Origin of the sequence: Streptomyces sp. 135, from assembly GCF_020026305.1 — a bacterium.
In the GTDB taxonomy this organism is placed as follows: domain Bacteria; phylum Actinomycetota; class Actinomycetes; order Streptomycetales; family Streptomycetaceae; genus Streptomyces.
This window is the reverse complement of record NZ_CP075691.1, coordinates 5,733,545-5,964,230: the sequence shown is the minus strand read 5'-3', so window position 1 is coordinate 5,964,230 and position 230,686 is coordinate 5,733,545. Positions and strand designations below refer to the sequence as shown.

Below are 230,686 nucleotides of genomic sequence, written 5' to 3'. Positions count from 1 at the left end.
ACGGACGTCGAAGGTCAGTCCGTCGACCGCCTGCACGGCCGCCACCTGGCGCTGGAGCAGCCCCTTCTTGATGGGGAAGTGCTTCACCAGGCCCTCGACCTTGAGCAGCGGCTCGGGCGAGCTCTTCGTCTGTGCCGGGCTCGTCATCTCCTGGCCCTCCGCCGTGTCCTTCGGGTCTTTCGCATCGTCTTTCACAGCTTCGGCGCAATCTCTTCGGTCCAGATCCGGGTGCGCTCGTCCTGCGACATGTGGCAGGCGGAGTAGTGCCCGTCGGCCACAAGCCGCAGCTCGGGGCGCTCGCGGCGGGTGATCTGGTCCTTGGGGATGTCGGCGTAGGGGCAGCGCGGGTTGAAGGCGCAGCCGCTCGGCAGGTTGATCAGGCTGGGCGGCGAGCCCTTGACCGGGATGAGCCGCTCGGTCTCCTCGCGGTCGATGCGGGGCATCGAACCGAGCAGACCCCAGGTGTAGGGGTGCTGCGGCTCGTAGAAGACCTTCTCGGCGCTGCCGCGCTCGACGCACCGGCCGCCGTACATGACCAGCAGTTCGTCGGCCATCTCGGCGACGACGCCCAGGTCGTGCGTGATCATGATGACGGCGGAGCCGAACTCCTTCTGCAGATCCCGGATGAGGTCGAGGATCTGCGCCTGGACGGTGACGTCCAGGGCGGTGGTCGGCTCGTCGGCGATGAGCAGCTCGGGGTTGTTCACCAGCGCCATGGCGATCATCGCGCGCTGGCGCATGCCGCCCGAGAACTCGTGCGGGTAGCTGTCCACACGCTTGTCGGGCTGCGGGATGCCGACCCGGTCGAGCATCTCGATCGCGCGCTTGCGCGCGGTCTTCTTGTCGACGTCGTTGTGGACCCGGTACGCCTCGGTGATCTGCTTGCCGATGGAGAAGTACGGGTGCAGCGCGGAGAGCGGATCCTGGAAGATCATCGCCATCTCGCGGCCGCGCAGCTTGCGCACCTCGGCGGGGTCGGCGCCGAGCAGCTCCTTGCCGCCCAGCCAGATCTCGCCGGAGATCTGCGCCCTGCGGGCACCGTACTGGCCGGCGGTGTGCAGGCCGAGGATGCCGAGCGAGGTGACCGACTTGCCGGAGCCCGACTCGCCCACGATGCCGAGGGTCTTGCCCTTCTCCAGCGTGAAGTTCAGCCCGTCGACGGACTTGACCAGGCCGTCATCGGTCGGGAAGTGCACCTTGAGGTCGCGCACCTCCAGGAAGGCGGAGGGAGCGGGCGAGTCGACGACGGGCTCGCCCACCGCGGCCCCGCTCTTGGAAAGTTCGGTCATCCCAGCCTCACTCGCGGGTCGATGACGGCGTACATAAGGTCGACGACGAGGTTGGCCACGGCGATCGCGAGCGCCGCGCACAGGGTCACCCCGAGGATGACGGGCAGGTCCTTGCTGCTGATGGCCCTGACCGCCTCCAGGCCGAGCCCCGGCAGGTTGAACGTGGACTCGGTGAGCACGGCGCCGCCCATCAGGACACCGAGGTCGAGGCCGAAGACGGTGAGGATCGGCGTCATCGCGGAACGCAGCGCGTGCTTGCGGATGACGACAGACTCGCCGAGGCCCTTGGCGCGGGCGGTGCGGATGTAGTCCTCGCCCAGCACTTCCAGCATGGTGGCGCGGGTGAGGCGGGCGTACATCGCGGCGTTGAGGAAGGCGAGGACGATCCACGGCAGGATCAGCGTCTGGAGCCAGACGCCGGCCGAGTCGTCGGTGCTGAGGCTGTCCGCGATCTTGACCCAGCCCAACTGGTGGACGAAGACGCCCATCGCGATCATGCCGGTGAAGAAGACGGGGAGCGAGACGCCGCCGAGCGCGGTGGTCATCGCGGCCCGGTCCCAGATGGTGCCCCGGCGCAGCGCGGAGATGACGCCGGTGGCGACACCGCCGGCGAGCCAGAGCACGCACGCTCCGGCGGCGAGCGCGCCGGTGACGGGCAGGGCGTCCTTGAGGGTCTCCCAGACGGGAGCCTCGGTGCGGAAGGAGTAGCCGAAGCAGGGCGCCGGGCAGTGCGTGACGTCACTGCCGTTGACGTAGTCGCGCCCCATCGGGATGCCCTTGATGAAGTCCCAGAACTGGACGAGGAGGGGGTCGCTGAGCCCCAGTTTGGTCCGGATGCCCTCGATCTGCTCGGCACCGGTGGCCTTGCCGGCGAAGAGGACGGCGATGTCCTGTCCCGCCCACTTGGGCAGCATGAAGAAGACGGTGAAGGTCGCGAGCAGTACGACCAGCACCATGATGACGACGGCGATCAGGCGCCGGATGAGATAAGCAAGCACTGTGCGCGGCCCGGCGGCGGCCAGCACCCCCTTGTGAGGAGTCCTGGCCGCCGCCCGGGGCCATCACCTGCCCTTCGGACTGGCGGGATTCGGCGGCGGTGGGACAATCAACTGCTGTTGCTGCGGCGGGTGTTGCCGGGGGCTACTTCTTGACGCCGAGCGAGACGTAGTCGTAACGGCCGTTGTAGCCGTCGGACATGTAGGCGTTGGTCAGCCGCGGTCCGCGCCAGGTGATGTTCTTCTCGTAGAGGAAGGGCATCCAGTCGGCGTTGTCGAGGATCCGCTTGTCGAGTTCCTTGTAGATCTCGCCGGCCTTGGCCGGGTCGGTCTCGGCGATCGCCTTGTCGAAGAGCGCGTCGACCTTCTTGTCCTTGATCTGGGACTCGTTGTAGTTGCCGGTCGGGTTCAGGAAGCGGCTGTCGAACAGCGGCTGCGCGTAGCCCTGGCCGGAGGGGAAGTCCGGGCCCCAGCCGCTCATCGTCATGCCGTAGCCGCGCTTCTTCACGACGGACGGCGAGCCGGTGATGCTGGAGGTGTCGGCGCCGTCGAGGGAGTCGACCTGGACCTTGATGCCGACCTTGCCGAGCTGCTCCTGGAGCGCCTCGGCGGCGTCGACCTCACCCGGGTTGTTGTTACGGGCGGTGAGCTTGGTGCTGAAGCCGTTCGGCTTGTCGCACTTCTTCAGCTCCTCCTTGGCCTTGGCGGCGTCGGGCTTGCCCTTGCGCGCCAGGACACCGTACGGGTCGTAGTCGCTGTAGCCGGGGATCGCCTTGGGGAAGGTGCTGTTGGCGATGTCACCGGCGGCGACCTTGCCGCCTCGGGTCTGCTGGAGGCTCGCGAAGTCGGTGGCGTAGAACACGGCCTTGCGGCAGTGGACGTTGTCGAAGGGCTTCGCGGTGTGGACCAGGGCGACGTAGCGCACGAAGGACGTGTGCATGTTGTCGACGCTGTCGCGGTGCTTCTGCACGGCGGTGACACGGCCGGACTGGGTCATGCCCGTGCCGTTCATGTCGAGGTCGTAGTCACCCGCCATCAGCTTCTTGTCGTTCTCCTCCAGGTTGGCGGAGATCGTCACGTCGACCTTGTCGGGCAGCGCCGCGCGGATCGGGTCCGAGGACTTCTTCCAGTTCTCGTTGCGCACCAGGACGATCTTCTTGCCGGCCTTGTACTGCTGGAACTTGTACGGGCCGGACGAGAAGGGCCGCTGGGTGTACTTGGCCTTGGTGTCCTTGGACGCCTTCACCGGGGAGCCGGTCGGCATCGCGAGGAACTGCTCGAAGTCGCCGTTGCGCTTGGGCAGTTTGAAGATGATGGTCTGGTCGTCGGGCGTCTGGATCGCGTCCAGGCCCTTCTTCGACGTGTCCTTGTACGGGCCCTTGTACTTGCCCTTGGGGTCGAGCGTCTGCTTGATGTAGCCGGGGCCACCGGTGATGGTGTCCGTCGCCCACACGCGCTCGATGCCGTACTTGATGTCCTGGGCGGTCAGCTTGGAGCCGTCCTCCCAGGTCAGACCGTCACGCAGCTTGTACGTGTAGGTCTTGCCGTCGTCCGAGATCTTCGCGGTGGAGGTGGCGAGGTCCGGGACCAGCTTCGTGCCCGCCTTGCCCGGCTTGGTGTCGTACGTCACCAGCTGGCGGGTGTAGAAGCGCATGAAGTCCCAGGACATGCCGTAGTAGGCACGCTGGGGGTCGGCCGAGTCGAGGTCCTGCTTGCCGACCATCCTCAGCGTGCCCCCCTTCTCCTTGGACGGGTTGGCAACCTTGTTGAACGCCGCGTTGTAACCGGCACCCTTCGAGTCGCCTCCGTCACCGTCACCGCCGCCGCACGCCGTGGTGGTCACCAGCGCCGCGACCACGAGGGCCGCGCCGGCGGCGAGCCGTCGTTTCGAGGAAACTGTGGGCATTTTCTCGTAACCTCCGAGATTCGCGGTCCTTGGCCTTGAACTGCCGGAGAACCATGGTGAGAGCCACCTGACATGCGGCAGGGGCAAGTCGGTCGGGGACTTCTAGCGCGTCCCCTTCGGGTCGAGCGCGTCGCGCAGCCCGTCGCCGAAGAGGTTGAAGGCCAGCACCGTGATGAAGATCGTCACGCCGGGGAAGACCATGAACATCGGGTCGTGCTCGTACGTCTCCAGCGCGTCGCGCAGCATGCCGCCCCACGAGGCCGTCGGCGGCCGGACACCGGCGCCGAGGAAGCTGAGGGCCGCCTCCGTGAGGATGTTGGTCGGGATCATCAGCGTCGCGTAGACGGTGATCGGGGCGACCAGGTTGGGCAGCAGCTCGCGGAAGAGGATGTGGCGCTTTCCGCCGCCGAGGCTGCGGGCCGCTTCCACGTACTCGCGCTCACGGAGCGAAAGTGTCTGCCCCCTGACGATACGTCCGACATAGGGCCAGCCGAAGAAGCCGATGACCAGGACGAGGATCGCGACGCGCACGCTGGAGCCGGTCAGGCCCAGCAGGTCGTCGGGGAGCACGGAGACGAGGGAGATGATGAAGAGCAGCTGCGGGAAGGAGAGCAGCACGTCCATCACGCGGCTGATCAGGGCGTCGACCCAGCCACCGAAGTAGCCGGCGATGATCCCGAAGAGCGTGCCGAGCACCACGGCGACGATGGCGGCGAGGAACGCCACCAGGAGCGAGATCCGCGCGCCGTAGACGATGCGGCTGAAGACGTCGCGGCCCTTGTTGGGCTCGACCCCGAAGAGGAAGTCGCTGCTCATGCCGCCGAGCGCGCCCTTGGGGAGGTTGGTCAGCTCGTCGAGCTCGTCCTGGTGGAAGTCGTTGGGCGGGTGGCCGAGGAGGCTCACGATCAGGGGCGCGAAGACGGCGACCAGGACCAGGAGGACCACCGTGATGCCGCCCGCGAGGGCGACCTTGTCCCGCTTCAGGCGATTCCAGGCGATCTGCTTGAGGGACCGCCCCTCGACCTTCTTCACCCCTGCATCAACTGCGGGAGCGACGTCCTCGGTCGGGTCCGCGTCCGCAGGTGTGTCATGCAATGGTGCCGTCATCGTGGCAGGGACCCCTCTCAACCGGTGGTGACCGGCCCGCACTTGCCGCTGTAGCGACGTGATCAGTCCGTCGTACGCAGGGGCGAAGGCCCCTTGGAGCGGGAGTCTTCATCCACGTTGTGATCTGTTACCAGACTTGACGGGGAAAGGATGCGCAACCGTGATGCTGATCGAGGTGTTCCGTTATGCGGACGCGAGTGAACGAGGGTCGAACACGGGGCAGTTGGGGCGCAAGGCGGCACGGGAGCCTATAGGGCCCCACCCCCATCAGAACGGTCATCGTGTCCATTCCCGCTGTTCAGTGCCGTTCAGCTGCTGTTCAGTACTGCGCGGGGTAGCCGTACCCGCCGGCCGGGGCGGGCGCGGCCTGGGCCTCGCGGTCGTAGAACGGCCGGGCGTTGGCCCGCAGCCACATGGCGACCGGGTCGTGGTCGTCGGACATCGCGACCGTCGACACGGGCAGGCCCTCGGGGACGGCGGAGATGGACTGCTGCATCATCGTGCGCACCGCGTCGACCGACGGCGGTGACGTGTCGTACACGTCGAGGCCGATGGCCAGATAGGGCGCCCCGAGCGCGGGCTGCACCCAGGCGCGGCGCAGTGAGCGCACGACGGGGGTGCGGTGCGCGTTCTGCGTCAACAGGGCGTAGAACTGGGGGATCTCGATGTTCGGCTCGGTCAGCCTGAGCGGTCCCGCGGGCAGCAGGTCGAGGCCCGAGGCGATGCGGCGCAGATCCAGCCAGGGAATGCCGACGCCGCCGCCGGGGGCGTGCGGATTGAGCCACAGGCCGTAGTGGTCCGGGTACAGGGTGCGGGCGACGTCGATGCCGCGCACGACCTCGTAAGAGCGGTTCCAGCCGCTGGCGGACAGCTCCTGGGCGGAGGTCACGCAGGGGGCGTAGCCGAGGCCCTCGACCTCCATGTTCCCGTACTGGGCGTCGGGGGAGCCGGCCTGGCCGTGCCAGAGCAGCATCCACAGCTGCTCGGCGGCGAGCGCGCGCAGCAGTGCCTCGTACGCGTCGTAACGCCCCGGCGTCACTTGGCGCAGCAGCTGCTCGACCTGTCCTCCCGGTCTCGGCTGTGCTCGGCCAGGGGAGACCCCATCGCCCGCGGCCGTGCCCGACGCACTCACCCGTAACCGCCCCTTCACGCCGAACCCGACGACTCGATCGACTCCATGGACCTGCCCTGCCCTGCCCTGACGGACCCGGTCTTGGAACCAGCTTAAGCGTCGATCCCTGCCCGGACTTGACGTACGCGACGTCGAGGGTCGCGGCCCCCTTGGACTCGGGCCCCGCGACTCAGGCCCCGCGACTCAGGCCCCCCGGAGGTAGAACGGCCGCACCTTCGCGCGGAGCCAGTCCGCCACCGGGTCCTGGGCCACGTCGAGCAGGACGAGGTTGACCGGCCAGGGGACCGGGACCAGGGTCAGGGCACGGCCGAGGGCCTGCATCGGGAGGTCGCGGGCGTCGCCCTCCCAGGTGGCCAGTTCGACGCCGACGAAGAGGGTCGGGTCGTCCGTCTCGATGGCGGCCAGGCAGCGGCGCGCGGTGAGCACGACGCCCGCCGCCTCGAATTCACGGCCCGCGGCGGCCAGGAAGCCCACCGGGTCCTCCTGCCAGTCCGGCTCGAAGAGACGGACCCGGCCGCCGGTGGCGGGCCCGTCCAGCGGGGTGCGGCCGGCCCGGCACAGCTCGGCCACGGCGGGCGGCGGCAGGGGGACGCCGACGGTGCCGTCCGGGTTCAGCACGATGCCCAGCTGCGGCGGAAGGCCCCGCGCGAACTCCACGGCGGGCGCCACCGTGCACCCCATGCGGTCGGCCGCGCCGCCGAGCGCCTGGCGGAACTGCTCCTCGGAGGTGAAGACGGGGACGTACGCCTGTCCGTCGATCTCCAGGGTCGGCAGGTCGAGGGTGCCGCTTTCGGGGCCGCCGCCGTTGGGCAGCGGGATCCAGAGCCGGCTGCGGCCCAGCACCTCGACTATGCGGGCACCCGCCGAGGCGGGGGCGCCGAGCGAGGCCGCGAGGACCTGCTCCAGTTCGTTGCCCGGCCATCCGCCGTACGGATGGGCGTGTGCCTGCGCCGGAAAGTCCATCTGTCCCAACCCCTGCTCGCGACCGCTCTGCCTGCGGCTCGCACCCTAACGCCGCTGGTCCTCAGCGGTCGAAGGCGATCTCCCGCAGCACCTGCGCCGCCGCGCGGTCGAGCAGCACCGCGGAGCCGCAGCCGCGCGGCAGGTCGCCTCGCTCGGCGGCCGCCACGAGCCGCGCGATCACTCTGCGGTGCCGGGCGAAGGCGTACCGCGAGACGCCACGGCCGCGCTCGCGCTGGCCCTGGAGCGCGGTGTCGGCGGGGACGTCGAGGAGCAGCAGATGCAGCGTCCCGCCGCGCCGCAGGGCCTCCCGGGCGAGCCAGCGGCGCACCCACGCCTGGGTGCCGCAGTCGTGCACGACGACGCCGGCGCCGGAGCGCAGGATCCGGCGAAGGCCCGCGTAGTGCGCGAGGCGGACCACGGGGCGGTAGACGGCGTACGGCAGCAGCCGCGGCATGCGGGCCGCCCAGCGGTCGCGGGTGTCCTGGGAGTCGACGCGGATGCCGCTGACGGCCTGCCGCATCAGCGTCGACTTTCCGCCACCGGGCAGCCCGGAGACGACGACCAGGTCGCCCTCGGCGAAGGTGAGGCGGCGCGGGCTGTGCCCGGCCCGCTGCCGCAGATCGCGGACGACGGCCACGGGAAGCGGGCCGCAGCCCTCCCGGAGCGGGGCGGCAGCCTGCTTCGGCAGCGCCACCCCCGTGGTAGTGGCGTAGACACTCGTCCTGCTGCGCACCGTGATCGGCCTCCCCATAGCGGTCACGTACTGCTTTCCCCGGCAAGTGTAAAGAGAAGGTAATGCGGCACAAGAGGATTACTCGACCACACGTCCCCCCTGGCCACGGTCGCGTGCAATGATGTGCGCGCCAACTCCATACCGGCCGTTTGAATCCGCGCGGGAGAGTTCCCGGACCAGCATGTATGGGCCCGGGGCGCCGAAGGAGCAAGTCCCTCCCTTGAATCTCTCAGGCCCCGTACCGCGCGGGCGAGGCACATCTGAAAAGCGGGCCGGCAGCCGTCGGTCCCACCCAAGGTGCAAGCCGTGCGTCCCGTGTGCCGGGACGCTCGCGGCGAACCTCTCAGGTTCCGATGACAGATGGGGAGGATCGACCTCGCCCGTCATGCCCTGGGAGTTTTCTTCATGAGCACTGCCCCCCGTCTGACCGCCCTCGATGCCGTGCATCGCGCGCTCGGCGCGACCATGACCGACTTCGCGGGCTGGGACATGCCGCTGCGGTACGCCAGCGAGCGCGACGAGCACAACGCCGTACGCACCAAGGCCGGTCTCTTCGACCTCTCCCACATGGGCGAGATCACCGTCACCGGCCCCGGGGCCGTCGACTTCCTGAACTTCTCGCTCGTCGGCAACATCGGCTCCGTCGGTGTCGGCCGCGCCCGCTACACCATGATCGTCGCCGAGGACGGCGGCATCCTGGACGACCTGATCGTGTACCGCCTGGGCGAGACCGAGTACATGGTGGTCGCCAACGCCTCCAACGCGCAGGTCGTCCTTGACACCCTCACCGCCCGCGCCGACGGCTTCGACGCCGAGGTCCGCGACGACCGCGACGCGTACGCGCTGCTCGCCGTCCAGGGCCCGGAGTCCCCCGGCATCCTGAAGTCCCTGACGGACGCCGACCTGGACGGCCTGAAGTACTACGCGGGCCTGCCCGGCACCGTCGCGGGCGTCCCCGCGCTGATCGCCCGCACGGGCTACACCGGCGAGGACGGCTTCGAGCTGTTCGTCGCCCCCGGTGACGCCGAGAAGCTGTGGAACGCCCTCATGGAGGCCGGCACCCCCGTCGGCATGGTCCCGGCGGGTCTCTCCTGCCGCGACACGCTGCGCCTGGAGGCGGGCATGCCGCTGTACGGGCACGAGCTGACCGCCGGGCTCACGCCGTTCGACGCGGGCCTCGGCCGGGTGGTGAAGTTCGACAAGACGTCGCAGTCGGACTCCTTCGTGGGCCGCGCGGCCCTGGCCGCCGCCGCCGAGCGCGCCGAGTCCGCCCCGCCGCGCAAGCTGGTCGGCCTGATCGCCGAGGGCCGCCGCGTCCCGCGCGCGGGCTTCTCCGTGGTCGCGGACGGCGAGGTCATCGGCGAGGTCACCTCCGGCGCCCCGTCCCCGACGCTGGGCAAGCCGATCGCGATGGCGTACGTGGACGCGGAGCACGCCGCTCCCGGCACGCCCGGTGTGGGCGTGGACATCCGCGGTACGCATGAGCCGTACGAGGTCGTGGCGCTGCCGTTCTACAAGCGCCAGAAGTGACGCCTCGACCGTCACAAGTGACCCCCCGCACATCTTTCCCGTTCCGCAGCACCCACCCGCGTACAGGAGAATTCAGGTCATGAGCAACCCCCAGCAGCTGCGTTACAGCAAGGAGCACGAGTGGCTGTCGGACGCCCAGGAGGGCGTCTCGACGGTCGGCATCACGGAGCACGCGGCCAACGCGCTCGGTGACGTCGTCTTCGTGCAGCTTCCGGCGGTCGGCGACACGGTGACCGCGGGCGAGACCTGCGGCGAGCTGGAGTCGACCAAGTCGGTCAGCGACCTCTACTCCCCGGTCACCGGCGAGGTCGTCGAGGCCAACCAGGACGTCGTGGACGACCCGTCGCTGGTGAACTCCGCGCCGTTCGAGGGCGGTTGGCTCTTCAAGGTCCGCACCACGGAGGAGCCGAAGGACCTGCTCTCCGCGGACGAGTACACCGAGTTCTCCGGCAGCTAAGGATCTCCCCGATGTCGCTTCTGAACACCCCTCTGCACGAGCTGGACCCGGAGGTCGCCGCAGCCGTCGACGCCGAGCTCCACCGCCAGCAGTCCACCCTGGAAATGATCGCCTCGGAGAACTTCGCTCCGGTCGCCGTCATGGAGGCCCAGGGGACGGTCCTCACCAACAAGTACGCCGAGGGCTACCCCGGCCGCCGCTACTACGGCGGCTGCGAGCACGTCGACGTCACCGAGCGGCTCGCGATCGAGCGGATCAAGGACCTGTTCGGCGCCGAGTACGCCAACGTCCAGCCGCACTCCGGCGCCTCCGCCAACCAGGCCGCCCTCTTCGCGCTCGCCCAGCCCGGCGACACGATCCTCGGCCTGGACCTGGCACACGGCGGGCACCTCACCCACGGCATGCGCCTGAACTTCTCCGGCAAGCAGTTCAACGTGGTCGCGTACCACGTCGACGAGGCCGGCCTGGTCGACATGGCCGAGGTCGAGCGCCTGGCCAAGGAGAACAGCCCCAAGGTGATCATCGCGGGCTGGTCCGCGTACCCGCGTCACCTGGACTTCGCCGAGTTCCGCCGCATCGCGGACGAGGTCGGCGCGTACCTGTGGGTCGACATGGCGCACTTCGCCGGTCTCGTCGCCGCCGGGCTGCACCCGAACCCGGTGCCGTTCGCGGACGTGGTGACCTCCACCACGCACAAGACGCTGGGCGGCCCGCGCGGCGGCGTCATCCTGGCCCGCAGCAAGGACTTCGCGAAGAAGCTGAACTCCGCGGTCTTCCCCGGCTTCCAGGGCGGCCCGCTGGAGCACGTGATCGCGGCCAAGGCCGTCTCCTTCAAGATCGCGGCGGGCGAGGAGTTCAAGGAGCGCCAGCAGCGCACCCTGGACGGTGCCCGCATCCTGGCCGAGCGTCTCGTCCAGGACGACGCGAAGGCCGTCGGCGTCGACGTCCTGTCCGGCGGCACGGACGTGCACCTGGTCCTGGTGGACCTGCGCAACTCCGAGCTGGACGGGCAGCAGGCCGAGGACCGCCTCCACGAGGTCGGCATCACGGTCAACCGCAACGCGATCCCGAACGACCCGCGCCCCCCGATGGTCACCTCGGGCCTGCGGATCGGCACCCCGGCACTCGCCACGCGCGGCTTCCAGACGGAGGACTTCCGCGAGGTCGCCGACATCATCGCCGAGGCCCTCAAGCCGGGCTTCGACGCGGACGCCCTCAAGGCCCGCGTGACGGCCCTGGCCGACAAGCACCCGCTGTACCCCGGCCTGAAGTAGTTCTGAAGTAGTTTCGTACGCTTTTTCGTACACTTCAGACCGGAACAGCTTCGTACGCTTTTGTTCGTACGTACGAAAGGTCGGGGCACCCCGCACACTGGACAGTGAGCAGGGTGCCCCGCACCACGTCCGCCTCTTGATCTTTTCGTCTTTGGAGTTCTCCGTGGCCATCTCGGTCTTCGACCTGTTCTCGATCGGCATCGGCCCGTCCAGCTCCCACACGGTCGGCCCGATGCGCGCCGCCCGCATGTTCGCGAGCCGCCTCAAGAACGAGGGCCTCATGGCCCACACCACCGCCATACGGGCCGAGCTCTTCGGCTCGCTCGGAGCCACCGGCCACGGCCACGGCACCCCGAAGGCCGTGCTGCTCGGCCTGGAGGGCGAGTCGCCGCGCACGGTGGACGTGGAGAGTGCCGACGCCCGGGTCGAGGCGATCAAGAGCAGCGGCCGCCTCAGCCTCCTCGGCATGCACGAGATCGGCTTCGACTTCGACGAGGACCTGATCCTGCACCGCCGCAAGGCCCTGCCGTACCACGCCAACGGCATGACGATCTTCGCGTACGACCATGAGGGCGCCCTCGTCCTGGAGAAGACGTACTACTCGGTGGGCGGCGGCTTCGTCGTCGACGAGACGGTGCTTGAGCAGGAGGGCGCGGAGGGTGAGAACCCGATCGTGCCGGACGACACCGTCCTCAAGTACCCCTTCCGCACCGGCGACGAGCTGCTGCGCCTCGCCCAGGAGACCGGCCTGTCCATCTCCGCGCTGATGCTGGAGAACGAGAAGGCCTGGCGCACGGAGGAGGAGATCCGCGAGGGCCTCCTCGACATCTGGCGCACCATGCAGGCCTGCGTCTCGCGCGGCATGTCCCGCGAGGGCATCCTGCCGGGCGGCCTTAAAGTCCGCCGCCGCGCCGCCAACTCGGCCCGCCAGCTGCGCGCCGAGGGCGACCCGCAGGCCCGCGCGATGGAGTGGATCACGCTCTACGCCATGGCCGTGAACGAGGAGAACGCCGCGGGCGGCCGCGTCGTGACCGCCCCGACCAACGGCGCCGCGGGCATCATCCCGGCCGTCCTGCACTACTACATGAACTTCGTGCCCGGCGGCGCCTCCCAGGAGGAGAAGGACGACGCCGTGGTGCGCTTCCTGCTCGCCGCGGGCGCCATCGGCATGCTCTTCAAGGAGAACGCCTCGATCTCCGGCGCCGAGGTCGGCTGCCAGGGCGAGGTCGGCTCCGCCTGCTCGATGGCGGCGGGCGCGCTCGCCGAGGTCCTCGGCGGCTCCCCGGAGCAGGTCGAGAACGCCGCGGAGATCGGCATGGAGCACAACCTCGGCCTGACCTGCGACCCGGTCGGCGGCCTCGTCCAGATCCCGTGCATCGAGCGCAACGGCATGGCGGCCGTGAAGGCCGTGACCGCGGCGAAGATGGCGATGCGGGGCGACGGCTCCCACAAGGTCTCCCTCGACAAGGTCATCAAGACCATGAAGGAGACGGGCGCCGACATGAGCGTCAAGTACAAGGAGACCGCGCGGGGCGGGCTCGCGGTGAACATCATCGAGTGCTGAGGGCTCCCTGACGCGGTGACACGAACAGCGCCTCCGACCCCACCGGCCGGTACCCCGCCGCCTGGAAGGCCCGCACGGCGCGCGCGTTGCCCGCGGCCTGCTGCGCCCACACCACGTCGCCGTCCGGGACGAGATGGCGTGCCGCGCCGGCCAGGGCGCGGCCGAGGCCCCGGTGGCGTGCGTCCTCCTCGACCTCGACCGCCGTCTCCCAGCGGCCCGCGACGCCCCGGCCGATGACCAGGACGCCGCCGCCCGCGGACGTCCATACGCGTACGTCGTCGCGGTGCTCGCGGGCGCGGGCGACGCGTGGGTGGTCCGGGTCGTCCAGTTCGCGCAGTTCGAGGCGCGGGTCGGGGGTGCCCGGCCGGGCGGTGGCCGCGGTCAGCAGGTCGATGGTGTCCGTCGTACGGCCCGTCCGGTCCGTCAAGGCGGCGTGGAAGCGCGCGTTCATGGCGGCCGCGAGCGGGTCGCAGTCGAGGGCGGCGAGCGTGGCCCGCACCCAGGCGGGTTCCTCGTCGGTGAAGACGACGGAGTGCGCCGTGAAGGCGATCACCCCCGCGTCGCGGTGGCCGGGCTGCGGCACGACGGTGATCGCGCTGTCCGGCGGCGGGAACGTACCGCGTGCGGCGGCCTCCAGGATGGTCCCGAGCTCGGCAGAGGTGCGAGAGGCGCTGGCCATGGGTGTACTCCTTGTGATCCGGTGGTGGGGCGGCGGATACCCTGACCCCCGTCAGTAGTGCACCAAGAAGGGGTGGATCCGGTGGCGGACATCGACGAAGCGCGCAGGACGTTCGACCAGTTCGACGCGGACGGCGACGGCTTCATCACGGCGGCCGAGTGGAAGAGCGCCATGGCCAAGATGGGCGACTTCTACATGACCGAGACGGTGGCCGAGGCCGTCATCGGCACGAAGGACAGCAACGCGGACAAGCGGCTGTCGTTCGACGAGTTCTGGGCGAGCCTGAACAAGTAGCCGCCCGTCGTCTTCTCGGGTGGAGCGGAGGGGCCCGGCGCGTGGGTGGCGCCGGGCCCCTCCGTCATGCCGCTCAGCGGTGCGTACGCACACTCCAGCGCCCCTCCGTGCGCTCCAGGCGCACGGGGTGGTCGAAGCACTCGCTGATCCGGTCACCGGTCAGTACGTCGTCCACGGCGCCGGAGGCGAGCGCGGCCCCGTCGCGCAGGAGGAGCGCGTGGGTCGTGCCGGCGGGCAGTTCCTCCAGATGGTGCGTGACCAGGACCGTGGCCAGTTCCGGGTGGGTCGCGCGCAGGGTGTCCAGGCTGTCGAGCAGGCGTTCCCGTCCGGCGAGGTCGAGGCCGGTGGCGGGTTCGTCGAGCAGGACGAGGCGCGGGCTCGGCATCAGGGACCGCGCGATCAGGGTGCGGCCGCGTTCGCCCTGGGAGAGCGTGGGCCAGCGGGCGTCGGCGCGGTGCGCGAGGCCGAGCAGGGCGATCAGGTGGTCGGCCCGCTCCTCCTGCTCGGGCGTGGGGCGCCAACGTGGTACCGGCTCCACGCTGTTGGTCAGCCCGGTGAGGACGACGTCACGGACCGGCAGCGGGGAGCGCAGCGGATGGCGCGGATTCACATGACCGACGTACGCTCGCAGGTCGCGCAGGTCGACGCTGCCCAGTCGGCGGCCGAGCACCTCGACCGTGCCGCGCGTGGGGTGGGCGACGGCGCCGCAGAGGCCGAGCAGGGTCGACTTGCCCGCCCCGTTGGCGCCGAGCAGCGCCCAGTGCTCTCCGGGGCGGACAGTGAGGGTGACGTCTTCGAGGATGGCGCGGCCGTCGCGGACGACGGTGACGGCGTCGGCGTGCAGCACGGGCGGGGCGGCCTCCGCGGGCCCGGGGGCGGGTGAGGTCTCCCGGGTCACCGTGCCGTCCCCGCGCGGTTCACGGCGGCGAGGACGGCCTGTACGGACGCGGTCAGCACCGAGGTGTCCAGGCCCGCGCCCCAGCGGACGGCGTCCCCGACCCGGCACCGCGCGTACGCGACGGCTTCGACGGCGCCGCCCTCCCCCACCGCGTGTTCGGCGTAGTCGAGGATGTCGACGGTGATCCCGGCGGCGGCGAGGGCGTCGGCGAAGGCGGACAGCGGGCCGTTCCCGACGCCCTCGAAGTCCCCTGCCCGGTCGCCCACTTGGAGGGTGCAGACGAAGCGGTGCGCGCCGTCCGGGGCCCGGTCGGTGGTCCAGGAGCAGAGGGCGACCTCGCCTTCCCGCCCGGGCGCCACGTACGTCGCGCGGAACAGCTCGTACAGCTCCTTCGCCGTCGCCTCCTGACCGCTGTCGTCGGTGGCCTCCTGCACCACGCGCGAGAAGTCGGGGCGCATGCCCCGCGGCAGGTCGAGACCGTGCCGGGTCTGGAGCAGATACGCCATGCCGCCCTTGCCCGACTGGGAGTTGACGCGGATGACCGCCTCATAGGTGCGGCCGATGTCGGCCGGGTCGATGGGCAGATACGGGACGTCCCACGGCGCCTCGCGCTCCGGGAGCCCCGACTCGGCGGCGCGCCGCGCGTGCTGGGCGAACCCCTTGCTGATGGCGTCCTGGTGGGTGCCGGAGAACGCGGTGTGGACGAGATCACCGGCGTAGGGGTGGCGGGGGTGCACGGGCAGGCGGTTGCAGTACTCGACGACCTCGCGCACGGCGTCGATGTCGGAGAAGTCGATCATCGGGTCGACGCCCTGGGCGTAGAGGTTGAGGGCGAGCGTGACCAGGTCGACGTTGCCGGTCCGCTCGCCGTTGCCGAAGAGGCAGCCTTCGACGCGCTGGGCGCCCGCCAGTAGGGCGAGTTCGGCGCAGGCGACGCCCGTGCCGCGGTCGTTGTGCGGATGGACGGAGAGGATGACGGAGTCGCGGCGCGCGAGATGCCGGTGCATGTACTCGATCTGGTCCGCGTACACGTTCGGGGTGGCGATCTCGACGGTCGCCGGCAGGTTGTGCGTGACGGGCCGGTCGGGGCTCGCGTCCCACAGTTCGGTCAGGCCGTCGCAGACTTCGAGGACGTAGTCGGGCTCGGTGAGGTTGAACGTCTCCGGGGCGAACTGGAAGCGGATGTCGGCGTGCGGCCGCGCGTCGGCGAGCCGCGCCATGTGGGCTGCGGCCTCCTTGACGACGTCGTACACCTCGGCGCGCGACCGCCCGAGGACCACGTCACGCCAGACGGGCGAGGTGGGGATGTACAGGTGGACGACGGCGCGCGGCAGCCCCTCGATCGACTCGAAGGTGCGGTCGATCAGCTCGGGTTTGGCGGGCGTGAAGACGACGACGGTCACGTCGTCGGGCAGCGCGTCGTCGCCGCCGCGCCGAGCGAGGTGGCGGACGAAGTCGAAGTCGGTCCTGCTGGCCGACGGATAGCCGACCTCGATCTCCTTGAACCCCATCGAGACGAGCAGATCGAAGAAGCGCCGCTTGCGGCCGGTGTCCATCGGCTCGGCGAGCGCCTGATTGCCGTCGCGCAGATCGACGGGCACCCACAGGGGTGCGCTCTCGATGCGCGCGTTCGGCCAACTCCGGTGCAGGTCGGGGACGTTCACCCGCTCCTGGTAGGGCCGGTAGCGGTGGTACGGCATGGGTCCCGGGCGCTGCGGGTTCCAGTCGTACGTGGGTGAAGTGACGGGAGGCGCGGTCACGGCGGGTCTGCTCCTGGCTGGGCTCGGTCGGGAGACCGGCAGCACGGCACCCCGCGGCGGGGTGCCGGTCGCTTCAGGCCCCGCCGCGGCAGCCGAGAAGGAGAAGACCGCGGAAGATCATGGCGATACAGTAGACACACCTCAGGTCCTCAGACAAGTACTCCTCAGACAAGTGCTCCTCAGTACTCCTCAGTACTCCTCAGACAAGTACTCCACCGAAAAGGCTCCCGATGCCCCTCGACTCCGTCCGCCCCAGCCCCCTCGTCGAGCAGGCCGCCGCCCGGCTGCGCGAGCAGATCACCGGCGGCGACTGGCCCGTCGGGACCAGACTGCCGGGCGAGACGACGCTCGCCAAGGAGCTCGGCGTCGGCCGCTCCACCCTCCGCGAGGCCCTGCGCGCGCTCGCCGGGGCGGGGCTCGTGCGGGCGCGGCAGGGCGCCGGCGTCTTCGTCATCGCCACGGAACCCGTCGCGGACTGGCCGACCCGGCTGCGGCGGGCGGCGGTCACCGACGTGTACGAGGTGCGGATGCTGATGGAGGTGCAGGCGGCCCGGCTGGCGGCGTTGCGGCGCACCGACGAGGACATCGCAGCGATGCGGGCCGCGCTGGAGGGGCGCAGGGCGGCGGCGGCCGAGGGCGACGCGGCGTTCGTGGACGCCGACATCGCCCTGCACGCGGCGGTCGTGGCGGCGGCGCGCAATCCGGTGCTGACCGACCTGTTCGCGGAGTTCATGCCCGCGCTGCGGCAAGGCCTGATCGACCTCCTCGAACTCATCGACGTACGCAGCGAGGAGGCGGACCACGGCGACGCCTCGCACGCCGAACTGGTGCGTGCCGTCGAGTCGATGGACGCCGAAGGGGCGGCGCGGGTGGCACAGACGGAACTCCAGGCGACGCTGCGGCTGTTGCTCGCGCAGGACTGAGCGGCGCCGCGCGGCCCCACACCGGCCGCGCCGGCCCGCCCTACGTCAGCTCGGCCCCTCCGGCTCCCCCGACCCCCCCGGCCCTTCCAATTCCCCCGGCCCCTCCTCCGCCCCGGTCCCGTACAGCCGCGCCGAAGCATCCACGTGCGCCAGCCTGCGCATCGCGTTGAACACCGCCTCGCCGAGGACCGTACCGATCACCACGCTCTCCACCCGGTCCTCGACCGCGACCCGCCGGTCCACATAGCCGAGGTCGGCGCGGGCGACGAGTTCCGCGGCGTCGGCGTACTCGTCCAGCAGTTCCGTGAACGCCCCGTGGCCGAGCCAGGCCATGGCGGCCAGCGCCCGTGACAGGTCCGCCGCCGCCGGGTTCGACTCGTGCGTACGCCAGCCGCGCCGCGCGATCAGCGCCCCGACGGCGGCGTTCGCGGCGTCCGCCTCGGCGCCGTCACCGGCGACGCCCTCGCCGCCGAGCCGGTCCGCCGCCGAGCCGAGGACCTTGTGCAGGGGGCGGCTCGGGTCGTCCACGGCGCCGAGCACCTCCGCGATGGCGGCCACCTTCAGCCCGCCCACCTCCAGCAGGGCGCGGATCAGCCGCAGCCTGCGCTCGTGCGTCTCGTCGTAGTGCGCCTGGTTGGGGCTGGACAGTTCGCCCGGCGGCAGCAGGCCTTCCCGGACGTAGTACTTGATCGTCGGCACCGGAACGCCGGTCCTGCGACTCAACTCGCCAATGCGCACGGCCCGTTCCCGCTCCTGTTCATCGGATCCCCCTTGCCAACCTCCGACCCATCATAGATAGTGGCGCTATCAGATAGCGGATAGCGCCACTATCTATTTGTCGGACACCACGGACCACAGACCAGGGGGATCTCCCATGCCCGTCCGCACGCCCTTATGGCATTCATGGCACCGGCCACTCGTACTGTTCTCTGCCTCCATGTGCGCCTTGGCCCTCGTCTGCGCGGTGGGGCTCGTGGTCGACGACCGGGTTCTCGCGGGCGCCCGGATCTGGGCCAAGCCGTTCAAGTTCTCGCTCTCGTTCGTCGCGTACGGTCTCTCGCTCGCCTGGATCCTTTCGCTGCTCGATCGCGGGCGGCGCGCGGGATGGTGGGCGGGCACGGTGGTCGTGGCGACCAGCACCATCGAAATGCTGATCATCACCGGGCAGGTGGTGCGCGGGAGACGCAGCCACTTCAACCACCAGACCCCCTTCGACGAGACGCTGTTCAACGCGATGGCCGTCACCGTCGTCATCCTCTGGCTCGGCACGGTCGTCATCGCGGCCCTGCTCCTGCGCGCCCGGATCGCCGACCGGGCCTCCGCCTGGGCGATGCGCTGCGGCATCACCATCGCGCTGGCCGGAGCCGCCGTCGGCTTCCTGATGACGCAGCCCGCGGCCGGTCAGCGGCGCGGCGAGTCCCCGGTGGTCGGCGCGCACAGCGTGGGCGTCCCGGACGGCGGGCCCTCGATGCCGCTGACCGGCTGGTCGACGACCGGCGGTGACCTGCGCATCCCGCACTTCTTCGGCATGCACGCGCTGCAACTGCTGCCGCTGCTCCTCATGGCGCTGACGGCGCTCGCCCCGCGCGTCGCCCGCCTCGCCGACGAACGGGTGCGGCTGCGGCTGGTCCTGGTGGGCTCGGCAGCGTACGCGGCGCTCTTCGGACTGGTCACCTGGCAGGCGCTGCGCGGTCAGCCGCTGATCCACCCGGACGGCGCGACCCTGACGGCGGCGGGTCTGATCGCCTGCGCCACGGCCGTGGGGGCGTACGCCGCGCTGCGGGCCCCGGCCGGACCGCCCGGCAGTGTCACCGCCGGCCGACCACCGCACCTCACGAAGCCCGTCCAGCCCCTCCAGCCCCTCCAGCCCGTCCAGCACACCCAGCCCCTCCAGAAGAACGCCGAGGTCGCGTCATGACCGGATTCCTCTTCGAGTTGTCGTTCTGGCTGGCCGCCCCGGTCTGGCTGCTCATGGTCTTCGCGCCCGGCTGGGGCCCGACCGCCCGCCTGGCCGCGTCGCCCCTGACCGTCGTCCCGATCCTCGTCGTCTACCTCGCCATGGCGCTCCCGGTCATACCCGAGCTGTGGTCCGCCGTCAGCAGCCCCGACCTCGACGGCTTCCGCGAGCTGACGGCGCGGGCCAACGGGGCCGGGGCGATCTGGGCGCAGGTCATCGCCTGGGACCTGCTGCTCGGGCAGTGGATGTACCGCGAGTCGCGCAGGCTCGGCGCGCATCCGGTGGTGACCGGGCCGCTGCTCGTCCTGACGATCCTGCTCTCGCCGTTCGGCCTGCTGCTGTTCCTCGCGCTGCGTACGGGGCTCACCCGGCGACACGCGGTCCGGAATAGCCCGCCGGATCCGGAGGTTACCTCCGTTACGACAGCGATCCACCCACGACAGTGATCCATCCGCGATTCATCCACGACAGTGACTCAGTTGCCTGAGTGACACACCAAAGGGGCAGTCATGAAGATCGGCATCATCGGCGCGGGCAACATCGGCGGCAACCTCACCCGCCGCCTCACGGCTCTCGGCCACGACGTCTCCGTCGCCAACTCCCGTGGCCCGCACACCCTGACCGCCCTCGCCGAGGAGACCGGCGCGAAGCCCGTCCCGGTCGAGGAGGCCGCGCGCGGCGCGCGGGTCGTCGTCGTGACGGTCCCGCTCAAGGCCGTGCCCGACCTGCCCAAGGGCTTCCTCGACGGGGCGGCCGACGACGTCGCCGTCATCGACACCGGCAACTACTACCCGCAGCAGCGCGACGGCAGGATCGCCGAGATCGAGGAGGGCCTGACCGAGAGCCGCTGGACGGAGCGGCAGATCGGCCACCCCGTCATCAAGGCGTTCAACGGGACGTACGCCGCCGACATCCTCGACAAGCCGCGCCCCAAGGGCGCCCCCGACCGGGTCGCCCTGCCGGTGTCCGGTGACGACGAGGCCGCCAAGAAGGTCGTACGCGAGCTTCTCGACGAGCTCGGCTTCGACGCCGTCGACAACGGCGGCCAGGACGAGTCCTGGCGCCAGCAGCCCGGAACTCCCGTGTACGGCAACGTCGGTGGCGTCGAGGAGATCCGCAAGGCCCTCGAAGCGGCCTCCCCTGAGCGCACGGCCGAGTGGCTCGCCTGACACCGCTCCCCAGGGGCAGCTAGGGCGTGGCCCACTCCCGCAGGGCGTCCTCGCTCTCGAAGCGGGCCACGTTCTTGTCCAGCGGCGTGGACGTGTACTGGTGGAACTTCCACTTCGCCTTGATGCGGGGCTTGCCCGCGCTGACGTAGTCGGCGATCCACAGGCCGTCGCCCGCGTAGGACGTGCTGTCCCGGTTCAGCCAGAAATCGCGGTTGCAGTACAGCAGGACCCTGTGATTCGGGCGCAGCCGCTTCACCTCGCGGATGAAGCGGTCCTTCTCCGCGTTGGAGGCGGCCGTGTGGTCCCCCGTCCACTCCCAGTCCACCGCGAGCAGGTCCCCGGCTTTCTCGGGGGCCTTGCTCACGAAGTACTTGGCCTGGTCCGCGATGTTCCCCGGCCACAGGAAGTGGTAGTAGCCGACGACGCAGCCGCCGTCGCGGGCCAGTTTCGTCTGGGCGGTCAGTTTCGGGTTGACGTACGAACGGCCTTCCGTCGCCTTGACGATGACGAAGGAGAGGCCGTCGGTGCTGAACGTCGACTGGTGGGAGCTGACATCGATGCCACGCAGCATGGCGTCCTCCGGGAGGGGCGGTACCGTGGGGGGGTTTGTGAACTGCCCTTTTTGTGCCCGGTGGTGACGTCCGTGAACCGTCAACCGTCAATCTGTCAACGGAAGATGCCGGTGTGTCCGAGTGAATACCGGCCGGGCTGCGGATAGACGGCCAGACCGTGCGGGCCGCTGCCCACGGGGATGCGGGCCAGCTGGACTCCGGTGCGGGTGTCGATGGCGTACACCTCGGAGTCGTAACGGCCCGAGAGCCAGAGGGTGTTGCCGTCCGCCGAGACGCCGCCCATGTCGGGACTGCCGCCCTGCGGGAGCTTCCACTTCTTGGTGAGCCTGTTCTTCGGGAAGTCGAAGACGGAGATGGAGCCCTCGCCCCGGTTGGAGATGTACATCTCCTTGGAGTCGCGGCTGACGTACAGGCCGTGGCAGCCCTTGCCGGTGCGCAGCAGCTTCGGCGTCGTGAACTTCTTCCCGTCGAGGACCCACATGCCGTGCGCCATCATGTCGGCGATGTAGAACTTCTTGCCGTCGGGGGACATCTTCACGTCCTGCGGCATGGCGCCCTTGAGGGGGAGCTTCTGCTGGCCGACGATCTTCATCTTCTCCGTGTCGACCTTGAGGAGTTCGCCGGAGAACTCGCAGGAGACGATGAAGTAGCGGCCGTCCATGGAGAAGTCGGCGTGGTTGACGCCGGCGCAGCTGACGGGGACCGTCTTGACGCGGTTCATGGTCTTGGGGTCCCGGAAGACGAGTTCGCGGTCCATGGAGGCCATGACGACGGCGTACTTGCCGTTCGGCGTGAAATAGAGGTTGTAGGGGTCGGAGACGTCGACGGTGCGGCCGGTCTTGCCGGTCACCGGGTCGATGGCGGTGAGGCTGTCGCCGAGGTCGTTGTTGACCCAGAGGGTCTTCATGTCCCAGGAGGGGACGACGTGCTGCGGCTGGTCGCCGACCTTGATGGTCTTGACGACCTTGAACTTCTTGGGGTCGATGACCGAGATGGTGTCGGACTCGGTGTTGGGGACGTAGACGCGCGACAGGAACTTCTTCGCCACGGGCGCCAGGGCGTTCGGGCGGTCGGCGGCGTACGCGTCCTTCGGGTCGAGGACCGGCGGCATGCCGGGCAGGCCGGGGACCGCCTTGGGCTTGGCGGGCTCGCGGGCGCCCTTGGTGCCGAGGGCCTCGTCGGACCGCTGGTCGGTGCCGCAGCCGGCGAGCGCGGCGAGCGCCGCGCCCGTGGCGAGCAGTGCGGCGGTGCGCTTGGTCAGGTCGAGTTTCGTGGGGGGCATCAGATCAGCAGCTCCGTGGTCGTCACCGCGCGCAGGCCGCGGCGTTCCAGTTCTTGCAGGACGTCGGGGAGCGCGGCGACCGTGTCCGCGTACCCGAAGTGGAGGCTCACCACGGATCCCGCGCGGACCCCGGCGGCGATCGTGCGGGTGATGGCCGGGGCGCCCGGTGAGGTGTGGTCGAGGGAGTCGACGTCGTACGAGAGGACGTGCGGGTAGCCGGCGCGGCGGGCGAGGCGTTCGACGAGGGGGGTCGCCGTCCGGGTGCGCGAGGGGCGGAACCAGGTGCCGATGGAGCCGGTGAGGCGGCGCAGGCGGTCCGCGCAGCCGGCGATCTCGGCGTAGGCGTCGGCCTCGGACATGCCGTTGATGTCGAGGTGGCGCAGGGTGTGGTTGCCGAGGTCGTGGCCGCCGTCGAGGACGCGGCGGGTGAGGCCGGGGTGTTCGTCGAGCCAGGTGCCGACGGCGAGCACGGTGACGCGGGCGCCCGCCTTCTCCGCCTCGGTGAGCAGCGCCTTCGCGATGGCGGGGTCGCCGTGGCCGTGGAAGGTGAGCGCGACCTCGGCCCGGGTGCCGGCGCCGTGGGTGATCTGGACGGGGCGGCCGGGGAAGCGGCGGGGCGCGGGGGCGGCCGCCGGGGCCGGGCGGGGGCTCTGGTCGGGGACGGGCCGGGGTCCCGGACGCGGGCGGGCGGTCGCGGGCAGGGGCATCGCCGGTCGCGGCGCACCCGGCGGTGAGCGCGCTCGCGGCGGCAAGGCGGGCGCCCGCGCGCAGGGCTCTGCGGCGGTCGGTCTCGATCACGCGACCATTTAATGGGGAAAGACGGGGAAAGGAGGTTATTGCCCGCTTCATTCCTCTTACGGGTCGAGAGCCGGAGGGGTGAAGCGCGCTCCCCCAGCCCTTGCGTATCGCCTGCCATAGGGAGCGCTTAACCAGCGTTTACCAGGCAGGTGTCCCATCTCACCAAGGATTCACCTCTAAACTGTCAGGGTTTGCCCGGATATGTAGTGAGAAGTACTTTTGGATCAGTGACGCCCGTCTGCCATAGTCGGGGACACGACCCCCATTGACCCGGGCTCAGGTCGTCACGGCGCCCGTGGAACACACCCCATACGTCCACGGCGCTTCTCGAAAGCCCCCACCGTGCCCGACCGCGGCCGCCGGGGGCTTTCGCGTATCCGCGCACCTTGCCCTCAGCGGTCGCTGACCCGCATCTCGAACCAGGACGTCTTGCCGCGCGGCAGCAGGTCCACGCCCCAGCGGTCGGAGAGCTTGTCGACGAGGAAGAGGCCCCGGCCGCTCAGGTCCATCTCATGGACCGGCATCAGACAGGGCAGTCCGCGCGAGGGGTCGCGGACCTCGACGCGGATCCAGCCGCGCCGCTTCTCCATGCGCAGGCCGAAGACGCGGGCGCCGGTGTGCCGCACGGCGTTCCCGACGAGCTCGGAGACGAGCAGGACGACGTCCTCGGTGAGCTTCGGGGAGAGCCGCCAGGTGCGCAGGACGACGACCTGGGCGAGCCGGCGCGCGATGGCGGCGGACTCCGGGCGCGACGGCAGCCGCACCTCCGCTTCCGTCGGATTGCCGAACAACTCCAGCGCTTTCAGCGCGTGTTCGTCCTCTGCCGCCGGCGACCAGCGTGCCGCGGTCGCACTTCCGTGCCGCCGCGGCCGTTCGAAACCCTCCAGCCCCGCCATGCCCCCCATCATGGCCGCCCCGCGGGGCCTCCGGGGCCCTTCCGGCGGAATAAGCCCCCCGGAACCAAGCGTTCCGGGGGGCCGGGTAGGCATATGCCAGTGGCAGAAAGCCCTCGAAAAAACGAGCCTGACCTGCGGCGTCCTCCCACTCACGGGCAAGTGCGGCGCACCGGGCACGGGGCAGACTTAAGGTTGCGTTAAGCCGGTCGTAAACCGCTCCTTCGGGGGACGGCCCCGGCTGACGTCGGCCCAACTGGTGGGCAGATGGGGTGAGTTCAGAGGAACTTGGCCTTGCCCGGGCCCTCCTCCACGAAGCTGCGCATGCCCCGCTCCCGGTCCTCCGTGGCGAACAGGCCCGCGAACCACGTGCGCTCGATGGCCAGCCCCGTGTCGAGGTCCGTCTCCAGGCCCGCGTCGATGGACTCCTTGGCGGCGCGCAGCGCGATGGCCGGGCCCCGGGCGAGGCGCGCGGCCCAGGCGTGTGCCTGCTCATACACCTCGGCGGCGGGCACGACGCGGTCCACCAGGCCGATGGCGAGCGCCTCCGGGGCCTTCACCTGGCGCCCGGTGAAGATGAGGTCCTTGGCCTTGGCGGGGCCGACCAGGCGGGCCAGGCGCTGGGTGCCGCCCGCGCCGGGGATGAGGCCGAGCAGGATCTCGGGCTGGCCGAGCTTGGCGTTGTCCGCGGCGATGCGGAAGTCCGCGCAGAGCGCCAGCTCGCAACCGCCGCCGAGGGCGTAGCCGTTGACGGCGGCGACGACGGGCTTGGGGATGCGGGCCACGGCGGTGAAGGACTCCTGGAGGGCCCCGGAGCGCGCGATCATGGCCGCGTGGTCCATGGCCTGCATCTCCTTGATGTCCGCGCCGGCCGCGAACACCTTCTCGCCGCCGTGGATGACCACGGCGCGCACGTCGTCGCGGCGCGTGGCCTCGGCGGCGAGCTCCTTGAGGCGGTCCTGGGTGGCGATGTCCAGGGCGTTCATCGGGGGGCGGTCGAGTCGGATCGTGCCGACGCCTTCGGCGACTTCGAGGGTTGCGGTCATGCCAGCAGGTTAACGGGGGCTAACGCGGAAGAGGAGAGGGGCCCGGCGCACTGGTTCTCAGCGCACCGGGCCCCTCGGGGCACTCACCGGGAGGGCTTACGCCTTCCACTCCTCCCACGGCATGTTCCAGCCGTTGTAGCCGTTGTCCGGCTGGATCTTCTTGTCGGCGGAGTTCTTCACGACGACGACGTCACCGATCATCGAGTTGTTGAAGAACCAGCCGCCGGGCGTCTTCTTGCTGTAGCCGCCGCGCACGTCGCTCAGGCCTATGCAGCCGTGGCTGGCGTTGGTGTTGCCGAAGGCGCCGCCCGACCAGTAGTTGCCGTGGATGAACGTGCCGGAGGTCGACAGGCGCATCGCGTGCGGGACGTCCTTGATGTCGTACTCGCCGCCGAAGCCGACGGTCTCGCCGTTCATCCGGGTCACCTGGAGCTTCTCGCTGATGACCATCTCGCCGTTGTACGTGGTCGTGCCGGGCGCGCCCGCGGTGATCGGGATCTTCTTGATCTGCTTGCCGTCGCGGACGACCGTCATCTGGTGCGTCTTGGCGTCGACGGTGGAGACCTGGCTGCGGCCGATGGTGAACTTCAGGGTCTTGGACTGCTTGCCGTAGACGCCCGGGCGGCCCTCGACGCCGTCGAGGTTGAGCTTGACGGTGACCTTGGTGCCGGGCTTCCAGTACTTCTCCGGGCGGAAGTCGAGGCGGTCGTTGCCGAACCAGTGGCCCTCGACGGGCACCGACGGCTCGGTCTTGATCTGGATGGCCTTCTCGACGGCCTCCGGGTCGGTGATGCCCCGGGTGAAGTTCACCGAGAACGGCATTCCGACGCCGACCTTCGCGCCGTCCTCCGGGGTGAACTGGCCGATGAAGGTGTTCTTCGGGGTCAGCGTGGTGAAGGTGGTGTCCTTGGCGGACGCGCGGCCCTCGGAGTCCTTCGCGACCGCGTGGACCTTGTACTTCGTGGCCGCCGCGAGGTGGTGCGCGGGGGTCCAGCCGGTGCCGCCCGAGGTGATCTTGCCGGGGACCGGGTTGCCCTTGCTGTCCACGACCTTGACCTCGGAGAGCTTGCCCTTGTCGGCGGCTATCTTCAGGGCGCCGCTGGTGGCCACCGACTCCGCGCCGTCCTTGGGGGCTATCGTCACGACGGCCGCCGACGGCGCGTTCTTGTCCGCCTTGTCCTTGCCGTCGTCCCCGGCGTCCGAGCCGCCGCCCCCGCATGCCGCGACCGCCAGCAGTGCCGCTCCCGACAGCACTGCCGTCAGTCCTCTGGCGCCCCTCCGCCGCACGCGCCCACGCGCGTCCGCCGAAGCCCCCGATATAGGTCGCCCGTTCACGATGTGTCTCCCCTCGCACGGCCTGGATCCAGGCCCGCACCCCAGTGCACCTGCGCGTTTCAGCCACGCGCAAGCGATAGATAACCACACGGATCCGGGCGGCGACTCCCCGCCAATGTCACCGTTCCGTTCCAACTGCCCGTGGGGTGCGGATGGATCTTGGTCAGCCGTCTCACCCCGACTTCACCCAGTCCTTCCACGCCATGTTCCAGCCGCCGAGGCCGTTGTCGGGAGCGACTTTCCGGTCCTTGCTGTTGACCACTTCGACGACGTCCCCGATGAGGGTGCGGTCGAAGAACCAGCCCGCGGGCGTCTTGGAGCTGCCGCCCTTCACGTCGCGCAGGCCCACGCAGCCGTGGCTGACGTTCTTCCTGCCGGGGGCGTCCGGCGCCCAGTAGTTGCCGTGCAGGAAGGTGCCGGAGGTCGTCAGGCGGATGGCGTGCGGCACGTCGGGGATGTCGTACTCGCCGCCGAAGCCGACGGTGCGGCTGTTCATGCGGGTCACCTCCAGCATCTCCGTCACCACCATCTTCCCGTTGTACGTGGTGGTCTTGGGAGCGCCCGCGGTGATCGGCACGGTGGAGATCAGCTCGCCGTCGCGGCGTACCTCCATGGTGTGCTCGGCGGCGTCGACCAGGGACTGCTGGTGGCGGCCGACGGTGAACGCGAAGGTCTTGTCCTGGAGGCCGTAGACCCCGGGGGCGGCCTCGACGTCCCGCAGGCGCAGGGCGACGGTGACCTTGGTGCCGGGTTTCCAGTACTTCTCGGGGCGGAAGTCCACGCGGGTGCCGCCGAACCAGTGCGGGCGGATGTCGACGGCCGGGCGCGCGCTCACGTGGATGGCGCGCTGGACGGCCGCGCGGTTGCGGACCTCCTCGTTGAACTCCAGGGAGATGATCATTCCGGTGCCGACCGTGGAGCGGTTCTCGGGCGCCACGTAGGCGACGAAGCGCTCGTCGGGGACGGCCGTGCGGAAGGTGGTGTGCCGGGCCGAGCGGCGGCCGTGGCCGTCCAGGGCGACGGCGTCGACGGCGTACGTGGCGGCGACCGCGAGCGGGCCCTTGTCCACCGGCCGCCAGGTCATGCCGTCCACGCTGATGCGGCCGGGCACCTCGAACTTCTGCGCGTCCTGCGTCCGGACCACCTCGACGGACTCCAGCCGGCCGCCGGGGACCGTCACCTCGAACCGTTCGTCGGGCTTGACCGCCTTGCTCCCGTCGTCGGGCGACACCCGGATCGCGTCCGCGGGCGAGCGCGATTTGCCGAGGACCGTGTCCAGTCCGCCACCGGTACAGCCCGCTGCCCCCGCCAGCAGGCCTGCCCATGCCACCACCGCGGCCAGCGCGGTTCCTGCGCGCCGTGCGCGCCTCGCAACCTGTCTCACGTGGGACCCAACGACCGTCGTCCCCTGGGGAAACGTGAGTGCGACGCGCGCGCTGGGCAGAACAGTGGGGAGGACGACGTAGGGGGAGCCGCGGCCGGGACGCCGTATGCCCTTCTTCGCGCGTCGGCCGACAGAGCCGCGGGAGGCTGACAGGTGTCGAGCGCATCCGAGCAAGGGACAGTGCGGGAGGCACGGGCGAAGGGGCGCGCCGCGCCCGAGGGGCCCCGCCGTGAACGGGAGCCAGCGGGCCGCGGCGCGCGTGGCGCCCACGCGGCCGGTGTGGCCGGGGGCGCCGACGCCGCTCGGCGCCCGCTTCAAGGCCGGACCCGACGGGGTGGCGGGCACCAACTTCGCGCTGTGGGCGGGCGGGGCGGAGGCGGTGGAGCTGTGCCTGTTCGACACCGAGGGGGACGGGGTCGTCGAGACGCGCTGTCCGCTGACGGAGCTGACGCACGAGATCTGGCACGGCTTCCTGCCGGGCGTGCGCCCCGGGCAGCGGTACGGATACCGCGTGCACGGCCGCTGGGACCCGTGGACCGGCGCCCGCTGGAATCCGGCGAAGCTGCTCCTCGATCCGTACGCGCGTGCGGTGGACGGCGACTTCACGCTGCCGGCGGAGGTGTACGGCCATGTGCGCGACTGGCCCCAGCAGCACGTGGCGGACACCGTGCGCGACGACCGGGACTCGGCGCCGTACGTCCCCAAGGGCGTGGTCGTGCACGACGACGCCCCGGACGACGAGTGGGCCGACGACCGGCGGCCGAAGACGCCGTGGGCGGACTCGGTCATCTACGAGCTGCATGTGCGGGGCTTCACCCAGCTGCACCCGGGGATTCCCGAGGAGCTGCGCGGTACGTACGCGGGTCTGGCGCATCCGGCGGCGCTGGAGCATCTCGTACGTCTTGGCGTGACGGCGGTCGAGCTGATGCCGGTGCACCAGTTCGCGCACGAGGACCATCTGCTGCGGCGGGGGCTGAAGAACTACTGGGGGTACAACTCCATCGGCTACTTCGCGCCGCACGCGGCGTACGCGGCGTCGGGGACGGCGGGGCAGCAGGTCGGCGAGTTCAAGCGGATGGTGCGGGCGCTGCACGAGGCGGGGATCGAGGTCATCCTCGACGTGGTCTACAACCACACGGCGGAGGCCGGTGAGCTGGGCCCGATGCTGTCGCTCAAGGGCATCGACAACCGCGGCTACTACCGGCTCCAGCCGGGCGACGCGCGGCGGTACGCGGACTACACGGGCTGCGGCAACACCCTCCAGGTCGTCCAGCCGCACGTCCTGCGCCTCATCACGGACTCGCTGCGGTACTGGGTGACGGAGATGGGGGTGGACGGCTTCCGCTTCGATCTGGCGGCGGCGCTGGCGCGGTCCTTCCACGACGTCGACATGCTCTCGCCGTTCCTCGCGGTGATCGCCCAGGACCCGGTCCTGCGGCGGGTGAAGCTGATCGCCGAGCCGTGGGACGTGGGCTCGGGGGGCTATCAGGTGGGTGCCTTCCCGCCGCTGTGGACGGAGTGGAACGACCGCTACCGGGGGGCGGTGCGGGACTTCTGGCGGGGCGCGCTGCCGGACGTACGGGATCTGGGGTACCGCCTTTCGGGGTCGAGCGATCTGTACGCGTGGGGCGGGCGCAGGCCGTACGCGTCGGTGAACTTCGTGACCGCGCACGACGGCTTCACCCTGCGGGACCTGGTCACCTACGAGCGCAAGCACAACGAGGCCAACGGCGAGGGCAACCGCGACGGCTCCGACGACAACCGCTCCTGGAACTGCGGCGTTGAGGGCGAGACGGACGACGAGGGCGTCACGGCGCTGCGGCGGCGGCAGCTGCGCAACCTCATGACGACGCTGCTGCTCTCCACCGGGGTCCCGATGTTCGTCGCGGGCGACGAGATGGGGCGCACGCAGCGCGGCTCGAACAACGCCTACTGCCAGGACAACGAGATCAGCTGGGTCGACTGGGGGCTGCGGGACGAACCGGGATGGCGCGAGCTCTTCGCGCTGACGTCACGCCTGATGGAGCTGCGGCACCGGCATCCGGTGCTGCGGCGCCGGGCGTTCTTCTCCGGGCGGGCGCACTCGGCGGACGGCCTGCGGGACCTGGCGTGGTTCACGCCGCGGGGCACGGAGATGACGGAGGCCGACTGGTACGCGCCCGCCGCGACGCTCGGCATGTACCTCTCCGGGCGGGACATACCCGGCCGTGACGCGCGGGGCGCGCCGGTGGCCGACGACAGTTTCCTCGCCGTCCTGCACGCGGCGGAGCAGCCGCTGGACTTCGTGCTGCCGGGGCCGCCGTGGGCGCGGTCCTACGAGGTCGTGGTGGACACGGCGCTGGAGGAGCAGGCGGCGCCGCCGGGCACCGTGCACCGGGCGGGGGCCGCGGTGACGGTGCCGGGGCGGTCGGTGCTGCTGCTGCGGGTCAGCCGCACCTGACGTAGGCGGAGGCGCTGTTGGTGCGGTCCTCCAGGCCGTTGATCGTCACATAGGCGTCGGCGGAGTTGGCGTTGTCGCACTTGGTGCTCACCGTCGGGCCGAAGCAGCCGATCTGCTCGCCGGGGTCGAGGCGGGTGTCGTTGCAGGACGCGTTCCCGCCGAAGGAGGTCACGATGTTGTTGCGCGTGACGTTCGCTCCCTTGGTGCCCCGGTTCGCGAGCACGAGTACGGCCTGCTGCTTGGTGCGGTCCGGCGTGCGGACGAGGCAGGTCTGTATGGCGATGTTGGCCGATACGCGGTGGTTGACCGTGGTCGAGCAGTCGACCCAGTTCGCGTTGGTCGTGAAGGACTGCCAGATCGGCGCGGCGGCGGCCGGGCCCGCCGCGAACAGCGCGGTGGCCGTGGCCGCGCCCGCCACCATCAGTCCCTGTACGAGTCGGCGCATGTGATCCCCCTGGATTCCGGCTGCGATCCGCGGTCCCCATGTGGATCATGGCGCGTTCGCGTGGGTGACCTTATGTGATCCCTACCTCCGGAAGCCACCGCTCCGGTTTGCCTCCGGCACCTGGTCCAGACCGGAGTATTGCCGCGCCCCCGGGCGGGCGCCAAGCTCGGGCCATGGACCTCGAATTGCGGCACCTGAAGACGATTCGGGCGATCGCCGACGCGGGCAGCCTGACCAAGGCGGCCACCGTGCTCGGGCTGGCGCAGCCCGCGCTGAGCGCGCAGCTGAAGCGGATCGAGCGCGCCCTCGGCGGGGAGCTGTTCGAGCGGGGGCGGCACGGGGTGCGGGCCACCGCGCTCGGCGAGTTCGTGCTGGCGCGGGCGCGGGTCGTACTGCCCGCGGTGAGCGGGCTGCGGGAGGAGGCGCAGCGGTTCGCGCGGGCCTGGGAGGACGGCCGCGGGTTCCGGCTCGGCGGGACGCACGGGCCGCTGCTCGGCGCCCTGGTGGACCGGCTCGCCACCGCGCATCCGGGGGTGCCCGTCTCGACGCACACCTCCTGGTCGGAGCGGGAGATCGCGGCGCTGACCGCGGCCGGGAGCCTCGACTTCGCGCTGGTGGGCACCTGCGGGGCGAGCGCGCCGCCGAAGAGCGACCTGCTGGTGTGGCGGGAGGTGGGCCGCGACCCCGTCTTCGTCATGCTGCCGACCGGCCATCCGCTCGCCGGCCACCAGGAGATAGAGCTGGGGCGGCTCGCCGGTGAGGCGTGGACGGACGTGCCGGGTGACGGCTGCTTCGCGGACTGCTTCAACGCGGCGTGCGCGCGCGCCGGGTTCACCCCGTCGCGGGTGTACGAGACGGATGTCGCGTCCTGCGTCCATCTGGTGCAGGTGGGGCGGGCGGTGGGGCTGTGCCGGGCGACGTTCCCGCCGACGCCGGGTCTGGTGACGCGGGCGCTCGCGGGGACGCCGCTGTACTGGCGGCACGTGCTCGGCTGGCATCCGGCGGCCCCGGCCCACGACACCGCGGCCGCGGTCTTCGCGCAGGCCCGTACGGCGCACACCGAGGCCGCGGCCCGCAGCGAGAGCTACACGGCGTGGCTCGCGGCGCCTTCCATAACGCCGGGGACGGGGGTCGACTGACAGCTGATGAGGGGCAGTTGAGGCTTCTACGGTGTGAGGCGATCCCCGCTCATCCCTCGCCACCCGAGGAGATCCCCGCATGCTCCCCACCCCACACAGACGTGCCGCGGCCGCCTGTGCCGCGCTCGCCGCGGCCGGTGCGCTGGTCCTCGCCGGGCTACCCGGCAGCGCGTCCGCCCAGACCGACCCCGCCGCCGCCTCCCCGTTCCCCTCCCCCGCCGAGAGCGCCGCCGTCGGCAAGACCTCTCCCGGAGTCTTGAAGGCGATGCAGCGCGACCTCGGCCTCACGTCGGCGCAGGCCAAGGCTCGTTTGGTCAACGAGGCCGAGGCCGGCGCCGACGCGGGAGCCCTGCGGAACGCGCTCGGCCGCTCCTTCGCGGGCGCCTGGGTGCACGGCGCCACCTCCCAGAAGCTCACCGTGGCCACCACCGACGCCGCCGAGGTGCCCGTCATCGAGGCGCGCGGCGCGAGCGCCGAGGTCGTGCGGCACTCCGTCGCCCGCCTGGACGCCGCGAAGGCCCGCCTCGACCGGGCGGCGAAGAAGACGGCGACGCGCGACGCGCCCGTCTGGTACGTCGACGTGCGCTCCAACGCGGTCGTGGTGCGCGCCGTCAAGGCCGCCGCCGCCACCTCCCTCGTCTCCGCCGCGGGCGTGGATTCCTCCCTCGTACGCTTCCAGGAGACGCGGGAGCGGCCGCGTCCGCTGTACGACCTGGTGGGCGGCGACCCGTACTACATGGGAGGCGGGCGCTGCTCCATCGGCTTCTCCGTCACCAAGGGCGCCCAGCAGGGCTTCGCCACGGCGGGGCACTGCGGACGCGCGGGCACGGCGACCACCGGCTACAACCGGGTGGCCCAGGGCACGTTCCAGGCTTCCATCTTCCCCGGCAGGGACATGGCCTGGGTCGCCACGAATTCGCAGTGGACCGCCACCCCGTACGTGAAGGGCCCGGGGGGCCAGCGGGTCGGCGTCGGGGGCTCCACACAGTCCCCGGTGGGTGCGTCGATCTGCCGGTCCGGCTCCACTACGGGGTGGCACTGCGGCACGATCTCGCAGCACAACACCAGCGTCACCTATCCCGAGGGCACCATCAGCGGCGTGACCAGGACGACGGTCTGCGCGGAGCCCGGTGACTCGGGCGGCTCCTACATCTCCGGCAGCCAGGCACAGGGCGTCACCTCGGGCGGCTCGGGCAACTGCCGCAGCGGCGGCACGACCTACCACCAGCCGATCAACCCGCTGCTCCAGCAGTTCGGGCTGACGCTGAGGACCACGGGGGGCGGCGACCCGGGCCCTGGTCCCGGTGAGCCCGAGCCGGGCGGCACGTGGGCTGCCGGCAAGGTGTACGCGGCGGGTGACTCGGTCACGTACGGCGGTGCCACGTACCGGTGCTTGCAGCCGCATCAGGCGCAGCCGGGCTGGGAGCCGCCCAGCACCCCGGCGCTGTGGGAAGCCGCCTGATCGGCCACCGCCCGGCCGCTCAGCCGAGGATGCCCCTGCTGTACGCCGTCGCGACGGCCGCCGCACGGTCCTTGACGCCCAACTTGCCGTAGATGTGCGTGAGATGCGTCTTGACCGTGGCCTCGCTGATGAACAGCTCCGCCGCGATGGCGCGGTTCGACGTGCCCCTGGCGACGAGCGCGAGCACCTCCCTCTCACGGGTGCTCAGCGGTTCGTTGCCAGGGGCACGCACGCGTGAGACGAGCCGGGAGGCGACGGCGGGCGACAGGACCGTGCGGCCCTCGGCGGCGGCGCGCACCGCGGTGAACAGCTCCTCGCGCGGGGCGTCCTTGAGCAGATAGCCCGTCGCGCCCGCCTCGATCGCGGGCAGCGTGTCGGAGTCCGTGTCGTACGTGGTGAGGACCAGGACGCGGGCGCGGGCGTCGGTCGGCGCGGGCGCGGGCATCGCCCATCGCGCTCGAAGACGCATCGGTTGACGGCGGGGTACGACCTCGCCGGGGCCCCGGGTCCGCCTGGACCTACGACCAGCGGAGTACCGCGTACGGGCCGAAACTCGGTGGGCTCTGTCAGTGGCCGTCCGTAGGCTCGCTCCTGATGCCGAAATCAGATGCCCCCGCCTCAGCCGCCCCTGCCGAAGGACGGTCCACCGTACGGTCGTTGCTGCGCCTGTGGCCGTATGTGCGCCCGGTCAGGGCCCGCCTCATCACCGCGGCCGTCGTGGCCGTCGTCGCCTCCTGTACGGGGCTGCTCTTCCCCCTCGTACTGAAGTGGATGGTGGACGGCCCGGTGGCCGACGGGGACGGCGCGGGGGTGTGGCTGGGGGCGCTCCTGCTGCTCGCGCTCGGGGTGACGGAGGCCTTGCTCTTCGGGCTGCGGCGCTGGCTCGTCGCCCGGCCACTGGCGCGCGTGGAGGCCTCCATGCGGGCGGACCTCTTCCGCCACCTCCAGCGGCTCCCGGTGGCCTTCCACGACCGGTGGGCGTCGGGGCAGTTGCTCTCGCGCGGCACGACGGATCTGATGCTGCTGCGCATGTTCCTCGCCTTTCCGCTGACGTTCCTGCTGGTGAACGGCGCGACGATCCTGGTCGGCGTGGTCATCCTGCTGGGCCAGGACTTCCTGCTCGGCCTTGTGCTGCTCGCGCCCGTGGCGCCGATGGTGATCGTCTGCGCGTACTACGAGGGGCGCTACACCGCGGTGGCGCGGCGCGCGCAGGACCAGGTCGGCGATCTGACGACGGTCGTCGAGGAGAGCGTGCTCGGCATCCGCATCATCAAGGGCTTCGGCCGCCACCGCAGCCAGGCGCGGGCGTTTCGCGAGCTGTCGCACACGCTGCGGGGCACGGAACTGGCCAAGGCGCGGATCCTCGCTGCGATCTACGCGGTGATCATGTCGCTGCCGGAGGCCGCGATCGGGGCGGCGCTCGTGCTCGGCACGGTGCGGGTCGCGGACGGCGACCTGTCCGCGGGCACGCTGGTCGCGTTCCTGTCGACGGCGCTGGCGCTGCGCTGGCCGGTGGAGTCGATCGGTTTCCTGCTCGCGATGACGCAGGAGTCGGCGACGGCCACGGAGCGGTACTTCGAGGTGATGGACGCCGAGCCGGAGGGCGCCGCGGACGCGTGTGCCGTTGGCCGGGGCGCGGAGGGGGAGGTGGCCGCTTCCGGCGGAGGCGACGGGGGCCGCCCGGACGCGAAAGGCAAGGTAGCCGCTTCCACCGGCGACCGGGCCAGCCGGGACGCGAAGGGCGAGGTGGCCGCTTCCACCGGCAGCGACGGGGCCCGCCCGCACCCGAAAGGCGAGATGGCCACTTCCACCGGCGGCGGGACCGGCCCGCACGCAGAAAGCGAGGTAGCCGCTTCCACCGGCGACCGGGCCAGCCGGGGCGCGAAGGGCGAGGTGGCCGCTTCCACCGGCAGCGACGGGGCCCGCCCGCACCCGAAAGGCGAGGTAGCCGCTTCCACCGGCAGCGACGGGGCCCGCCCGCACCCGAAAGGCGAGATGGCCACTTCCACCGGCGGCGGGGCCCGCCGGGACGCGAAGGGCGAGATGGCCACTTCCACCGGCAGCGACGGGGCCCGCCCGCACGCGAAAGGCGAGGTAGCCGCTTCCACCGACGGCAGGGCCCGCCCGCACCCGAAAGGCGAGATGGCCACTTCCACCGGCGGCGGGGCCCGCCGAGGTGGCGGGCTGCGGTTCCACCACGTGGTGTTTCGATATCCGGACGCACCGCCGGACGCACCGCCGGTCCTCAGTGGCATCGACCTCCATATCCGCCCCGGCGAGACGATGGCCCTGGTCGGCGCGACCGGCAGCGGCAAGACGACGCTCACCGCGCTGGTGCCGCGCCTGCACGAGGTGAGCGGTGGCCGCATCACGCTGGACGGCGAGGACATCACCGCGATGGACCGCGAGCGGCTGCGCACGCTGGTCTCCGTGGCCTTCGAGGAGCCCACGCTGTTCTCCGCCACGGTCGGGGAGAACGTCCTGATGGGCGCCGAAGAGTCCGCGGGCGAGGCCGAGTTGGCGCGGGCGCTCGACGTGGCGCAGGCCGACTTCGCGCACGCCCTGCCGCAGGGCACGGACACGCAGGTCGGTGAGCAGGGCCTGAGCCTGTCCGGCGGTCAGCGACAGCGGCTGGCGCTGGCCCGCGCGGTGGTGGGCCGCCCGCGCTTCCTGGTCCTGGACGACCCGCTCTCCGCGCTCGACGTCCATACGGAGGCGCTGGTGGAGGCGGCGCTGCGGCGGGTCCTCGCGGACACGACCGCGCTGATCGTCGCGCACCGTCCGTCCACGGTGCAGCTCGCCGACCGTGTCGCGCTGCTGTCGGGCGGGCGCATCGCCGCCGTCGGCACCCACCAGGAACTGCTGCGGGAGAACGCGGAGTACGCCTGGCTGATGTCGGGGGCCGACACCACCGACAACACCGTCACCGCCGACCGCACCGCCGAGGAGGCTGCCCGATGACCACCTCGTCGACGTCGACGTCCACGTCACGGACCACGAAGCCCTCGGGCCCCGAGGACTCCGGAGCCGAAGCACCTCCGAGCGCCGTGCCGGACCCGCACTCCGCACACGCCGACGACCCCTTCGACAAGGACGACCTGCCCGCGCCGCCCGGCGCCACCCGCGCCCTCCTGCGCTCGCTGCTCTCGCCGCTGCGCGGGCGCGTCGTCCTCGCCGCCGTCCTGCTGCTCGTGCAGCAGGCCGTCGTGCAGGCCGGGCCGCTCCTCGTCGCGTACGCCATCGACCGGGGCGTGCCGGCCGTGCGCGCCGACGACTACGGCCCGCTCATCGCGGTCGCCGTGGGCTATCTGCTCTGCGCGGGCGCGTCGGGCACCCTCCAGTACGCCTTCATCGTCGCCTCCGCGCGCGTCAACCAGGACGTGCTGCTCGATCTGCGCGGGCGCATCTTCCGGCACGCCCAGGCACTCAGCGTCGACTTCCACGAGCGGTACACCTCCGGGCGGCTGATCTCCCGCTCCACCACCGACGTGGAGTCGCTGCGCGAACTGCTCAGCGAGGGCCTCCAGGAGCTCATCACGGTCCTGCTCTCCTTCGTCTACATCTCGGCGATGCTGCTCTGGCTCGACCTGGGCCTCGGCGCGCTCGCGGTGGCGTCCTTCGTGCCGCTCTACGGCCTCGTACGCCTCTACCAGCGGCGCGCCGGGGTGATGTTCCGCAACCGCTCGACCGCGATCGCCGCCGTCATCGTGAAGTTCGCGGAGACCATGAACGGCATCCGGCCGGTGCGGGCCTTCCGCAGGGAGCGGGCCAACGACGCGGAGTTCGCCGCGCTCAACAGCCGCCACGAGCGGAGCAACGGCGACGCCATCCTGGAGATGGCCCGCTATGTCGTCGGCTCCCGCCTGGTCGCCAACGTCGCCGTCGCCGGGATCGTCCTGTGGGGCGCGCACCGCGTCGCGGAGGGCGGCCTCGCGCTCGGTGTGCTGGCCGCCGCCGTGCTGTACCTGCGGCGGCTGTACGACCCGATCGACCGGCTCGGCATGTTCCTCAACTCCTACCAGTCGGCGGCGGCTTCCCTGGAGAAGGTGGCGGGGCTGCTCGCCCAGACCCCGACCGTGCCGGAGCCGGCGGCCGCCGCCGCGCGTCCGCTGCCCGCGCTGGAGTCGGCGCACCCGGGCCGCGAGGTCCGCTTCGACGGGGTGCGGTTCGCCTACCGCACGGGCGGTGAGGTGCTGCCCCGCTTCGACCTGACGCTGCCCGCCGGGCAGACCGTCGCCGTGGTCGGCTCGACCGGCGCGGGCAAGTCGACGCTGGCCAAGCTGCTGGCCCGCTTCTACGACCCGACGGAGGGCGGCGTCCTCCTGGACGGCGTCGATCTGCGGGAGCTGGCCGGTGCGGAGCTGCGGCGCGGGGTGGTCATGGTGACGCAGGAGGCGTTCCTGTTCTCCGGGACGGTCGCCGAGAACATCGCGATCGGCCGCCCCGACGCCACCCGCGAGGAGATCGAGCGCGCCGCCAAGGCCATCGGCGCCCATGACTTCATCGCGGCGCTCCCCGACGGCTACGACACGGACGTACGCAAGCGCGGTGGCCGGATCTCGGCGGGGCAGCGGCAGTTGGTGGCCTTCGCACGGGCGCTGCTCGCCGACCCGGCGGTGCTGATCCTCGACGAGGCGACCAGTTCACTGGACATCCCGGGCGAGCGGGCCGTGCAGCGCGCCATGCACACGGTGCTGCGCGGACGCACCGCCGTGGTGATCGCCCACCGGCTCTCCACGGTGGAGATCGCCGACCGGGTCCTGGTCATGGAGCACGGCCGCATCGTGGAGGACGGCAGCCCCGCCGAACTCATCGGGGGGACGGGCTCGTTCGCGGACCTGCATCGTGCGTGGCGGGAGAGTGTGGTGGGCTGAGGGCACGGGAGCACCGGCGGGGAGACGAGCACATGACGGCACCACGGGCGGGGAGTTGAGCCGACGGCATGACGGACGCGAGCACGGGCACGGGCACGGGCACGGGCACGGGCATGGGCATGGAGACGAACGCGGGCACGGAGACGAGCACGGATGCGTCGCGGGGACCGGGGGCGCGCGGCGGCGTGTCACAGGCGGTCGCGGAGGCCGTCCGTGAACGGTCCCACGGCATGTGCACCGTTCCCACGGAGTACCAGGGGTATCCGGACGTCGCCTTCGGGGGGTACGTCGCGGGGCTGCTCGCCGGATGCGCGTCGGCCGGCACCGTCCGGGTGGACTTCCGGGCCGCGACCCCGGTCGGCGTACCGCTGAGGCTCGCGCAACTGGACGGCGGCGGCGCCCGGCTGACCGGCCGGGCGGACGCCTTGCTGGCGACGGCGACGCCGGCTCCCGCCGTGTCCGTGGCCGACGTGCCGCCGGCGCCGTCCCTGGAGCGGGCCCGGGCGGCGACCGAGGCGTTCCATGCCGGCGGCCTCACGGGCCTCGCCGTGGACGGGACGTCGGTGGACTGCTTCGGCTGCGGGCACCGGCCGCCGGACCGGGGCCTGCGCCAGCACTGCGCGCGGGTGCCGGGCAGCGACATGGTGGCGACCGCCTGGACCCCGCACCCCGCGTTCGCGGACGCGCGGGGACGGCTGCGGACGGAGGTGCTCTGGGCCGTCCTCGACTGCCCGACGGCCTGGGCCGGGATCCACGTCGGCACGCTGCGGCCCGGCGCGGTCACGGCCTCGCTCACGGCGACGCTGCTGCGCCCGGTGGTCACCGGCGAGGACCACATCACGTACGCCTGGCCGACGGCCACGACGGGCCGCAAGCACACGATGGGCGTGGCGGTGGCCACGGCGCGGGGCGAGCTGTGCGCGGTGGGCGAGGCGTTGTGGATCGACCCGCGCCCGCGGGCGACGGGCTGATCGGCGGGCTGAGCTTCGAGCGGCGCACCGTGCGCGGGAGGAGTGCCTGACCGCGCACGGGCCGCCCGCACCGGAGTCTCCCCACCCCCCTGGCCACCACTCCGCATACCGAACGCGCCCAACCGGCCAACGGACTAATTCCGGCCAACTCTTGATGCGCTCCTGACAGAGACACGGCTCCGGTGCCACTCTTCCCCTCGACCGCCGCACGGCTTTCAACAACGCGACGGTTTCTCTTCACGCAACACCCCTTGTGCAACGCCCAGTTCCGCGTACCGCCCAAGTTCTGCGTACCGCCCCCGCACTGCCCGGACGGCGATCCAGCCGCCCGGTAGCTCTGGCCGCGCCACCCCGCGGCCGCGCAGAAGGAGTCCGTGTTGAGAAACACCTCCCACAGACCGACCTCCCACCGCCGTTCGGCCCGCACCCGCGCGACCGCCGTCGGCGCCCTCTCCGCAGTCGCCGCCCTGTTGGCCGTCGCCGTCCAGGCGGGCCCCGCCTCGGCCGACGACCCCGCGGCGAAGTCCCCCACCGCGACCCAGAGGCTCGGGAAGGTCGACCCCGGCGCGCTCGCCGCCAAGCTCTCCCCCGCCCAGCGCGCCGAGCTCATCCGTGACGCCAACGCCACCAAGGCGGACACCGCCAAGGACCTCGGTCTCGGCGCCAAGGAGAAGCTCGTCGTCCGCGACGTCACCAAGGACCGTGACGGCACGGTCCACACCCGCTACGAGCGCACCTACGACGGCCTGCCCGTCCTCGGCGGCGACCTGATCGTCGACACCGCCGAGTCGGGGAAGACCGAGGGCGTCACCAAGGCCGCCAAGGCGCGGCTCAAGGGCATCGACATGAGCGCCGAGGTCAAGGCGTCGGCCGCGGAGAAGCAGGCGCTGAGCGCCGCGAAGGCCGAGGGCTCGAGGAAGACGGACGCGGACCGGGCGCCGCGCAAGGTCGTGTGGCTGGCCAAGGGCGAGCCGGTCCTCGCGTACGAGACCGTGGTCGGCGGTCTCCAGCACGACGGCACGCCGAACGAGCTGCACGTCGTCACGGACGCCGCCACCGGCAAGAAGCTCTTCCAGTGGCAGGGCATCGAGAACGGCACGGGCAACACCCAGTACAGCGGCCAGGTGCCGCTCGGCACCGCCCAGTCGGGGTCGAACTACACGCTCACCGACACCACCCGCGGCAACCACAAGACGTACAACCTGAACCGCGGCACCTCCGGCACCGGCACCCTCTTCTCGGGCGCCGACGACGTGTGGGGCAACGGCCTGCCCGCCAACCTGGAGACCGCCGGCGCCGACGCCCACTACGGCGCCGCGCTGACCTGGGACTACTACAAGAACGTGCACGGCCGCAGCGGCATCCGCGGCGACGGCGTCGGCGCGTACTCCCGGGTCCACTACGGCAACAACTACGTCAACGCCTTCTGGTCCGACGCCTGCTTCTGCATGACGTACGGCGACGGCGCGGGCAACGCCAAGCCGCTCACCTCCATCGACGTGGCGGCCCACGAGATGACGCACGGCGTGACGGCCGCGACCGGCAACATGACCTACAGCGGCGAGTCCGGCGGCCTGAACGAGGCCACCTCCGACATCTTCGCGGCGGCCGTCGAGTTCAACGCCAACAACGCCCAGGACAAGGGCGACTACTACGTCGGCGAGAAGATCGACATCAACGGCGACGGCACCCCGCTGCGCTACATGGACAAGCCGAGCAAGGACGGTTCGTCCAAGGACTCGTGGTACTCCGGGATAGGCGGCATCGACGTCCACTACTCGTCGGGCGTCGCCAACCACTTCTACTACCTGCTCAGCGAGGGCAGCGGCAAGAAGGAGATCAACGGCGTCCAGTACGACTCGCCGACCTCCGATGGCCTGCCGGTGACCGGCATCGGCCGGGACAAGGCGTCGCTGATCTGGTTCAAGGCGCTCACCACGAAGTTCACGACGACGACCAACTACGCGGCGGCCCGCACCGGGACGCTCGCGGTCGCCGGTGAGCTGTACGGCACGACGAGCGCCGAGTACAAGGCGGTCGCCCACGCCTGGGCCGCCGTGAACGTCGGTGCCCGCCCCGGTGGCGAAGAGCCCGGCGGCACCTCCTTCGAGAACACCACGGACGTCTCCATTCCCGACAACGGCGCCGCGGTCACCTCCACGGTCGACGTCACCGGACGCACCGGCAACGCGCCCAGCGCCCTGAAGGTCGGCGTCGACATCGTGCACACCTGGCGCGGTGACCTCCAGGTCGACCTGGTGGCCCCCGACGGCACGGTCTACCCGCTGAAGCCGACGAGCAGTTCGGACTCGGCGGACAACGTCAAGGAGACCTACACGGTCAACGCCTCCTCGGAGGTCGCCAACGGCGCCTGGAAGCTGAAGGTCCAGGACAAGGCCGCGCAGGACACGGGCTACATCAACAGCTGGAAGGTCACCTTCCCGTAGACCCCGCGCCCAGCGCGAGTTCCGCCCAGCACACAGACACGCCGCCGCCCCGGGTGATCGACTCCCCGGGGCGGCGCGCGTGGGCGGCCGGGCGCGTTCACGCCCTGTTCGCATTACGTATGTCGACCATCGCTCAACGGACGATATCCGGCCAACATCCGGCCAAAATGCTGACATGTACCTGGCTCGAATGACACGCTTCCCCGCAACACGCTGCACGTGCGGCACCACGCCGCACATCCGCATCGCGTCTTTTTCTGCCCTGGGCGGCCCTCCATGTCGTCCAGGCCCCCACAGATGGAGCCCGCGTGACCTCTCGTATATCCGCCAAGCGCTCGACGCTCGCGATAGCCACCGCCGTCGCCGCAGGAGCGCTGCTCACCGCCGGACTGACCACCGGCGCCTCCGCCCAGCCGGAGCAGGACACCGAGCCGTCCGGCTCCCCCGTCGCCCTCTCGGCGACGGCCCGCGCGGACCTCCTCCAGGACGCGAACGCCGACAGATCGGCGACCGCCGAGCGCATCGGCCTCGGCGCCAAGGAGAAGCTCGTCGTCCGCGACGTCGTCAAGGACCGCGACGGCACGACCCACACGCGCTACGAGCGCACCTACGACGGCCTGCCCGTCCTCGGCGGCGACCTCGTCGTGCACACCGCGAAGAACGGCGAGCCGAAGGGCGTCACCAAGGCGACCGAGGCCACCGTCAAGGTGGCCTCCACCCAGGCCGAGCAGCCCAAGTCCTCCGTGGCGAGGTCCGCCGAGTCGACCGCCGCGAAGGCGAAGACCGCGCAGGCCGACGCGCAGGCCCCGCGCAAGGTGATCTGGGCCGCCTCCGGCAAGCCCGTCCTCGCGTACGAGACGGTCGTCACCGGTGTGCAGAAGGACGGCACGCCCAGCAGGCTCCACGTCATCACGGACGCCACGACCGGCAAGAAGCTGTACCAGCACCAGGAGATCGAGAACGGCACCGGCAACAGCCAGTACAGCGGCAAGGTGACGGTCGGCTCCAAGAAGGTCACGAGCGGCTACGAGCTGACCGACAAGGCCCGCGGCGGCCACCGCACCTTCGACCTGAAGCACGCGGAGAGCGGCGCGGGCAAGCTCTTCAAGGACGCCAACGACGTCTGGGGCAACGGCAAGCCCTCCAGCGCGCAGACCGCCGCCGTCGACGCCGCCTACGGCGCCCAGCTCACCTGGGACTACTACAAGGCCGTGCACGGCCGCAAGGGCATCAACGGCGACGGCAAGGGCGCCACGTCGCGGGTCCACTTCGGCAACAACTACGTCAACGCCTTCTGGGACGACAGCTGCTTCTGCATGACGTACGGCGACGGCGAGGGCAACAAGAAGCCGCTCACCTCGATCGACGTCGCGGCCCACGAGATGACGCACGGCGTCACCTCGGCGACCGGCAACATGGAGTACAGCGGCGAGTCCGGCGGCCTCAACGAAGCCACCTCGGACATCTTCGCCACCGCCGTGGAGTTCAGGGCCAAGAACCCCAAGGACGTCGGTGACTACCTCATCGGCGAGAAGATCGACATCAACGGCGACGGCACCCCGCTGCGCTACATGGACAAGCCGAGCAAGGACGGCGGCTCCCTGGACAAGTGGAAGGCCGGCGCCGGGAACGTCGACGTCCACTACTCCTCGGGCATCGCCAACCACTTCTTCTACCTGCTGTCCGAGGGCAGCGGCAAGAAGCGGATCAACGGCGTCCAGTACAACTCGCCGACCGCCGACGGCTCCAAGGTGCTGGGCATCGGACGCGCCAAGGCCGAGAAGATCTGGTACAAGGCCCTGACGACGTACTTCACGTCGACCACGAACTACAAGGCGGCCCGCAAGGGCACGCTGCGTGCCGCGAAGGACCTGTACGGCGCGGACTCCACCGAGTACAAGCGCGTGGCCGCGGCCTGGACCGGCGTCAACGTCAAGTAGCAGGTAACAGCAGGTAATACCCCGGGAAAGGGGCGGCGTCCGACGGGACGCCGCCCCTTTCGCGTTCACCGCAGCAGTACTCCCGCCGCCTCACCGGTGGCCTCCGACGGCACGGTCACCAGCCCCAACTCGGCTCCGTCCGCCAGCAGCCGGTGCGCCGGAAGGATCCGCACCGTGTACCCGAACGACCCCGTCCGGTCCAGCGCGAGCGGCCCCTCGTACACCCGCCGCCCCTCCTGGTCGGGCCCGCCGACCGGCTTCAGCGGCACCGGCGTGGCGCCGGTGATGCGGTCCTCCGGGTCGACGCGGCCCGCGATCGCCTGGACCTCCACGTCGTCGGGGGTCAGCTCGCCGAGGTGCACGCGCACCCGCAGGGCGAGCGTGGCGCCCAGTTCGGCGGTGGCACCCGTCGCCGAGGCCTCCACGTGGTCGACGGTCACCCGCGGCCAGGCCGCGCGCACCCGGGCCTTCCACACCGCCAGCTCGCCTGCGGCCGTGACGTCGAGCGCGCGGTGGGCGCGGGCGGCGGGGGCGTACAGCTCCTCGACGTACTCGCGCACCATGCGGCCCGCGAGGACCTTCGGGCCGAGCCGGGTCAGCGTCCTGCGGACCATCTCGATCCACCGGTCGGGCAGCCCGCCGGGGCCCCGCTCGTAGAAGCGGGGGGCGACGCGGCGCTCGAGGAGGTCGTAGAGCGCGGCGGCCTCCAGGTCGTCCCTGCGGTCGTCGTCGGTGGCGGCGCCGTCCGCCGTGGGGATCGCCCAGCCGAAGTCGGGCTCGAACCACTCGTCCCACCAGCCGTCCAGGACCGAGAGGTTGAGCGCGCCGTTCAGGGCGGCCTTCATGCCGCTGGTCCCGCACGCCTCCAGGGGCCTGAGCGGATTGTTCAGCCACACGTCGCAGCCCGGGTAGAGCTTCTGCGCCATGGCCATGCCGTAGTCCGGCAGGAACACGACGCGGTGGCGCACGCGCGGGTCGTCGGTGAAGCGCACCAGTTCCTGGATGAGCCGCTTGCCACCGTCGTCCGCCGGGTGCGCCTTGCCCGCGACGACGATCTGGAGGGGCCGCTCGGGGTGCAGCAGCAGCTCCATCAGCCGGTCGCGGTCGCGCAGCATGAGCGTGAGGCGCTTGTACGAGGGGACGCGGCGCGCGAAGCCGATGGTGAGGACGTCGGGGTCGAGGACGTCGTCGATCCAGCCCAGCTCGGCGGTGGCCGCGCCGCGCTGGCGCCAGGAGGCGTACAGGCGCCGCCTGACCTCGTCGACGAGCTGCCCGCGCAGGGTGCGGCGCAGCTCCCAGATGTCGGTGTCGGGGATGTCGGCCACCGCGTCCCAGCGGTCGGAGCCGCCCACCGACAGGGCGTCCTCGGTGCGCCGTTCGCCGATCTGGCGGGCGCCGAGCGCGAGGACCTCGGGGGCGACCCAGGTCGGGGCGTGCACGCCGTTGGTGACCGAGGTGATCGGGACCTCCTCGGGGTCGAAGCCCGGCCACAGGCCGGCGAACATCTCGCGGCTGACCGCGCCGTGCAGGGTGGAGACGCCGTTGGCGCGGCTGCCCAGGCGCAGGCCCATCACGGCCATGTTGAAGAGGTTGGGCTCGCCTCCGGGGTAGGTCTCCATGCCGAGCCGCAGGATGTCGCCGACGTCGACGCGCGGCAGTTCGGCGTCGGGCCCGAAGTGGCGGGCGACCAGCTCCCGGTCGAAGCGGTCGATGCCGGCGGGGACGGGCGTGTGGGTGGTGAAGACGGTCCCGGCGCGGACGGCCTCCAGGGCGGTGTCGAAGCCCACGGCGGGGCCGGTCAGTTCGTGGATGCGCTCCAGGCCGAGGAAGCCCGCGTGCCCCTCGTTGGTGTGGAAGACCTCCGGTTCGGGGTGGCCGGTCAGCCGGCAGTACGTCCGGACGGCGCGTACCCCGCCGATGCCGAGGAGCATCTCCTGGAGCAGCCGGTGCTCGCTCCCGCCGCCGTAGAGCCGGTCGGTGACGTCGCGCTCGCCGCGGTCGTTCTCCTCCACGTCGGAGTCGAGCAGCAGCAGCGGTACGCGGCCGACCTGCGCCTGCCAGACGTGGGCGCGCAGCGAGCGTCCGCCGGGCAGGGCGAGCGCCACGAGGGCGGGGGTGCCGTCCGCCTCGCGGAGCAGGGTCAGGGGCAGTTCGTTCGGGTCGAGGACGGGATAGTGCTCCTGCTGCCAGGCGTCGCGGGAGAGCGACTGGCGGAAGTAGCCGTGCCGGTAGAGCAGGCCGACGCCGATGAGCGGGACGCCGAGGTCGCTGGCGGCCTTGAGGTGGTCCCCGGCGAGGATGCCGAGGCCTCCGGAGTACTGCGGCAGGGCGGCGGTGATGCCGAACTCCGGCGAGAAGTAGGCGACGGCGCGCGGCAGGTGCGCGGATCCTCCTGCCCGCTGCTGGTACCAGCGCTCCCCGGTGACGTACTCCCGCAGGTCGCCCGCGGCCTCGCCGAGGCGGCGCAGGAAGTCCTCGTCGGTGGAGAGTTCGGCGAGGCGCGCGGGCGGGACGCCGCCGAGCAGCCGCACCGGGTCGCAGCCGGACGCCTCCCACAGGCCCGGGTCGACGGACCGGAAGAGTTCACGGGTGCGTGGGTGCCAGGACCAGCGCAGATTGCGGGCCAGCTCGGCGAGGTGGCCGAGGGGGTCGGGAAGGACGGGACGGACGGTGAAACGACGGATTGCCTTCACGGTCTCCACCTTCGCGGGGTTTCACGGGGATTCGCAGGAGATTCGCTGCAATGCACAGAGGTGCGGCACATATCGGCCGACGCCACACGAAGGTAGCGGCGGGCCGCCGTCCGCCACTACGGCGCACGGGGCGCACGCCTCGCGTGCCACGCGCCGTGCCCCGCGTTCCAGACGCGTACGCCGCGGTCGGCCCCCTACCCGCTGTAATCTGCGACGTGCTGACGCGTCACAGGAATTGACAACAGAACCACCGGGGGGCGGGGCGCATGATCGGCCGGTTGCGGGAGACTTCGCCGCTGCGGGTGGGGCCGTACGAGACGCTGGTCCGGCTCGGCTCCGGCGGCATGGGCGAGGTGTTCCTGGCCACGCCGGGGCCCTACGAACCGGACGCGCTCGTCGCCGTCAAGGCCCTCCGCGCGGATGTCGCGGGCGACGCGCCGTTCCGGGCCCGGTTCCGGCGCGAGATATCCGTCGCGAGGTCCGTGGACAGTCCCTACGTCGCGCATGTCGTCGCCGGTGACGCGGATGCCGGGCAGCCGTGGCTCGCCACGGAGTACGTCGCCGGGCCGAACCTCGCCGAGGCCGTGCGGCGGCACGGCCCGCTGCCGGTCGCGTCCGTGGCCGCGCTGGGCGCCGGGTGGCCGCGCGCTGGCGGCCGTGCACGCGGCGGGCGCCCTGCACCGTGACCTGAAACCGGCGAACGTGCTGCTCGGCGCGGCGGGGCCGAAGCTCATCGACTTCGGCGTGGCGCGGGCGCTCGGCGCGACCACGATGACGTCGACGGGCCTGCTCGTGGGCACGCCCGGCTTCATGTCCCCCGAGCACGTGGCGGGCGGGCGCCATGTGGTGGCCGCCTCGGACGTGTTCTGCCTCGGTTCGGTCCTGGCGTACGCGGCGTCCGGCGCCGACCCGTTCGGGGACGGCCCGGTGGCCGCGGTGCTGTACCGCGTCGCGCGCGCCGAGGCCGAACTGGGCGGCGTACCGGAGCCGTTGCGGGTCGTCGTCGCGTCCTGCCTGAGACCGGACCCGGCCCAGCGGCCGGAACCGGCGGAGCTGGCCGCCCTGCTGGCGGCCCTGCGGGACGGCGGTGACGGCGACGGTGACGGCCACGACCAGGCAGCCGACGGAGGCGGCGGCTCCTTGTGGCCCGCGGCCGTGCTCGCCGCCATCGCCGAGGTGCGCCGCGACGTCGAGCAGGTGTGCGCCTCGGGGCGGCCCCTGCTGCCCCTGTCCGCGCGGCCCGCGGCCACCCCCGCGCACCCGCCGACGCAGGTCCCCACCTGGAGCCCGGCCCGGCCACCGCCTCCGCGCAGAGCTCCGAGGTGCACGGCCTGCCCACCATGAGTTCCGCCCGCCGCCGTCCGCCCGGCGCGGCCTCGGACGCCGCGGCGCGGTCGCCGTCATCGCCGCCGTGGCCGTGGCGGGCGCCGCCGTCGGCGCGCTGCTCGCCCTGCGCGGCGGCGGCTCCGGCGCCGGGCGGACGGCGAGGGCGCGGGGAGCGCGGGCGCCACGGGGTCCAGGACACCGGGGGCCGACCGGCCGTCCCTCTCCCGCGCCCAGTTCGTCGCCCGCGCCGGGGTCGACGTGTCCGGCACCGCCGACCGCAGCGGCCTGGTCCCGCAGTACGAGGAACAGCGGCCCAAGGGCTGGCAGCCGTGGCGCGCCACGTTCGGCCACACGCCGCTGAAGTGCGCGGCCGACACCGAGGCGGTGGTGTGCCTGCTGACCAACGGCACGTACGAGGCGCGCGACGCCGCCGACGGGCACCGCCTGTGGACGTCCGACGGCCGCTCGGCCGAGGACCGCGGCACGAACGGCGAGGCGTATCTCGGCCCGACCGGGGCGCTCTTCATGCCGGGCGACGACCAGGACCCCGTGGTGCGCGGCGGGACGACCGTCGTCGCGTACAAGGGGCGGTTGCAGGTGCGGGAGTCCCGCTCCGGTGACGTGCGCTGGACCGTGGGCGCGCCGGCCGGCAAGAAGGTCACCGGAGCGCTGCTCACGGACGACCACCTGATCGTCTCCTCGGAGGGCGAGCCGGGCGGCCCGGGCGGCCCTCTGGGGGCCACGGTCCAGGCCTTCCCCCGCGAAGGACGCGGCGGCGACCCCGTGTGGACGTACGACCTCGCCACCGGGACCCTGGCCAAGGCCGAGCAGGGCGGCTACACGGCCGCGCTCGCCCATGACGGCGTCGTCTACGCGGACTCCGAGGACGGGGTCATCGCGCTCGACGAGAAGAAGGGCGACCGGGTGGGCGGCGTCTACGACGACGGCCAGTGCCGCACCCTCATGGCGGAGCCCGCGTCGGGGCAGCTCCTGTGCTCCCAGGTCATCGGCGACACCGGGGAGTTCGATGACCCGACCGCCGACCCGCAGACCCGCGTGACGCGCCTGGCCCCCCGTACGCTCGCGGTCGAGGGGAAGTTCGGCTTCAAGGCCCCGCCGATCGGCTCCGACGGGCACCCGGGCCTGGACGTCGTGGTGAGCGCGGTCACCCCGGACGCCGCCCTCGCGTACGACACGACGGGCGGCAGGCTGCTCGTGGCCGACCCGAAGAACGGCCGCGTCACCCGTGAGGAACGCCTCTCCGTCGTCGACTACGTCATCGAGCGCCCCGTCTCCTCCGGGGCGCTGGTCATCGGCGACCGCGCCCTGACCGCCGACAACACCACCCTGCGCACCGTGCCGCTCACCAAGTCGGGCGAGGTGCGCGGCGTCAAGGTCCCCGGCGCGCCCGGCAACCGCCGCCCGGAGCCGCCGCAGGACACCGGCACGGTCCTCGCGGACCTGCCGAAGCCGCCGACGGTCCTGCCGCTCGGCGGGATCGCCACGATCGTGTACGACCAGGGGACCGTCGTCTCGGTCGAACTGCCCTCCTGAGCCCCGCGCCCCACGCCCCGCACCCTTTGGAGGAGCCGTGCTCGACCCCCTGTCCGGGCCGCCGCGCCACGTCGGCCCGTACCGGCTGCTGGCCCTGATCGGCGCGGGCGGCATGGGCGAGGTGTATCTCGCCCGCGCGGCACGGCCCGGCGCGCCGCTCGTCGCGGTCAAGACGGTGCGGCCGGACCTCGACGTCGACCGGGAGTTCCGGACCCGCTTCCGGCGCGAGATCGCGGCGGCGCGCGCGGTGTCGGGCCCGGGGACGGCCGAACTGCTCGACGGGGACGCGGACACCCAGGTCCCGTGGCTCGCCACGGAGTACGTCGCCGGGCCCTCGCTCGCGGAGACGGTACGGCGGTGCGGGCCGCTGCCGGCCGGCGCGGTGCGCGCGCTCGGCGCCGGTCTGGCCCGCGCGCTCGCCTCGGTGCACGCGGCGCAGGTCCTGCACCGCGACCTGAAGCCGGGCAACGTGCTGCTCACCCCCAAGGGCCCGACGCTCATCGACTTCGGCATCGCGCAGGCCTTCGACGCGACGGCGCTGACGGCGGCGGGGATGGTCGTGGGCACGCCCGGCTTCATGTCCCCCGAGCAGATCGAGGGCGGTAACGCGGTGGTGCCCGCCTCCGACGTGTTCACGCTGGGCGCGGTGCTGTGCTTCGCGGCGACGGGGCGCGGCCCCTTCGACGACCAGGAACTCGCCTCGGTGATCTTCCGTATCGCGCGGGGCGACGCGGACCTCTCCGGCGTCCCCGACGACCTGCGCGACGTGGTCACCGACTGCCTGCGCCGGGCGCCCGGCGACCGGCCCACCGCCGCCGCTCTCGCCGACCGCCTCGCGGACGCCGCCGGGCGGGCGTGCCCTGGCCCGCTCCGGTGCTCTCCCTCTTCGCCGAGCACCGGGAGGCGGTGGCGCGCTGCGAACAGGCGGTGGCGCGCGCGTCGTTCGCGGCGGCCGACACCGCCGCGGCCACGGGCGGCCGCCCTCCGCTCCTGCTTACGCCCCGCCTCCCGCCCTGGCTCCCTGGGCCCCGGCGGTTTCCGGCCCCGCGAGCACCCGCCGCCGTGGATCATCGCGGCGGCGCTGGCGGCCGTCGCGGTGACGCTGGCGGCGGTGCTGCTTCCGGGGGACGACGGGGGCGCGGGCGGCAACGGCTCCGCCGACGCCGGAAGCAGCGGCAACGGCAACGCGCCCCGCATCGTCACCGAGTACGGAAACCCCGGGCGCACCGGCGACTTCGGGGCCGCCGCCACCCGCGCCCCGGCCCGCCCGAAGGGCTGGAAGCCCTGGTCGGTCGCGCGCCCCGGGAGCCTGGACGACCGGGGCCACGGCTGTGTCCTCGTGGCGTCCACGCTGGTGTGCCGGGACGGCAAGGGCGCCGCGACGGCCCTGGACGCGGCGACCGGCGGCCACCGCTGGACCTCGCGCGGCTTCGCGGCGGACGCCGACGCCCTCCAGGGCGTCCAGACCGTGGCGCCGGAGAGCGACGGCGAGCGGGTCTACGTCCCCAGCGAGCGGGGCGTGCTCGCGGTGGACGTGTCCTCCGGCACCGAACGCTGGCGCAAGCCGGCGCCCTCGGGCACCGCGGTCATGGGGCTCACCTACGCGGACGGGGTGGTCTACACCGCCGAGTTCGGCTTCTCGGACGAGGCGACGGCGCCCGGCGAGGCCCGTGTCCGCGCCCGGCGGGCGAAGGACGGCCGCGAGCTGTGGACGTCACCGCGCCTTCCCGCCAAGGTCCAGCACGCGCTCCTGGCCGAGGGCGGCCGGCTGTACGCGGCGATCGAGGGCAAGGGCGTGCTCGCCCTCTCCGCGAAGACCGGCGAGACCGTCCGCACCGCCCCCGCGCAGCCCTGCTACGGCCTGCTCGCCCACCGCTCGTCCCTGCTGTGCTGGGACCACGACGCCCGGGGGGTCCGCGAGCTCGACCCGGGGACCCTGGCCACGCGCCGCACGCTGGCCCCCGGCATGGAGCCCGCGCTGCCCCCGGTCGTCGGTGAGGCGGGCGTCCTGGTGGTGACGACCCGAAACCCCGACGCCGACGACCCCGTCACGCACTACATGTCGGCCTTCGACTGGCGTACGGGCAGGCGCCTTTGGCGCTACGGCGCCCCGCAGGACACCGGGACCGTGGCCCTTGCGGGCAACCGGGTGCTGGCCGTGGGCCGGTACGAGATGTGGGGCCGCTCCACTGCCGACGACCTGGACTCGTACCGCAGGAAGAACATCCCCCGCCCCGAGGGGAAGACGGAGTACGACGACAGCCGACCGCTCGGCGCCCCCCTGTACGCGGGCGGCGCCCTCTTCGCCGCCACCGGCGACGGCAGGATCATCTCGGGCTACGCGCCCTGACCGCCCCCGGGCGCCCGGGTCCGGCACCGCGGGGAAGAAACGCGCCAGTCGCGCGCGCCCGCGCCATGCGCCGCCGCGGGGCGGGCCCCTCGGCGGCATACGTGCCTGCCGGGCGGCGGGCGCCCGGACGCCCCGCCGAGCACCCCTCGGGCATATGCGGCTGTCCCGTACCGAACAGTGCATTTTCGGACCCCGAACACCGTTCGCGGCCGGGCCGGTCTTGCATGTGCCGTTACGCACTAGTAGTTAACAAAGCGCCGGATTGCCCACCCGGGGGGTGTGGGAAGGCTCCTGCGGTACGCACTCCGGCACACCGCGGCCGGCACGCGCCGCGGAACCTCTCCACACCCCCGTATCCGTGCACGCGGACAGGAGCGGTCAGACATGCCTCTTGGCTCAACCCCCCAGCCCACCATCCCTGTTCTGGACGTCCGGCCCGCCGTCCACTGCGGCCGAAAACCGGCGAAGGCCGTGCCGGGCGAAACGTTCCAGGTGTCCGCCACCGTCTTCCGCGAAGGGCATGAGGCGGTCGCCGCCAATGTCGTGCTGCGCGATCCCGAGGGCCGCGCCGGGCCCTGGACGCCGATGCGGGAGCTCGCGCCCGGCACCGACCGGTGGGCCGCGGACGTCACCCCGGACGCCGAGGGTCGCTGGACGTACGCCGTGGAGGCGTGGGGCGACCCGGTCGCGACCTGGCGCCACCACGCGCGGATCAAGATACCGGCGGGCATCGACACCGACCTCGTCCTGGAGGAGGGCGCCCGCCTCCACGAACGCGCCGCCGCCGGGATGCCCGGCGACGGGCGGACCGCCGTGCTCGGCGCCGCGCAGGCCCTGCGCGATCCGGCCCGTCGGCCCGCGGCCCGCCTCGCGGCCGCCCTCACCCCCGAGGTGGTGTCGGCGCTCGACCGTCATCCACTGCGCGAACTGGTCACGACCTCACCGGAGTTCCCGCTGGTCGTGGAGCGTGAGCGGGCGCTGTTCGGGTCGTGGTACGAGTTCTTCCCGCGCTCGCAGGGCGCGGTGGTCCGTGCGGGCGAGCCGCCGGTCCCGGGGACGTTCCGCACGGCCGCCGAGCGGTTGCCGGCCGTGGCGGACATGGGTTTCGACGTGGTGTATCTGCCGCCGGTCCACCCGATCGGCACCACCCACCGCAAGGGCCCGAACAACTCCCTCTCCCCCGGCCCGCACGACGTGGGCGTGCCGTGGGCGATCGGTTCGCCGGAGGGCGGGCACGACGCCGTCCACCCGGACCTCGGGACGCTGGACGACTTCGACGCCTTCGTGCGGCGTGCCCAGGGGCTGGGCATGGAGGTGGCGCTGGACTTCGCGTTGCAGTGCTCGCCGGACCATCCGTGGGTGGACAAGCATCCGGAGTGGTTCCGGCAGCGGGCGGACGGTTCCATCGCGTACGCGGAGAATCCGCCGAAGAAGTACCAGGACATCTATCCGATCGCCTTCGACAAGGACCTGCCGGGCCTTGTGGCGGAGACGGAGCGGCTGCTGCGGTTCTGGATGGGGCACGGCGTGCGGATCTTCCGTGTCGACAATCCGCACACCAAGCCGGTGGTGTTCTGGGAGGAGGTGATCGCGCGGATCAACGGCACCGACCCGGACGTCATCTTCCTCGCCGAGGCCTTCACCCGCCCCGCGATGCTGCACACCCTCGCCGCCATCGGCTTCCAGCAGTCGTACACGTACTTCACCTGGCGCAACACCAAGGAAGAACTCACCGACTACCTCACCGAGTTGTCGCGCGAGACCGCGCACTTCCTGCGTCCGAACTTCTTCGTGAACACCCCGGACATCCTGCACGCCTACCTCCAGGAGGGCGGGCGTCCGGCCTTCGAGGTGCGCGCGGTCCTCGCCGCGACGCTCTCCCCGACCTGGGGTCTCTACAGCGGCTTCGAGCTGTGCGAGAACACCGCCGTGCGGCCCGGCAGCGAGGAGTACCTGAACTCGGAGAAGTACGAACTGCGCCCGCGCGACTGGGAGTCGGCCGAGCGGGAGGGCCGCACCATCGCGCCCCTCATCACGCGGCTGAACCACGTCCGGCGCGCCAACCCCGCACTGCGACAGCTGCGGAACCTGCACTTCCATCCGACCGACAAGGAAGCGGTGATCGCCTACTCGAAGTCCGCCGCGGACCCGCAGGGTTCGAACATGGTTCTGGTGGTGGCCAACCTCGACCCCCACCACACCCAGGAAGCCACGGTGTCGTTGAACATGCCGCTACTCGGTCTCGACTGGCACGAGAGCGTGCCGGTGCGCGACGAGCTCACCGGCGAGACCTACCACTGGGGCAGGGCCAACTATGTGCGCCTGGAGCCGGGCCGCGCGCCCGCCCACGTCTTCCGCGTCCTGCGACCGTCCTCACCGTTGATCGGAGGGTCACCCACATCATGATCGTCAACGAGCCCGTCCAGGACACCTTCGAGGACACGCCCGCCAAGGACCGGCACCCCGACTGGTTCAAACGCGCCGTGTTCTACGAAGTACTCGTCCGTTCCTTCCAGGACAGCAACGGCGACGGCATCGGCGACCTCAAAGGCATCACCGCCAAACTCGACTACCTCCAGTGGCTCGGCGTGGACTGCCTGTGGCTGCCCCCCTTCTTCAAATCCCCGCTGCGCGACGGCGGCTACGACGTCTCGGACTACACCGCCGTCCTGCCCGAATTCGGTGACCTCGCCGACTTCGTGGAATTCGTCGACTCCGCCCACCAGCGCGGCATGCGCGTCATCATCGACTTCGTCATGAACCACACCAGCGACCAGCACCCGTGGTTCCAGGCCTCCCGCACCGACCCCGAAGGCCCCTACGGCGACTACTACGTCTGGGCCGACGACGACAAGCAGTACGGCGACGCCCGCATCATCTTCGTCGACACCGAAGCCTCCAACTGGACCTTCGACCCGGTACGCAAGCAGTACTACTGGCACCGCTTCTTCTCCCACCAGCCCGACCTCAACTACGAGAACCCCGCCGTCCAGGAAGAGATCATCTCCGCCCTCCGCTTCTGGCTCGACCTGGGCATCGACGGATTCCGCCTGGACGCCGTGCCCTACCTCTACCAAGAGGAAGGCACCAACTGCGAGAACCTGCGGGCCACTCACCAATTCCTCAAGCGGGTCCGCACGGAGATCGACGCGCACTATCCCGACACCGTCCTGCTCGCCGAGGCCAACCAGTGGCCCGAGGACGTCGTCGACTATTTCGGGGACTACGCCAAGGGCGGCGACGAATGCCACATGGCGTTCCACTTCCCCGTCATGCCCCGCATCTTCATGGCCGTACGCCGCGAATCGCGCTACCCCGTCTCCGAAATCCTCGCCAAGACCCCCGCCATCCCCTCGGGCTGCCAATGGGGCATCTTCCTGCGCAACCACGACGAGCTGACCCTGGAGATGGTCACCGACGAAGAGCGCGACTACATGTACGCGGAATACGCCAAGGACCCGCGCATGCGCGCCAACATCGGCATCCGCCGCCGGCTCGCCCCCCTGCTGGACAACGACCGCAACCAGATCGAACTCTTCACCGCGCTCCTGCTGTCGCTGCCCGGCTCCCCGATCCTCTACTACGGCGACGAGATCGGCATGGGCGACAACATCTGGCTCGGCGACCGCGACGCCGTGCGCACCCCCATGCAGTGGACCCCCGACCGCAACGCGGGCTTCTCCTCCTGCGACCCCGGCCGCCTCTACCTCCCCACGATCATGGACCCGGTCTACGGCTACCAGGTCACCAACGTCGAAGCCTCCATGTCCTCGCCCTCCTCCCTCCTGCACTGGACCCGCAGGATGATCGAGATCCGCAAACAGAACCCCGCCTTCGGCCTCGGCACCTACACCGAACTCCCCTCCTCCAACCCCGCCGTCCTCGCCTTCCTCCGCGAGGCGCCCGCGGAGGAGGAGGGCGACGACGACCTCGTGCTGTGCGTGCACAACTTCTCGCGTTTCGCGCAGCCCACGGAGTTGGATCTCCAAGCCTTCAACGGACGCCATCCGGTGGAGCTGATCGGCGGGGTGCGCTTCCCGGCCATCGGCGAACTGCCCTACCTCCTCACGCTGGCGGGGCACGGCTTCTACTGGTTCCGTCTGCGCCGGGAACCGTCGTAGGCTCCAGCGGCGCGATGCCTTCGCGGGGCGGTTTCCACCGCCCCGCCCTGGGCACTCCTACGCACAACCGGCACTCCCGCACTCTGCCTTGTCCGCCCCGCGGAAAGGACGCGACGCCATGTCGGAAGCCGCCACCCGCCCCACCGCGCACGCCACCGCGCTGCTCGCCTCACTCGACCCACTGCTGCGCGAGTGGCTGCCGAGGCAGCGGTGGTTCGCCGGGAAGGGCCGCCCGATCGGCTCCTTCGAGCCGGTGGCCGTGACCGAACTCCTGCCCCGCACCGCGCCGTCGGGCCTGCTGCACGTGCTGCTGCGGGTCCGCCGACCGCTCGTGCCCGCACAGGACACCGCCCTGGAGGGCACGCCGACCGAACACACGGGCGATTGCTACCAATTGCTGATCGGCGTGTGCCGCACCCTGCCGCCCCAGCTGGCGCCCGCCCTCATCGGCCACGTCACCGAGGGCCCGCTCGCCGGTCAGACGGTGTACGAGGCACTGCACGACCCGCGGCTCGCCGCGCTGCTCCTGGAGCGGCTGCGGATGCCGGGCCGGCACGGCGTGCTCCGCTTCGAGCGTGACATGAGCGTCGGCATCCCCTCCGGTCTCACGCCGCGCCCGCTCGCCGCCGAGCAGTCCAACTCCTCGGTCGTGTACGGAGATACGTTCATCCTCAAGCTGTTCCGCCGCGTCGTGCCCGGCGTCAACCCCGACCTGGAGCTGCCGCTGCACCTGGCCCGGCAGGGTTGCGCGCGCGTGCCCGCGCCCGCCGCGTGGTTCCTCGCGGAGCTGTCGGGCGGCGCGGCCGACGCCGGCGCGGCGGGCGAGGCGTGCGGCCTCGGTGTGCTCCAGCCCTATCTGGCCGCCGCCGAGGACGGCTGGGAACTGGCCCTGCGCATGCTCGGCAAGGGCGAGGCCTTCACCGGTGAGGCCCGGGCGCTCGGCCGTGCCACGGCCGAGGTGCACGCGGCGCTCGCCGACGCGCTGCCGACCGTCACGCTCGGCCGGGCCCAGATCGGGCTGATCGCCGATGCCATGGCGCGGCGCCTCGCCGCGGCGGCGCAGGCCGTCCCGGCGCTGCGGCCGTACGCCCCGGGGTTGCTCACAGCCTTCGAGGCGCTGGCCGACCTGGGCGGCGAGGGCCAGTCCTGGACCGCCCAGCGCATCCACGGCGACCTGCACCTGGGGCAGTGCCTGCGCTCCCCCGACGGCCACTGGTCGCTCATCGACTTCGAGGGCGAGCCGGCGCGTCCCCTCGCCGAGCGGCGCATGCCGCAGCCGCCGGCCCGCGACGTGGCGGGCATGCTGCGCTCCTTCGACTACGCGGCCGCCACCCGCGACCCGTGGGCGCGGGAGTGGGCCACGGACTGCCGGGCCGCCTTCTGCGTGGGGTACGCCGACGTCTCGGGCCGCGACCCGCGGACGGACCCCGTGCTGCTGCGCGCCCACGAGACGGACAAGGCGGTCTACGAAGTCCTCTACGAGGCCCGGCACCGGCCCGACTGGCTTCCCGTGCCGCTGGCCGCGGCCCGCCGCCTGGCCGACAACGGCTCCGCCGACGCCGCCCACTGACCATCCCTTTCGGAGGAGGCCTCTCCCGTGACCCCCCGCCCCCGCAAACCGTCCGCCGAAGCCCCGGCCCCGCCCCCGCCCCGCACCCCGGAACCGGACCCCGCCGAGCAGCGGCCCGCCCCGAAGGGCACGCGGAAGACACCGGCCCAGAAGGCGCGCGGGACAGCGAAGGCGGCCGACGCGGCCAAGGCCGCGAAGAGCCCGAGGGCCTCCCGGAAGACCGCCGCGAAGACGCCCCCGAAGGCCACGCCGAATCCACCGAATCCACCGAATCCACCGAAGACGCAGAAGACGCAGAAGACGCAGAAGACGCAGAAGACACCGAATCCAGCAAAGACACAGCCCCCGCCCGCGGAGGCGCCGTCCCCCGTGACCGCCGTCGCCGCGTCGCCCGTCCCCGAGGAGGACCGGGCGCGTCTCCTGGAGGGCACCCACCACGACCCGCACGGCGTCCTCGGCGCCCATCCCGTCCCGGGCGGCACGGCCTTCCGCGCCCTGCGGCCCTACGCCAAGGCGGTCTCGGTCGTCGCCAAGGACGTCCGCGCCGAGCTGCGCGACGACGGTGACGGGTTCTTCTCCGCCGTGCTGCCGCTGCCGGCCGCGCCCGACGACTACCGGCTCCACATCACGTACGAGGACACCGAGCTGGAGATCCACGACGCGTACCGCTTCCTGCCCTCGCTCGGCGACTTCGACCTGCATCTGATCGGCGAGGGGCGGCACGAGGAGCTGTGGAAGGCGCTGGGCGCGCACCCCATGACCCACCAGGCCGCGACCGGCACCCGCTTCACCGTGTGGGCGCCCAACGCCCGGGGAGTGCGGGTCGTCGGCGGCTTCAACTTCTGGGACGGCACCGGTTTTCCGATGCGTTCGCTCGGCGGGACCGGCGTCTGGGAGCTGTTCGTGCCGTCCGTCGGCGAGGGCGAGCTGTACAAGTTCGAGATCACCCGGCCGGACGGCACGAAGACGATGCGCGCCGACCCGCTGGCCCGCCACACGCAGGCGCCGCCCGCGAACTCCTCGGTCGTGCACGAGTCGCACCACGAGTGGCACGACGCGCAGTGGCTCGCCCGCCGGGCGGAACGGCCCGCCCACGAGGCGCCCTTCTCCGTGTACGAGGTGCACCTCGCCTCGTGGCGACCGGGCCTGACGTACCGCCAGCTGGCGGAGCAGTTGCCCGCGTACGTCTCCGATCTCGGCTTCACCCACGTCGAGCTGATGCCCGTCGCCGAGCATCCCTTCGGCGGCTCCTGGGGCTATCAGGTCACCGGCTTCTACGCGCCGACGGCCCGCCTCGGCACCCCCGACGACTTCAAGTACCTGGTGGACGCGTTGCACCGCGCCGGGATCGGCGTCCTGATGGACTGGGTGCCCGCGCACTTCCCGCGCGACGACTGGGCGCTCGCGGAGTTCGACGGGCGGCCGCTGTACGAGCACGAGGACCCGCTCAGGGCCGCGCACCCCGACTGGGGCACCCTGGAGTTCGACTACGGCCGCAAGGAGGTGCGCAACTTCCTCGTCGCGAACGCCTGTTACTGGTGCGAGGAGTTCCACATCGACGGGCTGCGGGTGGACGCGGTCGCCTCGATGCTCTACCTCGACTACTCCCGCGAGCACGGCCAGTGGACACCGAACGTGCACGGCGGCCGCGAGAACCTCGACGCGGTCGCCTTCCTCCAGGAGATGAACGCCACCGTCTACCGCCGGGCGCCCGGCGTCGTCACGATCGCCGAGGAGTCCACGGCCTGGGACGGCGTGACCCGGGCCACCCACCACCAGGGGCCCGGCGGCTTCGGGGGGCTCGGTTTCGGCCTGAAGTGGAACATGGGCTGGATGCACGACTCCCTCGACTACGTCGCGAAGGAGCCCGTGCACCGCAAGCACCACCACAACGAGATGACGTTCTCGATGGTGTACGCGTACAGCGAGAACTACGTCCTGCCCATCTCGCACGACGAAGTGGTGCACGGCAAGCGCTCGTTGGTGTCGAAGATGCCCGGCGACTGGTGGCAGCAGCGGGCCACCCACCGCGCCTACCTCGGCTTCATGTGGGCCCACCCCGGCAAGCAACTCCTCTTCATGGGCCAGGAGTTCGCGCAGGGCGCCGAGTGGTCGGAAGCGCACGGCCCGGACTGGTGGCTGCTCGACCCGGCGTACGGCGCGGAGCCCGACCACCGGGGGGTACGGGACCTGGTCCGCGACCTGAACTCCGTCTACCGCGGCGAGGCCGCCCTGTGGCAGCGCGACACGGACCCCGGCGGCTTCGCCTGGGTGGAGGGCGACGCGGCCGAGGACAACGTCTTCGCCTTCCTGCGCTACGACGCGCAAGGGGCGCCCCTGCTCGCCGTCTCCCACTTCTCACCGGTGGTGCGGCACGCCTACCGCCTCGGCGTCCCGGACGAGTTCGCGGCCTGGCAGGAGGTCCTGAACACGGACGAGGCGCGCTACGGCGGCAGCGACGTCACCAACCCCGACCCGCTCAAGCCGGAGCCGGTGGGCTCCCACGGCCGCCCCGCGTCCCTGCGCCTGACCCTGCCGCCGCTGGCTACGGTGTGGCTGCGGCCGGCGTGACCTCCTCGATGCGCTTGAGGGCCGCCGGGAGCTCGTCGGCGTACAGCACGCCGAGGCGCTGGGTGGCCCGGGTCAGGGCGACGTACAGGTCGCTGGCGCCGTACCTCGCCGGCTCGACGACCAGGACCGTGTCGAACTCCAGGCCCTTCGCCTGACGCGGGTCGATCAGCACCATCGGCCGCGTCAGGTTCGGGGCCTCCCCGGCCGTCACCCCGGGGAGCCGTGCGGCGAGCTCCTGGTGGAGTTCGCGCGGGGCGATGACCGCGAGGCGGCCGTCGCCCCCGGCCTCGGCCGCCACCGCGTCGGCCACGGCGGCGGCGAGGTCGTCGGCGCGGCGCGCCCAGGGCCGTACGCCCGTGGACCGCACCGAGCTGGGCGGGCGGAAGTCCGGGTTCCCGGCCAGGCGCGGCACCTCGGCCGCCACCTCCATGATCTCCACCGGCGTGCGGTAGTTCACGCCGAGCCGGGTGTACTCCCAGCGGTCCTCGACGTACGGCGCGAGGATGCTCTCCCACGAGCCGCAGCCGCCCGCCTCCGCGGTCTGCGCCGGGTCGCCGACGAGCGTCATGGAGCGGGTCGGGCAGCGCCGCATGAGCAGCCGCCAGGCCATGGCGGACAGCTCCTGCGCCTCGTCGACGATGATGTGCCCGAACGCCCAGGTGCGGTCGGCCGCCGCGCGCTCGGCGGCGCTGCGGTGGTCGGCCTCCTCCTGCCGTTCGGCCATCCGCTCGGCGTCGATGATGTTGTGCGCGAGCAGGACCTCGGCGTCGTCCTCGTCCTTGTCCTCGAACTCGTACGTCCGTGAGGCCCGCGAGACGTCGAGGACACCCTGCGCGTACGCGATCTCACGGGCGCGCTCGGCCTCGGCCGCCGCCCGCTCGGCGCTGTCGTCGTGGCCGAGCAGTTCGGCCGCCTCGTCGAGCAGCGGGACGTCGGCCGCCGTCCAGGGCGCGCCGCGCGGCCGCCGGATCGCCTTCGCGTCCTTCTCGCCGAGGCCCGTCGGCTCCTCCAGGAAGTCGGTGAGGAAGCCCTGCGGGGTCAGCGTCGGCCACAGCTCATCGATGGCCGCGTGGACCTCGGGGCTGGCCGCGATGGCCTTGCCGAGCTGGGCGATGTCGTCGGGTCCGAGGAAGTTCGGGCCGCCGTACGGGTCGTGGCCGATGCGCTCGGCGAGCTGTCCGGTGAGCGAGTCGATGACCCGGAACGCGAAGTAGGGGCGCCCCAGGTTGTGCGGCACGTCCGCCTCGCGGGCCGCCTCCCGCGCCTCGTAGGCGATCGTCCAGTCGAGGATCAGGTCGCCGTCGTCGTGCGCGATGACCAGCGGCTCGCCCGGCTCGGGGATGCGCTGGCGGTCGCGCACCGCCGTGGCGAGCACCTCCGCCATCTCGGCGCGGCCCTTCACCTCGGCCGCCTCCGGGCTGTCGGTGCCGGTGGCGCTCACGCCGGGGAACAGCTCGCCGACCGTCGACAGCAGGACGCCGGTCTCACCGAGCGCGGGCAGGACCTCGCCGATGTAGCCGAGGAACGCCGGGTTCGGGCCGACGACGAGGACCGCGCGCTTGGCGAGCAGCTCGCGGTGGGCGTAGAGGAGGAACGCGGCGCGGTGCAGCGCCACGACCGTCTTGCCCGTCCCGGGGCCGCCCTCGACGACGAGGACGCCGCGGTGCGGGGCGCGGATGATCCGGTCCTGCTCGGCCTGGATGGTCTGCACGATGTCGTGCATGCGGCCGGTGCGCGCCGAGTCGAGCGCGGCGAGCAGCACTTCGTCGGCGTCGGCGCTCTCGTGGCCGGTGCGGGTCGTGTCGCCGAGGTCGAGGATCTCGTCGTGCAGACCGGTGACCTCGCGGCCCTCGGTGGTGATGTGCCTGCGGCGCCGCAGACCCATCGGCGTATGGCCCGTCGCGAGGTAGAAGGGGCGGGCGACATCGGCGCGCCAGTCGATCACGAGCGGGGTCCGCTCGGCGTCGGAGGCGCGGATTCCGATGCGTCCGATGTGGTGGTCGCGGCCGTCGCGGAATTCGAGTCTGCCGAAGCAGAGGCCGTTCTCCCCCGCGTTGAAGGCGGCGAGCAGGCCGGACTGCTCCGCCACCAGGACATCGCGTTCAAGGCGTGCCTGGAGACCGTTGCCCACCTGCGACAACGAAGCCCGCACGGCGTCCTCGGCCTCCGCGCGCAGCGCGTCAAGGCGCGCGTACAGCCCGGAGACGAATTGCTGCTCTTTCCGCAATTCCTCGGTTGACAATTCAGCCCCTCGCCAGTTACAGTGCTCTTAAAGCTTCCCGTGAAGTCGGCCGTGAGATTGCTGCAAAGTTGCTGCACCTCACGGATACAACTTCTCGAAAGAATCCATAATACGCAGGGAAATGCCCCGGACGTCAATTCGTCCGGGGCATTTCCCTTGGGCGTGTGCGGAGCCTCAGAGCACGTCGGCCAGCTCCGCGAGGAGCTTGCGCTTGGCCCGCGCGCCCACCATCTGCTTCACGGGCTCACCGCCCCGGAACACGATCATGGTCGGCGCCGAGAGCACCTGGTAGGCGATCGCGGTCCCGGGGCTCCGGTCGACGTCCAGCTGGAGGATCTTGATCCGGTCCGCCTCCTCCCGCGCGATCTCGCTCAGCACCGGCGCCAGCTGCCGGCACGGGCCGCACCAGTCCGCCGTGAACTCCACGAGCACGGGCCGGTCCGTCTCGCGCAGCACCTCCCCCTCGAAGTCCGCGTCCGTCACCTCGGCCACACCTGCTGCCTTCACTGCCACCACTCTCCTCATCCCGTCAGTTCGCACCGCGGCTCGGGGCCGCCTTCGAGCGCCGCCTCCGCGCGCACGAGCTGCGCGCCGACCTGCGCGCGCACCGCGTTCAACTCGCCGATCAGCGCGTCGAGCTCGGTGAGCTTGCGGCGGTAGACGGCGAGCGACGCGGGGCACGAGTCGCCCTCCGGATGGCCGGAGCGCAGACACTCCACGAAGGGCCGGGTCTCCTCCAGGTCGAACCCGAAGTCCTGCAACGTCCTGATCTGTGCCAGGAGCCGCAGGTCGTCCTCGTCGTAGGTGCGGTAGCCGTTCCCGGCACGCCGTGCGGGCAACAGCCCGCGGGACTCGTAGTAGCGCAGCGTCCGCGTGGTCGTCCCCGCGCGCGCCGCGAGCTCGCCGATTCGCATGCCCCGACGGTAATCGTTGACGTAGGCGTCAAGGCCAGGCCGGCTTCGGCCCCCGGGTCAGGCGGGCCTGCGGATGCCCTCGACGATCGAGGCCCAGTTGTCGCCGCCGTGCCCGAGGCCGATCGACCTGTCGGCCGCCGTGAGGACGCCGCGCAGAGCGGCCGCGTCCAGGCCGCGGTGCTCGGCGGCGCGCACGATGTGCCGCACGTTCGCCGCCTCGACGGTGAGGTTGTCCAGGTCGCCGGGGAACTTCCCCGCGTCCAGGTCCTCGGCCGTGCCGTCGACGACGCTCGTGAGGAGGGCGGCGAGGGTCTTCATGTAGGGGGCGACGGCCGACCCCGGCACGCCCTCCGTGGCCGCGAGGGCGAAGCCGTGCACCAGGCCGTGCATCGCGGTCCAGAAGAAGTCCAGGGCGGAGAGGTCGTACACCGCGGCGAGCCCGTGGTCCTCGCCGACGTAGGTGCTCTGCCCGCCGAGCGCCTTCAGCGTGCCCTCGTACTTCTCGTACGCGGCCCGCGCACCGCTGTGGAAGATCAGCGCGTCCGGGGTGCCGATCATGGGGACCGGCACCATGACCGCGCCGTCCAGGTAGTCGACGCCGAGGGCCGCGGCCCTGACGGCGGCCTCGCGGGCGCGCTCGGGGGTGTCGGAGGTGAGGTTCACGAGGAGGCGGCCGTCGAGGTCGGCGGCGGTGACCTGGTCGAGGATCGCGTCCGCGGCGGCGTAGTCGAGGACGCACACGACGACGACCTCACCGGCGCGGACGGCTTCGGCGGGGGTGGCGGCGCGCGTGGCCCCGAGGGAGACGAGGTCCTCGCCCTTGCCGGGCGAGCGGTTCCAGACGGTGGTGGGATGGCCGGCCTTCAGGAAGGCGCCGGCGAGGGCCTGGCCCATGGCGCCGAGGCCGAGGACGGTGACGGCGGGGCGGGGGTCCGGTGCGGTGGTCATGCGCCCCATCGTCGGCAGGAGCCCCAACTCCCCACAAGTACCGACCAATTAGTCAGGTACTCACCGGAAGGTAAGTGTGCGGACCGGAGGTGGCACGCCGCCCCTGACGCCGCGCCAGACCCGGCTTGCGCCGCAGCCATTGACGCACCCCTCCGTCACTCCTACCGTCTGGTCGAGAATGCGAACTACGTCCGGGATTTCGAACATGCGCTGCCCGCGCGCAGCCGAGGAATGAGACCCCCATGGCCCCCGCCCCCATACCCTCACCCGCACCCGGCTCCGCGCCCCGGCCCGCCAGACGCGCCGTCCTGCGCGCGGCGGCCCTCGCGGCCTCGGCGACCGCCCTGCCCTCCTTCGCCGACGGCCGGGCGGCGGCGGCCTCCCGGAGCCCCGCGCCGGGCGTGGCCACGGGGCCGGCAGGAGTCGCCGCCCCGGCCGCCTGGACGGTCCGCCCCTTCGCCCTCAAGGACGTCTCGCTCCGCGAGGGCGTCTTCGCCACCAAGCGCGACCTGATCCTCGACCACGGCCGCGGCTACGACGTGGACCGCCTGCTCCAGGTCTTCCGCGCCAACGCCGGCCTCGCCACGGGCGGCGCGGTGGCCCCCGGCGGCTGGGAGGGCCTCGACGGGGAGGCGAACGGCAATCTGCGGGGCCACTACACCGGCCACTTCCTCACCATGCTGTCGCAGGCGTACGCCGGTACGGGCGAGAAGGCGTACGCGGAGAAGGTCCGCCACATGATCGGCGCGCTCACCAAGGTCCGGGCGGCGCTGCGCGACGGCCCCGAAGTCCTCTCCGTCGAGGGCAGGTTCGGGACGGCCACGATGCAGGTGCGGGGCTCCCACCAGTACGTCGACCTGCCGTCGGGGGTCCTCGGCGGCGGCCCGGCGCTCACGTTCTCGGCGTGGGTCAAGCCCGCCCACGACGCCCCCTGGGCACGGATCCTGGACTGCGGCGACGACACCACCCGCTACCTCTACCTGACGGCGCGGGGTGCCGCCGGCGCCCCGCGGTTCGCCCTCACCACCCAGGGTCCCGGCGGCGAACAGGCCCTCAACGGCACGGCGCCGCTGCCCCTGGACAAGTGGAGCCACGTGGCGGTGACCCTCGGCGAAGGCACCGGGACGCTCTACGTCAACGGCGCCGCCGTCGCCAGGAACACCGCGATGACCCTTGACCCGGCGGCGCTCGGCACCCTTGAGGACCACTGGCTCGGCCGCTCCCACTTCGCCTCCGACCCCGTCTTCGCCGGCGCGTTCGACGAGGTCAACCTCTGGTCGCGGGCGCTGACCGCCGCCGAGGTCGCGGGGCTCCAGGACGCCCCCGCCGCCCGGACGGCCGCCGGGCGCGGCGACCTCGCGTCGTACGCCTTCGACGAGACGAGCGGCGCCGTGTTCGCCGACGCCTCGGGCCGCGGCCGTCCGGCCGCCCTGCGCCGCACCTGGGGCCGCCCGAGCCATCCCGGGTTCCTCGCGGCGTATCCCGAGACGCAGTTCATCACCCTGGAGTCGATGACCGGCCCCGACTACCACGTGGTGTGGGCGCCGTACTACACCGCGCACAAGATCCTGCGCGGTGTGCTCGACGCCTACCTCCACGTCGGCGACGAGCGGGCGCTCGATCTCGCGTCGGGCATGTGCGACTGGATGTACTCCCGGCTCTCCCGGCTCTCCGACGCCACCCGCCAGCGCATGTGGGGCATCTTCTCCAGCGGCGAGTTCGGCGGGATCGTCGAGGCGATCTGCGATCTGCACGCCGTCACGGGCAAGGCCGAACACCTCGCCCTGGCCCGCCTCTTCGACCTCGACAAGCTCATCGACGCGTGCGCCGCGGGCACCGACACCCTCGACGGGCTCCACGCCAACCAGCACATCCCGGTCTTCACGGGCCTGCTGCGGCTGTACGACGCGACGGGCGAGCGGCGCTACCTCACGGCCGCCCGGAACTTCTGGAAGATGGTCGTGCCGCACCGGATGTACGGCATCGGCGGCACCAGCACGGCGGAGTTCTGGAAGGCGCGCGGTGTCATCGCGGGGACGCTCGGCGAGACCACCGCCGAGACCTGCTGCGCGTACAACCTGCTGAAGCTGAGCCGCACGCTGTTCTTCCACGAGCAGGACGCGGCGTACATGGACTACTACGAACGCGCCCTCTACAACCAGGTCCTCGGCTCCAAGCAGGACGAGCCGGACGCGGAGAAGCCCCTCGTCACGTACTTCATCGGCCTGTCGCCCGGGCACGTCCGCGACTACACGCCGAAGCAGGGCACGACCTGCTGCGAGGGCACCGGCCTGGAGAGCGCCACCAAGTACCAGGACTCGGTCTACTTCCAGCGGGCCGACGGCTCCGCCCTGTACGTCAACCTCTACAGCCCCTCCACGCTGACGTGGGCGGCCAAGGGCGTCACGGTCACGCAGAGCACCGACTACCCGAGGGAGCAGGGCACGACCCTCACGGTCCGGGGCGCCACCACCGCCTTCGACCTGCGGCTGCGCGTCCCGGCGTGGGCGAAGGACGGGTTCACGGTGAGCGTCAACGGCCGCAAGGTGACGGCGGACGCGGAGCCGGGGAGTTACTGCTCCGTCTCCCGCACCTGGCGCGACGGTGACACCGTGCGCGTCAGTGTGCCCTTCCGGCTGCGCACCGAGAAGTGCCCGGACGAGCCGGAGATCCAGACCCTCTTCCACGGCCCGGTCAACCTCGTGGCCCGCGACGCGAGCAAGGACTATCTGCGCCTCGGTCTCTACCGCGACGCCGCGCTCTCCGGGGACCTGCTGCCCAGCCTCACCCCGGTGCCGGGCAAGCCGCTCCACCACCGGCTGGGCGACGTCGAGTTCGCGCCGTTCCTCGAAGGCACGCAGGACCCGACGCACACCTACTTCCGGCGGGCCGAGCCCCAGGTGGTGTTCGGCGGGACCGAGGCGGGCGTCGCCAACCCGGCGGGCCCGGACGGCACGACGTTCCTCGACGCCGTCTGGTCGGCCGCCCCGTTCAAGAACAAGAACGCGCTCGTCCAGCACGTCCGGGCCACCGTCGACTCCTGGGTGGCCGCGGGGAGGCTGAGCGCGGCGGACGGCGCGAAGGTGGTGTCGACGGCGAAGCGGGCGTCATACGTCTCCTGAGGACGGGGGCGGGGCGTCTCCTGAGGACGGGTCCGGGGCCGGGCCGGGGCGGGCGGCACCGCACGCGCCGCTCCCGGGGCCGACCGTCACCGCCGAGCCCGTGCCCTCGCCGGCCTTCACCCACAGCCCGCGCGCGACCACCGCGTCCAGCCGCAGGAACGGGACGGGCACGGGCGGCACCGTCCGGGTGGAGACGGTCAGGGGCAGCACACCCAGGAGCCGCCCGTGCAGGCTCGCCGCGCGGAAGCGGACGGCACCGGTCAGCGACAACTCCTCGGCGGCCAGGCAGGAAGCGGCCTCCCCCTGCCCGTAACGGATGCGGGGCCGGGACAGGTGGATCACGGAGGCCCGGCACACGTCCGCGCCGGGGGGACAGTAGAGGCCGGTGACGGACAGTGTGGCCGCCCGCAGCGTGGTCCCGCCGGACCCTGTGGTGCGCCCGCTCGGTACGGCCCCGGCCAGGCAGCCGGCCAGCGCCCCCGCAGCCGCCGCACGCTCCCCGCGCCGCGGCTGCGCGGAAGGCAGGGCGCCGGGCACGCAGTCGCGGTCGCGCCCGCGGCGGTGCCCTTCGGCCCGTCGGAGGGCGCGGGAGTCTCCCGGGCGGGAGCGGAGACCCCGCCGGGTGATCGTCGGGCTCCGTGTCGACGGCGGTGCCCGCCAGGCCGGGGCGAGGGCGGCGGTCAGGTAAGCGCCCACGGCCAGCCACCACCGCGCACGGCCAGGGGTCACCCGCCGCTCCCCGCGGCCCGGGCGGGCGGAGGCCGCCACGCCAGTGCCAGGGCCCCTCCGACCAGCGCGAGGAGCATGCCGAGGAGGAAGCCGCCCAGGTTGGCGAACGGATAGGAGAGGACGCCCAGGACGATGGCGGCGGCCCCGCTGAGGTGGGCGCGCGCCGGCACGGCCCACAGGTGCGCCGCACAGCCGACCAGCGCGAGGGCGAACATGACGGTGGCCGCCCCGCTGACTCCCTGCACCGGCAGCAGACCGACCTGGGCCAGCGGAAAGTAGCCGATCTCCAACCCGGCGCAGGCGACGCACGCGATGGCTCCCCGGGGGCGGTGTCCTCCCCTCACGCGCACGGGTGCTCCCCGGCGCGGACGTCCATGGTGGCGTCGCCCAGCGTGAACACCCCGGCGGTCAGCGACCAGGCGTCGATCTCCAGGTGCCGGATCGTCAGTGCGTCCGCCTGCTGGCCGTACGTTCCCGCCGCCCCCCGGGCGCCCCCGCGCAGCGTGGCGGCGTCCCGTCCCATCTCCACCTCGTGGAACCGCATGTCGCCCCGGATGGACGACAGGTCGAGCGCCAGCGACGAAGCCCTCACCGCCCGGTGGTCGCCGGACCGGATCCGCAGCGTCGCCGTGCCCAGCGGTGTCCGTGCCACCGCGGACTGGCACAGCCCGTACAGCGCCGCCTCTTCCAGTCCGACCGCGGCGACCGCGTGCCGCTTCCCCGACGTCCCCTCGCGGAACGAGGCGAACTGCGTCACCCCCTTGGCCTCCAGCCGGTGCGCCGTGACGGCGAAGGGGCTGCCGGCGACGGCGAACGACACCGGGACCGCCGCGGCCGTCGTGGCCGCGACCATCGCACCGGCCAGCACCAGCGCGCCTGTCGCGGCGAGCGCGAAACGCCTCCAGTCCGTCCGCCCTCCGGCGGCCCGGTGACGAGGCCCGGTGACACCTGGTACGCATACGCCGCTGCGCCTCATGAGGTTGCCTTCCGCAAGACGGTCTCTCGCCGGTTAACGTGCCGTCCCCGTCGAAGGTGTGCCCGCCATCCGGGTGGTCGGCGGCGCGGTCACCGGTCGCGCTTCCCCGCTCCCCCGCCACCGGGGCCGACGGGGCGTGGACCAGTGCGATGGTGTCGCGCATGTCCATTCTGTTCACCGGAGCCACCGGCTTCCTGGGCTCCCGCCTGCTGTACTCCCTGCTCGTGGAAGAGGGCCGCGAGGTCACGGCGCTGGGGCGCGGCACACCCGCCGCCCTGCGCGCACGCGTCGTCGCGTCCCTCACCGGCCTGGCCGGCGGGCCGCTGCCCCAGGCGGCACTGGACCGCCTGCACTGCCTGTCGGGCGACGTCTCCCGGCCCCGCTTGGCCCTGCCCCCGGCCCACTACCGCCGGCTCGCGGAGCGCACGACCGCCGTCTGGCACAGCGCCGCCGACATCTCGCTCTCCGCGCCGCTGGACGCGCTGAGAGCGACCAACGTGACCGGCACGGCACACGTGCTCGAACTCGCGGAGTACGCCGGCCAGGACTGCCGCGTCACGCTCCACGAGCTGCGACACAGGGCGCCTGACGGCACTCGCCCGTGCGGCCGGGGCCTCCCTCAACCAGATCTACCTCGCCGCCACCGCCGGTGCCCTGCGCGCCTGGACACCCGAGGACTGGACGGCCCGCGGCGCCGGGCCCCTGCACTCCTTCGTCCCGGCCGAGAGCCGCCCTCCGGGCCACGAGACGGCCACCCTCGGCAACCACCTGGCGGCCCTGCGGGCCGAACTGCACTGCGCGGAGCCCGACCCCCGCCGCCGACTGGACCTGATGCGCGCGAGCACGGACAGGCACGCTGCCGAGGTCCCGCAGCAGCGGGCGGCCCTGCGCGCCCTGCCCCGCGTCGCGGGCCTCGCCACCCGTTGCCTGCTCAACCGGAGCAGGACCGCCCTCCTGACCACCAACGTCCCCCTGGGGGCGGGGCTGGTGATCAACGGCCGCCCCGTCCGCGGCCTCGCCTGCCTGCCGCCCCTGCTGTTCGGCCACCCGCTGAGCGTGGCCCTGACCACCTACGCAGAGCAGGCGACCATCAGCTTCACCAGCGACCGCGGCGACGCCGATCCCGGTCGGCTGCCGCAGCTGTGGCAGGAGTCCTTGACGGAGCTCGAAGAGGCCTACGCCCCGGTCTGACCTCCACCGGCGCGAGCCGGCCGACCGGGCCCGGTGGTGTCGGCCAGGGCCGCGCGGAGCCAGTTGTCGGCGGCGCCGGGCGTCGGCTCGGGCGGGCCCGGCGGCGGGGTCATGACCTCGGCGGCGAGCTGCCAGTAGTGGTCGATGCGCTCCTCGGCGGCGAGCATCCGGCCAAGGCCCCGGCGGAAACCGGCGCTGTCGCGGGCGTTGAGGGCGGCGGCGTGGACGGCGACGAAGCAGTCGAGCGCCTCGCCCGGGCGCGGCGCCCGGCCCGCCCGCAGCTCCGCCGAGGCCAGCGCGAAGGCCTCGGGCAGACCCTCGTAGAGCACGGCGGGGCGGTAGCCCTTGCCGGGCAGGTGCACCTCGGGCCGGCAGCCGTCCGGGCCCGGGCCCGCGTCGAAGCAGCTGTCGGACACGAACGCGTGCAGCCGGGCGAAGGCCAGCACCTGGGCCGGGGCCGGGTCGTCGGGCAGCTGCGGGACCGCCTGTTCGACGACGGCCGACACGACCAGGTAAGCAGCCGCGCGGGCAGCCAGCGCCGCCAGAACCGCGCGAGCGCGGCCGTGCTGGGCGGCGTCGGCAGCCCGCCGACCAGCCGCAGCCGCTCGGCGCGCTCCTCGGCGGGGCAGTCGCGCAGCAGGCGCAGCGCGGCCTGCCGCCAGCGCAGGACGGTCAGGCGCGTGCCGAGTTCGCGCAGCCGGCCGTCGATGACGCCCTCCAGGGCGTCGTCCAGCGCGTCCTCCTGTTCGAGGAGCCGGCCGACGTCGGGCACCGGCACGTCGAGGCCGCGCAGGGAGCGGATGAGGCGGAGCCGCTCCAGCGCCTCGGGGCCGTAGCGGCGGTGGCCGCCGCCGCTGCGGGCGGCTTCGGGCAGCAGGCCGCGGTCGGAGTAGAAGCGGACGGTCTTGACGGTGACGCCCGCCCGCTCGGCCAGCTGCCCGATGCTCCACGAGCCGCCTTGCGGCTTGCCGTCTTCCGGCACGACTTGAACCTCCCTCAGGGGGAGTTCCTAGCGTACGGGCGAGCGCGGCGGGGTGATCGGCCCGGCCGCGCGGGCAACGGCGTACCAGAGGTCGTATCGGGAGGAATCATGACGGCGTTCATGCTGGTGTCGGGCGGTCACACGGGTGGCTGGATCTGGCGGGACGTGGCGCCACCGCTGCGCGCGGCGGGGGCCGAGGTGCACGCGGTGACGCTGACGGGGCTCGGGGACCGCCGCCATCTCGCGGGCCCGGAGACGGACCTGGAGACGCACATCGAGGACGTGGTCCAGGCGATCGACCACGTCGACGCGGACGAGGTGGTGCTCGTCGGCTACTGCTACGGCATCTACCCGGCGGTGGGCGCCGCCGACCGGCGCACGGAGCGGATCGCCCGCCTCGTGTACCTGGACTCGCCGCTGCCGCAGGACGGCCGCTCCATGCTCGACCAGGTGCGGGAGCTGATGCCCGCCGGGCCGGCCAGGGAGCGGATGCTCGGCATGGCCGAGCGGGCCGAGGACGGCTGGCGGGTCCCCGCGCCCACCCCCGAGGAGTGGCGGGAGCACGGGAACCTCGCGGGCGTCTCCCCCGAGGGGCTCGCCCGGATCGCGCGCCTGGCCTCGCCGATGCCCCTCGGCCCGGCCGCGCAGCGGCTGCGGATCTCGGAGGCGGTCGCCGCGCTCCCGATGAGCGGCGTCTTCTGCACCGTCGGCGGGACGACGGACATCGCCGCGCTCGAAGCCCTCGTGGCCTCGGGCATGCCGCTGGTCCAGCATCTCGCCTGCCCGGGGGCGACCTTCTTCGAACTGGCCACCGGGCACTGGCCGATGCTCTCCATGCCCGACGAGCTGGCCGGGGTGCTGCTGCGGGCGGCGGCGGGCGAGGGGCACCGCCTCGCCGCCGCGACCGCCGCCTAGGAGTCGCTCTTCGCCGTCTTGTCGTACGTGAGGAACACCGTGCCGCTGTCGAGGACGACGGCGTCCGTCCGCTCGTACAGCAGCGGTTCGAAGGCGGCACCCCGGCCGAACAGGGGTGTGCCCGAACCCAGCGTCAGCGGGGCCAGCTTGACGACCAGGCGGTCGATCTCGCCGCGCAGCGCTCCGGCCAGCTCGCCGCCGCCGCAGAGCCAGATGTCCTTGCCGTCCTCGCGCTTCAGCTCGCGCACCTTGGCGAGGGGGTCGGTGGCGACGAGTTCGACGCCGGGGTCGGGGCTCTCGGTGAGGGTGCGGGTGAAGACGTAGTGCCTCAAGTGCGGGTAGCAGTTGGCGAATCCGGCGTCCACGCCGTTCATGTACGTCCTGCGGCCTTCGAGGATGGTGTCGAAGTGGGTCCCCTCGGCGGTGATGCCGAGGGCTTCCCTGGCCGGGGCCGGCAGGGTCTCGGGGTACGTCTGCGCGAGGTGCTGGACGTAGTCCTGAGCGACCGGCCAGAAGCCGTCGGGGCCCGTGGGGTCGGAACCGTCGGGCCCGGCGATGAACCCGTCGATGCTGACGGCGATGAAGTAGACGAGCTTTCGCATGCGGACTCCTGGGAAGCGGCGGTCGGGGGCGGTAGGTCCATCGAGGGCGCGGGCGCGGGCGCGGTGGCCGGTCAGCTGCGGCTCCCCGGCTTGGGGAGCGGCCGGGGCCGCGGCACGGACTGCGGCTTGACGGGCCGCGGGAAGCGCCTGGGGCTGCGCAATCTGGCTCCTTGTCCGACGCGCCGAGAAGCACGTCGCTCGTTGTACTCTGCCCGAAGTGGTTAGAACGTAGTACTCCACCTGGAGTGGTGTCAACGAATTTCGACGACTTCTTTTCGGGGCTCATGCACCCCGGTGACGTGCCGCAGGGGTTTGACCAGCAACGTACCGACCCCGAGCGGCCCCACGCAGTGCTCGACGGTCCAGCGGGCCGTCCGCAACAGGGCGCCGAACACAAGGCCGGGGCAGGGAGGTTCACCTCCCTGCCCCGGCCCATGTACCGCTACTGCTACTTCCGGCCGCTGGACCCGGCGGCGACCGGCTCCGGCGCCGAGGCCTCGGCCTCGGGCTCTGCGGCCCTGCCCTTGCGCGGCAGCAGAACCGCCACCAGGACCGTGCCGACGCCGAGGATCACCGCGCCGACCAGGCTGGTGTGCGCGACCGCGTCGGAGAAAGCGGAGCCGACCGCGTCGGCCATCTTGCCCGCGCCCTGGGCCAGCTGCTCGGCCTGGCCCTTGAGCTGGGCCGCCTGCTGCTGGGAAGAGGCGTGGGCCGCCTGCTCCGCCGCCGCGTGCGCCTTGTCGCCGATGCCCTGGGCCACCGCGTAGCCCGCGCCGACCGAGTCCTGCGCGGTCTCCAGCGTGCCGTCGGGCAGCTTGGTGCCGGAGGCCGACGCCGCGTCCTCCAGCTTCGAGGAGTACGAACTGGCCAGCACCGAGCCGAGGATGGCGATGCCGAGCGACCCGCCGAGCTCCAGGGACGTGTCGTTGACCGCGCCGCCGACGCCCAGCTCCGACTCGGGGAACGCGCCCATGATCGCGTCGGTGCACGGCGACAGCGCGAGGCCGATGGCCAGGCCGAGGACGATCAGCGGGGCGACGAAGTCCCCGTACGAGGAGTGGACGTCGACCTGGGTGAGCAGGGCGAGCGCCACCGTGCCCGCGACCATGCCCGCCGACACGGTGATCTTCATGCCGATGCGCGGGGTGAGGAAACCGGTGAGCGCCGAGCCGACGAAGACCGCGCCCGCGAGCGGCAGCATGCGCACGCCCGTCTCCAGCGGGTTGTAGCCGAGGACGAACTGGAGGTGCTGGGTCAGGTAGTAGAACGCGCCGAAGACCGCGAGGAAGAACAGCGCCACCGCGAGGTTCGAGCCGGCGAAGCGGCGGTCGAGGAAGCGGCGGACGTTCAGGATCGGGTGCGGGTGTCGCAGCTCCCAGGCGACGAAGGCCAGCAGGCCGACGCCCGCCACGACGGCCGCGGAGACCGCCTTGACGTCCCAGCCGAAGTGCGGACCCTGGATGATCATGTAGACCAGCGCGCCGGTCCAGATGACGGAGAGCAGCCCGCCGACGTAGTCGATGCGGTCGTGGTGCCCGGCCTTGGACGGCGGGATCAGCACGAAGGCACCGGCGATCGCGAGGACGGCGACCGGCACGTTGATCAGGAAGGTCGAGGACCAGCCGTGGTCCTCCAGGAGCGCGCCCGCGACCAGCGGACCCGCGGCGATCGCGAGACCGGCGGTGGCGGTCCACAGCACGATGGCCTTGGCCCGCTCCGCGCGCGGGAAGGTCGCCGCGAGCAGCGACAGCGTGGCCGGCATGATCATCGCCGCGCCGAAGCCCATCACCGCGCGGGACGCGATGACCCCGCCCGAGCTGTCGACCAGCGAGCCCGCGACCGAGCCCGCGCCGAAGACGACGAGGCCGAGCACCAGCGCGCCGCGGCGGCTGTACTTGTCGCCGATGGCGCCGAGCAGCAGCATCAGCGCGGCGTACGGGACGGTGTAGCCGTCGATGACCCACTGGAGGTCGGAGCTGGAGAGGCCGAGATCCTTGGTCATGTCGGGGGCGGCGACGGTCAGTGCCGTGTTCGCCATGACGATGATCAGTAGGCTCAGGCAGAGCACGCCCAGCGCCCACCAGCGGCGTGCGTACGGCCCCTTCATCTCCTCGACCGGTTGCTTCATGAGTAGAGCCACCGAAGTCTCACCCTTCCCTGCTGCCGCGCGTTCTTGCTTTCCGGTGACCTTGCACAGCACTGTGCAATTACACACTGGTGTGCAACTTACGCCACTGCACACAGCTGTGCAAAACGGTCGCGGTCACAGCCCTGGGACGCGCGTGCAGAATGGAGCCCATGAGCCGAGCCGACGCCAACCGCCGCCGCATCCTGGAGGTCGCTCTCGCCGAGCTGCTCCGCGATCCGGACGCGTCCATGGACCAGATCGCGCGGGCGGCGGGGGTCGTGCGCAGGACCGTGTACGGCCACTTTCCGAGCCGCGAGGCCCTGATCGGCGCGCTCATCGACGGCGCGGTCGAGGCGGTCGCCGCGGCCCACGCCTCCGGGCGGGCGCAGTCGGACGACCCCGCCGAGTCGCTCGCCCACTCGATGGTCGCCGTCTGGGAGATCGCCGACGGCTACCGCCTCCTGGTCGGCCTGGCACAGCGCAGCGTCGCGATGGAGGGCATCAGGCAGCGCCTCGCCCCGGTCCGCGCCAAGTGCGTGGACGTCCTGAGGGCCGGCCTGGCGGACGGCTCCTTCACCTCGTCATTGCCGCCCGCCGCGCTCGCGTACGTGCATGAGCAGCAGCTCTTCGGCCTGATGGAGGCGGTGAACGACGGCCTGCTCCCCCCGCGGGACGCGGGCCGCGCCGCCGCGTCGACGGCTCTGCTCTCGGCGGGGGTTCCGGTGGAGAGGGTGCGGGGGATCATCGCGGGGCTGGGGTAGGGCCGAGCCGTCCCGCCGGGTCACTCGACGAACAGGCGTTCCGGCGGGAAGAGGTCGAGGCCGGTGACCTGGGGGCAGCCGTAGAGGTCGACGTGGACATTCTCCAGGCCGGCCAGGGGGGTCAGGTCGAGGGGGCCGCAGTTGCCGAACTCGACCTTCTTCAGCCGGGGCAGCTCTGCGAGCGCGGCGAGCGACTCCACTTGCCGGACGTGCCCGACGTACAGCGTGGTGAGTTCCTGGTGCACCGCGAGAGTGGACAGATCGACCCGGGGTACGTCCAGGATCTGGAGCGTGGTCAGAGGGGAGAAGACTCCCGCGGCCAGGAAGCTGCGCCACTGATGGTCCTCGTTGACGGTCAGCCAGCGCAGAGAAGTGAGGGTTTCGAGTCCGGACAGCCGCATCTGCGAGGCCTGCCGGAAGAACCCGAGACCGGTGAGCCGGGGGGCGAACGGCAGCTCCTCCAAGGTCTTCTCCACCGGGGTGAAGTCGAACACGAAGTGGCGCAGCGTGGGAAGGCCGCCCAGAGGAGCCAGTGACAGTGGAACAGACGGGGTGTAGAGATAGAGGCGGCGCAGAGGCAGGCCCGTCAACGAGCGAAGGTCGGTCACGGACGCGCAGCGGTTGAGGGTCAGGGCCTCCAGACGTGACAGCCGGCTCAGGCGGGACGGGTCGGTGAGCGAGTGGTTGTCCCAGAGGTGCAGGAACTTGATGCCGGGATGTTCCAGCACGGCGTCCGGAAGGCCGTGGTCGCCCACGAGATACAGATCGGTCAGCCACGGCAGGCGCCGCAGGTAGGCGAACTCCTCGGCACGGGCCATGGACAGGCTGTGCCCGGCCGTCACCGTGCCCTCGAGAACCGCCTCGAAGTACTCCCTCACGTCGAAGGCCGACCACGCCTCCACCAGCGCGTGACTGGTCCGGGGTCGCTCGTCCGAGCGGAAACGGGCGATCACCGGTACCGCCGATGACACGCCCACAAGTGCGGCCGTCCGCACCACCGCTGCGGCCTGCCGGTCGGACAAACCCTCAGGCCCCGGCAGCAGTTCCAACACCAGCTCCCCCGCCTTGGCCAGGGCTTCGGCTTGCTCGTGGGACTGGGGTGGCATCAACTGAGCGGCGCGCTCCTCCACCTCCCCCCGCACCCCCGGATCCACCTCCGTCGCATGCTCCAGACTCGCCGCCGCCAACAGCACCAGCCGCTCCCGATGGCGCCGCACCTTGTCCGCGCGCCGCAGCAACTGCCGCAGCAGCCGCGTACGTTCCTCCGCCCGCGCGTGCCCCACCGCCATCCGCACCACGTCGTCCCACTGGTCGTCGTGGGCGTTGCGCACCAGCACCCCGAAGTCGCGGGCCTCTACCGCCGCCTTCGCGCCCAGGTAGTCCTGGAAGGTGCGGTGCACGAAGCCGACGGAGCCGGGGACGGGTTCGCGGAGCAGGCCGCTGCGGATGAGCAGGTGGGTGAAGACCTGCTCGGCGTCGCCCTGCGCGCGCACCTGCGGCATCGCCGCGAGCCATTCGTCCAGCATGGCGACGGCGTCCTGCCGGTCCGCCTCCGCCTGGCCGTTGCGGATCATCCAGTACGCCAGCCGTTGCAACAGCGCGGTCTGCTCGTCGCGGGAAAGGGAGACGCCCTCGACCGACGTGACCTCGCGCTCGGTGTCCCGGCGGATCAGCAGCAGGTCCAGGGCCGCGTCGTAGAGCTCCTTGCGGGCGCGCGGCAGGTGCATGCGGCGGTCCCGGTGGAGGGCGCACAGCAGCGCGCACATCAGCGGGTTGGTGGCGAGGCGCCCCAGGTCACGCCGGGTCGTCACCGCTTCGACGAGGCTCGCCTCATAGCGGTGCAGCACCTCCCGCTCGCCGGGGGCCGCGCACTCCCGCCGGGCCGTGTCGTGCCAGTGCGCGATGAAGGCACGCACCTCGTCCCGTTCCATGGGCAGCAGGGTGAACGCCGTGAAGCCCTGCCCCGCGGGCCAGCCCTCCGGGACCGCCGAGGGGCGGGTGGTCACCACGTAACGCGCGCGGGGGAACGCCGCGATCAGCGACCTCAGCCAGCTCTCCGTACGGCTGCGGAGCTTGACCGGCACCTCGTCGACGCCGTCCACCAACACCAGCGCCCGCCCACTGTCCAGCAGGCCCTGCACCCAGCCCTCCGGCGCCCGCAGCGGCACACCCGCCGCGCCCAGGAAGTCCTCCGGCAGCGGCAGCCCCTCGGGCAGGCGGAAGGACCTCAGCCGCAGGACGAACGGCACGCAGCGGTTCCAGTCGGCCAGCTCCGGGCCGAAGCTCTGCCGGGCGGCGTTCAGGGCCAGCCACTGCACGAGGGTCGACTTGCCCGAGCCCGCCGCGCCGCGCAGCATCAGCCGGTGGCCGCCCGTCAGCGCCTGTTCCACGCGTACGGCGGGCTGCGCCAGGCCACCCGGCAGGCCGTCCTCCTGGGCCTGCGGGCCGTGCGGCCGGTCCCCGCTCACGGCGAGGCTCAGGTAGGCCGTGTCGAGCGACCACTCGGCGCGTGCGCGGCCGCCCAGGGTAACGCCGAACAGCTCCAGACGGCCGTGGGTCTCGACGATGAACCGCGCGTACCGCTCCTCGAAGTCCGACGGGCCCGGCGCGGGCGCCACCGGCCGCTGCTCACGCAGCAGTTCTCCGGTGCGCCGGGTCTGCTCCACAGCGGCGCGCGCCGCGAAGGACGGGTGAGCGGTGAGCTGTTCGACCAAGTGCGCGCAGCACAGGTCCAGCAACTCCGCGTAGAGGGCCTGCGCCTCCTCGGCGAGGTCGGGCACGGGGCGGCGTATCTCCGCCGCGAGCCGCCGCGGATCCAGGTCCACCGCGAACAGCCGCTCCGCGTCCAGCGTCCCTGCCGCCGCGAAGCCGTCCTGTACGGCGGCCACGGCGGCCAGCCGCTCGTGTTCGGGGAGGCGCCCGTACGCGTCGGCCATCCGCCGGGACAGCACCCTGGCCAGCCTCTCCGGCCCCGCCGGTTTCGGTAAGGGCCGTACGCGGGCCGTGACCAGGCCGGCGCCGGGGTGCGGGGCCGCGACCGTCTTGGCGAGCGTCGCCAAGACGGTCGCGGCCAGCCGGACGAGCACCGTCTCGAGTCCCTGCATCCCCGCCTCGCCCCGCTCCTCCGCCGGCTCTCCGACCCCTCCCGTCGGCGAGGCTTCCCCGTCCGAGGACGGAGGACACCTGCGATGCGGGGGGGGCGGGAGCCGCGGTCACACCTTCGCAGGCTCCTTGCCGCCCTCGCTCCGGCGCTCCGGCACGGAATCCGTGGCCTTTGGCAGCTCGGGCCCGTGGCCGTCGTCGACCAACGTACGTTCGTCGAAGGGCAGTCGGCCCGCGAGGACCTCCGCGACCCGCTCCTTGTCGACCTCCTTGGTCCACGTGCCGATCAGCAGCGTGGCCACCGCGTTGCCGGCGAAGTTGGTGAGGGCGCGGGCCTCGCTCATGAAGCGGTCGACGCCGATGATCAGGCCGACGCCGTCGACGAGGGCGGGCTTGTGCGACTGGAGGCCGCTCGCGAGGACCGCGATGCCCGAGCCGGAGACGCCCGCCGCGCCCTTGGACGCGATCATCATGAAGAGCAGCAGCGAGATCTGCTCGCCGATGCCGAGCGGCTGGTCCATGGCGTCGGCGATGAAGAGGGAGGCCATGGTCAGGTAGATCATGGTGCCGTCGAGGTTGAAGGAGTAGCCGGTCGGGACGGTGATGCCGACGACCGGGCGGCTGACGCCCAGGTGCTCCATCTTCGCGATGAGCCGCGGCAGCGCGGACTCCGAGGAGGAGGTGGAGAGGATCAGCAGGAACTCGCGGCCCAGGTACTTCAGGAGCTGGAAGAGATTCACCCCGGCCACCAGGCGCACCAGCGTGCCGAGCACGACCAGGATGAACAGCGCGCAGGTGACGTAGAACCCGATCATGATCGTGGCGAGCGCCTTGAGGGCGTCGGTGCCGGTCTCGCCGATGACGGCCGCCATCGCGCCGAACGCGCCGACCGGAGCGGCCCACATGATCATGCCGAGCACCCGGAAGACCAGCTTCTGGATGTGCTCGATGCCGCGCAGTACCGGCTCGCCCGTACGTCCCATGGCCTGGAGGGCGAAGCCGACGAGCAGCGCGACGAGCAGCGTCTGGAGCACCTCGCCCTCGGTGAAGGCGGAGACCAGCGTCTTGGGGATGATGCCGAGCGCGAAGTCGACGAGGCCCTTGTTCGCCTCGTCGGCCGCCTCGTGGCCCGCGCCCTTCTCGGACTCGGTGAGGTCCATGCCGGAGCCCGGGTGGAGGATGTTGCCGACGACGAGGCCGATGGCGAGCGCCACGACGGACATCGCGACGAAGTAGGCGAGGGCGAGGCCGCCCACCTTGCCGACCTTGGCGGCCTTGCGGACCGAGCCGACGCCGAGAACGATCGTGCAGAAGATGATCGGCGAGATCATCATCTTGATCAGGTTGACGAAACCGGCGCCGACCGGCTTCAGCTCCTTGGCGAAGTCCGGCCAGAGGAAACCGACGGCGATGCCGAGCAGCACGGCGCCGATGACGGCGATGTAGAGGTAATGCGTGCGGTCCCGCTTGGCTGCGGGTGCCTTCTGCGGGTCAGCCGTGCTGGTCACGGGGCCCCTCCTTGAACGACGACGTCGGCGTTTGCGGTGCCTGGAGTGCGTGCGGCTCACGTCCTGGGCGATCCCGGCGACTATCTCCCGCTCTGTGAGGGCGGTCACCCTTGCGTTCATTTAGTTCGCGCCTACACGACCCTCCGGTGTCACCGCGGGTACGGCCGCCGTACGACCGCCGCCGCGCCCCCTTCGCCGAAGAGGCAGACTGACAGCATGTCCCGCACCCGTCCGCCCCGCCGTCGCCGCCTGCCGCGCAGTCTGGCGGGCCAGCTCTTCGCGATGCAGATCGTGCTGGTCACGGCCGTGGTCGCCGGGTGCGCGCTCTTCACCTACCTGAGCGACAAGCATCAGGCGGAGGACGCCGCACGCCACCAGGCGACCGCGGCGGCGCGGGCGGTCGCGGACTCCCCTTCCGTACGCGAGGCCATACGCGGCGCCGACGACCCGTCGCGGCGGCTCCAGCCGTACGCGAGCCGGGTGCAGCGGCACACCGGCGTCGACTTCGTCACGATCATGGATCCGCGCGGCATCCGCTGGACGCACCCCGACGAGCGGCGCATAGGCGAGCGCTTCCTCGGTCACACGGCGCGGGCGCTGCGCGGCGAGACCTTCGCCGAGACGTACACGGGCACGCTCGGCCCGTCCGTGCGGGTGGTCACGCCGATCCGGGCGGGCGAGGCGGCCGACGGGCGGATCATCGGCCTGGTCAGCGCGGGCATCACCATCGAGGAGATCACCGCCAAGGCGCGCGGCCAGCTCCTCGCGCTGCTCGGTGTCGCCGCGGCGGCGCTCGTCCTCGGCGGCATCGGGACGTACGTCATCAACGCCCGCCTGCGCCGCAGCACCCACGGCATGAACGCCGCCGAGCTGAGCCGCATGCACGACTATCACGAGGCGGCGCTGCACGCGGTGCGCGAGGGCCTGCTGATGCTCGACGGGCAGCGGCGGGTCGCGCTGATCAACGACGGCGGCCGCGAACTCCTCGGCGTGCGCGGTGACATCGTGGGGCGCAACGTCGCCGAGCTGGGGCTGCCCGCGCCGCTCACCGGGGCGCTCCTGGCGTCCGAGCCGCGCGTGGACGAGCTGCATCTGACCGCCGACCGGGTCCTGGTCGTCAACACCTCGCCCGTCACCGGCGGCGAGCGCAGGGGCACGGTGGTCACCCTGCGTGACCACACCGAACTCCAGGCACTGACGGGGGAGTTGGACTCCGAGCGCGGCTTCACGCAGGCGCTGCGTTCACAGGCCCACGAGGCCGCGAACCGCCTCCACACGGTGGTCTCGCTGATCGAGCTCGGCCGCGCGGACGAGGCCGTCGACTTCGCCACCGCCGAACTGGAGCTGGCGCAGGCCCTGACCGACCAGGTGGTGGCGGCCGTCAGCGAACCGGTCCTCGCGGCCCTGCTCCTCGGCAAGGCGGCGCAGGCCAACGAGCACGGCGTGGAGCTCGTCGTCTCGCCCGACAGCAGCATCGACGACGGCATGCTGCCGCCCGGCCTGCCCGCCCGTGACCTCGTGACGATCCTCGGCAACCTCATCGACAACGCGGTCGACGCGGCCCAGGGCTCACCGGCGGCGCGGGTCACGGTGACGGCGCGGGCGGACGAGGCGGGCCTGCTCCTGCGCGTCCGCGACACGGGCCCGGGGGTCGACCCCGCGCAACGGGAAACGGTCTTCGAGCGGGGCTGGTCGACCAAGGCCGCGGCGGGCCGGGGCCTCGGCCTCGCGCTGGTCCGCCAGACGGTGACGCGCGACGGCGGCACGCTGACGGTGCGCGAGTCGCCGGAGGGCGGGGCGGAGTTCGAGGTGGTGCTGACCACCGGGGCGGCCACCCCTGCCGGGCCCCTCTCCGGCAGCCGGGGACGGGGAGGTGACCCCCGGTGATCCGCGTACTCGTGGTCGAGGACGACCCGGTGGCCGCCGACGCCCACGTCCTCTACGTCAACCGCGTCCCCGGCTTCGAGGCCGTCCCCAAGCCGGCGCACACCGCCGCCGAGGCCCGCCGCACCCTGGAGCGCACCCCCGTCGACCTGATCCTGCTCGACCTGCACCTCCCCGACGGCCACGGCCTCCAGCTCGCCCGCAGCCTGCGCGCCACCGGCCACCCCACGGACGTGATCGCGGTGACGTCGGCGCGCGACCTGGCGGTGGTCCGCGAGGGCGTCTCGCTCGGCGTCGTGCAGTACGTCCTGAAGCCGTTCACCTTCGCCACCCTCCGCGACCGCCTGAGCCGCTACGCCGAGTTCCGCTCGGCCGCCGCCGAGGGCGAGGCCACCGGCCAGGACGAGGTCGACCGCGCCCTCGCCACGCTGCGCGCCCCCGGCCCGGCCGCGCTGCCGAAGGGCCTCAGCGGCCCCACCCTGGAACGCGTCATCCGCACCCTGCGGGCCGCCCCCGAGGGCCTGACCGCCACGGCGGCGGCCCAGGCGGCGGGCCTGTCCCGCATCACCGCGCGCCGCTACCTGGAACACCTGGTCGACACGGCCCGCGCGGTCCGCAGCCCGCAGTACGGCCATGTCGGGCGGCCGGAGCTGGTCTACCGGTGGCTCACGGCGGCGGAGTGAGCGCCCCTTCGGAAGGCGCCGTCACCGTACGTCCTATAACAACGTTGTCACGCGGATGACGAGCGCCAACGCCCATCCGTGGCACGGGCATTGACCTTGCTCCGAGCGCGCCCGTACGTTCACCGGGCAGCCCCGCGTCGCAACCGCGCGTTGTAGCCCGCGTTGTAGGAGGTCGTGCCCGTGCGTCCCACCACCACTCCGCTGATCCTCGCCACCGCCGCCCTGCTGGCCGCCGGCACCCTCTCCGCGTGCGGCGGCGGATCCGGTGACGACCCCGACACCGTGCGGATCTCGTTCAAGCAGTCCACGGACAACGAGATCCGGGTCATGGACACCTATCTGGCGGACATCAAGAAGCAGTTCGAGAAGGCGAACCCCGGCAAGAAGGTCGAACTGGTGCCGATCAAGGCACCGGACTCCGAGTACTACACGAAGCTCCAGCAGATGCTGCGCTCCCCCAAGACCGCGCCCGACCTGGTGTACGAGGACACGTTCCTCATCAACTCCGACATCACGAGCGGGTACTTGAAGCCGCTGGACCCCTACCTCGACAAGTGGAAGGACTGGGACCAGTTCATCGACACGGCCAAGACGGCGGCGAAGGCGGCCGACGGCAAGACGTACGGCGTGCCGGACGGCACGGACACGCGCGGCCTGTGGTTCAGCAAGGCGGTCTTCAAGAAGGCGGGGCTGCCGGCCGACTGGCAGCCGAAGAACTGGGACGAGCTCCTCGACGCGGCCCGCACGATCAAGAAGAAGGTCCCGGGCGTCACCCCCCTGAACGTCTACACGGGCAAGCCGGCCGGTGAGGCGGCGGCCATGCAGGGGTTCCAGATGCTCGCGTACGGCACGGGCGAGGACCCGCTGTACGACACGGAGGCCAAGAAGTGGGTCACGGGCAGCAAGGGCTTCAAGGACTCCCTGAAGTTCGTCGAGACGGTCTACAAGGAGAAGCTCGGCCCCGACGTCTCGGACGCCCTCGACCCGAACTTCGCGACGCGCGTACGCGGTGAACTGCTGCCCGAGGACAAGCTGGGCATCGCCCTCGACGGCTCGTGGCTGCCGCAGGACTGGGGCAAGGGCGCGGGCCACGAGTGGCCCGAGTGGTCACGGAAGCTGGGCCTCGCCGCCATGCCGACGCAGAACGGCCAGGCTCCCGGCAAGGTGAGCATGTCCGGCGGCTGGACGTGGGCGATCCCGGCCAAGGCGAGCAATCCCGACCTGGCGTTCGAGTTCATCGAGACGATGCAGACCAAGGCCAACGCCAAGAAGTGGTACATCGCCAACTCCGGCATCGCGGTCCGCAAGGACGTCGCGGCCGACCCGTCGTACGTGAAGGCGCAGCCCGGCATCAGGTTCTTCACGGACCTGGTCGCCACGACGCACTACCGGCCCGCGTACCCCGCGTACCCGAAGGTCTCCACCGCGATCCAGGAGACGATGGAGTCGGTGACGACGGGCGACAGCTCGGTGGAGGAGGCGGCGAAGGGCTACGACGAGGAGGTGGAGTCGGCGACGGACGGCGAGGTCGTGGAGAGGTAGCGCGCGAGGCCGTCAGGCATGTCAGGCCCGTCCGGCCCGTAAGGCTGAGCCCCGTCACGCCCGTCACGCCCGTCGCGCCCGTGCGGCCCGTCAGGCTGAGGCCCGTCAGGCCCCGTCAGGCCCCGTCACGCCACCCGGAAGCAGAGAGTGAGTGCCCGTACGTGACCACCGCATCCCCCACGGGTCCGGGCGGCGTCGTCAAGACGCCGCCGGCTTCCCGTGCCCGCAGCGGCACCCCCGCCCGCGTTCGCCGCGGACTGCTCCGGGCGCTGCCCGTCTCGCCCGCCGTCGTCCTGCTCGCGCTCTTCCTCGCGGGCCCGATCGGCTACTGCGCGTACATCGCCTTCACCGACCTCCAGTTGACCGGTCAGGCCGAGTCCAGCTTCGTGGGGTTCGAGAACTTCCGCGAGGCGTTCGGCGACGAGCGGTTCCTCAACGCGGTCTGGCTGACCCTCGTCTTCACCGTCGTCTCCTCCCTCATCGGACAGAACATCCTGGGCCTCGCCCTCGCCTCCCTCATGCAGCGCGCGTCGAAGCCGGTCCGCACGCTCACCGGCGCGATCGTCGTGACGGCCTGGGTGCTGCCGGAGGTCGTCGCGGGCTTCCTGCTCTACGCCTTCTTCCGCCGCGAGGGCACACTCAACGCCGTCCTGGACCTCCTCCATCTCCCGTCCCAGAACTGGCTGTTCACGCTCCCGATCCTGGCCGTGTCGTTCGCGAACGTCTGGCGCGGGACGGCCTTCTCGATGCTGGTCTACTCCGCCGCCCTCAACGAGATCCCCAAGGAGATCACCGAGGCCGCGCAGGTGGACGGCGCGAGCGGCTGGCGCCGCATGTGGCACATCACGCTGCCGATGATCCGCCGCTCGATCGGCACGAACCTCATGCTCAACACCCTCCAGACCCTCTCCGTCTTCGGCCTGATCTGGGTGATGACGCGCGGCGGCCCGGGAAACCGCAGCCAGACCCTGCCGCTGTTCATGTACGAGCAGGCCTTCCAGAAGAGCATGATCGGCTACGGCACGGCCGTGGCCCTGCTCCTCCTCCTGGTCGGCTCGCTCTTCTCCCTCGTCTACATGCGCCTGCTGCGTACGGAGGTCTGAGTGCCCGCCGACAAGCGCCCCCGCACGCTCCGCTCCCGGCGCGCCAGGCACCGCCTGGCGGCGGACGCCGGCCTGCTGGGCGTGGCCGCGGCGTTCGTACTCCCCCTGGCCTGGGTGGTCCTGTCCTCCTTCGACCCGGATGCGGACCTCAGGGTGCGGCTCCCCGACAGCCTCACCCTGGACAACTACGACAAGGTCCTCACCCCCGAGATCACCTTCACCCCGCTGCTCAACAGCCTCCTCCTGTGCGGCGGCGGCACGCTCCTCACGGTGGTCTGCGCGGCCCTCGCCGCGTACCCGCTGTCCCGCTACCGGTCCCGCCTGAACCGTCCGTTCATGCTGACGATCCTCTTCGCGACGAGCCTGCCGATCACGGCGATCATGGTCCCGGTGTACGCGCTGTTCGTGCGGGTCGACCTGATCGACACGATGCAGGGCACGATCTTCTTCTTCGCCGCGTCCCAACTCCCGTTCGCCATCTGGCTGATGAAGAACTTCATGGACGGCGTCCCGAAGGAGCTGGAGGAGGCGGCGTGGACGGACGGCGCGTCGTCCTTCCAGTCCCTGCTGCGGATCGTGCTCCCCCTGATGGGCCCGGGCGTGGCCGTGGTGACGGTCTTCTCCTTCGTCATGATGTGGGGGAACTTCTTCGTCCCCTTCATGCTCCTGCTCACCCCGGAACAGATGCCGGCGTCGGTCAGCATCAACGACTTCTTCGGCAACAAGGGAACCGTGGTCTACGGCCAGCTGGCGGCGTTCTCGATCCTCTATTCGACGCCGGTGATCCTGCTGTACGTCCTCGTCTCCCGCCGCTTGGGCGGCGGCTTCGCGCTGGGCGGGGCGGTGAAGGGCTGAGGGGTGGCGGTACGGCAGGTGCCGTCGCGTGGCCGTGGCCGTGGGCACAGAACTGTGACATACGTTCGGGGCGATACATCCCCCACGTCCCATTCGTGACGGGACGACTCCCTGGCATCAGATCCGGCCTCGCACTAGCGTGCTGAGCCCGCGCCCTCTCCCCACCTGCCAGGAGCCGACAGTGAACCGCCCCCTCCGCCTCGCGACGGCCGCGCTCACCGCGTCCGCGGCCCTGCTGCTGACGTCCTGCGGCAGCGACGACAAGTCCTCCGGGGCCGATGAGAAGATCGCCGGAGCGGAGCAGGGGGACGCGAAGAAGTCATCGCCTCCGAGCGAGCCGACCGAGACCGCGGCCGAGCGGCCGAAGATCTCGCTGCCCTCGGATCTGAGGTACGAGTTCGAGTGGGCCAAGACGGGCGACAAGAACAAGGACGCGGTCCTGGCCGACACCGAGCAGTACGTGAAGGCCGTCGACATGGCCATCGCCGAACAGGACCCGCTGCACAAGGCCTACCGCTTCTACGCCGAAGGCGACGCCGCGGCGGGCAGCCAGAAGTTCGTCGAGGAGTACGTCGAGTACAAGGACCGGATCACCGGCGTCAAGCGTTTCTACAACGCGCGCGTGGACGTGACGGGCGGCAAGACGGCGGGCCTCGTGTACTGCGAGGACCAGCGCAAGGCGCACAACAAGAGCCTCAAGACGGGGAAGACCGCCGAGGCCCCCGCGCCTTCCGAGGACGACTTCGTGCTCTACAGCAGCCGACTGCACAGGAACGATCAGGGCGTCTGGATCACCGAGACGACCACATCAGACCGGGGGAACGCCACATGCCAGCCGTGAGAAGGAAACCGCTCATAGCCGCCGGAGCCGTGGTGGTGGCCGCGGCCCTGCTCCTGCCGGGCCCCGCGTCGGCGCGTACCGGCCACGGCGGAACCACCAACGGCGATGCCCAGGGACCGACCGAGGACGGTGGCGACGGCTCCCTGACGGCCACCGCCGGCGGCATCAGCTACGACGAGTCCAAGAACGGCTCCGGACCCAGGTCCGGAACCATCGCCCCGACGGGCGACTACAGCCCGCCGCCCTGCTGGTACGGCCCCGCCTACACCCCCGCGCAGTTCAAGAAGGAGCGCGAGGCCGTCTGGGCGGTGGACTCCACGGGCGCCTCCTGGGACCTGGAGCAGCGCAAGCGGTACGTCGAGGGCGAGCCGTACAAGAACTTCAACCTCGACAAGGCCGGCAAGGGCTACTGGTGGTCGGGCTTCCCCAACAAGACCTACCCGCCCGGCTGGGACAAGTGCGACAGGCAGACCTTCTGGGTCGACGAGAACGAGCCGCCCCCCGCCGACATCCCCGCCATCGACGCGGAGATCCTGGCGAAGCTGGCGTACGCCAGGATCCGCGTACCCGGTACGAAGGTGTCCCTGGCCCCCGAGGGCGAGACGAAGGTGAACCTCCCCACCTGGGCATGGCTGGACGGCACGGAGTTCAAGCCGGTGTCGGTGACGGCGAGGGTCGACGTCCTCGGCATCGAGGCGACGACGACCGCCACCCCCGTCTCCCTCAAGATCGACCCCGGCACGTCGGACGCCGAGACCTACCCCGCGTCCGGTGTCTGCGACCTCGTGGGCGACAAGATCGGCACACCGTACGCGAAGGGCAAGGCAAAGGAGACCCCGCCCTGCGGCGTGAAGTACCTGCGGTCCTCGGGCGACGGTTCGTACCCGCTGAAGGCGACGGTCACCTGGAAGATCCGCTGGACGGGGACGGGCGTGGACGGCGAACAGCCGCTCCCTGACGGCGAGTTCGGCGCGGAGCAGGACGTGGTCGTGCAGGAGATCCAGTCCATCAACCGGTAGGCGGCCGACCGGCGGGCGCAACCGCTGCCATGAGGATCACCGGCGTCGAAGGGGGAAGGCCGTGCGGGAGCGGTTGCTGAACGGTCGGTACGAGCTGCTCGCACCGATCGGCGCGGGCGGCATGGGCCAGGTCTGGCGGGCGCGGGACCGCAGCCTGGACCGCGAGGTGGCGGTCAAACTCCTCGTGCCGTCCGCGTCGGCGGTCGAGGGCGAACAGAAGCAGCTCCTGGCCCGCTTCCGGCAGGAGGCCCGCGCCGCCGCCTCCCTGGACAGCCCGTACATCGTCGCCGTGCACGACCACGGTGAGGACGACGGCACGCCGTACCTGGTGATGGCCCTCGTACAGGGCCGCTCGCTCGACCAGATCCTGCGCGAGAGCGTCCGCGTGCCGGTGGCGGACGCGCTGCGCTGGGCGGCGGACGTCTGCCGCGCGCTGGACGTGGCGCACACGGCGGGCATCGTGCACCGCGACATCAAACCGGGCAACGTGATGGTCGCGCGGGACGGCACGGCGAAGGTCGTGGACTTCGGCATCGCGACGTTCGTCGAGCGCGCGGCGGGCGACTCGCGCCTGACGCGGACGGGGCAGCTGCCGTTCGGCAGCGTGCCGTATCTGGCCCCGGAGCGGTTCCGCCAGGAGGCGGGTGACGGCCGCACCGACCTGTACGCGCTCGGCTGCGTGCTCTACGAACTCCTCGTCGGCAGGCCCCCGTTCACGGGCACGGCGGTCGGGGTGATGTACAACCACGTCAACGACGCGCCGCTGCGTCCGGGCGCGGCGCGCCGCGAGGTGACGCGGCCGGTGGAGCGCCTCGTCCTCGACCTCCTCGCCAAGGCCCCCGAGGACCGCCCGGCGGACGCGGCGACGGCACTCGACCGGATCCTGACGGTTGCGCGGTCGCTGCCGACGGGTGAGGGGGCGGTGCCCGAGGCCGACGCGCCGGCCGAACGCGAGCCGGCATCGTCCGACGAGGCGCCGTCAGCCACCGCTCACGCTCACGCGCGGCCGGAGCCCCAGGATGCCGCCCACACCCGGCCCGCACCGCCTCGCACGAACCAGCCCACCCCCCGCCTCGGGAAGACCACCGCCCCGATCACACCGGGCCCCGGCCCCCGCTCCCGCAAGCGACGCTCCCTGCTGCTCCCCGCGGCCCTGATCCTCGCGGTCGGCATCCCGGCGGGCTTCGGCGTACAGGCCCTCACCGCTCCGGAGGCCGGTTCGACGTCGGGGACGCCCTCGGGCGCCGGCGGCAAGGAGACGGTCCTCGAGATCGGCGTCGCCCACAGCTACCGGCACGTGGGCAACTCCCGTGGCACGGACGCCCGCCCCAACGAGTACGAGAAGACAGAACTGACCGCCTTCAGAACCCAGCAGCTGCGCACGGTGAAGTCCGCCCTCACCGAGACGCTCGGTGCCGAGAAGGCCGCGCGCTTCCGTATCGTGCCGGTGACCGCGGACCCGGACACCACCTCGCGCGAGCTGCTGGCCGGCCACCCAAACATGCTGGCCGTCATCGGCGACACCACGGACTTCTCCTGGGTGCACGACACGGACGAGGCGTTCCTGCCGGAGATCAGCACGTGCGCCGAGTACGCCCACGCCGACGGGGCGTTCGCGATTCCGGCGGACGAGGCCCGGCAGGGGGAGGCGATGGCCCGCTACCTGCGCACGGAGACGACCGCGCGCCGGGTGCTCGTGGCGGAGGACAAGCTGTGGGCGGACCGCGAGGACGGCATCGGCACCGCACTGCGCAAGGGCGGGATCACCGTACGGGTGCTGGACGTCGAGCCCGGCGAGGTGAAGGCGTCGCGGATTCCCTCCGTGGTCGCCGCGGCCGGGGCGGAGGCGGTCGTGGTGCCCACCGGTACGCGGGCCGGCGTATGGGCCAAGGCGCTGCGGACGGACGGCTTCAAGGGCCCCGTACTCACGCAGGCCGGCCCGGAGGACATCTGCGCCGACTCCGAGGACCGGTCCGAGGCGCGGGCACGGGACAAGAACGTCCCCGCCGGCGTCCTGCGCACCCGCAACTACTCGGGCGAACCCGGCGACAACCTCCCCGCACGCGGCAACCAGGAGCTGTACGACGGCGCCCTGGCCCTGGCCACGGCCCTCAAGAAGCTCCCGTCCACCGACACGTCGGCCACCTCGCTGCGCCACACCCTGGACCGCGAGATCCAGCGCGTCTCCGTGAACGGCGTCCTCGACGACATCTCCTTCGAAAAGCGACGCTCGGCACGCGGGCGCCCGGTGTGGCTCGACCGCCGCGAGGGGAACAGCTGGACGGAGATCGGCAAGGTCGACACGGAGTTCGAGCCGACGCGCCGCTGAGCATGGCATTCGGGCCCCGTGGCCCGACCTTCACGGTCGCACCCGCATTCGATAGCTTCATTCGTGCGTGTGGTTACTGAAGTCGCAAGAGGTACGGGGGACGGCGCATGGGGGGCCATCGGCCGAAGGATTGGCATGTCCTGGACTTGGACAAGGATCCGACGCCGGGTGATCCGCATCGGGTGCGCAAGCTCGCCAAGGATCTGCATGACTTCTCCGATGACGTCGGCAAGGTGCTGCGGGACATCAAGGGGATGGCGGGCGAGGACGCGATCCTGCGGTGGGCGGGCAAGACCGCGGACGCCTTCACGGAGCAGTTCGAGGACGCGCCGGCCAAGCTGAAGAAGCTCAAGAAGTCCTACGGGATGGCGGGCGACGCCCTGTCCGCGTACTGGCCGGAACTGGAGCGCGCCCAGACCCTCGCCGACAAGGCTCTGGTGAAGGGCCGTGAGGCCCAGGCCGACCTCGCCTCCGCCAAGTCCCGCCTCACCTCAGCCGACTCGTGGGTGGACAAGGCGGGCAAGGAGGCCGACAAGTACAAGGACGACGGCGGCGGCTCCAAGAACAAGGACATCCCCAAGCCGGACGAGTCCAAGGTGCGGGCCGCCACCCGCAACGCCGCCTCCGCCGAGAAGGCCCAGAAGTCCGCCCAGGGTGATGTGGACGCGGCCAAGAGCGCACTCGAGGCGGCGAAGAAGATGGCCGAGGACGCCCGCAAGATGCGGCAAGAGGCCGCCGGGACCGCGAAGCGGAAGATCGACGAGGCCTCGGACGCGGGTATCCCCAACCGCAAGTGGTGGGAGGAGATCGGCGACTGGGTCTCCGACAACTGGGACACCATCGTCGAGGTCTGCAAGGTCGTCGTCGCCGTCGTCGGCATCATCGCGATGATCGTCGGCGGCCCGATCCTGGCCGCCATCGTCATCGTCGCCGGAGCCATCGTCCTGGCCGACACCCTCAACAAATACCGAAAAGGCCAAGCAGGCCTGATGGACGTCGCCTTCGCGGCCCTGGACTGCGTACCCGGCATGAAGGGCCTGACCACCGCCGCCAAACTCGGCAAGGGACTGAAGGGTCTCAAGGGCGGCCTTAAGGGCTTCAAGTCGGCCCGCACCGCGCTCAAGGACGGGGCGAAGGGCGCCTACAACCGGGTCAAGAGCAAGGTCAAGGGCTGCGGCGACCCGGTCGACGTCGCCACCGGCCAGATGTTCCTGGACGAAACCGACGTCACGCTCCCCGGCACCCTGCCGCTCACCTTCACCCGCCGGGCCGCCTCCGGCTACCGCAGCGGCGGCTGGTTCGGCCCCACCTGGACCTCCACCCTCGACCAGCGCCTCGAAGTCGACGAGGACGGCGTCGTCTTCGTCACCGAGGACGGCATGCTCCTGGCCTACCCCCACCCGACCGGCCCGGACGCGCCCGTACTGCCGGAGTCCGGCCCCCGCCGGCCACTGGAACGCCTGGAGAGTGGCGGCTACCGCCTCACCGACCCGCTCACCGGCCACGCCCGCCACTTCACACCACCCGACCCCGACGACGGCGTGGCCCTACTCACCCGGATATCCGACCGCAACCACAACACCATCGACTTCGACCACGACACCGACGGCACCCCACAGGCCATCCGCCACTCCGGCGGCTACCACCTGAAGCTGACCGTCGAAGACGACCGCGTCACCACCCTCAGCCTCACCGACGCCGCCGAAGACGGCTCGGACGAAGTGATCAAGCGGTACGGCTACACCGACGGCAACCTCACCACCATCACCAACTCCTCCGGCCTGCCGCTCAAGTTCACCTACGACGACCGACTGCGCATCACCGCCTGGGAAGACACCAACAACAGCCGCTACAACTACACCTACGACGAGCAGGACCGCTGCATAGCCCAGGGTGGCGGAGCCGGGCACCTTGCCAACACCTTCACCCATGGTCTGTCCGACCCCGAGTGGCCCGGCTGTCACATCACCGAAGCCACCACCGCGCAAGGGGCGACCTCCCGCTTCGTCATCGACGACCGCAGTCTGGTCGTCGCCGAGACCGACCCGCTGGGTTTCACGGTGACGACCGAGTACGACTCCTCCGGGCATGTCACCGCCGTGACGGATCAGCTCGGCCACACCACACGGTTCGTCAACGACGAGTTGGGGCAGCCGCTGGAAAGGATCAGTCCGGACGGCACCGTGGTCCGCTATGAGTACAACGGCCTCCACCTCATCACGTCCATCGCTCTGGAGGACGGCCCGTCGTGGCGGTACAGCTACGACCAGCGTGGAAACTGTACGGAGCTCACCGACTCCACCGGTGCGACCTCGCGCAGCACCTACACCTCCGCAGGCCACCCCCTCACTGTCACCGACGGCATGGGCCGGGTCACCACGGTGCGCTGCGACCCGGCAGGCCTGCCTCTTGAGATCACCGATGCGATGGGCGTCACGTTCTTCGAGCGCGACGCTTACGGTCGTTCCGTAGCGCTCACCGATGAAGCGGGGCGCACCGTTCGTCTTTCCTGGTCGCGAGAGGGCCGGCTCATCGGCCGTACCGATCCCGACGGCGGGCGGGAGAGCTGGACCTACGACGGCGAGGGCAACTGCACGAGCCACACGGACCAGGCCGGTCACACGACTGTCTCCGAGTACACCCACTTCGACCTTCTGGCGGCCCGAACCGATTCGGACGGGGCGCGATACGAGTTCGCCTACGACTCCTCCTTGCGGCTCACCGAGGTGAGCAACCCTTCGGGGCTGAGGTGGAAGTACCACTACAACGCTGCCGGTCAGCTGGTCTCGGAGACCGACTTCGACGGCCGTGAACTCCTCTACACGCACGACCCCGCAGGCCGCCTGACCTCGCGCACCAACGCCCTCGGCCAGACCCTGGCCTTCGAGTACAGCGTCCTCGGTCAGATCCTCCGCAAGGACGCGGACGGGGCGGTCACCACCTACGCCTACGATCGGCTCGGGAACCTCACGCACGCCTCTGGCCCGGATTCCACTCTCGCCATCGAACTGGACAGCTCCGGTCGCCCGCTGGCCGAGACGGTCGACGGACGCACGCTCTCGTACACGTATGACGATGCCGGTCTGCCGGTGACCCGCACGACGCCCACCGGTGCACGCAGCACCTGGACCTACGACGATGTGGGTCGCCTCGCGGCACTGTCGGCTTCCGGCCGCGTCATCGCCTTCGAGCACGATCCGGTGGGCAGGACCGAGACACGCCGCATCGGTACGGGCGTCACCCTGCTCCACGCGTTCGACGAGGTGGGGCGCCTCTCCGGTCAGTCGGTCACCGGTCCCGACGGCCGGTCCCTCCAGCACCGCTCGTACTCCTACCGCGCCGACGGCGGCCTCACGGCCATCGACGATCAGCTCTCCGGCAGCCGACGCTTCGAACTGGACCCATTGGGCCGCGTCACGGCCGTACATGCCGCGAACTGGACCGAGACCTACGCGTACGACACGGCCGGCAACCTGACGCACAGCGACTGGCCCCGCACCCATCCGGGTCATGAGGCCACAGGAGCGCACGAGTACAGCGGCACCCGCATCGACCGCGCGGGCAAGGTCCGTTACGAGCACGATGCGCTCGGCCGTATGACCGTTCGCCGAAAGCGGCGCCTGTCCCGTGCCCCGGACACCTGGCGTTACGCATGGGACGTCGAGGACCGCCTCATCGGCGTCGTCACCCCGGACGGTGTGCGGTGGCGCTACACCTATGACCCGCTGGGACGTCGCACCGCCAAGCTCCGCCTGGCGCCCGATGGTGAGACGGTGGTCGAACGGGTCGTCTTCACCTGGGACGGCATCAATCTCTGCGAGCAGACGACGACGTCCGATGAACTACCGCATCAGGTCATTCTCACCTGGGACCACAAGGGCCTGACACCCATTGCCCAGACCGAGCGAATAGCCGGGGCGGCAGTCCCGGGCCATGAGATCGACGCTCGCTTCTTCGCCATCGTCACGGATCTGGTCGGTACACCCACCGAACTCATCGACGAAGCAGGTGGCGTCGCCTGGCGCGCCCGCAGCACGCTGTGGGGCACAACAGCTTGGCAGTCGTCCTCAACAGCCTATACGCCACTGCGATTTCCAGGGCAGTACTTCGACCCCGAAAGCGGCCTGCACTACAACCACCATCGGTATTACGATCCGCAGATCTCCAGGTACCTGACACAGGACCCCTTGGGGATTGCGCCGGGACCGAATCCGTTCTCGTACGTCCGCAATCCTTTCACGTGGATCGACCCTCTCGGCCTCACGCCTTGCGAGGAGGCGGCCAAGCAGGCTGCCGCCAGGAACGAAACCGTCTTGGGCAAGGGTATTCCAGTAAGAATTGAGGCTTCTGTCGGCAGCACCACGAGCCACAGCTACAAGAAGACCTTCTTCGACGAGCATCCGCACCTCAAGGGCAAGGTGGTGGTCCACCATGCCATCGAGCAGCAGGTCTTGAAGCGCTATCCGAACCTCTTCTCGGCGGACGAGATACACTCGCTCGAAAATTTGCGAGGGATACCCAAGGGCGACATCAACAGCAAAGTGCACCTCAGTGCCATACGTATCGAATGGAATAAGTTCTACAACGAGAACCCCAACCCTACCCGGCAGGAAGTTCTCGATCAGGTGAGCAAGGTGGATGATAAGCTGGGGAACTGGTTCAACCCGCGCGTCAGATAGCCTCAAGGAGCAGTATGTGGCGTGAACTTGCCGCAGAATTCTCGGATGTTCAATTGTCCGAAGGTGCGAACGGTGAGACGGTTCGTGCAATTGAGAGCGGCCTCGGCCAGTCCGTGCCCGCCTCCCTGTCCGCGCTGCTCCTGGAGACGGACGGCGTCGAAGATGAATTCGGAACGGAAGTGATCTGGAGCGCGGAGAAGATCCTGTCGGAGAATTTGGCGTTCAGGAGTGACGGGCAATACCGCACGCTGTACATGCCGTTCGATGCCTTGCTCTTCTTCGGGGACAACGGCGGCGGTGACCAATTCGCTTTCGTCCGGACTCCGGAACGCGAGGAAGTATTCGTGTGGGACCACGAGACGGACTCCCGGAGCCTGATCTCACCCGACCTCGAGAGTTTTCTTCGGAGTTCCCTTGGGAACGCGGGCGAGGACTGGTACCGCTGACGCCCTCCCCGGGCGCTCAGCACAGGACGTACCTTCCCACCACCCCGCAACCTCGTAGGAACGCACCGTAGTCGCCGGCCCCCCAGGCGCCTACCGTGTGCCCGTGCAACCGAGCCAACCGAGCGAGTCACCGCACCAGCCCACACCCCCCTTCGACTTCCCCGCCGCCCGGCGCCTGCGGGAGGCGCTCGGGATGGCGCATGGGCACGTCGCGTATGGGATGCGGGCCAGTTACGGGCTCACGTACGTCACCGCCGACACCATCGCCGCCTGGGAGCGCGGGCTCGCCTCGCCCAGTTCCACCGAGCTCACCGCGCTCGCCGCCACGCTCTGGTGTGCGCCGGGGGAGCTGATGGGCGCCGCCCGGACGCTGCGCGAGCACCGCGTCGCCCGGGGGCTCGCGCCGCAGGACGTCGCCCGGGAGTCCGGCGTGGAGATCCAGGCGTATCTGCGCATGGAGGAGACCAACAGCTGGCGCGGGAACGAGCGGCAGTCCGAGGCCCTCGCCCGGTGTCTCCAGCTGTCCGTGCCCGACTTCGTCACCGTCACCGGCCGGTCCGAGCAGCTCGCCGAGCTGCTGCGCAGCGCCGTCACCACCCGGTGGCAGGGCTATGTGCGGCCCGTCAGCAAGCTGCTGCCCGTGGCGAAGCGGCACGTCGAGGACGTGCTGCGGCAGATGCACGACGACTACCAGTCCCGGATGACGCGGACCCTGAGCTGGGGCGGCGGCGCGAGCTCCGACGCGTCCGGGGAGGCCGGGCGGGACTTCCTCGACCGGATCCTGGAGCACTTCTGGACGCTGGTCCGCGGCGGGGCCGGGGGCGGCCGGGCCTGATCACCGGCCTGCCGTGTCCCGCCCCCGCCGCCACCATGGCCCGAGGGGCCCGCGGAGAACCGCTAGAAGACCGACTCCGCCTCGTCCATCCGGTCCTTCGGCACCGTCTTCAGCTCCGTGACCGCCTCCGCCAGCGGCACCATCATGATGTCCGTGCCCCGCAGCGCCGTCATCTTGCCGTACTCCCCGCGGTGCACCGCCTCCACCGCGTGCCAGCCGAAGCGGGTCGCGAGGACGCGGTCGTACGCGGTCGGGGTGCCGCCGCGCTGCACGTGGCCGAGGATGACCGGCTTGGCCTCCTTGCCGAGGCGGGCCTCCAGCTCGTACGCGAGAGCCGTGCCGATGCCCTGGAAGCGCTCGTGGCCGAACTGGTCGATCGCGCCCTTGCCGTAGTTCATCGTGCCGTCCTGCGGGTGCGCGCCCTCCGCGACGCAGATCACCGCGAACTTCTTGCCGCGCGAGAACCGCTCCTCGACCAGCGCGACCAGGTCGGCGGGGTCGAAGGGCCGCTCGGGCAGGCAGATGCCGTGCGCGCCGCCGGCCATGCCGGACTCCAGGGCGATCCAGCCCGCGTGGCGGCCCATGACCTCGACGACCATCACGCGCTGGTGGGACTCCGCGGTCGTCTTCAGGCGGTCCATGGCCTCCGTGGCCACGCCCACCGCCGTGTCGAAGCCGAAGGTGCGGTCCGTGGAGGAGATGTCGTTGTCGATCGTCTTCGGGACGCCGACGACCGGCACGCCCGCGTCGGCCAGCATGCCCGCCGCCGTCAGCGTGCCCTCGCCGCCGATCGGGATGAGCGCGTCGAAGCCGCTCTTCTCGATGAGCTCCTTGGCGTTGTGACAGGCGGCGCGGAAGCGTCCGCGCTCCAGGCGGGAGGAGCCGAGGATCGTGCCGCCGCGGGCCAGGATGCCGCTGACCGCGTTCAGGTCGAGGGGGCGGTAGCGCCCGTCGAGCAGGCCAGCGTAGCCGTCCTCGAAGCCGATGACCTCGTCGCCGTAGTGCGTCACGGCGCGGTGCACGACCGACCGGATCACTGCGTTGAGGCCGGGGCAGTCGCCGCCCGCGGTGAGAATTCCGATACGCATCGCGCTGTGTCTCCTGCTCGCTGTTGGTACTTGTGAGCCGATCCGATTGTTCCACGGCCGGAAGGGGGTCGCCGCTCACCGATGTCCGAGGGACGCGTGTGCGATGCGGGGGCGCGACCGGGGCAGTACAGGGGAAATACGGGGGCGATGCGGGGGCAGAGGCCTTATGACCCCTCCTGTCGGAGCCTTCGGCCGGCGGGCGGCCTAGCCAGCCGCGGAGGTATTGTCAAGAGGGCACAGCCGCGATATCGGGTAATTTGTCCTGCTCACCCGGCGTCCCCCGCCGGGCGGCCAGCGGGCAGCGAGGAAGGGAAGAGCACGCGTGACGCGCAGCGTGTACGTGACCGGGATCGACCGCGGCGACGGCCGCCAGGTCGTCGAGCTGGGAGTGATGGAACTCCTGACCCGTCAGGTCGACCGGGTCGGTGTCTTCCGGCCCCTCGTCCACGACGGCCCCGACCGCCTCTTCGACCTGCTGCGGGCCCGCTACCGCCTCTCGCAGGACGCCGCGTCCGTGTACGGCATGGACTACCACGAGGCGTCCGCGCTCCAGGCCGAGCGGGGCACCGACGAGCTGGTCTCGCGGCTCGTCGACCGCTTCCACCGGGTGGCCGGGGAGTACGAGGTGGTGCTCGTCCTGGGTACCGACTTCGCCGCCACCCAGCTCCCCGACGAGCTGGCGCTCAACGCCCGCCTCGCCAACGAGTTCGGCGCCTCCGTGCTCCCCGTGGTCGGCGGCAAGAACCAGACCGCCGAGTCGGTGCACGCCGAGACGCGCAACGCCCACCGCGCGTACGAGAGCCTCGGCTGCGACGTCCTCGCCATGGTCACCAACCGGGTGGCGCCCGCCGACCGCGACGAGATCCACCAGCGGCTGGAAGCCAGCCTGCCGGTCCCCTGCTACGTCCTGCCCGACGAGCCCGCGCTCTCCGCGCCGACCGTCGCGCAGATCACCCACGCGCTGGGCGGCCGCGTGCTGCTCGGCGACGACTCGGGGCTCGCGCGCGACGCCCTGGACTTCGTCTTCGGCGGCGCCATGCTGCCGAACTTCCTGAACGCCCTGACCCCGGGCTGCCTGGTGGTCACCCCCGGCGACCGCGCCGACCTGGTGGTGGGCTCGCTCGCCGCGCACAGCGCCGGCACCCCGCCCATCGCGGGCGTCCTGCTGACCCTGAACGAACAGCCGGGCCAGGAGATCCTCACCCTCGCCGACCGCCTCGCCCCCGGCACCCCGGTCGTCGCGGTCTCCGGCGGCTCCTTCCCCACGGCGGCGGAGCTCTTCGCCCTGGAGGGGAAGCTGAACGCCGCGACGCCCCGCAAGGCGGAGACCGCCCTCGGCCTCTTCGAGCGGTACGTCGACACCGCGGACCTCCTGAAGCGCGTCTCTGCGCCGAGCAGCGACCGCGTCACGCCGATGATGTTCGAGCACAAGCTCCTTGAGCGGGCCCGCGCCGACCGGCGCCGCGTCGTGCTGCCCGAGGGCACCGAGGAGCGCGTGCTGCGCGCCGCCGACGTCCTGCTGCGCCGGGGCGTCTGCGACCTGACGCTGCTCGGTCCCGTCGAGCAGATCCGCAAGAAGGCCGCCGACCTCGGCGTGGACCTCGCCGACTCCGAGCTCATCGACCCGCAGACCTCCGAGCTGCGGGATCGTTTCGCCGGGAAGTACGCCGAGCTGCGCGCCCACAAGGGCGTCACCGTCGAGCTGGCGTACGACGTGGTGGCGGACGTCAACTACTTCGGCACGCTGATGGTCCAGGAGGGCCTGGCCGACGGCATGGTGTCGGGCTCCGTGCACTCCACGGCCGCCACCATCCGGCCCGCCTTCGAGATCATCAAGACCAAGCCGGACGCCTCGATCGTGTCGTCGGTCTTCTTCATGTGCCTCGCCGACAAGGTCCTGGTGTACGGCGACTGCGCCGTGAACCCGGACCCGGACGCCGAGCAGCTCGCGGACATCGCCGTGCAGGCGGCCGCCACGGCCGGGCAGTTCGGGGTGGAGCCGCGGATCGCGATGCTGTCGTACTCGACGGGCACGTCCGGTTCGGGCGCCGACGTGGACAAGGTGCGCGAGGCGACCGAACTGGTGCGCGCGCAGCGCCCCGACCTGAAGATCGAGGGCCCGATCCAGTACGACGCCGCGGTGGAGCCGTCGGTGGCGGCCACCAAGCTGCCCGGCTCGGACGTCGCGGGCCAGGCCAGCGTGCTGATCTTCCCGGACCTCAACACGGGCAACAACACTTACAAGGCCGTGCAGCGCTCGGCCGGCGCGATCGCCGTCGGCCCGGTCCTCCAGGGCCTGCGCAAGCCGGTCAACGACCTGTCCCGGGGCGCGCTCGTCCAGGACATCGTCAACACCGTCGCCATCACGGCGATCCAGTCCCAGACGCCCACCCAGTAGTTCCCCCACAGAAAGCACCCCGAATCCGTGACTGCTACGCGCGTCCTCGTCCTCAACTCCGGCTCCTCGTCGGTGAAGTACCAGCTGCTCGACATGCGCGACAGCTCACGTCTGGCCGTCGGTCTCGTCGAGCGGATCGGCGAGGAGACCTCGCGGCTCAAGCACACCCCGCTCACCGGCGGCGATGCCCGGTCCCGTGAGCGCGAGGAGCCGATCGCCGACCACGAGGCGGCGCTGAGGGCCGTCGCCGCGGAGCTGGCCGCCGACGGCCTCGGCCTCGACTCCCCCGAGCTGGCCGCGATAGGCCACCGGGTGGTGCACGGCGGCCTGAGGTTCACCGCACCGACCGTGATCACCGACGAGGTGCTCAAGGAGATCGAGCGGCTGGTGCCGGTGGCGCCGCTGCACAACCCGGCCAACATCACCGGCATCCGCACCGCCCAGGCGCTGCGCCCGGACCTGCCGCAGGTCGCCGTCTTCGACACCGCGTTCCACACGACGATGCCGGAGTCCGCGGCGCGCTACGCGATCGACGTGAGGACCGCCGACGAGCACCGCGTGCGGCGCTACGGCTTCCACGGCACCTCCCACGCGTACGTCTCGCGCGAGACCGCGAAGCTGCTGGGGAAGGCGCCCGAGGACGTGAACGTCATCGTGCTGCACCTGGGCAACGGCGCCTCGGCCAGTGCCGTGCGCGGCGGGCGCTGCGTCGACACGTCGATGGGGCTCACGCCGCTTGAGGGACTCGTGATGGGTACCCGTTCCGGCGACATGGACCCCGCGGTCATCTTCCATCTGGCCAGGGTCGGCAAAATGTCCATCGACGAGATCGACATTCTCCTCAACAAGAAGAGCGGTCTGATCGGACTCTGCGGCGACAACGACATGCGGGAGATCCGGCGCCGTATCGACGAAGGTGATCAGGAGGCGGCGCTCGCTTTCGACATCTATGTCCACCGGCTGAAGAAGTACATCGGCGCCTATTACGCCGTCCTCGGCCGCGTCGACGCCGTCGTGTTCACGGCCGGTGTCGGCGAGAACGCGGCCCCGGTGCGCGAGGCGGCCGTGGCGGGCCTGGAGGAGCTGGGGCTCGCGGTCGACGGCGCGCTCAATTCCGTACGTTCCGACGAGGCCCGGCTGATTTCGCCGGAGTACGCGCGCGTCGCCGTCGCCGTGGTGCCGACGGACGAAGAATTGGAGATCGCCACTCAGACGTACGCATTGGTCGACGACCGCAACGCCTGAGCGCGCATCCGCCCATTTGTATATTCCACCAGACGGAATATTCCGTAGCGAAACAAACCGATAGGATCGCCCCATGCGCCGTTCCAAAATCGTCTGCACGCTGGGCCCCGCCGTCGACTCCGAAGAGCAGCTGGTCTCGCTGATCGAAGCCGGCATGAATGTGGCCCGCTTCAACTTCAGCCACGGCACGCAAGCCGAGCACCAGGGCCGGTACGACCGGGTCCGCTCGGCCGCCGCGAAGACCGGCCGGGCGGTCGGCGTCCTCGCCGACCTCCAGGGCCCGAAGATCCGTCTGGAGACCTTCGCCGAGGGCCCCGTCGAGCTGGTGCGCGGTGACGAGTTCACCATCACCACCGAGGACGTGCCCGGCGACAAGTCGATCTGCGGCACCACCTACAAGGGTCTGCCGGGTGACGTCTCCAAGGGCGACCAGATCCTCATCAACGACGGCAACGTCGAGCTGCGCGTCGTCGAGGTGGACGGCCCGCGCGTGAAGACGATCGTCGTCGAGGGCGGTGTCATCTCCGACCACAAGGGCATCAACCTGCCCGGCGCGGCCGTGAACGTGCCCGCCCTGTCCGAGAAGGACATCGAGGACCTGCGCTTCGCGCTGAAGATGGGCTGCGACATGGTCGCCCTGTCCTTCGTGCGCGACGCCAACGACGTCAAGGACGTCCACAAGGTGATGGACGAGGAGGGCCGCCGGGTCCCCGTCATCGCCAAGGTGGAGAAGCCGCAGGCCGTCGCCAACATGGAGGGCGTCGTCGCGGCGTTCGACGCCGTGATGGTGGCCCGCGGTGACCTCGCCGTCGAGTACCCGCTGGAAAAGGTCCCGATGGTGCAGAAGCGCCTCGTGGAGATGTGCCGCCGCAACGCCAAGCCGGTGATCGTCGCGACCCAGATGATGGAGTCGATGATCACCAACTCCCGCCCCACGCGCGCCGAGGCGTCCGACGTCGCCAACGCGATCCTGGACGGCGCGGACGCGGTCATGCTGTCGGCCGAGTCGAGCGTCGGCGCCTACCCGATCGAGACCGTCAAGACGATGTCGAAGATCGTCGCGGCGGCCGAGGAGGAGCTGCTCTCCAAGGGCCTCCAGCCGCTCGTGCCCGGCAAGAAGCCCCGTACGCAGGGTGGTTCGGTGGCCCGCGCCGCGGCCGAGATCGCCGACTTCCTCGGCGGCAAGGCGCTGGTGGCCTTCACCAAGTCCGGTGACACGGCCCGCCGCCTGTCCCGCTACCGCGCGGCCCAGCCGATCCTGGCCTTCACCACCGACGAGTCGACCCGCAACCAGCTGACGCTGAGCTGGGGCGTGGACACCTACGTCGTGCCGCACGTCGACAACACCGACGCGATGGTCGAGCTCGTCGACGCCGAGCTGATCAGGCTCAACCGCTTCAACGACGGCGACACGGTCGTCATCACCGCGGGCTCGCCCCCCGGCGTCCCCGGCACCACCAACATGGTGCGGGTGCACCACCTGGGCAACGGCGACCGCGACTGACGGGCCGTCCCTTCCTGCGTACGCGCCGAGGGCGCCCCCCCCTGGTTCAAGGGGGGGCGCCCTCGGCGTTCGCGGCTCCCGCAGGGCCCGGAAAGGCCTTCCCGGGGGCGGCGCCGTCACCGCGTGATCGTCTGCTCCAGGCCCGGCACCTTCAGGGTCCCGCCGAACTGGGCGGCCTGAAGGACCTTCACCTTGGTGAAGTACGCGACGGGGATGTTCAGCGGCGGCGGGTGCTCGGGGTCGAAGACGATCGGGATCAGGCCGAACAGGTTGCCCTGCAGCCGCTCCGTGTACATGACCGTCTGCCCGTCGCGGATCGTGGACGTGGAGCCCTCGTCCGCCCGGATGTGGTACTTCGTCCCGTCGGGGCCGGGGGCGATCTGGTGCAGGTCGCCGATGTCCGTGCCGTTGTCGACGGTGAACTTCAGCGCCTGCTTCTTCTTGCCGCCGGCCGTCGTCAGGTTCACGACGCCCTTGTAGTCCAGGCCCTTGAGGAGCAGGGAGCTGGCCTCCAGCTCCCACGGCTCGTCCGCGACCCGGACGGGGGTCTCCTCGGCCTCGCCGTCGACCTTCTTCTCGACCACGCACGGGAACGGCTTCTTGCCGTCCGCGTCCGGGGCCATCGGGTCGGTGGCCCCTTCGTCCTCGCTGCCGTCCGCGGCCCCGGCGGCTTTCCCGCCCTCGTCCCCGAGGCCGCCGGCCTTGTCCGCGTCCCGTGCCGCGTCCCCGGCCGTGTCCCCGGCCTTGTCCTTTGCCTTGTCCGCGCGGTCCCCGGTCCCGTCGACCGTGTCCTTCGCGTCGTCGGCGGGCTCGGTGACCTTGTCCGTCGTGTCCTTGGCCGTGTCCTCGGGGGACTTGGTCTCCTCCGAGGCGGCGGGGGCGGGCGCCCGGTCCGGGGAGTCCTTGTCGTCGGGCGTGAAGACGTCCTTGAGCGCGTCGCCCAGGCCCAGCGGATCCAAGGGGTTCTTGGGCTTCGACGGTTCGGGGGCCGGCTCCGCCGCCTGGTCCTTGTCGTCCGCGTCGCCGGACGGCGTGTTCCCGGCCTTCTCGCCGGCGTCCGGGTCGGTGGAGGGGGCAGGCTTGGTGGAGTCCTTGCCCGCCGCGTCCGTGCCTCCGGCCCCGCCGCCCTTCTCGCCCGTCTCGCCCGTCTCGCCCTTCTCGCCCTTGGCGTCCTCGCCCTGACCGGCCTTCTTCTCGGCGTCCTCGGGCTTCTTGGCGTCCTCGGCGTCCTTGGCCTCCTTCTCGACGTCCTTGGACGCCTCGTCCGGCGCCGTGACACACGGGCCGTCCTGGAAGGGGTTCTTCGGGACGCCCGGCTTCGCCTGCGCGAGCGTGGGGGTCAGGCCCATCCCCATGAGGACCGCACTCGGCATGGCCGCCAGGGCTATCGCCTTGCCCGCGGGCATCTGCAGACGGGTGAGCAGCGGCTTCCTGGGGGCCGCGTGACGCGGCCCGGATCTCGCCCGGGACGCCCCCGCGGGGTCCTCGTGACGCACCTCGTCAGCCTGCACGGTGCCTCCCGTTCGTCCCGTCCACCGGGCTCGTTCCTGACAGATCGTCGGTCACGCTCGCACCGCCGACACCGTTCGGGCCGCCCGCGGCCGCGGGCTCGGGCTCCTTCTCCGTACGCCCCTTCGCGGGAACGGTCTCGCCCTCGCCCCAGGAAATGCCGAGGGCACCGCCGATCAGCGCGAGCAGGAAGCCGACGACGAAGCCGCCGATGTTGGAGACGACCAGGGAGACCAGGGCGAGCAGGATCGCCGCGACGCCCGCGAAGACCCGCGTATGCACCTGGAACCACATGGTCAGGCCGAGCACCATCAGGAGGACGCCGATGATCAGCGAACCGGCTCCTGCCGTCGTCGCCAGGGCGAGCGTCAGGTTGCCGAGCTTGATGTTGCCGTAGGGCAGGTAGGCGATCGGCACGCCGCCGAGGATGGTGAGGAGGCCCGCCCAGAACGGACGGGTGCCCCGCCAGGCCCGGAACTTCCTGCGGTAGACGTTGAGGAAGTGATCGTTCGGCCCCGGTGACTTGGCGCTCATGGGAAAACAGCTCCTTGGAACCGGCGGTACGTGAATTCGGTGAAGCTCTGTGGTGGCGGGCGGGAGAGTGGATCTCCGCGCCCGCCGGGCCAGTCGCTGCCCCGTGCCCGCCCTGACGGGCCGACGGGTCAAGGCTCAGCGAGTGCTCAAGCGGATGCTTAGAAGCACTCCTTCTTGCCCTTGTGCAGCTTCATGTTGAGGCCGCTCAGCTTGAAGGTGCCCGCGCTGGTCGCCCAGGCCGTCTGCTCGATGTCGGTCAGGATGGCGCGGTCGGCTTCCTGGGCGAAGCCGTTCGGGTTCGCCTGCTCCTTGCCGCCCTTCATGCCGGGGCCCTTGGTGGATTCCCCGGCCGCGACACCGATGTTGATGTTCCTGAACTCGGCGTCGGCATCGAGCTGCGCCACGTCGATGTACAGGTTCTTGGCCACGACCGGCGTCTTGCCGCCGCCCGCCCTCAACTGGAGCGTGACATCGCCCAGCACCGGGATGTGCGTCACGACGGACTGGCACATGTTGGTGATCTTGGCCTTCTTGAAGGCCGAGACCGACACGGGATGGGCGGCCTTCTTGCCGTCCATGTCGACGCCGACGTCAACGCCGCCGTACTGCACCATTCCACGGCCGTCGAGCTTGTCGGCGGAGACCTTGAACGACTGGCCGGACACGCTGAACGATGCCGCGAGCGCGCCCTGCGAGAGGGCGACACCTATCGCGGCGGTAGCCGCGACGCTCGGCACCATGACCACGGCGAACCGCTTCCATCTGGTTCCGCCACGAGCCACAGATTCCATGACTTTCCTCCTTCTCGGACGTACATCTCCGGCCCTGACTGCTCCCTTTCGGGCGGCTCAGCCGGGCAGGGATGGGAGAAGTGCTACGTCCTCGGGAAGGAGAGCGCCCGCATCGTAAGGCGCTAGCCGCACCACACATCACCGGCGATCACCCCCGAGCGACAACCACTGGTCGCGCCTGACGCATCACGCACAACCTCATGGACAGGCCCTGCCGGAAACGGCAGAGACCCCCCTGTCCAAGACCGGCGACGGCGTCACCGGTCTGCTCGGTGGGGACCCGAAGGTCCCGCTCCCGACCGGCTGTCGGGGTCGCGGTTCATCGGACCGAGCGTCGCCGATCGTGGTGCATTCTCGGTCCCCGCACAAGGGGGTTCGTTACTGGCTAGTAACGGGCGGATAACCGAACCGCGACCGCGCGATATCGGTCGGCCACGGACGGTGGCCCAACAGGTGGGAGCGGAACGGGACATGTCCGGGCGAAAGCGTTCGGACCGACGTCTCCGACTTACTCCAAGTAACAGTGGCCGTGTTTGCCAAGTTTTGGCAAAGCACGGCCACTGTCGCGTCCTGGGAACAGAGTTTTCACTCCGGCATCACAAGACCCGGTGTTCAGGATCTGGTCAGCCGAGGGGCCGGTGGACGGACCGGCCGCGGGCTCGCCGCGTGGCTCAGAAGAGCACCCGGGCGAGCGCCGTGCGCGCCGCCGTCACGCGCGGGTCGTCCGAGCCCACCACCTCGAAGAGTTCGAGCAGCCGCACCCGCGCGGCGTCGCGGTCGTCGCCGGCCGTGCGCCGCACCGTGTCGATGAGCCGCCCGAAGGAGTCCTCGACATGACCGCCCACCAGATCCAGGTCGGCGGCCGCGATCTGGGCCGCGACATCCGCGGGCCGGTCGGCGGCGTCCTTGCGGACCTGCTGCGGGTCGAGGCCCTGCACGCGCTGGAGCAGTTCGGCCTGGGCGAGACCGAGCTTGGCCTCGGTGTTCGCCGGGTCGTCGCTGAGCACGTTCTTGTACGCCTGTACGGCGCCGGCCAGGTCACCCGCGTCGAGCGCCTGCACGGCCGCTTCGAGCAGGGCGTCGTAGGGACCGGCGGGCACCTCGGCCGGCGCGGGGGCCTGCTGCCCCTGGGCGTCGGCGTCGACCACCAGGCCGGTCAGGCCGAAGCGCTCCTCGCCGACCTGGATGAGCTGGTCGAGGGTCTGGCGGATCTGCGCCTCGGGGGCCGCGCCCTGGAAGAGGGGCAGGGCCTGCCCGGCCACCACCGCGAAGACCGCCGGGATCCCCTGGACCCCGAACTGCTGCATCAGCATCTGGTTGGCGTCGACGTCGATCTTGGCGAGGAGGAAGCGGCCGTTGTACTCCTGCGCGAGCCGCTCCAGAAGGGGGCTCAGCTGTTTGCACGGCTCGCACCACTCGGCCCAGAAGTCGATGACGACCGGGACCTCGGTGGAGCGCTGGAGGACCTCGCGCTCGAAGCCCGCCTCATCGACATCGATGACGAGGCTCGACGGGGCGATCGCGGCGCCCGCCGCGCCCCCGCCCTGCCGGGCCGCTTCGGCGCGCGCCTGCTCCGCCTTCGCCTTGGCCTCCTGGGCCGCCTTCACCGCGGCGAGGTCGACGACTCCGCTCATGGACATGTTCCGTGGCTGCATGAGTACATCCTCCCCCAAGCCGTGCGGGAACCGCGCCCGTCCGTGACCCCCCGCCGGATTGCGGGGCCACGGAGGCCTTGGTCCAAGGTCCCGAGGAGGACCGGTGGTTGGCCCGGGGTCCCCACCCCGTGCCGTCGTGCGTGTGTGCGAGGTTGCCGTTCGTGGTTGTCGCTCATGGCTTTCGCTACGGGTCGTAGCGTAACCGGCGGGCCCCGCGCGTGAACAGCCCCCGTCGGTGATCTCCCTCACTGCCGGCGCACAAGGGGTCCCTGGCCGGTCCGTACCGACCGGTATGGTCGCGGCCATGCAGAGCCGTACGTCCACCACTCCACCCTCCCGCACCGGCGGCCGTCCGCGCAGCGCGACCGCCGACGCCGCGATCCTGGAGGCGACCCGGCAGGGCCTCGTCGAACTGGGCTGGTCCAAGCTGACGCTCGGCGCGGTCGCCACGCGCGCGGGGGTCGCCAAAACCACGCTGTACCGGCGCTGGGCGGGCAAGAGCGAGCTGGTCGTGGACGCGGTGGCGGAGCTCTTCGACGAGCTGGAACTGCCGGACCGGGGCAGCCTCGCCGCGGACATCGAGGGCGTGGTCCTGCAGTTCGCGGCGCTGCTCGGCCGCCCCGAGACGAAGACGGCGCTGATGGCGGTGGTCGCGGAGTCCACCACGGACGAGCCGCTGCGGCACCGCATCCGGGAGTCCATCGTCGACCGCCAGAAGCGGCTGGTCCTCGCGGGGCGCAAGCGGGCGCAGGAACGGGGCGAACTCCCCGTGGAGCCGGACGCGTCCGCCGCCGCCCGCACGGCGGACCTCATCTTCGACGTCATCGCCGGCGCGGTGGTCCACCGCGCTTTGGTCAGCGCGGAACCGGTGGACGAGGAGTGGGCCCGCCGGTTCACGTTGCTGCTGCTGGGCGGCTTGGCGGCGGCACAGACCGCCCCGTAGTCGCCCCTTCAGGGGGCGCGGGCCGTGACATCCGCGGCTCCGCCGCGGGGCGCACCCAGCCCCCGCCACCCCGCACCCACAAAACGACGCCTCACACCTGATACCGCTCCGGCGCGAACAACCGCAGATTCCCCGCAACCCACTCCGACGTCCGCTTCAGCCCCTCCACAAGAGACACCTCCGGAACCCACCCCGCCCACTCCCGCGCCCGGGAGTTGTCCGACAGCAGCCTCTCCACCTCACTGCCCGAGGGCCGAAGCCGCGCCGGGTCGACCACGACCGACGCCTCCCGCCCCGACGCCGAGATCAACGCCTCCGCCAGCTCCCCGATGGAGATCTCCCGCCCCACCCCGAGATTCACCGCGTGCCCGAGCGCCCGGTCACACACCGCCATCGCCATGAACCCCCGCGCCGTATCCGTCACGTACGTGAAGTCCCGCGTGGGCGTCAGCGACCCCAGCCTGACCTCCCGCGCACCCGCGTGCAGCTGCGCGAGGATCGTCGGGATCACGGCCCGGGCCGACTGCCGGGGACCGTACGTGTTGAAGGGCCGCACCACCGTCACCGGCAACTCGAAGGCGTGCCAGTGCGAGAGCGCCATCATGTCGGCGCCGATCTTCGACGCGGAGTACGGGGACTGCGGCTGGAGCGGGTGGTCCTCACTGATCGGCGCGGTCAGCGCCGTCCCGTACACCTCGCTGGTGGAGGTGTGCACGAGCCGCCGCGCACCGTGCCGCCGACAGGCCTCCGCGACGTTCTCGGTGCCGACGACGTTCGTCTGGACGTACGCGCCCGGGGAGTCGTACGAGTACGGGATGCCGATCAGCGCGGCGAGGTGGAAGACGGTGTCGCACCCGGCGACCGCGTCCATCACACGCCCCGCGTCCCGCACGTCCCCGGCGATCATCTCGACCCTCGGGTCACCGAGGAGATGCGCGAGGTGGCCCTTCTCCGCGTACGGCTTGTAGTGCACGAAGGCGCGGACCTTCGCGCCCGCTTCGAGGAGCAGGTCGACGAGGGTCGAGCCGATGAAGCCCTCGGCTCCGGTGACGAGGACGGTGCGGTCCCGCCAAGAGAAATCCTGCCAGGAGGGATCCGGCCGAGAGAAGGACGTGGTCATGCGTACTCCAGGTGAGGGGTGACGTGGGCGAGGTGGAGGACCCGCTCGGCGAGCAGGCCGGCGGCGCGGGCGTGCGGGCCGGGGTCGGCGGCGCCGCTCATCGCGGCGAGCCGGGCCGGGTCGGCGAGCAGCGGGCCGACCAGCTCCGCGAGGCGGTCGGCGGTGGTCTCGGCGTCGGGCAGCAGGAGGCCGGCGCCCGCGTCGGTCAGGACGCGGGCGTTGTGGGTCTGGTGGTCGCCGGGCGCGTGCGGGTAGGGCACGAGGACGGCGGGGACCCCGGTGGCGGCCAGTTCGGCGACGGTCGCCGAGCCCGCGCGGCAGACGACCAGGTCGGCGGCGGCGTAGGACAGGTCCATGCGGTCGAGGTAGGGGACGGCGCGGGCCACCGACGACCCGCCCGAGGCCGCGAGCCGGGCACACGTCTGCGCCAGCGCGGCGGGGCCGGTCTTGATGAGCAGCTGGACGTCCGCCCGGCCCCGCCACCGCCGCGCGAGCCCGACCGCGGCCTCCGTGAGCCGGGTGGCGCCGAGGCTCCCGCCGTTGAAGAGGACCAGGCGGGCCCCGTCCGGCACGCCGAGCGCGCGCCGCGCCTCGGTGCGCAGCGCGGCCCGGTCGAGCGCGGCCAGCGGCGCGGCGATCGGCATGCCGGTGGTGTGCGCGCGGTCGCCGCCCGGCAGGTGCGCGCGGCTGCGGTCGAAGGCCACCGCGATGTTCGGGGTGAGGCGGGCGGCGAAGCGGTTGGCGCGCCCCGGCACGGCGTTGGACTCGTGGATGAGGCTCGGCAGGCCGGCCATGCGGGCGCCGACGATGACCGGGGCGCTGGGGTAGCCGCCCATGCCGACGGCCACCTGGGCGCCCTGCTCGCGCAGGATGGCCCGGCACTGGGCCCCCGACTTCAGCAGCGCGGCGGGCAGCAGGTAGCGGCGGGCGCCGAGCGAGGGGTCGAAGGGGATCATGTCGACGGTGTGCAGGCGGTACCCGGCGTCCGGTATCAGCCGGGTCTCCAGGCCCCGCTCGGTGCCGACGAAGGAGATCACCGCGCCCGGCACGGCGCGGCGCAGCGCGTCGGCGAGGGCGAGGCCGGGATAGATGTGGCCACCGGTGCCGCCCGCGCCGATGACGACGGAGAGAGAGGTTCGCATGGCAGTGGAGCTTCACGCGGGGGGCTAAGAGGGTTTTAAGAGCCGCGTTTGGCACCTTTGGTCCATGAGCTTCATGAGCGGCACGAGCTTGACCGGCAGGGGCGGCGGACCCGATCCCGTACCGCACAAGATCCTCGTCGTCGACGACGATCCCGAGGTCCGCGCCGCCGTCGAGGACGCCCTGACCGTCGAGGGGCACCTGGTGCGGGGCGCGGAGGACGGCCACCGCGCGCTCACGGCGGTGGCCCGCTGGCAGCCGGACCTGGTGGTCCTGGACGTGCTGATGCCGGTCATGGACGGCCTCGCGGTCTGCCGTCAGCTGCGCGCGGCGGGCGACCGCACCCCCGTGCTCGTCCTGACCGCCCTGGACTCGGTGAGCGAACGCGTCGACGGCCTGGACGCGGGCGCCGACGACTACCTGGTCAAGCCCTTCGCCCTGGACGAACTGGTCGCCCGGGTGCGGGCCCTGCTGCGCCGCGCGAGCCCGGAGCGGGCCACGGACTCCGGTGCCGACCTCGCGTACGGTGATCTCGTCCTGGACCCCGCCACCCGCACCGGCCGCCGCGGCGGGCGCCGGATCGAGTTCAGCCGCACCGAGGCCGCCCTCCTCGAACTGCTGCTGCGCAACGCCGGACAGGTGCTGCCGCGCGAGCTGATCCAGCAGACGGTGTGGGGCCGCGACTTCGGCCCGGACTCCAACTCCCTCGCCGTGTACGTCGGTTACCTGCGCCGCAAGCTGGAGTCGGGCGGCGAGGCGCGGCTCGTCCACACCGTGCACGGCGTCGGCTACCGCCTGGGCTCCCCGTGAGCGCGCGGCGCGGGCTCGGCGCGCGGTGGCGGCGCCGCAGACCGCTGCGCACCCGCCTCGCCGTGGCCGCGGCGGCCGCCGTGGCGCTGGTGGCGGTCGGGGTGTGCGCCGCCGCGTTCTTCGTGATCCGCTTCAAGCTGTACCAGCAGCTGGACCAGAACCTCGCCCAGTCGGCGACGCTCACCGTCCAGCAGCACCGCGACGAGGGCCCCGGCGTGATGGCGGGCGAGTGCCGGTTCCTCGGGGCGCCCGCTTGTTCGCAGATCGTCCCGGCGGACTCCGCCGACGATCCGGCGGAGCCGTATCTGCTGCCGGTGAGCGGGGCTACACGTGAGGTCGCCGCCGGCCGGCGGGCCCCGTACTACGCGAGCTTCACACTCCCCGGCGGCAGGCCGGGCCGGATGTACACCACCACCTTCGGCGACGGCGAGGCCGTGCAGGTCGCCCTGCGGGCCGACATCGCCGAGCGCGGGGTGCGCCAGGCCGCGACGCTGCTCGCCGCGGTGGGCGGCGCGGGCGTGCTGCTCTCGGCGGTCGGCGGCTACTGGGTCTCGCGCACCGGCCTCGCCCCGATCACCCGGCTCACCGCCACGGCCGAGCGCATCGCCGCCACGCGTGACGCCCGGCACCGCATCGAGCTGCCGCCGGGCCGGGAGGGCGATGACGGCCGACAGGACGAGGTCACGCGCCTGGCCGCCACGTTCAACACGATGCTCGCCGAGCTGGAGGAGTCCGTCGCGGCCCGCCGCCGCCTGGTCGCCGACGCCTCCCACGAACTGCGCACCCCGCTGACCGCGCTGCGTACGAACGCCGAGCTCCTCGCCAAGGCGGACCGTCTCACCGCGGCGCAGCGGGAGCGCGCGGCCGGGGCGCTCGGCCGCCAGCTGCGGGAAGTCACCGGCCTGGTGAACGACTTGATCGAGCTGGCCAGGGAGGAGGAGCCGCAGCCGCTGCTCGAGGAGGTGCGGCTCGCCCCGCTGGCCGCCCACGCGGTGGACGCGGCGCGCGGCCACTGGCCCGCCGTCCCCTTCACCCTCCAGGTTGCACCGGAGGCGGCGGACCTCAGCGTCCCGGGCGTACCGGCGCGTCTGTCCCGGCTGCTGACGAACCTCCTGGACAACGCGGCCAAGTTCTCCCCGCCGGGCGCTCCCGTCGAACTCACCCTGACGCCGTGGGAGTTGACGGTACGCGACCACGGTCCGGGCATCGCGGAGGAGGACCTGCCCCACGTCTTCGACCGCTTCTACCGCGCCGAGAAGGCCCGCGCCATGCCCGGTTCGGGCCTCGGCCTCGCGATGGCCCGCCAGATCGCGCACGCGCACGGCGCGGAGCTGACGGCCGAGCGGGCGCCGGGCGGCGGCGCGCTGTTCCGCCTCGCGCTGCCTACTTCTTAGCCCACGCGCAGCTGCCGAGCGTGGCGCTGCCCTTGGCGACGAGGCGGTCCGCCTCGCGCGCGACGAGGACCCGCGTGTGCTTGCCCTTGCAGACGACCGTCCGCTCGCCGTGCCCCGCCAGGTCCACCAGGATCTGGTCCCAGTGCCGGTACTGCACGTCGTGCCCGGAGTCGTCGTACGTCCGCACCTTCGGCGCACCCGGCAGCTCCCGCCGCCACGTCTCGACCGTCGCCGGGGGCACGGTGGTGTCCTTCTTCCCGGCGTAGAGGTAGACGGGCGCGTCCAGCTCCGACAGGTCGGGGCCGGGACGCTCGCAGTACAGCCGCTGCTCGTGCACCTGGGGCGCCGGGTCGGACCGCTGGCCGCGCTGGTTGTAGGTGCGTGCCCCCTCCTCGTACGCCGTGTCGGCGAAACCGGGGATCGACTTCACGGCGCTGTCGTCGGGGAAGGCCCACCACTTGCGGGGGTCCTTGATCTGGTCCCGCACGGCGGCGGTCAGCGCGTCGTCGGACAGGTCGCAGAACGCGGGCCTGGCGCCGTAGGGCGGGAGCGCCGCGGCGAGGTGCAGCGCCGAGACGCGGTCCGGGGCCTTGGCGGCGAGCTCGGCGGCGTAGGGGCCGCCTCCCGAGATCGCGACGACGGCGAAGTCCTTCACCTTCAGCCGGTCCATGACCGCAAGGGCGTCCTCAACGAAGTCGGCCTTGCCGAGGCCCTTGTCGAACTCCGTGTCGCCGAAGCCGTTGCGCTCGACGGAGATGAGCCGCAGGCCGAGGTCCTCACGCGTGCTGCGGAAGAAGTCCGTCATGTGCGCGGCGCGGGCACTCGTGCCGGTGCCGCCGATGTACAGCACCGGCCGGCCGTCGCGCGGCCCCTGATCGACGTAGTGGACGGTGCGGCCGCCGGCCGGCTTCGCGGCGCGCACCTCGGGGCCGAGCGAGTCGAAGTCGTCCTGCACCTTGGGCTCGGGCGGCGGGCTCGCGCTGACCTCACCGGACCCGCCCACCAGCAGCGCCCCGAGGACGGTGAGGGTGGCGGTTCCTATGGCGATGGCGGCGGTGCGGGCGTGGCCGGTCGAGGTCACGGACGACTCCAGGGGCGGGGACGGGGAACGCGGCGCGCCTACCCATGCTTCCGGATTCAAACCTGGGAGTTTCTGCACCGTCCCCAGGGGCGCGGGGAACTGCGCGCCAAGCCACATACGGCCGCAGGTCCCCGCTCGCCCGGAAAACCCCGCGCCTAGAACCCCGGCGGCTCCGTATAGATCCCCCACTCGTCCCGGAGGACCCCGCAGATCTCCCCGAGCGTCGCCTCCGCCCGCACCGCCTCCAGCATGGGGCCGATCATGTTCGACCCGTCCCGCGCCGCCGCCAGCATGGCGTCGAGAGAGCCCCGCACCCGCGCGTCGTCACGCCCCGCCTTGCGCTCCGCGAGCTCCCGCACCTGCTCCCGCTCGACCTCATGGCTGACCCGCAGGATCTCCAGGTCACCGGTGACGGAACCCTCCAGGCAGTTCACGCCGACGACGCGCTTGTCGCCCTTCTCGACGGAGCGCTGGTACTGGAAGGCGGACTCGGCGATCTCGCCGGTGAACCAGCCGTCCTCGATGCCGCGCAGGATGCCCGAGGTGATCGGACCGATCGGGTGCTGCCCGTCGGGGCGTGCCCGCCGCCCCCGCTCCCTGATCTGCTCGAAGATCTTCTCGGCGTCGGCCTCGATGCGGTCGGTGAGCTGCTCGACGTACCAGGAGCCGCCGAGCGGGTCCGCGACGTTGGCGACGCCGGTCTCCTCCATCAGCACCTGCTGGGTGCGCAGCGCGATCTCGGCGGCCTGCTCGCTCGGCAGGGCGAGGGTCTCGTCGAGGGCGTTGGTGTGCAGGGAGTTCGTGCCGCCGAGCACCGCCGCGAGGGCCTCCACGGCGGTGCGTACCACGTTGTTGTACGGCTGCTGGGCGGTGAGGGAGACACCGGCGGTCTGGGTGTGGAAGCGCAGCCACTGGGCCTTGTCGGTCTTCGCGCCGTACTCGTCGCGCAGCCAGCGGGCCCAGATGCGGCGGGCGGCCCGGAACTTGGCGATCTCCTCGAAGAAGTCGACATGGGCGTCGAAGAAGAAGGAGAGGCCGGGCGCGAAGACGTCGACGTCCAGGCCGCGGCTGAGCCCCAGCTCCACGTACCCGAAGCCGTCCGCGAGGGTGTACGCCAGCTCCTGCGCGGCCGTCGCCCCGGCCTCGCGGATGTGGTAGCCGGAGACGGAGAGCGGCTTGTAGGCGGGGATGTCGCGCGCGCAGTGCTCCATCAGGTCGCCGATGAGACGCAGGTGGGGCTCGGGCTGGAAGAGCCACTCCTTCTGCGCGATGTACTCCTTGAAGATGTCGGTCTGGAGCGTGCCGTTGAGGATGCCCGGGTCGACCCCCTGGCGCTCGGCGGCGACGAGGTACATGCAGAAGACGGGCACGGCGGGCCCGCTGATCGTCATCGACGTCGTCACGTCGCCGAGGGGGATGTCCTTGAAGAGGACCTCCATGTCGGCGGCGGAGTCGATGGCGACGCCGCAGTGCCCGACCTCGCCGAGGGAGCGGGGGTCGTCGGAGTCGCGGCCCATGAGGGTCGGCATGTCGAAGGCGACGGAGAGCCCGCCGCCGCCGTTGGCCAGGATCATCTTGTAGCGCTCGTTCGTCTGCTCGGCGTTGCCGAAGCCCGCGAACTGGCGGATGGTCCAGGTCCGGCCGCGGTACCCGGTGGCGTGGAGCCCGCGCGTGAAGGGGTACTCCCCGGGCCAGCCGATCCGCTCGAACCCGTTGTACGTGTCGCCGGGGCGCGGCCCGTAGACGGGGTCGACCGGGTCGCCCGAGAGCGTGGTGAAGTCCGCGTCACGCTTGCGGGCCTTGTCGTAACGGGCCTGCCAGCGTCGGCGGCCTTCCTCGATCGCGTCAGCGTCCATACCCCCGAATTTACTAGGACGTCCTAGTAAAAGTCGATGGGCAACCGCCGTACGAATCCGTACGGCGGCAGCTGTTACGCCTCCGCGGTGACCGGGGAGCCGTCGGTGATCAGCGGCTCGACGTCCCGGGCGACCTTGCGCTCCACGAAGAAGGCGGCGGTCGGGATGGTGCCGGAGACCAGCACCCACAGGAGCTTGCCGAACGGCCACTTCGCCTTGGAACCCAGGTCGAAGGCGAAGATCAGGTAGATGATGTAGAGCACGCCGTGGACCTGCGACACGACGAGCGTCAGACCCTCGCCCTTGTCGAAGCCGTACTTGAAGATCATGCACGCGCACAGCACGAGCAGCATCACGGCGGTGACATAGGCCATCACCCGGTAGCGGGTCAGCACGCTTCGCTTCATGCGTACGAGCGTAACGGCCCGTCTCGCGCGATCTTCGCCGCCCCCGTCGCGAGCGGAACGGACGGCTCTGCTCCTGGCCGGGACCCGCGAGGCCGCGCTACTTCTCCTCGAAGTCCCGCGCGGCGATCCGCAGCGGCCGCAGCATGGCGAAGATCTCCGCGCACTCCTCGGCGTCGTACACCCCGAGCCCGAAGTCCATCGCCATCAGCTCGCGCGTGGCGGCCTCGACGACCTCGCGGCCCTTGTCGGTGATGGAGGCGAGGGTGCCGCGGCCGTCGTTGGGGTTCGGGCGCTTGTCGACGAGGCCGGACTTCACGAGCCGGTCGACGGTGTTGGTCACGGAGGTGGGGTGCACCATGAGCCGCTCACCGATCTTCGACATCGGCAGCTCGCCGGCCTGCGAGAAGGTGAGCAGCACCAGCGCCTCGTAGCGCGCGAAGGTCAGTCCGTACGGCTTGACGACCGCGTCGACCTCGGCGAGCAGGATCTGGTGCGCGCGCATGATCGAGGTGATCGCGCCCATGGCCGGGACCGATCCCCAGCGCTGCTTCCAGAGCTCGTCGGCGCGGGCGATCGGATCGAAGGGAAGGCTGAGCGGCTTCGGCACGCCAAAGACCTTACCCGCCGGTCACATGCTGGTCAGCACCGTCTCGCAATTCGGGCGTACGTTCCTTCGAAGCCCTGGGCCGACCCGCTGACCGCCCGATATGGGCTGCGGGCGGAGCCGGTGTCGCACAAGGGGATGATTAGCCCCATATGCAACGATTGCCGGGCTGACTGACCGTCACCGTCGCCCAAGGGGTCTGGATGTACCGGCTGCTCCGCACGTTCACGGCACTCACGGCTCTCACCGCCATCGGGCTCACGGCGGGCTGCTCCTCGGGATCCGGTTCCACGGCCGACCCCGCCAGGTCACCGGCCGCCGACGTCGCCGCCGGGTCCTCGACCGACGCCGCGAAGGCCCCGAGCGCGTTCTGGGTCGACCCCGACAGCCCCGCCGCCCGCCAGGTCGAGAAGTGGGAGCGGCAGGGCCGTGCCCAGGACGCCGAGGCCCTCAAGCGGATCTCCGAGCAGCCGCTGGCGGTGTGGCCCGCCGGCGACGACCCGGCGCCCGACGTCAGGGCGGCCACCGAAGGCGCGACCGAGGACGGCCGTACGGTGGTGCTCGTCGCGTACAACATCCCGCACCGCGACTGCGGCCAGCACTCGGCGGGCGGCGCCCACAGCTCCGCCTTCTACCGGGAGTGGGTGGACGCCTTCGCCGGGGCGATCGGCGGCGCCCCCGCCGTGGTCGTCCTCGAACCCGACGCGATCCCGCACATCGTGGACGGCTGCACCCCCGCCGAGTACCACGCCGACCGCTACCAGCTGCTCTCCGAGGCGATCGAGCGGTTCAAGCGCCAGCCGAAGGTGAAGGTGTACCTCGACGCCGGGAACCCCGGCTGGATCACCGACGCGCACAAACTCTCCGAGCCGCTCATCAAGGCGGGGATCGCGCGGGCCGACGGCTTCTCGCTGAACGTCTCCAACTTCCAGAGCGACGAGGTCACCAAGGAGTACGGACGCACCCTGTCGGCGACGGTCGGCGGCAAGCACTTCGTCATGGACACCAGCCGCAACGGCAGGGGCCCGCTGGCCGGCGACCGGGAGGACGCCTGGTGCAACCCGCCCGGCCGCGGCCTCGGCACACCGCCCACCGACCGCACGGGCGACCCGCTGCTCGACGCCGTCCTGTGGATCAAGCGGCCGGGCGACTCGGACGGCCCGTGCCGGGGTGGCCCGGCGGCGGGGCAGTGGTGGCCGGACTACGCGCTGGGGCTCGCGCGCAACGCCAAGGAGGCGTGAGCCGCCTTCCCCCGGGGCCTTCGCGCCCGTCAGCCCTCCCGGCCCACGTGGATCCACTTCGCCTCCGACGACGTGCCGTCCTTGTCGGTGACGAACAGCATGTACCAGCCCGGCGGGACCAGCGCCGCGTCGCGCACCGGGACGTCCACCGTCACCGACCCCTTGCCCTTGGTGACCCCCAGCGCGATCGAGCGCTGCTCGACGTCCGTCGTGTGCGTCACCGCGCTCGGCCGCATCAGGCGGGCCGAGACGATGTCACCTGGACGGTCGGCGGCGAACGTCGCGCGGCCGTCCGCCGCCAGCTGCTCCGGGCCCTCGCCGAGCACCGGCCGGTTCTTGCCGCCCCTGTGCAGCGCCGGCGGCGTGAAGATCTCCATGCGCTGCTCGAAGTGGCCGAGCTTGGTGTTCTGCTGGTTGTCGAAGAGGGGGTCCGAGCCGAAGGTGACGACGCGGCCGTCGGGCAGGAGCAGCGCCTCGGAGTGGTAGTTGCGGCCCACCTTGGGTGCCGCCGCCTCACGGAAGACGTTCTGCTTGGGGTCGTAGAACTGCGCCTTGAGGATGTTGCTGGCGCTGCGGCCCCGGTAGTCGGAGGAGCCGTTCGAGGTGAACACCGAGTCGTCCGGCATGAGCACGCTGTTCAAGTAGCGGGTTCCCTCGGGCAGTTGGGGTCCGGTCTTGAAGGACGGGTTCTCCTCCTTGAGGTCGATCACGGCCGTGCGGCGCGTCGCCTTGTCGGACTCGCCCACTCCCCCGCCGCCGAGGATCATCACCTTCTGGTCCTGCGCGGGCGGCAGCAGCACAGACGCCGACGTCTCCGTCTGGTCCATGTCGGTCAGCCCGGGGACCTTCTCGAACTTGTTCGTCTCCAGGTCCCACAGACCCGGCTCGCGCCCCTTGTCGGCGGGCCCGTAGCCCGCGTTGGACGCGGGGTAGAAGAGCTTGCCGCCCTTGGTGAGGAAGAGCGCGGGGTAGGTGGGGAAGTACCGCTTCGGGCCGTCCGTCCACTTCTTCGTCTTCGGGTCGTAGATCTCGTTGTCGCCCGGGTCGATCACGCCCACGTCGTCGAGGCCCGAGACCGCGAGCACCTTGCCGTCCTCCAGGCCGACCAGCGTCGGGTACCAGCGGGCCTTCTTCATCGGCTGGACCGGCACGTACCTCTCGGCCCTGGGGTCGAATTCGTACGCCGCCCTGATCCCCTGGAAATCCTGCTTCTCCATGTCGATCTTCTCGGCGATGCCGTACGTGTTGTCGGCCTCGTCGCCGGTCAGGCCCTCGATCTCGTACTGCGCCGTCGTCTCGTTGACCGACTGCTCGCCCGGTTCGAGCGCCTCGACGAAGACGCGCGCCTCGCTCGCCTTGATCTGCGTCTTCCAGGGCTCCATCTCACCGGTCTTGGAGTACGAGATCTTGAAGTCCCGCTGGGCCTTCGGCACCTGGACGTCGAACTTGCTGACGTACTCGATGCCGGACGGCGAGCGGAACTTGGTGCCCTTCTTCAGGAACACCGCCTTGTCCGGGTTCTCGTTCTTCACCCGCATGCCGCCGCCGGCCCGCTCCACCTCGCCGTCGAGCAGTTCGTAGCGCGCGGTGCCACCGGCCACCAGCAGGCGGCCGTCGGGGAGCTGAGCGTGGCCGGAGCAGAAGAAGTCCTCGGGCGTGGCGATCTTCTTGAAGGTGTTGTTCTTCGGATCCCACAGGACCGTGTCGAACGAACCCGCGTCGAATTTCTTCTGCTCGTTGCCCGAACCCGCCACGATCAGCACCTTGCCGGTGTGCAGGAGCGCGGCGTGGATGGCGTTGGTTCGGAACTCCTTGGGGATGTCGACCATCTTCCAGGAGCCGTACTTCGCCTTGTAGCCGGGCCGGGAGATCTTGTACTCGTGGTACTGCTCCTCGGCGAAGGAGAGCGCGGCGGGGGCGTTCAGCCCCACGAGCAGCGCGCCCGCGCCGACTCCGATGAACGTCTTCCTCGTACGCCTAGAGGGCCGGTAGGCCATGGGTGCCATGTGTCAGTTCCCTCCTGTCGTCGTGCCGGTGGCGAACGCCGGCTCAGGCTCGCCCTCCGCCTCCGGGACCGGATGTCCGGCCTCCCGGCGCGCCTCCCGCTCCTGCCTGGCCTGCCTGCGCTCCTTGGCGACGGTGAACGTCCACACCGCGACCGGGGCCAGCGAGATGGCCATCGCGAGGACCGCCCAGGTGCGCATCGCCGCATGCGTGTGGCCGAGTACGACGGAGACGACCAGCGAGGTGGCGAGCAGCACCGCCCAGAAGAGGTGGATGCGGAAGGTCAGCAGCCGGTCCGGGCTGGCGTCGTTGCCCTTCGGTGTGACCACGAAGCGGCACGGGCGGCGCATGACGGCCGCGCCGAGGGACTTGGCGTAGATGGGGGCGGAGAGCGCCGACATCGCCATGCCGGCGAGGCCGCCCGACCCCGCCGGCTCGTGCGGGGAGACGTTGTGGCGGCGGTTCCATAGGTAGAGGCCGATCTGGAGGGCCGCCGCGTCGCTGTAGAGCATCAGCCACACCGAGGCCGCCACCTGGGTGCCGGACGCGCCGAACCACAGGAAGAGGATGCAGCTGAGGATGCCGAGCAGCCAGTTGACGGCCGTCATCGGGTAGTACACGAGCATCAGCGTGTACGAGAAGAGGCGCCCGGGAGGCATCGTGAACGGCGCCTTCCAGAACTGCTTGAACAGCGTCTCGTACGTGCCGCGCGACCACCGCATCTGCTGGGTGAAGAAGTCCGTCCACGAGGCCGGGCCCTCGCCGACCGCCAGGACGTCGGGGGTGTAGACCGAGCGCCAGTGGTTGTGGGTGGCCGGGTTGCGGCGGCGGTGCAGTTCGAAGCCGGTCGCCATGTCCTCGGTGATCGAGTCGTACAGGCCGCCCACCTGGGTGAGCGCGCTGATGCGTACGACGTTGTTGGTGCCGACGAACATGGGCGCCCGGTAGCGGTTGCCCGCGCGCTGGATGAGCGCGTGGAAGAGGAACTGCTGGGACTCCGCGGCCTTGGTGACCGGCGTCTCGTAGTTGCCGTACACCTGCGGTCCGACGACGAACGCGACGTCCGGGTCACGGAAGTAGCCCATCATCCGCTCCAGGAAGTTGGGGAGCGGGATGTGGTCCGTGTCGACGGACGCGAAGAAGTCGTACTCCGCGTGGTGCATCGCCAGCCAGGCGTTGTAGTTGCCGTGCTTGGTGCGGGCCTTGTGCGGGCCCTTCTCGCGGTTCCACTCCGGTATGCCGAGGCGCGTGAAGTGGCGCACGCCCAGCTCTTCGCAGAGGGCCTTCGCGTCGGGGTCGTTCCCCTCGTCCAGGAGCCATACGTCCAGGGGGCCCGCGTGGTGTATCCGCACCGCGCCTTCGAGCGTGGCCCGGACCATGGAGAGGGGCTCCTTGCCCGGCACGTACGTGGTGAGGAAGGCCACGCGGGTGCCTTCCTCCGGTGTCACCGGGATCGGGTCCCTCGCGACCAGCGTGGCGTGGGCGATGGATATGACGTTGACGAGCATGAAGAGCTCGATCAGGCCGATCGCCACGAGCATCGTGACGTCGAGGCCGATCAGCCAGCGTTCGCCGCCCTCGCGTTCGGTCCAGTGGGTGGGCCATACGAGGTAGACGAACAGGAGGCCCGTGAGCACGGGGGCCAGCGTCATCAGGAACACGGCCCGTATTCGATGGGGCTCCGAGGAGAGAAGCTTGCGGTACTGGACCCGATAGCCGCCGCCGTTGCCGCCGCCGTCCTCGCCGCTGCGCGGCTCGGTGAGCGGGCCGGCGAGCGTGCTGTGGGTGTCGTAGTCGTAACCCTCCGGCTGCCGCACAGCGCCCTCCAGGTTCTGGTGACTGGTGATCGAACGAGCCGATACCCCCACCAAAGTGGAGATTCCGTGACGTGTCGAACCGGGTGCGTCCGTGCGGGCGGTTTTGGGGTGGGGGGGTTTGGTGGGGTTGCGGTGGGGCGGGGGGTCTGCTGGTGACTCCGTCAACGGGCACCCACCCGCCTACCCTGCCGTCCCGAAGCCGAGCAATGGGCACCCCCACCGCCGGACCGCCCACCCGCCCAGGGGACACCGCCGGGCGGCCGGCGGTCAGAGGCGCCGCAGGCGGTGGCGGACCGCGCGCTGGGCCAGGGGCCCCAGGTCCTCGACCGCGGTCACCAAGAGGGACAGCCGCTCCAGCGCCACCAGCGCCCGCTCCGTACCCGCCGAGTCCACCCCCTCGTACAGCTCCATGCCCACGAACGACGCCGCCACCGCCCGCGCCAACCCCACCGGATCCGTGAACTCCCCGAGCGGCGACGCCCCGAGCACCCGCGTCAGGACCTTCTCGATCTCCTCGATCCACAGCGCGAGCCCCGCCGCCGTCGCCGCCGCGAGCCGAGGCTGCGTCTGCGCGCCGGCCAGCAACTGCCCGAGGACCGCGACATGCCCCGCCGCCCGCTCCTCCTCGTGCATCTCACGCCCGAAGGAGAGCAGTTCCGAAAGGGAACCGATCGACGCCAGCCGGTCCCGGTAGCGGGCCACCCGCTGCTCGGTGCCATGGCGGCAGGCCGCCGAGAGGAGTTCGTCGACCGAGCCGAAGTGGTAGAAGACCAGCGCTTGATTGACCCCGGCGGCCGCCGCGATGGTCCGCGCGGACGTCTTGGCGATGCCCTGCTCCGTGAGCGTGCGCAACGCCCCGTCGAGCAGCTTCTCGCGGGTCTCCTGCCCCTTCGCGGGATCCTTGGCGGCACTCACGCGCGCGCCTCCTCGCGGACGGGCCGCAGGCCGGGCCGCACCCCGCACGTACGGACGTCGGTGTACGTCGCCTCGAACGACCCCTCGTATCCGAAGAGCGGCCCGAAGCGCCGGTTGACGACACGGACCTGGATGCGGAAGCGCCCGCTCTCGTCGTCGTACGACTCGCGCACCTCGGCGTCACCCCCGATCAGGGCGGGCACCCGGCAGTCCACGGGGCCCTCCCGGAACCGGTGCTCTCCGGAGCGGATCACGAGCGAGCCGTCCGGCTCGGCCCGGAAGTGGAGGTCGCTGGCGAGGTGCTGGTGCGTGCCGAGGTAGTCGAGCACGCGGTCCCCCTTGGGGCTCAGGACCATCTGGGCGTCGAAGCGGCGGGGCCCGCCGGGCAGGTCGAAGGTGCGCACGAAGGTCACCGTCTCACGGCCGTACGTGTCGACGTATGGCACGTTCTCGATGACGAAGGGGACGGCGCGGCCCTGGCGCGGGACGAGGATGTTGCGGGTGCCGCCGACCGCGAGGAACGGCTTCACGAAGCCCCTGCCGTGCCAGATGCGGTCCATCACGCCCCTGCCCGTACAGGCCTCGCCGCTCGCGAGGCCCACGGAGAAGCGGCGGCGCAGCTGCGGGTGCAGGCGTTCGAAGTCGGCGCCCATCACGGTTTCGAAGATCGACGTCATGAGCGCGGCTCCTTGGCGGTGGCGAGGGTGGACAGGACGCGTGGGGCACGCGCGCGTGCCGGCGGGGTGCGCAGACAGCGGCGGGCGGCGGGGGTGATGGGGAGCGGCGGCAGGATCACCGCGAGCGCCGCTGCCGCGAGGGCCGTCATGGGGGCGAGGACGACCGCCGCCGCGACGAGCAGTGCGCGCAGGGCGACCTCGGCGGCGGCGTGGACGAGGGCGCGTTCGGGGGTGATGCCCCGCTCCAGCCAGAGCCTGAGGCGGTCGAAGGACCAGGCCGTCGCCCAGCCCATCAGCGGGCGGAGGACCGCGCGGTCCGCGAGGGCGCCGAGGCGGCCCCAGCGCGGGCGGTAGTCGTATCCGGTGAGGAAGCGGACGCCGTCGCCGTCCGGCTCGGGCACGTAGCGCCAGTAGCCGCTGCCTTCTTCGAGGAGGGAGAGCGGGTGCGGGGACGCGAAGCGCAGGGCGGAGGTGCGGGTGCCGTCCGAGCGCCGCTTCTCCCCCGCGCTGATCCCGGTGCCGGCGATGGTCACAAAGGGCAGCACGCGCGTGGCGTACCGGAAGTGCTGCGGCTCGCCCTCCGCGCACGGCAGGTAGGTGATCTCGGTGAAGCGCAGGTCCCAGCGCTGGTGCTGACCGGGTTCCTGGGTGCGGGCCCAGAGGTCGTCGAGGTCGGCGCGTATCCGTGTCTCTATGTACAAGCTCATCCGAAACCCCCACGTCAGCTTGTTCTTGAGCGAGTGCTCAAGAGGAAGATAGCGGGTGGTTGAGCAGTCGCTCAAGTCGCGGTCCGGATCGTCTTTATGCGACAGAAAAAGCCCCCGCCGGGAGGCGGGGGCTTACCTGTGTGCGCGGCGGCTATGCGGAGAGGTGGCGCTCCACCGTCTCGACCTTGGAGGTGAGGCCGTCCGTCACGCCGGGGCGGATGTCGGCCTTCATGACGACCGAGACGCGCGGCGCCCGCGCCTCCACCACGGCGACGGCACGCTTGATGACGTCCATCACCTCGTCCCACTCGCCCTCGACGGACGTGAACATCGCGTCGGTCGTGTTCGGCAGCCCCGACTCGCGGACGACCCGGACGGCGTCGGCCACGTACTCGCCGACGTCCTCACCGACGCCGAGCGGGGTCACGGAGAAGGCGACGATCATGCGTTGACGATCCCTTCCTTGCGGGCGCGCGAGGCGATCACCGCGGCCTCGGCCTCCCGCTTCAGCTTGCGCTCGGCGAAGAAGCCGCCGGTCGGCAGGACGGAGAGGATGAAGTACAGAGCACCGGTCTTGACGTCCCACTTCGTGCGGTTCCAGGCATCCAGCCAGAAGAGCACGTACAGGACGAAGAGCACGCCGTGGATCATGCCCATCGCCGGCACGGCGTTGAACTCCGTGGTCCGCTTGAGCACCGAGCAGACGAGCAGCAGCAGGAAGGAGACGGCCTCGGGGGCCGAGACCAGGCGGAGGCGGCGGAGTGCGGAAGCGGTCTTGATGTCCACGGGTCACCTTCGGTGAGTGGGGCGGGGCGGGAAAAGGGGCGCACGCTCGGCGGCGCCGATCTTGTGAACGCGCGCACAAGCGACCCCCATTGTGACATCGGGGTGCTCTCCGGGTTCGCTCAGGGGCCTTCACCCTGTTCTGGGTGGGTACGCGGCGGCTACCGTCGATTCGTGGCTACGTTCCGGCTCCAAGGGAGCAGAGTGCTCGCCGTCGACATGACCGGCGACGCCGTGAAGGCGAAGAACGGCTCGATGGTCGCCTACGACGGCCAGATGGCCTTCAAGAAGATGTCCGGCGGCGGTGAGGGCATACGCGGCATGGTGACCCGCCGCGTCACCGGCGAGCAGATGACGGTGATGGAGGTGAAGGGGCACGGCACCTGCTGGTTCGCCGACCGCGCCACCGAGATCAATCTGGTGCGGCTGAGCGGCGAGAAGCTGTACGTGGAGGCCAGTAATCTGCTGTGCGCGGATGCCGGCCTGCGCACCGGCACCAGCTTCACGGGGCTGCGCGGGGCGACGCAGGGCAATGGCCTCTTCACGACCACCGTCGAGGGCACGGGCCAGGCGGCCATCGTCTCCGACGGGCCGGCCGTGGTGCTGCGCGTCTCCCGGGAGTATCCGCTGACGGTCGACCCGGGGGCGTACATCGCGCACCAAGGGGACGTCCGCCAGAGCTTCCAGTCCGGCGTCACCTTCCGCACCTTCATGGGCGAGGGCGGCGGCGAGGCCTTCCAGATCCGCTTCGAGGGCGACGGCCTCGTCTACGTACAGCCCAGTGAGCGCACGACGATCGCGGGGGACGTCTGACATGCCCTTCCGGGAGATCAACGCGAAGATGGTCGAGGCGACGGTCCAGCCGGGCGCCAAGATCTTCAGTCAGCGCGGCGCCATGCTCGCCTACCAGGGAGACGTCTCGTTCACGCCCAACGTCCAGGGCGGGCAGGGCGGCCTCGCCTCCATGATCGGGCGCCGGGTCGCGGGCGAGGCGACGCCTCTGATGACCGTCGAAGGCAGCGGGACGGTCCTGTTCGGGCACGGCGGCCACCACATCCAGGTGATCGGCCTCTCCGGAGACACGCTGTACGTGGAGGCGGACCGCCTGCTGGCCTTCGACGGCACGCTCCAGCAGGGCACGATGTTCATGGGCTCCCAGGGCGGCGTCATGGGCATGGTGCGCGGCCAGGTCACCGGTCAGGGCCTGTTCACCACGACCCTCAAGGGGCACGGCGCGGTCGCCGTCATGGCGCACGGCGGCGTCATCGAGGTCCCGATCACCCCGCAGCGCCCGGTCCACGTGGACCCCCAGGCGTACGTGGCGCACCACGGCGACGTGCGCAACAGACTCTCCACGGCGCTCGGCTGGCGCGACATGGTGGGCCGCGGCTCCGGCGAGGCGTTCCAGCTGGAGCTGTCGGGCAGCGGCGCGGTGTACGTCCAGGCCTCGGAGGAGAAGCTGTGAACCCCAACGTCTCGACCCCGGCGGGCGCGCCCGCGGTCTTCGACCCCCTGACGCTGCCGAGCGACGACAACGTCAACGCGTACACCTTCTGTGTGGAGCTCAAGGGGAGCCAGTGGTTCCTCCAGAAGGGAAAGATGATCGCCTACTACGGGCGGATCGACTTCAACGGCATCGGGCACGGCCGCCTCGACCGGCTGGTCCGGACCAGTTTTCATTCGCCGTTGCACGCAAGTGACTGGGTCGTGGCGGACGGCCAGGGCAAGATGCTCCTCGCCGACCGGGCCTTCGACGTGAATTCGTATGACTTGAATGAGGGCAACCTGACCATTCGCTCGGGCAACCTCCTCGCTTTTCAGCCAACTCTCGCGCTGAAGCAGTCGATCGTTCCGGGGTTCCTGACGCTGATCGGCACCGGGAAGTTCGTGGCCGCTTCGAACGGCCCCGTGGTGTTCATGGAGCCGCCGATCCGCGTTGATCCACAGGCGCTCGTGGGGTGGGCCGACTGCCCTTCACCGTGCCATCACTACGACCACGGTTACCTCACAGGGGTGATTGGGGGCGTGCGGGCACTGACCGGCGTCGGCGGGACCTCCGGGGAGGAGCATCAGTTCGAGTTCGTGGGCGCCGGCACGGTGCTGCTCCAGTCCACCGAGGCACTCATGCCCGAGCAGGCGGCGGGAGGGGTGCCGGACCAGGAGGGGGTGCCGGGAGGGAGGAGCGCTCCCACTCAATCGGGTCAGCCGTCGGGGGTACCGCGCCTTCCCGGACAACTGGGGGACCTCCAGCGTCGCTTCGGGCTGTGAGCGGTAGTCTGCGGAGTGTGACGGCGAACGCCTGTGCCCCTCCCCATGACCAGGGGATGCGAGGCGCGTCACATCCCACCATTCGTTCACCTTTCAACTTCTTAGGTAGAATCGATTCCATGGAGACCGAGACGGCCCCGCAGTGGCTGACCGACGAGGAACAGTGCGCTTGGCGCACCCACGTGGAGGTCAACAGGATGCTGACATATCAGCTCGAAAAGGACCTTCAGCCGTTCAACCTGACCATGAACGACTACGACATTCTCGTGCATCTCTCCGAATCGGAAGACCTGCGGATGCGCATGAGCGACCTCGCCGCAGCCACTCTTCAGTCCAAGAGCCGCCTCTCCCACCAGATCACCCGTATGGAGAACGCGGGCCTGGTACGCCGGGAGAACTGCGAGTCCGACCGGCGCGGCCTCTACACCGTCCTCACCGAGGACGGCATGGAGACCATGCAGAAGGTGGCACCGCACCACGTCGCCTCCGTGCGGCGGCACTTCGTCGACCTCGTCTCCCCCGAGGCGCTCGGCGAGCTGCACAAGGCCCTGACCCCGATCGCGGAACATCTGCGCTCCCAGCGCGGCAAGCCCTGACGCACGCCGCGGCGACCGGCCGTGCCGTCCCTCAATCCGCCGACGACTGAGGGCTGGGCAGCCGGAGCTCGAAGCGCGCACCTCCCGACGGCGCCTCACCGACCATGAGCGTGCCGCCGTGCCGCGCCGCCACGTCCCGCGCGATCGCGAGGCCGAGACCGGCCCCGCCCTCGTCGCGGGTCCGCGCGTCATCCAGACGGACGAACCGCTCGAAGATCCGCTCCCGCTCGCCCGGGGGCACGCCACTCCCGTCATCGGACACCTCGAGGACCGCCCACATGCCATCGGTCCGCGTGGTGACCGTGACGCGGGAGCGGGCGTGCCGCTGCGCGTTGTTCAACAGATTTCCGAGCACCCGTGCCAACTGACCGCGGGAACCCGCCACTTCGACGCTCTTGAGATCCGTGTGCACGTCCACACGGTCACGGGTGCGCTGCGAGAGCTCCTCCCGGACGAAGGCCGCCAGATCCACGCGCGCCCCGCCGGGCTTCTCGCCCGCGTCGAGGCGGGCGAGCAGGAGCAGGTCGGCGGCGAGCTCCTGGAGCCGCACCGTGTCCTCGACCGCGCCGTCGACGTCCAGCAGCTCCGGGTGCGCCGCGCCCACTTCGAGCTGCGTGCGCAGCGAGGCGATGGGGCTGCGCAACTCGTGCGAGGCGTCCGCCACGAAGCGCCGCTGCCGCTCCACGGAGGTCTCCAGGGCGGTGAGCGTCTCGTTCGTGGTGCGGGCGAGCCGGGCGATCTCGTCGTGCGTGTCCGGCTCGGGCACGCGGCGCGCGAGGTCCTCCGACGCCGTGATCGCGGACATCTCCGCGGTGATGGCGGCCACCGGGCGCAGCGCCCTGCGCGTCACCAGCCAGGTGACGCCCGCCACGACACCGAGCAGCAGGGGGAAGCCGATCAGCATGGACGTCAGCGCCGTGGACACCGCGCTCTGTTCGTCGGCCAGGGAGCCGCCGGCGTAGACGGTGAGGTCACCCTTGTCCTCCGTGCTCACCTCGACGGCGGCGAAGCGGTAGTCGCCGCTCTCGCCGTCGACGGTGGCGGAGCCGTCGGTGTACTCAACCTCGTCGTCGATCTCGCCGGTCTCGCCCGGCTCGGGCCTCTCCCCGTGACTCCCACCGCCGGCCGGGAGGGCCGCGGGGCCGGGCTTGACCGCGTCGGTCCCGGTGCCGGTGATCCGCTCCAGGTCCTCGCTGGCCGCGACCAACTTGCCGTTCTCGTCGACGACTTGGACCGGCGCCTCGTCGCCGTCCGGCAGGTCGAGATCGCCGTACGGGCGGTTGGCCACGAGTTGCGAGGCGACCTCGCGGGCGGCGGCGTTCGCCCGGCCGTCCGCCTGGCCGGTGAGGTTGGCGCGCAGCGAGAACAGCACGGCGGCGCCCGCCGCCACCAGGGCGAGGGCCACGACCAGGCTCGCGCCGAGCGTGGCGCGGGCCCGCACGGAGCCGAAGAGCCGGCTCATCGCGGGGCCTCCAGGCGGTAGCCGGCGCCGCGCACCGTCTTGATGAGGCTCGCGCCCAGCTTGCGGCGCAGGGTGCTCACGTACACCTCGACGATGTTCGGGTCCCCCTCGTACGCGAAGTCCCAGACGTGCTCCAGGATGTCGCCCTTGGAGACGACCTCCCCGGCCCGCAGCACCAGCTGCTCCAGAACCGCGAACTCCTTGGTGGTGAGGACCACTTCGTCCGTACCGCGGAAGACGCGGCGCGCGGCCGTGTCGACCCTGAGGTCGCCGAGCGTGTGGAGCGGCGACGGGCCGCCGTTGCCGCGGCGGCGCAGCAGCGCCTTCACGCGGGCCACGAGCACCACGTACGAGAACGGCTTGGTGAGGTAGTCGTCGGCGCCGGTGTCCAGCCCCTCCGCCTCGTCGTACTCGCCGTCCTTGGCGGTGAGCATCAGGATGGGCACCTCGTTGCCCGCGGCGCGCAGGGTGGAGCAGATGCGGTATCCGTTCATGCCGGGCAGCATGATGTCGAGGACGATCAAGTCGTACGTGCCCTCGCTCGCCCGGTGCAGTCCGTCGATGCCGTCATGGACGACGTCGACGGCGTAGCCCTCGGCGGTCAGGCCCTTGGCGAGCGACAGGGCCAGCCGCTTCTCGTCCTCCACGATCAACAAACGCATGCGTTCAGGGTGGCAGAGCGAACCTGAAGACTTCTTCAGGCGGCTTCAGCTTCGGTTCAGGATCGTTCGGCCAGATTGGTCCTCGTCGAAAGCGAACGGCAGCGGCCCCCCGGCCGCCGCACACGTCCACCGTCTCGGGAGGATCCCCTCATGAAGCGCAACATCGTCATCGCCACCGTCGCCGCCGCGGCCCTGATCACCGGCGGTACCGCCACCGCCCTCGCGACCACCGGCGACGACGAGGGCGCGGCGAACCGGTCGAGCGTCCAGCTCAAGGACCACGACCGCAAGGACGACGACCACAAGAGTGACGACGACGGCAAGGACGACCGCGACGACGCCGCCGAGAACACCGCGGAGGCCAAGGCCGCCAAGGTGACGGCCGCGGACGCCATCAGGGCGGCCCTCGCGAAGACCCCCGGCACCGCCGTCTCCGCGGAGCTCGACGAGGAGGACGGCGGCCTGGTCTGGGGCGTCGACGTCCTGAAGGGCAACACCTGGCACGAGGTCGAGGTCGACCCCGGCACCGGCAAGGTGCTCGGCACGTGGGTGGACAAGGATGACGACGGCGACGACGCCGCCGACGCCGCGCGGGTGAACTCCGCCCTGAAGGGCGCGTCCACCAGCGCCGAGGACGCGGCGCGTACCGCCGCCGCCAAGGGCACGGTGACCTCCGTGGACCTGGACGACGACGGCACGGCGGGCGCCTGGGACGTGGAGACGACGGGCGCCAAGGGCGCCGAGTCCGAGTGGCACGTCGACCTGAAGACCGGCAAGGTCACCGCGGACCGCGCGGACAGCCACGACGACCGTGACGACCAGGACGACGCCTCCGACGACTGACCGACAGCCGCTGGTCGGCAGCTGGTTTGCCCGACAACCACTGGCTAACGGCCACTGGTCGGCAGCCGGGTTGACCGACAGCCACTGGCTCACAGCCACTGGTCGGCAGCCACCGCCCGGCAACCGCACGCAGGCAACCGCTGGCTGGCAGCCGAGTTGACCGGCAGCCACTGACCGACAACCGCTGGCTCACAGCCACTGGTCGGCAACCGCTGGCTGGCAGCCGCTGGTCGGCAGCCGCCGACCGGCAACCGCACGCAGGCAACCGCTGGACGGCAGCCGCCGACCGGCAGCCACTGACCGGCAACCACTCGCAGGCAACCACTCGCAGGCAACCGCACGCATCCGCCTCAGGGGCGGCGCCCTATGGACGCCGCCCCTGAGGCGTTCTCGTGCCGGGCGAGTGGCACGTGCCGCGCCGGAAGCGGCGCCTCAGGTCACCCCGCAGTGACCCCGTCGACCAGTTCGTCCGCCGCCGCATAAGGGTCCAGCTCCCCGGCCACGATCCGCTCCGCCAACGCCGACAGCCGCCGGTCGCCGTGCAGGGACCCGATCCGCTCCCGCAGCGCGGTGACCGCGATGGTCTCCACCTCGCGCGCCGCCCTGGCGGCACGCCGCTCGGCGAGGACGCCCCGCTCCTCCATCCACGCCCGGTGCTTCTCCAGTGCCTCGACGACCTCGTCGATGCCCTCGCCCCGCGCCGCGACCGTCTTCACGATGGGCGGGCGCCAGTCCCCGGGGCCGCGGGACTCCCCGAGGCCGAGCACGTGGTTCAGCTCCCGGGCGGTGGCGTCCGCGCCGTCGCGGTCCGCCTTGTTCACGACGTACACGTCACCGATCTCCAGGATCCCGGCCTTCGCCGCCTGGATGCCGTCGCCCATGCCGGGTGCGAGCAGGACCACCGAGGTGTCCGCCTGGGAGGCGATGTCGACCTCGGACTGGCCGACGCCGACGGTCTCCACGAGCACCACGTCGCAGCCCGCCGCGTCCAGGACGCGGATCGCCTGCGGGGCGGCCCAGGCGAGCCCGCCGAGGTGGCCGCGCGTGGCCATCGAGCGGATGTAGACCCCGGGGTCGGACGCGTGGTCCGACATGCGCACCCGGTCGCCGAGGAGTGCGCCCCCGGAGAAGGGCGACGACGGGTCGACCGCGAGTACGCCGACCCGTTTGCCGGCCCGCCGGTAGGCGCTCACGAGCGCCGACGTCGACGTCGACTTGCCGACACCGGGCGATCCCGTGAGCCCGACCACGTACGCGTGTCCCGCCAATGGAGCAAGCGCGGCCATCACTTCGCGCAGCTGCGGTGACGCCCCCTCGACCAGTGAGATCAGCCGGGCCACGGCCCGTGGCCTGCCCTCGCGGGCCTGCGCCACCAGGGAGGGGACGTCCTGCATGAAACAGCTCCGTTCGCTACGTACGGGACAGGGCGGCCGGTGGTCTCAGCCCTTGGCCACCTTGAGGATCAGCGCGTCGCCCTGACCACCGCCACCGCAGAGCGCGGCCGCGCCGACGCCGCCGCCGCGCCGCTTCAGTTCCAGGGCCAGATGGAGCACGAGGCGCGCGCCGGACATCCCGATCGGGTGGCCGAGGGCGATGGCCCCGCCGTTGACGTTCACCTTTTCGGAGGAAACTCCGAGGTCCTTCATTGACTGCACCGCGACGGCGGCGAACGCCTCGTTGATCTCGATGAGGTCCAGGTCACCGACGTCCAGGCCCTCCTTCTTCAGGGCGTGGCGGATGGCGTTGGACGGCTGGGACTGGAGGGAGTTGTCCGGTCCCGCCACGTTGCCGTGGGCGCCGATCTCGGCGATCCAGTGCAGGCCGAGCTCCTCGGCCTTGGCCTTGGACATGACGACGACGGCCGCGGCGCCGTCGGAGATCTGCGAGGCCGAGCCGGCGGTGATCGTGCCGTCCTTGGCGAAGGCGGGGCGCAGCTTGCCGAGGGACTCGGCGGTGGTCTCGGGGCGGATGCCCTCGTCCTTGGCGAAGAGGACCGGGTCGCCCTTGCGCTGCGGGATCTCGACCGGGGTGATCTCCGCCTCGAACAGGCCGTTCTTCTGCGCGGCGGCGGCGCGCTGGTGCGAGAGCGCGGCGATCTCGTCCTGCTCGGGGCGGGCGATGCCGAGGCGGCCGTTGTGCTTCTCGGTCGACTCGCCCATGGCGACGCCTTCGAAGGAGTCGGTCAGGCCGTCGTACGCCATGGAGTCGAGCATCTCGATGGCGCCGTACTTGTGGCCCTCACGGGACCCCGGGAGCAGGTGCGGCGCGTTGGTCATGGACTCCTGGCCGCCCGCCACGACGATGTCGAACTCGCCCGCGCGGATCAGCTGGTCGGCCAGCGCGATGGCGTCGAGGCCCGAGAGGCAGACCTTGTTCACGGTGAGTGCCGGGACGTTCATGGGGATGCCCGCCTTGACGGCGGCCTGGCGCGCCGGGATCTGCCCCGCCCCGGCCTGGAGCACCTGGCCCATGATCACGTACTGGACCTGGTCGCCGCCGATGCCGGCCCGGTCGAGCGCGGCCTTGATCGCGAAGCCCCCCAGGTCCGCACCCGAGAAGGACTTCAGGGAGCCGAGGAGGCGGCCCATGGGCGTGCGCGCGCCCGCGACGATCACTGAGGTGGTACCGGACGTTCGAGACATGTGCCACGGCCCCTTGGGAGGAGGAGTTAACGAGGGTTTATCTGAATGTACTGAGCGGTACGTCGCGCGTCATCGGGCGGCGAGTGTGATCGCGCGCACGTTGCGTAATCACCGCATGAAGCGCTGCACTTGAACCATGCTGACGCGAATCGACCACATCGGGATCGCCTGTTTCGACCTCGACAAGACCGTCGAGTTCTACCGGGAGACATACGGCTTCACGGTCTTCCACACGGAAGTGAACGAGGAGCAGGGTGTGCGGGAGGCCATGCTCAAGATCAATGATACGAGCGACGGAGGTGCTTCGTACCTGCAGCTCCTGGAGCCGACCCGGGACGACTCGGCGGTCGGCAAGTGGCTGGCCAAGAACGGTGAGGGCGTGCATCACATCGCCTTCGGCACCGCGGACGTGGACGGTGACGCCGCGGCCATCAAGGACAAGGACGTGCGGGTCCTGTACGAAGAGCCGCGGATCGGCTCCATGGGGTCACGCATCACGTTCCTCCACCCCAAGGACTGCCACGGTGTCCTGACGGAACTCGTCACTTCGGCGCCCTCCGAGTCACCGGAGCACTGACCTCCGTATATCTGGGCCGGTAGGGTTAGGGGCGGCCGTCCGAAGTCGGGGCGGCAGGCTGTCCGTACGCTGGGCGGCCGCGTGCCGGGGTCCGGGTTTCGGGGGACGAGCGTCGGGGCAGCAACCCATGCTCCGCCGTTGATCTGACACCATTCCCCCGGGGGCACCGTTCGGCGGATGGACGGGGCTCGTTGGAGAACTTGCGACCAGGAGTGGGGCGTCCCCTGCTCGAGCGCAGCCGAGAGCTCGGGGAAGGATGGGACCGCGCAGTGCGGGGCTACGAACGCCAAGAGAACTCGCGGGCTGAGACCGACAGTCTTTCGCGGTTCGAGGCCGAGATGGACCGGCTGAAGACCGAGCGGGAGAAGGCCGTCCAGCACGCCGAGGACCTCGGCTATCAGGTCGAGGTGTTGCGCGCCAAGCTGCACGAGGCGCGCCGCAACCTCGCGTCCCGCCCTGCCTATGACAGCGCGGACATCGGTTACCAGGCCGAGCAGCTGCTGCGTAACGCGCAGATCCAGGCCGAGCAGCTGCGTGCCGACGCCGAGCGCGAGCTGCGCGAGGCCCGTGCGCAGACGCAGCGCATCCTTCAGGAGCACGCGGAGCAGCAGGCCCGGCTCCAGTCGGAGCTGCACGCCGAGGCCGTCTCACGCCGTCAGCAGCTGGACCAGGAGCTCGCCGAGCGCCGCCAGACCGTCGAGTCGCACGTCAACGAGAACGTGGCGTGGGCCGAGCAGCTGCGGGCCCGTACCGAACAGCAGGCGCGGCGTCTGCTCGACGAGTCGCGCGCCGAGGCGGAGCAGGCGCTGGCCGCCGCCCGCGCGGAGGCGGAGCGGATCGCGGCACAGGCGCGGCAGCGTCTCGCGAACGACGCCGAGTCGGCGCGCGCCGAGGCCGAGGCCATCTTGCGCCGGGCCCGTTCGGACGCCGAGCGGCTGCTGAACGCCGCGTCCACGCAGGCCCAGGAGGCCACCGACCACGCCGAGCAGTTGCGCTCGACGACGGCGACCGAGTCCGAGCAGGCGCGTCGGCAGGCCGCGGAGGCGAGCCGGGCCGCCGAGCAGCGCATGGCCGAGGCGGAGACCGCGCTGCGTGCGGCGCGGGCCGAGGCCGAGAAGGTGCTCGGCGAGGCCAAGGAGACGGCGGCCAAGCAGCTCGCGGCCGCCGAGGCCGCGGGTGAGCAGCGCACGCGTACCGCCAAGGAGCAGGTGGCGCGCCTCGTCGGCGAGGCCACCAAGGAGGCGGAGACCGCCAAGTCCGAGGCGGAACAGCTGATCGCCGACGCCCGGGCCGAGGCCGAGAAGCTGATCGCGGAGGCCGCCGAGAAGGCGCGCACGATCACCGCCGAGGAGACCGCGGGGCAGCTCGCGAAGGCGGCGCGGACGGCTGAGGAGGTCCTCGACAAGGCGTCGAAGAACGCCAAGGAGACCACGAAGGCCGCCACGGAGGAGGCCGAGCGGATCCGTTCGGAGGCGGAGACCGAGGCGGACCGGCTGCGCGCCGAGGCGCATGACATCGCCGAGGAGCTCAAGGGCGCGGCGAAGGACGACACCAAGGAGTACCGCGCCAAGACCGTCGAGCTTCAGGAGGAGGCGCGCAGGCTGCGCGGCGAGGCCGAGCAGCTGCGGGCCGAGGCCGTCTCCGAGGGTGAGCGCATCCGGGGCGAGGCGCGGCGCGAGGCCGTCAAGGAGATCGAGGAGGCGGCCAAGTCCGCCGAGGAGCTGCTCGCCAAGGCCAAGGCGGACGCCGAGGAGCTGCGGACGGCAGCGGCCACCGACAGCGAGCGGCTGCGTTCCGAGGCGGTCGAGCGTGCCACGACCCTGCGCAAGCAGGCCGAGGAGACGCTGGAGCGCACCCGCGCGGAGGCCGAGCGGCACCGTGAGGAGGCCGACGAGCAGGCGACCACCACCCGGTCGGAGGCCGAGGACGCGGCGCGGGCGCTGCGCGAGGAGACCGAGCGTGCCGTCGCGGCCCGGCAGGCGGAGGCCGCCGAGGAGCTGACGCGGCTGCACGCGGAGGCCGAGGAGCGCCTCGCCACCGCCGAGCAGGCGTTGAGCGACGCCCGCGCGGAAGCGGCGCGGATGCGCAAGGAGGCCACGGAGGAGACCGACCGGCTGCGGGCGGAGTCCGCCGAGCGGATCCGTACGCTCCAGGCGCAGGCCGAGGCGGAGGCCGAACGGCTGCGCGACGAGGCCGCCGCCGATGCCTCGCAGGCGCGCGCGGAGGCCGAGACCCTCGCGGTGCGCCTGCGTTCGGAGGCGGCGGCGGAAGCCGAGCGGCTGAAGACCGAGGCGCAGGAGTCCGCGGACCGGGTGCGCGCGGAGGCCGCCGCGGCCGCCGAGCGGGTCGGCACGGAGGCCGCCGAGGCGCTGGCCGCCGCGCAGGAGGAGGCGGCGCGCCGCCGCCGCGAGGCCGAGGAGACGCTGGGTTCGGCGCGCGCGGAGGCCGACCAGGAGCGTGAGCGGGCCCGTGAGCAGAGCGAGGAGCTGCTCGCCTCGGCGCGCAAGCGGGTCGAGGAGGCGCAGGCCGAGGCCGTGCGTCTGGTCGAGGAGGCCGACCGCCGCGCCACGGAGATGGTGTCGGCGGCCGAGCAGACCGCTCAGTCCGTACGCGATTCCGTCGCCGGCCTGCACGAGGCGGCGCAGGAAGAGGTGGCGGGCCTGCGCTCGGCCGCCGAGCACGCGGCGGAGCGTACGCGCACGGAGGCGCAGGAGGAGGCCGACCGCGTCCGTTCCGACGCGTACGCCGAGCGGGAACGCGCCGCCGAGGACGCCAGCCGTATCCGGCGCGAGGCCGCGGAGGCCTCGGAGGCCGCCAAGGCCCTTGCGGAGCGCACGGTTTCGGACGCCATCGCGGAGGCCGAGCGGATGCGTTCGGACGCCTCGGAGCACGCCCAGCGGGTGCGCACGGAGGCCTCCGACACCATCGCGCAGGCCGAGCAGGACGCGGCCCGCACGCGGGCCGACGCCCGCGAGGACGCCAACCGCATCCGCAGTGACGCGGCGGGGCAGGCCGACACGCTGATCGGCGAGGCCCGCAGCGAGGCCGAGCGGTTGCAGAACGAGACGATCGCGGAGGCCGAGCGCCTTCGTGCCGAGTCGACGGAGCAGGCGGAGCGCCTCAAGTCGGAGTCGACCGCGGAGGCCGAGCGGCTGCGCGCGGAGTCCACGGCCGAGGCGGAGCGGGTGCGCGCCGAGTCCACCGCGGAGGCGGAGCGGCTGCTGGCCGAGACGGCCGCGGAGGCCGAGCGGGTGCGCGCGGAGTCCGTGGCCAAGGCCGAGAAGCTCATCTCGGACGCTTCCGGCGACGCGGAGCGGCTGCGCGCGGAGGCCGCCGAGGCGGTCAACTCCGCCCAGCAGCACGCCGAGCGGATCCGGAGCGAGTCCGAGCGCGTCAAGGCTGAGGCGGCTCAGGAGGCCGAGCGGCTCACGTCCCAGGCGCGCGAGGAGGCCGAGCGCACCCTGGACGAGGCGCGTCAGGCCGCCAACAAGAAGCGTCAGGAGGCGGCCGAGCAGGTCGACACGCTCATCACGGAAGCCGCGGCCGAGGCCGAGAAGCTGACGGCGGACGCCCAGGAGAAGGCGCTGAAGGCGACGACGGACGCCGAGGCGCAGGCCGACACGATGGTGGGCGCGGCGCGCAAGGAGGCCGAGCGGCTGGTCACCGAGGCGACGATCGAGGGCAACTCCCTGGTGGAGAAGGCCCGTACGGACGCGGACGAGCTGCTCATCGGGGCCCGTCAGGACGCGACGGCCATAAGGGAGCGCTCCGAGGAGCAGCGTGACCGGCTGACGGCGGAGATCGAGGAGCTGCACGAGCGTGCGCGCCGCGAGTCGGCGGAGGCGATGAAGACCGCGGGCGAACGCTGTGACGCTTTGGTGAAGGCTGCCGAGACGCAGCTCGCCGAGGCGCAGACGAAGGCGAAGGCGCTGGTCTCGGACGCCGATTCCGAGGCGGGCAAGGTCCGGATCGCCGCCGTGAAGAAGGCCGAGGGGCTCCTGAAGGAGGCCGAGACGAAGAAGGCGTCGCTGGTCGCCGAGGCCGAGCGGATCAAGGCGGAGGCCGAGGCCGAGGCGACGCGCATGGTCGAGGAGGGCAAGCGCGAGCTGGAGGTCCTGGTGCGGCGCCGGGCGGACATCAACGCGGAGATCTCCCGTGTCCAGGACGTGCTGGAGGCGTTGGAGTCCTTCGAGGCGCCGACGGGCGGCGGGAAGTCGACGTCGGGCGGCGGTTCCGGCGCGGGTGGTGTCAAGGCCGGCGCGGCGGCCGGATCTACTCGATCGGGTGGCAAGACGTCAGAGGGCTAGCCAAAGAGGGCTTACCGTGCTGAGTGAGGACCTTCGGCCCTGCCCCTGGCAAGGCCTCTGACGTCTTGCCACTCAAAAGGGGTGTCATTCTCCAGATCAAACGGGCATCTGCTCGATGACACGCCGCCTGGACCCCTAGGATTCCCTCTATCACCTCACCGGTCTCATTCGACAGGAACCCCATGAGCGACACTTCCCCCTACGGCTTCGAGCTTGTGCGGCGTGGGTACGACCGCGCTCAGGTGGACGAACGTATCTCCAAGCTCGTCTCCGACCGTGACAACGCTCTTGCTCGTATCACTGCTCTGGAAAAGCGCATCGAGGAGCTGCACCTCGAGACGCAGAACGCGCAGGCCCTGGTCGCCGACGCCGAGCCGTCGTACGCCGGGCTCGGCGCCCGCGTCGAGAAGATCCTCCGCCTCGCCGAGGAGGAGGCGAAGGACCTGCGCGAGGAGGCCCGTCGCGCGGCCGAACAGCACCGCGAGCTCGCCGAGTCCGCCGCGCAGCAGGTGCGCAACGACGCCGAGTCGTTCGCGTCCGAGCGCAAGGCGAAGGCCGAGGACGAGGGCGTTCGGATCGTCGAGAAGGCCAAGGGCGAGGCGAACGCCCTGCGGGCCGAGGCCCAGAAGGACGCGCAGTCCAAGCGTGAGGAGGCGGACGCCCTCTTCGAGGAGACGCGCGCCAAGGCCGCCCAGGCCGCCGCCGACTTCGAGACGAACCTCGCCAAGCGCCGCGAGCAGTCCGAGCGGGACCTGGCGTCGCGTCAGGCCAAGGCGGAGAAGCGGCTCGCGGAGATCGAGCACCGCGCGGAGCAGCTGCGTCTCGAGGCGGAGAAGCTGCGCACGGACGCGGAGCGTCGCGCCCGCCAGACGGTGGAGACGGCGCAGCGTCAGGCCGAGGACATCGTGGCGGACGCGAACGCCAAGGCGGACCGGATCCGCAGCGAATCCGAGCGGGAGCTCGCGGCGCTCACCAACCGCCGGGACAGCATCAACGCGCAGCTCACCAATGTGCGGGAGATGCTGGCGACGCTCACGGGTGCGGCGGTGGCTGCCGCGGGGACTCCTGCGGAGGACGAGCCCATTTCGCGTGGGGTGCCGGCGCAGCAGACGCGCTGAGGCCCACGAGCCCGGAAGCCCCCTGGCACCGAGTGGCAGGGGGCTTTCACCCGTTTTAGCGTTGCCGCATGATCGAGCTCGAGGGGCTGACCAAGCGGTACGGCGAGAAGGTGGCCGTCAACAACCTCACCTGCGCCGTCCACCCCGGCGTCGTCACCGGCTTCCTCGGTCCGAACGGCGCGGGGAAGTCGACCACCATGCGCATGATGCTCGGGCTCGACAATCCGTCAGCCGGCACGGTCCGCATCGACGGCAAGCACTACTCCCAGCTGAGGGACCCTCTCAAGTGCATCGGCGCCCTCCTCGACGCCAAGGCCATGCACGGCGGGCGCAGCGCCTTCAACCATCTGCTCTGCCTCGCGCAGAGCAACGGCATCCCGCGCGCCCGCGTCGGCGAGGTCCTCGACACCGTGGGGCTGACCGCCGTCGCCAAGAAAAAGGCCAAGGGCTTCTCGCTCGGCATGGGCCAGCGCCTCGGCATCGCGGGCGCGCTGCTCGGCGACCCCGAGATCCTGATGTTCGACGAGCCGGTCAACGGCCTGGACCCCGAGGGCATCCACTGGATCCGTAACCTCATGAAGTCCCTCGCCTCCCAGGGGCGTACGGTCTTCGTCTCCTCGCACCTGATGAGCGAGATGGCGCTCACCGCCGACCATCTCGTGGTCATCGGCCAGGGCCGCCTCCTCGCGGACACGTCGATGTCCGACTTCATCCGGCGCAACTCACGCTCGTACGTCCGGCTGCGCTCCCCCGAGCGCGAGCGGCTCCTCGATGTGCTGCACCGCGCGGGCGTCACCGTCACCGAAGCGGGCGACGGCGTCCTCGAAGTGGACGGCACGGCGGCCGAGGAGCTCGGTGAGCTGGCCGCGAGCCACCGGGTCGTCCTGCACGAACTGAGCCCCCAGCAGGCCTCCCTGGAGGAGGCCTTCATGCGGCTCACCGCCGAGTCGGTCGAGTACCACGCGCACTCCGACCACGCCGACCACCCCGGCCATCCCGGCCCGCTCCCGCCCGACCGTGCCCCCGGCTGGGGCGAGAGCTGGCAGCAGCGGCGGAAGGGAGCCTGAGCGATGGCCGCGGCGCAGGTACTTCGATCGGAGTGGACCAAGATCCGCTCGGTCTCCTCGACGGTGTGGACGCTCGGCCTCGCCGGTGCCGTCACGGTCGCGCTCGGGGCGCTGATCAGCATCCTGTCCAGGAACGACTACGACAGCCTCGACACCGGGGACCGGCTGGCCTTCGACGCGACGTACATCAGCTTCGCCGGGATGTCCCTCGGCCAGCTCGCGATGATCGTCTTCGGGGTGCTCGTCGTCTCCAACGAGTACAGCACCGGGATGATCCGCACCTCCCTGGCGGCGGTCCCGCAGCGCGGCACGTTCCTGTTCGGCAAGGTCCTCGTGGCCACGCTGCTCGCCTTCGCCGTGGGCCTGGCCACCAGCTTCGTCACGTTCTTCGTGGGGCAGGCGATGCTCGGCCCCTACCGGGCGGCGATCGGCGACCCCGGTGTGCTGCGGGCCGTCATCGGCGGCGGCCTCTACATGACGCTCATCGCGATGTTCTCGATGGGCGTGGCGGCGATGCTGCGCAGCCCCATGCTGTCGCTGGGCATCCTGATGCCCTTCTTCTTCCTGATCTCCAGCATCCTCGGCAACGTGTCGGCCACGAAGAAGCTCGGCCGCTTCCTGCCCGACCAGGCCGGCAGCAAGATCATGCAGGTCAAGTCACCGCTCGACGACGACACCCCGTACGGGCCCTGGGGCGGCCTGGCGATCATGGTGGCGTGGGTCGTGGTGGCGCTGGTGGGCGGGTACGTGATGCTGAAGAAGAGGGACGCGTAGGCCGTACGAGAGGTATGCGTGGGCCGTACGAGAGGTACGCGGGGGGCCGGGCCGCCCGCTCCGCACGTTTTACTCGCTCTTGGCTGGAACCGTCAGCTCCCCGTTATCCTCCTAACCCTTACGGGGGCGTGTGCCCCGACGTCCTGAACCATTCGATGGGTGCGGAGAATGATCGAGGCAGTCGGCCTGACGAAGCGCTACGGCGCCAAGACAGCCGTGTACAACCTTTCCTTCCAGGTGCGGCCCGGTACCGTCACCGGCTTCCTCGGGCCCAACGGCTCCGGCAAGTCGACGACGATGCGCATGATCCTCGGGCTCGACACCCCCACCACGGGTCAGGTGACGATCGGCGGTTACCCGTACCGCAAGCTGCCCAACGCCCCCCGCCAGGTCGGCGCGCTGCTCGACGCCAAGGCGGTGCACGGCGGCCGGCACGCCCGCAACCACCTGCTCTGCCTCGCGCAGCTCTCCGGCATCCCGGCCCGCCGGGTCGACGAGGTGCTCGGCGTCGTCGGCCTCCAGGACGTGGCGAAGAAGCGCTCCAAGGGCTTCTCGCTCGGCATGGGCCAGCGCCTCGGCATCGCGGCGGCGCTCCTCGGCGACCCGCAGGTGCTGCTCTTCGACGAGCCCGTCAACGGCCTCGACCCCGAGGGCATCCTCTGGGTCCGCAACCTCATGAAGTCGCTCGCGGCCGAGGGACGCACGGTCTTCGTGTCGTCGCACCTCATGAGCGAGATGGCCCTCACCGCCGAGCACCTGATCGTGATCGGCCGCGGTCAGCTGCTCGCCGACATGAGCGTCAAGGACTTCATCTCGCACAACTCCGCCGACTTCGCGCGGGTGCGTACGCCGGACACCGACCCCCAGCAGCGCGAGAAGCTGACGGCCGCGCTGACCGAGGCGGGTGGCCAGGTCCTGCCCGAGCTGGACGGCGCGCTGCGCGTGACCGGTCTGCCGCTGCCCCGCATCAGCGACCTCGCACACGGCGCGGACGTCCGCCTGTGGGAGCTCTCGCCGCACCAGGCCTCGCTGGAGGAGGCGTACATGCGGATGACGCAGGGCGCCGTCGACTACCGCTCCACGGTCGACCAGCGCGCGGGCCTCCAGCAGCCGATGCAGCCCGGCGCCATGCCCGGCGTGCCGCCGCAGGGCCAGCTGCCGGTGCCCGGCCAGGACCAGCCCGGCTGGTACGCGCCGCCGCCGCCCCAGCAGGGCGGTCAGCCCTTCGCGATGCCGCAGCCGCAGGGCGCGCCCGGGACGCCGAACCCGTACGCCGCCGCGCCGCCGCAGGCCTCCCCCGCACCCGCTCCCGCGCCCGAGACGACCAAGCGCGCCAACGACAACGAGGACGCTCCCCGATGACCACGCCTGAGACTCCGCAGCAGCAGCCGCAGGCGCAGCAGGCCCCCCAGCCCCAGCAGGCGTACGCCCAGGCCGGCGCTCCCGCGCAGGGTGCCCCGATGGGCGCTCCCACGGCCGCCCCGATGGCTCCCCCGCCCGCCGCCCCGGCGCCGCCCTCCGCCTGGCAGCAGGCCATGGCCAACGCCTACACCTCGCCGATCCCGGTCAGGAAGACCCACCTCGGCAACGCCCTCGCCTCCGAGTGGACGAAGATCAAGTCGGTGCGCTCCACCATGTGGACGCTCGGCATCTTCCTCCTCCTGGTGGTCGGCATCGGCCTGCTCGCCGCCGCGAACACCACGCCCGAGAACTACTCGGACATGCCGTACACCGTGCCGGCCTTCTTCGGCCTGATGCTGGGCCAGATCTGCCTGATCACGCTCGGCGTCCTCGTGACGTCGTCGGAGTACGGCACGGGCATGATCCGTACGACGTTCACGGCGTCCCCGCAGCGCTACCGCGTCCTGACCGCGAAGATCATCGTCTTCTTCGTCACGGCCTTCGTCGTCTCCGCGGGCTCCATCCTGCTGGTGGGCCTCGTGACGTCGTCGATGAACAGCGGCCCCGGCTCGGGCGACCTGCCGTGGGCGGGCACGGTCCTCAAGGGCGGCCTGTACGTCTCGCTCCTCGGCGTCCTCGCGCTCGCCGTCGGCTCCATGCTGCGGCACTCCGCGGGCGCCATCACCGCGATGCTCGGCCTGGTCCTCGTACCGGCGATCATGCCCGTGTTCCTGATGATCTGGGAGAGCACGCAGACGCTCGCCGAGAAGATGTCCGACTACAACGCCATCAACTCGCTCGCCAAGATCTTCGGCGCGGACGGCGTGGACGGCTCCGGCGGCACGTCCCAGCTGCTCGTGCTCGTCGTCGTGACGGCCGTCGCGATCGCCGGCGCCTTCGTCCTGCTGGAGAAGCGCGACGTCTGACGCGTGAGCCGCTAGTACCGCGGCGCGTTACGGGACCGCTGCACCCGCGTGGTGCGGCGGTCCTTCGCGTTCCAGCACGCCTTGTGCCAGTGCCTGCGCTCGTCCACCCCGGAGTGCTCGGGCCAGGCCACCACGTGCGCGAGCGCGGAGGGGATCTCCTGGTCGCAGCCGGGGCAGCGGTAGCGCTTGCCCGCCGAACTCGCCCCCGCGACATGGCGTACGCTCCACCGCTCGCCCTGCCAGGTCTCGGCGTTCTGGAACCCGCCGTAGCGGCGCGACGGCTCCGCGTCCGCGGACGCCCTCGGCTCTCCGGCGCCCTTGGGGCGGTTGCGACGCGGGGACACGGGACACCTCGCTGGCTGTACGACGGTCAGGGGTGTGACCAGCCTACGCGCCGCGCCACGGGGTACTCGTCGCGTACCTACTCCCGCAGCGCCCCCCACACCGCGTTGAACATTGCACGGAACACCACACGGAACACCGCACGGAAACTCTGGACAGTAACTCTGCACGGAAACTCTGCACGGAAAATCCAACAATCTTCATGCCAGGCCGTGCCTTTGGCACGTGTCATGCGTTGTTGCCCTTGGGGGAGTGCCTGCGTCGGTGCCAAGGAGGCAGGAGTTCCATGCGTGTAGGTAGTTTCGTTCTGGCCGCCCAGTTCCCCGGACAGGGGCAGGGGGAGGCACTGCACCGGGCGGTGCGGTCCGCCGAGGTGGCCGAGGAGGCGGGGCTGGACTCGGTCTGGCTCGCCGAGCACCACTTCGTGCCGTACGGCACATGCCCCTCGGCGGTGACCCTGGCGGCGCTGCTCCTCGGACGGACCCGAAGGATCCGCGTCGGCACGGCCGTGAGCGTCCTGCCCACCGTGCACCCCGTCGCGCTCGGCGAGCAGGCGGCCCTGCTCCACGTGACCTCGGGCGGCCGCTTCTCGCTCGGCGTCGGGCGGGGCGGGCCGTGGGTGGACCTGGAGGTCTTCGGCGCGGGCCTGGAGGCGTACGAAGAGGGGTTCCCCGACTCCCTCGACCTGCTGCTCCGGTGGTTGACCGAGCCGCGGGTCGAGAGCACGGGCGGGCGGTTCCCCTTCCGGGAGGTCGCCGTCGTGCCGCGCCCGCAGGAGGCCTTGGGCGGCGAGGGCGACAGCGGTCCCGAGGTGATCCTCGCCTGCACCTCGCCGACCAGTGTGCGGCTCGCCGCGCAGCGCGGTCTGCCGATGCTGCTCGGCATGCACGTGGGCGACGACGAGAAGGCCGAAATGGTGGCCTTGTGGAAACGACACGCACGTGCCGCCGGGCATACGCCGGAGGTAATCGCCGCGGCTTCACACGTGTCCGCCGGGGTGGTGCAGATCGGGGACCGCCGCCTGGAGGCCGCCGAGACGTTACAGAAAGCGATGCCGGGCTGGCTCAAGCAGGGCCTGGACGCCCATCTGACGGTCGACGGCCGCCGTCGCCCCATGCGGGACCCGCTGGCGTACACCGAATTGCTCTGCGGGCTGCACCCCGTGGGGACTCCGCAGGTGTGCGCGGACCGTCTCGCGGCCACGGCGGAGCGCACGGGCATCACGCGCTTCGCGCTGCTCGTGGAGGGCTCCGGCGACCTCGCGGCCACGGAGGAGAACGTACGGCGGCTGGGCGCCGAGGTGCTGCCCCAACTGGCGTGACGGCCGCCCCGGTGACCGGGCCGGGCCGGGAGCTGCCGCTCCGGACTGATACACCTCCCGCGTACGGAGCGGCAGCAACAAACGTCAGCAGTCCCGCAGTTCGGGCGACTGGTTGAGCAGCTGGCCCCGGATCGAGGTGAAGCGGGCAAGCCTGTCGTCCACCGAGGAATCCAGCGGGAAAACCGCCACACGGTGGCAGTTCTGGAATGCCAGACGCACTCCGAAGTGCCGCTGCAGAGCGCCGCGAATCGCGTCACTCGCGAGCGCGCGCAGCAGCTGTCCACGTGCCTGCTCGTCCGGGGGCGGCGTCTGGTTGTCGGCGAACTCTCCGCCGTCGACCTTCAGCTGGGCCACCAGGGAGCTGATCATCTCCCATGCGTAAGGCAGGGAGGTCCGGACGCAGTCGACGAAAGCTGCTTCGTCCACCTCGCCTCGCTCGGCCTGTTCCAACAGTGCCGGTGAGACGTCGAGCGACATGGGTTCTCCTCTCGCACCCCCGTCGAGCGAGGGCTTACGGACAGGGATGGAGTCCGCATACGCAGCGTGCACGGATCGCGACCTCCCGCTTCTACGGTAGGCAACGGGCGGTGACCGCACCAGGAGATTGGGCGCATAACCGGCCAGGATCGAACGGGTCCATCGCCGGACAAGTCACACGATCCCCGCGGTGCCCACCGGCCCCCGACGGGCGAATCGCGTGCACCACCCCGAGTCGAGTAGCGTTGCGCCCCATGCGTCTCGTCATTGCCCGATGCTCCGTGGACTACGCGGGCCGGCTCACCGCCCATCTCCCGTCGGCCCCCCGTCTGATCCTTGTGAAGGCGGACGGCAGCGTCTCGATCCACGCGGACGACAGGGCCTACAAACCCCTCAACTGGATGTCCCCGCCCTGCACGCTGAAGGAGGGATCAGGGGACGACGCCGGTGTGTGGACCGTCGTGAACAAGGCGGGCGAGAAGCTCATCATCACGATGGAGGAAGTCCTGCACGACTCCTCGCACGAGCTGGGCGTGGACCCCGGGCTCATCAAGGACGGCGTGGAAGCACACCTCCAGGAGCTCCTCGCCGACCGGATCGAGACACTCGGTGAGGGATACTCGCTCATCCGCCGCGAGTACATGACGGCGATCGGCCCGGTCGACATCCTCTGCCGGGACGCCGACGGGCAGACGGTCGCGGTGGAGATCAAGCGGCGCGGCGAGATCGACGGCGTCGAGCAACTGACGCGTTATCTGGAGCTGTTGAACCGCGACCCGCACCTTGCGCCCGTCAAGGGCATCTTCGCCGCCCAGGAGATCAAGCCGCAGGCCCGCGTCCTGGCCACGGACCGCGGCATCAGTTGCACGGTCCTGGACTACAACGCGCTGCGCGGCATCGAGGACGACAAGCTGCGGCTGTTCTGAGAGACATCACACGTACGCGTGAGGGGCCGGGTCCAGCTGGACCCGGCCCCTCACGCGCGGGGACGGTCAGGCGGCCGGGCCGCCCGCCGAGCTCGACATGTCGGGCGAGGACGGCGGGGCCTCGGTGGTGGGCGGGACCGTCGGCGGTGTGGTCGGCGGGTCCGTCGGCTTGTCGGTCGGCTTGTCCGTGGGTTTGTCCGTGGGCTTGTCGGTCGGTTTGTCGGTGGGCTTGTCCGTCGGTTTGTCCGTGGGTTTGCCGGTCGGCTTGTCCGTCGGCTTGCCGGTCGGCTCGTCCGTGGGCTTGTCCGACGGCTCCGCGCTGCCGCTCGGCCTGCCCGAGGGCTCGCCGGTCGCGGACGGCTTCGGGTCGTCCGCGGTGCCGACGACGCCGTCCTTGCCGGGGTCGCGGGGGCGGCTCGTGGAGTCCTCCCGCGGTTCGTCGGCGCTCAGGCCGCCGCCGTCGCGGTCCTCCTCGGCGGACTGCTCCGTCGTGACCCGGTCGCTCTCGGGGCGGTCGTTGTCGGAGGTGGCGCCGAGCGTGACGACGGTGCCGAGGACGGCGGCGAGCAGGGCTCCCGCGCCCGCGGCGACGAGGTTGCGCCGGGTGCCGCCGAGGATGGAGCGGCGGCTCGGCGCCGGGCCCGCGCCGGGCACGGCCTTGTCGGCGACCAGGGTGAGCGGCTCGGTGGGCGGCTCGGGCAGCGCGAAGGCCGCGGGGACGCCGCCGGGGGCGACGCCGACTCCTCGTAGCGCGCGTCGGGGACCTCCTCGCCCGCGGCCGTGCGCCCGCCGGGCGGTGTGCCGCCGGAGCGGTCCGCGACCAGGGCGAGGGCCCGGCGCCCGGAGATCATGCCGCGCTTGTCGGCGAGGGCGCCGCGCAGCCCGATGGACGCCTCCAGCTCGGCGCGGGCCCGGTCCAGCTGTCCGCCGCAGAGCGCGAGGATCCCCAACTCGTGGTGGAAGTACGCCTCTTCGGCGACCTCTCCGGCGTTGCGTGCCGCTTCCTGGCCGGACCGCAGGGCACGCTCCCAGGCGCCCCAGTGGAGCCCTCCGGCGAAGGCGGGCGCGGCGGTGCGGGCCAGCAGTACGGCGGCGCCGCTCTCGGAGGCGACCAGGGCGGCGAGGGCTGCCTGCACGGCGTCCGCCTCGGCGGCCACCCGCTCCGGGGTGACCGAGGGGTGTCCGGCCCACCAGGCGTAGTGCCGGCCGGCGGTCCTGGCGTGCTCGGCGGCCCCGTCGGCGTACCCGGAGCCCTCCAGCTGCGCCCGGACTCCGGCGGCGAGGCGGTAGCGCGAGCCGACGGCGGTGACCAGGGCGCAGCCGACGAGCTCGGCGAGGGCCGCGTCGGCGTGGGTGTCGCCGACCAGGGCGGGCAGGTGGGCCTGGTGCGGCAGTTCCCCGCCGAGGGCGACGGCGAACTTCAGGGTGTCGCGGGCGGACGGGCTGAGGCGCGAGGCGAGCAGGGCGGCGGGCGCGGCTCCGTCGGCGAGCGAGGGCAGCGGGACCTCGGCGGCGTCGGCGTCGAAGGGCGCGTCGGCGGCAGTCGGGGCGGCGCCCTGGGCGTAGTGGCCGTTCTCCTCGAAGGCGTGCGGGTCGGCGCGGAGTTGGTCGCGCTGGCGCAGCAGGGCGCCCGCCTGGACGAAGCGCAGGGGCAGGCCCTCGGACTCGAACCACAGGTCGCCCGCCCAGTTGGCCTCCTCGTCGTCGAGGACACGGCCGACGGCGCGCTCCAGGAGTTCGAGGCCGCCGCCGCGGCCGAGGCCGGCGAGGAAGACCTCTTCGAGGCGGGAGTCGGCGGAGGGGGCGGCGACGTCGGGTGTCGTGGAGAGGAGGAAGGCGCACTCGGGTGTCGCGTCGAGCAGTTCGTCGAGGCCCGCCCCGCCGAACTCCAGGTCGTCGAGGACGACGACCGCGCCGATGTCGCGGACGAGTTCGAGCAGCAGGGAGCGCTCGGGGCGGTGCAGGGGCGCGTTGTAGACGGTGGCGAAGAGGTCGTGGAGCAGTTCGCCGGGCGTCTTGCGGTAGCCGCAGAGCCGGACGACGCCGTCGGGTGCGAGGTCCGCGCAGTCGTCGGCGACGGCGTTGAGGAGCGCTGTGCGGCCCGATCCGGCGGGCCCGGTGAGCCGGACCGAGCGGCCGCGCGCGAGGAGCCGTACGAGGCGCTCACGCTCTTCCTGGCGTTCCAGGAGGGGGAGCCTCGGCAGGGCGGGGCCCGGCGGGACGGGCGGCATGGCGGCGCGGCGCAGTTCGGCGCGTTCGGCGGCGGTGCGCTTGGTGGGGCGCTCGGGCCGCTCCCCGGGCGGGCAGGGCTCTATCTCGCTGCCGTCGACGGGGTTGACGGTGAGCAGGAAGTCGCCCGAGACCAGCTGGACGGTGCGGGCCAGCGCGGGTGCGGGCTGGCCGAAGTCGGGCGTCAGAGGATCACGTGGACGCGGCGGGCGCGCCGGGCCGTCGTGGTCGTCGTGGTCCGCGCCACCGTGGTCGTGGCCGTACTCTTCGGGACCGTGGCCCATCGGGGTCGTCGGGTCCATCGGGTTCATGGTCAAAGCCCCCCAGATGCGTGGTGTGCAGAGCCCCCTCCGGCCTTCGTGCACACTGTGCTGTCGCTTCTGGTCCGGTGCCCCCGCGCGGGTTCGTCTATCGGTGGGCGACCGAACCCTAGGCCTTCGCCCAGTATCTACGAGAGGGCGGGGTACCGCCCCGCCCGAGACGTCACAGTCTCGTGAGGATTGCGCGTGAGGTGCCGGTTCAGGCCCTGGGGAGCGATTCGACGCCGATGCCGCCTTCGATGGCGAGGATGCGGTGCAGCCTCGTCGCGACGAGCAGGCGCTGCATCTGCGGCGGCACGTGGCGCAGGACGAGCCTGCGTCCGCACCGCCCGGCGCGGCGGTGGGCGCCCATGATGACGCCGAGTCCCGTGGCGTCCCACGAGTCGAGTTCGGACAGGTCCAGCACCAGGTCGCCGGCGCCGTCGTCGACGGCCGAGTGCAGGACCGTACGGGCGTCCGCCGCGCTGCGTACGTCGAGGCGGCCCCCGACGACCAGCTGGGCCTGGTCGCCCCTGATGTGCATATGCGCTCCCCGAGAGTGCCGTGTCTGCTGTGACGTCTGATCCGTGAGTCGTCTGCGTATGTCACTGCAACTGACTGCCGCTTGGGCAGGGAAGTTGCCGTCTGTAAGCGAACCGATACCGAATTCACTCCGAGGAGTGACCCAAGGAAGCGACGAACCGTCGGACGAGGCGTCAGAAGGCATCCGTGGCAGACGTAGGTCCGGCTCAGTGCTTGTAGAAGCCCTGCCCGCTCTTGCGCCCGATGTCACCGGCGTCAACCATCCGGCGCATCAGCTCCGGGGGCGCGAACTTCTCGTCCTGGGACTCCGTGTAGATGTTGCTCGTGGCGTGCAGCAGGATGTCGACGCCGGTGAGGTCGGCGGTCGCGAGCGGGCCCATGGCGTGGCCGAAGCCGAGCTTGCAGGCGATGTCGATGTCCTCGGCGGTGGCCACGCCCGACTCGTAGAGCTTGGCGGCCTCGACGACGAGCGCGGAGATCAGACGGGTCGTCACGAAGCCGGCGACGTCGCGGTTGACGACGATGCAGGTCTTGCCGACCGACTCGGCGAACTCCCTGGTGCGGGCGAGGGTTTCGTCGCTGGTCTTGTAGCCGCGCACCAGTTCGCACAGCTGCATCATCGGGACCGGCGAGAAGAAGTGGGCACCGACGACGCGCTCCGGACGCTCCGTCACGGCCGCGATCTTGGTGATCGGGATGGCGGAGGTGTTGGAGGCGAGCACCGCGTCGTCGCGCACGAGCTTGTCCAGCGTGCGGAAGATCTCGTGCTTGACCTCGAGCTTCTCGAAGACGGCCTCGACGACGATGTCCGCGTCGGCGACGGCGTCCAGGTCGGTGGTGGTGGTGATGCGGGCGAGGGCGGCCTCGGCGTCGTCGGCGGCGAGCTTGCCCTTGCCCACGAACTTGTCGTACGACGCCTTGATCCCGTCGGTGCCACGGGTCAGCGCCTCGTCGGTGACGTCGCGCAGGACGACGTCCCAGCCCGCCTGGGCGGAGACCTGAGCGATGCCGGACCCCATGAGTCCGGCTCCGATGACGGCGAGCTTCCGTGCCACTGTTCCGACTCCCCTACCGCTTGTCACGCTTGGCCTGCACGCTGTTTACGTATGCCTCTGGAGCGGACATTAGCGGCCGCGAGGGCGCCTGTGGCGGTGAAGAGATGCGCGTCACGTCTCAAATGACGGACGTCACACCGGTACGCCTCACCGGGCGCCCCGCACCGCGTAGTTGAGCACCTTCTCGCCGAGGAGCTCCTCCATCTCGTCGAGCAGGCCGAGCGCTTCGCGGGAGACCTCGGCGGCCTCGCGGCGCTTGGTCATCTCGTCGCCGATCCAGCCCATGAGGGTGCCGTGGATCCAGGAGAGCTGTCCGGCGACGAGCGCGGGCAGCGGGTCGCCCTCGGCCGCGCCCGTCTCCTCGGCGAGGGTCCTGGTGAGGTGGTCGAGGGCTTCCTGCTGGATGGCCCAGAGGCGGGAGCGCAGCGGCTGCGCCTCGGTGATGACCTTCATGAAGTCGGCCCAGCCGGGGAAGAGCCCGACGCCCGGCGAGAGTCCCTCGACGTCGGCGCGGAGTTCGCGCAGGACCGCGTCGGCGGCGGACTCGCCGTCGCGGCGGCCGCGCACGTAGCGGGAGAGCCGGTCGACGGCGTCCTCGCCCCGGTCGAGGAAGAGGTCCTCCTTGGCCGGGAAGTAGTTGTAGACCGTGTTGACGGAGACGTCGGCGGCCTCGGCGATGTCGGCGATGGTGACCGTGACGAAGCCGTGCTCCAGGAAGAGCCCGGTCGCGATGTCCGAGATCCGCTGCTTCGTCTGCCGCTTCTTGCGCTCCCTGAGCCCCTCAGCCATGCCGCCATCCTAGGCGCCCCCAAAACTTGGTGGCATTGCAAATTTTCAGTGACTCTGTTTTTGTGGACACCATGGCAATCATCAGCACCGCCGGGCTCGCCCGGACCTTCATGACGAAGAACGGCGCCGTCGAGGCCGTGCGCGGCATCGACCTGACCGTGCGGCCCGGCGAGATCCTCGGCTTCCTCGGGCCCAACGGCGCGGGCAAGACGACCACGCTGCGCATGCTCACCACGCTGCTCGCGCCCACCGGCGGCGCCGCCACCGTCGCGGGCCACGACCTGCTCAAGGACCCCGCCGGCGTACGGGAGAAGATCGGTTACGTCGCCCAGTCCGGCGGCGTCGACCTCAGCATCTGCGTACGCGAGGAACTGATCACCCAGGGGCGCCTCTACCGCCTGACGAAGCAACAGGCCGCCGCACGCGCCGAGGAGCTGGCGCGGGACCTCGGTCTCACCGAGCTGATGGAGCGGCCCTGCACCGCCCTCTCGGGCGGTCAGCGGCGGCGGCTCGACATCGCCATGGGGCTGACCCACCGGCCCGAGGTGCTCTTCCTCGACGAGCCGACCACCGGACTCGACCCGGGCAGTCGGGCCGACCTGTGGGCGCTGGTGCGGCGGCTGCGCGACGAGCACGGCACGACGGTCTTCCTCACCACGCACTACCTCGACGAGGCCGACGCGCTCTCCGACCGCCTGGTCGTCGTCGACAAGGGCGTCGTGGTCGCCGAGGGCACGCCGAGCGCGCTCAAGCTCACGTACGGCGGCTCGATCGACGCCTCGCTCCAGGACACCTTCCTCGCCATCACCGGGCGCGACATCGACCCCCATCACGCCGCCGACACGGCTCCCCTCGCCGTCTGAGACCCCAGGACCCCACCGATGCCCGCACTGCTCTCCGACACCGCGCTGATCTTCGGGCGGTACGCCCGGCAGACCCTGCGCTCCAAGTTCCAGATCTTCTTCGGCGTCCTGACGCCCCTGCTCTACCTGCTCTTCTTCGGACCGCTCCTCACCGATCTGCCGCTCGGCCCCGAGGGCGACTCCTGGCAGGTGCTCGTGCCGGGCCTGCTGCTCCAGCTCGGGCTGCTCGGCGCCTCGTTCAGCGGCTTCGCGCTCATCATCGAGAAGCAGTTCGGCGTGGTGGAGCGGATGCGGGTGACGCCCGTCAGCCGCCTCGCGCTGCTGCTCGGCCGGGTCCTGCGCGACGCCACGCTCTTCGTCTTCCAGGCGGTGCTGCTGGTGCTCGCCGCGCTGCTGATGGGGCTCAGGGCGCCGCTCGGCGGCATCCTCATCGGGTTCGCGTTCGTGGCGCTGCTGAGCGCCTCGCTCGCCGCGCTCTCGTACGCGCTGGCCATGAAGGTCTCCAAGGCGCACGAGTTCGGGCCCGCGGTGAACGCCATCAGCCTGCCCTCGGTGCTGCTGTCGGGCCTGATGCTGCCGATGGCGCTCGCGCCGACCTGGCTGGACGTGCTCTCGCACTTCATGCCGTTCCGCTACCTCGTCGACGCGGTGCGGGCCGGCTACGTGGGCGACTACGCCTCCGCGACCATGCTGTACGGCGTCCTGATGGCGCTCGCCTTCGTGCTGCTGTCCGTGACGGTGGGCACACGCGTCTTCAAGAAGGCCGGGGCGTGACGGGACCGGGCGTGGCGGCGCCCGTGACGCCCTACAGGAACCGACGGATGGGCCGCACGCCCACTTCACGGGCCCGCTGGACGAGAGAGCGCCTCTTCCACCGGCCCGGCCGGATCAGTTCGCTGGCCCGCACGTCGTCGTCGAAGTGCTCGTCCAGTGCCGCGGTGAACTCCTGGTCCAGGACGGCGAGCATGACCTCCTCGTCGTGATCGAGGGAGCGGCGGTTGAAGTTGGTCGAGCCGATCAGAGCGGCGACGCCGTCGACGGTGATGACCTTGGCGTGCATCATCGTCGGCTGGTACTCGTAGATCTTCACCCCACAGCGGATGAGGTCCTCGTAGTGGTGCTGCCCGGCCAGTCGGCAGACCCGTTTGTCGGTGTGCGGTCCGGGCAGCACGATCTCCACCTCGACCCCCCGCCGCGCGGTGGCACAGAGCAGTCCGACGAAGTACGCGTCCGGGGAGAAGTAGGCCGTGGCCAGCCGGAAGCGCTCCTCCGCGGACTGGAGCATGACGCGGATCAGGGTCTGCATGTCCTGCCAGCCGAAGCTGGCCGAGCCGCGCACCACCTGCACGACGGCGTCGCCCTGGGGGCGATGTCTGACGAACCGGTCCCGGTCGTCGAAGAGTTCGCCATGGCACTCGGCCCAGTTCTGCGCGAACGCGGCGGCGATGCCGTCCACCGCCGGGCCGTGGACCTCGACGTGGGTGTCGCGCCACTCGTCGGGGTTGCGGGCGTCGCCGCACCACTCCTCGGCGATGCCCACCCCGCCGGTGAAGGCGGTCTCCTCGTCGACGACGAGGACCTTGCGGTGACATCGGTGGTTCTGCTTGAGGGGCGACAGGTGCAGCGGCTTGCGGAACCACGTCACCTGCACCCCGGCCCGCTCCATCACCCGCAGCTGCTCGGCCTCGATCAGCCGGCTGCCGAAGCCGTCGAGCAGCAGCCGCACCCGCAGCCCGGCGCGGGCCCGCTCCGCGAGGGCGTCGGCGAACCGGCGGGCGATGTCGCCCTTCCAGTAGACGAAGGTCATCATGTCGACCGTGTGCTCGGCGGAGCGGATCGCGGCCAGCATGGCGGCGAAGATCTCGTCGCCGTTGCGCAGGACGGTCAGCGCGTTGCCCTCGGTCGCCGCGATGCCGATCAGCCGCTCGAGGCGCCGCCGTATGCGCGCCACGCGATCCGCCGCGGACGGGCACCCCGGCGCTCCGGTGGCGTCCGAGGTCGGCTCGAGAGACTCCTGCGTACCGGTCATGGCATTCCCTGGCCGGAACACGACGGGGAAGCGTCGGGCCGCGGCGCCCGGTCCGGCACGGGCTGAGCGGCGAGCCGACTGTACCCGCGCCCCCCGGGCGGGCGGCGACCGGCGCATGGGCCCGGGCGGCGGGGGCAGACGGGAGACGTACCCGACCTCAGGGAGCCTGTCATGATGGTTGTCGGAATCGTCGCCGTCTGTGTCGTCCTGGCCGTCCTCGCCTTCTTCGTCCCCCGCCTGTCCCGGCACCCCGAACGCGGCACCCAGCGCACCCTGGGGGCCGGTTCTCGCGCCGGCGGCAAAGCCCCCGGATTCCTGGGCCGGCTCTTCAGCAAGCCCTTCCGCAGCAGCTCCAAGGCGGTGGGCCGCAGCGGCTCCGCCGGCCGCCGCGCCCGTGGCCGCATGCCGTTCTGACTACGCTGACCGCATGGTCAATCTGACGCGCATCTACACCAGGACCGGCGACCAGGGCACGACGGCCCTCGGCGACATGAGCCGCACCGCCAAGACCGACCCGCGGATCGCGGCGTACGCCGACGCCAACGAGGCCAACGCGGCCATCGGCACGGCGGTCGCCCTCGGCGGGCTCACCGAGGAGGTCGTGAAGGTCCTGGTCCGGGTCCAGAACGACCTCTTCGACGTGGGCGCCGACCTCTCCACGCCGGTCGTCGAGGACCCGAAGTACCCGCCGCTGCGCGTCGAGCAGTCGTACATCGACAAGCTGGAGGCCGACTGCGACCGCTTCCTCGAAGACCTGGAGAAGCTGCGCAGCTTCATCCTGCCGGGTGGCACGCCGGGCGCCGCGCTCCTGCACCAGGCGTGCACGGTGGTGCGGCGGGCCGAGCGCTCCACGTGGGCCGCGTTCGAGACCCACGGCGAGACCATGAACCCGCTGACGGCCACCTACCTCAACCGCCTCTCCGACCTCCTGTTCATCCTGGCCCGTACGGCCAACAAGGAGGTCGGGGACGTGCTGTGGGTGCCGGGCGGCGAGCGGTAGCCCTCACGCCCTGGTGAGTGGCCGGTCCTCGTCCCGCTCCGGCGGGCCGGTGGCCGGCCTCTTCTTCGGGAACAACGCGTAGGTGAGCGCGACCAAGCCGTGGATGCCCGCCGTCCGCCAGGCCGTGTGCATCCACGCCTCCAGCGACGAGGTGCGGCCCGGGTCGTCGACGTACCACATGGCGAGCAGCAGCAGGCCGCTGGCGACGGCCGCCGCGACCAGGGTGCCGAGCCAGACCTTCGCCTCGTGCAGGGCGCGGGCCCGGCCGTAGCGCGGCGGTCGCGGCAGCGGCGCGCCGTCGAAGCGGTGCGCGGCGTGGCCGTCGAGCCACTTCACCGTGCGGTGGCCGTGGCCCGCGGTGTAACCGATGTAGACCGCGGCGAGGCCGTGCTTCCAGCTCGGGTCGGCGCCGTTCTTCAGGTCGACGGCGGTCACGACCAGCAGCAGGACTTCGAGCAGCGGCTCGCACAGCAGGAGCGCGAGGCCGAGGCGCGGCTTGCGCAGCAGGTAGCGGGCGGCGAGGCCCGCCGCGAGCAGCACCCAGAATCCGACCTCACAGATGATGATCAGCGTGACGATCACGGCTCGCTCCTCTCGGTCACCCCTCAAGGCTCCCGCCGGACCGGGCGCGGATCATCGTCGCCAGTGACGAAGTGGGACTGCATCCTTCGATGTAGCGGGCGGTTCCTCCCTCAGGATCAGGCGTACGGCGCCCGCTGCGTGTTGGATGGAGCCATGGTCCCGGCCCTCCCCCGCCCGCAACGCGTCGACGTGCAGATCTCCGTCGTCAGCCTGCTCAGCGGGCTCGCGCTGTGGGCGCTCGGGCTGCACATGCAGACGGACCGGCTGCTCGGCGCCGACTGGGCGCTGATCCCCCTCTTCGTCCTCGCCGCGCTCGAACTGCTCCGCAGCAGCAGGCCGCAGGCCGCCCTGGTCCTCGCCACGTGCGCGCTGGTGTTCGACCAGTTCACGACGGGCAACCTCGCCTCGGTGATGATGTTCACGGACATCATGTACGCCGCCGTCGTCTACGGCACCCCGGCCGCCGCCCGGCGCATCCCGCTGACCACGGGCACCATCACGGTCGCGGTGACGCTCGGGCTCCTCGCGTGGTGGCGCGAGCCCGAGGCCGTGCTCGTCGGTGTGCTGACCGGCATCGTGTCGTTCGGTCCCGCCGCCACCGGCGTCCTGGTGCGCAACCACCGCGAGGCCGCCGCGGCGGCGAAGCTGCGGGCCGAGCAGACCGCGCTGCTCGCCGAGATGGACCGTGCCCAGGCCGTCACGGCCGAGCGCGCCAGGATGGCCCGCGAGCTGCACGACATGGTCGCCAACCACCTCTCGGCGATCGCCATCCACTCCACGGCCGCGCTCTCCCTGGACGACCCGCAGACCAGCAAGGACGCGCTCGGCGTCATCCGGGAGAACAGCGTCGAGGGCCTCGCCGAGATGCGCCGTCTCATCGGCATCCTGCGCGACGACAGCGGCGACCTGGAACCGGCCGCCTCCCCCACCCTCGACGGCCTCACCGCCCTCCTCGACGGCGCCCGCACCAACGGCCTCGACGTCACGCTCGACGACGCCCGCGCCCCGGACGGCCCGAAGCTGCCCGCGCCGGTCGAGCTGGCGGCGTACCGCATCGTCCAGGAGTCCCTGACCAACGCCCTCAAGCACGCCTCCCCCGGCCGGGTCACCGTGAGCCTCGTCCAGGAACCGCGTGCCCTGAAGGTCCGCGTCACCAGCCCGTACGACGATCCCGCCGGGCCCCGCGCCCCCGGCTCGGGCGCCGGCCTCGTCGGCATGCGCGAGCGCACCGAACTGCTCGGCGGCACCTTCGGGTCGGGCCCCGAGACCAGCCCGGAGAGCGAGGGCGGCGGCAAGGCCTGGACCGTCTCCGTGACCCTGCCCGTCGACCCCGCAGACGAAGGAGCCAAGGAATGATCAGGGTCTTGGTCGCCGAGGACCAGTCAGCCGTACGCGCGGGACTCGTCCTGATCCTGCGCAGCGCCCCCGACATCGAGGTGGTCGGCGAGGCGGCGGACGGCGAGCAGGCCGTGGCCCTCGCCCGCGAGCTGCGCCCGGACCTGGTCCTGATGGACATACAGATGCCACGCCTCGACGGGGTGTCGGCAACGCGCCAGGTCGTCTCGGAGGGACTTGCGGACGTCCTCGTCCTGACCACCTTCGATCTCGACGAGTACGTCTTCGGGGCGCTGCGCGCGGGCGCCTGTGGTTTCCTCCTGAAGAACACCGAGGCGAAGGACCTCATCGAGGGTGTCCGCACGGTCGCGCGTGGCGAGGGCCTCATCGCCCCGGCCGTCACCCGCCGCCTGATCGCCGAGTTCGCCGCCCCTCCGAAGCCCGTACGCAGGGAGAACGCGCCGGACCCCGCCGTCCTGGACAGTCTCACGCGCCGCGAGCGCGAGGTCCTGTCCTGCATCGGCGAGGGGCTGTCCAACGCGGAGATCGCGGACCGCCTCGCCATGGCGGAGGCGACGGTGAAGACGCACGTGAGCCGCCTCCTCGGCAAGCTGGAGCTGCGCAGCCGGGTGCAAGCGGCCGTGCTCGCGCAGGAGTTGGGGGTCTGATCGGGGATGCGATCGCGCCGGACCGGCACAATTCGGCCATTGGTACAGACCTCTTGACCGCTGGTCCAGACCTTTCTATTCTCGCCGCACTGCGGTGAGCACTCCCCCACGTGTCCACGTGCTCACGGGCGGCGCAGGGTCCCACCCCTAAGACCCCCGGATCTCACCCGAGGAGCACCTCGTGCGCTTCACACAGAACGACACCCGCTCAGGACTCAGAATCAGACACAGAGCCGTGGCCGGACTGACCACGCTCCTGCTCCCGCTCGCCACCCTGGTCGCCCTCGGCGCTCCCGCCGAGGCGGCCCCCGACGCCGCTCCCGAGGCCACCGCCACGTACGCCAAGACCCAGGACTGGGGCAGCGGCTTCGAGGGCAAGTGGACCATCAAGAACACCGGCACCACGACGCTCAGCGCGTGGAACGTCCAGTGGGACTTCCCCGCCGACACCAAGGTGACCTCCGCCTGGGACGCCACCGTCACCAACTCCGGCACCCGCTGGACCGCGAAGAACCTCGGCTGGAACGGCACGCTCGCCCCCGGCGCCTCGGTCTCCTTCGGCTTCAACGGCACGGGCTCCGGCGCCCCCTCCCAGTGCACGCTCAACGGCGGCAGCTGCGACGGCGGCAGCGTCCCCGGCGACGAGCCGCCCTCCGCGCCCGGCACCCCGACGGCCTCCGACGTCACCAACACGTCGGTGAAGCTGGCCTGGAAGGCCGCGACCGACGACAAGGGCGTCAAGAACTACGACGTCCTGCGCGACGGCGCCAAGGTCGCCACGGTCACGGACACCGCGTACACCGACGAGGGCCTGACCGCCGGCACCGACTACTCGTACACCGTGCAGGCCCGCGACACCGCCGGCCAGAACGGCCCGGCGAGCGGCGCCGTCAAGGTCCGCACCACCGGTGGCGGTGACCCGGGCCCCGGCCCGGGCGACAAGGTCAAGCTCGGCTACTTCACCGAGTGGGGCGTCTACGGACGCAACTACCACGCGAAGAACATCGCGACCTCCGGCTCCGCCGGCAAGATCACCCACATCAACTACAGCTTCGGGAACGTCCAGGGCGGCAAGTGCACCATGGGCGACGCCTACGCGGCGACCGACAAGGCCTACACCGCCGACCAGAGCGTCGACGGCGTCGCCGACACCTGGGACCAGCCGCTGCGCGGCAACTTCAACCAGTTGCGCAAGCTCAAGGCCAAGTACCCGAACATCAAGATCCTCTGGTCCTTCGGCGGCTGGACCTGGTCCGGCGGCTTCACCGACGCCATGAAGAACCCGGCGGCCTTCGCCAAGTCCTGCCACGACCTCGTCGAGGACCCGCGCTGGGCCGACGTCTTCGACGGCATCGACCTGGACTGGGAGTACCCGAACGCCTGCGGCCTGTCCTGCGACACCTCGGGCCCCGCCGTCTTCAAGACGATGATGCAGGCCTTCCGCAACGAGTTCGGCGCCAAGAACCTCGTCACCGCGGCCATCACCGCGGACGGCTCCAACGGCGGCAAGATCGACTCGGCCGACTACGGCGGCGCGGCGCAGTACGCCGACTGGTACAACGTGATGACGTACGACTTCTTCGGCGCGTGGGCGGCCAAGGGACCGACGGCCCCGCACTCCCCGCTCACCTCCTACGCCGGCATCCCGCAGGAGGGCTTCAACTCCGCGGCGGCGATCTCCAAGCTGAAGGCCAAGGGCGTGCCCTCGGCGAAGCTGCTGCTCGGCATCGGCTTCTACGGGCGCGGCTGGACCGGCGTCACCCAGAAGGAGCCGGGCGGTACGGCGACGGGCGCGGCGCCGGGCACGTATGAGGCGGGCATCGAGGACTACAAGGTGCTCAAGAACTCCTGTCCCGCGAACGGGACGGTCGCCGGCACGGCGTACGCCCACTGCGGCAGCAACTGGTGGTCGTACGACACCCCGGAGACGATCCGCTCCAAGATGGCCTGGGCCAAGCAGCAGGGTCTTGGCGGGGCGTTCTTCTGGGAGTTCAGCGGTGACACCAGTAATGGTGAGCTGGTGAGCGCCATCAATGACGGCCTGAAGTAGGTCCGGGCCGTCCCTCATGGACGAAGCCGGGAGGACGGGATCGCCCCCTGTCCTCCCGGCTTCTCATGTTCTGCGTCTGCGGGTTCTGTGTGGCTGGTCGCGCAGTTCCCCGCGCCCCTATGGGGCGCCCCTACGGGGCACATCACCACTACGCCACATTCACCCGCTGCCCCGGAGGCGCCGCCTCCAGCCAGGCCAGGAAACCCGTCAGGGCGTCCTCGCTCATCGCCAGCTCCAGGCGGACGCCACGGTGCAGGCAGCCGAGGACGATGGCGTCGGAGAGCAGTGCCAGTTCCTCCTCGCCGTCCGGCGCGCGGCGGTCGACGACCTCGATGGCCGAGCGTTCGAGGACGCGGCGGGGCCGGGGGGCGTAGGAGAAGACGCGGTACCACTCGACGCGGTCGCCGTTGTAGCGGGCGACTCCATACCCCCAGCCCTTGCCGGAGGTGTCGCCCTTCGCCGGGGCGTCCCAGCGCAAGGAGCAGTCGAAGGTGCCGCCGGAGCGCTGGATCAGCCGGCGGCGCAGTCCGAAGACGAAGAGCCCCACCAACACCAGCGCGATCAACGCAAGTCCGCACACGAGCAGAGTGAGGATCATCGGCACCGACCTCCTCGCCTCTACTGTCGGTCAGCGGACCGACAACGGACCAATACATTGCACCCGCATTGCCTCAGCCGCGACCCGGTCCGGAATGTTCCCGGACCTGGCCGCGGCTGAGTCACGTTACGCCGCGCGCTGGGGTCAGCGCGCCGCCACCGCACGCAGTCGGACGTCGGCGCGCCGCTCGGCGGAGGCGTCGGCCTCCGACTTCGCGCGCTCCAGCGCCCGCTCCGCACGCTGGACGTCGATCTCGTCGGACAGCTCCGCGATCTCGGCCAGCAGCGACAGCTTGTCGTCCGCGAAGGAGATGAATCCCCCGTGGACGGCGGCGACGACGGTGCCGCCGCCACTCGTACGAATGGTCACCGGGCCCGACTCCAGCACACCGAGCAGCGGCTGGTGACCGGGCATGACGCCGATGTCGCCGGACGTGGTGCGCGCGACGACCAGGGTGGCCTCGCCGGACCAGACGCTGCGGTCCGCGGCGACCAGCTCGACATGCAGCTCAGCAGCCAAGGGTGGCTCCTCGGGTCACCACCCGGCGGCTTCGCCGGGTGTTGGGTCAAATTCTAGTGGGCGTACGGGGAGGGGCGGGACACTGCCCCCGCGGGGTTGGTCCCCCGCCCCTCTCCGGGATGAGCTACGGGGCTCAGGAGACGCCGAGCTCCTTGGCGTTCTTCTTGAGGTCCTCGAGACCACCGCACATGAAGAACGCCTGCTCCGGGAAGTGGTCGTACTCGCCGTCGCAGATCGCGTTGAACGCCGCGATCGACTCGTCGAGGGACACGTCCGAACCGTCCACGCCGGTGAACTGCTTGGCGGCGTGGGTGTTCTGGGACAGGAAGCGCTCCACGCGACGGGCGCGGGCGACGACGAGCTTGTCTTCCTCGCTGAGCTCGTCGATACCGAGGATCGCGATGATGTCCTGGAGGTCCTTGTACTTCTGCAGGATCCCCTTGACGCGCATGGCGGCGTCGTAGTGGTCCTGCGCGATGTAGCGCGGGTCCAGGATGCGGGACGTGGAGTCCAGCGGGTCCACGGCCGGGTAGATGCCCTTCTCGGAGATCGGACGGGAGAGCACCGTCGTCGCGTCGAGGTGGGCGAACGTGGTCGCCGGGGCCGGGTCGGTCAGGTCGTCCGCGGGGACGTAGATCGCCTGCATCGAGGTGATCGAGTGACCACGGGTCGAGGTGATGCGCTCCTGGAGGAGACCCATCTCGTCGGCCAGGTTCGGCTGGTAGCCCACCGCGGAGGGCATGCGGCCGAGCAGGGTCGAGACCTCGGAACCGGCCTGGGTGAAGCGGAAGATGTTGTCGATGAAGAACAGCACGTCCTGCTTCTGCACATCGCGGAAGTACTCCGCCATGGTCAGACCGGCCAGGGCGACGCGCAGACGCGTGCCCGGCGGCTCGTCCATCTGGCCGAAGACCAGCGCGGTCTTGTCCAGAACGCCGGCTTCCTCCATCTCGACCATGAGGTCGTTGCCCTCACGGGTGCGCTCGCCGACACCGGCGAAGACGGAGACACCGTCGTGCAGCTTGGCCACACGGACGATCATTTCCTGGATCAGCACGGTCTTGCCGACACCGGCACCACCGAACAGACCGATCTTTCCACCCTTGACGTACGGGGTGAGAAGGTCGACGACCTTCAGGCCGGTCTCGAACATCTCGGTCTTGGACTCGAGCTGGTCGAAGGCCGGGGCCTTGCGGTGGATCGTCCAGCGCTCGGCGTCGGCGACCACGGACGGGTCGTCGTTCAGCACATCACCGAGCGTGTTGAACACGCGGCCCTTGGTCACGTCGCCGACCGGCACCGAGATGCCGCGGCCGGTGTCGGTGACGGGCGCCTGGCGGACCAGGCCGTCGGTGGGCTGCATCGAGATCGCGCGGACCACGCCGTCACCCAGGTGCTGGGCGACCTCGAGGGTCAGCGTCTTGCGGCCGCCCGCGGTCTCCGGGTCGTCGACCTCGACGTGCAGGGCGTTGTAGATCTCCGGCATCGCGTCGACGGGGAACTCCACGTCGACGACCGGGCCGATCACCCGGGCGACGCGGCCCGTGGCAACGGCCGTCTCAACAGTGGTCGTCATTACTTGTCACTCCCCGCGGTCGCGTCGGCCAGCGCTGCTGTGCCGCCGACGATCTCGCTGATTTCCTGGGTGATTTCGGCCTGGCGGGCCGCGTTGGCAAGCCGGGAGAGGCTGTTGATCAGATCCCCGGCGTTGTCGGTGGCCGACTTCATCGCGCGGCGCGTGGCGGCGTGCTTGGAGGCAGCCGACTGAAGCATCGCGTTGTAGATACGGCTCTCGACGTACCGCGGCAGCAGGGCGTCGAGGACGTCCTCCGCCGACGGCTCGAAGTCGTACAGCGGAGGGATCTCGCCCTTGGCGGGCTTCTCCTCCGCGACCTCTTCGAGGCTGAGCGGCAGCAGGCGGCCGTCGATGGCCGTCTGCGTCATCATCGAGATGAACTCGGTGTAGACGATGTGGAGCTCGTCCACGCCGCCTTCCGCCGCCTCCTTCTCGATCGCCTCGATCAACGGCGCCGCGACCTTCTTGGCGTCCGCGTACGTGGGCTCATCGGTGAAGCCCGACCACGACTCCACGACCTTGCGCTCGCGGAAGTTGTAGTGGGACAGACCACGGCGGCCGACGATGTACGTGTCGACCTCCTTGCCCTCGGCCTCCAGGCGCGCGGTCAGCTGCTCCGCGGCCTTGATGGCGTTCGAGTTGAAGGCACCGGCCAGTCCGCGGTCGCTCGTGAGGAGCAGCACCGCGGAACGGGTCGCCGTCTCCGGCTCGGTGGTCAGCGGGTGCTTCGTGTTCGAGCCGGTGCCGACCGCCGTGACCGCGCGGGTGAGCTCGGTCGCGTACGGCGTGGACGCCGTCACCTTGCGCTGGGCCTTGACCACGCGCGAGGCGGCGATCATCTCCATCGCCTTGGTGATCTTCTTGGTCGCGGTGACGGATTTGATGCGACGCTTGTAGACCCGGAGCTGGGCTCCCATGAGTCAGGTCCCTTCCGTCGTCACTTGCCGGCGGCGGCCGGAGCGTCCTCGCCGAGAAGCTTCCCGTCCGAGGTCTCGAACTGCTTCTTGAACTCCGCGATGGCGTCGCCGACGGCCTGGAGGGTGTCGTCCGACATCTTGCCGCCCTCCTTGATGGAGGTCATGAGGCCCTGCTCCTTGCGGTGCAGGTACTCCAGGAGCTCCTTCTCGAAGCGGCGGATGTCGTTCACCGGCACCTCGTCCATGCGACCGGTGGTACCGGCCCACACGGAGACGACCTGGTCCTCGGTGGCCATCGGCTCGTACTGCGGCTGCTTGAGCAGTTCGACCATGCGCTGGCCGCGCTCGAGCTGCGCCTTCGACGCGGCGTCCAGGTCGGAACCGAAGGCGGCGAACGCCTCCAGCTCACGGAACTGGGCGAGGTCCACGCGGAGGCGGCCGGAGACCTGCTTCATCGCCTTGTGCTGCGCGGAACCACCGACTCGGGAGACGGAGATACCGACGTTCAGCGCGGGGCGCTGACCGGCGTTGAAGAGGTCCGACTCCAGGAAGCACTGGCCGTCGGTGATGGAGATGACGTTGGTCGGGATGAACGCCGACACGTCGTTCGCCTTGGTCTCGACGATCGGCAGACCCGTCATCGAGCCCTTGCCCAGCTCGTCGGAGAGCTTCGCGCAACGCTCGAGGAGACGCGAGTGCAGGTAGAAGACGTCACCCGGGTAGGCCTCGCGCCCCGGCGGGCGGCGGAGCAGCAGGGACACGGCGCGGTAGGCGTCGGCCTGCTTCGAGAGGTCGTCGAAGACGATGAGGACGTGCTTGCCCTCGTACATCCAGTGCTGGCCGATGGCCGAGCCGGTGTACGGCGCCAGGTACTTGAAGCCGGCCGGGTCGGACGCCGGGGCGGCGACGATGGTCGTGTACTCCAGCGCGCCGGCCTCTTCGAGCGCACCACGCACGGAGGCGATGGTGGAGCCCTTCTGACCGATGGCGACGTAGATGCAGCGGACCTGCTTGTTCACGTCGCCGGTGCGCCAGTTGTCGCGCTGGTTGATGATCGTGTCGACGGCCAGGGCGGTCTTGCCGGTCTGGCGGTCACCGATGATCAGCTGACGCTGGCCACGGCCGATCGGGGTCATCGCGTCGACGGCCTTGTAGCCCGTCTCCATCGGCTCGTGCACCGACTTACGGGCCATGACGCCCGGTGCCTGCAGCTCGAGGGCGCGACGTCCGCTGGTCTCGATCTCACCGAGGCCGTCGATCGGGTTGCCGAGCGGGTCGACGACGCGGCCGAGGTAACCCTCGCCCACGGCGACCGACAGGACCTCGCCGGTACGGCTGACCGGCTGGCCTTCCTCGATGCCGCTGAACTCGCCGAGGACGACCGCGCCGATCTCGCGCTCTTCGAGGTTCAGCGCGAGGCCGAGAGATCCGTCCTCGAACTTCAGCAGCTCGTTCGCCATGGCCGAGGGCAGACCCTCGATCTTGGCGATACCGTCGCCGGCGACGGTGACCGTACCGACCTCCTCGCGCGAGGCCGCGTCCGGCTTGTACGCCTGGACAAAGTTCTCCAGCGCGTCCCGGATCTCCTCCGGCCGGATCGTGAGCTCCGCCATCTGGGTTCCCTGCTCTCCTTGTTGGGCCCGAAGTTTTCTTGGGGGGTCTGGGGTCAGCCCCCAGGAATCCTCTGCACGGCCCAACTAGGGCCGTATTTCGTGCGTGTTGAGTTACTGGCCGGCCACGCGGCGGCCGGCTTCCTCGATGCGGTCCGCGATGGAGCCGTTGATGACCTCGTCGCCGACCTGGACCCTGATCCCGCCGAGGATCTCGGGGTCCACGTCGAGGTTGAGGTGCATCTGCCGTCCGTACACCTTGACCAGCGCGGCGCCGAGACGCTGCTTCTGCCGGTCCGAGAGCGGAACAGCGGAAGTGACGACGGCGACCATGCGGTTGCGTCGGTCCGCGGCCAGCTTGGAGAGGGACTCGAGTCCCTCTTCCAGGCTACGTCCGCGCGGCGCGGTCACAAGGCGCTCGACGAGGCGCTCCGTCACGTCCTCGGCGCGACCGCCGAGCAGGCTGCGCAGCAGCTCGCTCTTGGCCGTGCGCGAGGCGGCGCGGTCGGTCAGTGCCGCCCGCAGCCCGGTGCTGGAGGAGACGATCCGGCCGAACCGGAAGAGCTCGTCCTCGACGTTGTCCAGCGCGCCGGCCTGCTGCGCGCCGGTCAGGTCGGCGAGGTTGGCCAGCTCCTCCAGAGCGTCCACCAGGTCCCGCGACTGCGACCAGCGCGAGCGGACCATGCCGGCCACCAGGTCGGCGGCCTCGCCGCCCACCTGGCCGCTCAGCAGGCGCCCGGCCAGCTCGGCCTTGGCCTGGCCGGACTGCGACGGGTCGGTCAGGACCCGACGCAGCGAGACCTCGCGGCCCAGCAGCGCGGTGACCGCGGCCAGCTCGTCCGCGAGCCGCTTGGCGTCGACCGACGTGTTGTCGGTCAGCGCGTCCAGACGCTCGCGCGCGGCGGCCAGTGCCTCGCGGCTGGCTCCGTGCGCTGTCATCGAGCCGCCTCTGCCTTCTGCTCGAGCTCGTCGAGGAAGCGGTCGATGGTGCGGCTCTGCCGGGCGCTGTCCTCAAGGGACTCGCCGACGAGCTTGCCGGCCAGGTCGGTGGCCAGCTGGCCCACGTCCTGACGCAGCGACTGCGCGGCGGCCTTGCGGTCGGCCTCGATCTGGGCGTGGCCCGCGGCGACGATCTCCTCGCGCTGACGCTGGCCCTCGGCCCGCATCTCGGCGATGAGCTGAGCGCCCTGCTCCTGCGCCTCCTGGCGCAGACGCGCGGCCTCGTGCCGTGCCTCGGCGAGCTGAGCCTTGTACTGCTCAAGAACGCTCTGGGCCTCGGTCTGAGCGGCCTCGGCCTTTTCGATGCCGCCTTCGATCGCCTCGCGGCGCTCTTCCAGAACCTTGTTGATGTTCGGGAGGAACTTCTTGGCGAAGAAGCCGAAGACGATGACGAACGCGATCAGGCCGATGACGAGCTCGGGGATTGCCGGGATCAGAGGATTTTGCTTCTCCTCCGCCGCCAGCTGTACCAGGGAGATCACATCAATGCCTTCCGTTGAAGTTTCTCGTCAACCGAGGCAGATCAGGAAGTCGTCGGGTAAACGAAGCCCATGACCAGACCGATGAGCGCCAGGGCCTCACAGAGCACGAAGCCGAGGATCTGGTTCTGGCGGATGAGGCCGGCGGCCTCGGGCTGACGGGCGAGGGCCTGCGTACCGTTACCGAAGATGATGCCGACGCCGATGCCGGGGCCGATCGCGGCGAGGCCGTAGCCGATCGCACCGAAGTGGCCCTGGATGTTGACCGCGGCGAGGGTCTCGAGAGCGGACATGCCGTAACTTCCTTCTTTTTACGGGCCGGTGGGGGTTGGCCACCGGATGTATCGGGGGGAGGAGAGGCGTACTCAGTGGTGCTCGGCGAGCGCGCCCTGGATGTAGCTGGAGGCCAGCAGGATGAAGACGTAGGCCTGGAGCGCCTGGATGAACAGCTCGAAGATCGTCATCACGATGACCATCACGAACGAGACACCCGCGTAGGCGATGCCGATGCCGTTCAGCAGGTACCAGCTCGCGATGGTGAAGATCACCAGCAGGACGTGGCCCGCGAACATGTTGGCGAAGAGCCGGACCGCGTGGGTGAAGGGCCGGATGATCATGTTCGAGAGGAACTCGAAGAACATGACCATCGGGAAGACCGGGCCGAGCGAACGGTCGTAGCCGGTGATGTTCTTCCAGCCGCCGATGAAGCCGTGCCTCTTGAAGGTCACGCTCACCCAGAGGATGTAGACGATCGCCGCGAGGCCCGCCGGCAGTGCGATGACCGAGGTCACCGGGAACTGGGCGAGCGGAACGATCGACCAGAGGTTCATGATCCAGATGAAGAAGAACAGCGAGACCATCAGAGGGACGTACTTCTCGCCCTCCTTCTTGCCGAGCGTCTCGTAGACGACCCCGCGACGCACGAAGTCGTAGCCGATCTCGGCGACCATCTGGAGCTTGCCGGGGATCAGCTTCGGCTTATTGAAGGCGGCCCAGAAGAAGCCGATGACGACGACCGAACTCACCAGGGCCAGCAGCATCGGCTTGTTGAACTCGAAGCCGCCAACGGTGAAAATCGGCTCGAAGAGGAAGGAGTGCAGGCCGGGGGTCGGGAAACCGCACCCTTCAAAAATGTGGCAATCGGTCTCGAAGGCGAGCGTCTGGGCGTTACTCACCGCGAGCTCCTTCAACGTGGCGCATGGGTACGGCAACCTCGATGTGTCGGCGCGGTCGATGTCCGCGGAGCGGCACTGGACTGGACTTGCGGATTTGGGGGCGGCGGCTGGGCTCCGAGCCGTATGGCTTCACAGGCACGGCCGCCTCCCGCGCCAGCTCTGCCGCAGTTGTGGCGAGACCATAGCAAATGAGCGGAGGCCTCCTTACGCTGGCCCTACAGCTCACGATTGCGGCCGGGCGGAATCCGGCTCCACATAGAGGACCTTGGCCTTCATATGGGAACGCACCTGCGCCCCCAACCACACCAAAGTGGCGGCGAGCAGCGTGAAGGCGAAGCACCTCGAGTTGAACGCCGAAGTACCACTCAGCACGCTCAGCACCACCATCAGGATCAGGATCTGCACCGTGTAGACCAGCAGACCCATTGCCTGGAACAGGTAAGGGAAGGAACGCGCGCCTCGCTGGAGCGCCACGAGCCCGCCACCCATGAACAGCAGGACGAGAAGTGCGCCGAAGGTGGCACCGAGCGCACCCTTGCCGCCGGCAACGGCGGCACTGACCGCGACTCCCGCCACACCCGCGGCAGCGGTGGGCAGGGCACAGTGAAGCAGTGTGCGGGCGTCGTTGGACTGCATGGCGGCAGCTCCTCCGGCGGAATTTGGGGGACGGGGCATTGCGGCATTGCGATCGTCGAGCGATGGCCCTGATCCGGACGCGAGGCGCACGGAGACGAAGAGGCGCACCTCACCAGGGCGGCCGGTCTCGTCGGGGCCACCCCAATATATCTCGGGTTCTCGTGAACCGTATCACAAACTATTTGATGCAGTCTTTACCTGAAAGTGTGCCGACCATCACACGATCGGCCCACCATGCGCGTTTCGTGTTGGCCGTGAAGGCCTCGCGGTGATAGCCGCGCCTAGTCGCGCTCCTGCGACCGTACACGGGGACGCTCGGAGAGCGCGGTACTGCCGTGCGGGCGCATGGCGCCGCTCAGCTCGGGCACGGGGGCGGGGCCCGGGTCGGCGGGCCCGGCGACATCCTCCTGGGCCGTCTCCGCCTCGACGCGCTCCGCCCGGCGGCGCCGGTAGCGCGGCGGCACGAAGGCCTCGGCCCAGCGGGGAGTACGCGGCCTGAAGCGCGGCAGCAGGAGCAGGACGAGGCCCAGCGCGCTGAGGGCGACGATGAGCAGCAGGATCCACACGCTCGTGGAGTGCACCGAGTACGCGACGGTGCCGAAGGCGATGAGCGCCGACCAGAAGTACATGATCAGCACCGCGCGGCTGTGCGAGTGGCCGATCTCCAGGAGCCGGTGGTGGAGGTGCCCGCGGTCCGCGGCGAAGGGCGACTTGCCGTTCCAGGTGCGGCGCACGATGGCGAGGACCAGGTCGGCGAAGGGGATCGCGATGATCGTGAGCGGCATGAGCAGCGGGATGAAGACCGGCAGCATCGCGTGCGTGGCGTCGCGGGTGCCGCCGAAGTTCAGCTTCATCGCCGCCGGGTCGACCTGTCCCGTCACGGAGATGGCGCCCGCCGCGAGGATCAGGCCGATGAGCATCGACCCCGAGTCGCCCATGAAGATCCGGGCGGGGTGCATGTTGTGCGGCAGGAAGCCCAGGCACATGCCCATGAGGATGGCGGCGAAGAGCGTGGCGGGCGCGGCGGCCTCGATGCCGTAGCCGTACCAGATCCGGTAGGCGTACATGAAGGACGCGGCGGAGGCGATGCAGACCATGCCCGCCGCGAGACCGTCGAGGCCGTCCACGAAGTTGACGGCGTTGATGGTGATGACGACGAGCGCGACCGTCAGGAGGGTGCCCTGGCCGGAGGTCAGCGAGACCGTGCCGACGCCGGGGACCGGGATCCACAGGATCGTCAGGCCCTGCATGACCATGACGCCGGCGGCGATCATCTGGCCGCCGAGCTTGATCAGGGCGTCGATCTCGAACTTGTCGTCCAGGACGCCGATGAGCCAGATCAGCGCCGCTCCGGAGAGCAGCGCGCGCGGTTCGTTGGAGTTCTCGAAGACCGCGTTCAGGTTCGGCAGGTGGTCGGCGACCAGGAGACCCGCGCACAGGCCGAAGAACATCGCGATCCCGCCGAGCCGGGGCGTGGGCTCCCGGTGTACGTCGCGGGCGCGGATTTCCGGCATGGCGCCGGCCACGATCGCGAACTTCCGCACCGGCCCGGTCAGCAGATAGGTCACCGCGGCCGTGATGCAGAGCGTCAGCAGGTATTCACGCACGGGCTTCCCCACAGGTATCGCTGGCCATCTCAGCCCCACACCCTAGCTTTGCGCGCATACGGTTGGGGACTTACGGGTAGCGACGATGGTTGCACGAGTACGTGTGCGTCCCTGACGCGCCTACCCCGTCCTATCCCGGATACGGCGGAAATCTGCCCGCCAGTTCGCGCACCTCGTTCCGTACGTCCGTGGTCTCTCCCGTGCCGCGGACCGCGTCGGCCAGCAGGCCGGCGACGCGCACCAGGTCGGGACCGGTCATGCCCTGGGTCGTGACGGCGGCGGTGCCGAGGCGCAGTCCGCGGGCGTCGCCGTGCGGCAGGGCGCAGGTGTCGAGGACGATCCCGGCGGCCGCGAGCCTGCCGCGGGCGGTGTGCGCCTCGACTCCGAGGGGTGCCGGATCGGCCAGGATCAGATGGGTGTCGGTGCCGCCGGTGATGATCGCGAACCCGGCGGCGGCCAGGCCGTCCGCCAGCGTCCGCGCGTTGGCGACCACCTGATGGGCGTACGCGGTGAAGGCCGGGGCCGCCGCCTCGCCGAAGGCCACCGCCTTGGCGGCGATCGTGTGCATCTGTGCGCCGCCCTGCGTGAACGGGAAGACGGCCCGGTCGATCCGGTGCGCCAGGTCCGCCCCGCACAGCAGGAGGCCGCCTCGGGGGCCGCGCAGGACCTTGTGGGTGGTGGCGCAGACGACGTCGGCGTACGGCACGGGGTTCGGCGCCGCTCCCCCGGCGACCAGGCCCAGGGGATGGGCCGCGTCGGCGATGAGATACGCGCCCACGTCGTCGGCGATGGCGCGGAAGGCCGCGTAGTCGATGTGCCGCGGATAGGAGATCGAGCCGCAGACGATCGCCTTCGGGCGGTGGCTGCGGGCGAGGGCGTGCACCTGGTCGTAGTCGATGAGGCCGCTCTCGGCGTCGACGCCGTAGCCGACGAAGTCGAACCAGCGCCCGGAGAAGTTCGCGGGCGAGCCGTGCGTGAGGTGGCCGCCGTACGGCAAGCCCATGGCGAGGACCGTGTCGCCGGGCCGCAGCAGCGCGGCGTACGCGGCGAGGACGGCGGAGGAGCCGGAGTGCGCCTGGACGTTGGCGTGCTCGGCGCCGAAGAGGGCCTTGGCGCGGTCGACGGCGATCCGCTCGGCGACGTCGACGAGTTCGCAGCCGCCGTGGTGACGGGCCCCGGGGTAGCCCTCGGCGTACTTGTTGGCGAGCGGGGAGCCGAGGGCGGTCAGGACGGCGGGCGAGGTGAAGTTCTCGGCGGCGACCAGCTGGAGGCCGCCGGACTGCCGGGCGGCCTCGGCGGCGATGACCTCGGCCAGCTCGGGGTCCTGCCGGCGCAGCGCGCCGAGGTCGGTGTACGACGCCTCGGGGGCGCTGGGTGCGGTGCTGACCGTGCTGAGCGACATCGTGGGCTCCGGGGCCTGGCGGGGGGTGACCTCAGGACCAATGTAGGCCGCTACGTGTGCGCGGGCACGCCGGTCAGCGCCGTCACCACGGGGTCGAGCGCCTGGTTGATCTCGTCGCCCACGGAGCGGAAGAACGGCAGGGGCGCGCCGTAGGGGTCGTACACCTCGTCGGCCTCCACGTTGGGGGCGAGGAGCCAGCCGCGCAGGGCGGCGGCGGCCCGCACCAGGGCGCGGGCGCGCTCCACCACGCCGTTGCCGTCCGGCTCGGGCAGGGTCGTCGGGTCTATGGCCCGCACCAGCCGGGTGAACTCCTTGAGCGTGAAGGTGCGCAGGCCCGCCGAGTGGCCCATGGAGATGACCTGCGCCCGGTGGTCCCGGGTGGCGGTCAGGACCAGGTCGGCGCGGATCACGTGGTCGTCGAGGAGCTCGCGTCCCATGAAGCCGCTGGCGTCCGCCCCGAAGTCCGCGAGGACGGTCTCGGCGTTGGTCTCCATGGGGGCGCCCTCGTGGCCCCAGGTGCCCGCGCTCTCCACGATCAGGCCGCCGGTCAGGGGGTCGCCGAGGCGGTCGGCCAGGGCATGCCGGGTCAGCCGCTCGGTGATCGGCGAGCGGCAGACGTTGCCGGTGCTGACGTGGAGGATGCGGAAGGTGCCCGCAGAGCCCGGGAAGCCCGCTATGCCACGCCCCGTCTCAGGGGCTGTCAATTCGCCACCTCGAGGTCGGGTACCACCTTGCGCAGCTCGTCCGCGTCCAGGGCGCCCGCGCGGAGCAGGACCGGCACCTTGCCCGTGACGTCGACGATCGACGAGGGGACGATGCCGGGGGTCCGGCCGCCGTCCAGGTAGACGGAGACGGAGTCGCCGAGCATCTCCTGCGCGGCGTCGCAGTCCTCGGGGGCGGGGTGCCCGGTGAGGTTGGCCGAGGAGACGGCCATGGGGCCGACCTCGGTGAGCAGTTCGATGGCGACGGGGTGCAGCGGCATCCGGATGGCGACCGTGCCGCGGGTGTCGCCGAGGTCCCACTGGAGGGAGGGCTGCTGCTTGGCGACCAGGGTCAGGGCGCCGGGCCAGAAGGCGTCGACGAGTTCCCAGGCCATCTCGGAGAAGTCGGTGACCAAGCCGTGCAGGGTGTTCGGCGAGCCGATGAGGACGGGGGTCGGCATGTTGCGGCCGCGGCCCTTGGCGTCGAGCAGGTCGGCGCACGCCTCCGGGCTGAAGGCGTCGGCGCCGATGCCGTAGACGGTGTCGGTGGGCAGCACGACCAGCTCGCCCCGGCGCACGGCGGAGGCGGCCTCGCGCAGACCGGTCGAGCGGTCGGTCGCGTCGTTGGTGTCGTATCGCCGTGCCATCAGCGGGCCTCCTCGTACACGTACTGCTGCGTTGAAATGTTGGTCGTCACGGCATCGCCTTGCGGGCGGTCGCGAAGCGCGGCCGGTTGTTGAGGTCGGGGTGGTCGGCGGCGTCGGCCCAGCCCCGCTCCTCGGTGAAGATCCACGGGACCTGGCCGCCCTGGGTGTCGGCGTGCTCGATGACGACGACACCGCCGGGGCGGAGCAGCCGGTGGGCGGTGCGCTCGATGCCGCGGATCAGGTCGAGGCCGTCCTCGCCGGAGAAGAGGGCGAGCTCGGGGTCGTAGTCCCGGGCCTCCGGAGCGACGTACTCCCATTCGGTGAGGGGGATGTACGGCGGGTTGGAGACCACCAGGTCGACCTGGCCGTCCAGCTCCGGGAAGGCGTCGCGGGCGTCGCCCTTGACCAGCTTGACCCTGGACCCCTCGACGTTCTTGCGCGTCCACTTCAGGGCGTCCTCGGACAGCTCCACGGCGTGCACGCGCGAGCGCGGCACCTCCTGGGCGAGGGCGAGCGCGATGGCGCCCGAGCCGGTGCACAGGTCGACGATGAGCGGCTCGACGACGTCCATGGCGCGCACCGCGTCTATCGCCCAGCCGACGACCGACTCCGTCTCCGGGCGGGGCACGAAGACGCCGGGGCCCACCTGGAGCTCCAGGTAGCGGAAGTAGGCCCGTCCGGTGATGTGCTGGAGCGGCTCGCGGGCCTCACGGCGCGCGATCGTCTCCCAGTAGCGGGCGTCGAAGTCGGAGTCCTTGACGGAGTGCAGCTCGCCCCGCTTCACGCCGTGCACGAAGGCCGCGAGCTCCTCCGCGTCGTTGCGCGGCGAGGGCACGCCGGCGTCGGCCAGCCGCTGGGTGGCCTGGGCCACTTCCGCGAGCAGCAGGTTCACGCTGGTCCTCCGGGGGCGTCGTACGAGGGATGGGGGCGTCAGGCCGCGGCGAGCTTGGCCGCGGAGTCCGCGTCGACGCAGGCCTGGATGACCGCGTCGAGTTCGCCGTCGAGCACCTGGTCCAAGTTGTACGCCTTGAAGCCGACGCGGTGGTCCGAGATCCGGTTTTCCGGGTAGTTGTACGTCCGGATCTTCTCGGAGCGGTCGACGGTGCGGACCTGGCTGCGGCGCGCGTCCGCGGCCTTGCTCTCCGCTTCCTCCTGGGCCGCCGCGAGGAGCCTGGAGCGCAGGATGCGCATGGCCTGCTCCTTGTTCTGGAGCTGGCTCTTCTCGTTCTGGCAGGAGGCGACGACGCCGGTCGGCAGGTGGGTGATGCGCACCGCGGAGTCGGTGGTGTTGACGGACTGGCCGCCGGGCCCGGAGGAGCGGTAGACGTCGATGCGCAGATCGTTGGCGTGGATCTCGACGTCGATCTCCTCGGCCTCGGGCGTCACCAGGACGCCGGCGGCGGAGGTGTGGATGCGGCCCTGCGACTCGGTGGAGGGCACGCGCTGCACGCGGTGCACGCCGCCCTCGTACTTGAGGCGGGCCCAGACGCCCTGGCCGGGCTCGGTGGCGCCCTGGCCGCCCTTGGTCTTCACGGCGACCTGGACGTCCTTGTAGCCGCCGAGCTCGGACTCGGTGGAGTCGATGATCTCGGTCTTCCAGCCGACGCGCTCCGCGTACCGCAGGTACATGCGCAGCAGGTCGCCGGCGAACAGGGCGGACTCGTCGCCGCCCGCGCCCGCCTTGATCTCCAGGATGACGTCCTTGTCGTCGGACGGGTCCCGGGGCACGAGCAGCAGCCGCAGCTTCTCGGTGAGCTCGTCGCGGCGGCGCTCCAGGTCCTTGACCTCGGCGGCGAATTCCGGGTCGTCGGCGCCCAGCTCGCGGGCGGTCTCGATGTCGTCCCCGGTCTGCTTCCAGCTGCGGTACGTCGCGACGATCGGGGTCAGCTCGGCGTAGCGCTTGTTGAGCTTGCGCGCGTTGGCCTGGTCGGCGTGGACCGACGGGTCCGCGAGCTTCTTCTCCAGATCGGCGTGCTCGCCGATCAGTTCCTCGACCGCCTCGAACATCGGGGGCTCCTGGTTTTCTACGCGAAGGTTCTACGCGAGCGTTCTACGCGAATCGGCTGCGGGACGGCAAAAGCGCCGGTCCCGGCCGCCCCCTGGCGAGGGCGGCCGATGACCGGCGCAGTGGCTCGCTACTTCTTGGCAGCCGCGGCCTTGCCGAAGCGGGCCTCGAAGCGGGCCACGCGGCCACCGGTGTCGAGGATCTTCTGCTTGCCCGTGTAGAACGGGTGGCACTCGGAGCAGACCTCGGCACGGACGGTGCCGCTGGAGATCGTGCTGCGGGTGGTGAACGACGCGCCACAGGTGCAGCTGACCTGGGTCTCGACGTACTCGGGGTGGATGTCGCGCTTCAAGGTGTCTCCTAGTTTCGGGAGGGCGCCGGGTCGTACGCGCGGATTGCTCGTACGTGAACCGGGGCCGACGTACCAGTCTGCCAGGACCGGCCGTATCTCCCAAAACGGGGGTAGGGGCCGATCTATTCCGGCTCTGGTCCGGAGCTGTTCCTGCTCTGTTCCAGCTCTGTTCCCGCGACCCTCAGTGACCGGCGACCACGCCGCCGACGTCCCCCTTGTCGCCCGCGGACTTCTCGGTGGCGGACTTCGGGATGGGCCTGTCGGCCTTGAGCGCGTCCCAGACCTCCTGGTCGGCCTCTTCGAGGGGAAGGACGCGGTTGCGGTCGGCGGGGTCGTACTGGACCGGCATCGTGACCATCTTCATGTCGCCCGCGCCGATGCCCTTGAGGCCGCCCGCGAAGCTCGCGAGGCTCTTGACGTCGTTCAGGTCGGAGTCCGTGGTGACGGCGCTGGTCGCGTCGTTCGCCAGGTCGTAGAGCTTCTTGGGGTTGCCGAAGACCCCGACCTCCTTGACCTGGTCGAGCAGGGCCTTGATGAAGGCCTGCTGGAGCTGGATGCGGCCGAGGTCGCTGCCGTCGCCGACGCCGTGCCGGGTGCGGACCAGGCCGAGCGCCTGCTCACCGGTCAGGGTGTGGGTGCCCGCGTCCAGGTCGAGGTGGCTGTCCTTGTCGCGGATGGCCTTCTTGGTGGTGATGTCGACGCCGCCGAGGGTGTCGATGAGCTTCTTGAAGCCCGTGAAGTCCACTTCGAGGTAGTGGTCCATCCGGATGCCGGACATCTTCTCGACGGTCTTGACGGCGCAGGCGGGGCCCCCGACCTCGTACGCCGTGTTGAACATCTGCCGCTGCCCGCCGGGGTCGGTCGTGCCGTCGTCCGTCTTGCACTCGGGGCGGGATATCAGCGTGTCGCGGGGTATGGAGACGACGCTGGCCTTCTTGTGGCCCTTGTAGACGTGCACGATCATCGCCGTGTCGGAGCGGGCGGCGCCCTCGTCCTTGCCGTACTTGGCGTTGTCACCGGAGCGCGAGTCGGAGCCGAGGACGAGGATGTCCTGGGAGCCGTTGTCGATGTCCAGGGGGCGGTCGGTGCCGAGCGCGGCGTTGATGTCGACGCCCTTGATGTTGCCGTTGAGCTTGAAGTACACGACACCGAGTCCGGTACCGCCGAGGACGACCACCGAGGCCGCTGCCCATGCCGTGATGACGAGCGCCTTGCTGCGCCGGCGCGGCTTGCGGCGCCTGCCGCCTCCGCCGCGGGGACGTCTGGGCCGCGTATCGGCCGGGCCCGCCGGGGTGCTCTCGTCAGTCATGGGCTCCTCAGTCCTCGTCGGTCGGTTATCCCCTGCTTTCAGGGTCAGGCGCGGCTTTCCGTCACTTGTCAGACGTGAAAGCCGAAAGAAGGGTTGCACGGCACCCTGTGTGCGCCCCGGTAAGCGACCATTACGCACAGTTCGCACCGCCGCCCGATTTCCGCCTTTCACCTGCGGTTTCATGCGGGGCGGCGCTACCAGCGGTGACCGTGAGAATCTCTTACGCGTGTGGCCAAGGTCTCGCCCGCACCGAAAAGGGCCGCCCCGTCACAGGAGTGACGGGGCGGCCCTTTTCGGTGCCGGGACGACTAGTCGTTGCCGTTGCCCGGCGCCGGGGTCGTCTTCTGGATCTGGAGCAGGAACTCGGCGTTCGACTTCGTCTGCTTCATCTTGTCCAGGAGCAGCTCGATCGCCTGCTGCTGGTCGAGCGCGTGCAGCACACGGCGCAGCTTCCAGGTGATGGCGAGCTCGTCGCTGCCGAGCAGGATCTCTTCCTTGCGGGTACCGGACGCGTCCACGTCCACCGCCGGGAAGATGCGCTTGTCGGCGAGCTTGCGGTCGAGCTTGAGCTCGGCGTTGCCGGTGCCCTTGAACTCCTCGAAGATGACCTCGTCCATGCGGGACCCGGTGTCGACGAGCGCGGTCGCGAGGATGGTCAGCGAGCCGCCGTCCTCGATGTTGCGCGCGGCACCGAAGAAGCGCTTCGGCGGGTAGAGGGCCGTCGAGTCGACACCACCGGACAGGATGCGGCCGGAGGCCGGGGCCGCGAGGTTGTACGCACGGCCCAGACGCGTGATCGAGTCGAGCAGTACGACGACGTCGTGGCCCAGCTCCACCAGGCGCTTGGCGCGCTCGATGGCCAGCTCGGCGACCGTGGTGTGGTCCTCGGCCGGGCGGTCGAAAGTCGAGGAGATGACCTCGCCCTTCACCGACCGCTGCATGTCGGTGACCTCTTCCGGACGCTCGTCGACCAGGACGACCATCAGGTGGCACTCGGGGTTGTTGTGCGTGATCGCGTTGGCGATCGCCTGCATGATCATGGTCTTGCCGGTCTTCGGCGGGGCCACGATCAAACCGCGCTGGCCCTTACCGATGGGCGCCACGAGGTCGATGATGCGGGTGGTGAGCACGCCCGGGTCGGTCTCCAGGCGGAGCCGGTCCTGCGGGTAAAGGGGCGTCAGCTTGTTGAACTCCGGGCGCCCGCGCCCGGATTCGGGCGCCATGCCGTTGACGGAGTCCAGGCGCACGAGCGCGTTGAACTTCTCGCGGCGCTCGCCGTCCTTGGGCTGGCGGACCGCGCCGGTGACGTGGTCGCCCTTGCGCAGGCCGTTCTTGCGGACCTGGGCCAGCGAGACGTAGACGTCGTTGGGACCGGGGAGGTAGCCCGACGTACGGATGAACGCGTAGTTGTCGAGGATGTCCAGGATGCCCGCGACGGGGATCAGGACGTCGTCGTCGGAGACCTGCGGCTCGTTGCCGAAGCCCTGCTCGTCGCGGCCACGACGGCCACGGCGGTCACGGTAACGGCCCCGGCGGCCGCGGCGGCCGCCCTCGAAATCGTCCCCGTCCTCGTCGGCCCGCGGACCGCTGTCACGCTGGCGGTCCTGGCGGTCCGGACGGCCGCTGCCCTGCTGCTGGCGGTCCTGCCGCTCCTGGCGGTCCGGACGGCCACCGCCCTGCTGGTCGTCGCCCTTGCTGCCGCTGTTGCCGCGGCGGTCGCGGTCACGGCCGCGGCCCTGGCGGTCGCGGCGCTCGCGGCGGCCCTCGGCGCTGTCGCCGGAGCCGTCCCCGCCCCTGTCACCCCTGGCCTCGGCCGCGTCGGCCTTGACCTCGGTCTTGGTGTCGGCCTTCGCCTCGGCGGTGACCGTCTCCGGGCTGCCCGCGTCGGCGGTGGCCCGGCGCCGGCGACGCTCACCGGCGGGCTGGTCGTCTGCCCCGCGCTCGGCTTCGCTCGCGCGGACGGCGCCCCCGTCCGGCTGGCCGGGGATCTCGATCTGCTGCTGTGCGGCGGCCTTCTCGGCCTTGCCGCCCTCGGCCTTGCCGGCCTTCTCGGTCTTGTCGGCCTTGCTCGCCTTGCCGGCACCCTCGGCGCCCTGGTCCTCGCCTGTACGGGCCTTCGAGGTGGCCCGGCGCTTGGGCTTGGTCTCGGTGGTGTCCGCGGAAGGCGCGGCGCTCTTGGCCGGGGCTCCGCCCCCTGCCTGCGCCTCCTTGATGACCTCGATCAGCTGGCTCTTGCGCATGCGCCCGGTTCCCTTGATACCAAGGCCCGAGGCGACCTGCTGCAGTTCCGCCAGCACCATGCCCTCGAGGCCGGTGCCGCGGCGCCGCCGGGACCCGGCCGAAGCACCGGTGGCAGGCGCCGCGGAGGCGTCCGTGGCGGGCGTGTCGGCAGTCACGCCCATCAGATCGGTGGTGTCGCTCACGAAGGGTCCTTCCCTGGAGCGGACGTCGGCCTGTCTGGCTCGGCGACCGGTTGTGCTGTCCGGCGGTCCTATGCGTATGGACCGTGCCGGGGCGGTGGTCCGCCAACGAGGCGGAAGAATTCATTGATGATGGCGATTGCGATGCGGTGCCACTGATGTGCGGTGTCACTCGGCACGGTCACGCCGGTTCCGGAGCGTGCTCGGACCGCTCAGTGCGGGGCACGAAGCAGTTTGGGAGGCTCCCGGAAGAATGGTTGTCCCGGACGGGGACACAAAGCACCTCGCCATGGTGAGGTCGGGTGCAGACTTGAGATTAACACTACCGGATCCAACAAACATTCCCCCTCTCGAAATCGGGTCGCCCCGAGATCCCTGCCTTCACTGGGGCGCGAGCGGCAGCACGCTCGCCCCCCCGGCGTCGAGCGCCAGGCGGTTGGCCGCCCAGCCCTCGCCCGCCAGGCGTGCGACCTTGTCGGCCGCACTGTCTTCGGCCAGCGCGAGGACCGTGGGTCCCGCGCCGGAGATCACCGCGGGCACGCCGTCGGCGCGCAGCCGCTCCACCAGGGCGGCGCTCTCCGGCATGGCCGGGGCGCGGTAGTCCTGGTGCAGCCGGTCCTCGGTGGCGGGGAGCAGCAGCTCGGGGCGCCTGGTGAGGGCCTCGACGAGCAGGGCCGCCCGGCCCGCGTTGGCGGCGGCGTCGACGTGCGGGACGGTGCGCGGCAGCAGGCCGCGCGCGGTCTCGGTGAGGACGGGCTTCCCGGGCACGAAAACCACTGGAACGATGGAATGGGCGGGTTCCAGCCTGATCGCCCGCGCCGCTCCCGCGTCCATCCAGGAGAGCGTGAAGCCGCCGAGCAGACAGGCGGCGACGTTGTCGGGGTGGCCCTCGATCTCGGTGGCGAGTTCGAGCAGCGCCGCGTCGTCGAGCCTGGCCTCGCCGCCTATGGTCACGGCGCGTGCGGCGACGATGCCCGCGCAGATGGCGGCGGACGAGGAGCCGAGGCCGCGGCCGTGCGGGATGCGGTTGGCGCAGACGATCTCAAGACCGCGCGGCTGTCCGCCGAGCAGGTCGAAGGCGGTGCGCAGGGATCGTACGAGCAGATGCGACTCGTCGCGCGGCAGGGTGTCGCTGCCCTCCCCCGCGATGTCGATGTGCAGGCCGGAGTCGGCCACCCGGACGACCACGTCGTCGTACAGACCCAGCGACAGGCCCAGGGCATCGAAGCCCGGACCGAGGTTGGCGCTGGTGGCGGGGGTGCGCACCCGGACGGCGGCGGCGCGGAACGCTGGACCGGCCATCGCTCGATGACTCTCCTTGAGCTGCGTGTTTTCGAGGCTGCGTATTTTCGGTACGTGCCACATGTACGGAACACCCGAAGGCCGCGAACTACGGCGGCTCCGCGGCATATGCGGCGGGGCGGGTTCGGTACAGCCTATCGAAGGAAGGTTCTTTGGCGACATAGGGCGCACAGGAGGCGCACGATGCGTGTCGTAAGCCCCCTGTGCCACCCCTCGTATACGGCCGGAGGCTTACGCCCGCGGCCGGCGGGTCACGCCAGGCCGAGGCGCTCGGCGGCGGTGGCCGCGTCGACCGGGACGGTGACCGGCTGCGGGGCGCCGGCGACGGCCCAGTCGGGGTCCTTCAGGCCGTTTCCGGTCACGGTGCAGACGATCTTCTGTCCCTTGTCGACCAGGCCCTGTTCGGCGGCCTTCAGCAGACCGGCGACCGAGGCGGCCGACGCGGGCTCCACGAAGACACCCTCCTGGGACGCCAACAGCTTGTAGGCGCGCAGGATCTCACGGTCCGTCACCTCGTCGATGAAACCGCCGGACTCGTCGCGCGCGGCGAGCGCGTACTGCCACGACGCGGGGTTGCCGATGCGAATCGCGGTGGCGATCGTCGAGGGGTCCTTGACGATCTCGCCGCGCACGATGGGCGCCGAACCGGAGGCCTGGAAGCCCCACATCCGGGGGGCACGGGTCGACACCGAGTCGGCGGCGTACTCCTTGTAGCCCTTCCAGTAGGCCGTGATGTTGCCGGCGTTGCCGACGGGAAGGACGTGGATGTCGGGGGCGTCGCCGAGGGCGTCCACGATCTCGAACGAGGCGGTCTTCTGGCCCTCGATGCGGAACGGGTTGACCGAATTGACGAGCGCGACCGGGTAGTTCTCGGAGAGGGCGCGCGCGAGGTTCAGGCAGTCGTCGAAGTTGCCGTCGACCTGGAGGATCTTCGAGCCGTAGACGAGCGCCTGGCCCATCTTGCCGAGCGCGATCTTGCCCTGCGGCACGAGGACGGCGCAGACCATGCCCGCCCGTACGGCGTAGGCGGCCGCGGAGGCCGACGTGTTGCCGGTGGAGGCGCAGATGACGGCCTTCGCGCCCTCCTCCTTGGCCTTGGTGATCGCCATGGTCATGCCGCGGTCCTTGAAGGACCCGGTGGGGTTCGCGCCCTCGACCTTGAGGTGGACCTCGCAGCCCGTGCGCTCCGAGAGCACCTGCGCGGGCACGAGCGGCGTGCCGCCCTCGCGAAGCGTCACGACCGGCGTGGTGTCCGAGACCGGCAGACGCTCCCGGTACTCCTCGATGATTCCGCGCCACTGGTGGCTCATTACTGCCTACTCCCCTTCAACCCGCATGATGCTGGCGACACCACGCACGGTGTCGAGTCTGCGCAGCGCGTCGACGGTGCCGGTGAGGGCGGCGTCGGGCGCGCGATGGGTGACGACGACGAGGGAGGCCTCGCCGTCCTTGCCCGTCTGACGGACCGTATCGATCGATACGCCGTGCTCGGCGAAGACCGTCGCGACCTGGGCGAGGACGCCCGGCTTGTCGGCCACGTCGAGGCTGATGTGGTAGCGCGTGACGACCTCGCCCATGGAGCCCACGGGCAGCTGCGTGTACGCGGAGTCGCCGGGTCCGGTGGTCTCGGCGAGCTTGTTGCGGCAGACGGCCACGAGGTCGCCGAGGACAGCGGAGGCGGTGGGCGAGCCACCGGCGCCGGGCCCGTAGAACATCAGCTGTCCCGCGGCCTCCGCCTCGACGAAGACGGCGTTGTACGCCTCGCGGACCGACGCCAGCGGGTGGCTGAGCGGAATCATCGCGGGATGCACGCGCGCGGTCACGGAGCCGCCGTCGGCGGCCCGCTCGCAGATGGCGAGGAGCTTGATGGTGCAGCCCATGCGCTTCGCGGACGCGAAGTCGGCGGCGGTCACCTCGGTCATGCCCTCGCGGTAGACGTCGTCGAGGCGTACGCGCGTGTGGAACGCGATGCCGGCGAGGATCGCGGCCTTGGCGGCGGCGTCGAAGCCCTCGACGTCGGCGGTGGGGTCGGCCTCGGCGTACCCGAGCGCGGTGGCCTCGTCGAGCGCTTCCTGATACCCGGCACCGGTGGTGTCCATGGCATCGAGGATGAAGTTCGTCGTCCCGTTCACGATGCCGAGAACGCGGTTGACCTTGTCACCGGCGAGCGACTCGCGCAGCGGCCTGATCAGCGGAATGGCACCGGCGACGGCGGCCTCGTAGTACAGGTCACGCCCGTGCTCGACGGCGGCCTCGTGCAGCGCGGCGCCGTCCTGCGCGATGAGCGCCTTGTTCGCGGAGACGACGGAGGCGCCGTGCTCGAAGGCGGTGGTGATGAGGGTCCGAGCGGGCTCGATGCCGCCGATGACCTCGACGATGACGTCAATGTCACCGCGTTTGACCAGCGCGGTCGCGTCGGTGGTGATGAGCTCCGGGTCGATCCCCTCGCGCACCTTGGAGGGGCGGCGGACGGCGACCCCGGCGAGCTCCACCGGGGCGCCGATCCTCGCTGTGAGGTCGTCGGCGTGCGTCGTCATGATGCGCGCCACCTCTGAGCCGACAACCCCACAGCCCAGCAGCGCCACCTTCAGCGGACGCGTACGCATCATCCGACCTCACTTCTCATACATCTACAGTGGGACCAGTCTCACCCACCGGAACGGACTTTCCGTCCATTGTCCGAATGGTGAGACATCTATTCCATATTTTTCATCATCCGACATCCAGGCGCAGGAGGTCTTCCTCCGTCTCACGCCGGACGATCACCCGCGCCGCACCGTCGTCGACGGCGACGACGGGCGGGCGAAGAGCGTGGTTGTAGTTGCTCGCCATCGAGCGGCAGTACGCGCCGGTCGCGGGCACGGCGATCAGGTCACCGGGCGCGAGATCGGCCGGCAGGAAGGCATCGCGTACGACGATGTCGCCACTCTCACAGTGCTTGCCGACCACGCGCACCAGCATGGGCTCGGCGTCGGAGCGGCGGGAGACCAGGGCGACGGTGTACTCGGCGTCGTAGAGCGCGGTACGGATGTTGTCGGACATACCGCCGTCCACGGAGACGTACGTACGCAGTCCTTCGAGGGGCTTGATGGTGCCGACCTCGTAGAGCGTGAAGGCGGTCGGGCCGACGATGGCGCGGCCGGGCTCGACGGAGATGCGGGGCGTGCGGAGGTTCGCGGCGGCGCACTCGCGCGTCACGATCTCGTTCAGCGCCTTGGCGATCTCGTGCGGCTCACGCGGGTCGTCGTCCGAGGTGTAGGCGATGCCGAGGCCGCCGCCGAGGTCGATCTCGGGGAGCTCGACGCCGTGCTCGTCGCGCACCTCGGCGAGCAGCTGCACGACGCGCCGCGCGGAGACCTCGAAGCCGGCCATGTCGAAGATCTGCGACCCGATGTGGGAGTGGATCCCGATCAGCTCGATCCCGTCGAGCTTGAGGGCGCGCCGCACGGCCTCCGCGGCCTGCCCCCCTGCCAGCGCGATCCCGAACTTCTGGTCCTCGTGCGCGGTGGCGATGAACTCGTGGGTGTGCGCTTCGACGCCCACCGTCACGCGGATCTGCACGGGCTGGCGCCGGCCGAGCCGCTCGGCGATGTGCGAGACGCGCACGATCTCCTGGAAGGAGTCGAGCACGATGCGGCCGACGCCGGCCGCGACGGCCCGCTCGATCTCCTCCTCGCTCTTGTTGTTGCCGTGGAAGGCGATGCGCTCGGCGGGCATGCCGGCGCCGAGGGCGGTGGCGAGCTCACCGCCGCTGCACACGTCGAGGTTCAGCCCTTCCTCGTGCAGCCACCGCACGACGGCCCGCGAGAGGAAGGCCTTGCCGGCGTAGAAGACGTCGGCGTCGGTGCCGAAGGCGTCGCGCCAGGCGCGGCAGCGGGCACGGAAGTCGGCCTCGTCGACGAAGTACGCGGGGGTGCCGAACTCCTCGGCCAGGCGCGTCACTTCGATGCCGCCCATGCTGAGGACGCCCTCGGGGGTACGGGTGGCGGTGCGGGACCAGACCTTGGCGTCCAGGGCGTTGAGATCGGTCGGCGGCGCGCTGTAGTGGCCCTCGGGCAGCACGTCGGCGTGGCGGGGTCCTGCGGGGTGTGCGGAGCGGCTCATGGCTCGTATGTCTCGTCTCTCACGGGTGACACGCGGGACTCGTGGCTCGCGGGCGTCGCGGGTGGCGCTGGCGTCGCGGGGGGCGCTGGCGTCGCGGGGGTCACGGATGTCATGGGTGTCACAGATGTCACAGGTGTTCAGGTGCGCTGATGCCGAGCAGGGACAGGCCACCGGCGAGCACCGCCCCGGCGGCTTCGGCGAGCGCGAGCCGGGCGCGGTGGGTGGCCGAGGGTTTCTCGTCACCGCGGGGTAGAACGGCGTGCTGGTACGCAAGCAGCGCGTCGGCGGTGACGACGAGATGCCGGGCGAGGCGGTCCGGGGCGCGGTGGTGGGCGGCGGCGGCGAGGACGGGGGGGTGGTCGGCGAGGGCGGCGAGGAGGTCTTGCGCGTGCTGTACGTCCCCGGGGTGGGCGTCGAAGCCGAGGGCGGCGGCGTTGCGGGTGAGGGCGCGGCAGCGGGCGTGGGCGTACCGCACGCGGAAGAGGGGGTTGCTCTCGCGCTGGGTGAGGTGTTCGGCGACGTCGTCGTGGCCGGGGTGGGGCGGGGGTGGCGGCGCCCGGCGTCACCGCTGGGGGAACGGGGCGGCCGGGGTGAGGCGGGGGTGGTCGTGGGCGGCGGGGTGCAGCAGGGCCCAGCGGGCGGCGTCGCGGCCGAGGGGGAGGGGGTCGGCGGGGCGGGCACGGGCCGGAGGGTGGGGAGCGGCTGCGGCGGGATGCCGTACGCGTCGACGCGCACCCCGAGGATGTCCACCCACCGCGGGTCGGGGGCGGCGTCGCAGGTGACCCGGACGAGGGCGCCCTGGGAGCGCAGGACGCGGCGGGCGGCGTCGGCGACGACGACGGCGCGGACTTCGTGGGGGGCGTGGATCTGGGCGAGCTGCCCGGTGTCGGGGTGGACGTGCCCGTAGCAGCGGCCGCGCGCGAGGACGTCGCGCACGAGGGCTTCGGCGGGCGACTGGGCGAGGGTGATGTTGAGGAACCCGGGCCCGGTGATGTCGACCCCCGCGATCCCGGCTTCGGCGGCGAGCCGCGGGGCCACGGCTTCGGCGACCTGCCTGGGCGTGCGGCCGGCGGCGCGGGCGATCTGGAGGGCGACGTTGGTGGCGTAGTCCCCGCGGCCTCCTGGCCGGGGCCGCTCCACTCCCACCTTCTCCGGCACGGCCACGCTGAGCTCGCCCGCGTCAACGGCATGACGCGTGGCACGCAGCACGGTGCGGGAGAGTTCGGCGGGGGTCACGGGTCAAGCGTAGGGGAGGAGGGGGGTGGGTCGGCGACTTGGTTTCCCGGTGGTCTTGGGATGTGGACGGGGGTGGGCTTCGCCTGGGTGTGTGTGAGGGGGCGGGGGCTTGGCTGGCGGTGTGCAGGGCTGGCTTCGGGTGGCGGGGTGATCGGGCCAAGCACATGGCGTGCCGCAAGGCGGTGGTGGTGGTGCGCGTCGGATGATCACGGGGCGCCACTGCCCTGTCCTCCCCGCTAGCCACGCCCCAGCCACCGCTCGCCGGACCCCCGCCCCGCTCGACAGGGCCAGGGCATCATCATCCGGCCCGAACCCGAACGGTCAGCCCCCCATACGGGCCGGACGGCCCGACGGTCCAGGCCTGCCCGGGGTGGGTCTCAGGCACCGGGCTGCGTGGCCCGCTCCGCTTCGCCGACGAGACCCGTACCGTCGCCGTCCCCACCACGGCAACCGTCGTCGCCCAACGACCCGCGCCGCCCCACGCGCTCCATCAACTGCCGCACGGTCCCGACCAGTTCGCCGGGCTCGAAAGGCTTGGCGAGAAACGCGTCGACGCCGACTTCGAGGCCGCTCTCGACCTCGTACTGCGTACACGCGCTGACGATGACGACGGGCAGATGCCGGGTCCGAGCGTCGGCACGCAGCCGGGCGGCGGTCCGCAGACCGTCGAGCCGGGGCATCACGACGTCGAGGGTGACCACGTCGGGCTGGACCTGGTGCACGACGTCCAGACACTCGGCACCATCAGCCGCGGTCACGACCTCGAAGCCCTCCAGCTCGAGGTTGACCCTGATCAGTTGCCGAATGACCTTGTTGTCGTCCACAACAAGCACACGGCCGGGCGCGCCTGACACAACTCGAGAGTAGGTCCACGCCCACCGCCGCGTCCCGGTTTTCCCCACTTCCGCCCCGTGCGAGGCGCGGGGGCCGCGGGCCCGGGATCCACGAGGTCCGGGCCGGCCCCGCCGCGGCCGCCCGGGACCCCGAAATACCTGTTCATGGAGAGCCCCGGAGAGCTGGTAGGGTTCTACCCGTCGCCGCGCAACCGCGACGATACGCCCCCGTAGCTCAGGGGATAGAGCAACGGCCTCCGGAGCCGTGTGCGCAGGTTCGAATCCTGCCGGGGGCACCTCGTAGTAGGTGCCCAAAGACCCCGCCATCAGCGGCTTCGCTGAGGACGGGGTCTTCGCGTGTGCGGCCCTGGGCGTTCTCGTCGAAGATCACGCCCGCCTCTATGAGGCAGGCGCTTCGCGGGTTCGCGGGCTGCGTCAGTCGGCGTTCGGCCATTCCTCCGGATGAGCACGCCGCTCCGGGGCGCTCTCTCGCTCGGCTTGTCGAGCGTTCTCTTCTCTCAGGGTCGTCAACCAAAGCCAGAGATCCGGCACCAGCTGTGCGGGACAGGCGAGACGGTGCCCTAGCGGCACCGCTGGAGCTGATCCGGTGGGCGCACCCCGTAGGCGGACTACGATTCCCATGGGGAGACGTCACAGGTCGCGAGGCCGACGAGCAAGACATCCACATCGGAGGGGGCCGCTCCTTGCGCGCGCAAGAGATCACCTTTTTAAAGCTCGTTCAAGGGGAGAAGCAGTTCCAGGTTCCTCTCTACCAGCGGACTTACAGCTGGACACGGAAGCAGTTGGAACGGCTGTGGGACGACCTGATCGACCTGACCGAGCAGCAGCTCGAAGGAGGCAGTCCCGCTTCCCACTTCCTCGGCTCGGTCGTGCTTGCCCCAGGGCAGTTGCAGGCCGGAGGAGTACAGCGTTGGCTCGTCGTGGACGGGCAACAGCGGCTCACCACCCTCATGTTGGCCTTTGCTGCCTTGCGCGACCACATCAGGGATTCGGCAGCCGAGGGGTCCGTCCGGATCGCCGACCGCATCCATCGCCAGTACCTCGTCAATGAGTTCCTGGAGGGGGACGAGCACTTCCGGCTGCTTCCTACGCAAGCCGACCGGGCCTCCTTCGGGGCCTGCATCTCCAACAGCCCCCGTTCGGGCGGCGCCGACAACATCGGGGCCTCTTATCGCTTCTTCCGGGGCGTGCTGGCGAGCGGGCAGGACCAGTACGGCGAGGGGTGGACGGCCTCGGTGGAGATCGTCCTGCGGGACCTGCTCTCCATCGTGGAGATCACCGCCGAGCGCGGCGACAACGTCTACCGGATCTTCGAGTCGATCAACAACACCGGCGTCGGTCTGAGCCAGAGTGATCTGCTCCGGAACTACGTGTTCATGCTGCTCCCCGGCCGGGGCGAGCGCGTGTACGCACAGTTGTGGCTGCCCATGCAGCAGCAGCTCGGGCCGAAGAACCTGGAGCTCCTCGTCTGGCTCGACCTCGTTGTCCGCGGTGAGAGCAAGACGAAGCAGACCGACATCTACCGTGTCCAGCAGCAGCGGCTGGAGCCGCTGGCGGGGAACGAAGAGGCGCTGGAGAAAGAGATCGGCGAGCTCGCTCGGCGCGCAGAGCTGCTGCGGCGGATCCTCGACCCCGGCCTGGAGCCGCATGACGAACTGCGCCGACAGCTGCGCCACCTCGCCGACTGGGGCGGCCGCATTCACTATCCGATCGCACTCCACCTGCTCGACCTCGTGGACTCGGGGCGTGCTGGGGCCGACGAGGTCGCGGAGGCCCTTTCGTACGTGGAGGGCTTCCTCGTCCGCCGCATGCTGTGTCAGGCCAGCACCCAGAGTCTGAACCGGCTCTTCATGTCGATGCCGGGCGACATGGAGTCCGACCGGTCGCCCGCCGAGGCGGTCCAGCGTTACCTCCTGGGCCGGCGCCGCGGCTGGCCCACCGACGCTGAGGTCGCCGAGGGGATCCGGAGCAAGCCGTTCTACTGGAACGGGCAAGCCCAGCAGCGCGCCTACGTTCTGCGGCGGTTGGAGGAGAGCTACGGCTCGACGGAGCCCGTCGACTTCGACAAGGCCAAGCTCACGGTGGAACACGTGCTCCCGCAGCGGCCGGCTCAGGCCTGGCTCGACATCCTCGCCGAGGACGCGGACGACGGCCAGACGCCTCAAGACCTGCACGATCTGCTCGTGCACACCTTGGGGAACCTGACGCTGTCGGCCGAGAACTCCAAGCTGTCCAATCACCCCTTCGAGCGGAAGCAGCAGATCCTGGAGGCGAGTTCGCTCCGCATGAACCAGGAGATCGCTGCCACGCGCCGGTGGGGCCGCAAGGAGATCCTGAAACGTGCCGGCAACCTGGCGGCGCGGGCCATCTCCCTGTGGCCCGGCCCCCAAGGGGAGCAGCGCGTGGACAGCGAGGAGTGGTCGGGGTGGGCCGATCTGCGTGCCGCACTGATCGCCATGCCCGCCGGTACGTGGACCACCTACGGGGACATCGCCGAGTTGATCGGCAGCCATCCCGTGCCGGTCGGCAACTTTCTCGCCACGAAATCCGGGGTGCACGGGGCGTACCGGGTCCTGACCGCCGCAGGCCGGGTCTCCGGGTCGTTCCGCTGGTCGAAGGACGAACATGGCGGCAGCCCTCTCTCACTCCTGCACGCGGAGGGGGTTCCGTTCGACGCCAGTGGCAAAGCGCGCAGTTCGCACCGCCTGACCGCGGAAGATCTCGCTTCGCTGTTGGGCAAGGAGGTGCCCGAGACCGAGACGTCGAGTGGCTCCTCGAATGCGGCGGCCACGAACATGACGATCGACGCGCGCGGCACGCGCTTCACCGAACTGCTCCGGGCAAACCGACCTGACGCTGCGGAAGCCATCCTGGCCTTCCTCAGGGCGTGGGAAGGGCTCGCCCCCGGATGCCACCTCGACTACGGGAAGGCGACCGAGACCAGTTGCTTCCTGATGCTGCGCAAGAAGTCCTCGTCCCGTGCCGCTGCCATCTGGCCGTTCACTCTCTATCCCGTGTTCGGCACGGTTGAAGTCGTATTCCAGTACATGCGCTCCAGGCCGCCTTTCGACGACAGCGGGCTACGTCAGGACTTCATGTCCCGGCTGAATGCCATCCCGGGTATCGAACTGGCGGAGGCGAAGCTTGAACTGCGGCCGTCGTTCCCTCTTGAGGTGCTGGCGAACCGGCCCGAGGAACTTCTCGGCGTCATGTCTTGGTTCGTCCAGCAAGTCACTGCGCACGAGCCGTCTGAGGAGCAGGAGAAGTTCTCCCTCTGATGCCACCAGTGGCTGGGCGGCTAGATGACGCCCAGGCCGCGGCGTGCGAGGCGTTTCAGGGCTCGGGAGAAGTCGTCCACCGCGTCGCCCAGTTCCCTGTACAGGGCGCGGACCGAGATGTGGGCGTCCGGGGCCAGGGTGCGCGCGCCGCGGGCCTGGTGGGGAGTCGGAGGGGGGCAGGCCGCCCAGTGACGGAAACAGGCCGGGGCCTTGGCTCCACCAAAGGTGAGGTGAAGGCGTGGAGTTCCGTCTGCGGTCGCCACCGCCCCGATGACCATGCCGCCCAGGCCGATCCACGCCACCGGTATTTCGGACTGGGCCACCAGCTCCCCTCAGCCAGGAAGGGGCGTCAGGGCGTCGCGGCCTGTCGTTCCGCCATGCGCTGGAATTCGCCCAAGTCGTAGTTGGCCAAGGTCGAGTCCAGGTTGGTGAGGGCTCCCAGGTGTTCCACGAAGCCCTGGGGGTCGTACTCGATCTGGAGGGTGACTCGGCTCTCCGTGTCGCTGAGGCGGTGGAAGGTGACGACGCCCGCGTGGTGGACGCCCTCCGTGGTGCGCCAGGCGATCCGTTCGCCCGGGATGACCTCCGTGAGTTCGGCCACGAAGCTCTTGTCCGCGCCGGGCAGCGAGACCTGCCAGGCGAAGGTGCTTCCGTCGATGCGCTGCACGTGCTTCACGTGGCTCAGGAATACCGGCCAGCGCTCCACGTCTTCCCAAAGTGCCCAGCTCACAGCCACGGGTGCCTTGATGTCGACGGCTTCTAGCAGTGAGGATGCCATCGGGTTTCCGCTCCTTCGGTCGTGGTGTGGTTGGCGTGTGCGGTTCGGGGTGGGGTGCCCTGTTTTCGTTCCAGTACCCCAAGGCCTCCCGGAAAACCTCGTCCTCCGCCGCGTTCGTCCGGCATGCTGGCCCGCGGCAGTGGACCGGTCGGCGGTTCGCTGCGGTACAGGAAAGGAGGGCGCGCTCGTGGGCGACTGGATACGTTGCTGCCATCCCGCACCCGACGCCGGGGTCCGTCTGATCGTCTTCCCGCACGCCGGGGGTTCCGTCAGCGCCTATCACGCGCTGTCGGCCGCCGTGTCGGGAGGCGTGGAGCCGCTGATCGTGCAGTACCCGGGGCGTCAGGACCGGTTCGGTGAGCCGTTCGCCGCGGGGGCGGACGAGATCGTCGACGCCGTGCTCGGCGAACTGGCCTCGGAGGCGGGCACCGCGCCCCTCGCCCTGTTCGGGCACAGCATGGGCGCCCTCCTGGCGTTCGAGGCCGCGCGGCGACTGGAGAGCGGGGGGCGGCCTCCGGTGGCCCTGTTCCTCTCCGGCAGGGCGGCTCCCTCGCTGGCCGGGCGGACCGCCGCCAAGCGCGCCGTGCGTGACATGAACGACGCGGAACTCATCGAGGAGATGCGGAAGTTGGCGGGCACGGCCGACGAACTCCTCGCCTCCCCCGAGCTGCTGTCCATCTTCCTGCCGCCGATGCGCGCCGACTACCAGATCGTCGACGACTACGTCTATCGCGAAGGGCCCCCGCTGAGTTGTCCCGTCGTCGTCCTGACCGGTGACGACGATCCCCGCGTCACTCCCGACGAGGCCCGCGCCTGGGAGAGCGAGACGCGGGGCGGCTTCTCCTGCCATGTGCTGGCCGGTGGGCACTTCTTCCTGGACGCCCATCTGCCCTACGTCGCCGGTGTCGTCGCCTCCTCGCTGTCCGATCGGGAGACGATGACGGCTCCGTAGCCGTCAGCGGCGGGGCCCGGCCCGGGGCCCCGCGGCTACTCCGCCTCGAACTCCGCCAGGAGTGCGTCCAGGGAGTCCTCCGCCCCGGCCGCTTTCTCCGTTTCCTGCGCTTCCTTCGACTCGACGATGCGTGCTGCCAGTTCCTGGAGGGTCAGTTCCTCCAGGAACAGCGTGATCGGTACGTCGATGCCGAAGTCGTCGCGGAGCCTGCCGACCAGGTGGACGGCCGTCAGTGAGTCGCCGCCCGCCGAGAAGTACGTCGTCTCCGGGGCCGGCGGGGTCTTGTCGTCCAGGCCCAGCGCCTCGGCCAGCAGGGCGGAGACGGCTCGGGTGAGGTCGTTCCGGGCGGCAACCGCCGGCCCGGTGCCCTCGGGCGCGTCGGTGCGGGCCGTCGTGCCCGGCCGCGGCAGCGTCAGGGCGCCGAAGCTCCGGGGTTCGAACGGGTACGTCGGCAGGCTCACCCGGCGGGCGCCGGGCGCCGGTTCCGGCCACGGGACCGAGCCGCCCTTCAGCCACAGCTCGCCCAGTTCGCGCAGTTCGCGGAGCCCGTCCGTTTCGGGGTCCTCCTCCCGGTTGTCCGCGGGGCGGCCCTCCGCGAGCGCCGTCAGCCGGTCGGCCGCCTGCTCCGGGTGCGCGGCCAGGACGTACGCCCGTACGTCCAAAGGGGTGCGGGCGGTGCGGAGGGTGTGCGCGGTGTCGGTGAGGGAGGGGGCGTCGGGGGCGCGCAGAGCCGTCGCGAGCCGGGCCGCCAGGGTGGTGAGCGCCTCCTCCGTGCGGGCCGACAGGGGGAGGATCTCCGTCGTCGCGGGGCGCGGTGCCTGCGGGGCGGTGGGTGTGGGGCGGTCCGGGGCCTGCTCCAGGACGACGTGGACGTTCGTACCGCCGATGCCGAGGGAGCTCACTCCCGCGCGGCGCGGGCCTTCGGCGGGGCGTGGCCAGGGGGCCGTGCGGTTCACGACGCGGAACGGCGTGGCGTTCAGGGCGAGTTCGGGGTGGGGCGTGGTGAGGTTGACGGTGGGGGCCAGTGTGGCGTGTTCCAGCATGAGGACCGCCTTGATGAACGAGGCGACGCCCGCGGCCGCGTCCAGGTGGCCGATGTTCGACTTCACGGAGCCGATGCCGATGGGGGTGTCCGGCGCGCCGCCCGTCCTGAACGCCGCGGTGGCCGCCGCCAGTTCGATGCGGTCGCCCAGCTCCGTGGCCGTGCCGTGCGTCTCCACGTACTGCGCCGCCGAGGGGGCGAGGCCCGCCGCCGACCAGGCCTCGACGATCGCCGCCGTCTGCTGTTCGACGCCGGGGGCGGTGAAGCCGACCTTCGTGGCGCCGTCGTTGGTCAGGGCGCTGCCGCGCAGGACCGCGCGGACCGGGTCGCCGTCGGCGAGCGCGTCCGACAGGCGGCGCAGCACGACGACGCCGACGCCGCTGCCCGGCACGGTGCCGCCCGCCCGATCGTCGAAGGGGCGGCAGCGGCCGTCGGGCGAGAAGATGCCGCCCGCGTGGTGGACGTACCCCTGCCTGCGTACGGTGTCGACGCTGACGCCGCCCGCGAGCGCCGTGTCGCACTCGCCGAGGAGCAGCGCCTGCGCGGCTAGGTGTACGGCGGTCAGCGAGGTCGAGCAGGCCGACTGCACGGTCAGGCTCGGACCTTCGAGGCCGAGGCGGTAGGAGATCCAGGGGGCGAGGAACTCCCGGTCGGTGAGGATGCGGACCTGCATCGCGCCGAGGGACGCGGCGAGGGCGCGGTCGGTCTGGGCGGCCAGCATGTGCTCGGTGGGGCTGCCGCCGACGTACACGCCGGTACGGGCGGTGACGGCGAGCGGGTCCTGGCCCGCGTCCTCCAGGGCGGCCCAGGCGGTCTCCAGGAGGAGGCGGTGCTGGGGGTCGAGGGCGGCCGCCTCGGTGCGGTTGAAGCCGAAGAGGTCGGCGTCGAAGCGGTCGGCGCCGGCGAGGTAGCCCTTGACGGGGATGTACTCGGGACGGCGCGGTTCCTCGGGGTCGGCGCCGTCGGCCAGCAGCTCGGCCTCCGTGAAGTCGGTGAGGGAGCAGACGCCGTCGCGGAGGTTCGCCCAGTACGTGTGCAGGTCGGGGGCGCCGGGGAAGCGGCCGCTCATCCCTACGACCGCGATCGCGATCGCCGAGTCGGTGTCGGTGTCGGCTTCGGCTTCGAAGCCGAGGTCGGGGTCGAGGGCGAGCTCGTCGGCCTTGCGTGCTGGCTCGGTCATCGTGACGTGCCCTTTCTGGAGCGACTGGAGCGGAGCCGCTGTGCGGCGGCGTTCTGACGGGCACGGCGCTCGCCGCCCCGGCGCTCGGCCGCCGTGGCGGTGGCGGGGGCGTCTGCCGTGGCCCTGTCGGAGGCCCGGTCGAGGTGGGCCGCGATCGAGGCGACGGTCGGGTGGCGGAAGAGGTCGACCAGGGTGAGGTCCGGGGCGGCCCCGTGCCCCTCGGCGGCCGGGTCGCGCAGGGCGTCCAGGACGCTCAGCAGCCGCACCGAATTGCCGCCCAGTTCGAAGAAGTTGTCGTCCACGCCCACCTGGTCCAGGGTCAGCGCGCGGGCCCATACGCCCGCCACGCGCCGCTCGGTGGGAGTGCGCGCGGCGACGTACGTACGACGTGACGCGCGCCGCTGAGCACCCGGTGCGGGCAGGCGGGCCCTGTCGATCTTGCCGGAGCGGTTGAGGGGCAGCTCGTCGAGGTGGACGTAGACCTCGGGGAGCATGTAGCCGGGGAGGCGTTCGGCGAGGTGGGCGCGGAGGTCCTCGTCGGAGGCGGTGGCGCCGGGCCGGTGGACGACGTACGCGACGAGGCGCTGTTCGGCGCCGTCGCCGTGGACGGCCGCGGCCGCGACCGCGACGTCCGGGGAGCCCGCGAGCAGGGCCTCGATCTCGCCGAGTTCGATGCGGATGCCCCGCAGTTTCACCTGGGAGTCCGAGCGGCCGAGGTAGTGGAGGCGGCCCCGCGCGTCGACGCGGGCGAGGTCGCCCGTGCGGTACATGCGGGCGCCCGGCGGGCCGTACGGGTCGGCGACGAAGCGTTCGGCGGTCAGGGCGGGGCGGCCGATGTAGCCGCGGGCCAGCGGGGCGCCCGCGATGTAGACCTCGCCCGTCACGCCGGTGGGCACCGTGCGCAGGCGGGCGTCCAGGACGTGGACGCGGGCGCCCGGCACGGGGGTGCCGATCACCACGGGCTCGCCGGGTTCGAGGGCGGCGGTGGTGGCGTAGACGGTGGCCTCGCTCGGTCCGTACGCGTTGACGATGCGGCGGCCCGGCGCGCTGAGCCGCTCGACGAGTTCGGCGGGGCAGGGCTCGCCGCCGACGGCGAGCGTACGGAGGTGGGGCAGCCGTCCGTCGGCGGCGGGGCCGCCCGAGGTGTCCGGCAGCAGCATCGCGGCGGACGGCGGCAGGACCACGTACGTGATGCGGGAGTCCCGCAGGCGGGCGTGGAGGGCGTCGCCGAGGCGTTCGTCGTCGCGGGCGATGTGCAGTTCGGCGCCCGCGACCCAGGGGAAGAACAGGTCGGACACGGCGACGTCGAAGGCGAAGGACACGAACTGGAGGACGCGGTCCTCGGCGGTGACGGGGAACGCGTGGCGGACGGCTCCGGTGAGGTTGGCGAGCGCGCGGTGCTCCACGGCGACGCCCTTCGGGACGCCGGTGGAGCCTGAGGTGAACAGGACGTAGGCGAGGTCTTGGGGGGTGGGGGCGGATGTGGATGTGGATGTGGGGGTGGCTGTCGGGGACGGGGGCGGGGCCAATGCCGGTGACGGGGCGGGCCCCGTGTCCTCAGGGGCGTCCGCGCGTAGGCGCGGGATGCCCAGCTTCTCCCCTTGGGACTCCGTCTCCGCCGCCGTGATCAGCAGCCCCGTGCCGGACGTCTCGGTCATGTGTGCGAGGCGGGCGTGTGGGTGGGCCTGGTCCAGGGGGACGTACGCGCCACCCGCGCGCAGGACGGCCAGCGCCGCGACGCCCATCTCGGGCGAGCGGGGCAGCAGCAGGCCGACCCGGAAGCCTGGGCGTACGCCCGCCGCGCGCAGCCGGTCCGCCAACGCGTCCGCCTCGGCGAGGAGTTCGCGGTAGGTGAGCCGTACGTCGCCGCAGACCAGGGCGGTGGCGTCGGGCCGGGCGGCGGCGACGTCGGCGATCAGGTCGGGCACCAGCCGGTCGGTGGGCGCGGCCTCGGCGGTGCGGTCGGCGGCCGTGACGGCGCGGCGGCGCTCGTCCGCCGGGACCGCGTCGAGGGTGGAGAGCGGGGCGTCGGGGTGGGTGAGGGCGGCGTCGAGGAGCGTCCGGAAGGTGCGTACCCAGGCGCGGACGGTGGCGGCCTCGAAGAGGTCGCTGCGGTAGATGAACTGGGCGGCGAGGGGGGTGGGCTGTTCGGTGTGGCGGCCGGTGTCCTCTCCGGTGGTCCCTCCCCAGCGTTCGACGTGCAGGTGAAAGTCGAACTTGGCTGTGTCCAGGGCCAGTTCGACGCGCTCGACCCTGGCGCCCGCCAGCGCGAGGGAGAGTTCCGTGTCGTCGTCGTAGGCGAAGACCAGTTGCACCACCGGGTCGTGGCTCGTGTCGCGGGTCGGGGCGAGGGTGTCCACGACGGTCTCGAACGGCGCGTCCTGGTACGGCTGTCCGGCCAGCAGCTCCGCGCGGATCCGGCCGATCAGCTCGCCGTACGAGGGATCGCCGGACAGGTCGACGCGGAGCGCCAGGGTGTTGGTCAGCATGCCGGCCATCTCCTGGAGCTCGGGGCGGTCGCGCCCGGAGACGGGGAAGCCGATGACCAGGTCGTCGCGGCCCGTCAGGCGTCCGAGGAACGCGGCGTACGCGGCGAACAGCGCCATGAACGGTGTGGCGCTCCGGGCCCGCGCCGCCTCGGCCAGGCGTGCCCGGAGCCCCGCGTCGAGCAGGAACCGTTCGCTGCCGCCCGCCGCCGAACGCACCGCCGGGCGCGGCCGGTCCAGGGGTAGCGAGACGACCTCGGGGGCGCCGCGCAGCCGCCCGGCCCAGTGGGCGACTGCTTCGGCGTAGGCGCCTTCGGCCTGGCGTTCGCGCTGCCAGGCGGCGAAGTCCGGGTACTGGAGGGGGAGTTCGGGCAGCGGGGGCGCCGCCCCTCCCGCCGCCTCTGTCGCGGTTTCGTACGCCGTCGACAGGTCCCGCAGGATGACGCCGAGGGACCAGCCGTCGCAGATCAGGTGGTGGGCGACGAGCAGTACGCGGTGACTGCCGTCATCGACGGTGTACACCGTGCAGCGCAGCAGCGGTCCTGTCGCCGGGTCGAAGGGGCGGGCCGCGTCGGTACGCATCCGTGCGTCCGCCTCGGATGCCGGTACGTCCTTCTCGACCGTGAGGTGCGCGCGGCCGGTGGCGGAGACGATCTGCGCCCGCGTGCCGTCGGCGGCGATGCGGAAGACGGTGCGCAGGGCTTCGTGGCGGGCCACGACGGCGTCCAGGGCGCGGGTGAGGGCGCCGAGGTCGAAGGGGCCGTGCACGGTGAAGGCGGCGGGGACGTTGTACTGGGCGGTGCCGGGGTTCATCCGGTCCAGGACGAGGAGGCGGCTCTGGGCGTCGGAGAGGGGGAACTCGTACTCCTCGCCGGTGGAGGCCGTCGGGACGGGCTCGGGGGTGGTGTCGGCCGGGTGCGGTGCGTCCACTGGGTTCACTCTCCCTGGAGGGGGGCTTGGGGGCGGCCGGTGAGGGTGGATTCGAGGGTGGCGGCGATGTGTGCGGCCGGGGCCGCGTGGAGTACTTCGGCGTGGGCGCAGGCCAGTTCGTGGACGTCGACCGCCGTGGCGGCGCGGCGCCAGGCCGCGGCCTTCTCCTCCGTGGGGATGGCCTCGGGGTCGCGGGTGGCGGCGAAGAGGGTCACGGTGCCGTCGTAGGAGGACGGGACCCAACTCCTGCCGATGACCACGTGGTGGGCGATCGCTTCGGCGAGCGCGGCGAGGCGGTGGTCGCCGATGCCCGCCAGCGCGGCTCCGTCCTCGCGGAGGATGCGCCGGGCCTCCGCCTCGACGACGGCCGGTGCGAGCGGGGTGCGGACTGCCTCCGGCGGCTTCGGCATGGCGTCCACCACGGCGAGCAGCGCGACCTCCTCGCCGGACGCGCGCAGCCGCACCGCCATCTCGTGGGCCACGGGGCCGCCGAAGGATGTGCCGAGGAGGAGGTAGGGGCCGCGGGGCCGTACGGTACGGATGCGGGTCAGGTACTGGTCCGCCAACTCGGCAACGGAATCCGGGAGTTGTGCTGGGCCGCCCTCCCCGGCTGCCGAGAGGGCCGGGGTCTGGAGGGCGTAGACCGGGCGGTCCGGGGCGAGGTGGGGCAGCAGGGCCGTGTACGCCCAGCTCACGCCGAGCCCCGGGTGCACGCAGAAGAGGGGGGCGCGGTCGCCGTCCGCGCGAAGGGCGAGCAGCGGGGCCAGGCTCTCCGCGCCGCCGGGTGCGAGGCGCCCGCGTGCGGAATCGCCGGGCCCGGCCGTGTCCAGGCGGGCGATGAGCCGCGCGGGCGTCGGAGCCGCGAAGAGGGCGGCCACGGGGACCCGTACGCCCCAGGCCTCTTCGATCCGCCCGGCCAGGCGCAGCGCGCTCAGCGAGTGGCCGCCGGACGCGAAGAAGTCGGTGCGGGCCGGCTCCGTAGCGCCGCCGGCCTGCCGGAGGGCGCACGGCCCGCGGGCCCAGGCGTGGGGGCAGGTGCGGGCGGCGGTCCGCCGCAGGGTGGGGCCGGCCGGGGCCGGGCAAGCGCGGCCGGTCGGCCGCCGCCGGGGGCCAGCCGGCCCGGCGTCTCGCGGCGACCAGGCGGGTCTGGGGCAGGACGTCAGTGCCGCCTCCACCTCCGCCGGTTCGACGCGGAAGCCGCGGATCTTGAGCTGGTCGTCCGCGCGGCCCGCGAAGACGAGGGTGCCCTCGGGGGTTCTGCGGGCCAGGTCGCCCGTGCGGTACATGCGGGTGCCGGGCGCGCCGTGAGGGTCGGGCACGAAGCGTTCGGCGGTGGCGGCCGCGCGTCCGAGGTAGCCGTGGGCGAGTCCGGCTCCCGCGAGGTACACCTCCCCCGCGCAGCCGTCCGGCACCGGGCGCAGCCGGGCGTCGAGGAGGTGGACGCGGGTGCCGTCCAGCGGGCGGCCGATGGGCGGCGCGCCGCTCGGGGCGGGCCCGGTCACGCGGTGGGCCGTCGCGAACACCGTGGCCTCGGTGGGGCCGTAGCCGTTCACGACCACCGTGCCGGGGCAGTGGCGCCTGACGCGGCGCACCGCTTCGGCGTCCACGACGTCACCGCCGGTCCACACCTCGCGCAGCCCGCGCAACGACCCGGGTGCCAGCTCCGCGACCGTGCGGAACAGCTCCGCCGTGAGCCACAGCGCCGTCACGCGCCGCTCGGGCAGCACCCGCGCCAGCAGGGCGGGGGTCACCGGCCCGGCGGGGCAGACCACGACCGTGCCGCCGTTCAGGAGCGGCACCCATATCTCGTAGGTGGCGGCGTCGAACGTATGCGGGCTGTGCAGCAGCACCCGGTGGTGCGCTCCCGAGCCGTCCGCGCCCCCGAAGCACCTGTCCGCGGCCAGGTCCGCGATGGCCCGCTGCGGGACCACGACCGCCTTGGGCTCACCGCTCGACCCGGACGTGTACATCACGCACGCCGGGGCCTCGGGATGCGGCGCGACGGCCGGGGGTGCCGCGGACTCCGCGGACTCCGGCGAGCGGCCGCGTACGGCCATGGGGCGCACCCCGGCGGGCAGCGGCACGGACGGCTCCCCCTCCGTCAGGACCAGCCCCGCCGACGCCCCGTCCAGCAGACGCGCGAGCCGCTCCGCCGGCTGGGCCGGGTCCAGCGGCAGCCAGCACGCCCCCGCCTTGAGCACCGCCAGCTGCGCCACGACCAGCGACGGCGAACGGCTCAGCAGCAGGGCCACCGTGGAGCCCGGTGCCACGCCCGCGGCGGTGAGGCGGCGCGCCAGGCGGTCCGATTCCGCGGCGAGCGCGGCGTACGTGAGGACGTCGTCGCCGCTCTCCACGGCGGGCGCGTCCGGCGTACGGGCCGCCTGCGCGGCGAACCGCCCGGTCACGGTGGCGGGGCCGGGCAGTGGCGCCGCCGGGGCGCCCGCGGACCGCGCGAGCAGCCGCCGGTGCTCCTCCTCGGGGAGTACGTCGATCCGGTCCACCGGCGTCGCGAGGTCCCCCGCCAGCTGTTCGAAGGCCCGTACGACGCGTGCGGCGACCACCGCCGCGTCGAGGCCGTGCCGGCAGCCCACCGACAGGAACAGCCGCTCCCCCGCGACGACGGCGAGCGTCACGGGGTAGTGCGTGGCATCGCGTACGTCCGTGACGCGCACGGTGTCGGGGCCGTCGTCCCCCGGCTCCCGCGATCCGCGCGGGAAGTTCTCGAAGGCGAGGACCGAGTCGAAGAGTTCCCCGGACGCAGCCGCCTCCGCCATCCGCCGCACGTCCGCGAGCCGCACGTGGTGGTAGGGCGCCAGGCGCGCCTGCTCGTCCTGGATCCGGGTCAGCAGCTCCCCGACCGTCTCGCCGTCGCGCAGCCGCACCCGTACCGGCAGCGTGTTGATGAACAGGCCCACCATCTCCCCCGCCCCGGGCAGGTCGTGCGGGCGGCCCGCGACGACGCCGCCGAAGACCAGGTCCCGGCCGCCGGTCAGCCGGGCGAGCACCAGGGCCCAGGCGGCCTGCGTGACGGTGTTGAGGGTGACGCCCGCCTCGGCGGCGCGCCGGGAGAGCGCGGCGGTCAGCTCGGCGGTGAGGTGCAGCCGTGCGGTGTCCGGTGCTCCTTCCTCGCCACCGGTATCCGGCGGCTCCGGCGGCTCCGGTGACTGCGTTGACTGCGGCGGCACGAGCGGTGCCGGCCGTTCCAGGTCCGCGAGCGCCTCGCGCCAGGCCACCTCCGCGAGGCCCTGGTCCTGGCGGCTCAGCCACAGCGCGTACTGCCGGTAGGGCACGGCGGGCGGCAGGGGCCTGCCGGTGACCAGTGCCGCGAGGTCCCGCTCCAGGACCGGGACGGACCAGCCGTCGAGCAGGATGTGGTGGAAGGAGAGGACGAGTTCGCCTCCGGTGTCGTGCCGCACGAACAGGGCGCGGACGGCCGGCGGACGTGCCAGGTCGAAGCGGCCCGCACGGTCCTCGGCCAGCAACTCCTCCGTAGCGGACGCCACTTCGGCCGCCGCGCGCCCGGTCAGGTCGGCCTCCTTCCAGGGCAGCGCGACCTTGTGCGGGATCACCTGCACGGGGCGGTCGAGGCGTTCGTGCCGGAAGCAGGCGCGCAGGTTGGGGTGCCGGTCCAGGAGCGCGGCGAGCGCGCCCCGTACCGTCTCGGCGGTGAGCCCGGGGCCGATGCGGAAGCGGGCCTGGACCAGGTACGGGTCGGGGCCCTCGCCGTCACGTACGGCGTGGAAGAGCAGCCCTTCCTGGACCGGGGTGAGCGGCAGGACGTCGGCGATGCGCCCGCTCATCGGCCATCCTCCGATTCCGCCCCCGGCGCGGGGAGACCGTCCGCCGGTTTTGCCCCCGGTGCAGGGAGACCGTCCGCCGGTTCCGCCTCCAGCTCGGGGAGGTCGGCCAAGCCGCCCTCCAGCATGGCCAGTTGGTCCGCCGACAGGTCCACCAGCGGGAAGTCCGACGGCGTGGCGCCGACCGGGCCGCCCTCCTCCGTCTCCCGGACGAGTACGGCGACGGCCTCGCGCCACAGCCGGGCCAGCTCCCGCACCTCACCCTCCGCGATGACCCCTTCGGCGTACGAGAACGTCGCTTCGAGGCGCAGCCCGTCCGGGCCCTCCATGGCGAGGGCGTCGATCTCGACCGCGTGGCCGAGCGGTACGGCGCCGGGGCCCGCGTCGAGCAGTTCACCGCCGCCCGCGTCCCGGGCGTTGAGCCGGCCGAGGTAGTTGAACCGCACGTCCGGGACGGGGAGTTCGGCGAGGAGCGGGGCGGTGTCCGGGTTGAGGTGGCGCAGGAGACCCCAGCCGATGCCGCCGTCGGGCACGGACCGCAGCTGCTCCTTCACCGCCTTGAGCGCCTCGACGGCCGCGCCCTTGCCCGTTCGGTCGGCGCCGGGTGCGGCCGTGTACAGGAGGACCGGGTACTGCGTCGTGAACCAGCCGACCGTCCGCGACACGTCCGCCGGTGCCGACAGCGCTTCCCGGCCGTGCCCTTCGAGGTGCACGAGCAGACGGGTGCCGGTGCCCCGGTGGCGTACGGCCGCCGAGGCAAGCGCGGTGAGGAGCACCGCGTCGGGTCCGCAGTTGAACGCGGCGGGCAGCGTGGTGAGCGCGGCCTCGGTGAGGGCCGCGGGCAGCTCGACGGTGACGGCCGCCCGGCGGGATCCGGCGCCCGGCCCGCGGCGAACCGCGCGTCGTCCGCCGCCGCCAGCCGGTCCTGCCACCACGCCGCCTCCGCCACGCGTTCGGGGCGCACGGCCTCCTCGGCGAGCAGCCCGGCCCACCGGTGGAAGGAGGTCGCCGGGGCGGCTGCCGCGTCGGAGGGGACGCCGCTGAGCGCGGCCGCCACTTCCGGCCCGATGACCCGCCACGAGACGCCGTCGACGGCCAGGTGGTGCAGGGTCAGGAGCAGCAGGCCCCGCCGCACAGGACCGGCGTCCAGCCAGACGGCGCGCAACATCTCGCCGTCCTCCGGGGCGAGACGGATCGCGGCCGCCAACTTCCCGGCTCTGGCGCGTGCTTCGGCCTCGTCGGCCACTTCTACGCGTTCGATGCCGACGCCCGGCGGCACCTCATCGGCCACCTCCATCTCGGCCTCCGGTGCCAGCAGCCGCATCCGGAGCGCGCCATGGCGCCGCGTGAGCCCGCGCACCGCGGCCTCGATCCGCTCCCGGTCCGTGCCGGGCGGCACGGGGAACGCCATCGACTGCGTGAACGCCCAAGGGTCGCCGCCGAGTTCACGCCACCACCGCATGACGGGCGTGAGCGGGAAGCGGCCGACACCGGTGTCCGACGCGTCCGGGCCGCTGCCGTCCGAGGACCGCGCGTGGAGGGCCAGTTGTGCGGGCGTACGGAGGGTGAACACGTCGCGCGGTGCGAGGACGAGGCCGGCCGCCGAGGCCTGGCCCGCGAGCTGGATGGCCATGATGCTGTCGCCGCCGAGCCGGAAGAAGTCGTCGTCGGCGCCCACCTCGTCGACACCGAGGACGCGCGCGTAGAGGCCGCACAGCTCCTTCTCGCGGGCGGAGGCCGGGGCCCGCGTCGCCGCGGCCGCCCGGGGTGCGGGCAGGGCGGCCCGGTCGAGCTTCCCGCTGCGGGTCAGGGGCAGTTCGGGCAGCTCCACGACGTCCGAGGGCACCATGTGCGCGGGCAGCAGCGTGGCGGCGTACGCGAGGAGGGCGGTCGGGTCGACGGTGTGGCCGGGGGCGGGCACGGCGTAGCCGGTCAGCTGGGGGCGGCCGTCGGCGTCCTCGCGTACGGCCGCGGTCGCCCGCGCCACCGAGGGGTGCCGGGTGAGGGCGTCGGCGATCTCGCCGGGTTCGATGCGCAGGCCGCGCAGCTTGATCTGGTCGTCGGTGCGGCCCAGGTAGTGGAGGGTGCCGTCGTCGTCGCGGTACGCCAGGTCGCCCGTGCGGTACATGCGGGAACCGGGCGGTCCGTAGGGGTCGGCGACGAAGCGTTCGGCGGTGGCGCCCGGCCGGTTGAGGTAGCCGCGGGCCAGGCCCGCCGAGGAGAGGTACAGCTCGCCCGCGACCCCGGTGGGGACGGGCCGCAGCCGTGCGTCGAGGACGTGGGCGGCGGTGCCCGGGACCGGGGTGCCGAGGGGCGGCGCGGTGCCGTCGCCGGTCAGGGGGCCGGACAGGGTGGCGGCGACGGTGGCCTCGGTGGGGCCGTACGCGTTGTGGAGGCGGCGCCCGGCGACGGCCCAGCGGGCCACGAGGCCGGGCGGGCAGGCCTCGGCGCCGACGGCGAGCGCGCGCAGCGCCGGGTAGGGGGCGTCGGGCACGGTCGCGAGGACGGACGGCGGCACCATGGCGCAGGAGATCCGCCGCTCGGCGAGGACCGCGCCGAGGCCATCCCCCGCGAGGGGCCCCGGCGGCGGCACGACGAGGGTGGCGCCTGGTCCGAAGGCCATGCACATCTCGGCGACGGAGATGTCGAACGCCGGTGAGCCGAGCTGGAGGACCCGCGCGCCGGCGTCCAGGGCGAAACGGTCCACGAGGCCGCGGGTGAGCGCGGCGACCCCGGCGTGGGTGACGACGACGCCCTTGGGGGTGCCGGTGGAGCCCGAGGTGTGGATGACGTAGGCGGCGTGCGCCGGGTCCAGGGGCGCGGGGGTCAGGGGCGCGCCCGCATACGCGTTGTCGTACGCGTCGTCGTCCAGGACGAGGCGGGGCACGTCCGTCGGCGGCAGGACACCGGCGGCGGCCGTGCGCGCGTCGGTGACGAGGAGCGCGGGCGCCGCGTCGTCGAGGACGCGGCGGACACGCTCGGCCGGGTAGTCGGGGTCGACCGGCAGATACGCGGCCCCGGCCCGCTGCACGGCCAGCGCGGCCACCGGGATGTCCGCGCCGCGCCCGAGGGCGAGGGCGACGGTCCGCTCGGGCCCCGCGCCGTGGCGGACCAGGACGCCCGCCAATCGCTCGACCCGGTTTGTCAGTTGGGCGTACGAGAGACGCAGCCCGTCGGCTTCGAGGGCGGGGGCGTCGGGGGTGCGGGCGGCGTGCCGGGCCACCATGTCCGGCAGCGACTCGGGCTCCGGGGCGGCCGGTCCGCGCGCGAGGGCGAGCAGGCGGCGGCGCTCGGCACCCGGCAGCACGTCGAGGTCCCGCAGGGGCGCGGTCGGGTCGGCGATGACGCGCGTGAGCAGGGTCAGATAACTGTCCGCCCAGCGCGTCACCGCGTCAGGGGCGAACAGGTCGGTGCGGATCTCGAAGCTGCCGTCCATGCCGTCGCCGTTGTCCCGCACGACGCCCACCAGGTCGTGTTCGCCGCCGGTGTGGATGCGCTCGGGCTCGGCGAACTCCCGTACGGCGGAGACGCTCGGCTGCTCCGTCAGGTGCATGAACACCCACTGGAAGAGGGGGGAGCGGCCCGCGCTGCGTTCGGGCGCGGCGGCCGAGACGATGCGGCCCACCGGCAGGTCGGCGCCCGCCATGAGGGCGGGGAAGTCGGCGCCGAAGCGGGCGAGGACGTCGGCGAAGGAGTCGTCCTCGGCGATGCGCCAGCGGGTCGGCACGGCGTTCATCACGTAGCCGATGACGTGTTCCAGGCCCTTGGCGGAGCGGTTGGCGACCGGGGTGCCGAGCACCAGGTCGTCGGCGCCGGTGACGCGGTGCGCGAGGACCGCGAAGGCCGTCATGAGGACGACGTACACGGAGGCGCCGCGCTCGCGGGCCAGCGCGCAGACGGCGCGGGTGGTGTCCGCGTCGACGCGGAAGCGGATCTGGACGATGCCGTCCTCGCCACCCGCCTCGGGGTCCCCATGGCCCGGCACGGTCAGCGGGCCCGGTGGGTCGGCGAGGTAGCGGCGCCAGAAGCCGAGGCGGTCGTCGAAGACCCCGGCGGCCTCCAGTTCGCCCTGCCAGGACGCGAAGTCGGCGTACTGGATCGCGGGGCGGGTGAGCTTCGGCTCGGTGCCCTCGCGCACGGCGCGGTACGCCTCGGCGAACTCGCTCTGCAACACGTCGAAGGACCACCAGTCGGTGATGATGTGGTGCAGGCTCAGCATCAGCGTCGTACGGGTGTCGTCGACGCGGACGAAGCGGCCTCGGATGAGCCGGTCGGCGGTGAGGTCGAAGGGGCGGCGGCGGAAGGCGCGGAAGGCCTGTCCGATGGTGGTGCTCGTGCCGCGCAGGTCCTCGCGCTCCAGGACGAAGGGGCCCTCGTCGGGGAAGTCGACGCGCGGGTCGTCCGCCGTGCCGGAGATCCGGGTGCGCAGGATGTCGTGGTGGCTCTGGACGACGGTGAGCGCGGCCTCCAGGCGGGCAGGGTCCACGGGGCCCTCGGCGGCGTCGAAGTGGTAGGCGCAGCAGAGGTTGAGGGCCGGGGTGCCGGGATACAGCGACTCGTACACCCACAGGTCCCGCTGGGCGGGGCTGAGCGGCACGGGTCCGCCGGCGTCCCGGGGCGGGACGACCTGGGGGATCTCCCGGGTGCGGCCGGCTTCGACGAGGCGGCGCATCAGGCGCACGCGCTGCTCGCTGCCAAGGGCGCTGAAGCGGTCGGCCATGGAAGGCTGGTTCGGGGTCACAGTGCGGCCTCTCTCAGCTCGGCGAGGCGGTGCAGCCCCGCGAGTACCTCGTCCCGTCCGATGCCGAAGTCGATGAAGCAGGCCACCTCGTCACAGCCCAGGTCGCGCAGGTCGGCGAGCATCTTGGCGCAGGTGCCGGGCGAGCCGAGCAGGCTGCCCCAGTTCAGATAGCGCTGGAAGGCGAACTCGGTGAGCATCGCGGTCTGTTCGCCGGTCAGCTCGGCGCCCCCGCGGGCGTCCGCCGCGCGGTTGGCGGCGGTCTGGCGCAGGTACGAGCCGAGGTACGCCTTGAGGGGCGCGGCGGCCAGGCGCCGCACCTCCGCGTCGTCCGCGCCGACGTAGGTGTGCGCCATCAGCGTCACGCGCCCGTGCGCGTCGGTGCCCGCCTGGTCGGGGGCGGCGGCGCAGGCCCTGCGGTAGCGGTCGATCTTGTCGGCCAGTTCGTCCCTGCTCTGCCCGACGGTCGCGCCGAGCACCCCGGCGCGCAGCCGCCCGGCGGTCTCCCAGGTCTCGGGGTTGCCGGAGGTGGTGATCCACAGCGGCAGCTCCCGCTGTACGGGACGTGGTTGGGGGACGACGGCGACGGGCCGCCCGGTGCCGTCCGGGTAGGTGACGGCTTCGCCCGCCCACAGCCGCCGCAGTTCCGGCACGGCTTCGAGGGTGCGCCGCCTGCGGTCCTCGTAGTGGCCGGGGGCGAGGGTGAAGTCGGCGGAGTGCCAGCCGGTGGCGACGGAGAGGCCGGCGCGGCCGTGCGAGAGGTTGTCGACGACCGCCCAGTCCTCGGCGACCTTCAGCGGGTGGTGCAGGGGCAGGACGACGCTGCCCGCGCGGATCCTGATGCGCTCGGTGGCGACGGCGAGGGCCGCGCTGAGCACGGGCGGGCTGGGGAAGACCTGGCCGACCTGCTGGAAGTGGCGCTCGGGGGTCCAGACGGCGTGGAAGCCGAGGCGGTCTGCGGTGCGGGCGACGGTGAGGATGTCGTCATAGGTCCGGGCGTGCGACGCGGGGCTGCCGCCCGTGGCGCCGCCGCCGGCGGCCGTGGCGCTGTCGCCCGTACCGCCGTCGCTCCTGGCCGCCGTGGCGCTGTCCGCGCCGAAGAACATCACGCTGAGGTCCACGGCCTCTCCTCCTGCTCTCTGCCGGGGTGGCTCTGCTGATCCTGCTGACGGGGTACGCGCGGCCGCCTCGGGATGGGGGCGGGCGCCGGGCCGGCGGTGACGGGTGCCCTGGCCAGTCCTGCGGCGAGGGCGGCGACGGTCGGGGCGGCGAAGAGCTGCGCGGCCGTCACGGTCCTGGCGTCGGTGGTGAGGCGGGCGGCGACCCGCACCGCGCGCAGCGAGTTGCCGCCGAGGGCGAAGAAGTCGTCGTCCCGCGCGACGTCCGGAACGCCGAGGACGTCGGCCCACACGGCGGCGACCTCCCGCTCCAGCGGGGTCACCGGGCCCGCGGCGACCTCGGCCGGGGCCGGGACGGCGACCCTGTCGCTCTCGTCCGCGCGGCGCGGGGGCCCGGTGGGGACGAGGTCGCCGAGGCGGGCGTCCGGGATCTCGGCCGCCGTGAGCAGGGCGTGCGGCAGCGCGTCGGCGAGCCACGTCACGAAGCGCTCCTCCAGGGACTCCGCGCGGTACTCGAAGGTGAGCGTGAGGCCCTCGGGGGCGCCGCCGGGTCCGGTCGCCTCGGTGACGTCGACGAGCAGTTCGAAGCGGGCCTCGCCGGTGCGCACCACCTCGACGCCGGATTCGGCGCCGGGCAGGTCCACCTCGGCGCGCGCGTTGTTCTGCAGGGCGAGGACGACGTCGGTGAACGGCTGCCGCCCCCGCGCGCGCGGCGGGTTCAGCTCGCTCACGACCTGCTCGAACGGCACGTCCTGGTGGGCGAAGGCGCCGAGGTCGCATCCGCGGACCCGGGCGAGCAGTTCCCGCGCGCTCGGGTCGCCGGACACGTCGGTGCGCAGCGCGAGCATGTTCACGAAGAACCCGACGGCGTCCTCGACGCTGCCGTCCCCCGCGCGCCCGGCCACGGGTGCGCCGATCGTGAGGTCCTCCCCCGCGCCCGCCCGCGTGAGGGCGGCAGCGAGCGCGGCGTGCAGGGCCATGAAGAGGGTGGCGCCCTCGGCGCGGGCGGCGTCGAGGAGGCGGGCGTGGGCCATCGCGTCGAGGCGGCGCACCACGGTCGCGGCGGTCGGCCCCGGTACGGCGGGCCGGTCCGGGCGGCGCGGAAGCAGCGGCCCCTCGGGGTCGGCTCCGTGCAGTCTCCGCCTCCAGTAGGCGAGTTGGCGGGCGGTGAGCGAGTCGGGGTCTTCGGGTGGGCCGAGGCGTGCCGCGTGGCGGCGGGCGTGCTCGGCGTAGGTGACGGGCAGGGGCGGCTGCGCCGCCCGCCTTCCGTGCTCGGCCCGCGCGGCGTAGGCGCGTGACAGGTCGCGGAAGAACGGGGCGAGGGACCAGCCGTCCCCGGCGATGTGGTGGACCAGGACGAGCAGGGCGTGCTCGCCGGGCCGCTCGCGGACGCTGAACAGGACGGCGCGGAGGGGCAGTTCACGGCTCAGCTCGAAGCGGTGCCGGGCGGCGGCCTCCACGGCGTCCGTCACCTCGGCTTCGGCGACGGTGACGTGACGGAACGGCGGCCGGGCCTCGGCCCCGTCCAGCACGCGCCGCACGGGTGCGCCGTCCACCTCGTCGAAGACGGTACGGAGCACTTCGTGCCGGGTCACGACGTCCCCGAGGGCGTCGGCCAGCGCGTCCGGGTCGACCGCGCCGCGCAGCCGCACCAGCATGGGCAGGTTGTACGCGACTCCCGCGCCGAGCCGGTCGAGGAACCACAGGCGGTGCTGGGCGGGCGAGACGGGGAGGAGGGCGGTGTTCCCGTACGCCGGTTCCGCGCGCGGCACCGGGGACTTGGCGGCCTGGTCGACGTACGGGGCCAGCCGGGCCGGGGTGGCCGCCGCGAAGAGCGTCCGCAGGTCGAGCTCGGCGCCCAGCCGGGCGTGCACGCGGCCGAGCAGACGCGCGGCCAGCAACGAGTGGCCGCCCAGGGCGAAGAAGTCGTCGTCAGCGCCGACCGGGCCGCCCCCGAGCACATCGGCGAACAGCCCGCACAGCGCGCGAACCGTCTCACCGTCCTCCCCCGGCGAGGCACCGCCCGCCCCTCGCTGCGCCCCGCCCCGCGGCGACGGCACCGGCAGCGCGGCCCGGTCCAGTTTGCCGCCGGCCGTCAGCGGGAGCGCGTCCAGGAGGACGAAGGCGGCGGGCACGAGGAAGTCGGCGAGCTCCCGCTCGGCGTGGGCACGCAGGTCGGCTTCGGAGAGGGCGGATCGCACCGGCGTGGCCCGGCTGCGGTGAGCGTCTTGGCCGTCTCGAGCCGCCCGCACCCCCGGAACCACATACGCCACCAGCTGCCGCTCACCGTCCCGCTCCGCGCGGGTGGCCACCACCGCGGCGCGGTCGACCCCCGGGTGGCGGGTCAGGGCCGCCTCGACCTCCGCCGGTTCCACCCGGAAGCCGCGGATCTTCACCTGGTCGTCGGCCCGGCCCCGGTACTCGAAGGTGCCGTCGGGGCGTCGGAGCGCCAGGTCACCGGTGCGGTACATGCGTGCGCCGCCGGCGGAGCCGCCCGCACGCCCCGCCGCATCACCGAACGGCGACGCCACGAACCGCTCCGCCGTCAGCCTCGCGTCGCAGTAGCCGCGCGCGACGCCCGCCCCGGCGGCGTACAGCTCGCCGGTGACGCCGTCCGCGACCGGCCGCAGGCGGTCGTCGAGGACGTAAAGCCGTTTACCCGCCAGCGGACGGCCGATCGGTACCGGACGGCCGTCGCGTACGTCCTGCGGAGTGACGCGGTGGACGGTGAGGAAGACCATGCACTCGACGGGGCCATAGCCGTTGCTGAGCCGTAGGCCCGGCCGGCGCTCCAGGGCGCGGGCCACGTGCGGGGGCGACAACGCCTCGCCGCCGACGATCAGTTCGCGCAGCCCGGTGAGGGCGCGCGGGTACTCGTCGACGATGACGTCGAAGAGGGAACCGGACAGGTACATGGACGTGACCCCGTGCGCGGCGACGAGCCGCGCGATCACGACCGGGTCGGGGCGCCGCCCCGGATGCAGGACGCACGTCCCGCCGCCCAGCAGCGGCCCCCACAGCTCCAGCGCGAAGGCGTCCCACGACACGGGCGCGCACTGCAACCACACCGCGCCCGGCCCGAAGGAGGCGTAGTCCTGGCCGGTCAGCGTCTCGGTGACGGCGCGGTGCGGGGCCACGATGCCCTTCGGCCGCCCCGTCGACCCGGAGGTGAACATCACGCAGGCCACGTCGTCCGCCGCCACCCGTACCGCGCCGCGCGGCAACGGCCGTGCGCGTACGGCGTCCTCGACGTGCAGCACCGGCGCGGCCTCGGCCCCCAGCGGCTCCGGTTCCGCCCCGTGCCGCGCGAGCACCGCCGTGATGCCCGCGTCCCCCGCCATGCCGCGCAGCCGCCCGGCAGGGAAGCCGGGGTCGAGCGGCACGTACCCGGCACCGGCCTTGAGCGTGCCGAGGACCGCCACGACCAGCTCGGCGGAGCGCTCCAGGTACACCCCGACGGTGTCGCCGCGCCGCACTCCGCGCGCCGTGAGGAGCCCCGCCAACCGGTCGGCGCGGGCGTCGAGTTCGGCGTACGTCAGCCGTTCGTCCTCGTACACGAGGGCGGTCGCGTCGGGCGCCCGTGACGCCTGCTCCTCGAAGAGTTCATGCACGCACCGCGTCATCCTTCTCACCGCCCTCGCGCTCGGTCTCGTCGTCGATGTCCGGCAGCAGCACGTCGATGTCCCTGATCGACCGGCTCGCCAGACCCCAGAGCGCGACCGCGATGCCCGCGACGCCGGCGAGGAAGAGCATCGCCGCCATGCCGCTGCCCGGGGCGTCGCCGAACAGCGGGCCGAGGACCACGAAGACGCCGCTCCCCTCGGCGGCCTGCGGCTCGAAGACGCCGTCGGCGAGCGGCCCGGAGAACGCCATGGCCAGCGGCCCGGAGATCTGCGACAGGAACATCACCGCGCCGAAGACCCGGCCCTGCCATTCATGGGGCACCTTGGTCTGCACGATCGACTGCATCGAGGTGTTGACGACCGTCATGAGCACCGCGCCGGCCAGCATGGCCGCGCACCAGCCGACGACGCCGCCGACCAGGGACGTGCCGAGCTGCGCCGCCAGGCACATGCCGAGGATGCCGAGCATCATGCCCCGGCCGCGGTTCTTCGGGCCGCCCCACGCGGCCATCACCAGGCCGCCGAGGACCCCGCCGATGCCGATCGCGCTGTTCACCGCGGCGAGCGCGCCGTTGCCCGACTTGAGCAGGACCATGGGCTGGACGACGGCGAAGCCGAAGACCATCACCAGGTTGACCACGCAGAAGTTCACGGTCATGTCGCGCAGGCTCGCCTGCCGGAAGAGGTAGCGCATGCCCTCGACGGCCTCGGCCGTGATCTTCGTGCGCGGGGCGCCGGCCCCCTCGGGGACCTTGTCGCCCCGCATCCGCACGATGCGGATACCGATCAGCGCGAAGGCGTAACTGGCCAGGTCGATGACGAGGATGGCGCCGATCCCGGTGAGGGCGATCATGATGCCGCCGAGCGCCGGGCCGCAGATCCCCGCGGCGCTGCGGGCGCCCGCCAGCAGGCCGTTGGCGCGGCCCAGCTGGTCCTTGCGCACCAGCAGCGGGACGGCGGCGGTGAGCGCGGGCAGCTGGAACGCGGCGGAGATGCCGAGCAGCACGGTGGCGGGATAGACCTGCCACGGTTCCAGGCCGCCGCCGAAGAAGTGCACGAGGGCCAGCAGGCCGACGGCCAGGATTCCGCCGGCGTCCGCGATCTGGAGCGCCGAACGTTTACGAATGCGGTCGATAATCGCGCCCGCGAATGGGCTGAACAGTGCCTGCGGAAGCACGGCGCACAGCGACAGCGCGGTGACGGCGGACGCCTGCTCTCCGGTGGACCACACCTCGATGATGAAAGCGAATCTGAGAACGGCGCTTCCGACCAGTGAGACGGCCTGCCCCGACCAGACGAGCAGCAAGGGCCCCGTATCGCTGAAGCGGCCCGTCCGCTGCTTTTGCCCACCCCGCGGCGCCGCTTTCCCCGGCGGCTCCGCTTTCCCCGCCGCTTTTTCGCGACCGGTCACGTCAGGAGCCGGATATCAGGCTCGCCGGACGCATATCGGTCCAGTGCTCTTCGACGTAGGCCAGGGAATCCGCCCGTGAACTCGCCTCTTGTACGACGGTCCAGCCGGCCGGGATATCGGGCCCGACGGGCCAGAGGGTGTGCTGATTCTCGTCGTTCACGAGTACCAGGTATTCCGCACCATCATCTTCGAATGGATTACTTGCCATATACCTTAAACCCCCCGGAAATCCCAAAGAATCCCATTGTGTCCGCAGGGATCATTGCGCGGAAGATCTAATTCCATCAAGCGATTGTGATATAGATCACAGACCGCAAAAGGGGCAAGAGGGTGCGGTTTGGCCCGTCCGGCGGACGAACTTTGCAATTTTCCCTTCCGCGTCAACCGCGGACGGAATCCGGAACTGCCGCTCGCTTCTTCACGCCGAGGCGCGGCGCCTGGCCGTGGTCTTCTGCGCCGACGCCGTCTTCTCCCCGGCCGCCTTCTGCGCCGTCTTCTTGGGCGTCTTCTCAGTCGTCTTCTTGGCTGCGGTCCTGGTCGCCGTCTTGGCCGCCGTCTTGGCCGTGGTCGCCCTGCTCGCGCTCGCCTTGCCCGCGTCCGCCTTGCCCGCCGTCGATCTACGGGCCGTCGCCGTGGACTTCGTCGCCGTCTTCTTGGCGGGCGCGTCCTTCTTCTTCGCCGCGGTCGACGTCGACTTCTTGCCGCCGACCTCCTTGGGGGCCGCGGGGGCCGACCTGCGCGCCGACGCCGTCCTGCGCGGGGACGCGGAGGCCGTCTTGGCGCGGCGGTCCCCCAGCCGGGTGACCTCCGCCTCCCCGACCCCCTCACCGGACTCGGCGGACTCCCCGGCCCCGGCGGACCCGCCCCGGGCCGTGCGGGCCGCCCGGACGCTGTTCTCCAGGGCGGCCATCAGGTCGATGACCTTGCCGCCGCCCGCCTCGCCGGCCGGGGCCTTCTCGGCGGGAGCCCCGCCCTCGACCTTCGCGGCGATGAGTTCCTCGACCGCCGCGCGGTAGTCGTCATGGAGTGTGGACATGTCGACCTCGCCCAGGGTGTCCATCAGGGCGTCGGCCAGGTCGAGTTCGGCGTCGCGGACCGTGACATGGGAGTCGGGGGCCACCCCCTCGGGCACGCGGATCTCGTCCGGCCACAGCAGCCCGTGCATGGCGATCACGTCGTCGACCACGCGCAGCATGCCGAGCCGCTCCCGGCCCCGGAGCGCGTACTTCGCGATGGCCACCTTCCGGCTCCGCTTGAGGGCCTCGCGCAGCAGCGTGTACGGCTTGGCGGCCGGGACGCCATTGGCCCCGAGGTAGTACGCCGCGTCGATCTGGAGCGGGTCGATGCGGTCGGCCGGGACGAAGGCCACGATCTCGATCGTCTTGGCCGTCGGGATGGGCAGCGCCGCAAGGTCCTGGTCCGTGATCGGGATGATCGACCCGTCCGCGTCCTCGTACCCCTTGCCGATCTCCGCCGAGGTCACCTCGCGGTCCTCCAGCTCGCACACCTTGCGGTAGCGGATCCTGCCGCCGTCCTCCGTGTGGATCTGGCGGAAGGAGACCGAGTGGTTCTCGGTGGCGTTCACGAGCTTGATCGGGATGCTGACCAGGCCGAAGGAGATCGCACCGTTCCATATGGATCGCACGTCCGGTACCTCTCACTGGGGTTTATGGCGTTATGGGCGTTTTATGGGAGTCTCATCGTATGACGCCGATCACAGAGGTGGAGGGGCGACGGATCTCGCTCAGCAACCTGGACAAGGTCATCTATCCCGCGAGCGGCTTCACCAAGGGCGAGGTGCTGCACTACTACGCCAGCACGGCCGACGCCCTCCTGCCGCACCTCGTGGACCGGCCCCTGTCCTTCCTGCGCTACCCCGACGGGCCCGACGGCCAGCGCTTCTTCACCAAGAACGTGCTGCCGGGCACCCCCGAATGGGTGCGGACCGCCGAGGTGCCCCGCTCCGACGGGCCGACGCGCCAGATCCTCGTACAGGACCTGCCGTCGCTGATGTGGTCGGCCAATCTGGTGACCGAGTTCCACACGCCGCAGTGGCGGGCCGACGCCCCGGCGCGGGCCGACCGGCTGGTGTTCGACCTGGACCCCGGCCCGCCCGCCACCGTCGTGGAGTGCTGCCACGCCGCCCTGTGGCTGCGCGAGCGGCTGGCGGCCGACGGCTTCCACGTGTACGCGAAGACGTCCGGGAGCAAGGGCCTGCACCTGCTCGTCCCGCTGGAGCCGACGCCCTCGGAACGCGTCAGCGCGTACGCGAAGTCCCTGGCCGTCGAGGCCGAGCAGGAGCTGCCCGCGCTCATCGTGCACCGGATGACGCGGAGCCTGCGGCCGGGCAAGGTGTTCGTCGACTTCAGCCAGAACGCCGCCGCGAAGACCACCGCCGCGCCCTACACCCTGCGGGCCCGCGCCGAGCCGACCGTCTCCACCCCCGTGACCTGGGAGGAGGTCGAGACCTGCGAGGACCCTGAGCAGCTCGTCTTCACCGCGGACGACATCGCGCCCCGGCTGCGGGGCCACGGCGACCTGCTCGACCCCCTCGTCACCCACGACGGGGCCAGACCCCTGCCCGCCCGGGCCGCGCGATGATCCTGACGCGGCCCGTACGGGTCGCCCTCGCGGAGGCGGTGAGCGCGCTGCCGGAGGGCGGCGGCTGGGCGTACGAGCCCAAGTTCGACGGGCACCGCATGGTCGTGCTCCGGGGCGAGCGGGGCGAGGTGACGCTCCAGGCCCGTTCGGGAAGGACCGTCACCAGCGCCTTCCCCGACCTCGCCGAGGCCGCGGCCGAGCTGCCCGAGGGCACCGCGCTCGACGGCGAGGTCGTGGTGTGGTCCGGCGGCCGCATCGACTTCGCCGCCGTGCAGCAGCGGGCGGCGGCCACCCGCGCGCGTGCCGGCGTCCTCGCGCGCACCCTGCCCGCCTCGTACGCCGCCTTCGACCTGCTCACGGAGGGCGGCGAGGACTGCCGCCGACTGCCGTACACGGAGCGGCGCGCGCGCCTCGTACGGCTGCTCGCGCCCTGGGGGCCGCCGCTCCAGGCGGTGCCGTCGACGACCGACCGGGACCTGGCCCTGACCTGGTACGAGACGCTGCCCGCGACCGGCGTCGAGGGCCTGGTGATCAAGCGGCTCGACTCGGCGTACCGGGGCGGCACGCGCGCGTGGCTGAAGCTGCGGCACAGCGACACCCGGGACGCCGTCGTGGTCGGCTGCACCGGAAACCCCGCCCGCCCTCAGGCGCTGGTCCTCGCCCTGCCCGGTGACGGCACCCCGGTGGTGTCGTCACCGCTGTCCCCCGCGGTGCGGTCGGCGGCCGCGCGGGCGCTGCCGGAGCCGGTGGGCGAGGGGGTGGCGACCGCGATCGGCATCGGCGACCTGACGTACGCGGCGCTGCCCGCTGAGCCGGTGGTGATGGTCGAGGTGCGGCAGAACACGACGCGGCACGCGACGGCGGTCGTGGTCCGGTTCCGCTGACCACGCGTGACCGGCGTCACGTGTAATCAAGTTTGACTAGCGAGCCTCCGAGGCATACCCTCTCCGTCAGTAGTCAAAATTGATGAGCCTTCCGACGAGGAGACCGAGTGACCTTCCTGCCCGAGACCGGATACGTGCCGACCGAAGAGGACCGCGCGAGCCTGGACACGTGGTTCGCCGAGTACGACGCGCACAGCGCGAAGCGCGATGTGGAGCGCATGGCCGACCTGGCCGTCTTCCCGCTCAACCTGGTCAGCGACGACTCCGCGGGCGACGGACGGGCCGCGCAGTGGGACCGTGAGCGGTTCGTCGCGACGATGACCCACGTGATGGGAGAGGGCGGCGAGGACATCGGCTTCGAGTCCACGCGTACGCCCGTCTTCCTCTCCCCCGCGATGGCCGTCGTCTTCACCGACTCGGTGATGACGGCGGGCGGCGAGACCCAGCGGCTGCGCTACGCCGACATCCTGATCAGGCGCGGTGGATCGTGGGCCTTCCAGACCATGATCCAGGGCGGTTGGGGGGACAACCTCTGACGCGTCCTCAGGCCGGCCGGCGGCGGCTCAGACCCGCCGCCAGGTGTGGCGGTCCCTGGCCAGCGCGTGCAGGGCCTCCACATCGGCCGGTTTCAGTACGCCGCCCAGCCGGGCCAGGGCCGCCAGGCCCTCCGCGCGCAGCACCCGTACGTCGCGCGGGTGCTCCGCCGCGGCCAGGTCCGCCGCCCCGGGCCCGGCCAGCGCCAGGACGGGGCGGACCTCCGCCGTGAGCGCGAACGAGGCGCGGCTCGCGTCGGAGCGGAGCGTGCGCAGCAGCGGGACGGGGTCGCGGCGGCCCACGGTCACCATCGGGTCGGCGATGCGCACGCGCTGCTTGCGGACGGCGAGGGCTGCCACGCAGAACAGGCCGCCGGGCCCGATCAGCAGATGTTGGATGCGGCCGCCGCCGGGCAGCGGCAGGGAGTGCAGCGCGCGCCAGCCCGCGCCCTCCAGGGCGTCCAGGGCCTCCCCGACCGCCTGTTCCGCGGCGAGCGCGCGGTGCCGGGGGTCGGCGCGCAGCCTGCGCGGGGGCGCCGGGTCGCGCTCCAGGGCGATGTGGAGGGCCTCGCCGGGGCGGCTCGGGGCGAGGTCGTCGTCGGGGTGCAGGGCGAGCCGGGACAGCTCGGCGGGGGTGGGGACGGGCGGCGGGCCCACCGTGACGTCACCGGCGAGGAACGGCGCGAGGACACGCAGGACCTCTGCCTCGCGGTCCTCGCTGAGGAGGTTCACCCGGGCGGAGTCCCGGTCGTACCAGGCCACGTTCCCGCCGTCCGCGCGGCAGACGTACAGCCGCTCCTTCCCGTGCCGCCGGGCCGGTACGACGCGCAGGCCGCTCATGCCGCATCACCCCCCGACCATGGGAACAGCCCGTGGGCCGCCGGGGCAAGAACCCGGTTCCGTAACCACACCGCACGCTCAGGTATGGCGCGCTGTTACACGGCTGAGGGTGGGCCGCAATGACGGACGTCTAGCTTCGGTGGCATCCACCCGGACCAGCGAGACCGGACCGGCAGACCGACCCGACCGGCAGACCGACCCGAAGGAACGCCCCGTGAGCACCCGCCGCCACGCCCTGCACGCCGCCGCCGTCACCGCGCTCGTCGGCGGTGCGCTGCTCGCGCTTACCGCCGGGGCCTTCGCGGGCGCACCGGCGCCGGGCCGGACGCCGCGAGCCGCGGTCCACGAGGTCACGCTGGGCCACGGCGCGAAGGCCGAGGTCCGCAACCGCGACGGCTCCTACGTCGCGACGCTCTCGGTGCGGGACCAGCAGATCGCCACCCTCTCCGCCAGGCACCCCACGGTGACCGAGAGCGGCGTGCGGTACGAGCTGTACCCGTCCAACGGACACATCGGCGTCACCCGCCTGGACGGCGGGCAGGACGCCGTGACCGCCACGCCGCGCGGCGGCGTCGGAGCCGGCGCCGAGGGGTGCGGGACGCCGGCAGCCCGGCGTTCCTCGTGGCGGGCGGCGGCATGGCGGCGGCTTACGCCGCGGGGCTCGGCTTCGCGATGCTGCGCCGCGGCCGCACGGACGCCTGACCGGGGCCACGCTCTCCCGTCCTTCCCCCGCTCTCATGAGGAGCCCCGTGCCGACCTCCCCCACAGCCGAGTCCTGCCCGGACCGCCCGCGTCGGCACAGCCCCCGCGTCGCGCTCGCCTCCGCCGTGACGGCCGCCGTCGGTGTCGCCCTGATCGCCTGCGGCCAGGGCGGCGGCGGCACGGTCCACCCGGCGCCCGACGTCGAGATGGCCGACGACGCCGCCATGCCCCGCACCGGCCGGGCCGCCGCCCCGCTGAAGCCCTCCGAGCCGACCGGCTTGCGCGTCCCGGCGGCGGGCGTCGACACCTCATCGATGCTCCGCCTCGGCCTGGACGCGGACCGGGAGCTCCAGGTGCCGCCGGTGGAAGAGGCGGCGGAGCCCGGCTGGTGGACCGGCTCGGTCACGCCCGGCGAGAAGGGAGCCGCCGTGATCGTCGCGCACTACGACACGGTGAACGGTCCCGCGCTGATGCGGGACGTCGCGAGGATCGGCGTCGGCGACGCCGTCGAGGTGCCCCGTGCGGACGGCGGCACGGCGAGGTTCGAGGTGCGCGAGATCCAGCAGGTGGACAAGGACGACTTCCCCACCCATAAGGTGTACGGGGCGACCGGGCGGCCCGAGTTGCGCCTGGTGACCTGTGGCGGGCCGATCGTCGGCGGCCACCGGTCTGACAACATCATCCTCTACGCCGACCTGGTCTCATGACGTACGGCCGGCCGCCGTACGACAGGCCGCACCCGCGGCAGGCAGGAGTGCAGTGAACCGCAGCCGGCTCGCGCTCACCGCCGTCTTCGCCGCACTCGCCACGGCGCTGGCCGGCGGCTGCGGCGACCCCGGCGGGCTGCGCGGCGCCGGCGCGACACCCAGCGCCCAGGGCCCCACGCACCTCTGGCCCGACCTGCCGCCCCCGTCCGCGCCCGCCGAGGACTACGGCGCCATAGAGAGCGTGCGGGTCACCGGCGTCAAGGTCCCCGGCGACGACCTGCGCAAGGTGGACCCGGCCGACGTGGTCCGCGCGGACTTCGAACAGAACCCGGGGACGTACGACACCTCGGACTCCGTGTACGAGAAGACCGTGGAGCGGCTCGACGACTGCGCCGACGACGACTCCGGCGCGCGGGAACGGTGCCCGGTCCTCAAGGCGTACTACCGCGATCTGACCGGCGACGGCGAGGAGGACCTGATCGTCGGCGTCTCGACGCCCGACGACAACCTCGACATCCGGGTCTACGCCCAGCAGAAGCGGCGGCTGACGCAGATCATGGAGATGAGCGACGCGGTGCTCGGCGTCGAGCTGGCCGGGCGCGACCTGATCATCCGCGCCGTCTCCAGCCTGCCGGGGTACGAGTACCACACGGTCTGGTCCTGGGACTCCCACCAGAAGACGATGCTGCCGACGCGCGACGAGATCGTCCGCTCCGCGAACGCGCCGCGCCTCAAGACGCCCCGGCCCTCGCCCTCCGCGAGCGGGTCCGGCACGCCCTCCGAGAGTGACGGCCGATGAGCCGGCACCGGCCGCGCGGACCGCGGCTTCCCGCCTGGACGGCGACGCTCACCTGGAAGGCGGCCGTCTTCATCACGGTCATGTGCTGTGCGCTGGCCGCGCTGCTCGGCATGCTCGTCCATGTCTCGGTGACCAACCAGACCGTCGGCCAGGCCCGCGAGCGGGCCCTCGACCGGCTGGCGGAGGCCACCGAGCGCTACGAGGCGGGCGACCGCCTCGGGTACGGCGCGGGCGTCGACCCCAAGGGCCTGCCCGGGCCGCTGCGCGAGCTGGCGCTGAGCGGCGAGCGCGGCACGATGGTCGCCGCCCACGAGTCACGGCCGACGATGTGGGCGGCGGGGCCCGCCGACGGGGGCCGCGCCATCGCCGTCCAGGTCGACTACGCGCAGGGCGCCCGCACCATCGACGGGCTCGACCGGGCAATCCTCGGCTCCTCCGTCCTCGCGATCGGGGCGACGCTGCTGGTCGGGGCGTTCGCCGTGACGCGGGTGACGCGGCGGCTGCACCAGACGGCGCAGGTCGCCCGGCGGATCAGCGCGGGCGACCTCGACGCGCGCGTCAACGACCCGCGCACCAAGGGTCCCGCCCGCCGCCAGGACGAGGTGGCCGCCGTCGCCGGGGCGCTGGACACCATGGCGTCCTCGCTCCAGGGCAAGCTGCTGAGCGAGCAGCGGTTCACCGCCGACGTGGCGCACGAGCTGCGCACCCCGCTGACCGGGCTGCACGCGGCGGCCGAGCTCCTCGAACCGGGGCGCCCCACCGAGCTGGTGCGGGACCGGGTGGCCGCGCTGCGCACGCTGACCGAGGACCTCCTGGAGATCTCCCGGCTCGACGCGAGGAGCGAACGGGTGGACCTGGACGCCCACCGGCTCGCTCCACTGGCGGAGCGGGTGGTGCGGGGCTGCGGCGAGGGCGTGGAGCTGGTCGTCGTCCGCGACGTGTGCGTGGAGACCGACCGGCGGCGCCTGGAGCGGGTGCTCGGCAATCTGGTCGCCAACGCGCTCAAGCACGGGCGGGCGCCGGTGGTGGTGACGGTCGACGGGCCGGTCGTGGCCGTGCGGGACCACGGCGACGGCTACCCCGGTTACCTGGTGGAGCACGGCCCGCAGCGCTTTCGCACCGAGGGCACCAGCAAGGGGCACGGCCTCGGGCTGACCATCGCGCTCGGCCAGGCGGCGGTCCTCGGCGCCCGGCTGACGTTCGCCAACGCCCCGGACGGCGGGGCGGTGGCGACGCTGCGGCTGCCCTTCACGGAGGCGCCCGGCCGGGACGCGGCGGAGGGACCCGAAAGCACCACGTGAGCTTTCGCGTACGCACTGTGCCGCTTTTACTGTGACTTGCGGCCTTTGAGCACTCGTCAGAAGCCGCGCGTCCCCCCTTTCCTCCGAGGAGGCCCCATGTCCCTGCGGACCACCACCACCCGGCTCGGCGTACTCGCCGCCGTCGGCGCCCTCGCCACGCTCGGCCTCACCGGCCCCGCCGCGGCGTACGACGACCCCGACCCCAAGGCACCCGCCACCGGCCACAAGAAACCCGCCACCGGCCACAAGACACCGGTTACCGGCCACAAGAAACCCACCACCGGCCACAAGACGCCTGCTGTCGGCCACAAGACACCCGTCACCGACTACAAGGCACCCGTCTACAAGGGCCGTGTGACCGCCAAGAGCGGACTCCTGCTGCGCGACTCGCCCCACCGCGGCAGCCGCGTGGTCCGCAGCGAGCCCCACGGCAAGGTCGTCACCATCTACTGCAAGACCAAGGGTGACCGGGTGGGCCGCACCAACCACTGGTACCTCCTCACCGACGGGACCTGGGCCTGGGGCTCCGCGAACTACATCGCCACCATCGGAAAGGCACCGCGCTGGTGCTGACGCCGCATTACCCCGCATGGCCCACATCGTCGATATAGCCGACATATACGGCATAAGCAGACTTCAGAGCAGGTTGCTTGCTACGTTCCCGGCATGACCGGAACAAGAGCGGTCGCCGCCGCACCTCCCGCGGTCCCCGCCGTCCGCGCCCCCCGGCGCCGCGGCACCGAGCTCGCCCTGCTCGTCGTCGCCGTACTGCTCTGCGTGTACGGCTACTGCGATGTCGGCCTCGCGAAGAACGGCACCGTCCCGCCCGGCGCCGCCGGTTACGGCGCCGGGCTCGGCGTGCTCGCCCTCCTCGCGCACCTCGCCGTCCGCTTCCGCGCCCCGTACGCCGATCCGCTGCTGCTGCCCATCGCGGTCCTCCTCAACGGCCTCGGCCTGGTGCTCATCTACCGCCTCGACCTGCAGACCCCGCACGACGAGGCGGCGCCCGCCCAGCTGATCTGGTCGACCATCGGCGTGGCGCTGTTCATCGCCGCCGTGCTCGCCCTGCGCGACCACCGCGTGCTCCAGCGGTACGCCTACCTCTCGGTGGTCACCGCGCTGCTCCTGATGATCGTGCCGGTCTTCTTCCCTGCCGTGAACGGCGCCCGGATCTGGATCAGGTTCGGCGGGCTGTCCATCCAGCCGGGCGAGTTCGCCAAGGTCCTGCTCGCGGTCTTCTTCGCCAGCTATCTCGCCGCCAACCGCAACGCGCTGGCCTGCACGGGCCGCACCCTGGGGCGGTTCAGGAGCCTCCAGCTGCCCACCGGCCGCGTCCTCGGCCCCATCGTCACGATCTGGCTGCTGAGCGTCGGCGTCCTCGTCCTGGAGCGCGACCTCGGCACCTCGCTGCTCTTCTTCGGGCTCTTCGTGATCCTGCTGTACGTCGCCACGGGCCGCATCGGCTGGATCGCGGTCGGCCTGCTCCTCGCCGTGCTCGGCGCCTACGCGGTCGGCTCGCTCGAACCGCATGTGCACGGCCGCGTCCAGGACTGGCTGCACCCCTTCGCCTCCATCGACGCGGGCCAGGGCCCGAACCAACTCGCCCAGTCCCTCTTCGCCTTCGCGGAGGGCGGGCTGCTCGGCACCGGGCTCGGGCTCGGGCACTCCATCCTCATCGGGTTCGCCGCGAAGTCCGACTTCATCCTGGCGACGGCGGGCGAGGAGCTCGGCCTCGCCGGGCTCTGCGCGATCTTCCTGCTCTACGCCCTCCTCGTCGAGCGCGGCTACCGCGCGGGCCTCGCGCTGCGGGACCCCTTCGGGCGGCTGCTCGCGATCGGGCTCGCCTCGATCATCGCGCTCCAGGTCTTCGTGATCGCCGGCGGTGTCACGGGGCTCATCCCGCTCACCGGCATGGCGATGCCGTTCCTCGCGCAGGGCGGTTCGTCGGTCGTCACCAACTGGATCATCGTGGCGCTGCTCATCCGGCTCAGCGGCTCGGCCCGCGCCCCGCTCGCCGCCGGCGAGGCCTCCCGGTGACCCGGTACATCAGGCACGCCTCCGCCTTCTGCGCGCTGTTGCTGCTGGCGCTGCTCGTCAACGCCGCCCGCGTGCAGGTCGTCGACTCCGCGGCCCTCGACGGCAACCCCGCCAACCGGCGGGACGCCATCGCCCGCTACGCACAGCCGCGCGGCGACATCCTGGTCGACGGCCGTCCGGTCACCGGCTCCAAGGACACGGGGGAGCAGCTGCGGTATGAACGTACGTACCACAACGGGCCGTTGTACGCCCCGGTGACCGGCTTCGCCTCACAGCTCTACGGCACGACCTTCCTGGAGAACGCCGAGGACGGCGTCCTCTCCGGCTCCGACCCGATGCTCGCCCCGCTCCCCCTGTGGAACGACTTCACGCGCTCGCGGAATCCCGGCGGCAAGGTGGAGACGACCATCGAGGGGGCGGCGCAGCGGGCCGCCTACTCCGCTCTCGGCGGCAAGCGGGGGGCCGTGGCGGCGGTCGAGCCGGCCACCGGGAAGATCCTCGCCCTGGTCAGCACGCCCAGTTACGACCCCGAGCGGCTCTCCGGGACGGGCCGTTCGGTGGCGAAGGCGTGGACGACGCTGAACGGCGGGCGCGACAAGCCGATGCTGAACCGCGCGATCCGCCGGACGTACCCGCCCGGCTCGACGTTCAAGGTGGTCACGGCGGCCGCCGCGCTGGACTCGGGGACGGTGACGGATCCGGACGCGCCGACGAAGTCCCCCGCCCCGTACACCCTGCCGGGCACGAACACGAAGCTGAACAACGAGGTAAAGGGCTGTACCGACGCCTCCCTGCGGCACGCCTTCAAGTGGTCCTGCAACACGGTCTTCGCGAAGCTCGGCGTCGACACGGGGCTGGGCCCGATGGCGGACACCGCGCGGAAGTTCGGCTTCAACGACAGCGGGCTGCGCATCCCCTCGCCCGTATCCGCCAGCTACTTCGACACGTCCCTGGACAAGGCGCAGCTCGCGCTCTCCGCCATCGGCCAGTACGAGACCCGGGCGACGCCCCTCCAGATGGCGATGGTCGCGGCGGCCGTCGCCAACGGCGGCTCCCTCAAGACGCCCTACCTGGTGGAGAGGACGACCACGGACGACGGCGACGTGGTGGCCGCCACGGGCCCGCGGACCGTGCGCCAGGCGATCAGTCCGGGCACGGCGGCGCGGCTGCGCGAGATGATGAGGGAGGTCGTCGAGAAGGGCACCGGCGCCAACGCCGCCGTGCCGGGAGCGACGGTGGGCGGCAAGACGGGCACCGCCCAGCACGGCATCGACAACGCCGGCACGCCGTACGCCTGGTTCGTCTCCTGGGCCCAGGCCCCGAAGGACCCCGAGCCCTCGGTGGCGGTAGCGGTGGTCGTCGAGAACGCGTCGGCGGACCGCGGCGACATCAGCGGAGGCGGCAGCGCGGCACCGGTCGCGAAGGCGGTGATGGAGGCGGTGCTGAAGTCCCCGCGGCGGAACGGGCTCTGACCCCGGCCGGATCAGGTCCTCTCGCCAGCCGCGATCGCGTCCTTCACCTCCGACACGCGCTCCCGCTCCTCGGCCGCGAAGCGCTCCGCGTCCAGTTTCTCGGCGATCTCCTCGTCCTGGGCCATCAGCTGGTCGAGGTTGGCGTCGCCCATCTCGAAGACGCCCATGTCGACATAGGCCTGCTGGAGCCGCTTGCCCCACAGGCCGATGTCCTTCACGCAGGGGACGATGCGGCTGAAGAGCAGCTGCCGGAAGAGGGCGAGGAACTCGGACTGTTCGCTGTACTCCTCGGCCTGTGCCTTGGGGAAGCCGAAGTTCTCCAGGACCTCGACGCCGCGGAGCCGGTCGCGCATCAGGTAGCAGCCCTCGATGACGAATTCCTCGCGCTCGCGCAGCTCGGCGTCGGTGAGCTGTTTGTAGTAGTCGCGCAGGGCCATTCGTCCGAAGGCGACATGGCGGGCCTCGTCCTGCATGACGTACGCGAGGATCTGCTTCGGCAGGGGCTTGTCGGTGGTGTCGCGGATCATGCCGAAGGCGGCCAGCGCCAGGCCCTCGATGAGGACCTGCATGCCGAGGTAGGGCATGTCCCAGCGGGAGTCGCGGAGGGTGTCGCCGAGGAGCGACTGGAGGTTGTCGTTGATCGGGTAGAGCATCCCGACTTTCTCGTGCAGGAAGCGGCCGTAGATTTCGGCGTGCCGCGCCTCGTCCATGGTCTGGGTCGCGGAGTAGAACTTCGCGTCCAGGTCGGGCACCGACTCGACGATGCGCGCCGCGCACACCATCGCGCCCTGCTCGCCGTGGAGGAACTGGCTGAACTGCCACGAGGCGTAGTGCTTGCGCAGCTCTCCCTTGTCCTTCTCGGTCAGCTTCGCCCAGTGGGGCGTGCCGTACAGCGACAGCGACTCGTCGGGGGTGCCGAGCGGGTCGAGCGGGTCGACCTCCAGCTCCCAGTCGATGCGCCTCGCGCCGTCCCACTGCTTGTCCTTGCCCTTCTGGTAGAGAGCGAGGAGGCGGTCGCGCCCTTCGTCGTACTCCCAGCTGAAGCGTGCCGAACCGGCCGACGGTACCTGCCAGTTGGGCTCGCCAGGGGGCGTGGTGTAAAGCTCGTGCGTCGACATGGGGGCAGGCTCACACGCTGCTGGACAAGGGGTCAACAAGTCGTGCGCAAGGGATTGACGGCCTTGCTGACAAGCAGTCTCATAAGTGATGACCGCCCGTCAGTACCGCCGGTAACCCGCGACAAGGCAGGAACAGTCATGACGACCGTGACGGAAGACGCTTCGCTCCAGGGTCTGCGGGACGCGCTCGGCCTGCTCAAGGACCGGGAGCAGGTGGCCGTCCGGCTCCTGGAGTCCTCCGCCAAGCACTCCTTCGACCCCGACAGGGAACTCGACTGGGACGCCCCCGTCGAGGAGGGCAAGTGGTTCTGGCCGCCGGAGCTCGTCTCGCTCTACGGCACCCCGCTGTGGGAGAAGATGTCCGAGGAACAGCGGATGGACCTCGCCCGGCACGAGGCCGCCTCCCTCGCCTCGCTCGGCATCTGGTTCGAGATCATCCTCATGCAGCTGCTCGTGCGGCACATCTACGACAAGTCGGTGACCAGCGCGCACGTACGCTACGCGCTGACCGAGATAGCCGACGAGTGCCGGCACTCGATGATGTTCGCGCGCATGATCCAGAAGGGCGGGGCCCCGACGTACCCCGTCACGCGCCTCAACCACAACCTCGCGCGCATCCTGAAGACGGTCTCCACCACACCCGGTTCCTTCGCCTGCACGCTGCTCGGCGAGGAGATCCTGGACTGGATGCAGCGGCTCACCTTCCCGGACGAGCGCGTGCAGACCATCGTCCGCGGCGTGACCCGCATCCACGTCGTCGAGGAGGCCCGCCACGTCCGGTACGCCCGCGAGGAGCTGCGGCGCCAGATGGTGACCGCGCCGCGCTGGGAGCGGGAGTTGACGCGGCTGAGCTGCGGCGAGGCCGCGCGGGTCTTCTCGCTCGCCTTCGTCAACCCCAAGGTGTACTCGGATGTGGGCCTCGACCGCCGCGAGGCCGTCGCGCAGGTGAAGGCGAGCGGACACCGCAGGGAGGTCATGCAGACCGGGGCGAAGCGGCTGACGGATTTCCTGGACGACATAGGGGTGATGCGGGGGGCCGGGCGGCGGCTGTGGAGGTCCTCGGGGCTGCTGGCATAGCTCCCCGGCCGCAGCCCACGCCCCTCGGGGGCGCACGGCGGATACCCTGCGAGGCATGACCTCGCCTGCCACCGCCCCCGCGTACCGCCGCCTGAGCGTTGAGGCGCGGCGGCGGCAGCTCCTGGAGTCCGCGCTCTCCCTCTTCGCGCACCGCGCGCCCGAGGAGGTCAACCTCGACGACGTGGCCGAGGCCGCCGGTGTCTCCCGGCCGCTCGTCTACCGCTACTTCCCGGGCGGCAAGCAGCAGTTGTACGAGGCCGCGCTGCGGTCCGCCGCGGACGAGCTCGAGCAGTGCTTCGCCGAGCCCCCGGAAGGCCCGCTCACCCAGCGGCTCTCCCGGGCGCTCGACCGGTACCTGGCCTTCGTCGACGAGCACGACGCGGGGTTCAGCGCGCTGCTCCAGGGCGGCAGCGTGGTGGAGACCTCCCGGACCACCGCCATAGTGGACGGCGTGCGCAGGGCCGCCGCCGAGCACATCCTCGCCCACCTGGACGTGCCGCAGCCGGGGCCCCGGCTGCGGATGACCGTACGGATGTGGATCACCGCGGTGGAGGCGGCCTCGCTGATCTGGCTCGACGAGGAGAAGCAGCCGCCGCTGGACGAGCTGCGGGACATGCTCGTCGAACAGTTCATGTCGGTCCTCGTGACGACTGCGGGGCGTGACCCGCAGACGGCGCAGGTCGTGCGGTGGGCCCTGGGCCTGGAGACGCCGGAGGGCCCCGTGGGCGGCCTCGCGCGGCGCGTGCTGCCGGTGGTCGCCGACGCGGCCCACCTGCTGTGACGGCTTCGGTGTGACACTGGTGGCGTGAAGAGCGAAGAGACCCCCTTCGTGGGTGGCCCCCTGGACGGCCGTGTCCTCCCGGTCCTGCTCGGGCCGACCGGGCACCCGCCGAAGGTCTACCGCGTGCCCGTGCCGGACGACACCGGCGGCCCCCCGAAGGTCTTTGTCTACCGCCGAACCCCCGCGGAGCCCGGCCGCCGCCTCGCCCTCACCCCGAAGTGGCGGTACGAGTACGACCCCGATGGCGACAAGGACGGCGGCCTGAAGTGGCCGTGGTCAAAGCCGAGCAGCCGACCGTAAGGGGCGCGGGGAACTGCGCGACCAGCCACGACGCACCCGCAGCCGAAACGCAACATCCCGCGCCGCCCTCCCCTGGACGAGGGACGCGATTACGCCGACCGCCCACCCCCGGGAGGCGCACCCCCCGCTGACCCTCCACGCTCACGATGCGCGGCGGAAGTCCCGCCCCCGCACCGGAGGTGATGACGTGTCAGCAAGGCTGCTGCGCTGGATCTGTACGGGCGCCGCCCTGGGCACCCTGTGCACGACCGCACCCCCCGCCCACGCGGCCCCGGGGCCGGAAGGCCACTCCGTGGCCGCCCTGCTGACAGACCTTCAGCAGCGCTACCGCTTGGCCGAAGAGGCCACGGAGACCTACAACGCCACCGAGGAACAGCTCAAGGAACAACGCGCCAAGGCCGCCGACCTGAACCGGAGGCTGAGCCGGGCCCGCGCCTCGCTGAGCGACAGCCGCGGCGACGCCGGCCGCTTCGCCCGCCAGCAGTACCAGGACGCCACCGGGCTCTCCCCCTACGTACGCCTGCTGCTCGCCCGAGACCCGCAGCGCGCCCTCGACCAGAGCCACGTCATCCAGCGCGTGGCCGCCGGGCGGGCCGCGGCCATCGAGCGGCTGACCGGCGGCGAGAAGAGGGCCGAGGAGCTGGCGGGCGCGGCACAGCGGGCCCTGGACGCCCAGAGCGCCCTGGCCGCCCGGCAGAAGGAGCAGCGGGACAAGGTCGGCGGGCAGCTCAAGGAGGTCCACGAACTGCTCTCCGCGCTCACCCCGGACCAGCTCGCCGCACTGCGGGAGGCGGAGGACGCGGGGACGGCCCGCGCCCAGGAGGAGTTCGTGGCGTCCGGCGCCCTCGGCGGCAGCCCGGCCACGCGCGCGCCCTCCCGGCGGGGCGACAAGGCCCTCGACTTCGCGGTGCGCCAGATCGGACGGCCCTACAAGTGGGGCGCCGAGGGCCCGGACGCGTACGACTGCTCGGGGCTGACGTCGAAGGCCTGGCGGCACGCGGGCCGCGACATCCCCCGGACCAGCCAGGAGCAGTGGGCGAAGCTGCACCGCGTCCCGCTGTCGAAGCTGCGCCCCGGCGACCTCGTCGTCTACTTCCCGAAGGCCACGCACGTAGCGCTGTACCTCGGGGACGGGATGGTTGTGCAGGCGCCGCGCCCCGGCGCCCGCGTCAAGGTGTCACCGGTCGCGGCGAACCCCGTACTCGGCGCGGTGCGGCCCGACCTCGAGAGCCGGCCCCTGCGCCGCTACACCCCGCCGAAGCTGCCCGAGGGGGCGACCTCGGGCAGCGATCTGGGGTACGGCGGCGATCAGGCGCCGGTGGCGACCGACTCCAGGTAGGCGGCGGCCTTGTCCGGGTCGTAGAAGAAGTTCTCGAAGTCGGACGGGTCGTTGAAGCCGTTGGCGAACCGGTCGGCGACCGGCTGGAGCTGCCCGGCCGCACCGAGGATGTTCAGGACGTGCTCCGGCGGGGCGCCCAGCATGGCGTTGGTCCACTTGGTGACCCACTGCGCGGTGTCCCAGTAGCGGTCGAACGCCGACTGCATCCACGCCTCGTCGAACGGCTTGTCGCCGTGCTCGACGATGGAGGAGATGTACGAGGCGGCGCACTTGGACGCCGAGTTGGAGCCCTGCCCGGTGATCGGGTCGTTGGCGACGACGACGTCCGCGACACCGAGGACCAGGCCGCCGCCGGGCAGCCGCCCGATGGGCTTGCGGACGGTGGGGGCGTACCGCCCGGCCAGGGTGCCGCCCGCGTCGGTCAGCTCGACCTTCGTGGCGCGCGCGTACTCCCAGGGCAGGAACTTCTCCAGGAGTTCGAGGGTCAGCGCCAGGTGCTCGCTCGGGTCCTTGACGCCCTGGAAGACGTCGAGGGGGCCGCCGGGGACGCCCTCCCAGAAGAGGATGTCGGCGCGGCCGGAGGTGGTGAGCGTCGGCATGACGAAGAGCTCGCCGACGCCGGGCACGAGGTTGCAGCGCACCGCGTCGAACTCCGGGTGCTCGGGGCGCGGGCCGAGCCCGTGGACGTACGCGACCGACAGCGCGCGCTGCGGCTCGGTGAACGGCGAGCGGGACGCGTCGCGCTCGAACATCGACACCAGTTCGCCCTTGCCCGCCGAGACGAGCACCAGGTCGTAGGCGCGGGAGAAGTAGTCGAGGTCGGAGACGGCCGCACCGTGGATGACGAGCTGGCCGCCGCGCTGGGCGAACGTCTCCATCCAGCCGGCCATCTTCACGCGCTGGTCGACGGACTGGGCGTACCCGTCGAGCTTGCCGACCCAGTCGATGAGGCGGGAGCCGTCGGGTCCGGCGACCGAGACGCCGAGGCCCTCGATCCTCGGGGCCTGCGACTCCCAGAAGTTCGCCTGGATGTCGCGCTCGTGCTGGAGGGCCGTGTGGAACATGCACTGGGTGGACATGACCCGACCGGACCGGATCTCGTCCGCCGTCCGGTTGGACATCAGGGTGACCTCGTACCCCTGTGCCTGGAGCCCGAGGGCGATCTGGAGCCCGGACTGACCGGCTCCTACGACAAGTATCTTCCGCATGGGGGTACTTCTCCTACGTACGTTCTCAAAGAGGCTGAGGCTGTGGGGGGTGGCGTCGGCTACTCGGGGGTGGCGTCCAGCGCGTGGCCCACCAGGGCGAGCAGCGATTCGATGACCGAGATCCGCTGCCGCGCGTCCATGATCAGTACGGGTATGTGCGGCGGCACGGTCAGGGCCTCGCGCACATCGGGCACCTCGAACCTCTCGCTGCCGTCGAAGTGGTTGACGGCCACGATGTACGGCAGCCCGCAGCTCTCGAAGTAGTCGAGCGCGGGGAAGCAGTCGGACAGGCGGCGGGTGTCGGCGAGCACGACGGCGCCGATCGCGCCGCGCACCAGGTCGTCCCACATGAACCAGAAGCGCTGCTGCCCCGGCGTGCCGAAGAGGTACAGCACCAGGTCGTCGTCGAGCGTGATGCGGCCGAAGTCCATGGCGACCGTGGTGGTCGTCTTGTCCGGCGTGCCGCTCAGGTCGTCGGTGTCGGCGCTCGCCTGCGTCATCAGCGCCTCCGTCTGGAGGGGCGTGATCTCGGAGACGGCGGTCACCAGTGTCGTCTTGCCGACGCCGAAGCCGCCCGCCACCACTATCTTCGTGGCGATCGGGGCGCGTGACCTGTCCGTCTGCCAGGCCTGCAACTGACTCTCGTCCTCGACGAGGAGTTCAGAGACGGCGGAGTCCACTCAGCACCCTTTCCAGCAGTGCGCGGTCGGGCTGTCCCGGGCCGTGGCCCGTACCGTACACGCGGATCTTTCCCTGATCGGCGAGGTCGCTGAGGAGTACGCGGACCACGCCGAGCGGCATCTTGAGGAGGGCCGAGATCTCCGCGACCGTGCGCATGCGGCGGCAGATCTCGACGATCGCGCGCATCTCCGGCATGACACGGGTGGAGAGGTCGCCCTTGGGCAGTTGCAGGCGCTCCTCGGCCGCTTCCAGCTCGGGGTTGCTCGCCACGAAGGTCTCGACGAGCAGGACGTGACCGAACCGGGTCCGGCCGCCGGTCAGCGAGTAGGGGCGTACGCGAGCGGGTTTTCGGTCGCCGCCGCGCTGCGGCAGCTTCGGCGTCTTGCTGCTGCGGCTGCTGCTCATCGGGCGCTCTCCATCGACTGGCGCAGCTCGCTGCGGAGTTCGGGGGTGAGGACGTGCCCGGCGCGGCCGACGAAGAGCGCCATGTGGTACGCGACGACGCTCATGTCGCAGTCCGGGGTGGCATGCACGCCGAGCAGCGAGCCGTCGCTGATCGACATGACGAAGAGGCTGCCCTCCGCCATCGCGACCACGGTCTGCTTGACCCCTCCGCCGTCCATCAGCTTGGCGGCGCCGATGGTGAGGGAGCCGAGCCCCGAGACGATGGTGGCCAGGTCGGCGCTGGACCCCTTGGGACCGCTGGGGGCCGTCGCCGGGCGCTCGGCGTTGCGCCCGGGGTCGGAGGAGAGCAGCAGCAGTCCGTCGGAGGAGACCACCGCGACGGAGAGGATTCCGGGCACCTCCTCCACGAGGTTCGTCAGCAGCCAGTGCAGATTGCGGGCTTCGCTGCTCAGGCCGTATGGAGCGGGCGTGGCGGGTGCGGCGGAAGAACTGGGCGTGCGCATGGGCGCAGTCAACTGCTTGCCTCCTCGACTGAGTCCCCCATTACGTCTGCGGCGTTTGTCGTCT

The 230,686-nt window shown here is 71.6% G+C and carries 186 protein-coding genes, 1 tRNA gene, 5 pseudogenes and 1 riboswitch (2 of these 193 cut by a window edge); of the genes and pseudogenes, 84 read left to right on the top strand and 108 right to left on the bottom strand.

Features of this window, described 5'->3' with window-relative positions:
• From KKZ08_RS27010 to KKZ08_RS26975, 8 genes are all read right to left on the bottom strand, one after another.
• Positions 1–147: the beginning of a dipeptide ABC transporter ATP-binding protein gene (locus tag KKZ08_RS27010; RefSeq protein ID WP_223776900.1), read on the bottom strand. The gene continues 978 nt to the left of window position 1, outside the view; the window shows 147 of its 1,125 coding nt (coding positions 1–147); the start codon lies at positions 145–147; its stop codon lies off the left edge, out of view.
• Between the two features lie 44 nt (positions 148–191).
• Positions 192–1,289 carry an ABC transporter ATP-binding protein gene (locus KKZ08_RS27005; protein ID WP_223776899.1) on the bottom strand — a complete coding sequence of 366 codons (1,098 nt, stop codon included), beginning with the start codon at positions 1,287–1,289 and terminating at the stop codon, positions 192–194.
• Entirely contained in the window at positions 1,286–2,287 is a 1,002-nt protein-coding gene (locus tag KKZ08_RS27000; protein ID WP_223776898.1) for an ABC transporter permease, read from the bottom strand. The genes KKZ08_RS27005 and KKZ08_RS27000 overlap by 4 nt, the downstream gene beginning before the upstream one ends.
• Positions 2,288–2,429: 142 nt before the next feature.
• Complete coding sequence (locus KKZ08_RS26995) at positions 2,430–4,190, bottom strand: ABC transporter substrate-binding protein (protein ID WP_223776897.1); 1,761 nt, start codon at positions 4,188–4,190, stop codon at positions 2,430–2,432.
• A 102-nt stretch (positions 4,191–4,292) separates the two neighbouring features.
• Complete coding sequence (locus tag KKZ08_RS26990) at positions 4,293–5,297, bottom strand: ABC transporter permease (protein WP_223776896.1); 1,005 nt, start codon at positions 5,295–5,297, stop codon at positions 4,293–4,295.
• A gap of 319 nt (positions 5,298–5,616) precedes the next feature.
• A complete protein-coding gene (locus KKZ08_RS26985) occupies positions 5,617–6,348 on the bottom strand; it encodes an enhanced serine sensitivity protein SseB C-terminal domain-containing protein (protein ID WP_223779208.1) in 732 nt (243 codons plus the stop codon).
• Between the two features lie 264 nt (positions 6,349–6,612).
• Positions 6,613–7,392, bottom strand: a complete 780-nt coding sequence (locus KKZ08_RS26980) for an enhanced serine sensitivity protein SseB (protein ID WP_223776895.1) — start codon at positions 7,390–7,392, stop codon at positions 6,613–6,615.
• Positions 7,393–7,453: 61 nt separating this feature from the next.
• A complete protein-coding gene (locus KKZ08_RS26975; RefSeq protein WP_223779207.1) occupies positions 7,454–8,143 on the bottom strand; it encodes an AAA family ATPase in 690 nt (229 codons plus the stop codon).
• Positions 8,144–8,275: 132 nt separating this feature from the next.
• Positions 8,276–8,379, top strand: a riboswitch (glycine riboswitch).
• Between the two features lie 151 nt (positions 8,380–8,530).
• Here KKZ08_RS26975 and gcvT point away from each other — a divergent pair.
• The 4 genes from gcvT to KKZ08_RS26955 all read left to right on the top strand — a co-directional run bounded on the left by gcvT (position 8,531) and on the right by KKZ08_RS26955 (position 12,950).
• A complete protein-coding gene (gene gcvT / locus KKZ08_RS26970; RefSeq protein WP_223776894.1) occupies positions 8,531–9,655 on the top strand; it encodes a glycine cleavage system aminomethyltransferase GcvT in 1,125 nt (374 codons plus the stop codon).
• Between the two features lie 79 nt (positions 9,656–9,734).
• Positions 9,735–10,112: a glycine cleavage system protein GcvH gene (gene gcvH, locus KKZ08_RS26965; RefSeq protein WP_223776893.1), complete on the top strand. Its 378-nt coding sequence runs from the start codon at positions 9,735–9,737 to the stop codon at positions 10,110–10,112.
• An 11-nt stretch (positions 10,113–10,123) separates the two neighbouring features.
• Entirely contained in the window at positions 10,124–11,386 is a 1,263-nt protein-coding gene (glyA, locus tag KKZ08_RS26960) for a serine hydroxymethyltransferase (protein WP_223776892.1), read from the top strand.
• Positions 11,387–11,549: 163 nt separating this feature from the next.
• Complete coding sequence (locus KKZ08_RS26955) at positions 11,550–12,950, top strand: L-serine ammonia-lyase (protein WP_223776891.1); 1,401 nt, start codon at positions 11,550–11,552, stop codon at positions 12,948–12,950.
• Here KKZ08_RS26955 and KKZ08_RS26950 read toward each other — a convergent pair.
• A complete protein-coding gene (locus KKZ08_RS26950) occupies positions 12,937–13,629 on the bottom strand; it encodes a GNAT family N-acetyltransferase (protein ID WP_223776890.1) in 693 nt (230 codons plus the stop codon). The genes KKZ08_RS26955 and KKZ08_RS26950 overlap by 14 nt on opposite strands.
• An 81-nt stretch (positions 13,630–13,710) precedes the next feature.
• Between KKZ08_RS26950 and KKZ08_RS26945 the strand changes: the two genes are divergently transcribed.
• Positions 13,711–13,923 carry an EF-hand domain-containing protein gene (locus tag KKZ08_RS26945; RefSeq protein WP_223776889.1) on the top strand — a complete coding sequence of 71 codons (213 nt, stop codon included), beginning with the start codon at positions 13,711–13,713 and terminating at the stop codon, positions 13,921–13,923.
• Positions 13,924–13,996: 73 nt separating this feature from the next.
• Here KKZ08_RS26945 and KKZ08_RS26940 read toward each other — a convergent pair whose 3' ends face one another.
• Positions 13,997–14,821 carry an ATP-binding cassette domain-containing protein gene (locus tag KKZ08_RS26940; RefSeq protein WP_223776888.1) on the bottom strand — a complete coding sequence of 275 codons (825 nt, stop codon included), beginning with the start codon at positions 14,819–14,821 and terminating at the stop codon, positions 13,997–13,999.
• On the bottom strand, positions 14,818–16,521 hold the full coding sequence (gene leuA, locus KKZ08_RS26935) for a 2-isopropylmalate synthase (RefSeq protein WP_223779206.1): 1,704 nt from the start codon (positions 16,519–16,521) through the stop codon (positions 14,818–14,820). Before leuA ends, KKZ08_RS26940 begins: the two co-directional genes overlap by 4 nt.
• 290 nt (positions 16,522–16,811) lie before the next feature.
• Between leuA and KKZ08_RS26930 the strand changes: the two genes are divergently transcribed.
• Entirely contained in the window at positions 16,812–17,504 is a 693-nt protein-coding gene (locus KKZ08_RS26930; protein ID WP_223776887.1) for an FCD domain-containing protein, read from the top strand.
• 45 nt (positions 17,505–17,549) lie between these two features.
• On the opposite strand, the gene KKZ08_RS26925 is transcribed toward KKZ08_RS26930, so the two are convergent.
• On the bottom strand, positions 17,550–18,242 hold the full coding sequence (locus KKZ08_RS26925) for a MerR family transcriptional regulator (protein ID WP_223776886.1): 693 nt from the start codon (positions 18,240–18,242) through the stop codon (positions 17,550–17,552).
• Between the two features lie 199 nt (positions 18,243–18,441).
• Between KKZ08_RS26925 and KKZ08_RS26920 the strand changes: the two genes are divergently transcribed.
• The 3 genes from KKZ08_RS26920 to KKZ08_RS26910 all read left to right on the top strand — a co-directional run bounded on the left by KKZ08_RS26920 (position 18,442) and on the right by KKZ08_RS26910 (position 20,630).
• Entirely contained in the window at positions 18,442–19,422 is a 981-nt protein-coding gene (locus tag KKZ08_RS26920; RefSeq protein ID WP_223776885.1) for a hypothetical protein, read from the top strand.
• The gene (locus KKZ08_RS26915; RefSeq protein ID WP_223776884.1) at positions 19,419–19,907 is read left to right on the top strand and encodes an ABA4-like family protein; all 489 of its coding nucleotides are present in this window, start codon (positions 19,419–19,421) and stop codon (positions 19,905–19,907) included. The genes KKZ08_RS26920 and KKZ08_RS26915 overlap by 4 nt, the downstream gene beginning before the upstream one ends.
• A gap of 63 nt (positions 19,908–19,970) precedes the next feature.
• Positions 19,971–20,630 carry an NAD(P)-binding domain-containing protein gene (locus tag KKZ08_RS26910; protein WP_223776883.1) on the top strand — a complete coding sequence of 220 codons (660 nt, stop codon included), beginning with the start codon at positions 19,971–19,973 and terminating at the stop codon, positions 20,628–20,630.
• 19 nt (positions 20,631–20,649) lie between these two features.
• Here the strand turns inward: KKZ08_RS26910 and KKZ08_RS26905 are convergent, their stop codons facing one another.
• The 7 genes from KKZ08_RS26905 to KKZ08_RS26875 all read right to left on the bottom strand — a co-directional run bounded on the left by KKZ08_RS26905 (position 20,650) and on the right by KKZ08_RS26875 (position 27,886).
• Entirely contained in the window at positions 20,650–21,201 is a 552-nt protein-coding gene (locus tag KKZ08_RS26905; RefSeq protein WP_223776882.1) for a glycoside hydrolase family 25 protein, read from the bottom strand.
• A 95-nt stretch (positions 21,202–21,296) separates the two neighbouring features.
• The gene (locus tag KKZ08_RS26900) at positions 21,297–22,484 is read right to left on the bottom strand and encodes a PQQ-binding-like beta-propeller repeat protein (protein ID WP_223776881.1); all 1,188 of its coding nucleotides are present in this window, start codon (positions 22,482–22,484) and stop codon (positions 21,297–21,299) included.
• Positions 22,484–23,191 (bottom strand): polysaccharide deacetylase family protein, encoded by a 708-nt coding sequence (locus KKZ08_RS26895; RefSeq protein ID WP_346657894.1) that lies wholly within the window; start codon positions 23,189–23,191, stop codon positions 22,484–22,486. The genes KKZ08_RS26900 and KKZ08_RS26895 overlap by 1 nt, the downstream gene beginning before the upstream one ends.
• A gap of 483 nt (positions 23,192–23,674) precedes the next feature.
• A complete protein-coding gene (locus KKZ08_RS26890) occupies positions 23,675–24,178 on the bottom strand; it encodes an ATP-binding protein (protein WP_223776880.1) in 504 nt (167 codons plus the stop codon).
• A 275-nt stretch (positions 24,179–24,453) separates the two neighbouring features.
• Complete coding sequence (locus KKZ08_RS26885) at positions 24,454–25,221, bottom strand: enoyl-CoA hydratase-related protein (protein ID WP_223776879.1); 768 nt, start codon at positions 25,219–25,221, stop codon at positions 24,454–24,456.
• A gap of 96 nt (positions 25,222–25,317) precedes the next feature.
• Positions 25,318–26,556: an Ig-like domain-containing protein gene (locus KKZ08_RS26880; protein ID WP_223776878.1), complete on the bottom strand. Its 1,239-nt coding sequence runs from the start codon at positions 26,554–26,556 to the stop codon at positions 25,318–25,320.
• A gap of 172 nt (positions 26,557–26,728) precedes the next feature.
• Positions 26,729–27,886, bottom strand: coding sequence for an Ig-like domain-containing protein (locus KKZ08_RS26875; protein WP_223779205.1), 1,158 nt, complete (start codon positions 27,884–27,886; stop codon positions 26,729–26,731).
• Between the two features lie 283 nt (positions 27,887–28,169).
• Between KKZ08_RS26875 and glgX the strand changes: the two genes are divergently transcribed.
• Positions 28,170–30,380, top strand: a complete 2,211-nt coding sequence (glgX, locus tag KKZ08_RS26870; RefSeq protein ID WP_223776877.1) for a glycogen debranching protein GlgX — start codon at positions 28,170–28,172, stop codon at positions 30,378–30,380.
• Here glgX and KKZ08_RS26865 read toward each other — a convergent pair.
• Positions 30,367–30,825, bottom strand: a complete 459-nt coding sequence (locus KKZ08_RS26865) for a hypothetical protein (RefSeq protein WP_223776876.1) — start codon at positions 30,823–30,825, stop codon at positions 30,367–30,369. The genes glgX and KKZ08_RS26865 overlap by 14 nt on opposite strands.
• A 173-nt stretch (positions 30,826–30,998) precedes the next feature.
• On the opposite strand from KKZ08_RS26865, the gene KKZ08_RS26860 reads away from it, so the two are divergent.
• Together KKZ08_RS26860 and KKZ08_RS26855 are read left to right on the top strand one after the other, a co-directional pair.
• Positions 30,999–31,964 (top strand): LysR family transcriptional regulator, encoded by a 966-nt coding sequence (locus tag KKZ08_RS26860; RefSeq protein WP_223776875.1) that lies wholly within the window; start codon positions 30,999–31,001, stop codon positions 31,962–31,964.
• A gap of 79 nt (positions 31,965–32,043) precedes the next feature.
• A complete protein-coding gene (locus KKZ08_RS26855) occupies positions 32,044–33,426 on the top strand; it encodes a carbohydrate-binding protein (RefSeq protein WP_223776874.1) in 1,383 nt (460 codons plus the stop codon).
• A gap of 19 nt (positions 33,427–33,445) precedes the next feature.
• Here the strand turns inward: KKZ08_RS26855 and KKZ08_RS26850 are convergent.
• Positions 33,446–33,847, bottom strand: a pseudogene (locus KKZ08_RS26850) (response regulator transcription factor); the annotation flags it as partial.
• Positions 33,848–34,020: 173 nt separating this feature from the next.
• Between KKZ08_RS26850 and KKZ08_RS26845 the strand changes: the two are divergent.
• The 5 genes from KKZ08_RS26845 to KKZ08_RS26825 all read left to right on the top strand — a co-directional run bounded on the left by KKZ08_RS26845 (position 34,021) and on the right by KKZ08_RS26825 (position 43,658).
• A complete protein-coding gene (locus tag KKZ08_RS26845) occupies positions 34,021–36,387 on the top strand; it encodes an ABC transporter transmembrane domain-containing protein (RefSeq protein ID WP_223776873.1) in 2,367 nt (788 codons plus the stop codon).
• Complete coding sequence (locus KKZ08_RS26840) at positions 36,384–38,300, top strand: ABC transporter ATP-binding protein (protein WP_223776872.1); 1,917 nt, start codon at positions 36,384–36,386, stop codon at positions 38,298–38,300. Before KKZ08_RS26845 ends, KKZ08_RS26840 begins: the two co-directional genes overlap by 4 nt.
• A gap of 68 nt (positions 38,301–38,368) precedes the next feature.
• Positions 38,369–39,271, top strand: coding sequence for a hotdog fold domain-containing protein (locus KKZ08_RS26835; RefSeq protein WP_223776871.1), 903 nt, complete (start codon positions 38,369–38,371; stop codon positions 39,269–39,271).
• A 374-nt stretch (positions 39,272–39,645) separates the two neighbouring features.
• Entirely contained in the window at positions 39,646–41,718 is a 2,073-nt protein-coding gene (locus KKZ08_RS26830) for a M4 family metallopeptidase (RefSeq protein ID WP_223776870.1), read from the top strand.
• Positions 41,719–42,026: 308 nt separating this feature from the next.
• On the top strand, positions 42,027–43,658 hold the full coding sequence (locus tag KKZ08_RS26825; RefSeq protein ID WP_223776869.1) for a M4 family metallopeptidase: 1,632 nt from the start codon (positions 42,027–42,029) through the stop codon (positions 43,656–43,658).
• Between the two features lie 65 nt (positions 43,659–43,723).
• On the opposite strand, the gene glgP is transcribed toward KKZ08_RS26825, so the two are convergent.
• Positions 43,724–46,351 carry an alpha-glucan family phosphorylase gene (gene glgP, locus KKZ08_RS26820; RefSeq protein ID WP_223776868.1) on the bottom strand — a complete coding sequence of 876 codons (2,628 nt, stop codon included), beginning with the start codon at positions 46,349–46,351 and terminating at the stop codon, positions 43,724–43,726.
• A gap of 278 nt (positions 46,352–46,629) precedes the next feature.
• Between glgP and KKZ08_RS38725 the strand changes: the two genes are divergently transcribed.
• From KKZ08_RS38725 to glgB, 8 genes are all read left to right on the top strand, one after another.
• Complete coding sequence (locus KKZ08_RS38725; RefSeq protein WP_263303361.1) at positions 46,630–47,037, top strand: protein kinase; 408 nt, start codon at positions 46,630–46,632, stop codon at positions 47,035–47,037.
• A complete protein-coding gene (locus tag KKZ08_RS38720) occupies positions 47,009–47,695 on the top strand; it encodes a protein kinase (RefSeq protein WP_263303360.1) in 687 nt (228 codons plus the stop codon). Before KKZ08_RS38725 ends, KKZ08_RS38720 begins: the two co-directional genes overlap by 29 nt.
• A gap of 240 nt (positions 47,696–47,935) precedes the next feature.
• Entirely contained in the window at positions 47,936–49,231 is a 1,296-nt protein-coding gene (locus KKZ08_RS26810) for a PQQ-binding-like beta-propeller repeat protein (RefSeq protein WP_223776867.1), read from the top strand.
• A gap of 37 nt (positions 49,232–49,268) precedes the next feature.
• Complete coding sequence (locus tag KKZ08_RS26805; protein WP_223776866.1) at positions 49,269–51,581, top strand: serine/threonine-protein kinase; 2,313 nt, start codon at positions 49,269–49,271, stop codon at positions 51,579–51,581.
• 384 nt (positions 51,582–51,965) lie between these two features.
• Entirely contained in the window at positions 51,966–53,987 is a 2,022-nt protein-coding gene (locus KKZ08_RS26800) for an alpha-1,4-glucan--maltose-1-phosphate maltosyltransferase (protein WP_223776865.1), read from the top strand.
• Positions 53,984–55,702, top strand: coding sequence for a maltose alpha-D-glucosyltransferase (gene treS / locus KKZ08_RS26795; protein ID WP_223776864.1), 1,719 nt, complete (start codon positions 53,984–53,986; stop codon positions 55,700–55,702). Before KKZ08_RS26800 ends, treS begins: the two co-directional genes overlap by 4 nt.
• A 118-nt stretch (positions 55,703–55,820) precedes the next feature.
• The gene (locus KKZ08_RS26790) at positions 55,821–57,272 is read left to right on the top strand and encodes a maltokinase (RefSeq protein ID WP_223776863.1); all 1,452 of its coding nucleotides are present in this window, start codon (positions 55,821–55,823) and stop codon (positions 57,270–57,272) included.
• A gap of 27 nt (positions 57,273–57,299) precedes the next feature.
• Positions 57,300–59,843: a 1,4-alpha-glucan branching enzyme gene (gene glgB / locus KKZ08_RS26785; protein ID WP_223776862.1), complete on the top strand. Its 2,544-nt coding sequence runs from the start codon at positions 57,300–57,302 to the stop codon at positions 59,841–59,843.
• Here the strand turns inward: glgB and KKZ08_RS26780 are convergent.
• The 4 genes from KKZ08_RS26780 to KKZ08_RS26765 form a co-directional block, all read right to left on the bottom strand.
• Entirely contained in the window at positions 59,818–62,085 is a 2,268-nt protein-coding gene (locus KKZ08_RS26780) for an AAA family ATPase (protein WP_223776861.1), read from the bottom strand. The genes glgB and KKZ08_RS26780 overlap by 26 nt on opposite strands.
• Positions 62,086–62,259: 174 nt before the next feature.
• A complete protein-coding gene (gene trxA / locus KKZ08_RS26775) occupies positions 62,260–62,610 on the bottom strand; it encodes a thioredoxin (RefSeq protein ID WP_276573907.1) in 351 nt (116 codons plus the stop codon).
• Positions 62,607–62,999 carry a MerR family transcriptional regulator gene (locus tag KKZ08_RS26770; RefSeq protein WP_223776860.1) on the bottom strand — a complete coding sequence of 131 codons (393 nt, stop codon included), beginning with the start codon at positions 62,997–62,999 and terminating at the stop codon, positions 62,607–62,609. The genes trxA and KKZ08_RS26770 overlap by 4 nt, the downstream gene beginning before the upstream one ends.
• 57 nt (positions 63,000–63,056) lie before the next feature.
• Complete coding sequence (locus tag KKZ08_RS26765) at positions 63,057–63,947, bottom strand: NAD(P)-binding domain-containing protein (protein ID WP_223776859.1); 891 nt, start codon at positions 63,945–63,947, stop codon at positions 63,057–63,059.
• A 242-nt stretch (positions 63,948–64,189) separates the two neighbouring features.
• Here KKZ08_RS26765 and KKZ08_RS26760 point away from each other — a divergent pair, with 242 nt between their 5' ends.
• Positions 64,190–67,069, top strand: a complete 2,880-nt coding sequence (locus KKZ08_RS26760; protein ID WP_223776858.1) for a beta-L-arabinofuranosidase domain-containing protein — start codon at positions 64,190–64,192, stop codon at positions 67,067–67,069.
• Here the strand turns inward: KKZ08_RS26760 and KKZ08_RS26755 are convergent.
• Genes KKZ08_RS26755 through KKZ08_RS26745 form a run of 3 tightly spaced genes read right to left on the bottom strand, consistent with a single transcriptional unit; the run spans position 67,055 to position 68,666 of the window.
• Positions 67,055–67,798: a hypothetical protein gene (locus KKZ08_RS26755; protein WP_223776857.1), complete on the bottom strand. Its 744-nt coding sequence runs from the start codon at positions 67,796–67,798 to the stop codon at positions 67,055–67,057. The genes KKZ08_RS26760 and KKZ08_RS26755 overlap by 15 nt on opposite strands.
• The gene (locus KKZ08_RS26750) at positions 67,795–68,142 is read right to left on the bottom strand and encodes a DUF6114 domain-containing protein (protein WP_223776856.1); all 348 of its coding nucleotides are present in this window, start codon (positions 68,140–68,142) and stop codon (positions 67,795–67,797) included. Before KKZ08_RS26750 ends, KKZ08_RS26755 begins: the two co-directional genes overlap by 4 nt.
• Positions 68,139–68,666 carry a DUF6230 family protein gene (locus KKZ08_RS26745; protein WP_223776855.1) on the bottom strand — a complete coding sequence of 176 codons (528 nt, stop codon included), beginning with the start codon at positions 68,664–68,666 and terminating at the stop codon, positions 68,139–68,141. Before KKZ08_RS26745 ends, KKZ08_RS26750 begins: the two co-directional genes overlap by 4 nt.
• 693 nt (positions 68,667–69,359) lie before the next feature.
• Between KKZ08_RS26745 and KKZ08_RS26735 the strand changes: the two genes are divergently transcribed.
• Complete coding sequence (locus KKZ08_RS26735; protein ID WP_346657922.1) at positions 69,360–69,965, top strand: WS/DGAT domain-containing protein; 606 nt, start codon at positions 69,360–69,362, stop codon at positions 69,963–69,965.
• On the opposite strand, the pseudogene KKZ08_RS26730 reads toward KKZ08_RS26735, so the two are convergent.
• Positions 69,950–70,947, bottom strand: a pseudogene (locus KKZ08_RS26730) (MerR family transcriptional regulator). The gene KKZ08_RS26735 and the pseudogene KKZ08_RS26730 sit on opposite strands and share 16 nt — an antisense overlap.
• A gap of 108 nt (positions 70,948–71,055) precedes the next feature.
• Here KKZ08_RS26730 and KKZ08_RS26725 point away from each other — a divergent pair.
• Positions 71,056–71,862, top strand: a complete 807-nt coding sequence (locus KKZ08_RS26725) for an alpha/beta hydrolase (protein WP_223779202.1) — start codon at positions 71,056–71,058, stop codon at positions 71,860–71,862.
• On the opposite strand, the gene KKZ08_RS26720 is transcribed toward KKZ08_RS26725, so the two are convergent.
• Positions 71,859–72,464: a dihydrofolate reductase family protein gene (locus KKZ08_RS26720; RefSeq protein ID WP_223776854.1), complete on the bottom strand. Its 606-nt coding sequence runs from the start codon at positions 72,462–72,464 to the stop codon at positions 71,859–71,861. The genes KKZ08_RS26725 and KKZ08_RS26720 overlap by 4 nt on opposite strands.
• 448 nt (positions 72,465–72,912) lie before the next feature.
• Positions 72,913–74,604, bottom strand: coding sequence for an MFS transporter (locus tag KKZ08_RS26715; protein WP_223776853.1), 1,692 nt, complete (start codon positions 74,602–74,604; stop codon positions 72,913–72,915).
• Between the two features lie 158 nt (positions 74,605–74,762).
• Here KKZ08_RS26715 and KKZ08_RS26710 point away from each other — a divergent pair, with 158 nt between their 5' ends.
• On the top strand, positions 74,763–75,353 hold the full coding sequence (locus tag KKZ08_RS26710) for a TetR/AcrR family transcriptional regulator (RefSeq protein ID WP_223776852.1): 591 nt from the start codon (positions 74,763–74,765) through the stop codon (positions 75,351–75,353).
• Positions 75,354–75,373: 20 nt separating this feature from the next.
• Here KKZ08_RS26710 and KKZ08_RS26705 read toward each other — a convergent pair whose 3' ends face one another.
• Positions 75,374–78,457: an NACHT domain-containing protein gene (locus tag KKZ08_RS26705; RefSeq protein ID WP_223776851.1), complete on the bottom strand. Its 3,084-nt coding sequence runs from the start codon at positions 78,455–78,457 to the stop codon at positions 75,374–75,376.
• A gap of 108 nt (positions 78,458–78,565) precedes the next feature.
• Positions 78,566–79,963 carry a cation:dicarboxylase symporter family transporter gene (locus tag KKZ08_RS26700; RefSeq protein ID WP_223776850.1) on the bottom strand — a complete coding sequence of 466 codons (1,398 nt, stop codon included), beginning with the start codon at positions 79,961–79,963 and terminating at the stop codon, positions 78,566–78,568.
• Positions 79,964–80,179: 216 nt separating this feature from the next.
• Here KKZ08_RS26700 and KKZ08_RS26695 point away from each other — a divergent pair, with 216 nt between their 5' ends.
• The 11 genes from KKZ08_RS26695 (at position 80,180) to KKZ08_RS26645 (ending at position 96,179) form a co-directional block, all read left to right on the top strand.
• Entirely contained in the window at positions 80,180–81,850 is a 1,671-nt protein-coding gene (locus tag KKZ08_RS26695; protein ID WP_223776849.1) for a sensor histidine kinase, read from the top strand.
• Positions 81,847–82,530, top strand: a complete 684-nt coding sequence (locus tag KKZ08_RS26690) for a response regulator (RefSeq protein WP_223776848.1) — start codon at positions 81,847–81,849, stop codon at positions 82,528–82,530. Before KKZ08_RS26695 ends, KKZ08_RS26690 begins: the two co-directional genes overlap by 4 nt.
• Positions 82,531–82,704: 174 nt before the next feature.
• Entirely contained in the window at positions 82,705–84,072 is a 1,368-nt protein-coding gene (locus KKZ08_RS26685; RefSeq protein WP_223776847.1) for an extracellular solute-binding protein, read from the top strand.
• A gap of 257 nt (positions 84,073–84,329) precedes the next feature.
• Complete coding sequence (locus KKZ08_RS26680) at positions 84,330–85,175, top strand: sugar ABC transporter permease (protein WP_223779201.1); 846 nt, start codon at positions 84,330–84,332, stop codon at positions 85,173–85,175.
• The gene (locus KKZ08_RS26675; RefSeq protein ID WP_223776846.1) at positions 85,176–86,030 is read left to right on the top strand and encodes a carbohydrate ABC transporter permease; all 855 of its coding nucleotides are present in this window, start codon (positions 85,176–85,178) and stop codon (positions 86,028–86,030) included.
• A 181-nt stretch (positions 86,031–86,211) separates the two neighbouring features.
• Complete coding sequence (locus KKZ08_RS26670) at positions 86,212–86,871, top strand: hypothetical protein (protein WP_223776845.1); 660 nt, start codon at positions 86,212–86,214, stop codon at positions 86,869–86,871.
• Positions 86,859–87,890 carry a hypothetical protein gene (locus KKZ08_RS26665; RefSeq protein WP_223776844.1) on the top strand — a complete coding sequence of 344 codons (1,032 nt, stop codon included), beginning with the start codon at positions 86,859–86,861 and terminating at the stop codon, positions 87,888–87,890. The genes KKZ08_RS26670 and KKZ08_RS26665 overlap by 13 nt, the downstream gene beginning before the upstream one ends.
• Positions 87,891–87,951: 61 nt before the next feature.
• Entirely contained in the window at positions 87,952–90,219 is a 2,268-nt protein-coding gene (locus KKZ08_RS26660) for a serine/threonine-protein kinase (protein WP_223776843.1), read from the top strand.
• A gap of 146 nt (positions 90,220–90,365) precedes the next feature.
• On the top strand, positions 90,366–94,898 hold the full coding sequence (locus tag KKZ08_RS26655; RefSeq protein WP_223776842.1) for an RHS repeat-associated core domain-containing protein: 4,533 nt from the start codon (positions 90,366–90,368) through the stop codon (positions 94,896–94,898).
• Between the two features lie 14 nt (positions 94,899–94,912).
• Complete coding sequence (locus KKZ08_RS26650; protein ID WP_223776841.1) at positions 94,913–95,344, top strand: SMI1/KNR4 family protein; 432 nt, start codon at positions 94,913–94,915, stop codon at positions 95,342–95,344.
• 103 nt (positions 95,345–95,447) lie between these two features.
• Positions 95,448–96,179, top strand: coding sequence for a helix-turn-helix transcriptional regulator (locus KKZ08_RS26645; RefSeq protein WP_223776840.1), 732 nt, complete (start codon positions 95,448–95,450; stop codon positions 96,177–96,179).
• A 62-nt stretch (positions 96,180–96,241) separates the two neighbouring features.
• Here KKZ08_RS26645 and KKZ08_RS26640 read toward each other — a convergent pair whose 3' ends face one another.
• Positions 96,242–97,267 carry a 6-phosphofructokinase gene (locus KKZ08_RS26640; RefSeq protein ID WP_223776839.1) on the bottom strand — a complete coding sequence of 342 codons (1,026 nt, stop codon included), beginning with the start codon at positions 97,265–97,267 and terminating at the stop codon, positions 96,242–96,244.
• 322 nt (positions 97,268–97,589) lie between these two features.
• On the opposite strand from KKZ08_RS26640, the gene pta reads away from it, so the two are divergent.
• The 3 genes from pta to pyk all read left to right on the top strand — a co-directional run bounded on the left by pta (position 97,590) and on the right by pyk (position 102,414).
• Positions 97,590–99,665: a phosphate acetyltransferase gene (gene pta / locus KKZ08_RS26635; protein WP_223776838.1), complete on the top strand. Its 2,076-nt coding sequence runs from the start codon at positions 97,590–97,592 to the stop codon at positions 99,663–99,665.
• Between the two features lie 27 nt (positions 99,666–99,692).
• Entirely contained in the window at positions 99,693–100,910 is a 1,218-nt protein-coding gene (locus KKZ08_RS26630; protein WP_223776837.1) for an acetate kinase, read from the top strand.
• Between the two features lie 73 nt (positions 100,911–100,983).
• Positions 100,984–102,414, top strand: coding sequence for a pyruvate kinase (gene pyk, locus KKZ08_RS26625; RefSeq protein ID WP_223776836.1), 1,431 nt, complete (start codon positions 100,984–100,986; stop codon positions 102,412–102,414).
• Between the two features lie 116 nt (positions 102,415–102,530).
• Here the strand turns inward: pyk and KKZ08_RS26620 are convergent, their stop codons facing one another.
• The 4 genes from KKZ08_RS26620 to KKZ08_RS26605 form a co-directional block, all read right to left on the bottom strand.
• Positions 102,531–103,925, bottom strand: coding sequence for a hypothetical protein (locus tag KKZ08_RS26620; RefSeq protein WP_223776835.1), 1,395 nt, complete (start codon positions 103,923–103,925; stop codon positions 102,531–102,533).
• Positions 103,915–104,457, bottom strand: a complete 543-nt coding sequence (locus tag KKZ08_RS26615) for a DUF6114 domain-containing protein (protein WP_223776834.1) — start codon at positions 104,455–104,457, stop codon at positions 103,915–103,917. Before KKZ08_RS26615 ends, KKZ08_RS26620 begins: the two co-directional genes overlap by 11 nt.
• Before the next feature lie 158 nt (positions 104,458–104,615).
• Positions 104,616–105,248, bottom strand: coding sequence for a DUF6230 family protein (locus KKZ08_RS26610; protein WP_223776833.1), 633 nt, complete (start codon positions 105,246–105,248; stop codon positions 104,616–104,618).
• A gap of 671 nt (positions 105,249–105,919) precedes the next feature.
• Positions 105,920–106,903 (bottom strand): tetratricopeptide repeat protein, encoded by a 984-nt coding sequence (locus tag KKZ08_RS26605; RefSeq protein ID WP_223776832.1) that lies wholly within the window; start codon positions 106,901–106,903, stop codon positions 105,920–105,922.
• 304 nt (positions 106,904–107,207) lie between these two features.
• Between KKZ08_RS26605 and KKZ08_RS26600 the strand changes: the two genes are divergently transcribed.
• Complete coding sequence (locus KKZ08_RS26600; protein WP_223776831.1) at positions 107,208–107,846, top strand: TetR/AcrR family transcriptional regulator; 639 nt, start codon at positions 107,208–107,210, stop codon at positions 107,844–107,846.
• Between the two features lie 91 nt (positions 107,847–107,937).
• On the opposite strand, the gene KKZ08_RS26595 is transcribed toward KKZ08_RS26600, so the two are convergent.
• Together KKZ08_RS26595 and KKZ08_RS26590 are read right to left on the bottom strand one after the other, a co-directional pair.
• Positions 107,938–108,966 (bottom strand): GDP-mannose 4,6-dehydratase, encoded by a 1,029-nt coding sequence (locus KKZ08_RS26595; protein WP_223776830.1) that lies wholly within the window; start codon positions 108,964–108,966, stop codon positions 107,938–107,940.
• Positions 108,963–110,108, bottom strand: coding sequence for a UDP-N-acetylglucosamine--N-acetylmuramyl-(pentapeptide) pyrophosphoryl-undecaprenol N-acetylglucosamine transferase (locus KKZ08_RS26590; RefSeq protein ID WP_223776829.1), 1,146 nt, complete (start codon positions 110,106–110,108; stop codon positions 108,963–108,965). Before KKZ08_RS26590 ends, KKZ08_RS26595 begins: the two co-directional genes overlap by 4 nt.
• 73 nt (positions 110,109–110,181) lie before the next feature.
• On the opposite strand from KKZ08_RS26590, the gene KKZ08_RS26585 reads away from it, so the two are divergent.
• Entirely contained in the window at positions 110,182–110,916 is a 735-nt protein-coding gene (locus tag KKZ08_RS26585) for a response regulator transcription factor (RefSeq protein WP_223779200.1), read from the top strand.
• Positions 110,913–112,310, top strand: coding sequence for a HAMP domain-containing sensor histidine kinase (locus KKZ08_RS26580; RefSeq protein WP_223776828.1), 1,398 nt, complete (start codon positions 110,913–110,915; stop codon positions 112,308–112,310). The genes KKZ08_RS26585 and KKZ08_RS26580 overlap by 4 nt, the downstream gene beginning before the upstream one ends.
• Here the strand turns inward: KKZ08_RS26580 and KKZ08_RS26575 are convergent.
• The 4 genes from KKZ08_RS26575 to KKZ08_RS26560 all read right to left on the bottom strand — a co-directional run bounded on the left by KKZ08_RS26575 (position 112,300) and on the right by KKZ08_RS26560 (position 116,261).
• On the bottom strand, positions 112,300–113,391 hold the full coding sequence (locus tag KKZ08_RS26575) for an alpha/beta hydrolase (protein ID WP_223776827.1): 1,092 nt from the start codon (positions 113,389–113,391) through the stop codon (positions 112,300–112,302). The two genes, KKZ08_RS26580 and KKZ08_RS26575, sit on opposite strands and share 11 nt — an antisense overlap.
• Before the next feature lie 155 nt (positions 113,392–113,546).
• Complete coding sequence (locus tag KKZ08_RS26570) at positions 113,547–115,247, bottom strand: methylmalonyl-CoA mutase family protein (protein WP_223776826.1); 1,701 nt, start codon at positions 115,245–115,247, stop codon at positions 113,547–113,549.
• A 74-nt stretch (positions 115,248–115,321) separates the two neighbouring features.
• On the bottom strand, positions 115,322–115,654 hold the full coding sequence (locus KKZ08_RS26565) for a DUF3817 domain-containing protein (protein ID WP_223776825.1): 333 nt from the start codon (positions 115,652–115,654) through the stop codon (positions 115,322–115,324).
• Between the two features lie 97 nt (positions 115,655–115,751).
• A complete protein-coding gene (locus tag KKZ08_RS26560) occupies positions 115,752–116,261 on the bottom strand; it encodes a MarR family transcriptional regulator (protein WP_223776824.1) in 510 nt (169 codons plus the stop codon).
• 200 nt (positions 116,262–116,461) lie between these two features.
• On the opposite strand from KKZ08_RS26560, the gene KKZ08_RS26555 reads away from it, so the two are divergent.
• Positions 116,462–117,499 carry a glycoside hydrolase family 6 protein gene (locus tag KKZ08_RS26555; protein ID WP_223776823.1) on the top strand — a complete coding sequence of 346 codons (1,038 nt, stop codon included), beginning with the start codon at positions 116,462–116,464 and terminating at the stop codon, positions 117,497–117,499.
• A gap of 29 nt (positions 117,500–117,528) precedes the next feature.
• Here KKZ08_RS26555 and KKZ08_RS26550 read toward each other — a convergent pair whose 3' ends face one another.
• From KKZ08_RS26550 to KKZ08_RS26520, 7 genes are all read right to left on the bottom strand, one after another.
• Complete coding sequence (locus tag KKZ08_RS26550) at positions 117,529–119,496, bottom strand: kelch motif-containing protein (RefSeq protein WP_223779199.1); 1,968 nt, start codon at positions 119,494–119,496, stop codon at positions 117,529–117,531.
• Positions 119,497–119,508: 12 nt separating this feature from the next.
• Positions 119,509–121,320: a cellulose synthase catalytic subunit gene (locus KKZ08_RS26545; protein WP_223776822.1), complete on the bottom strand. Its 1,812-nt coding sequence runs from the start codon at positions 121,318–121,320 to the stop codon at positions 119,509–119,511.
• A gap of 267 nt (positions 121,321–121,587) precedes the next feature.
• A complete protein-coding gene (locus tag KKZ08_RS26540) occupies positions 121,588–122,235 on the bottom strand; it encodes a TetR family transcriptional regulator (RefSeq protein WP_223776821.1) in 648 nt (215 codons plus the stop codon).
• On the bottom strand, positions 122,232–122,912 hold the full coding sequence (locus KKZ08_RS26535) for a DUF4166 domain-containing protein (protein WP_223776820.1): 681 nt from the start codon (positions 122,910–122,912) through the stop codon (positions 122,232–122,234). Before KKZ08_RS26535 ends, KKZ08_RS26540 begins: the two co-directional genes overlap by 4 nt.
• On the bottom strand, positions 122,909–123,619 hold the full coding sequence (locus KKZ08_RS26530) for a hypothetical protein (RefSeq protein ID WP_223776819.1): 711 nt from the start codon (positions 123,617–123,619) through the stop codon (positions 122,909–122,911). The genes KKZ08_RS26535 and KKZ08_RS26530 overlap by 4 nt, the downstream gene beginning before the upstream one ends.
• 151 nt (positions 123,620–123,770) lie before the next feature.
• Positions 123,771–124,064, bottom strand: a complete 294-nt coding sequence (locus KKZ08_RS26525) for an MTH1187 family thiamine-binding protein (RefSeq protein ID WP_223776818.1) — start codon at positions 124,062–124,064, stop codon at positions 123,771–123,773.
• A complete protein-coding gene (locus tag KKZ08_RS26520; protein WP_223776817.1) occupies positions 124,061–124,405 on the bottom strand; it encodes a DUF3817 domain-containing protein in 345 nt (114 codons plus the stop codon). The genes KKZ08_RS26525 and KKZ08_RS26520 overlap by 4 nt, the downstream gene beginning before the upstream one ends.
• 171 nt (positions 124,406–124,576) lie before the next feature.
• On the opposite strand from KKZ08_RS26520, the gene KKZ08_RS26515 reads away from it, so the two are divergent.
• From KKZ08_RS26515 to KKZ08_RS26500, 4 genes are all read left to right on the top strand, one after another.
• Positions 124,577–125,215, top strand: coding sequence for an AIM24 family protein (locus KKZ08_RS26515; protein WP_223776816.1), 639 nt, complete (start codon positions 124,577–124,579; stop codon positions 125,213–125,215).
• Position 125,216: 1 nt separating this feature from the next.
• Positions 125,217–125,867: an AIM24 family protein gene (locus KKZ08_RS26510; protein ID WP_223776815.1), complete on the top strand. Its 651-nt coding sequence runs from the start codon at positions 125,217–125,219 to the stop codon at positions 125,865–125,867.
• Positions 125,864–126,670, top strand: coding sequence for an AIM24 family protein (locus KKZ08_RS26505; protein WP_223776814.1), 807 nt, complete (start codon positions 125,864–125,866; stop codon positions 126,668–126,670). The genes KKZ08_RS26510 and KKZ08_RS26505 overlap by 4 nt, the downstream gene beginning before the upstream one ends.
• 119 nt (positions 126,671–126,789) lie before the next feature.
• On the top strand, positions 126,790–127,266 hold the full coding sequence (locus KKZ08_RS26500) for a MarR family transcriptional regulator (RefSeq protein ID WP_223776813.1): 477 nt from the start codon (positions 126,790–126,792) through the stop codon (positions 127,264–127,266).
• A 31-nt stretch (positions 127,267–127,297) separates the two neighbouring features.
• Here the strand turns inward: KKZ08_RS26500 and KKZ08_RS26495 are convergent, their stop codons facing one another.
• Positions 127,298–128,728, bottom strand: a complete 1,431-nt coding sequence (locus KKZ08_RS26495; RefSeq protein ID WP_223776812.1) for a HAMP domain-containing sensor histidine kinase — start codon at positions 128,726–128,728, stop codon at positions 127,298–127,300.
• Positions 128,725–129,390 (bottom strand): response regulator transcription factor, encoded by a 666-nt coding sequence (locus KKZ08_RS26490; RefSeq protein ID WP_223776811.1) that lies wholly within the window; start codon positions 129,388–129,390, stop codon positions 128,725–128,727. Before KKZ08_RS26490 ends, KKZ08_RS26495 begins: the two co-directional genes overlap by 4 nt.
• A gap of 150 nt (positions 129,391–129,540) precedes the next feature.
• On the opposite strand from KKZ08_RS26490, the gene KKZ08_RS26485 reads away from it, so the two are divergent.
• Entirely contained in the window at positions 129,541–130,233 is a 693-nt protein-coding gene (locus KKZ08_RS26485; RefSeq protein WP_223776810.1) for a PepSY domain-containing protein, read from the top strand.
• A 437-nt stretch (positions 130,234–130,670) separates the two neighbouring features.
• Here KKZ08_RS26485 and meaB read toward each other — a convergent pair whose 3' ends face one another.
• Both meaB and KKZ08_RS26475 read right to left on the bottom strand, forming a co-directional pair.
• Positions 130,671–131,627, bottom strand: a complete 957-nt coding sequence (gene meaB / locus KKZ08_RS26480) for a methylmalonyl Co-A mutase-associated GTPase MeaB (protein WP_223776809.1) — start codon at positions 131,625–131,627, stop codon at positions 130,671–130,673.
• Positions 131,628–131,672: 45 nt separating this feature from the next.
• Positions 131,673–132,875, bottom strand: a complete 1,203-nt coding sequence (locus tag KKZ08_RS26475; RefSeq protein WP_223776808.1) for an acetyl-CoA C-acetyltransferase — start codon at positions 132,873–132,875, stop codon at positions 131,673–131,675.
• 136 nt (positions 132,876–133,011) lie between these two features.
• On the opposite strand from KKZ08_RS26475, the gene mce reads away from it, so the two are divergent.
• From mce to KKZ08_RS26440, 7 genes are all read left to right on the top strand, one after another.
• Positions 133,012–133,452, top strand: a complete 441-nt coding sequence (mce, locus tag KKZ08_RS26470) for a methylmalonyl-CoA epimerase (RefSeq protein ID WP_223776807.1) — start codon at positions 133,012–133,014, stop codon at positions 133,450–133,452.
• Positions 133,453–133,721: 269 nt separating this feature from the next.
• Positions 133,722–137,759 carry a polarized growth protein Scy gene (scy, locus tag KKZ08_RS26465; protein WP_223776806.1) on the top strand — a complete coding sequence of 1,346 codons (4,038 nt, stop codon included), beginning with the start codon at positions 133,722–133,724 and terminating at the stop codon, positions 137,757–137,759.
• A 182-nt stretch (positions 137,760–137,941) separates the two neighbouring features.
• Positions 137,942–138,877 (top strand): cellulose-binding protein, encoded by a 936-nt coding sequence (locus KKZ08_RS26460; protein WP_223776805.1) that lies wholly within the window; start codon positions 137,942–137,944, stop codon positions 138,875–138,877.
• A gap of 68 nt (positions 138,878–138,945) precedes the next feature.
• Entirely contained in the window at positions 138,946–139,944 is a 999-nt protein-coding gene (locus tag KKZ08_RS26455; RefSeq protein ID WP_223776804.1) for an ATP-binding cassette domain-containing protein, read from the top strand.
• Between the two features lie 3 nt (positions 139,945–139,947).
• Positions 139,948–140,718: an ABC transporter permease gene (locus KKZ08_RS26450; RefSeq protein WP_223776803.1), complete on the top strand. Its 771-nt coding sequence runs from the start codon at positions 139,948–139,950 to the stop codon at positions 140,716–140,718.
• 168 nt (positions 140,719–140,886) lie between these two features.
• A complete protein-coding gene (locus KKZ08_RS26445) occupies positions 140,887–142,080 on the top strand; it encodes an ABC transporter ATP-binding protein (RefSeq protein ID WP_223776802.1) in 1,194 nt (397 codons plus the stop codon).
• Positions 142,081–142,253: 173 nt separating this feature from the next.
• Positions 142,254–143,045, top strand: coding sequence for an ABC transporter permease (locus tag KKZ08_RS26440; RefSeq protein WP_223779198.1), 792 nt, complete (start codon positions 142,254–142,256; stop codon positions 143,043–143,045).
• 11 nt (positions 143,046–143,056) lie between these two features.
• Here KKZ08_RS26440 and KKZ08_RS26435 read toward each other — a convergent pair whose 3' ends face one another.
• Positions 143,057–143,389, bottom strand: a complete 333-nt coding sequence (locus KKZ08_RS26435) for an ATP/GTP-binding protein (RefSeq protein ID WP_223776801.1) — start codon at positions 143,387–143,389, stop codon at positions 143,057–143,059.
• Positions 143,390–143,673: 284 nt separating this feature from the next.
• Here KKZ08_RS26435 and KKZ08_RS26430 point away from each other — a divergent pair, with 284 nt between their 5' ends.
• The gene (locus KKZ08_RS26430) at positions 143,674–144,708 is read left to right on the top strand and encodes an LLM class flavin-dependent oxidoreductase (protein WP_223776800.1); all 1,035 of its coding nucleotides are present in this window, start codon (positions 143,674–143,676) and stop codon (positions 144,706–144,708) included.
• A gap of 84 nt (positions 144,709–144,792) precedes the next feature.
• On the opposite strand, the gene KKZ08_RS26425 is transcribed toward KKZ08_RS26430, so the two are convergent.
• The gene (locus tag KKZ08_RS26425; protein ID WP_030789356.1) at positions 144,793–145,185 is read right to left on the bottom strand and encodes an SCO5389 family protein; all 393 of its coding nucleotides are present in this window, start codon (positions 145,183–145,185) and stop codon (positions 144,793–144,795) included.
• 254 nt (positions 145,186–145,439) lie between these two features.
• Between KKZ08_RS26425 and nucS the strand changes: the two genes are divergently transcribed.
• Positions 145,440–146,111: an endonuclease NucS gene (nucS, locus tag KKZ08_RS26420; RefSeq protein WP_223776799.1), complete on the top strand. Its 672-nt coding sequence runs from the start codon at positions 145,440–145,442 to the stop codon at positions 146,109–146,111.
• Positions 146,112–146,177: 66 nt separating this feature from the next.
• Here nucS and KKZ08_RS26415 read toward each other — a convergent pair.
• The 4 genes and pseudogenes from KKZ08_RS26415 to KKZ08_RS26400 form a co-directional block, all read right to left on the bottom strand.
• A pseudogene (locus KKZ08_RS26415) lies at positions 146,178–148,642 on the bottom strand (ATP-binding protein).
• A gap of 217 nt (positions 148,643–148,859) precedes the next feature.
• Entirely contained in the window at positions 148,860–149,183 is a 324-nt protein-coding gene (locus tag KKZ08_RS26410; protein WP_030792181.1) for an STAS domain-containing protein, read from the bottom strand.
• A 205-nt stretch (positions 149,184–149,388) separates the two neighbouring features.
• On the bottom strand, positions 149,389–150,237 hold the full coding sequence (locus tag KKZ08_RS26405; RefSeq protein WP_127909439.1) for a 3-hydroxyacyl-CoA dehydrogenase family protein: 849 nt from the start codon (positions 150,235–150,237) through the stop codon (positions 149,389–149,391).
• A 147-nt stretch (positions 150,238–150,384) separates the two neighbouring features.
• Positions 150,385–151,026 carry a TetR/AcrR family transcriptional regulator gene (locus tag KKZ08_RS26400; RefSeq protein WP_223776798.1) on the bottom strand — a complete coding sequence of 214 codons (642 nt, stop codon included), beginning with the start codon at positions 151,024–151,026 and terminating at the stop codon, positions 150,385–150,387.
• A gap of 71 nt (positions 151,027–151,097) precedes the next feature.
• Between KKZ08_RS26400 and KKZ08_RS26395 the strand changes: the two genes are divergently transcribed.
• Both KKZ08_RS26395 and KKZ08_RS26390 read left to right on the top strand, forming a co-directional pair.
• On the top strand, positions 151,098–151,889 hold the full coding sequence (locus tag KKZ08_RS26395) for an ATP-binding cassette domain-containing protein (RefSeq protein WP_223776797.1): 792 nt from the start codon (positions 151,098–151,100) through the stop codon (positions 151,887–151,889).
• Positions 151,890–151,907: 18 nt separating this feature from the next.
• A complete protein-coding gene (locus KKZ08_RS26390) occupies positions 151,908–152,663 on the top strand; it encodes an ABC transporter permease (RefSeq protein ID WP_223776796.1) in 756 nt (251 codons plus the stop codon).
• 31 nt (positions 152,664–152,694) lie between these two features.
• Here the strand turns inward: KKZ08_RS26390 and KKZ08_RS26385 are convergent, their stop codons facing one another.
• Positions 152,695–153,918: a phospholipase D-like domain-containing protein gene (locus KKZ08_RS26385; RefSeq protein WP_223776795.1), complete on the bottom strand. Its 1,224-nt coding sequence runs from the start codon at positions 153,916–153,918 to the stop codon at positions 152,695–152,697.
• 171 nt (positions 153,919–154,089) lie between these two features.
• Between KKZ08_RS26385 and KKZ08_RS26380 the strand changes: the two genes are divergently transcribed.
• Positions 154,090–154,332, top strand: coding sequence for a DUF6411 family protein (locus KKZ08_RS26380; protein WP_223776794.1), 243 nt, complete (start codon positions 154,090–154,092; stop codon positions 154,330–154,332).
• Between the two features lie 13 nt (positions 154,333–154,345).
• Complete coding sequence (locus KKZ08_RS26375; RefSeq protein WP_223776793.1) at positions 154,346–154,918, top strand: cob(I)yrinic acid a,c-diamide adenosyltransferase; 573 nt, start codon at positions 154,346–154,348, stop codon at positions 154,916–154,918.
• Positions 154,919–154,921: 3 nt separating this feature from the next.
• On the opposite strand, the gene KKZ08_RS26370 is transcribed toward KKZ08_RS26375, so the two are convergent.
• Positions 154,922–155,500 (bottom strand): hypothetical protein, encoded by a 579-nt coding sequence (locus tag KKZ08_RS26370; RefSeq protein ID WP_223776792.1) that lies wholly within the window; start codon positions 155,498–155,500, stop codon positions 154,922–154,924.
• Positions 155,501–155,653: 153 nt separating this feature from the next.
• Between KKZ08_RS26370 and KKZ08_RS26365 the strand changes: the two genes are divergently transcribed.
• The 3 genes from KKZ08_RS26365 (at position 155,654) to KKZ08_RS26355 (ending at position 159,553) form a co-directional block, all read left to right on the top strand.
• Entirely contained in the window at positions 155,654–156,856 is a 1,203-nt protein-coding gene (locus tag KKZ08_RS26365) for a histidine kinase (protein ID WP_223776791.1), read from the top strand.
• On the top strand, positions 156,853–157,503 hold the full coding sequence (locus KKZ08_RS26360; protein ID WP_223776790.1) for a response regulator transcription factor: 651 nt from the start codon (positions 156,853–156,855) through the stop codon (positions 157,501–157,503). Before KKZ08_RS26365 ends, KKZ08_RS26360 begins: the two co-directional genes overlap by 4 nt.
• A 235-nt stretch (positions 157,504–157,738) precedes the next feature.
• Complete coding sequence (locus KKZ08_RS26355; protein ID WP_223776789.1) at positions 157,739–159,553, top strand: glycoside hydrolase family 18 chitinase; 1,815 nt, start codon at positions 157,739–157,741, stop codon at positions 159,551–159,553.
• A 148-nt stretch (positions 159,554–159,701) separates the two neighbouring features.
• Here the strand turns inward: KKZ08_RS26355 and KKZ08_RS26350 are convergent, their stop codons facing one another.
• From KKZ08_RS26350 to KKZ08_RS26230, 25 genes and pseudogenes are all read right to left on the bottom strand, one after another.
• Positions 159,702–160,151 (bottom strand): DUF2550 domain-containing protein, encoded by a 450-nt coding sequence (locus tag KKZ08_RS26350; RefSeq protein ID WP_223776788.1) that lies wholly within the window; start codon positions 160,149–160,151, stop codon positions 159,702–159,704.
• Positions 160,152–160,295: 144 nt separating this feature from the next.
• Entirely contained in the window at positions 160,296–160,670 is a 375-nt protein-coding gene (locus KKZ08_RS26345; RefSeq protein ID WP_205036291.1) for a F0F1 ATP synthase subunit epsilon, read from the bottom strand.
• Between the two features lie 133 nt (positions 160,671–160,803).
• Entirely contained in the window at positions 160,804–162,246 is a 1,443-nt protein-coding gene (gene atpD / locus KKZ08_RS26340; RefSeq protein ID WP_223776787.1) for a F0F1 ATP synthase subunit beta, read from the bottom strand.
• Entirely contained in the window at positions 162,246–163,163 is a 918-nt protein-coding gene (locus tag KKZ08_RS26335) for a F0F1 ATP synthase subunit gamma (protein ID WP_223776786.1), read from the bottom strand. The genes atpD and KKZ08_RS26335 overlap by 1 nt, the downstream gene beginning before the upstream one ends.
• A gap of 20 nt (positions 163,164–163,183) precedes the next feature.
• Positions 163,184–164,776, bottom strand: a complete 1,593-nt coding sequence (gene atpA, locus KKZ08_RS26330) for a F0F1 ATP synthase subunit alpha (RefSeq protein WP_223776785.1) — start codon at positions 164,774–164,776, stop codon at positions 163,184–163,186.
• A gap of 111 nt (positions 164,777–164,887) precedes the next feature.
• The gene (locus KKZ08_RS26325) at positions 164,888–165,712 is read right to left on the bottom strand and encodes a F0F1 ATP synthase subunit delta (protein WP_223776784.1); all 825 of its coding nucleotides are present in this window, start codon (positions 165,710–165,712) and stop codon (positions 164,888–164,890) included.
• Positions 165,709–166,254 (bottom strand): F0F1 ATP synthase subunit B, encoded by a 546-nt coding sequence (locus KKZ08_RS26320; protein ID WP_223776783.1) that lies wholly within the window; start codon positions 166,252–166,254, stop codon positions 165,709–165,711. Before KKZ08_RS26320 ends, KKZ08_RS26325 begins: the two co-directional genes overlap by 4 nt.
• Positions 166,255–166,295: 41 nt before the next feature.
• Positions 166,296–166,544: an ATP synthase F0 subunit C gene (atpE, locus tag KKZ08_RS26315; protein WP_223776782.1), complete on the bottom strand. Its 249-nt coding sequence runs from the start codon at positions 166,542–166,544 to the stop codon at positions 166,296–166,298.
• A gap of 72 nt (positions 166,545–166,616) precedes the next feature.
• Entirely contained in the window at positions 166,617–167,426 is an 810-nt protein-coding gene (gene atpB, locus KKZ08_RS26310) for a F0F1 ATP synthase subunit A (protein WP_223776781.1), read from the bottom strand.
• A 222-nt stretch (positions 167,427–167,648) separates the two neighbouring features.
• The gene (locus tag KKZ08_RS26305; protein WP_223776780.1) at positions 167,649–168,062 is read right to left on the bottom strand and encodes a hypothetical protein; all 414 of its coding nucleotides are present in this window, start codon (positions 168,060–168,062) and stop codon (positions 167,649–167,651) included.
• A gap of 281 nt (positions 168,063–168,343) precedes the next feature.
• On the bottom strand, positions 168,344–169,669 hold the full coding sequence (locus KKZ08_RS26300) for an MraY family glycosyltransferase (protein ID WP_223776779.1): 1,326 nt from the start codon (positions 169,667–169,669) through the stop codon (positions 168,344–168,346).
• Positions 169,670–169,799: 130 nt separating this feature from the next.
• Entirely contained in the window at positions 169,800–171,071 is a 1,272-nt protein-coding gene (glyA, locus tag KKZ08_RS26295) for a serine hydroxymethyltransferase (protein WP_223776778.1), read from the bottom strand.
• A 50-nt stretch (positions 171,072–171,121) separates the two neighbouring features.
• Entirely contained in the window at positions 171,122–171,775 is a 654-nt protein-coding gene (locus tag KKZ08_RS26290; protein WP_223776777.1) for a protein-tyrosine-phosphatase, read from the bottom strand.
• The gene (locus tag KKZ08_RS26285; RefSeq protein ID WP_223776776.1) at positions 171,772–172,419 is read right to left on the bottom strand and encodes an L-threonylcarbamoyladenylate synthase; all 648 of its coding nucleotides are present in this window, start codon (positions 172,417–172,419) and stop codon (positions 171,772–171,774) included. Before KKZ08_RS26285 ends, KKZ08_RS26290 begins: the two co-directional genes overlap by 4 nt.
• Positions 172,420–172,465: 46 nt before the next feature.
• Positions 172,466–173,311: a peptide chain release factor N(5)-glutamine methyltransferase gene (gene prmC, locus KKZ08_RS26280; RefSeq protein ID WP_223776775.1), complete on the bottom strand. Its 846-nt coding sequence runs from the start codon at positions 173,309–173,311 to the stop codon at positions 172,466–172,468.
• A 38-nt stretch (positions 173,312–173,349) separates the two neighbouring features.
• On the bottom strand, positions 173,350–174,426 hold the full coding sequence (gene prfA / locus KKZ08_RS26275) for a peptide chain release factor 1 (RefSeq protein WP_223776774.1): 1,077 nt from the start codon (positions 174,424–174,426) through the stop codon (positions 173,350–173,352).
• Positions 174,427–174,554: 128 nt separating this feature from the next.
• Complete coding sequence (gene rpmE, locus KKZ08_RS26270; protein ID WP_010984345.1) at positions 174,555–174,776, bottom strand: 50S ribosomal protein L31; 222 nt, start codon at positions 174,774–174,776, stop codon at positions 174,555–174,557.
• Positions 174,777–174,957: 181 nt separating this feature from the next.
• Positions 174,958–176,085: an LCP family protein gene (locus tag KKZ08_RS26265; protein ID WP_223776773.1), complete on the bottom strand. Its 1,128-nt coding sequence runs from the start codon at positions 176,083–176,085 to the stop codon at positions 174,958–174,960.
• Positions 176,086–176,393: 308 nt separating this feature from the next.
• Positions 176,394–178,508 (bottom strand): transcription termination factor Rho, encoded by a 2,115-nt coding sequence (rho, locus tag KKZ08_RS26260; RefSeq protein WP_223776772.1) that lies wholly within the window; start codon positions 178,506–178,508, stop codon positions 176,394–176,396.
• 378 nt (positions 178,509–178,886) lie between these two features.
• Positions 178,887–179,807, bottom strand: a complete 921-nt coding sequence (gene thrB, locus KKZ08_RS26255; RefSeq protein WP_223776771.1) for a homoserine kinase — start codon at positions 179,805–179,807, stop codon at positions 178,887–178,889.
• A gap of 251 nt (positions 179,808–180,058) precedes the next feature.
• Positions 180,059–181,117 (bottom strand): threonine synthase, encoded by a 1,059-nt coding sequence (thrC, locus tag KKZ08_RS26250; protein WP_223776770.1) that lies wholly within the window; start codon positions 181,115–181,117, stop codon positions 180,059–180,061.
• Positions 181,118–181,123: 6 nt separating this feature from the next.
• The gene (locus tag KKZ08_RS26245) at positions 181,124–182,416 is read right to left on the bottom strand and encodes a homoserine dehydrogenase (RefSeq protein WP_223776769.1); all 1,293 of its coding nucleotides are present in this window, start codon (positions 182,414–182,416) and stop codon (positions 181,124–181,126) included.
• A gap of 103 nt (positions 182,417–182,519) precedes the next feature.
• On the bottom strand, positions 182,520–183,911 hold the full coding sequence (gene lysA / locus KKZ08_RS26240; protein ID WP_223776768.1) for a diaminopimelate decarboxylase: 1,392 nt from the start codon (positions 183,909–183,911) through the stop codon (positions 182,520–182,522).
• A 127-nt stretch (positions 183,912–184,038) separates the two neighbouring features.
• A pseudogene (nrtL, locus tag KKZ08_RS26235) lies at positions 184,039–185,147 on the bottom strand (ArgS-related anticodon-binding protein NrtL).
• A 377-nt stretch (positions 185,148–185,524) separates the two neighbouring features.
• Positions 185,525–186,049 carry a response regulator gene (locus tag KKZ08_RS26230; RefSeq protein ID WP_223776767.1) on the bottom strand — a complete coding sequence of 175 codons (525 nt, stop codon included), beginning with the start codon at positions 186,047–186,049 and terminating at the stop codon, positions 185,525–185,527.
• A 155-nt stretch (positions 186,050–186,204) separates the two neighbouring features.
• Here KKZ08_RS26230 and KKZ08_RS26225 point away from each other — a divergent pair.
• Positions 186,205–186,276: transfer RNA gene (locus KKZ08_RS26225), tRNA-Arg, on the top strand.
• Positions 186,277–186,537: 261 nt separating this feature from the next.
• Positions 186,538–189,279 carry a DUF262 domain-containing protein gene (locus KKZ08_RS26220; RefSeq protein ID WP_223776766.1) on the top strand — a complete coding sequence of 914 codons (2,742 nt, stop codon included), beginning with the start codon at positions 186,538–186,540 and terminating at the stop codon, positions 189,277–189,279.
• Between the two features lie 20 nt (positions 189,280–189,299).
• Here KKZ08_RS26220 and KKZ08_RS26215 read toward each other — a convergent pair whose 3' ends face one another.
• Together KKZ08_RS26215 and KKZ08_RS26210 are read right to left on the bottom strand one after the other, a co-directional pair.
• Positions 189,300–189,602: a hypothetical protein gene (locus KKZ08_RS26215; RefSeq protein ID WP_223776765.1), complete on the bottom strand. Its 303-nt coding sequence runs from the start codon at positions 189,600–189,602 to the stop codon at positions 189,300–189,302.
• A 26-nt stretch (positions 189,603–189,628) separates the two neighbouring features.
• A complete protein-coding gene (locus KKZ08_RS26210; RefSeq protein ID WP_223776764.1) occupies positions 189,629–190,057 on the bottom strand; it encodes an SRPBCC family protein in 429 nt (142 codons plus the stop codon).
• A 187-nt stretch (positions 190,058–190,244) separates the two neighbouring features.
• Here KKZ08_RS26210 and KKZ08_RS26205 point away from each other — a divergent pair, with 187 nt between their 5' ends.
• Entirely contained in the window at positions 190,245–191,009 is a 765-nt protein-coding gene (locus tag KKZ08_RS26205) for an alpha/beta fold hydrolase (protein WP_223776763.1), read from the top strand.
• Positions 191,010–191,044: 35 nt separating this feature from the next.
• On the opposite strand, the gene KKZ08_RS26200 is transcribed toward KKZ08_RS26205, so the two are convergent.
• From KKZ08_RS26200 to KKZ08_RS26150, 10 genes and pseudogenes are all read right to left on the bottom strand, one after another.
• Positions 191,045–193,231 (bottom strand): type I polyketide synthase, encoded by a 2,187-nt coding sequence (locus tag KKZ08_RS26200; protein ID WP_223776762.1) that lies wholly within the window; start codon positions 193,229–193,231, stop codon positions 191,045–191,047.
• The gene (locus tag KKZ08_RS26195) at positions 193,228–196,647 is read right to left on the bottom strand and encodes a non-ribosomal peptide synthetase (protein WP_223776761.1); all 3,420 of its coding nucleotides are present in this window, start codon (positions 196,645–196,647) and stop codon (positions 193,228–193,230) included. Before KKZ08_RS26195 ends, KKZ08_RS26200 begins: the two co-directional genes overlap by 4 nt.
• A 5-nt stretch (positions 196,648–196,652) precedes the next feature.
• Entirely contained in the window at positions 196,653–200,447 is a 3,795-nt protein-coding gene (locus tag KKZ08_RS26185) for an amino acid adenylation domain-containing protein (protein WP_263303359.1), read from the bottom strand.
• The gene (locus KKZ08_RS38715; protein WP_263303358.1) at positions 200,444–201,220 is read right to left on the bottom strand and encodes a condensation domain-containing protein; all 777 of its coding nucleotides are present in this window, start codon (positions 201,218–201,220) and stop codon (positions 200,444–200,446) included. Before KKZ08_RS38715 ends, KKZ08_RS26185 begins: the two co-directional genes overlap by 4 nt.
• A 146-nt stretch (positions 201,221–201,366) precedes the next feature.
• Positions 201,367–205,116, bottom strand: a pseudogene (locus KKZ08_RS26175) (amino acid adenylation domain-containing protein); the annotation flags it as partial.
• A 65-nt stretch (positions 205,117–205,181) separates the two neighbouring features.
• The gene (locus KKZ08_RS26170; protein WP_223776760.1) at positions 205,182–206,303 is read right to left on the bottom strand and encodes a MupA/Atu3671 family FMN-dependent luciferase-like monooxygenase; all 1,122 of its coding nucleotides are present in this window, start codon (positions 206,301–206,303) and stop codon (positions 205,182–205,184) included.
• On the bottom strand, positions 206,288–209,911 hold the full coding sequence (locus KKZ08_RS26165; protein WP_223776759.1) for a non-ribosomal peptide synthetase: 3,624 nt from the start codon (positions 209,909–209,911) through the stop codon (positions 206,288–206,290). Before KKZ08_RS26165 ends, KKZ08_RS26170 begins: the two co-directional genes overlap by 16 nt.
• Positions 209,904–211,334 carry an MFS transporter gene (locus KKZ08_RS26160; RefSeq protein ID WP_223776758.1) on the bottom strand — a complete coding sequence of 477 codons (1,431 nt, stop codon included), beginning with the start codon at positions 211,332–211,334 and terminating at the stop codon, positions 209,904–209,906. Before KKZ08_RS26160 ends, KKZ08_RS26165 begins: the two co-directional genes overlap by 8 nt.
• 1 nt (position 211,335) lies before the next feature.
• Positions 211,336–211,542, bottom strand: a complete 207-nt coding sequence (locus KKZ08_RS26155) for an MbtH family NRPS accessory protein (RefSeq protein ID WP_223776757.1) — start codon at positions 211,540–211,542, stop codon at positions 211,336–211,338.
• 210 nt (positions 211,543–211,752) lie between these two features.
• Complete coding sequence (locus KKZ08_RS26150; RefSeq protein WP_223776756.1) at positions 211,753–212,979, bottom strand: Ku protein; 1,227 nt, start codon at positions 212,977–212,979, stop codon at positions 211,753–211,755.
• Between the two features lie 59 nt (positions 212,980–213,038).
• On the opposite strand from KKZ08_RS26150, the gene ligD reads away from it, so the two are divergent.
• From ligD to KKZ08_RS26135, 3 genes are all read left to right on the top strand, one after another.
• Entirely contained in the window at positions 213,039–213,935 is an 897-nt protein-coding gene (gene ligD, locus KKZ08_RS26145) for a non-homologous end-joining DNA ligase (protein ID WP_223776755.1), read from the top strand.
• Positions 213,932–214,819, top strand: a complete 888-nt coding sequence (locus KKZ08_RS26140; protein ID WP_223776754.1) for an ATP-dependent DNA ligase — start codon at positions 213,932–213,934, stop codon at positions 214,817–214,819. Before ligD ends, KKZ08_RS26140 begins: the two co-directional genes overlap by 4 nt.
• Before the next feature lie 107 nt (positions 214,820–214,926).
• Positions 214,927–215,355, top strand: a complete 429-nt coding sequence (locus KKZ08_RS26135; RefSeq protein ID WP_223776753.1) for a nuclear transport factor 2 family protein — start codon at positions 214,927–214,929, stop codon at positions 215,353–215,355.
• A 27-nt stretch (positions 215,356–215,382) separates the two neighbouring features.
• Here the strand turns inward: KKZ08_RS26135 and KKZ08_RS26130 are convergent, their stop codons facing one another.
• The gene (locus KKZ08_RS26130) at positions 215,383–216,192 is read right to left on the bottom strand and encodes a nuclease-related domain-containing protein (protein ID WP_223776752.1); all 810 of its coding nucleotides are present in this window, start codon (positions 216,190–216,192) and stop codon (positions 215,383–215,385) included.
• 749 nt (positions 216,193–216,941) lie between these two features.
• Here KKZ08_RS26130 and KKZ08_RS26125 point away from each other — a divergent pair.
• The 6 genes from KKZ08_RS26125 (at position 216,942) to KKZ08_RS26100 (ending at position 223,210) form a co-directional block, all read left to right on the top strand.
• On the top strand, positions 216,942–217,601 hold the full coding sequence (locus KKZ08_RS26125) for a class F sortase (RefSeq protein WP_223776751.1): 660 nt from the start codon (positions 216,942–216,944) through the stop codon (positions 217,599–217,601).
• 52 nt (positions 217,602–217,653) lie between these two features.
• Entirely contained in the window at positions 217,654–218,400 is a 747-nt protein-coding gene (locus KKZ08_RS26120) for a hypothetical protein (protein ID WP_223776750.1), read from the top strand.
• The gene (locus KKZ08_RS26115; protein WP_223776749.1) at positions 218,397–219,701 is read left to right on the top strand and encodes an ATP-binding protein; all 1,305 of its coding nucleotides are present in this window, start codon (positions 218,397–218,399) and stop codon (positions 219,699–219,701) included. The genes KKZ08_RS26120 and KKZ08_RS26115 overlap by 4 nt, the downstream gene beginning before the upstream one ends.
• 96 nt (positions 219,702–219,797) lie before the next feature.
• Positions 219,798–220,274 (top strand): SH3 domain-containing protein, encoded by a 477-nt coding sequence (locus KKZ08_RS26110; RefSeq protein WP_223776748.1) that lies wholly within the window; start codon positions 219,798–219,800, stop codon positions 220,272–220,274.
• Positions 220,275–220,367: 93 nt separating this feature from the next.
• Positions 220,368–221,738, top strand: coding sequence for an FtsW/RodA/SpoVE family cell cycle protein (locus KKZ08_RS26105; protein WP_223776747.1), 1,371 nt, complete (start codon positions 220,368–220,370; stop codon positions 221,736–221,738).
• Positions 221,735–223,210, top strand: coding sequence for a penicillin-binding transpeptidase domain-containing protein (locus tag KKZ08_RS26100; RefSeq protein WP_223776746.1), 1,476 nt, complete (start codon positions 221,735–221,737; stop codon positions 223,208–223,210). The genes KKZ08_RS26105 and KKZ08_RS26100 overlap by 4 nt, the downstream gene beginning before the upstream one ends.
• 11 nt (positions 223,211–223,221) lie before the next feature.
• On the opposite strand, the gene KKZ08_RS26095 is transcribed toward KKZ08_RS26100, so the two are convergent.
• Positions 223,222–224,328, bottom strand: coding sequence for a ferritin-like domain-containing protein (locus KKZ08_RS26095; protein ID WP_223776745.1), 1,107 nt, complete (start codon positions 224,326–224,328; stop codon positions 223,222–223,224).
• 138 nt (positions 224,329–224,466) lie between these two features.
• Here KKZ08_RS26095 and KKZ08_RS26090 point away from each other — a divergent pair, with 138 nt between their 5' ends.
• The 4 genes from KKZ08_RS26090 to KKZ08_RS26075 all read left to right on the top strand — a co-directional run bounded on the left by KKZ08_RS26090 (position 224,467) and on the right by KKZ08_RS26075 (position 227,825).
• Positions 224,467–225,405, top strand: coding sequence for a diiron oxygenase (locus tag KKZ08_RS26090; RefSeq protein WP_223776744.1), 939 nt, complete (start codon positions 224,467–224,469; stop codon positions 225,403–225,405).
• A gap of 55 nt (positions 225,406–225,460) precedes the next feature.
• A complete protein-coding gene (locus tag KKZ08_RS26085; protein WP_223776743.1) occupies positions 225,461–226,186 on the top strand; it encodes a TetR/AcrR family transcriptional regulator in 726 nt (241 codons plus the stop codon).
• Positions 226,187–226,210: 24 nt separating this feature from the next.
• Positions 226,211–226,486, top strand: coding sequence for a hypothetical protein (locus tag KKZ08_RS26080; RefSeq protein ID WP_223776742.1), 276 nt, complete (start codon positions 226,211–226,213; stop codon positions 226,484–226,486).
• 229 nt (positions 226,487–226,715) lie between these two features.
• Positions 226,716–227,825, top strand: coding sequence for a C40 family peptidase (locus KKZ08_RS26075; RefSeq protein WP_223779196.1), 1,110 nt, complete (start codon positions 226,716–226,718; stop codon positions 227,823–227,825).
• Here KKZ08_RS26075 and KKZ08_RS26070 read toward each other — a convergent pair.
• The 5 genes in view from KKZ08_RS26070 to KKZ08_RS26050 are tightly spaced (at most 59 nt apart) and all read right to left on the bottom strand, a layout consistent with a single transcriptional unit that may run on beyond the window.
• Positions 227,795–229,033 carry a styrene monooxygenase/indole monooxygenase family protein gene (locus tag KKZ08_RS26070; RefSeq protein ID WP_223776741.1) on the bottom strand — a complete coding sequence of 413 codons (1,239 nt, stop codon included), beginning with the start codon at positions 229,031–229,033 and terminating at the stop codon, positions 227,795–227,797. The two genes, KKZ08_RS26075 and KKZ08_RS26070, sit on opposite strands and share 31 nt — an antisense overlap.
• Before the next feature lie 59 nt (positions 229,034–229,092).
• Positions 229,093–229,713 carry an ATP/GTP-binding protein gene (locus tag KKZ08_RS26065; RefSeq protein ID WP_223776740.1) on the bottom strand — a complete coding sequence of 207 codons (621 nt, stop codon included), beginning with the start codon at positions 229,711–229,713 and terminating at the stop codon, positions 229,093–229,095.
• Positions 229,694–230,119 carry a DUF742 domain-containing protein gene (locus KKZ08_RS26060; RefSeq protein WP_223776739.1) on the bottom strand — a complete coding sequence of 142 codons (426 nt, stop codon included), beginning with the start codon at positions 230,117–230,119 and terminating at the stop codon, positions 229,694–229,696. The genes KKZ08_RS26065 and KKZ08_RS26060 overlap by 20 nt, the downstream gene beginning before the upstream one ends.
• Entirely contained in the window at positions 230,116–230,622 is a 507-nt protein-coding gene (locus KKZ08_RS26055) for a roadblock/LC7 domain-containing protein (RefSeq protein WP_223776738.1), read from the bottom strand. Before KKZ08_RS26055 ends, KKZ08_RS26060 begins: the two co-directional genes overlap by 4 nt.
• Before the next feature lie 8 nt (positions 230,623–230,630).
• Positions 230,631–230,686, bottom strand: the 3' end of a protein-coding gene (locus KKZ08_RS26050) for a nitrate- and nitrite sensing domain-containing protein (RefSeq protein ID WP_223776737.1). It continues 3,256 nt past the right edge of the window; only the last 56 of its 3,312 coding nucleotides appear in the window; the start codon falls outside the window, past its right edge — the gene reads right to left on this strand; it ends in the stop codon at positions 230,631–230,633.

Excerpts from the sequence above, each read along its gene's own strand:
- KKZ08_RS26605 (WP_223776832.1), bottom strand. The coding sequence starts at position 106,903 with ATGCAGCCACGGAACATGTCCATGAGCGGAGTCGTCGACCTCGCCGCG.
- KKZ08_RS26460 (WP_223776805.1), top strand. The coding sequence starts at position 137,942 with ATGAGCGACACTTCCCCCTACGGCTTCGAGCTTGTGCGGCGTGGGTAC.
- KKZ08_RS26430 (WP_223776800.1), top strand. The coding sequence starts at position 143,674 with ATGCGTGTAGGTAGTTTCGTTCTGGCCGCCCAGTTCCCCGGACAGGGG.
- KKZ08_RS26930 (WP_223776887.1), top strand. The coding sequence starts at position 16,812 with ATGCCCCTCGACTCCGTCCGCCCCAGCCCCCTCGTCGAGCAGGCCGCC.
- KKZ08_RS26185 (WP_263303359.1), bottom strand. The coding sequence starts at position 200,447 with ATGAGCGGGCGCATCGCCGACGTCCTGCCGCTCACCCCGGTCCAGGAA.
- KKZ08_RS26475 (WP_223776808.1), bottom strand. The coding sequence starts at position 132,875 with ATGTCTCGAACGTCCGGTACCACCTCAGTGATCGTCGCGGGCGCGCGC.
- KKZ08_RS26390 (WP_223776796.1), top strand. The coding sequence starts at position 151,908 with ATGCCCGCACTGCTCTCCGACACCGCGCTGATCTTCGGGCGGTACGCC.
- KKZ08_RS26060 (WP_223776739.1), bottom strand. The coding sequence starts at position 230,119 with ATGAGCAGCAGCCGCAGCAGCAAGACGCCGAAGCTGCCGCAGCGCGGC.
- trxA (WP_276573907.1), bottom strand. The coding sequence starts at position 62,610 with ATGAGGAGAGTGGTGGCAGTGAAGGCAGCAGGTGTGGCCGAGGTGACG.
- KKZ08_RS26565 (WP_223776825.1), bottom strand. The coding sequence starts at position 115,654 with ATGAAGCGAAGCGTGCTGACCCGCTACCGGGTGATGGCCTATGTCACC.
- pyk (WP_223776836.1), top strand. The coding sequence starts at position 100,984 with ATGCGCCGTTCCAAAATCGTCTGCACGCTGGGCCCCGCCGTCGACTCC.
- treS (WP_223776864.1), top strand. The coding sequence starts at position 53,984 with ATGATCGTCAACGAGCCCGTCCAGGACACCTTCGAGGACACGCCCGCC.
- atpE (WP_223776782.1), bottom strand. The coding sequence starts at position 166,544 with ATGTCCGCTCTCGAGACCCTCGCCGCGGTCAACATCCAGGGCCACTTC.
- KKZ08_RS26975 (WP_223779207.1), bottom strand. The coding sequence starts at position 8,143 with ATGGGGAGGCCGATCACGGTGCGCAGCAGGACGAGTGTCTACGCCACT.
- KKZ08_RS26615 (WP_223776834.1), bottom strand. The coding sequence starts at position 104,457 with ATGAGCGCCAAGTCACCGGGGCCGAACGATCACTTCCTCAACGTCTAC.
- KKZ08_RS26570 (WP_223776826.1), bottom strand. The coding sequence starts at position 115,247 with ATGGACGCTGACGCGATCGAGGAAGGCCGCCGACGCTGGCAGGCCCGT.
- KKZ08_RS26410 (WP_030792181.1), bottom strand. The coding sequence starts at position 149,183 with ATGCACATCAGGGGCGACCAGGCCCAGCTGGTCGTCGGGGGCCGCCTC.
- KKZ08_RS26770 (WP_223776860.1), bottom strand. The coding sequence starts at position 62,999 with ATGCGAATCGGCGAGCTCGCGGCGCGCGCGGGGACGACCACGCGGACG.
- prfA (WP_223776774.1), bottom strand. The coding sequence starts at position 174,426 with ATGTTCGAGGCGGTCGAGGAACTGATCGGCGAGCACGCCGATCTGGAG.
- KKZ08_RS26335 (WP_223776786.1), bottom strand. The coding sequence starts at position 163,163 with ATGGGAGCCCAGCTCCGGGTCTACAAGCGTCGCATCAAATCCGTCACC.
- thrC (WP_223776770.1), bottom strand. The coding sequence starts at position 181,117 with ATGAGCCACCAGTGGCGCGGAATCATCGAGGAGTACCGGGAGCGTCTG.
- KKZ08_RS26915 (WP_223776884.1), top strand. The coding sequence starts at position 19,419 with ATGACCGGATTCCTCTTCGAGTTGTCGTTCTGGCTGGCCGCCCCGGTC.
- KKZ08_RS26495 (WP_223776812.1), bottom strand. The coding sequence starts at position 128,728 with ATGAGCCGGCTCTTCGGCTCCGTGCGGGCCCGCGCCACGCTCGGCGCG.
- KKZ08_RS26555 (WP_223776823.1), top strand. The coding sequence starts at position 116,462 with ATGTACCGGCTGCTCCGCACGTTCACGGCACTCACGGCTCTCACCGCC.
- KKZ08_RS26530 (WP_223776819.1), bottom strand. The coding sequence starts at position 123,619 with ATGAGCTTGTACATAGAGACACGGATACGCGCCGACCTCGACGACCTC.
- KKZ08_RS26265 (WP_223776773.1), bottom strand. The coding sequence starts at position 176,085 with ATGACTGACGAGAGCACCCCGGCGGGCCCGGCCGATACGCGGCCCAGA.
- nucS (WP_223776799.1), top strand. The coding sequence starts at position 145,440 with ATGCGTCTCGTCATTGCCCGATGCTCCGTGGACTACGCGGGCCGGCTC.
- KKZ08_RS26440 (WP_223779198.1), top strand. The coding sequence starts at position 142,254 with ATGGCCAACGCCTACACCTCGCCGATCCCGGTCAGGAAGACCCACCTC.
- KKZ08_RS26665 (WP_223776844.1), top strand. The coding sequence starts at position 86,859 with ATGCCAGCCGTGAGAAGGAAACCGCTCATAGCCGCCGGAGCCGTGGTG.
- KKZ08_RS26055 (WP_223776738.1), bottom strand. The coding sequence starts at position 230,622 with ATGCGCACGCCCAGTTCTTCCGCCGCACCCGCCACGCCCGCTCCATAC.
- KKZ08_RS26105 (WP_223776747.1), top strand. The coding sequence starts at position 220,368 with ATGACCGGAACAAGAGCGGTCGCCGCCGCACCTCCCGCGGTCCCCGCC.
- KKZ08_RS26485 (WP_223776810.1), top strand. The coding sequence starts at position 129,541 with ATGAAGCGCAACATCGTCATCGCCACCGTCGCCGCCGCGGCCCTGATC.
- KKZ08_RS26765 (WP_223776859.1), bottom strand. The coding sequence starts at position 63,947 with ATGACCACCGCACCGGACCCCCGCCCCGCCGTCACCGTCCTCGGCCTC.
- KKZ08_RS26885 (WP_223776879.1), bottom strand. The coding sequence starts at position 25,221 with ATGACCGCAACCCTCGAAGTCGCCGAAGGCGTCGGCACGATCCGACTC.
- KKZ08_RS26095 (WP_223776745.1), bottom strand. The coding sequence starts at position 224,328 with ATGTCGACGCACGAGCTTTACACCACGCCCCCTGGCGAGCCCAACTGG.
- KKZ08_RS26910 (WP_223776883.1), top strand. The coding sequence starts at position 19,971 with ATGAAGATCGGCATCATCGGCGCGGGCAACATCGGCGGCAACCTCACC.
- KKZ08_RS26380 (WP_223776794.1), top strand. The coding sequence starts at position 154,090 with ATGATGGTTGTCGGAATCGTCGCCGTCTGTGTCGTCCTGGCCGTCCTC.
- glyA (WP_223776778.1), bottom strand. The coding sequence starts at position 171,071 with ATGTCGCTCAGCACGGTCAGCACCGCACCCAGCGCCCCCGAGGCGTCG.
- KKZ08_RS26790 (WP_223776863.1), top strand. The coding sequence starts at position 55,821 with ATGTCGGAAGCCGCCACCCGCCCCACCGCGCACGCCACCGCGCTGCTC.
- KKZ08_RS26070 (WP_223776741.1), bottom strand. The coding sequence starts at position 229,033 with ATGCGGAAGATACTTGTCGTAGGAGCCGGTCAGTCCGGGCTCCAGATC.
- KKZ08_RS26895 (WP_346657894.1), bottom strand. The coding sequence starts at position 23,191 with ATGCCCCTGCCCGCGACCGCCCGCCCGCGTCCGGGACCCCGGCCCGTC.
- KKZ08_RS26130 (WP_223776752.1), bottom strand. The coding sequence starts at position 216,192 with ATGAGCGGCCTGCGCGTCGTACCGGCCCGGCGGCACGGGAAGGAGCGG.
- KKZ08_RS26385 (WP_223776795.1), bottom strand. The coding sequence starts at position 153,918 with ATGACCGGTACGCAGGAGTCTCTCGAGCCGACCTCGGACGCCACCGGA.
- KKZ08_RS26855 (WP_223776874.1), top strand. The coding sequence starts at position 32,044 with ATGCTCCCCACCCCACACAGACGTGCCGCGGCCGCCTGTGCCGCGCTC.
- KKZ08_RS26245 (WP_223776769.1), bottom strand. The coding sequence starts at position 182,416 with ATGATGCGTACGCGTCCGCTGAAGGTGGCGCTGCTGGGCTGTGGGGTT.
- KKZ08_RS26490 (WP_223776811.1), bottom strand. The coding sequence starts at position 129,390 with ATGCGTTTGTTGATCGTGGAGGACGAGAAGCGGCTGGCCCTGTCGCTC.
- KKZ08_RS26650 (WP_223776841.1), top strand. The coding sequence starts at position 94,913 with ATGTGGCGTGAACTTGCCGCAGAATTCTCGGATGTTCAATTGTCCGAA.
- KKZ08_RS26720 (WP_223776854.1), bottom strand. The coding sequence starts at position 72,464 with ATGCGAAAGCTCGTCTACTTCATCGCCGTCAGCATCGACGGGTTCATC.
- KKZ08_RS26760 (WP_223776858.1), top strand. The coding sequence starts at position 64,190 with ATGGCCCCCGCCCCCATACCCTCACCCGCACCCGGCTCCGCGCCCCGG.
- KKZ08_RS26500 (WP_223776813.1), top strand. The coding sequence starts at position 126,790 with ATGGAGACCGAGACGGCCCCGCAGTGGCTGACCGACGAGGAACAGTGC.
- KKZ08_RS26525 (WP_223776818.1), bottom strand. The coding sequence starts at position 124,064 with ATGATCGTCGCCTTCTCCGTGACCCCGCTCGGCGTCGGTGAGGACGTC.
- KKZ08_RS26995 (WP_223776897.1), bottom strand. The coding sequence starts at position 4,190 with ATGCCCACAGTTTCCTCGAAACGACGGCTCGCCGCCGGCGCGGCCCTC.
- KKZ08_RS26325 (WP_223776784.1), bottom strand. The coding sequence starts at position 165,712 with ATGACAGCGCACGGAGCCAGCCGCGAGGCACTGGCCGCCGCGCGCGAG.
- KKZ08_RS26590 (WP_223776829.1), bottom strand. The coding sequence starts at position 110,108 with ATGCGAACCTCTCTCTCCGTCGTCATCGGCGCGGGCGGCACCGGTGGC.
- KKZ08_RS26110 (WP_223776748.1), top strand. The coding sequence starts at position 219,798 with ATGTCCCTGCGGACCACCACCACCCGGCTCGGCGTACTCGCCGCCGTC.
- KKZ08_RS26980 (WP_223776895.1), bottom strand. The coding sequence starts at position 7,392 with ATGGACTTTCCGGCGCAGGCACACGCCCATCCGTACGGCGGATGGCCG.
- KKZ08_RS26445 (WP_223776802.1), top strand. The coding sequence starts at position 140,887 with ATGATCGAGGCAGTCGGCCTGACGAAGCGCTACGGCGCCAAGACAGCC.
- KKZ08_RS26305 (WP_223776780.1), bottom strand. The coding sequence starts at position 168,062 with ATGCAGTCCAACGACGCCCGCACACTGCTTCACTGTGCCCTGCCCACC.
- KKZ08_RS26695 (WP_223776849.1), top strand. The coding sequence starts at position 80,180 with ATGTCCCGCACCCGTCCGCCCCGCCGTCGCCGCCTGCCGCGCAGTCTG.
- gcvT (WP_223776894.1), top strand. The coding sequence starts at position 8,531 with ATGAGCACTGCCCCCCGTCTGACCGCCCTCGATGCCGTGCATCGCGCG.
- KKZ08_RS26285 (WP_223776776.1), bottom strand. The coding sequence starts at position 172,419 with ATGGCACGGCGATACGACACCAACGACGCGACCGACCGCTCGACCGGT.
- KKZ08_RS26400 (WP_223776798.1), bottom strand. The coding sequence starts at position 151,026 with ATGGCTGAGGGGCTCAGGGAGCGCAAGAAGCGGCAGACGAAGCAGCGG.
- KKZ08_RS26155 (WP_223776757.1), bottom strand. The coding sequence starts at position 211,542 with ATGGCAAGTAATCCATTCGAAGATGATGGTGCGGAATACCTGGTACTC.
- KKZ08_RS26595 (WP_223776830.1), bottom strand. The coding sequence starts at position 108,966 with ATGACCACGTCCTTCTCTCGGCCGGATCCCTCCTGGCAGGATTTCTCT.
- KKZ08_RS26350 (WP_223776788.1), bottom strand. The coding sequence starts at position 160,151 with ATGATCCTCACTCTGCTCGTGTGCGGACTTGCGTTGATCGCGCTGGTG.
- KKZ08_RS26090 (WP_223776744.1), top strand. The coding sequence starts at position 224,467 with ATGACGACCGTGACGGAAGACGCTTCGCTCCAGGGTCTGCGGGACGCG.
- KKZ08_RS26210 (WP_223776764.1), bottom strand. The coding sequence starts at position 190,057 with ATGGCATCCTCACTGCTAGAAGCCGTCGACATCAAGGCACCCGTGGCT.
- KKZ08_RS27005 (WP_223776899.1), bottom strand. The coding sequence starts at position 1,289 with ATGACCGAACTTTCCAAGAGCGGGGCCGCGGTGGGCGAGCCCGTCGTC.
- KKZ08_RS26360 (WP_223776790.1), top strand. The coding sequence starts at position 156,853 with ATGATCAGGGTCTTGGTCGCCGAGGACCAGTCAGCCGTACGCGCGGGA.
- glyA (WP_223776892.1), top strand. The coding sequence starts at position 10,124 with ATGTCGCTTCTGAACACCCCTCTGCACGAGCTGGACCCGGAGGTCGCC.
- KKZ08_RS26550 (WP_223779199.1), bottom strand. The coding sequence starts at position 119,496 with ATGGCCTACCGGCCCTCTAGGCGTACGAGGAAGACGTTCATCGGAGTC.
- KKZ08_RS26865 (WP_223776876.1), bottom strand. The coding sequence starts at position 30,825 with ATGCGCCGACTCGTACAGGGACTGATGGTGGCGGGCGCGGCCACGGCC.
- KKZ08_RS26860 (WP_223776875.1), top strand. The coding sequence starts at position 30,999 with ATGGACCTCGAATTGCGGCACCTGAAGACGATTCGGGCGATCGCCGAC.
- meaB (WP_223776809.1), bottom strand. The coding sequence starts at position 131,627 with ATGCAGGACGTCCCCTCCCTGGTGGCGCAGGCCCGCGAGGGCAGGCCA.
- KKZ08_RS26640 (WP_223776839.1), bottom strand. The coding sequence starts at position 97,267 with ATGCGTATCGGAATTCTCACCGCGGGCGGCGACTGCCCCGGCCTCAAC.
- KKZ08_RS26905 (WP_223776882.1), bottom strand. The coding sequence starts at position 21,201 with ATGCTGCGTGGCATCGATGTCAGCTCCCACCAGTCGACGTTCAGCACC.
- KKZ08_RS26725 (WP_223779202.1), top strand. The coding sequence starts at position 71,056 with ATGACGGCGTTCATGCTGGTGTCGGGCGGTCACACGGGTGGCTGGATC.
- KKZ08_RS26835 (WP_223776871.1), top strand. The coding sequence starts at position 38,369 with ATGACGGACGCGAGCACGGGCACGGGCACGGGCACGGGCACGGGCATG.
- KKZ08_RS26585 (WP_223779200.1), top strand. The coding sequence starts at position 110,182 with ATGAGCGGCACGAGCTTGACCGGCAGGGGCGGCGGACCCGATCCCGTA.
- KKZ08_RS26455 (WP_223776804.1), top strand. The coding sequence starts at position 138,946 with ATGATCGAGCTCGAGGGGCTGACCAAGCGGTACGGCGAGAAGGTGGCC.
- KKZ08_RS26200 (WP_223776762.1), bottom strand. The coding sequence starts at position 193,231 with ATGACCGAGCCAGCACGCAAGGCCGACGAGCTCGCCCTCGACCCCGAC.
- ligD (WP_223776755.1), top strand. The coding sequence starts at position 213,039 with ATGACGCCGATCACAGAGGTGGAGGGGCGACGGATCTCGCTCAGCAAC.
- KKZ08_RS26425 (WP_030789356.1), bottom strand. The coding sequence starts at position 145,185 with ATGTCGCTCGACGTCTCACCGGCACTGTTGGAACAGGCCGAGCGAGGC.
- atpA (WP_223776785.1), bottom strand. The coding sequence starts at position 164,776 with ATGGCGGAGCTCACGATCCGGCCGGAGGAGATCCGGGACGCGCTGGAG.
- KKZ08_RS26950 (WP_223776890.1), bottom strand. The coding sequence starts at position 13,629 with ATGGCCAGCGCCTCTCGCACCTCTGCCGAGCTCGGGACCATCCTGGAG.
- atpD (WP_223776787.1), bottom strand. The coding sequence starts at position 162,246 with ATGACGACCACTGTTGAGACGGCCGTTGCCACGGGCCGCGTCGCCCGG.
- KKZ08_RS26840 (WP_223776872.1), top strand. The coding sequence starts at position 36,384 with ATGACCACCTCGTCGACGTCGACGTCCACGTCACGGACCACGAAGCCC.
- KKZ08_RS26085 (WP_223776743.1), top strand. The coding sequence starts at position 225,461 with ATGACCTCGCCTGCCACCGCCCCCGCGTACCGCCGCCTGAGCGTTGAG.
- mce (WP_223776807.1), top strand. The coding sequence starts at position 133,012 with ATGCTGACGCGAATCGACCACATCGGGATCGCCTGTTTCGACCTCGAC.
- leuA (WP_223779206.1), bottom strand. The coding sequence starts at position 16,521 with ATGCCGTACCACCGCTACCGGCCCTACCAGGAGCGGGTGAACGTCCCC.
- lysA (WP_223776768.1), bottom strand. The coding sequence starts at position 183,911 with ATGAGCCGCTCCGCACACCCCGCAGGACCCCGCCACGCCGACGTGCTG.
- thrB (WP_223776771.1), bottom strand. The coding sequence starts at position 179,807 with ATGGCCGGTCCAGCGTTCCGCGCCGCCGCCGTCCGGGTGCGCACCCCC.
- KKZ08_RS26920 (WP_223776885.1), top strand. The coding sequence starts at position 18,442 with ATGTGCGCCTTGGCCCTCGTCTGCGCGGTGGGGCTCGTGGTCGACGAC.
- KKZ08_RS26710 (WP_223776852.1), top strand. The coding sequence starts at position 74,763 with ATGAGCCGAGCCGACGCCAACCGCCGCCGCATCCTGGAGGTCGCTCTC.
- KKZ08_RS26610 (WP_223776833.1), bottom strand. The coding sequence starts at position 105,248 with ATGGAATCTGTGGCTCGTGGCGGAACCAGATGGAAGCGGTTCGCCGTG.
- KKZ08_RS26510 (WP_223776815.1), top strand. The coding sequence starts at position 125,217 with ATGCCCTTCCGGGAGATCAACGCGAAGATGGTCGAGGCGACGGTCCAG.
- KKZ08_RS26535 (WP_223776820.1), bottom strand. The coding sequence starts at position 122,912 with ATGACGTCGATCTTCGAAACCGTGATGGGCGCCGACTTCGAACGCCTG.
- KKZ08_RS26365 (WP_223776791.1), top strand. The coding sequence starts at position 155,654 with ATGGTCCCGGCCCTCCCCCGCCCGCAACGCGTCGACGTGCAGATCTCC.
- KKZ08_RS26990 (WP_223776896.1), bottom strand. The coding sequence starts at position 5,297 with ATGACGGCACCATTGCATGACACACCTGCGGACGCGGACCCGACCGAG.
- gcvH (WP_223776893.1), top strand. The coding sequence starts at position 9,735 with ATGAGCAACCCCCAGCAGCTGCGTTACAGCAAGGAGCACGAGTGGCTG.
- KKZ08_RS26140 (WP_223776754.1), top strand. The coding sequence starts at position 213,932 with ATGATCCTGACGCGGCCCGTACGGGTCGCCCTCGCGGAGGCGGTGAGC.
- KKZ08_RS26705 (WP_223776851.1), bottom strand. The coding sequence starts at position 78,457 with ATGCAGGGACTCGAGACGGTGCTCGTCCGGCTGGCCGCGACCGTCTTG.
- KKZ08_RS26845 (WP_223776873.1), top strand. The coding sequence starts at position 34,021 with ATGCCGAAATCAGATGCCCCCGCCTCAGCCGCCCCTGCCGAAGGACGG.
- KKZ08_RS26600 (WP_223776831.1), top strand. The coding sequence starts at position 107,208 with ATGCAGAGCCGTACGTCCACCACTCCACCCTCCCGCACCGGCGGCCGT.
- KKZ08_RS26900 (WP_223776881.1), bottom strand. The coding sequence starts at position 22,484 with ATGCCCCCCACGAAACTCGACCTGACCAAGCGCACCGCCGCACTGCTC.
- KKZ08_RS26395 (WP_223776797.1), top strand. The coding sequence starts at position 151,098 with ATGGCAATCATCAGCACCGCCGGGCTCGCCCGGACCTTCATGACGAAG.
- KKZ08_RS26115 (WP_223776749.1), top strand. The coding sequence starts at position 218,397 with ATGAGCCGGCACCGGCCGCGCGGACCGCGGCTTCCCGCCTGGACGGCG.
- KKZ08_RS26375 (WP_223776793.1), top strand. The coding sequence starts at position 154,346 with ATGGTCAATCTGACGCGCATCTACACCAGGACCGGCGACCAGGGCACG.
- KKZ08_RS26800 (WP_223776865.1), top strand. The coding sequence starts at position 51,966 with ATGCCTCTTGGCTCAACCCCCCAGCCCACCATCCCTGTTCTGGACGTC.
- KKZ08_RS26450 (WP_223776803.1), top strand. The coding sequence starts at position 139,948 with ATGGCCGCGGCGCAGGTACTTCGATCGGAGTGGACCAAGATCCGCTCG.
- KKZ08_RS26890 (WP_223776880.1), bottom strand. The coding sequence starts at position 24,178 with ATGGCGGGGCTGGAGGGTTTCGAACGGCCGCGGCGGCACGGAAGTGCG.